This is a genomic window from Helicobacter pylori (genome assembly GCF_003637665.1).
GTDB classification, from domain to species: domain Bacteria; phylum Campylobacterota; class Campylobacteria; order Campylobacterales; family Helicobacteraceae; genus Helicobacter; species Helicobacter pylori_CK.
Map to the genome: position 1 here is coordinate 1 of NZ_MVWR01000001.1, position 230686 is coordinate 230686.

At 39.3% G+C, this 230686-nt stretch carries 216 protein-coding genes, 3 tRNA genes and 8 pseudogenes (1 of these 227 cut by a window edge); 150 read left to right on the forward strand and 77 right to left on the reverse strand.

Annotated elements, in window-relative coordinates:
* Both EAL49_RS00005 and ppsA read right to left on the reverse strand, forming a co-directional pair.
* The coding region (locus tag EAL49_RS00005) for a DUF874 family protein (protein ID WP_120828435.1) at positions 1-610 on the reverse strand (610 nt) is incomplete at its 3' end.
* Between the two features lie 103 nt (positions 611-713).
* Positions 714-3152: a pyruvate, water dikinase gene (gene ppsA, locus EAL49_RS00010; RefSeq protein WP_120828025.1), complete on the reverse strand. Its 2439-nt coding sequence runs from the start codon at positions 3150-3152 to the stop codon at positions 714-716.
* Between the two features lie 375 nt (positions 3153-3527).
* Here ppsA and thrS point away from each other — a divergent pair, with 375 nt between their 5' ends.
* The 6 genes from thrS (at position 3528) to EAL49_RS00045 (ending at position 8437) form a co-directional block, all read left to right on the forward strand.
* Positions 3528-5366, forward strand: coding sequence for a threonine--tRNA ligase (thrS, locus tag EAL49_RS00020; protein ID WP_120828027.1), 1839 nt, complete (start codon positions 3528-3530; stop codon positions 5364-5366).
* Positions 5363-5974, forward strand: a complete 612-nt coding sequence (gene infC / locus EAL49_RS00025) for a translation initiation factor IF-3 (protein ID WP_042630308.1) — start codon at positions 5363-5365, stop codon at positions 5972-5974. The genes thrS and infC overlap by 4 nt, the downstream gene beginning before the upstream one ends.
* The gene (gene rpmI / locus EAL49_RS00030; protein ID WP_001125543.1) at positions 5955-6149 is read left to right on the forward strand and encodes a 50S ribosomal protein L35; all 195 of its coding nucleotides are present in this window, start codon (positions 5955-5957) and stop codon (positions 6147-6149) included. Before infC ends, rpmI begins: the two co-directional genes overlap by 20 nt.
* Positions 6150-6244: 95 nt before the next feature.
* The gene (gene rplT, locus EAL49_RS00035) at positions 6245-6595 is read left to right on the forward strand and encodes a 50S ribosomal protein L20 (protein WP_001264175.1); all 351 of its coding nucleotides are present in this window, start codon (positions 6245-6247) and stop codon (positions 6593-6595) included.
* Positions 6596-6798: 203 nt separating this feature from the next.
* The gene (locus tag EAL49_RS00040; RefSeq protein WP_000750179.1) at positions 6799-7659 is read left to right on the forward strand and encodes an outer membrane protein; all 861 of its coding nucleotides are present in this window, start codon (positions 6799-6801) and stop codon (positions 7657-7659) included.
* Between the two features lie 346 nt (positions 7660-8005).
* The gene (locus EAL49_RS00045; protein ID WP_078215224.1) at positions 8006-8437 is read left to right on the forward strand and encodes a DUF1104 domain-containing protein; all 432 of its coding nucleotides are present in this window, start codon (positions 8006-8008) and stop codon (positions 8435-8437) included.
* A 300-nt stretch (positions 8438-8737) separates the two neighbouring features.
* Here the strand turns inward: EAL49_RS00045 and EAL49_RS08530 are convergent.
* Positions 8738-8933: pseudogene (locus EAL49_RS08530) on the reverse strand (hypothetical protein).
* On the opposite strand from EAL49_RS08530, the gene EAL49_RS00055 reads away from it, so the two are divergent.
* Positions 8857-9717, forward strand: a complete 861-nt coding sequence (locus tag EAL49_RS00055; protein WP_120828029.1) for a hypothetical protein — start codon at positions 8857-8859, stop codon at positions 9715-9717. The pseudogene EAL49_RS08530 and the gene EAL49_RS00055 overlap by 77 nt on opposite strands.
* A gap of 636 nt (positions 9718-10353) precedes the next feature.
* Here EAL49_RS00055 and EAL49_RS00060 read toward each other — a convergent pair.
* Positions 10354-11721 carry an L-serine ammonia-lyase gene (locus EAL49_RS00060; RefSeq protein ID WP_120828032.1) on the reverse strand — a complete coding sequence of 456 codons (1368 nt, stop codon included), beginning with the start codon at positions 11719-11721 and terminating at the stop codon, positions 10354-10356.
* Complete coding sequence (locus EAL49_RS00065) at positions 11721-12962, reverse strand: serine/threonine transporter (RefSeq protein WP_120828034.1); 1242 nt, start codon at positions 12960-12962, stop codon at positions 11721-11723. The genes EAL49_RS00060 and EAL49_RS00065 overlap by 1 nt, the downstream gene beginning before the upstream one ends.
* A gap of 185 nt (positions 12963-13147) precedes the next feature.
* On the opposite strand from EAL49_RS00065, the gene EAL49_RS00070 reads away from it, so the two are divergent.
* Both EAL49_RS00070 and EAL49_RS08510 read left to right on the forward strand, forming a co-directional pair.
* Positions 13148-14497 (forward strand): class II 3-deoxy-7-phosphoheptulonate synthase, encoded by a 1350-nt coding sequence (locus tag EAL49_RS00070; protein WP_120828036.1) that lies wholly within the window; start codon positions 13148-13150, stop codon positions 14495-14497.
* 289 nt (positions 14498-14786) lie between these two features.
* Positions 14787-14921, forward strand: coding sequence for an HP0135 family lipoprotein (locus EAL49_RS08510; RefSeq protein ID WP_001222899.1), 135 nt, complete (start codon positions 14787-14789; stop codon positions 14919-14921).
* 239 nt (positions 14922-15160) lie between these two features.
* On the opposite strand, the gene EAL49_RS00080 is transcribed toward EAL49_RS08510, so the two are convergent.
* Genes EAL49_RS00080 through EAL49_RS00095 form a run of 4 tightly spaced genes read right to left on the reverse strand, consistent with a single transcriptional unit; the run spans position 15161 to position 18459 of the window.
* Positions 15161-15619 carry a peroxiredoxin gene (locus tag EAL49_RS00080; RefSeq protein ID WP_120828038.1) on the reverse strand — a complete coding sequence of 153 codons (459 nt, stop codon included), beginning with the start codon at positions 15617-15619 and terminating at the stop codon, positions 15161-15163.
* A 9-nt stretch (positions 15620-15628) separates the two neighbouring features.
* Positions 15629-16264: a LutC/YkgG family protein gene (locus tag EAL49_RS00085; RefSeq protein ID WP_025275549.1), complete on the reverse strand. Its 636-nt coding sequence runs from the start codon at positions 16262-16264 to the stop codon at positions 15629-15631.
* Positions 16257-17702 carry a LutB/LldF family L-lactate oxidation iron-sulfur protein gene (locus EAL49_RS00090; protein WP_078291507.1) on the reverse strand — a complete coding sequence of 482 codons (1446 nt, stop codon included), beginning with the start codon at positions 17700-17702 and terminating at the stop codon, positions 16257-16259. The genes EAL49_RS00085 and EAL49_RS00090 overlap by 8 nt, the downstream gene beginning before the upstream one ends.
* A 28-nt stretch (positions 17703-17730) precedes the next feature.
* Positions 17731-18459, reverse strand: a complete 729-nt coding sequence (locus EAL49_RS00095; RefSeq protein ID WP_000867258.1) for a (Fe-S)-binding protein — start codon at positions 18457-18459, stop codon at positions 17731-17733.
* A gap of 231 nt (positions 18460-18690) precedes the next feature.
* On the opposite strand from EAL49_RS00095, the gene EAL49_RS00100 reads away from it, so the two are divergent.
* Both EAL49_RS00100 and EAL49_RS00105 read left to right on the forward strand, forming a co-directional pair.
* Positions 18691-20340, forward strand: coding sequence for an L-lactate permease (locus EAL49_RS00100; protein ID WP_120828040.1), 1650 nt, complete (start codon positions 18691-18693; stop codon positions 20338-20340).
* Positions 20341-20397: 57 nt separating this feature from the next.
* A complete protein-coding gene (locus EAL49_RS00105) occupies positions 20398-22053 on the forward strand; it encodes an L-lactate permease (protein WP_120828042.1) in 1656 nt (551 codons plus the stop codon).
* 7 nt (positions 22054-22060) lie between these two features.
* On the opposite strand, the gene EAL49_RS00110 is transcribed toward EAL49_RS00105, so the two are convergent.
* The 3 genes from EAL49_RS00110 to EAL49_RS00120 are packed head-to-tail and all read right to left on the reverse strand — an operon-like array spanning position 22061 to position 24734.
* Positions 22061-22294 (reverse strand): hypothetical protein, encoded by a 234-nt coding sequence (locus EAL49_RS00110; RefSeq protein WP_162973053.1) that lies wholly within the window; start codon positions 22292-22294, stop codon positions 22061-22063.
* 4 nt (positions 22295-22298) lie between these two features.
* Positions 22299-23285 (reverse strand): adenine-specific DNA glycosylase, encoded by a 987-nt coding sequence (locus tag EAL49_RS00115; protein WP_120828043.1) that lies wholly within the window; start codon positions 23283-23285, stop codon positions 22299-22301.
* Positions 23286-24734 (reverse strand): DASS family sodium-coupled anion symporter, encoded by a 1449-nt coding sequence (locus tag EAL49_RS00120; protein WP_120828045.1) that lies wholly within the window; start codon positions 24732-24734, stop codon positions 23286-23288.
* A 169-nt stretch (positions 24735-24903) separates the two neighbouring features.
* Between EAL49_RS00120 and ccoN the strand changes: the two genes are divergently transcribed.
* The 8 genes from ccoN (at position 24904) to EAL49_RS00160 (ending at position 30545) form a co-directional block, all read left to right on the forward strand.
* Positions 24904-26370 carry a cytochrome-c oxidase, cbb3-type subunit I gene (ccoN, locus tag EAL49_RS00125; protein ID WP_001157638.1) on the forward strand — a complete coding sequence of 489 codons (1467 nt, stop codon included), beginning with the start codon at positions 24904-24906 and terminating at the stop codon, positions 26368-26370.
* 12 nt (positions 26371-26382) lie between these two features.
* Positions 26383-27081, forward strand: a complete 699-nt coding sequence (gene ccoO / locus EAL49_RS00130) for a cytochrome-c oxidase, cbb3-type subunit II (protein ID WP_120828047.1) — start codon at positions 26383-26385, stop codon at positions 27079-27081.
* A gap of 10 nt (positions 27082-27091) precedes the next feature.
* Positions 27092-27310: a cytochrome c oxidase, cbb3-type, CcoQ subunit gene (locus EAL49_RS00135; RefSeq protein ID WP_001864632.1), complete on the forward strand. Its 219-nt coding sequence runs from the start codon at positions 27092-27094 to the stop codon at positions 27308-27310.
* A 1-nt stretch (position 27311) separates the two neighbouring features.
* Entirely contained in the window at positions 27312-28190 is an 879-nt protein-coding gene (gene ccoP, locus EAL49_RS00140) for a cytochrome-c oxidase, cbb3-type subunit III (RefSeq protein WP_120828049.1), read from the forward strand.
* Between the two features lie 10 nt (positions 28191-28200).
* Positions 28201-28407: a DUF4006 family protein gene (locus EAL49_RS00145; RefSeq protein ID WP_000670506.1), complete on the forward strand. Its 207-nt coding sequence runs from the start codon at positions 28201-28203 to the stop codon at positions 28405-28407.
* Positions 28408-28507: 100 nt separating this feature from the next.
* Positions 28508-29095 (forward strand): hypothetical protein, encoded by a 588-nt coding sequence (locus EAL49_RS00150; protein WP_120828050.1) that lies wholly within the window; start codon positions 28508-28510, stop codon positions 29093-29095.
* Positions 29096-29106: 11 nt separating this feature from the next.
* Complete coding sequence (locus tag EAL49_RS00155; protein ID WP_120828052.1) at positions 29107-29697, forward strand: hypothetical protein; 591 nt, start codon at positions 29107-29109, stop codon at positions 29695-29697.
* 80 nt (positions 29698-29777) lie between these two features.
* The gene (locus EAL49_RS00160; protein WP_120828054.1) at positions 29778-30545 is read left to right on the forward strand and encodes a hypothetical protein; all 768 of its coding nucleotides are present in this window, start codon (positions 29778-29780) and stop codon (positions 30543-30545) included.
* On the opposite strand, the gene EAL49_RS00165 is transcribed toward EAL49_RS00160, so the two are convergent.
* The gene (locus EAL49_RS00165; protein WP_120828056.1) at positions 30542-31405 is read right to left on the reverse strand and encodes a menaquinone biosynthesis family protein; all 864 of its coding nucleotides are present in this window, start codon (positions 31403-31405) and stop codon (positions 30542-30544) included. The genes EAL49_RS00160 and EAL49_RS00165 overlap by 4 nt on opposite strands.
* A 97-nt stretch (positions 31406-31502) precedes the next feature.
* Between EAL49_RS00165 and recA the strand changes: the two genes are divergently transcribed.
* From recA to EAL49_RS00195, 6 genes are read left to right on the forward strand one after another with little or no spacing between them, the layout of a single operon-like run.
* Positions 31503-32546, forward strand: a complete 1044-nt coding sequence (gene recA, locus EAL49_RS00170; RefSeq protein WP_000952098.1) for a recombinase RecA — start codon at positions 31503-31505, stop codon at positions 32544-32546.
* 10 nt (positions 32547-32556) lie between these two features.
* Complete coding sequence (gene eno / locus EAL49_RS00175) at positions 32557-33837, forward strand: phosphopyruvate hydratase (RefSeq protein ID WP_120828057.1); 1281 nt, start codon at positions 32557-32559, stop codon at positions 33835-33837.
* Entirely contained in the window at positions 33830-34105 is a 276-nt protein-coding gene (locus EAL49_RS00180) for a hypothetical protein (protein ID WP_001273469.1), read from the forward strand. Before eno ends, EAL49_RS00180 begins: the two co-directional genes overlap by 8 nt.
* A 15-nt stretch (positions 34106-34120) precedes the next feature.
* Complete coding sequence (locus tag EAL49_RS00185) at positions 34121-34714, forward strand: AMIN domain-containing protein (RefSeq protein WP_162973054.1); 594 nt, start codon at positions 34121-34123, stop codon at positions 34712-34714.
* A gap of 4 nt (positions 34715-34718) precedes the next feature.
* The gene (locus EAL49_RS00190) at positions 34719-35207 is read left to right on the forward strand and encodes a shikimate kinase (RefSeq protein ID WP_120828061.1); all 489 of its coding nucleotides are present in this window, start codon (positions 34719-34721) and stop codon (positions 35205-35207) included.
* A gap of 21 nt (positions 35208-35228) precedes the next feature.
* On the forward strand, positions 35229-36185 hold the full coding sequence (locus EAL49_RS00195) for a PDC sensor domain-containing protein (RefSeq protein ID WP_000952282.1): 957 nt from the start codon (positions 35229-35231) through the stop codon (positions 36183-36185).
* Here the strand turns inward: EAL49_RS00195 and rfaJ are convergent.
* Positions 36182-37300 carry an HP0159 family lipopolysaccharide 1,6-glucosyltransferase gene (gene rfaJ / locus EAL49_RS00200; RefSeq protein WP_120828063.1) on the reverse strand — a complete coding sequence of 373 codons (1119 nt, stop codon included), beginning with the start codon at positions 37298-37300 and terminating at the stop codon, positions 36182-36184. The genes EAL49_RS00195 and rfaJ overlap by 4 nt on opposite strands.
* Positions 37301-37450: 150 nt before the next feature.
* Here rfaJ and EAL49_RS00205 point away from each other — a divergent pair, with 150 nt between their 5' ends.
* Both EAL49_RS00205 and EAL49_RS08535 read left to right on the forward strand, forming a co-directional pair.
* Positions 37451-38365, forward strand: coding sequence for a tetratricopeptide repeat protein (locus EAL49_RS00205; RefSeq protein ID WP_120828065.1), 915 nt, complete (start codon positions 37451-37453; stop codon positions 38363-38365).
* A 109-nt stretch (positions 38366-38474) separates the two neighbouring features.
* Positions 38475-38677, forward strand: a pseudogene (locus tag EAL49_RS08535) (hypothetical protein).
* A 388-nt stretch (positions 38678-39065) separates the two neighbouring features.
* Here EAL49_RS08535 and EAL49_RS00215 read toward each other — a convergent pair.
* From EAL49_RS00215 to EAL49_RS08385, 13 genes and pseudogenes are all read right to left on the reverse strand, one after another.
* The gene (locus EAL49_RS00215; RefSeq protein WP_120828067.1) at positions 39066-39788 is read right to left on the reverse strand and encodes a YebC/PmpR family DNA-binding transcriptional regulator; all 723 of its coding nucleotides are present in this window, start codon (positions 39786-39788) and stop codon (positions 39066-39068) included.
* On the reverse strand, positions 39789-40760 hold the full coding sequence (gene hemB, locus EAL49_RS00220) for a porphobilinogen synthase (protein ID WP_120828068.1): 972 nt from the start codon (positions 40758-40760) through the stop codon (positions 39789-39791).
* A complete protein-coding gene (arsS, locus tag EAL49_RS00225) occupies positions 40745-42112 on the reverse strand; it encodes an acid-sensing histidine kinase ArsS (protein WP_120828070.1) in 1368 nt (455 codons plus the stop codon). Before arsS ends, hemB begins: the two co-directional genes overlap by 16 nt.
* Before the next feature lie 23 nt (positions 42113-42135).
* A complete protein-coding gene (arsR, locus tag EAL49_RS00230; RefSeq protein WP_000573727.1) occupies positions 42136-42813 on the reverse strand; it encodes an acid response regulator transcription factor ArsR in 678 nt (225 codons plus the stop codon).
* A 234-nt stretch (positions 42814-43047) separates the two neighbouring features.
* On the reverse strand, positions 43048-43527 hold the full coding sequence (locus EAL49_RS00235) for a CiaD-like domain-containing protein (protein WP_162973055.1): 480 nt from the start codon (positions 43525-43527) through the stop codon (positions 43048-43050).
* On the reverse strand, positions 43518-43781 hold the full coding sequence (locus tag EAL49_RS00240; protein ID WP_120828074.1) for a tetratricopeptide repeat protein: 264 nt from the start codon (positions 43779-43781) through the stop codon (positions 43518-43520). Before EAL49_RS00240 ends, EAL49_RS00235 begins: the two co-directional genes overlap by 10 nt.
* 46 nt (positions 43782-43827) lie before the next feature.
* Positions 43828-45096 (reverse strand): peptidase U32 family protein, encoded by a 1269-nt coding sequence (locus tag EAL49_RS00245; RefSeq protein ID WP_120828076.1) that lies wholly within the window; start codon positions 45094-45096, stop codon positions 43828-43830.
* Positions 45097-45098: 2 nt separating this feature from the next.
* Complete coding sequence (cheZ, locus tag EAL49_RS00250) at positions 45099-45818, reverse strand: protein phosphatase CheZ (protein ID WP_120828078.1); 720 nt, start codon at positions 45816-45818, stop codon at positions 45099-45101.
* 69 nt (positions 45819-45887) lie between these two features.
* Positions 45888-46979 carry a peptide chain release factor 2 gene (prfB, locus tag EAL49_RS00255; protein ID WP_078260297.1) on the reverse strand — a complete coding sequence of 364 codons (1092 nt, stop codon included), beginning with the start codon at positions 46977-46979 and terminating at the stop codon, positions 45888-45890.
* Between the two features lie 60 nt (positions 46980-47039).
* Entirely contained in the window at positions 47040-48215 is a 1176-nt protein-coding gene (locus tag EAL49_RS00260) for a molybdopterin molybdotransferase MoeA (protein ID WP_120828080.1), read from the reverse strand.
* A 9-nt stretch (positions 48216-48224) separates the two neighbouring features.
* The gene (gene fliR / locus EAL49_RS00265; RefSeq protein WP_120828082.1) at positions 48225-48992 is read right to left on the reverse strand and encodes a flagellar biosynthetic protein FliR; all 768 of its coding nucleotides are present in this window, start codon (positions 48990-48992) and stop codon (positions 48225-48227) included.
* The gene (locus EAL49_RS00270; RefSeq protein ID WP_120828084.1) at positions 48986-49714 is read right to left on the reverse strand and encodes an EI24 domain-containing protein; all 729 of its coding nucleotides are present in this window, start codon (positions 49712-49714) and stop codon (positions 48986-48988) included. Before EAL49_RS00270 ends, fliR begins: the two co-directional genes overlap by 7 nt.
* Before the next feature lie 107 nt (positions 49715-49821).
* Positions 49822-50041 (reverse strand): annotated as a pseudogene (locus tag EAL49_RS08385) (hypothetical protein).
* Between the two features lie 144 nt (positions 50042-50185).
* Between EAL49_RS08385 and cbf2 the strand changes: the two are divergent.
* The 7 genes from cbf2 (at position 50186) to EAL49_RS00310 (ending at position 57623) form a co-directional block, all read left to right on the forward strand.
* The gene (cbf2, locus tag EAL49_RS00280; RefSeq protein WP_120819353.1) at positions 50186-51085 is read left to right on the forward strand and encodes a peptidylprolyl isomerase CBF2; all 900 of its coding nucleotides are present in this window, start codon (positions 50186-50188) and stop codon (positions 51083-51085) included.
* 12 nt (positions 51086-51097) lie between these two features.
* Positions 51098-52021 carry a class II fructose-bisphosphate aldolase gene (locus EAL49_RS00285; protein ID WP_120828085.1) on the forward strand — a complete coding sequence of 308 codons (924 nt, stop codon included), beginning with the start codon at positions 51098-51100 and terminating at the stop codon, positions 52019-52021.
* Positions 52022-52042: 21 nt separating this feature from the next.
* Positions 52043-52606 (forward strand): elongation factor P, encoded by a 564-nt coding sequence (gene efp / locus EAL49_RS00290; RefSeq protein WP_000974267.1) that lies wholly within the window; start codon positions 52043-52045, stop codon positions 52604-52606.
* A 487-nt stretch (positions 52607-53093) separates the two neighbouring features.
* Positions 53094-54338, forward strand: coding sequence for a DNA cytosine methyltransferase (locus EAL49_RS00295; protein ID WP_120828087.1), 1245 nt, complete (start codon positions 53094-53096; stop codon positions 54336-54338).
* On the forward strand, positions 54325-55095 hold the full coding sequence (locus EAL49_RS00300) for a hypothetical protein (RefSeq protein WP_120828089.1): 771 nt from the start codon (positions 54325-54327) through the stop codon (positions 55093-55095). Before EAL49_RS00295 ends, EAL49_RS00300 begins: the two co-directional genes overlap by 14 nt.
* Positions 55070-56416 (forward strand): McrB family protein, encoded by a 1347-nt coding sequence (locus tag EAL49_RS00305; RefSeq protein ID WP_120828091.1) that lies wholly within the window; start codon positions 55070-55072, stop codon positions 56414-56416. The genes EAL49_RS00300 and EAL49_RS00305 overlap by 26 nt, the downstream gene beginning before the upstream one ends.
* The gene (locus tag EAL49_RS00310) at positions 56409-57623 is read left to right on the forward strand and encodes an LlaJI family restriction endonuclease (RefSeq protein WP_120828094.1); all 1215 of its coding nucleotides are present in this window, start codon (positions 56409-56411) and stop codon (positions 57621-57623) included. Before EAL49_RS00305 ends, EAL49_RS00310 begins: the two co-directional genes overlap by 8 nt.
* Positions 57624-57702: 79 nt before the next feature.
* Here EAL49_RS00310 and pseI read toward each other — a convergent pair whose 3' ends face one another.
* From pseI to EAL49_RS00325, 3 genes are read right to left on the reverse strand one after another with little or no spacing between them, the layout of a single operon-like run.
* Entirely contained in the window at positions 57703-58725 is a 1023-nt protein-coding gene (gene pseI, locus EAL49_RS00315; RefSeq protein ID WP_120828096.1) for a pseudaminic acid synthase, read from the reverse strand.
* Positions 58726-58728: 3 nt separating this feature from the next.
* Positions 58729-59370: an ABC transporter ATP-binding protein gene (locus EAL49_RS00320; RefSeq protein ID WP_120828098.1), complete on the reverse strand. Its 642-nt coding sequence runs from the start codon at positions 59368-59370 to the stop codon at positions 58729-58731.
* Positions 59367-60644: an apolipoprotein N-acyltransferase gene (locus EAL49_RS00325; RefSeq protein ID WP_120828100.1), complete on the reverse strand. Its 1278-nt coding sequence runs from the start codon at positions 60642-60644 to the stop codon at positions 59367-59369. Before EAL49_RS00325 ends, EAL49_RS00320 begins: the two co-directional genes overlap by 4 nt.
* Positions 60645-60875: 231 nt before the next feature.
* Between EAL49_RS00325 and EAL49_RS00330 the strand changes: the two genes are divergently transcribed.
* Genes EAL49_RS00330 through EAL49_RS00350 form a run of 5 tightly spaced genes read left to right on the forward strand, consistent with a single transcriptional unit; the run spans position 60876 to position 65726 of the window.
* Positions 60876-61577: a CvpA family protein gene (locus EAL49_RS00330; protein ID WP_120828102.1), complete on the forward strand. Its 702-nt coding sequence runs from the start codon at positions 60876-60878 to the stop codon at positions 61575-61577.
* A gap of 9 nt (positions 61578-61586) precedes the next feature.
* On the forward strand, positions 61587-63092 hold the full coding sequence (gene lysS / locus EAL49_RS00335; protein WP_120828103.1) for a lysine--tRNA ligase: 1506 nt from the start codon (positions 61587-61589) through the stop codon (positions 63090-63092).
* Positions 63092-64342 (forward strand): serine hydroxymethyltransferase, encoded by a 1251-nt coding sequence (locus EAL49_RS00340; RefSeq protein ID WP_120828105.1) that lies wholly within the window; start codon positions 63092-63094, stop codon positions 64340-64342. Before lysS ends, EAL49_RS00340 begins: the two co-directional genes overlap by 1 nt.
* Before the next feature lie 10 nt (positions 64343-64352).
* Positions 64353-64895, forward strand: coding sequence for a DUF1882 domain-containing protein (locus EAL49_RS00345; protein WP_000138078.1), 543 nt, complete (start codon positions 64353-64355; stop codon positions 64893-64895).
* Positions 64896-64916: 21 nt separating this feature from the next.
* Entirely contained in the window at positions 64917-65726 is an 810-nt protein-coding gene (locus tag EAL49_RS00350; protein WP_120828107.1) for an SPOR domain-containing protein, read from the forward strand.
* 395 nt (positions 65727-66121) lie between these two features.
* On the opposite strand, the gene EAL49_RS00355 is transcribed toward EAL49_RS00350, so the two are convergent.
* Entirely contained in the window at positions 66122-67819 is a 1698-nt protein-coding gene (locus EAL49_RS00355; protein WP_120828109.1) for a DUF262 domain-containing protein, read from the reverse strand.
* A 156-nt stretch (positions 67820-67975) separates the two neighbouring features.
* Here EAL49_RS00355 and EAL49_RS00360 point away from each other — a divergent pair, with 156 nt between their 5' ends.
* The gene (locus tag EAL49_RS00360; protein WP_000890459.1) at positions 67976-68509 is read left to right on the forward strand and encodes a TIGR00645 family protein; all 534 of its coding nucleotides are present in this window, start codon (positions 67976-67978) and stop codon (positions 68507-68509) included.
* 5 nt (positions 68510-68514) lie between these two features.
* Here the strand turns inward: EAL49_RS00360 and clsC are convergent, their stop codons facing one another.
* The 4 genes from clsC to EAL49_RS00380 are packed head-to-tail and all read right to left on the reverse strand — an operon-like array spanning position 68515 to position 73696.
* Positions 68515-70023 carry a cardiolipin synthase ClsC gene (clsC, locus tag EAL49_RS00365; protein WP_038417211.1) on the reverse strand — a complete coding sequence of 503 codons (1509 nt, stop codon included), beginning with the start codon at positions 70021-70023 and terminating at the stop codon, positions 68515-68517.
* A gap of 21 nt (positions 70024-70044) precedes the next feature.
* On the reverse strand, positions 70045-70782 hold the full coding sequence (locus EAL49_RS00370) for a fumarate reductase iron-sulfur subunit (RefSeq protein ID WP_045004000.1): 738 nt from the start codon (positions 70780-70782) through the stop codon (positions 70045-70047).
* Positions 70775-72919: a fumarate reductase flavoprotein subunit gene (locus EAL49_RS00375; protein WP_120828111.1), complete on the reverse strand. Its 2145-nt coding sequence runs from the start codon at positions 72917-72919 to the stop codon at positions 70775-70777. The genes EAL49_RS00370 and EAL49_RS00375 overlap by 8 nt, the downstream gene beginning before the upstream one ends.
* A gap of 9 nt (positions 72920-72928) precedes the next feature.
* Positions 72929-73696, reverse strand: a complete 768-nt coding sequence (locus tag EAL49_RS00380) for a fumarate reductase cytochrome b subunit (RefSeq protein WP_001183642.1) — start codon at positions 73694-73696, stop codon at positions 72929-72931.
* A 212-nt stretch (positions 73697-73908) separates the two neighbouring features.
* Here EAL49_RS00380 and EAL49_RS00385 point away from each other — a divergent pair, with 212 nt between their 5' ends.
* From EAL49_RS00385 to EAL49_RS00430, 10 genes are all read left to right on the forward strand, one after another.
* Complete coding sequence (locus EAL49_RS00385; RefSeq protein WP_120828113.1) at positions 73909-74613, forward strand: triose-phosphate isomerase; 705 nt, start codon at positions 73909-73911, stop codon at positions 74611-74613.
* A gap of 9 nt (positions 74614-74622) precedes the next feature.
* On the forward strand, positions 74623-75450 hold the full coding sequence (gene fabI, locus EAL49_RS00390; RefSeq protein WP_120828114.1) for an enoyl-ACP reductase FabI: 828 nt from the start codon (positions 74623-74625) through the stop codon (positions 75448-75450).
* A gap of 9 nt (positions 75451-75459) precedes the next feature.
* A complete protein-coding gene (gene lpxD, locus EAL49_RS00395; RefSeq protein WP_120828116.1) occupies positions 75460-76470 on the forward strand; it encodes a UDP-3-O-(3-hydroxymyristoyl)glucosamine N-acyltransferase in 1011 nt (336 codons plus the stop codon).
* A 65-nt stretch (positions 76471-76535) separates the two neighbouring features.
* The gene (metK, locus tag EAL49_RS00400; RefSeq protein ID WP_000655161.1) at positions 76536-77693 is read left to right on the forward strand and encodes a methionine adenosyltransferase; all 1158 of its coding nucleotides are present in this window, start codon (positions 76536-76538) and stop codon (positions 77691-77693) included.
* Positions 77694-77759: 66 nt separating this feature from the next.
* Positions 77760-78173 carry a nucleoside-diphosphate kinase gene (gene ndk, locus EAL49_RS00405; RefSeq protein ID WP_000813724.1) on the forward strand — a complete coding sequence of 138 codons (414 nt, stop codon included), beginning with the start codon at positions 77760-77762 and terminating at the stop codon, positions 78171-78173.
* Between the two features lie 25 nt (positions 78174-78198).
* Positions 78199-78555, forward strand: a complete 357-nt coding sequence (locus tag EAL49_RS00410; RefSeq protein ID WP_120828118.1) for a DUF177 domain-containing protein — start codon at positions 78199-78201, stop codon at positions 78553-78555.
* Positions 78556-78570: 15 nt separating this feature from the next.
* Positions 78571-78717: a 50S ribosomal protein L32 gene (gene rpmF / locus EAL49_RS00415; protein WP_000290431.1), complete on the forward strand. Its 147-nt coding sequence runs from the start codon at positions 78571-78573 to the stop codon at positions 78715-78717.
* 66 nt (positions 78718-78783) lie between these two features.
* Entirely contained in the window at positions 78784-79803 is a 1020-nt protein-coding gene (plsX, locus tag EAL49_RS00420) for a phosphate acyltransferase PlsX (protein ID WP_162973069.1), read from the forward strand.
* A gap of 24 nt (positions 79804-79827) precedes the next feature.
* Complete coding sequence (locus EAL49_RS00425; protein ID WP_000397738.1) at positions 79828-80820, forward strand: ketoacyl-ACP synthase III; 993 nt, start codon at positions 79828-79830, stop codon at positions 80818-80820.
* A 21-nt stretch (positions 80821-80841) separates the two neighbouring features.
* Positions 80842-81144 (forward strand): hypothetical protein, encoded by a 303-nt coding sequence (locus tag EAL49_RS00430; protein ID WP_120828122.1) that lies wholly within the window; start codon positions 80842-80844, stop codon positions 81142-81144.
* Between the two features lie 288 nt (positions 81145-81432).
* Here the strand turns inward: EAL49_RS00430 and EAL49_RS00435 are convergent, their stop codons facing one another.
* Together EAL49_RS00435 and EAL49_RS08390 are read right to left on the reverse strand one after the other, a co-directional pair.
* On the reverse strand, positions 81433-81816 hold the full coding sequence (locus tag EAL49_RS00435) for a hypothetical protein (RefSeq protein ID WP_120828124.1): 384 nt from the start codon (positions 81814-81816) through the stop codon (positions 81433-81435).
* Between the two features lie 15 nt (positions 81817-81831).
* Positions 81832-85002: pseudogene (locus EAL49_RS08390) on the reverse strand (AAA family ATPase).
* Here EAL49_RS08390 and EAL49_RS00450 point away from each other — a divergent pair.
* A complete protein-coding gene (locus EAL49_RS00450; protein ID WP_120828126.1) occupies positions 84967-86205 on the forward strand; it encodes an Mrp/NBP35 family ATP-binding protein in 1239 nt (412 codons plus the stop codon). The pseudogene EAL49_RS08390 and the gene EAL49_RS00450 overlap by 36 nt on opposite strands.
* Before the next feature lie 13 nt (positions 86206-86218).
* Here EAL49_RS00450 and EAL49_RS00455 read toward each other — a convergent pair whose 3' ends face one another.
* Positions 86219-87253: a glycosyltransferase family 8 protein gene (locus EAL49_RS00455; RefSeq protein WP_240461632.1), complete on the reverse strand. Its 1035-nt coding sequence runs from the start codon at positions 87251-87253 to the stop codon at positions 86219-86221.
* 13 nt (positions 87254-87266) lie between these two features.
* Positions 87267-87393: pseudogene (locus tag EAL49_RS08395) on the reverse strand (glycosyltransferase family 8 protein).
* A gap of 160 nt (positions 87394-87553) precedes the next feature.
* Between EAL49_RS08395 and hofA the strand changes: the two are divergent.
* Positions 87554-88906, forward strand: a complete 1353-nt coding sequence (gene hofA, locus EAL49_RS00460) for an outer membrane beta-barrel protein HofA (protein WP_120828437.1) — start codon at positions 87554-87556, stop codon at positions 88904-88906.
* A gap of 116 nt (positions 88907-89022) precedes the next feature.
* The gene (htpG, locus tag EAL49_RS00465; RefSeq protein WP_120828130.1) at positions 89023-90888 is read left to right on the forward strand and encodes a molecular chaperone HtpG; all 1866 of its coding nucleotides are present in this window, start codon (positions 89023-89025) and stop codon (positions 90886-90888) included.
* Positions 90889-91085: 197 nt separating this feature from the next.
* On the opposite strand, the gene hcpA is transcribed toward htpG, so the two are convergent.
* The 3 genes from hcpA to mnmG form a co-directional block, all read right to left on the reverse strand.
* Positions 91086-91838 carry a Sel1-like repeat protein HcpA gene (gene hcpA, locus EAL49_RS00470; RefSeq protein ID WP_120828132.1) on the reverse strand — a complete coding sequence of 251 codons (753 nt, stop codon included), beginning with the start codon at positions 91836-91838 and terminating at the stop codon, positions 91086-91088.
* Positions 91839-92309: 471 nt separating this feature from the next.
* A complete protein-coding gene (gene dapE, locus EAL49_RS00480; RefSeq protein ID WP_120828136.1) occupies positions 92310-93491 on the reverse strand; it encodes a succinyl-diaminopimelate desuccinylase in 1182 nt (393 codons plus the stop codon).
* 10 nt (positions 93492-93501) lie between these two features.
* The gene (gene mnmG, locus EAL49_RS00485) at positions 93502-95367 is read right to left on the reverse strand and encodes a tRNA uridine-5-carboxymethylaminomethyl(34) synthesis enzyme MnmG (protein WP_120828138.1); all 1866 of its coding nucleotides are present in this window, start codon (positions 95365-95367) and stop codon (positions 93502-93504) included.
* A 95-nt stretch (positions 95368-95462) separates the two neighbouring features.
* Between mnmG and EAL49_RS00490 the strand changes: the two genes are divergently transcribed.
* From EAL49_RS00490 to dxr, 3 genes are read left to right on the forward strand one after another with little or no spacing between them, the layout of a single operon-like run.
* A complete protein-coding gene (locus EAL49_RS00490) occupies positions 95463-97121 on the forward strand; it encodes an SLC13 family permease (RefSeq protein ID WP_120828140.1) in 1659 nt (552 codons plus the stop codon).
* 12 nt (positions 97122-97133) lie between these two features.
* Positions 97134-97934 carry a phosphatidate cytidylyltransferase gene (locus EAL49_RS00495; RefSeq protein WP_120828142.1) on the forward strand — a complete coding sequence of 267 codons (801 nt, stop codon included), beginning with the start codon at positions 97134-97136 and terminating at the stop codon, positions 97932-97934.
* Positions 97935-99035: a 1-deoxy-D-xylulose-5-phosphate reductoisomerase gene (dxr, locus tag EAL49_RS00500; protein ID WP_120828144.1), complete on the forward strand. Its 1101-nt coding sequence runs from the start codon at positions 97935-97937 to the stop codon at positions 99033-99035.
* A 181-nt stretch (positions 99036-99216) separates the two neighbouring features.
* On the opposite strand, the gene EAL49_RS00505 is transcribed toward dxr, so the two are convergent.
* Complete coding sequence (locus EAL49_RS00505; protein WP_078215777.1) at positions 99217-99768, reverse strand: YbhB/YbcL family Raf kinase inhibitor-like protein; 552 nt, start codon at positions 99766-99768, stop codon at positions 99217-99219.
* Positions 99769-99928: 160 nt separating this feature from the next.
* Here EAL49_RS00505 and EAL49_RS00510 point away from each other — a divergent pair, with 160 nt between their 5' ends.
* The 6 genes from EAL49_RS00510 (at position 99929) to msrB (ending at position 105775) form a co-directional block, all read left to right on the forward strand.
* Positions 99929-100390 (forward strand): helix-turn-helix domain-containing protein, encoded by a 462-nt coding sequence (locus EAL49_RS00510; RefSeq protein WP_120828146.1) that lies wholly within the window; start codon positions 99929-99931, stop codon positions 100388-100390.
* 169 nt (positions 100391-100559) lie between these two features.
* The gene (locus tag EAL49_RS00520; RefSeq protein WP_120828148.1) at positions 100560-101723 is read left to right on the forward strand and encodes a NifS family cysteine desulfurase; all 1164 of its coding nucleotides are present in this window, start codon (positions 100560-100562) and stop codon (positions 101721-101723) included.
* A gap of 21 nt (positions 101724-101744) precedes the next feature.
* Entirely contained in the window at positions 101745-102725 is a 981-nt protein-coding gene (locus tag EAL49_RS00525) for an iron-sulfur cluster assembly scaffold protein NifU (RefSeq protein ID WP_001051976.1), read from the forward strand.
* Positions 102726-102880: 155 nt separating this feature from the next.
* A complete protein-coding gene (locus EAL49_RS00530) occupies positions 102881-103114 on the forward strand; it encodes a ribbon-helix-helix domain-containing protein (RefSeq protein WP_000415824.1) in 234 nt (77 codons plus the stop codon).
* A gap of 111 nt (positions 103115-103225) precedes the next feature.
* Positions 103226-104572, forward strand: a complete 1347-nt coding sequence (gene radA / locus EAL49_RS00535; RefSeq protein ID WP_162973056.1) for a DNA repair protein RadA — start codon at positions 103226-103228, stop codon at positions 104570-104572.
* Positions 104573-104695: 123 nt separating this feature from the next.
* Positions 104696-105775, forward strand: a complete 1080-nt coding sequence (msrB, locus tag EAL49_RS00540; RefSeq protein WP_120828153.1) for a peptide-methionine (R)-S-oxide reductase MsrB — start codon at positions 104696-104698, stop codon at positions 105773-105775.
* A gap of 370 nt (positions 105776-106145) precedes the next feature.
* On the opposite strand, the gene EAL49_RS00550 is transcribed toward msrB, so the two are convergent.
* Both EAL49_RS00550 and hopM read right to left on the reverse strand, forming a co-directional pair.
* Positions 106146-106979, reverse strand: coding sequence for a sulfite exporter TauE/SafE family protein (locus EAL49_RS00550; RefSeq protein WP_120828155.1), 834 nt, complete (start codon positions 106977-106979; stop codon positions 106146-106148).
* Positions 106980-107190: 211 nt separating this feature from the next.
* Positions 107191-109272: a Hop family outer membrane protein HopM/HopN gene (hopM, locus tag EAL49_RS00555; RefSeq protein WP_276205816.1), complete on the reverse strand. Its 2082-nt coding sequence runs from the start codon at positions 109270-109272 to the stop codon at positions 107191-107193.
* Positions 109273-109527: 255 nt separating this feature from the next.
* On the opposite strand from hopM, the gene EAL49_RS00560 reads away from it, so the two are divergent.
* Entirely contained in the window at positions 109528-110685 is a 1158-nt protein-coding gene (locus EAL49_RS00560) for a SulP family inorganic anion transporter (protein WP_162973057.1), read from the forward strand.
* Positions 110686-110718: 33 nt separating this feature from the next.
* Here the strand turns inward: EAL49_RS00560 and EAL49_RS00565 are convergent.
* The 3 genes from EAL49_RS00565 to kdsB form a co-directional block, all read right to left on the reverse strand.
* Positions 110719-110793, reverse strand: a tRNA-Asn gene (locus EAL49_RS00565).
* A gap of 127 nt (positions 110794-110920) precedes the next feature.
* Positions 110921-112384, reverse strand: coding sequence for a porin HopA (gene hopA / locus EAL49_RS00570; protein WP_120828159.1), 1464 nt, complete (start codon positions 112382-112384; stop codon positions 110921-110923).
* Between the two features lie 194 nt (positions 112385-112578).
* Positions 112579-113310: a 3-deoxy-manno-octulosonate cytidylyltransferase gene (gene kdsB, locus EAL49_RS00575; RefSeq protein ID WP_120828161.1), complete on the reverse strand. Its 732-nt coding sequence runs from the start codon at positions 113308-113310 to the stop codon at positions 112579-112581.
* A gap of 112 nt (positions 113311-113422) precedes the next feature.
* Between kdsB and dsbK the strand changes: the two genes are divergently transcribed.
* The 4 genes from dsbK to EAL49_RS00595 are packed head-to-tail and all read left to right on the forward strand — an operon-like array spanning position 113423 to position 116619.
* On the forward strand, positions 113423-114220 hold the full coding sequence (dsbK, locus tag EAL49_RS00580) for a protein disulfide-isomerase DsbK (protein WP_000603211.1): 798 nt from the start codon (positions 113423-113425) through the stop codon (positions 114218-114220).
* A 16-nt stretch (positions 114221-114236) separates the two neighbouring features.
* Positions 114237-114893 (forward strand): UPF0323 family lipoprotein, encoded by a 657-nt coding sequence (locus EAL49_RS00585; RefSeq protein ID WP_000743502.1) that lies wholly within the window; start codon positions 114237-114239, stop codon positions 114891-114893.
* A gap of 23 nt (positions 114894-114916) precedes the next feature.
* The gene (locus EAL49_RS00590; protein WP_001921726.1) at positions 114917-116089 is read left to right on the forward strand and encodes a glutathionylspermidine synthase family protein; all 1173 of its coding nucleotides are present in this window, start codon (positions 114917-114919) and stop codon (positions 116087-116089) included.
* Positions 116089-116619 (forward strand): hypothetical protein, encoded by a 531-nt coding sequence (locus EAL49_RS00595; protein WP_120828163.1) that lies wholly within the window; start codon positions 116089-116091, stop codon positions 116617-116619. Before EAL49_RS00590 ends, EAL49_RS00595 begins: the two co-directional genes overlap by 1 nt.
* A 763-nt stretch (positions 116620-117382) precedes the next feature.
* Here EAL49_RS00595 and hcpE read toward each other — a convergent pair.
* From hcpE to EAL49_RS00655, 12 genes are all read right to left on the reverse strand, one after another.
* Positions 117383-118450: a Sel1-like repeat protein HcpE gene (gene hcpE, locus EAL49_RS00600; RefSeq protein ID WP_120828165.1), complete on the reverse strand. Its 1068-nt coding sequence runs from the start codon at positions 118448-118450 to the stop codon at positions 117383-117385.
* A gap of 93 nt (positions 118451-118543) precedes the next feature.
* Positions 118544-118909, reverse strand: a complete 366-nt coding sequence (locus EAL49_RS00605; protein ID WP_120828167.1) for a c-type cytochrome — start codon at positions 118907-118909, stop codon at positions 118544-118546.
* Entirely contained in the window at positions 118909-119829 is a 921-nt protein-coding gene (gene hemC / locus EAL49_RS00610; RefSeq protein WP_120828169.1) for a hydroxymethylbilane synthase, read from the reverse strand. Before hemC ends, EAL49_RS00605 begins: the two co-directional genes overlap by 1 nt.
* A gap of 10 nt (positions 119830-119839) precedes the next feature.
* The gene (proS, locus tag EAL49_RS00615; RefSeq protein WP_120828171.1) at positions 119840-121573 is read right to left on the reverse strand and encodes a proline--tRNA ligase; all 1734 of its coding nucleotides are present in this window, start codon (positions 121571-121573) and stop codon (positions 119840-119842) included.
* A gap of 3 nt (positions 121574-121576) precedes the next feature.
* The gene (gene hemA / locus EAL49_RS00620) at positions 121577-122926 is read right to left on the reverse strand and encodes a glutamyl-tRNA reductase (protein WP_120828173.1); all 1350 of its coding nucleotides are present in this window, start codon (positions 122924-122926) and stop codon (positions 121577-121579) included.
* Complete coding sequence (locus tag EAL49_RS00625) at positions 122926-123849, reverse strand: polyprenyl synthetase family protein (RefSeq protein WP_120828175.1); 924 nt, start codon at positions 123847-123849, stop codon at positions 122926-122928. Before EAL49_RS00625 ends, hemA begins: the two co-directional genes overlap by 1 nt.
* A 9-nt stretch (positions 123850-123858) precedes the next feature.
* Positions 123859-124254 (reverse strand): hypothetical protein, encoded by a 396-nt coding sequence (locus EAL49_RS00630; protein ID WP_120828177.1) that lies wholly within the window; start codon positions 124252-124254, stop codon positions 123859-123861.
* On the reverse strand, positions 124247-124531 hold the full coding sequence (locus EAL49_RS00635; RefSeq protein WP_001206047.1) for a DUF2018 family protein: 285 nt from the start codon (positions 124529-124531) through the stop codon (positions 124247-124249). Before EAL49_RS00635 ends, EAL49_RS00630 begins: the two co-directional genes overlap by 8 nt.
* A gap of 20 nt (positions 124532-124551) precedes the next feature.
* The gene (dps, locus tag EAL49_RS00640) at positions 124552-124986 is read right to left on the reverse strand and encodes a DNA starvation/stationary phase protection protein (protein WP_000846462.1); all 435 of its coding nucleotides are present in this window, start codon (positions 124984-124986) and stop codon (positions 124552-124554) included.
* Positions 124987-125192: 206 nt separating this feature from the next.
* Positions 125193-126338 (reverse strand): acid survival sensor histidine kinase, encoded by a 1146-nt coding sequence (gene flgS / locus EAL49_RS00645; protein WP_000748808.1) that lies wholly within the window; start codon positions 126336-126338, stop codon positions 125193-125195.
* Positions 126335-126652 carry a hypothetical protein gene (locus EAL49_RS00650; RefSeq protein ID WP_000609415.1) on the reverse strand — a complete coding sequence of 106 codons (318 nt, stop codon included), beginning with the start codon at positions 126650-126652 and terminating at the stop codon, positions 126335-126337. The genes flgS and EAL49_RS00650 overlap by 4 nt, the downstream gene beginning before the upstream one ends.
* Positions 126649-127677 carry a flagellar basal body P-ring protein FlgI gene (locus tag EAL49_RS00655; protein WP_120828179.1) on the reverse strand — a complete coding sequence of 343 codons (1029 nt, stop codon included), beginning with the start codon at positions 127675-127677 and terminating at the stop codon, positions 126649-126651. The genes EAL49_RS00650 and EAL49_RS00655 overlap by 4 nt, the downstream gene beginning before the upstream one ends.
* A 189-nt stretch (positions 127678-127866) precedes the next feature.
* Here EAL49_RS00655 and EAL49_RS00660 point away from each other — a divergent pair, with 189 nt between their 5' ends.
* From EAL49_RS00660 to EAL49_RS00670, 3 genes are read left to right on the forward strand one after another with little or no spacing between them, the layout of a single operon-like run.
* Positions 127867-129345 (forward strand): DEAD/DEAH box helicase, encoded by a 1479-nt coding sequence (locus EAL49_RS00660; protein WP_120828181.1) that lies wholly within the window; start codon positions 127867-127869, stop codon positions 129343-129345.
* A 20-nt stretch (positions 129346-129365) separates the two neighbouring features.
* On the forward strand, positions 129366-130454 hold the full coding sequence (locus EAL49_RS00665; protein WP_001121047.1) for a prohibitin family protein: 1089 nt from the start codon (positions 129366-129368) through the stop codon (positions 130452-130454).
* 6 nt (positions 130455-130460) lie between these two features.
* The gene (locus EAL49_RS00670; protein ID WP_120828183.1) at positions 130461-131000 is read left to right on the forward strand and encodes a DUF2393 domain-containing protein; all 540 of its coding nucleotides are present in this window, start codon (positions 130461-130463) and stop codon (positions 130998-131000) included.
* Positions 131001-131085: 85 nt separating this feature from the next.
* Here EAL49_RS00670 and nikE read toward each other — a convergent pair.
* The 3 genes and pseudogenes from nikE to EAL49_RS00685 all read right to left on the reverse strand — a co-directional run bounded on the left by nikE (position 131086) and on the right by EAL49_RS00685 (position 133845).
* Positions 131086-132636 (reverse strand): annotated as a pseudogene (gene nikE / locus EAL49_RS00675) (nickel ABC transporter ATP-binding protein NikE).
* Positions 132637-132645: 9 nt separating this feature from the next.
* Positions 132646-133668, reverse strand: coding sequence for an ABC transporter permease (locus tag EAL49_RS00680; RefSeq protein WP_000116863.1), 1023 nt, complete (start codon positions 133666-133668; stop codon positions 132646-132648).
* Positions 133669-133769: 101 nt separating this feature from the next.
* Positions 133770-133845: transfer RNA gene (locus EAL49_RS00685), tRNA-Ala, on the reverse strand.
* A gap of 163 nt (positions 133846-134008) precedes the next feature.
* Here EAL49_RS00685 and hopF point away from each other — a divergent pair.
* From hopF to EAL49_RS00815, 26 genes are all read left to right on the forward strand, one after another.
* Positions 134009-135457: a Hop family outer membrane protein HopF gene (gene hopF / locus EAL49_RS00690; RefSeq protein WP_120828185.1), complete on the forward strand. Its 1449-nt coding sequence runs from the start codon at positions 134009-134011 to the stop codon at positions 135455-135457.
* Positions 135458-135469: 12 nt separating this feature from the next.
* On the forward strand, positions 135470-136888 hold the full coding sequence (gene hopG, locus EAL49_RS00695; RefSeq protein ID WP_120828187.1) for a Hop family outer membrane protein HopG: 1419 nt from the start codon (positions 135470-135472) through the stop codon (positions 136886-136888).
* Between the two features lie 107 nt (positions 136889-136995).
* Complete coding sequence (gene purA, locus EAL49_RS00700; protein WP_120828189.1) at positions 136996-138231, forward strand: adenylosuccinate synthase; 1236 nt, start codon at positions 136996-136998, stop codon at positions 138229-138231.
* A complete protein-coding gene (locus EAL49_RS00705; protein ID WP_120828191.1) occupies positions 138228-138656 on the forward strand; it encodes a flagellar export protein FliJ in 429 nt (142 codons plus the stop codon). Before purA ends, EAL49_RS00705 begins: the two co-directional genes overlap by 4 nt.
* Positions 138649-139338 carry a magnesium transporter MgtE N-terminal domain-containing protein gene (locus EAL49_RS00710; RefSeq protein ID WP_120828193.1) on the forward strand — a complete coding sequence of 230 codons (690 nt, stop codon included), beginning with the start codon at positions 138649-138651 and terminating at the stop codon, positions 139336-139338. The genes EAL49_RS00705 and EAL49_RS00710 overlap by 8 nt, the downstream gene beginning before the upstream one ends.
* On the forward strand, positions 139335-140390 hold the full coding sequence (gene rseP, locus EAL49_RS00715) for an RIP metalloprotease RseP (RefSeq protein WP_162973070.1): 1056 nt from the start codon (positions 139335-139337) through the stop codon (positions 140388-140390). Before EAL49_RS00710 ends, rseP begins: the two co-directional genes overlap by 4 nt.
* Before the next feature lie 12 nt (positions 140391-140402).
* Positions 140403-141665: an exodeoxyribonuclease VII large subunit gene (gene xseA / locus EAL49_RS00720; RefSeq protein ID WP_120828197.1), complete on the forward strand. Its 1263-nt coding sequence runs from the start codon at positions 140403-140405 to the stop codon at positions 141663-141665.
* Between the two features lie 273 nt (positions 141666-141938).
* Positions 141939-142622: a BsaWI family type II restriction enzyme gene (locus tag EAL49_RS00725; RefSeq protein WP_162973071.1), complete on the forward strand. Its 684-nt coding sequence runs from the start codon at positions 141939-141941 to the stop codon at positions 142620-142622.
* Entirely contained in the window at positions 142619-143377 is a 759-nt protein-coding gene (locus tag EAL49_RS00730) for a DNA-methyltransferase (RefSeq protein WP_120828201.1), read from the forward strand. The genes EAL49_RS00725 and EAL49_RS00730 overlap by 4 nt, the downstream gene beginning before the upstream one ends.
* A gap of 72 nt (positions 143378-143449) precedes the next feature.
* Complete coding sequence (locus EAL49_RS00735) at positions 143450-146020, forward strand: ATP-dependent Clp protease ATP-binding subunit (protein ID WP_120828203.1); 2571 nt, start codon at positions 143450-143452, stop codon at positions 146018-146020.
* A gap of 56 nt (positions 146021-146076) precedes the next feature.
* A complete protein-coding gene (locus EAL49_RS00740; RefSeq protein ID WP_162973072.1) occupies positions 146077-146796 on the forward strand; it encodes a cytochrome c biogenesis protein CcdA in 720 nt (239 codons plus the stop codon).
* 9 nt (positions 146797-146805) lie between these two features.
* Positions 146806-147942, forward strand: a complete 1137-nt coding sequence (locus EAL49_RS00745) for an amidohydrolase family protein (RefSeq protein ID WP_120828206.1) — start codon at positions 146806-146808, stop codon at positions 147940-147942.
* Positions 147930-149156 (forward strand): adenosine deaminase, encoded by a 1227-nt coding sequence (locus EAL49_RS00750; RefSeq protein WP_120828208.1) that lies wholly within the window; start codon positions 147930-147932, stop codon positions 149154-149156. The genes EAL49_RS00745 and EAL49_RS00750 overlap by 13 nt, the downstream gene beginning before the upstream one ends.
* Before the next feature lie 256 nt (positions 149157-149412).
* Positions 149413-149655 (forward strand): nuclease, encoded by a 243-nt coding sequence (locus EAL49_RS00755; protein WP_000780064.1) that lies wholly within the window; start codon positions 149413-149415, stop codon positions 149653-149655.
* A gap of 9 nt (positions 149656-149664) precedes the next feature.
* Positions 149665-150981, forward strand: a complete 1317-nt coding sequence (gene miaB, locus EAL49_RS00760) for a tRNA (N6-isopentenyl adenosine(37)-C2)-methylthiotransferase MiaB (protein WP_120828210.1) — start codon at positions 149665-149667, stop codon at positions 150979-150981.
* Between the two features lie 34 nt (positions 150982-151015).
* Entirely contained in the window at positions 151016-151678 is a 663-nt protein-coding gene (locus EAL49_RS00765) for a lysophospholipid acyltransferase family protein (protein ID WP_120828212.1), read from the forward strand.
* Complete coding sequence (locus tag EAL49_RS00770) at positions 151671-152654, forward strand: DUF8569 domain-containing protein (RefSeq protein WP_120828214.1); 984 nt, start codon at positions 151671-151673, stop codon at positions 152652-152654. The genes EAL49_RS00765 and EAL49_RS00770 overlap by 8 nt, the downstream gene beginning before the upstream one ends.
* A complete protein-coding gene (locus tag EAL49_RS00775) occupies positions 152644-153177 on the forward strand; it encodes a hypothetical protein (protein ID WP_001212817.1) in 534 nt (177 codons plus the stop codon). The genes EAL49_RS00770 and EAL49_RS00775 overlap by 11 nt, the downstream gene beginning before the upstream one ends.
* Positions 153174-153713: a hypothetical protein gene (locus EAL49_RS00780; RefSeq protein ID WP_033601713.1), complete on the forward strand. Its 540-nt coding sequence runs from the start codon at positions 153174-153176 to the stop codon at positions 153711-153713. The genes EAL49_RS00775 and EAL49_RS00780 overlap by 4 nt, the downstream gene beginning before the upstream one ends.
* Positions 153714-153729: 16 nt before the next feature.
* On the forward strand, positions 153730-154128 hold the full coding sequence (locus EAL49_RS00785; protein ID WP_120828216.1) for a YkgJ family cysteine cluster protein: 399 nt from the start codon (positions 153730-153732) through the stop codon (positions 154126-154128).
* Between the two features lie 36 nt (positions 154129-154164).
* Positions 154165-155460 (forward strand): tetratricopeptide repeat protein, encoded by a 1296-nt coding sequence (locus EAL49_RS00790; RefSeq protein WP_120828218.1) that lies wholly within the window; start codon positions 154165-154167, stop codon positions 155458-155460.
* Entirely contained in the window at positions 155448-156005 is a 558-nt protein-coding gene (locus EAL49_RS00795) for an indole-3-glycerol phosphate synthase (RefSeq protein WP_120828221.1), read from the forward strand. The genes EAL49_RS00790 and EAL49_RS00795 overlap by 13 nt, the downstream gene beginning before the upstream one ends.
* Positions 156006-156060: 55 nt before the next feature.
* Positions 156061-156312: a YfhL family 4Fe-4S dicluster ferredoxin gene (locus EAL49_RS00800; protein ID WP_000055471.1), complete on the forward strand. Its 252-nt coding sequence runs from the start codon at positions 156061-156063 to the stop codon at positions 156310-156312.
* A 12-nt stretch (positions 156313-156324) separates the two neighbouring features.
* On the forward strand, positions 156325-157779 hold the full coding sequence (locus EAL49_RS00805) for a Ppx/GppA family phosphatase (protein WP_120828223.1): 1455 nt from the start codon (positions 156325-156327) through the stop codon (positions 157777-157779).
* Positions 157776-158798: a lipopolysaccharide heptosyltransferase I gene (gene waaC / locus EAL49_RS00810; protein ID WP_120828225.1), complete on the forward strand. Its 1023-nt coding sequence runs from the start codon at positions 157776-157778 to the stop codon at positions 158796-158798. Before EAL49_RS00805 ends, waaC begins: the two co-directional genes overlap by 4 nt.
* Positions 158795-159781 (forward strand): lipid A biosynthesis lauroyl acyltransferase, encoded by a 987-nt coding sequence (locus EAL49_RS00815; RefSeq protein ID WP_120828226.1) that lies wholly within the window; start codon positions 158795-158797, stop codon positions 159779-159781. The genes waaC and EAL49_RS00815 overlap by 4 nt, the downstream gene beginning before the upstream one ends.
* A gap of 140 nt (positions 159782-159921) precedes the next feature.
* Here EAL49_RS00815 and tgt read toward each other — a convergent pair whose 3' ends face one another.
* A complete protein-coding gene (tgt, locus tag EAL49_RS00820) occupies positions 159922-161037 on the reverse strand; it encodes a tRNA guanosine(34) transglycosylase Tgt (protein WP_120828228.1) in 1116 nt (371 codons plus the stop codon).
* 56 nt (positions 161038-161093) lie between these two features.
* Here tgt and EAL49_RS00825 point away from each other — a divergent pair, with 56 nt between their 5' ends.
* The 13 genes from EAL49_RS00825 to EAL49_RS00885 all read left to right on the forward strand — a co-directional run bounded on the left by EAL49_RS00825 (position 161094) and on the right by EAL49_RS00885 (position 183141).
* Entirely contained in the window at positions 161094-162530 is a 1437-nt protein-coding gene (locus EAL49_RS00825) for a COG3400 family protein (RefSeq protein ID WP_162973058.1), read from the forward strand.
* A gap of 4 nt (positions 162531-162534) precedes the next feature.
* Positions 162535-163566, forward strand: coding sequence for a 3-dehydroquinate synthase (gene aroB / locus EAL49_RS00830; RefSeq protein WP_120828232.1), 1032 nt, complete (start codon positions 162535-162537; stop codon positions 163564-163566).
* Positions 163557-165128, forward strand: coding sequence for a mechanosensitive ion channel family protein (locus EAL49_RS00835; RefSeq protein ID WP_120828234.1), 1572 nt, complete (start codon positions 163557-163559; stop codon positions 165126-165128). Before aroB ends, EAL49_RS00835 begins: the two co-directional genes overlap by 10 nt.
* Positions 165125-166381, forward strand: coding sequence for a tRNA (N(6)-L-threonylcarbamoyladenosine(37)-C(2))-methylthiotransferase MtaB (mtaB, locus tag EAL49_RS00840; protein WP_120828236.1), 1257 nt, complete (start codon positions 165125-165127; stop codon positions 166379-166381). The genes EAL49_RS00835 and mtaB overlap by 4 nt, the downstream gene beginning before the upstream one ends.
* Positions 166368-168020: an ATP-dependent metallopeptidase FtsH/Yme1/Tma family protein gene (locus EAL49_RS00845; RefSeq protein ID WP_120828238.1), complete on the forward strand. Its 1653-nt coding sequence runs from the start codon at positions 166368-166370 to the stop codon at positions 168018-168020. Before mtaB ends, EAL49_RS00845 begins: the two co-directional genes overlap by 14 nt.
* Before the next feature lie 2 nt (positions 168021-168022).
* Positions 168023-168541: a pimelyl-ACP methyl ester esterase BioV gene (bioV, locus tag EAL49_RS00850; RefSeq protein WP_120828240.1), complete on the forward strand. Its 519-nt coding sequence runs from the start codon at positions 168023-168025 to the stop codon at positions 168539-168541.
* Positions 168542-168553: 12 nt separating this feature from the next.
* The gene (locus EAL49_RS00855; RefSeq protein WP_120828242.1) at positions 168554-169039 is read left to right on the forward strand and encodes a DUF4149 domain-containing protein; all 486 of its coding nucleotides are present in this window, start codon (positions 168554-168556) and stop codon (positions 169037-169039) included.
* 51 nt (positions 169040-169090) lie between these two features.
* Positions 169091-177802 carry an immunomodulatory autotransporter protein ImaA gene (imaA, locus tag EAL49_RS00860; protein ID WP_120828245.1) on the forward strand — a complete coding sequence of 2904 codons (8712 nt, stop codon included), beginning with the start codon at positions 169091-169093 and terminating at the stop codon, positions 177800-177802.
* A 47-nt stretch (positions 177803-177849) separates the two neighbouring features.
* On the forward strand, positions 177850-179067 hold the full coding sequence (lysA, locus tag EAL49_RS00865; RefSeq protein WP_120828247.1) for a diaminopimelate decarboxylase: 1218 nt from the start codon (positions 177850-177852) through the stop codon (positions 179065-179067).
* 4 nt (positions 179068-179071) lie between these two features.
* Positions 179072-179362, forward strand: a complete 291-nt coding sequence (locus EAL49_RS00870; protein WP_120828249.1) for a chorismate mutase — start codon at positions 179072-179074, stop codon at positions 179360-179362.
* 12 nt (positions 179363-179374) lie between these two features.
* Entirely contained in the window at positions 179375-180247 is an 873-nt protein-coding gene (locus EAL49_RS00875) for a DUF2156 domain-containing protein (protein ID WP_120828251.1), read from the forward strand.
* A complete protein-coding gene (locus EAL49_RS00880) occupies positions 180248-181927 on the forward strand; it encodes a bifunctional chorismate-binding protein/class IV aminotransferase (RefSeq protein WP_120828253.1) in 1680 nt (559 codons plus the stop codon).
* A gap of 194 nt (positions 181928-182121) precedes the next feature.
* A complete protein-coding gene (locus EAL49_RS00885) occupies positions 182122-183141 on the forward strand; it encodes an aliphatic amidase (RefSeq protein WP_120828255.1) in 1020 nt (339 codons plus the stop codon).
* Positions 183142-183221: 80 nt separating this feature from the next.
* On the opposite strand, the gene flgL is transcribed toward EAL49_RS00885, so the two are convergent.
* Complete coding sequence (flgL, locus tag EAL49_RS00890; protein ID WP_120828258.1) at positions 183222-185708, reverse strand: flagellar hook-associated protein FlgL; 2487 nt, start codon at positions 185706-185708, stop codon at positions 183222-183224.
* A gap of 241 nt (positions 185709-185949) precedes the next feature.
* On the opposite strand from flgL, the gene rplU reads away from it, so the two are divergent.
* The 17 genes from rplU (at position 185950) to EAL49_RS00975 (ending at position 200029) form a co-directional block, all read left to right on the forward strand.
* Complete coding sequence (gene rplU, locus EAL49_RS00895; RefSeq protein WP_000119326.1) at positions 185950-186264, forward strand: 50S ribosomal protein L21; 315 nt, start codon at positions 185950-185952, stop codon at positions 186262-186264.
* A gap of 14 nt (positions 186265-186278) precedes the next feature.
* Positions 186279-186545, forward strand: a complete 267-nt coding sequence (gene rpmA, locus EAL49_RS00900; RefSeq protein ID WP_000940618.1) for a 50S ribosomal protein L27 — start codon at positions 186279-186281, stop codon at positions 186543-186545.
* Between the two features lie 122 nt (positions 186546-186667).
* Positions 186668-188317 carry an ABC transporter substrate-binding protein gene (locus EAL49_RS00905; RefSeq protein ID WP_120828260.1) on the forward strand — a complete coding sequence of 550 codons (1650 nt, stop codon included), beginning with the start codon at positions 186668-186670 and terminating at the stop codon, positions 188315-188317.
* Between the two features lie 10 nt (positions 188318-188327).
* The gene (locus tag EAL49_RS00910; RefSeq protein ID WP_079297924.1) at positions 188328-189332 is read left to right on the forward strand and encodes an ABC transporter permease; all 1005 of its coding nucleotides are present in this window, start codon (positions 188328-188330) and stop codon (positions 189330-189332) included.
* Positions 189332-190189, forward strand: a complete 858-nt coding sequence (locus EAL49_RS00915) for an ABC transporter permease (protein ID WP_120828262.1) — start codon at positions 189332-189334, stop codon at positions 190187-190189. Before EAL49_RS00910 ends, EAL49_RS00915 begins: the two co-directional genes overlap by 1 nt.
* An 11-nt stretch (positions 190190-190200) precedes the next feature.
* On the forward strand, positions 190201-191064 hold the full coding sequence (locus tag EAL49_RS00920) for an ABC transporter ATP-binding protein (RefSeq protein ID WP_000599854.1): 864 nt from the start codon (positions 190201-190203) through the stop codon (positions 191062-191064).
* Positions 191061-191867, forward strand: coding sequence for an ABC transporter ATP-binding protein (locus EAL49_RS00925; RefSeq protein WP_000770466.1), 807 nt, complete (start codon positions 191061-191063; stop codon positions 191865-191867). The genes EAL49_RS00920 and EAL49_RS00925 overlap by 4 nt, the downstream gene beginning before the upstream one ends.
* 19 nt (positions 191868-191886) lie before the next feature.
* The gene (gene obgE / locus EAL49_RS00930) at positions 191887-192969 is read left to right on the forward strand and encodes a GTPase ObgE (protein WP_120828264.1); all 1083 of its coding nucleotides are present in this window, start codon (positions 191887-191889) and stop codon (positions 192967-192969) included.
* Between the two features lie 36 nt (positions 192970-193005).
* Entirely contained in the window at positions 193006-194001 is a 996-nt protein-coding gene (locus EAL49_RS00935; protein ID WP_120828266.1) for an alginate lyase family protein, read from the forward strand.
* Between the two features lie 239 nt (positions 194002-194240).
* Complete coding sequence (locus EAL49_RS00940) at positions 194241-194795, forward strand: YceI family protein (protein WP_000738960.1); 555 nt, start codon at positions 194241-194243, stop codon at positions 194793-194795.
* 9 nt (positions 194796-194804) lie between these two features.
* Positions 194805-196097, forward strand: a complete 1293-nt coding sequence (gene hemL, locus EAL49_RS00945) for a glutamate-1-semialdehyde 2,1-aminomutase (protein ID WP_120828268.1) — start codon at positions 194805-194807, stop codon at positions 196095-196097.
* 4 nt (positions 196098-196101) lie between these two features.
* Positions 196102-196365: an AtpZ/AtpI family protein gene (locus EAL49_RS00950; protein ID WP_000743083.1), complete on the forward strand. Its 264-nt coding sequence runs from the start codon at positions 196102-196104 to the stop codon at positions 196363-196365.
* A gap of 15 nt (positions 196366-196380) precedes the next feature.
* On the forward strand, positions 196381-196785 hold the full coding sequence (locus EAL49_RS00955; protein WP_120828270.1) for a hypothetical protein: 405 nt from the start codon (positions 196381-196383) through the stop codon (positions 196783-196785).
* Positions 196786-196868: 83 nt separating this feature from the next.
* Positions 196869-197747, forward strand: coding sequence for a carbon-nitrogen hydrolase family protein (locus EAL49_RS00960; protein ID WP_120828272.1), 879 nt, complete (start codon positions 196869-196871; stop codon positions 197745-197747).
* 12 nt (positions 197748-197759) lie between these two features.
* Positions 197760-198641 (forward strand): polysaccharide deacetylase family protein, encoded by an 882-nt coding sequence (locus tag EAL49_RS00965; protein WP_108368646.1) that lies wholly within the window; start codon positions 197760-197762, stop codon positions 198639-198641.
* Between the two features lie 45 nt (positions 198642-198686).
* Positions 198687-199064, forward strand: a complete 378-nt coding sequence (locus tag EAL49_RS00970; protein WP_120828274.1) for a hypothetical protein — start codon at positions 198687-198689, stop codon at positions 199062-199064.
* Positions 199064-200029, forward strand: coding sequence for a CobW family GTP-binding protein (locus EAL49_RS00975; protein ID WP_120828276.1), 966 nt, complete (start codon positions 199064-199066; stop codon positions 200027-200029). Before EAL49_RS00970 ends, EAL49_RS00975 begins: the two co-directional genes overlap by 1 nt.
* Before the next feature lie 5 nt (positions 200030-200034).
* Here EAL49_RS00975 and EAL49_RS00980 read toward each other — a convergent pair whose 3' ends face one another.
* The 6 genes from EAL49_RS00980 to EAL49_RS01010 form a co-directional block, all read right to left on the reverse strand.
* Positions 200035-201180 (reverse strand): YbfB/YjiJ family MFS transporter, encoded by a 1146-nt coding sequence (locus EAL49_RS00980; protein ID WP_001263617.1) that lies wholly within the window; start codon positions 201178-201180, stop codon positions 200035-200037.
* A gap of 494 nt (positions 201181-201674) precedes the next feature.
* Positions 201675-202430: a HugZ family heme oxygenase gene (locus EAL49_RS00990; protein ID WP_120828278.1), complete on the reverse strand. Its 756-nt coding sequence runs from the start codon at positions 202428-202430 to the stop codon at positions 201675-201677.
* 60 nt (positions 202431-202490) lie between these two features.
* On the reverse strand, positions 202491-204116 hold the full coding sequence (argS, locus tag EAL49_RS00995) for an arginine--tRNA ligase (protein ID WP_120828280.1): 1626 nt from the start codon (positions 204114-204116) through the stop codon (positions 202491-202493).
* Between the two features lie 2 nt (positions 204117-204118).
* Positions 204119-204358 (reverse strand): twin-arginine translocase TatA/TatE family subunit, encoded by a 240-nt coding sequence (gene tatA / locus EAL49_RS01000; protein ID WP_000508576.1) that lies wholly within the window; start codon positions 204356-204358, stop codon positions 204119-204121.
* Positions 204359-204428: 70 nt separating this feature from the next.
* A complete protein-coding gene (gmk, locus tag EAL49_RS01005; protein ID WP_000551231.1) occupies positions 204429-205049 on the reverse strand; it encodes a guanylate kinase in 621 nt (206 codons plus the stop codon).
* Entirely contained in the window at positions 205042-206496 is a 1455-nt protein-coding gene (locus EAL49_RS01010) for a hypothetical protein (RefSeq protein WP_120828282.1), read from the reverse strand. Before EAL49_RS01010 ends, gmk begins: the two co-directional genes overlap by 8 nt.
* Positions 206497-206638: 142 nt before the next feature.
* Here EAL49_RS01010 and EAL49_RS01015 point away from each other — a divergent pair, with 142 nt between their 5' ends.
* The gene (locus tag EAL49_RS01015; protein ID WP_120828284.1) at positions 206639-207181 is read left to right on the forward strand and encodes a phospholipase D-like domain-containing protein; all 543 of its coding nucleotides are present in this window, start codon (positions 206639-206641) and stop codon (positions 207179-207181) included.
* A 7-nt stretch (positions 207182-207188) separates the two neighbouring features.
* On the opposite strand, the gene EAL49_RS01020 is transcribed toward EAL49_RS01015, so the two are convergent.
* Entirely contained in the window at positions 207189-207926 is a 738-nt protein-coding gene (locus EAL49_RS01020; RefSeq protein ID WP_014419594.1) for an outer membrane protein, read from the reverse strand.
* 131 nt (positions 207927-208057) lie between these two features.
* Here EAL49_RS01020 and flgH point away from each other — a divergent pair, with 131 nt between their 5' ends.
* From flgH to pseH, 4 genes are read left to right on the forward strand one after another with little or no spacing between them, the layout of a single operon-like run.
* Positions 208058-208771 carry a flagellar basal body L-ring protein FlgH gene (gene flgH / locus EAL49_RS01025; RefSeq protein WP_039704282.1) on the forward strand — a complete coding sequence of 238 codons (714 nt, stop codon included), beginning with the start codon at positions 208058-208060 and terminating at the stop codon, positions 208769-208771.
* A gap of 23 nt (positions 208772-208794) precedes the next feature.
* On the forward strand, positions 208795-209484 hold the full coding sequence (gene pseF / locus EAL49_RS08515; RefSeq protein ID WP_120828288.1) for a pseudaminic acid cytidylyltransferase: 690 nt from the start codon (positions 208795-208797) through the stop codon (positions 209482-209484).
* A complete protein-coding gene (locus tag EAL49_RS08520; protein WP_276205817.1) occupies positions 209475-210341 on the forward strand; it encodes a CMP-N-acetylneuraminic acid synthetase in 867 nt (288 codons plus the stop codon). The genes pseF and EAL49_RS08520 overlap by 10 nt, the downstream gene beginning before the upstream one ends.
* A complete protein-coding gene (pseH, locus tag EAL49_RS01040) occupies positions 210338-210880 on the forward strand; it encodes a UDP-4-amino-4,6-dideoxy-N-acetyl-beta-L-altrosamine N-acetyltransferase (RefSeq protein ID WP_120828292.1) in 543 nt (180 codons plus the stop codon). The genes EAL49_RS08520 and pseH overlap by 4 nt, the downstream gene beginning before the upstream one ends.
* On the opposite strand, the gene EAL49_RS01045 is transcribed toward pseH, so the two are convergent.
* Both EAL49_RS01045 and EAL49_RS01050 read right to left on the reverse strand, forming a co-directional pair.
* Entirely contained in the window at positions 210813-211751 is a 939-nt protein-coding gene (locus tag EAL49_RS01045) for a tetraacyldisaccharide 4'-kinase (RefSeq protein ID WP_120828294.1), read from the reverse strand. The genes pseH and EAL49_RS01045 overlap by 68 nt on opposite strands.
* Positions 211748-212530: an NAD+ synthase gene (locus EAL49_RS01050; RefSeq protein WP_120828296.1), complete on the reverse strand. Its 783-nt coding sequence runs from the start codon at positions 212528-212530 to the stop codon at positions 211748-211750. Before EAL49_RS01050 ends, EAL49_RS01045 begins: the two co-directional genes overlap by 4 nt.
* An 84-nt stretch (positions 212531-212614) precedes the next feature.
* On the opposite strand from EAL49_RS01050, the gene EAL49_RS01055 reads away from it, so the two are divergent.
* The 14 genes and pseudogenes from EAL49_RS01055 to EAL49_RS01125 all read left to right on the forward strand — a co-directional run bounded on the left by EAL49_RS01055 (position 212615) and on the right by EAL49_RS01125 (position 221578).
* Positions 212615-212691: transfer RNA gene (locus EAL49_RS01055), tRNA-Arg, on the forward strand.
* Between the two features lie 87 nt (positions 212692-212778).
* A complete protein-coding gene (gene ilvC / locus EAL49_RS01060; protein ID WP_120828441.1) occupies positions 212779-213771 on the forward strand; it encodes a ketol-acid reductoisomerase in 993 nt (330 codons plus the stop codon).
* Between the two features lie 23 nt (positions 213772-213794).
* Positions 213795-214601 carry a septum site-determining protein MinD gene (gene minD / locus EAL49_RS01065; RefSeq protein WP_001019051.1) on the forward strand — a complete coding sequence of 269 codons (807 nt, stop codon included), beginning with the start codon at positions 213795-213797 and terminating at the stop codon, positions 214599-214601.
* Positions 214598-214831: a cell division topological specificity factor MinE gene (gene minE, locus EAL49_RS01070; RefSeq protein WP_000051414.1), complete on the forward strand. Its 234-nt coding sequence runs from the start codon at positions 214598-214600 to the stop codon at positions 214829-214831. Before minD ends, minE begins: the two co-directional genes overlap by 4 nt.
* Positions 214832-214837: 6 nt before the next feature.
* Positions 214838-215638 (forward strand): DNA-processing protein DprA, encoded by an 801-nt coding sequence (dprA, locus tag EAL49_RS01075; RefSeq protein ID WP_120828298.1) that lies wholly within the window; start codon positions 214838-214840, stop codon positions 215636-215638.
* Positions 215635-216039: a Holliday junction resolvase RuvX gene (gene ruvX, locus EAL49_RS01080; protein WP_120828300.1), complete on the forward strand. Its 405-nt coding sequence runs from the start codon at positions 215635-215637 to the stop codon at positions 216037-216039. The genes dprA and ruvX overlap by 4 nt, the downstream gene beginning before the upstream one ends.
* Before the next feature lie 281 nt (positions 216040-216320).
* Positions 216321-217181: a cysteine-rich Sel1 repeat protein gene (locus tag EAL49_RS01085; protein WP_033756055.1), complete on the forward strand. Its 861-nt coding sequence runs from the start codon at positions 216321-216323 to the stop codon at positions 217179-217181.
* Between the two features lie 113 nt (positions 217182-217294).
* Entirely contained in the window at positions 217295-217633 is a 339-nt protein-coding gene (locus EAL49_RS01090) for a hypothetical protein (RefSeq protein ID WP_000699885.1), read from the forward strand.
* Positions 217617-218177 (forward strand): hypothetical protein, encoded by a 561-nt coding sequence (locus tag EAL49_RS01095; RefSeq protein ID WP_120828302.1) that lies wholly within the window; start codon positions 217617-217619, stop codon positions 218175-218177. The genes EAL49_RS01090 and EAL49_RS01095 overlap by 17 nt, the downstream gene beginning before the upstream one ends.
* 56 nt (positions 218178-218233) lie before the next feature.
* The gene (locus EAL49_RS01100; RefSeq protein ID WP_120828443.1) at positions 218234-218608 is read left to right on the forward strand and encodes a glycoside hydrolase family protein; all 375 of its coding nucleotides are present in this window, start codon (positions 218234-218236) and stop codon (positions 218606-218608) included.
* Complete coding sequence (locus tag EAL49_RS01105) at positions 218596-218862, forward strand: hypothetical protein (RefSeq protein ID WP_001883605.1); 267 nt, start codon at positions 218596-218598, stop codon at positions 218860-218862. Before EAL49_RS01100 ends, EAL49_RS01105 begins: the two co-directional genes overlap by 13 nt.
* Before the next feature lie 297 nt (positions 218863-219159).
* Entirely contained in the window at positions 219160-219546 is a 387-nt protein-coding gene (locus EAL49_RS01115) for a DUF1294 domain-containing protein (RefSeq protein WP_120914706.1), read from the forward strand.
* 223 nt (positions 219547-219769) lie between these two features.
* A pseudogene (locus EAL49_RS01120) lies at positions 219770-220401 on the forward strand (hypothetical protein).
* Positions 220391-221578: pseudogene (locus EAL49_RS01125) on the forward strand (hypothetical protein). The pseudogenes EAL49_RS01120 and EAL49_RS01125 overlap by 11 nt, the downstream one beginning before the upstream one ends.
* On the opposite strand, the gene EAL49_RS01130 reads toward EAL49_RS01125, so the two are convergent.
* The 3 genes from EAL49_RS01130 to pyrG are packed head-to-tail and all read right to left on the reverse strand — an operon-like array spanning position 221572 to position 225643.
* A complete protein-coding gene (locus EAL49_RS01130) occupies positions 221572-222468 on the reverse strand; it encodes an RluA family pseudouridine synthase (RefSeq protein WP_120828308.1) in 897 nt (298 codons plus the stop codon). The pseudogene EAL49_RS01125 and the gene EAL49_RS01130 sit on opposite strands and share 7 nt — an antisense overlap.
* The gene (gene recJ / locus EAL49_RS01135) at positions 222468-224018 is read right to left on the reverse strand and encodes a single-stranded-DNA-specific exonuclease RecJ (RefSeq protein WP_120828310.1); all 1551 of its coding nucleotides are present in this window, start codon (positions 224016-224018) and stop codon (positions 222468-222470) included. Before recJ ends, EAL49_RS01130 begins: the two co-directional genes overlap by 1 nt.
* An 8-nt stretch (positions 224019-224026) precedes the next feature.
* Positions 224027-225643, reverse strand: coding sequence for a glutamine hydrolyzing CTP synthase (gene pyrG, locus EAL49_RS01140; RefSeq protein ID WP_120828312.1), 1617 nt, complete (start codon positions 225641-225643; stop codon positions 224027-224029).
* Between the two features lie 258 nt (positions 225644-225901).
* Here pyrG and EAL49_RS01145 point away from each other — a divergent pair, with 258 nt between their 5' ends.
* The 5 genes in view from EAL49_RS01145 to dxs are tightly spaced (at most 43 nt apart) and all read left to right on the forward strand, a layout consistent with a single transcriptional unit that may run on beyond the window.
* On the forward strand, positions 225902-226564 hold the full coding sequence (locus EAL49_RS01145) for a phosphatase PAP2 family protein (RefSeq protein ID WP_120828315.1): 663 nt from the start codon (positions 225902-225904) through the stop codon (positions 226562-226564).
* A gap of 43 nt (positions 226565-226607) precedes the next feature.
* Positions 226608-228311, forward strand: a complete 1704-nt coding sequence (gene fliF, locus EAL49_RS01150) for a flagellar basal-body MS-ring/collar protein FliF (protein ID WP_120828317.1) — start codon at positions 226608-226610, stop codon at positions 228309-228311.
* Positions 228312-228323: 12 nt separating this feature from the next.
* The gene (fliG, locus tag EAL49_RS01155) at positions 228324-229355 is read left to right on the forward strand and encodes a flagellar motor switch protein FliG (protein ID WP_000201855.1); all 1032 of its coding nucleotides are present in this window, start codon (positions 228324-228326) and stop codon (positions 229353-229355) included.
* Positions 229342-230121, forward strand: a complete 780-nt coding sequence (gene fliH, locus EAL49_RS01160) for a flagellar assembly protein FliH (RefSeq protein WP_101001366.1) — start codon at positions 229342-229344, stop codon at positions 230119-230121. Before fliG ends, fliH begins: the two co-directional genes overlap by 14 nt.
* A 2-nt stretch (positions 230122-230123) precedes the next feature.
* Positions 230124-230686, forward strand: partial view of a 1-deoxy-D-xylulose-5-phosphate synthase gene (dxs, locus tag EAL49_RS01165; protein WP_162973060.1) — the start only. Its footprint extends 1288 nt past the window's final position; 563 of the gene's 1851 nt are visible here — the first part of the coding sequence; its start codon is at positions 230124-230126; the stop codon falls past the right edge of the window.

The following is a 230686-nucleotide window of genomic DNA, read 5'->3' on the forward strand; positions in this document are numbered from 1 at the left end:
TTTTAATAAAAAATTGATTATGTTTTTCTTTGCAATTTTGTTCTGCTTTGTTAACCAAATCTTTCTGTGTATTGTTTGTCTTTTGTTTTTCTTGTTCTGTCTTTTGTTTTTCTTGTTCTGTCTTTTGTTTTTCTTGTTCTGTCTTTTGCTCTTCTTGTTCTAGTTCTATCCCACTCTTGTTCGCTCTATCCCTAGCGTTTTCAGCTTCCTTTTTTTCTTGTTCTAACTCTATCTGTTTATCAATATCACCAACGCTACAAGCGGCTAATAATAAACTTGTCGCTATTGTTAATCCTGAATATTTCCACCAATTGATTTGATTCTCTTTTTCAGCTTGTTTGGATTTATCTTGGACTTTATCGTCTAATTCTTTTGCTTTCTTGCATGCAACATGGGTCAATACTACTAATGCCGCCTTGCTTTTCTTGGGGTGTTTTTTTACAAGTTCTCTAACTCTCTTCATAATCTTTGTAAAAATCCCACCAATTGATCTGATCGTATTTGTAATGGCACTCACTTGTTTAAAATGAGTCTCTTTATTTGCCTTTGTGTTAGCTGTCTCTGCGTTTTTGCCAACTTTATTTGTTTTTCCTGTTTTTACTGATTTTATTACCAACCTTTTTTCAAAAAACAATCCCACCCATCAAATCTCTAAATTATATCATGGAAACTAATACGAAAAACCCACTCAAGTTAGATCAACCCCTTTATTATCAATGTGCAGTTAAGCCATGGTCTTTCAACTCTTTTTCTAACTTGGCTACAGCGTTCCAAGTGGGGATCACGCTATCAGGGTTTAAAGAAATGGAAGTGATGCCCTCTTTGACTAAAAACTCTGTCACTTCAGGGTAATCGCTTGGGGCTTGCCCGCAAATCCCGCAATATTTGTTGTGCCTTTTACAAGCTTCAATCGCTTTTTTAAACATTCTTAGCATCGCTTCATTCCTTTCATCAAAGACATGGCTGACTAATTCGCTGTCTCTATCCACGCCTAAAGTGAGCTGGGTTAAATCATTAGAGCCAATAGAAAAGCCATCAAACAAGCTTAAGAAATCATCAGCCAAAATGACATTCACCGGTAATTCGCACATGATATAAATTTCAAGCCCGTTTTTACCGGATTCTAAATTGTTTTTTCTTAAGATTTCTAGGACTTTTTTACCCTCTTCAATGGTTCGTAAAAAGGGGATCATTACTTTCATGTTCGTTAAGCCCATTTCTTCTCTCACTAACGCTAAAGCTTCACACTCCCACGAAAACGCTTCATTATAGCTCTCTGAATAATACCGACTAGCTCCCCTATAGCCAAGCATGGGGTTTTCTTCATTGGGCTCATAGCTAGAGCCGCCAAGCATGCGCATGTATTCGTTGGATTTGAAATCGCTCGTTCTTACAATGACAGGTTTAGGGTAAAACGCTGCGCTGATCATGCCAATGCCTTCAGCGATTTTTTTCACAAAAAAATCTTTAGGGTTAGCATAGCCTGCCATAAGGTTTTCAATTTCATTTTTTTCTTTCACGCTTTTTTTGTGGTGCAAATCCACTAAGGCTAAAGGGTGGGCTTTGATTTGATTTAAAATAATCATTTCCATTCTAGCCAGCCCTACGCCGTGATTAGGGAGCTGAGAAAAGCCAAAGGCTTTTTCAGGGTTTCCAATGTTAATGTAAATTTTTGTTTGCGTTTCTTGCATGTTAGAAAGCTCCACCCTTTCAATTTCATGCTCATAAATACCCGCATACACATAGCCCTCTTCGCCCTCAGCGCAAGAAACCGTGATTTCCATGCCGGTATAAAGGCTATCAGTCGCCCCGCTCACCCCAACAATGGCTGGCACGCCAATTTCTCTAGCCACAATAGCAGCATGGCAAGTGCGCCCCCCACGATTGGTGATAACCGCACTCGCTTTTTTCATGCAAGGCTCCCAATCTGGGTCGGTGTTATCCGTAACTAAAATTTCGCCCTCTTTAAAAGAATTCATGTGCTCCAAATCGTTGATGATGCGCACTTTCCCTGAGCCGATTTTACTCCCAATCGCTCTGCCTTGTAAGATAATTTCTTTTTTTTCGTTAGGGTTTTTGAATTTGAATTTTTCAAAGACTTGACTTTCTTCTTTAGTTTTTTGGCTTTGAACGGTTTCTGGGCGCGCTTGAACGATAAAGATTTCCCCGCTCTCGCCATCTTTAGCCCATTCTATATCCATAGGGCGGTATTGTTTGGCTTCTTTAGAGTAATGTTTTTCAATTTCAATGGCGTATTTGGCTAAAATCAGCACGTCTTCATCGCTCAATGAAAAGGATTGCCATTCTTTTTTGGTGGTTTTAATGTTTCTGGTGGGGTGTTCGCTACCCCTTGGGGCATAGACCATTTTTTGCGTTTTATTGCCGAGCTGGCGTTTGATAATGGGGCGTTTGTTTTGCTCTAAAGTGGGCTTAAACACATAAAATTCATCAGGGTTTATCGTGCCACCCACCACATTTTCGCCTAACCCCCACGCTGAAGTGATAAACACCGCGTCTTTAAAACCGGTTTCGGTGTCAATAGAAAACATCACGCCCGCACTGCCTTTATCCGCTCGCACCATTTTTTGCACCCCCACACTCAAGGCGACTTTTAAATGATCAAACCCACGACTCGCTCTATAGCTAATCGCTCTATCGGTAAAAAGCGACGCCAAACAGGATTTGATATAGTGGATCAATTCTGTTTTACCCTTAATGTTTAAATAAGTGTCTTGCTGCCCGGCAAAAGAAGCGTCCGGCAAATCTTCTGCAGTAGCGGAGCTCCTTACAGCCACATCGGCTTCTTTCATGTGGTATTGCTGGCTTAAAATTTCATAAGCTTGAAAAATCTCATCTCTTAAATCGCTAGGAAAAGGCGTGCCAAAAATAAGCTCTCTGATTTGTTTGGAGCGGATTTTTAACACATCAATTTCTGTGGCATCAACATTTTCTAAAAGCTCTATGATTTTTTGTTTAGCCCCCCCTTGCTCTAAAAGATACCAATACGCTTCGCTTGTAATAGCAAAGCCATCAGGCACTTTAATACCAATAGGCACTAATTCTTGAAACATTTCACCAATGCTAGCGTTCTTGCCCCCAACCAGATTCACATTCTTATTGTTCAACTCTTTGAAAAACTTGATATATCGCACAAAACTCCCTTAAAATGATCATTAAGTCTCTTAAAACATAAAATATAATAATGATAGCATGATAGAGCTTTAGTTTTAGCCAGTTTGTATTCTAATCTTTGTTAATAAGGGGTGTATTCTTTTTGGTTTATGATTTTATTGTATAATGGGCGGTTAGTTAGGTATTTTTGAATAGAAAGGGTGGTTTTGTATAGGCGGTTATTGTTGAATTTGTTTTGTATGGTATTTTTACAAGCGTGTTTAAAGCCTATGAGCGACCCTAAAGCTGAGAAAGTGGATTCGCAAGTGCAATGCGGGTTTGGCTCAAAAGATTGCTAAAAGCATTGAAAAAATATTGAAAAAGTATTCAAAGAAAGGAAACATAAGTTTTAAAGAATGAGTGCGGAACTGATTGCTGTTTATAAAGACAAGCAAATAATAGATTTAGAGAGCGCAAAAGTCTTAGGGCTGAGCGATGGGATCAAAGCGTTTAAAGGGAGCGAGCCGATATATTTTGGTGATTCGCCTTTGGCTTTAGAGGTGATTAGGCATTCATGCGCGCATTTGCTTGCGCAAAGCTTGAAAGCCCTTTATCCGGACGCGAAATTTTTTGTAGGCCCTGTGGTAGAAGAGGGGTTTTATTACGATTTTAAGACTTCTTCAAAAATCAGCGAAGAGGATTTGCCTAAAATTGAAGCGAAAATGAAAGAATTTGCGAAGTCAAAGCTCGCTATCACTAAAGAGGTTTTAACCAGAGAGCAAGCTTTGGAGCGTTTTAAGGGCGATGAATTAAAGCATGCGGTGATGAGTAAAATCAGCGGCGATATATTTGGCGTGTACCAACAAGGCGATTTTGAAGATTTGTGTAAGGGGCCGCATCTCCCAAACACCCGTTTTTTAAACCATTTCAAGCTCACTAAATTGGCCGGGGCTTATTTGGGTGGCGATGAAAACAATGAAATGCTCATTAGAATCTATGGCATTGCTTTTGCCACCAAAGAGGGCTTAAAAGACTATCTTTTCCAAATAGAAGAAGCGAAAAAACGAGATCACAGAAAGCTAGGCGTGGAGCTAGGGCTTTTTAGTTTTGATGATGAGGTAGGGGCAGGCTTGCCTTTATGGCTGCCTAAAGGGGCAAGACTCAGAAAGCGCATTGAAGATTTATTGAGTAAAGCGTTACTTTTAAGAGGCTATGAGCCGGTTAAAGGCCCTGAGATTTTAAAGAGCGATGTGTGGAAAATCAGCGGGCATTATGACAACTATAAAGAAAACATGTATTTCACCACGATTGATGAGCAAGAATACGGCATAAAGCCTATGAACTGCGTGGGGCATATTAAAGTCTATCAAAGCGCTTTGCACAGCTACAGAGATTTGCCCTTAAGGTTTTATGAATACGGCGTGGTGCATCGGCATGAAAAAAGCGGCGTGCTGCATGGGCTTTTAAGGGTGAGGGAATTTACCCAAGATGATGCGCATATTTTTTGCTCTTTTGAACAGATCCAAAGTGAAGTGAGCGCGATTTTAGATTTTACGCATAAAATCATGCAAGCGTTTGATTTTAGTTATGAAATGGAATTATCCACAAGGCCGGCTAAATCCATAGGCGATGATAAAGTTTGGGAAAAGGCCACTAACGCTTTAAAAGAAGCCCTAAAAGAACACCGCATTGATTATAAGATTGATGAAGGGGGAGGGGCTTTCTATGGGCCTAAGATTGACATTAAAATCACTGACGCTTTAAAGCGTAAATGGCAGTGTGGCACGATTCAAGTGGATATGAATTTGCCTGAACGCTTCAAACTCGCTTTCACTAATGAGCGTAATCACGCTGAACAGCCGGTGATGATCCACAGAGCGATTTTAGGCTCGTTTGAAAGGTTTATTGCGATTTTGAGCGAACATTTTGGGGGGAATTTCCCTTTCTTTGTCGCGCCCACTCAAATCGCTCTCATTCCTATTAATGAAGAGCATCATGTTTTTGCTTTGAAATTAAAAGAGGAATTAAAAAAGCACGATATTTTTGTAGAAGTGTTGGATAAAAACGACAGCTTGAATAAAAAAGTGCGATTAGCCGAAAAGCAAAAAATCCCTATGATTTTAGTGTTAGGGAATGAAGAGGTGGAGAGCGAAATTTTATCCATTAGAGACAGAGAAAAACAAGCTCAATATAAAATGCCCTTAAAGGAGTTTTTAAACATGGTTGAATCTAAGATGCAAGAGGTTAGTTTTTGAGTAGAAACGAAGTGTTGTTAAACGGAGACATTAATTTTAAAGAAGTGCGTTGCGTGGGTGATAATGGCGAAGTGTATGGGATCATTTCTTCTAAAGAAGCGCTCAATATCGCTCAAAATTTAGGTTTGGATTTGGTTTTGATTTCAGCGAGCGCGAAACCTCCCGTGTGTAAGGTGATGGATTATAATAAATTCCGCTACCAAAATGAAAAGAAAATCAAGGAAGCCAAGAAAAAGCAAAAGCAAATTGAAATCAAAGAGATCAAGCTTTCCACTCAAATCGCGCAAAACGATATTAACTATAAAGTCAAGCATGCGAGGGAATTTATTGAAGCCAATAAACATGTCAAATTCAAAGTGGTCTTAAAGGGTAGGGAGAGTCAAAATTCAAAAGCCGGGCTTGATGTGCTTTTGAGAGTCCAAACGATGATGCAAGATTTAGCCAACCCTGAAAAAGAGCCAAAAACCGAGGGGCGTTTTGTTTCATGGATGTTTGTGCCTAAGGCTAAAGAAACCCCCAAAAACGAAAAGAAAACCAAAGAAAATAACCCGCCTTTTAATCGTATTAACCTTATGAAAGGAGAAAATCATGCCAAAAATGAAGACTAATCGCGGCGCGTCTAAGCGTTTCAAAGTTAAAAAAAACTTGATTAAGCGTGGCAGCGCTTTTAAAAGCCATATTTTGACTAAAAAAAGCCCTAAGCGTAAAGCCAATCTAAACGCGCCAAAACATGTGCATCACACTAACGCGTATTCTGTCATGTCGTTGCTTTGCAGGGCTTAGGAATGCTCATTAGAAAGTGGAGTTAATCCCCTTATTTAAGGGAAAGTCGTTTGAAAAAACGCACCTAAAAATATTTTAAAAAGAAAGGTAAAGAAATGAGAGTTAAAACAGGCGTTGTGCGCAGAAGACGCCATAAAAAAGTCTTAAAACTCGCTAGAGGGTTTTATAGTGGCAGAAGAAAGCATTTTAGAAAGGCTAAAGAACAGCTTGAAAGGAGCATGTATTACGCCTTTAGGGATCGCAAACAAAAGAAAAGAGAGTTCAGGAGTTTGTGGGTGGTAAGGATTAATGCGGCTTGCAGAATGCACAATACAAGTTATTCACGCTTCATGCATGCCTTAAAAGTGGCTAACATTGAATTAGATCGCAAGGTTTTAGCAGACATGGCGATGAATGACATGCAAGCCTTTAAGAGCGTGTTAGAGAGCGTGAAAGAGCATCTTTGATCTCTATTGGCTGTTAGGTTTTAGTTTTAGCCTAAAAAAGGTGAGAGGATTTAGGAATTTTTACTAAAAAGTTCCTAAAATTGATTTTTGTTTCAATTTATTCTCATTCAATCGCTATATTTAATCAAAAAGAAAGCAATTTTATAGTAGAATGTAGCATTTAGTTAGAACTCAAGTAGAGAAAATGTAGAAGGAAGGAATACATGAAGAAATCTGTTATAGTAGGTGCTATCTCTCTAGCAATGACAAGCTTGTTGTCAGCAGAGACCCCTAAGCAAGAAAAAGCTATTAAGACTAGCCCTACCAAAAAAGGTGAAAGAAATGCTGCTTTTATAGGGATTGATTACCAGTTGGGTATGCTCAGCACTACCGCTCAAAATTGTTCCCATGGGAATTGTAATGGTAATCAAAGTGGGGCTTATGGCTCTAATACGCCTAACATGCCCACAGCGTCAAACCCCACAGGAGGGCTTACCCATGGCGCTCTAGGGACTCGTGGGTATAAAGGCTTAAGCAACCAACAATACGCTATCAATGGTTTTGGTTTTGTTGTGGGGTATAAGCATTTTTTTAAGAAAGCCCCACAATTTGGAATGCGTTATTACGGATTCTTTGATTTTGCAAGCTCTTATTATAAGTATTACACTTATAACGATTATGGCATGAGAGACGCTCGTAAGGGTTCTCAAAGTTTCATGTTTGGCTATGGGGCTGGCACAGATGTGTTGTTTAACCCAGCTATTTTCAATCGTGAGAACTTGCATTTTGGGTTTTTTCTTGGCGTTGCGATCGGCGGTACCTCTTGGGGTCCAACAAACTATTATTTTAAGGACTTAGCTGAAGAATATAGAGGGAGTTTCCACCCATCAAATTTCCAGGTCTTAGTTAATGGCGGGATCCGCTTGGGCACTAAACACCAAGGTTTTGAAATTGGCTTGAAAATCCAAACCATTCGCAACAATTATTATACCGCTAGTGCGGATAATGTTCCTGAAGGGGTTACTTATAAATTCACCTTTCACCGCCCCTATGCCTTTTATTGGCGTTACATTGTAAGCTTTTAAGGTGTTTTAGGGTTAATCTTATGGGGGCATAGAAAAGGGCTTTTGCTCTTTGTGGCCTTTTATGACTTTCTTGTATCAAAGCCGTTGTTTAATCAATACGACCACTCAGCAAAAATGAAATCGTAATCCTTACAAGCAATTGAACTCACAACAACCGCACACAAACAAGTCTTTGAAAAATCAAAAATGAGTTCATTATTTTTAAAAATAAGGGATATAAGTTAGCTGTTTTAATGGAGTGCTGATCATAAAATCTAAAAATCAATTAGCTATTAAAACGCTATAAGTTATCTTTAATCAACCAGATGATAGAATTTATTCTTTATTTTTGAATTGGGAGCATTTGATGAAAAAATTAGCGGTTTCTTTATTATTTACAGGGACTTTTTTGGGGCTTTTTTTGAATGCGAGTGATTTTAAGAGCATGGATAATAAGCAACTATTAGAGCAAGCAGGGAAAGTCGCTCCTAGCGAAGTCCCGGAGTTTCGCGCGGAAGTCAATAAGCGATTAGCAGCGATGAAAGAAGAAGAGCGTAAAAATTATAAAGCGGATTTTAAGAAAGCGATGGATAAGAATTTAGCTTCTTTAAGCCAAGAAGATCGCAACAAGCGTAAAAAAGAAATCCTTGAAGTGATTGCTAACAAAAAGAAAACAATGACCATGAAAGAATATCGTGAAGAAGGGCTAGATTTGCATGATTGTGCATGCGAAGGTCCTTTTCATGACCATGAAAAAAAGGGAAAAAAAGGAAAAAAACCAAGCCATCATAAGCATTAGCACTTAGGGTGTGCTGACTTTTTTTGATTTTTGTAAAACCACGCCATAAGCCCCTAGCTTTTGGCTAGGGGGATGTAAGGCGTTTTTTTTTGTTATAATTCTGTCATAGGGTTTGGGCATTGACTCTTAAAATAGAGGCTATCTACTTAGTGGGTGGGCTTTGTTGCTCTCAAATCCTTTAGCTGTAAAGAGTGTCTCAAATTTTTAGGGTTAAAGTTTTTGGAGTGTTTGTATTTTTTGGATATTTATAGTATCATACCCAATAACAAAGACCCTTTGAAAGTCTGTATTTTAAGATGGCTAAAACAGCTTGAATTCTAGGTGGTTTTTTATCAATAGAAGAAGATTTCAAAAGAGATAGCTTTTATGAATAACGGTATCTATTTTTGTTGCAGTTATATATTAATTAGGAGTTTGGTGTGAAACGGATTTTATTTTTTTTAGCGGCTACGACTTTTTTGTTGAGAGCAGAAACGGATTCTGCCACTATTAACACTACAGTTGATCCCAATGTTATGTTTTCTGAAAGCTCCACAGGGAATGTGAAAAAAGACCGCAAGAGGGTTTTAAAGAGTATGGTTAATTTGGAAAAAGAGCGCGTGAAGAATTTTAACCAGTATTCTGAAACCAAGATGAGTAAGGGCGACTTATCCGCTTTTGGAGCTTTCTTTAAGGGGAGTTTGGAAAGCTGTGTGGAGCAAAAGGTCTGTTATTATGAGCATAAAGATGGTAAGGTTTCTTTTGTGGTGAATGACAGAGAAAAGTTTTATAAACATGTGCTTAAAGACTTAGGGACAGAGCTTTCACTCCCTTTGTTTAACTGGCTTTACAAAGGCTCGGATTTTGGGGCTTTGCATGAGCAGTTTGGGGATATGTATGATGGGTATATCAAATATTTGATTAGCATGGTTAGGGTGAGTCAAAAAGAAAAGGCTAGAAAACTGGATGCAGCCACTTTTAAGAGAATGGAAGAGCAAGCTGAGAAAGACACTAAGGCAGCGTTTCAAAAGAGGAGCAGTGGGGAGCTTGAAAGCCATACTGATAGCCCTGAATTTATAAGCTCTTCTAAGAGAACACAGAACGCTTCTAATTCAGATCTAGATCCTACGACTAACGCTAACGCGCTCAAAGAAACAGCTTCAAAAGAGCCAGAAATTTCTTCCAAAAAAGAGAAAAAGTCTAAGAAAAAACGCCGCCTTTCAAAGAAAGAAAGGCAACAACAAGCCTTGCAACAAGAGTTTGAAAAACAAATTAGCGACTCTAGTAAGTCTGAAAAATAGTAAAATAGCCCTAGTTTACTTTTTTGGCTAGGGGGCTTTAAATAAGTTTCTTAAGCACCCCTTTTCTAGGCTTTATGGCTCTCTATCGCTAAGCTCTCTTATATTAGGACTATCTTTTTAAAAACCACCGCTTTTTTAAAATCTTTAGAATTTAAGCTTTTTGGCTTTTTTTGTGGTAAGCTTAAGGTTTTGTTACGCAAAAATCTTTGAAATATGGCGATTGATAGAGTTAAACATAAGACATTCCAAAGCATTTTATAAAGCCTATAAAAATTTTTAATGGAGTATCGGTAATCAAATTGATGCCTTTGAGTGTTTTTTATAATCAAAATAAAAAAGCTAAGCTAGTGATAGTTTCTCATAACGCACTCTTAGGGAGTTAGGGGGATTTTTAAAAAAAGGGGGTTAGGGGAATGACTTCAAAATATCCCTATCCTCTTATGAGTTTAAATAAACTTAATGAGTTTTATTATTAAATGGAATTTAAAAACGATGAAACAAAGTTTTAAAACCCTATTTTTTAAAATTTTTTAAGAATATCAAAGCGGATAAGGCTTATTGATATTTGATAAAAACAAACCTTTTCACTTTCTTTAGAAACCTAAAGCCCCATAAAGCTTAAAATTACCTTAACCCTTAGCATTCTAGCGTTTTGGCTAATCCCCCTAACGAAGTCTCTTTGTATTTTTCATTCATGTCTTTCCCAGTCGCATACATCGTAGCGATCACTTCATCCAGGCTCACTTTAGGCTTGTATGCATCTTCTAGGGCCAATTTAGAAGCGCTGATTGCTTTAATCGCCCCTAAAACATTGCGTTCAATGCAAGGGATTTGCACCAAGCCTCCCACAGGATCGCATGTCAATCCCAAATGGTGTTCCATAGCGATTTCACTAGCCATTAAAACCTGTTTCATCGTGGCTTGATACAAATAGGCTAACCCCCCTGCAGCCATAGAGCTTGCCACGCCAATTTCAGCCTGACACCCCGCTTCTGCGCCACTCAAGGAAGCGTTTTTCTTATAAAGATAGCCAATCGCTGCACTAGTGAGCAAAAAATCATTGATAGATTTTTGCGATAAATTTTCAAACAAATGGTCTTTAGCGTATAAAAGCACGCTTGGCACCACTGCGCACGCCCCGTTAGTAGGGGCGGTTACCACCTTACCCCCACTAGCGTTTTCTTCAGCAATGGCGCGAGCGTAAAGCGAAATGTAATCAATCAAAGCTAAGGGGTCATTCCCCTTTTTAGGGTGTTTTTCTAAGCGCGTTTTAATGCTTGGGGCCAATCGTGTTACTTTCAAAAAACCAGGAAGGTATACTTCTTTAGAGTTAGCCCCATTATGATAGCACTCAAGCATCGCATGATAAATTTTAGCCATCGTTGCATCAGGGCAGTTTTTCAGGGCATTTTCTCTCAAACGCACGATTTCAGCAATGGTTTTTTGGTGTTTTTGGCATAATTCTAGCAATTCTTTAGCGCTTGAAAAATCATAAGCGACGCTTTCGTTTTCATTCTCTTTGGCCAAGTTGTCTAATTCTTTTTCAGTATAGACAAACCCTCCGCCAACAGAATAATAGGTTTCTTCTTTTAAAACCTCATTTTTAGCGTTAAAAGCTTTTAAAATGAGAGCGTTTTGGTGTCTGGCTAAAGGTTTGTTGTCAAAAATCAAATCTTTAGAATAATCAAAAGGGATATGATGCTGGTTAGCGAGCTTTAAGATCTTGTTTTCAAATACTTCATGCAACAAGGCTTTTTTGGTTGCTAGATCCAACTCGTTAGCGTAAATACCATGCAAGCCAATCAAAACCGCCTCATCGCTCAAATGCCCCTTACCGGTCAAGGCTAATGAGCCATGCAAGGTGATTTGAATGCGCTTAACTTGCTCTAAAACACCTTTTAACAACCCGCAAAACCTCGCCCCCGCTTCCATAGGCCCTATAGTGTGTGAAGAGCTAGGCCCCACGCCGATTTTAAAAATGGATAAAATAGAAAAACTAGCCATTAGAACAACCCTAAAAACACGCTCAAAGCCGTTAAGCTCCCAAAAACAAACACAAAAACATCCACTTTGAAATTTCTAAAACGCTTCAAACTAGAAACGCTATAAAAAGCTACCATAGGCATCACAAAAAGAATGAGCGCGATAATGGGGCCACCTAAATTTTCAATAAAATCTAGGATATTAGGGTTAATATAAGCTACAAGCGTGATAGTCAGCCATAAAAAGATCGTTACGCTCACGCTCAAGGTTTTAGAAGCTTTTTTCAATTTTAAGCTTTGGATAATAATGCCTTCTAAACCCTCTTTAGCCCCATAATAATGCCCAAAAAAAGATGAAAAAATCGCTAAAAAAGCCACCACAGGCCCTGCATAATTGATTAAGGGGTTGTTTAAAGTGTTAGCGAAATAGCTTAAAATGGGGATATTTTGTTCCCTTGCTTTCATGAAATCATCAGCGTTCAAGCACATGACGCAAGAAAACACAAAAAACATCACAAACCCTAAAAGCATGAGCGATGTCCCTAATTCAATTTGATTGAGTTTATACTCTTTGAAAGTGCCGTATTCTTTTTCCACATTTTGAGTGAAAGTGGAAATAATGGGGCTATGGTTGAATGAAAACACAAGCACCGGTAAGGTTAGCCAAATGGCCAACACAAATTCTTTAAAACTCGGCATGATAAAAAGGTTATTAACTTGCCAATAGGGGATAAGATACACAGAAAAAAGCAATAAAATCAAACATAAAGGATACACCAAGGCGTTGCAAATGCGCGTTACAATCATGGCGTTAAAAACCATTACCAACATCATTAAAGAAACTAAAATGACAGCCAATAATCCCCGATGAAAAGGCGCTAAATGCAATTGATTGGTAAAAAAATGATCAAACACATTCGTGATGCCCACCCCATAAGCCAAGCAAATAGGATAAATTGCAAAGAAATAAAGCAAAGTGATAAGAAAGCCCCATTGAGCGCCAAAATGCGAGCGAACGACCATGGTAATGTCTTCTTTATCTTTAGATCCTATAAAATAAGCTAAAGCTCTATGCCCTAGATAAGTCAAAGGGAAAATGATCGCGCTCATCACCACAATAGCCCATATCCCATGCCCACCGGCTCTAATAGGCAAAAATAAAATCCCAGCCCCCACCGCCGTGCCAAATAAGGACGCCATCCAGCGCAAATCAAACAAATTGAGTTTTTTAGGATCTTTTGGAACCGCTTTTTTTTGTGTCATGCTATTAAACCGCCCTTTTATATTTTTGAAGAGTTCGTTTATTGTATCATAAAGCCCTTTTATGATTAGGATTTTTGAGATCAAAGGGTAATTTGAATGCGTGTTTATCCTCTAAAGTCTATAATTCAATCCATGCCTTTCAAGCTATAATAGCAAGCAAAAAAGATTAATAAAGGATTATAAAAATGTCAAACACAACTTGGTCGCCAACTTCATGGCATTCTTTTAAGATAGAGCAACACCCCACTTATAAGGATCAAAAAGAGTTAGAGAGAGTCAAAAAAGAATTGAGCTCTTACCCTCCTTTAGTGTTTGCTGGTGAAGCGAGAAACTTGCAAGAACGCCTAGCCCAAGTGATTGATAATAAGGCGTTTTTATTGCAAGGGGGCGATTGCGCGGAGTCGTTTTCTCAATTTAGCGCTAACAGGATTAGGGACATGTTTAAAGTGATGATGCAAATGGCGATTGTTCTCACTTTTGCTGGCTCTATACCGATTGTCAAAGTGGGGCGCATTGCCGGGCAATTTGCCAAACCTCGCTCCAATGCGACTGAAATCTTAGACAATGAAGAAGTGCTAAGCTATAGAGGGGATATTATCAACGGGATTCCCAAAAAAGAAAGAGAGCCAAAGGCTGAAAGAATGCTTAAAGCTTACCATCAAAGCGTGGCGACTTTAAACCTTATCAGAGCCTTTGCCCAAGGCGGATTAGCCAATTTGGAGCAAGTGCATCGTTTCAATTTGGATTTTGTCAAAAACAACGATTTTGGGCAAAAATACCAGCAAATCGCTGACCGGATCACGCAAGCTTTAGGGTTTATGCGGGCATGCGGGGTGGAGATAGAAAAAACGCCCATTCTTAGGGAAGTGGAGTTTTACACGAGCCACGAAGCGTTACTGCTCCATTATGAAGAGCCTTTGGTGCGTAAGGATAGTTTGACTAACCAGTTTTATGACTGCTCTGCACACATGCTGTGGATTGGCGAAAGGACAAGAGATCCTAAGGGCGCGCATGTGGAGTTTTTAAGGGGGGTTTGTAACCCTATTGGCGTGAAAATCGGGCCTAATGCGAGCGTGAGTGAAGTGTTAGAATTGTGCGATGTTTTAAACCCGCACAACATTAAGGGGCGTTTGAATTTGATCGTGCGCATGGGTTCTAAGATGATTAAAGAGCGCTTGCCTAAGCTTTTACAAGGGGTGTTGAAAGAAAAACGCCATATTTTATGGAGCATTGATCCCATGCATGGCAACACGGTCAAAACCAGCTTGGGGGTTAAAACAAGGGCTTTTGATAGCGTGTTAGATGAAGTGAAAAGCTTTTTTGAAATCCATAGGGCTGAAGGGAGTTTGGCTTCAGGGGTTCATTTGGAAATGACGGGTGAAAATGTTACAGAATGTATCGGTGGCTCGCAAGCGATCACCGAAGAGGGTTTGAGCTGCCATTACTATACGCAATGCGATCCAAGATTAAACGCCACTCAAGCCTTAGAACTCGCTTTTTTAATCGCTGACATGCTCAAAAAACAACGCGCTTGATTGAAATCAAGATAATAAGAGGCTTTAGTCAAGCGATCGTTTCTTGTAATGCGTTCTATAGGGGGATTTAGTTGGGGGTTGTAGGGGGGGAGTTATTTCAAAATACCCCAGTTATCCCCTTAAGAGAATGAGTTTTGTATAAAATAAAGTTTTAAAAATTAAAGGATAATAAGGTTAAATAAGGTTTTGAGTGCCGACATTTGATGAAAACAGAGCCAAATATTAATCTATCTTTAACTCTTTTTCTTTATAATTATCGTAAGCATTTTAATATTCAAAGGAGCTTGAAATGAGAATTTCTCTTTTAGCTGTAATTTTAGCGTTATTGTTTGTGGCTTGCCACGAAACTAAAAAACAAATCTTACAAAACGAAGCCGATAGCACCCCTTCAGAAAAAACCATTTGGCAGCCTGAACAAAAATAAAAATTGTAAAAATACTCAAAAGCGTTTTTAAAATAACACAATCAAAAAGCTAGTGGGTGATAGTTTTTTGTGAAGCGATCTTAGGGTTGTGGGGGGAATGGTTTCAAAACACCCCCTATCCCTTATGAAGTTTATTGTCAAACGAAGTTTAAAAACAAGTTTTTAAAAGTGAGAGAATGGCTAAAAAGCCTAAAATTAAAAAATCTCAAATTAAAATGGGCGAAAGCTTGAGAGTTAAACTATAAACTCTCTAAAACCTTTTGAGCATGGCCTTTCGCTTTGACATTGTAGAAGCATTTTTCTAAAACGCCTTGCGTGTTGATAATGAAAGTGGAGCGGATAATCCCCAAATGCTCTTTCCCATAAAGCATGCGTTTGCCATAAGCTTTGTAAAGATTGGCGGCTTTTTTATCTTCATCGCAGAGCAAGATCACATTCAAAGAGCATTGGCTGATAAATTTTTGATGCGATTGCGCGTTATCAGGGCTTACGCCTACGACAACAGCGTTTTTCTTTTCAAATTCACTAAACAGAGTACTAAAGTCTTTGGCTTCTAGAGTGCATCCGGGGGTGTTGTCTTTAGGGTAGAAATACAACACCACTTTTTTATGGAGCAAATCTTTTAAAGAAATTTCTACCCCATCGCTGTTTTTCAACCTGAAATCAGGGGCTAATTGCCCAGCTTCTAATTTTTCCATCCTTATCCTTTAATAGAGAATGATAGCGACTTTTTGAGGCCCATGCACCCCAAAAACGGTTTTTAATTCAATATCGGCTGTCCGGCTAGGCCCGCCAATAAGGAGCATGTTTGTGGGTAAGACGCCGTTTTGGCTTTGATTTTTTAAAGCTTGCATGCCCTCGCTTAAATTGCGCACAATGGATTCTTTTTTCAATAAAATGATGCAATTAAGGGTGATGAGTGAAAGCAATCGCGGGCTTGCATGCGAAGAAACCGCCCCAATCATGCCCAAGCTTGAAATCCCACAAACCCCATGCAATAAAGCCGTATCAATCTCAAACAACTCTTCACGCATCGCTTCAATTTCTTTATCATAAGGCTGTAAAGCAAAATCCTTAAACGCTTCAAAATTCAAATCCAAATCCGTAGAGTGTAAGACTTTTTTGCTTTGAAAATTTTCTAAAGCCTTTAAAATGGCTTGCTCTAAATTCTCTTTAGCGCTTTCAATGACTTCAGCTTTATTCAACACCTGGAAATGCTTGTATTCTTCTACTAAGTCTTCAAACTCCACTTTAATGATATTTCTATAAATAGGGTTTGCTCCCTGAATGGCATGCTTGGCTCTAGCTTCTTTAATGCGCTTTAAAATAAGCTCTTTACTCATAAATCACCCCTTCTAAGTGTTGGACTTTGGCATGCAAGCTCGTGTCCATATTGGGTAAGGTCCTAACACTCGCCCACTCTTTGACTAAAGGCAGTATGGGGGCTAAAAGCTTGCCTAAAGGCGAGAAAAATTGAGCCATTTTCAATTGGAAACGCCACTTAGCCCCATCGCTTGCCATTTTGGCAAACATTTTCATAGAGAATTTTTCCATCCCGCTGTGTTGGGTGCTTTTAGCCCCCTTAACTACGCCTCTGCCCTCGCCCACTTTATCCGATCGCAAATCCCTAATGAGTTCGGCTAAAGGGATTTCTACGGGGCATACTTCAGTGCAACGCCCGCAAAGACTGCACAAATTAGGGATATGCCCGTAATTATTCAAGCCAAAGAGTTGGGGGGATACCACCACGCCTATAGGGCCAGGATAAGTAGAAAGATAGGCATGCCCACCGATTTTATCATACACAGGGCAGTGGTTCAAACAAGTCCCGCAACGAATGCATGAAAGAGCGCGATAATACTTTTCATCAGCCAAAATATTAGAGCGGTTGTTGTCTAATAAAATGATGTGGGCTTCTTTAGGGCCGTCTAAATCGCCCTCTTTTCTAGGGCCTGTGATAATGTTTTGATAGCAAGTGATAGGCACACCCACAGCGCTTGGGGCGAGCAAATTGTTTAAAATCGCCGCATCATCAAAGCTTTCTACTAATTTTTCAATCCCACAAATTGCGACATGCACATCGCATGCGGTGGTGCTCATTCTGCCATTGCCTTCATTTTCCACTAACCAAATCGCCCCCTCGTTAGCGATAGCGAAATTCACCCCACTGATCCCCATTTTAAAGCTTTCAAATTCTTTGCGCATGTGTTTTCTGGCGATCGCGTTAAGCTTTTCAGGCTCTTCTTCGTAAGCGGCGTTGAGTTTTTCTTCAAAAATCTTACCGATTTGCTTGCGGTTTTTATGGATAGCCGGCACGACAATATGCACAGGGTGTTCATTAATGAGTTGGATAATCAATTCGCCCAAATCCGTTTCTTGCGCTTGAATGCCCTTTTCTTTCAAGTAGTGGTTCAAGCCAATTTCTTCGCTCGCCATGGATTTTTGCTTTAAAATGCGCTTGATGTTCTTTTCTTTAGCGAGATTGTAAATGATTTCATTAGCTTCATCGCCGTCTTTAGCGTAATGGATTTTAAAGCCGTTTTGAGTGGCGTTTTTTTCAAACAATTCCAAATATTCATCAAGCCTAGATAAGATTTTAAGCTTGACTTCTTTGCCTAATTCCCTTAAATTTTCCCATTCGCTGTAACGATTTTTAAGGAGATTCTTACGATTAGCCCGTAAGGTATCCATTGCAGAACGCAAATTTTCCCTTAATTGCATATCGCCTAATTGGTCGGTGATGATTTCTTCGTATTCTTGGTCGCTATGATATTTTTCCATGATCATTCCTTAAAATAATTCTTTAATGTTAAAGCCCAAGCCTTGAGGCTAAAAAGTCATAAAAATGCATGGGTTTTGTTAGAGAGCCCATTTTTTGCATAGCGGTGCTGATATTCATCAAACACCCAGCATCCGCTGAAACAATCACATCCACCTGACGGCTTTCTATGTCTTTAATCTTTTCTTTAACCATAACCGCTGAAATTTCAGGCTCTTTAACCGAAAAAGTCCCCCCAAACCCGCAGCATTCTTCTTCTTTTTCCAATTCAATGAGTTCCACATTTTTAAGCTGTCTGATGAGGTTTTTCGCCGAGTCAATCACTTTAGCCACCCTTAAGGCATGGCAATTAGAATGCCATGTGATTTTAAGGGGTTCGCCCTTATCTTCATACTTGACTTGCAATTTTTTATCCAAAAACTCGCTCAATTCATACACCCTAGAGCAAAAATCTTTAACCATGTTAAATTCCGCATGCCCTTCAAACAATTCCAAATAATCATGCCGCATCATTCCTGTGCATGAACCGCTAGGCAAGATAATAGGGTAGTCGTTATTGGAATAAAGTTTGATATTGTATAAAACGACTTTTTTTGTCTCTTCATAATATCCTGAGTTATAGCTTGGCTGGCCGCAACATGTCTGGTCTTTTTTAAAAACCACTTCCAAATTTTCCTTGCGGAGTAATTTGATAGCGTTAAGCGATGCGTTGCTGTATATGGCTGCTCCTAGACAAGTGGCAAAGAAATTGACTTTCAAAGAAGGCTCCTTAAAATTCTAAATTAAGAGTTTCAAACACAATATAATACTCAAAATTGGTAAGAAATTGGTAAGATTGTAACCACAAGTTGATAAACCCACTCGCTCAAACATTGTTACTAAAATAAACCACAAACCCATTAAATTTGACTTAATATTAAATGCTACTTAAAATTAGTTTTTTCTTTTAAGTAAGATAAAAAAATACTTTTAATTATTCAAGGAAAATTTATGGAATTTTATCAAGTCTATGATCCATTAGGCCATATTTGGCTGAGCGCTTTAGTGGCGCTATCGCCTATTGTGCTCTTTTTTATTTCTCTTATTGTCTTTAAGCTTAAAGGGTATAGCGCTGGGTTTTTAAGCTTATTGCTTTCAATCCTTATTGCGTTATTCGTGTATAAAATGCCCGCTCAAATGGTGAGCGCGAGTTTTTTCTATGGCTTTCTTTATGGCTTATGGCCGATCGCATGGATTGTGATCGCTGCGATTTTTCTTTACAACCTTTCAGTGAAATCCGGGTATTTTGAAATTTTAAAAGGAAGCATTTTAAGTTTGACGCCGGATCACCGGATTTTAGTGATTTTGATTGGCTTTTGTTTTGGCTCGTTCTTAGAAGGAGCGATTGGTTTTGGAGGCCCGGTAGCGATCACAGCGGCGATTTTAGTCGGCCTTGGGCTAAACCCCTTATACGCTGCCGGATTGTGCCTGATCGCTAACACCGCTCCTGTGGCTTTTGGTGCGGTGGGCATTCCTATTACGGCAATGGCTAGCGTGGTGGGTATCCCTGAATTAGAGATTTCTCAAATGGTGGGTAGGGTGTTACCCCTTTTTTCCATTGGCATTCCTTTTTTCATCGTGTTTTTAATGGATGGTTTTAGAGGGATTAGAGAGACTTTTCCTGCAGTAGCTGTTACCGGGTTTAGTTTCGCTATCGCGCAATTTTTAAGCTCTAATTATCTAGGGCCGCAACTTCCGGATATTATTTCAGCTTTAGTGTCATTGATTTCTACCACTTTATTTTTAAAGTTTTGGCAGCCTAAAAATATTTTCACTAGCAATGGCAAAGAGCCAACAATTAGCACAGAAAAACACCATATTTGCAAGGTGATCGTGGCGTGGATGCCTTTTGTGTTGCTCACTATTACGATCATTATATGGACACAACCTTGGTTTAAAGCGCTCTTTAAAGAAGGTGGGGCTTTGGCGTTTTCTAGTTTTGCGTTTGAATTTGATTCTATCAGTCAAAAGATTTTTAAAACCGTTCCCATTGTTACTGAAGCGACCAATTTTCCTGTCGTGTTCAAACTCCCTTTAATCTTAACGACAGGTACTTCCATCTTTTTAGCCGCTCTTTTGAGCGTGTTTTTGTTGCGCGTGAAAGTTGGCGATGCAATAGGGGTGTTTGGAGCCACTTTAAAAGAAATGCGTTTGCCGATTTTAACCATTGGCGTGGTTTTGGCGTTTGCGTATGTGGCTAATTATAGCGGCATGAGCGCTACTTTAGCGTTAGCGTTAGCCGATACTGGGCATGTTTTCACTTTCTTTTCGCCTGTTGTAGGCTGGCTTGGGGTGTTTTTAACCGGAAGCGACACGAGCTCTAACCTTTTATTTGGCTCTTTACAAATGCTCATCGCTACACAGCTTGGCTTGCCTGAAGTGCTTTTCTTAGCGGCCAACACTTCAGGGGGTGTTGTGGGTAAAATGATAAGCCCTCAAAGCATCGCTATCGCTTGCGCGGCGGTGGGGTTAGTGGGGAAAGAGAGCGAATTGTTTAGATTTACGGTAAAATATTCCATCGCTTTGGCGATCATTATGGGGATTATTTTCACTCTTATTGCTTATGTCTTCCCCTTTATTATCCCCATCATTCCTAAATAAGGGGGTTTTTTAAAGAGATCTAGCGCTAAGAGAATATTTTTAAAAAGGGATTTTTTAGTGCTAGAATTTCATCAAATTTATGACCCTTTGGGTAATATTTGGCTGAGCGCTCTTGTAGCCTTATTGCCGATCTTATTGTTTTTTTTATCTTTAATGGTTTTTAAACTCAAAGGTTACACAGCAGCCTTTTTGAGCGTAGCTCTGTCAGCCATTATTGCGGTTTTAGTGTATAAAATGCCTGTTAGCATGGTGGGTTCAAGCTTTCTTTATGGCTTCCTCTATGGCTTATGGCCGATCGCTTGGATCATCATTGCAGCGATTTTTTTATACAAACTCAGCGTTAAATCCGGTTATTTTGAAATCTTAAAAGAAAGCGTCCAGTCTATCACTTTAGATCATAGGATTTTAGTGATTTTGATTGGCTTTTGTTTTGGATCGTTTTTAGAAGGGGCGATCGGCTTTGGAGGGCCTATTGCCATTACCGCAGCGATTTTAGTGGGGTTGGGGTTAAGCCCTTTGTATTCTGCCGGGTTGTGCCTAATCGCTAATACCGCTCCTGTGGCTTTTGGCGCGGTGGGTATCCCTATAAGCGCGATGGCGAGTGCGGTAGGGGTGCCAGCGATTTTAATTTCAGCCATGACGGGTAAAATCCTCTTTTTTGTGAGCTTGTTAGTGCCGTTTTTCATTGTGTTTTTGATGGATGGCTTTAAGGGGATTAAAGAGACTTTTCCGGCCGTTTTTATCGCGGCTTTTTCTTTCGCTGGCGCGCAATTTTTAAGCTCTAATTATTTGGGGCCAGAATTGCCGGGTATTATTTCAGCCCTTGTTTCACTCGTTGCAACGGCGCTCTTTTTGAAATTTTGGCAGCCTAAAGTCATTTTTAGAAGCGATGGCAAAGCGGCCTCATTCACTAAGAGTAACCATCATATTTGTAAGATCTATGTCGCCTGGTCTCCTTTTGTGATTTTGGTTTTAGTGATTGTGTTATGGATACAGCCTTTTTTTAAGGCTTTATTTGAAAAAGACGGCTTGTTAGCTTTTTCTAATTTTTATTTTGAATTCAATAATATCAGTAACCACATCTTTAAAAGCCCGCCTTTTGTAGAAGCCAATCAAAGCGTGAGTTTTCCTGTGGTGTTTAAATTTCTCTTAATCAACACGGTTGGCACTTCCATTTTTTTAGCCGCTCTTATTAGCATGCTCGTTTTAAGGGTGCGAGTGAGCGATGCGCTGAGCGTCTTTGGCGAGACTTTAAAAGAAATGCGCTATCCCATTCTTACCATTGGTTTAGTCTTAAGCTTTGCCTATGTGTCTAATTACAGCGGGATTTCTTCCACTCTAGCCTTAGCGCTCACACATACGGGTTTGGCTTTTACTTTTTTCTCGCCCTTGATCGGATGGGTAGGCGTGTTTTTAACCGGGAGCGATACGAGTTCTAATCTTTTATTTGGCTCTTTACAGCAACTCACCGCCCAACGATTGCACCTCCCTGAGGTTTTAACCCTAACGGCTAATACCGTGGGAGGCACTTTGGGCAAAATGATAAGCCCTCAAAGCATCGCTATCGCTTGCGCGGCGGTGGGATTAGCCGGGAAAGAGAGCGATTTGTTCAAATTCACGGTTAAATACTCCCTTATTTTTGTAGCGATTATGGGAGTCGTGATTAGCGCGATTGCGTATTTGATCCCTGAAGTGGTGCCTGCGATAAAGTAGAGCCATTTTAGATTTGGCAATGATTAAACCCCTTTTGAGTGGGGAATGTTGAAAAATAAAGCGGGTTGAGGTTGAGCCATTCTTTAGAGTGTTTGTTGGAGTTGCTAGGGTTTTTTAAATCCACATAAGGGATAGCTCCCATAACGCTTCTATAACATTGCAAGCTATTTTTGCTCACACTCGGATTTTTGCATGCGTTTAAAAGAATGAGCGCTGATACAAAAGCGAATATTTTTAGCATGACTTTAACCCCCAAATAAATTTTTTTGTTTTAAAAAATGCAAGATTTTAAGCGTCATAGAGCTTATGGGTAAAGTTTCTAAGTCTTTAAGGCTATAAAAACGAATGGGATTTTTTAGATCCTTTATTGCGGCTAAATAGAGGTTTAAATTGAGCTTGAATTTAGTGTGGCTGTGTTTGATAGCACCTAAAAAGGGGAGTTTGCATTCTAAATTTTCTTTTAAGTCAGGGAAATGGTGCATCCCCAAATAGAGTTTTTGCTCTATTTTTTCTAAAGCGATTTGGTTATTTTGGATCACAACGCCCAAATAACGCTCTTCTTGAACGATTTCTTGTTTTTTCTTAAGCGTGTGTTTTTCTAGGTGGTTTTTACCTAAACAATAAGGATTGAAAGGGCAAATCGCGCATTTGGGTTTAGGGGAGCAGATTAAAGCCCCTAGATCAATTAGGGCTTGGTTGTGATTAAAGCTTTCATTAAGATTGAGAAAGTCATTCGCCTTAATTTGCAGATCTTTAGCCGTGATATTAGGATCCAAACCAAAAAGCCTTAAAAGCACGCGCTTGATATTAGCGTCCACGCATGCGCTCTTTTCTCTAAAGCCAAAACATAAAATCGCATTAGCCGTGTATGTGCCAATCCCTGGGAGTTTCAATAGGCTTTGATAGTCATTGGGTAGTTGTGAGTTATGTTCTTTCACGCAAATTTCAGCGCTTTTTTTTAAATTTTTAGCCCTTGAATAATAGCCAAGCCCTCTCCAAAGCAATAAAACCTCCTCTAATTGAGCGTCCGCTAAGTCTTTTAAAGTGGGGAAAGCTTTTAAAAAAGGGGAATAAAAACGATCAACCACCGTGTTGATTTGGGTTTGTTGGCTCATCACTTCGCTGATATAGACTTCATAAGGAGCGTTAATGCCTTTTAAATTCCTAAAAGGTAAACCTTTGCGCCCAAATTCTTCATACCATTTTAAAAGGGCGTTGTGTAAAGTTTCCAACTACAACCACCTGTAAGCGATGAGTTTGACCCAAGGTGTGCACACGCTTAAAAACACGATTAAATACACCATACCAAAAATAAACCCCCATTTCCAAAAATCCTTGCTTGGAATATACCCGCTCCCGTAATAAATGGTGGATGGGCCTGTGCCATAGGGCGTTAAAATCCCCATAATCCCTAAAGAAAGCATTAAAAACAAGCTCAATTCTTGCAAATTGACCCCTTGAAGGTGTGAACCAATCCCTACAAAAAGCGCGAATAACGCGCTCACATGAGCGGTGATGCTAGCGAAAAAATAGTGCGACAGATAGAATAAAGCTACAATAAACAATACCGCTATTAACGGATCCAAGTTAGCATGCTCTAAAAAATTTTGAGCCGCATTGCCGATAAAATTTAAAAAACCCACATTTTTAAGCCCGCCAGCCATCGTGAGCAGCGATCCTAGCAATAAAAAAATATTGAACGCGCTCTTGTTTTTAATGATGTCTTCATAGCTTACAATCTTACAAAACGCCATTAAAACCATGACAATCAAAGCCGTCGCGCTCGCATGCAGGCCTAAAGGTTTGCCAAAAATCCAACCTAATAAAGCCAATAAAGTGAGGCTGAGCATTAAAATTTCTTTTAAAGAAAACCTCCCCATGCCCTCTAATTCTTTTTTGGCCCACAAACTCACTTCTTTTGAGCCTTTTAAGGTGGGTTTGCAGATTTTATACGCTAATAAAGGCGCAAGCAAGATCAAAACCACCCCACAAGGCAAGAACGCTAAAAACCACGAAAACCATGAGATTTCATTCACGCCCATTTTGGTAGCGATCTCCATTGCTAGGGGGTTAGGAGCGAGCGCGGTTAAAAACATGGACGAAGTGATGCAAGTTGAAGCCAAAGCGACCCACATCAAATACGCGCCGATTTTGTCAGGGTTATTATTGGGAGTAGAACCCATTAAAGGCGGGATAGATGAAACGATTGGATAGAGTATACCCCCACTTCTAGCGGAATTGCTAGGGATAAAGGGGGCTAGACACAATTCGCTCAAACCAATCGCATAGCCTAAACCTAAAGGGGTTTGCCCTAAAAACCTAATGAGCAAAAGAGCGATCCGTTTCCCTAACAAGCTTTTTTCATACCCTAAACCCAAAATAAAAGCGACAAACACAAGCCACACCGTTTTATTCGCATACCCGCTCAAACCCCACGAAATAGCCTTATTAGCGCTCGCTACCTCACCGCTCGCTCCAATTTTTAACGCCACGCACAACACTAACGCGCTTAACGCTATCAAACCTGATGGCACCGGTTCTAAAACTAGCCCTATAATCATGCCCATGAAAATACAAAAATAAAGCCATGCGTTAGGGTTTAGCCCGTCCGGTGCGCCTAAAAAATACAATAGCGTTGCGATAAAAAAAGGGGCAAGAATGATGAGAGTTTGTTTAGTCATGTTTAACCTTTAGCCAAAGATAGTAGCAATTTGGCTTAAAAATGCCATTCAAATGGGATTGAGTTATTACAATGTTACAGAAAAAGATTAAAAATTAAGCTTTTTGAAAAAGATAAAATTTTATAATTACATTTATCTTTGTTGAATTTACTACAAATAGGAGTATTGCATGCAAGAAAATGTGCCTTTGAGTTATGATTATTCCATTAGCAAATTGTTTCTTTATGCGATGGTTGCATTTGGGATAATAGGCATGTTAATAGGGATCGTGTTAGCTTTTGAATTGTCTTTCCCTAACTTGAATTACATTGCAGGGGAGTATGGCGTTTTTGGCCGCTTACGCCCTTTGCACACGAATGCGGTGATTTATGGTTTCACTCTTGGGGGGATTTGGGCGAGTTGGTATTATATCGGTCAAAGGGTGCTTAAAATCACTTATTACCAACACCCCTTTTTGAAAATTGTAGGGTTGTTGCATTTTTGGCTCTGGATTATTCTTTTAATTCTAGGGGTTATTAGCTTGTTTGCTGGTCTTACTCAATCTAAAGAATACGCCGAATTGATGTGGCCTTTAGATATTATTGTGGTTGTGGCATGGGTGCTATGGGGGGTTAATATGTTTGGGAGCATGAGCGTTAGGAGAGAAAATACCATTTATGTGTCTTTATGGTATTACATCGCTACTTATGTGGGTATAGCGGTGATGTATATCTTCAATAACCTTTCTGTCCCCACCTATTTTGTCGCTGATATGGGGAGTGTTTGGCATTCTATTTCTATGTATTCAGGCAGTAATGATGCGCTCATTCAATGGTGGTGGGGGCATAATGCGGTCGCTTTTGTCTTTACGAGTGGGGTGATTGGCACGATTTATTATTTCTTGCCTAAAGAGAGCGGCCAGCCTATCTTTTCTTACAAACTCACTTTGTTTTCTTTCTGGAGCTTGATGTTTGTTTATATTTGGGCAGGCGGGCACCACTTGATTTACTCCACCGTGCCTGATTGGGTGCAAACTCTCTCTAGCGTGTTTTCAGTGGTGTTGATTTTGCCTTCTTGGGGGACAGCTATTAACATGCTACTAACGATGCGCGGCCAATGGCACCAACTTAAAGAAAGCCCGCTCATTAAATTCTTGGTTTTAGCTTCAACTTTCTACATGCTTTCTACTTTAGAAGGCTCTATTCAAGCCATTAAAAGCGTGAATGCATTAGCGCACTTCACTGATTGGATTATAGGGCATGTGCATGACGGCGTGTTAGGGTGGGTAGGATTTACTTTGATTGCGAGCATGTATCACATGACGCCTAGGCTTTTCAAAAGAGAGATCTATTCAGGGCGTCTTGTGGATTTCCAATTCTGGATCATGACTTTAGGGATTGTGCTTTATTTTTCGTCCATGTGGATTGCAGGGATCACGCAAGGGATGATGTGGAGGGATGTGGATCAATACGGCAATCTCACTTACCAGTTCATTGACACGGTTAAGGTGCTAATCCCTTATTACAATATTAGAGGCGTTGGGGGTCTTATGTATTTTATTGGATTTATTATTTTTGCTTACAATATTTTTATGACAATCACTGCAGGCAAAAAGTTAGAGCGTGAGCCTAATTACGCCACGCCTATGTCTAGATAGGGGAGGTTGGAAATGTTTAGTTTTTTAGAGAAGAATCCGTTCTTTTTCACTCTTGCGTTTATTTTTGTGTTTGCGATCGCAGGCTTGGTGGAGATTTTGCCCAACTTCTTCAAATCCGCTCGCCCGATTGAAGGCTTACGGCCTTATACGGTTTTAGAGACAGCGGGGAGGCAAATTTATATCCAAGAAGGTTGTTATCATTGCCATTCCCAGCTCATTCGCCCTTTCCAAGCTGAGGTGGATCGATACGGTGCGTATAGTTTGAGTGGGGAATACGCGTATGACAGGCCATTTTTATGGGGATCTAAAAGGATTGGCCCTGATTTGCACAGGGTGGGGGATTATCGCACAACCGATTGGCATGAAAAGCATATGTTTGATCCTAAAAGCGTTGTGCCGCACAGCATCATGCCCGCCTATAAGCATTTATTCATCAAAAAGAGCGACTTTGACACCGCTTATGCAGAAGCTTTGACGCAAAAAAAGGTTTTTGGCGTGCCTTATGACACCGAAAACGGCGTGAAATTAGGGAGCGTAGAAGAAGCGAAAAAAGCCTATTTAGAAGAAGCGAAAAAAATCACAGCCGACATGAAAGACAAGAGGGTGCTAGACGCCATTCAAAGAGGTGAAGTGTTAGAAATTGTGGCTTTGATCGCTTATCTCAACAGCTTGGGCAATTCCAGGATCAACGCTAGTCAAAACGCTAAATAAGGGGTGAATGATGGATTTAGAAAGTTTGAGAGGTTTTGCGTATGCGTTTTTTACCATTCTTTTCACGCTCTTTTTGTATGCCTATATTTTTAGCATGTATAGAAAGCAAAAAAAGGGCGTCGTGGATTATGAGCGGTATGGATACTTAGCGTTAAATGACGCTTTAGAAGATGAGTTGATTGAACCACGCCATAAAAAAGTTCATGATAATGGCATAAAGGAAAGTTGAAATGGATTTTTTAAACGACCATATAAATGTTTTTGGCTTGATTGCAGCGCTTGTGATTTTAGTTTTAACCATCTATGAATCCAGCTCGCTCATTAAAGAAATGCGCGACAGCAAATCTCAAGGTGAGCTTATAGGAAACGGGCATTTGATTGATGGGATAGGGGAGTTCGCCAATAATGTGCCAATAGGCTGGATCGCAAGCTTTATGTGCACGATTGTGTGGGCTTTTTGGTATTTTTTCTTTGGGTATCCGCTGAATAGCTTTTCTCAAATCGGGCAATACAATGAAGAGGTTAAAGCGCACAACCAAAAATTTGAAGCCAAATGGAAGCATTTGGGTCAAAAGGAATTGGTGGATATGGGTCAAGGCATCTTTTTAGTCCATTGTTCGCAATGCCATGGCATCACCGCTGAGGGCTTGCATGGGAGCGCTCAAAATCTGGTGCGTTGGGGTAAAGAAGAGGGCATTATGGACACCATTAAGCATGGCTCTAAAGGCATGGATTATCTCGCTGGGGAAATGCCCGCTATGGAATTGGACGAAAAAGACGCTAAAGCGATCGCAAGCTATGTGATGGCAGAAATTTCTAGCGTTAAAAAAACCAAAAACCCTCAACTCATTGATAAGGGCAAGGAGCTGTTTGAAAGCATGGGTTGCACAGGCTGTCATGGCAATGATGGTAAGGGCTTGCAAGAAAATCAAGTGTTTGCAGCTGATTTGACCGCTTACGGCACAGAGAATTTTTTGAGAAATATCTTAACGCATGGCAAAAAGGGCAATATAGGGCATATGCCATCATTCAAGTATAAAAACTTTAGCGATTTGCAAGTTAAAGCGTTAGCCGAATTTATCCAATCGCTAAAACCCTTAGAAGATTAAAGGAAAAGAGATGAAATTTTTAAACGGATTAGCAGGGAATTTACTGATTGTGGTTATTTTATTGTGTGTGGCCGTTTTTTTTACGCTCAAAGCGATCCATATCCAAAAAGAGCAAGCCACCAATTATTACCGCTATAAGGATATTAACGCTTTAGAGACAAAAAACACCCAAAACCGGGCTAACTATGAATTGGTCAATCAAGGGAGTAAAAAATGAAATTCACGACTTTAGAAAAAATCTTAGCCTTAATGGTAGTAGCGACCATTTTAATGACGATTGTTATTTCTTTTGTGCCTAACTTGTTTTTGTTTAGCACATGAGGATCTTATGGCTTGTAATAGCCTTTGTTTGTTGTTTGGGGGCTAATGAGTCCTATGTTTTTAATAACGCTAAAGGGCGTTTGGTAGAAAAAAGCGTTGCGTTTGTGGAGGGCGTTTCTAAAGAGCTTTATCTTAAAACAGGCGTGCGTTTTGCGATTGATATGACGGATTTTGAAAAAAATCCTATCGCTTTGGCGGATAAAAAGGAACGCCAAAAGTATCAAGAGGGCTTTTTAAAGCAGCTCAAACCTCCTTTTGTGGTATTCTTTTTCTACCATGACGCTCAAAAAATAGAATTAGTGGCTAGCCCTAAAGATTTGTTGGACACTGATAAAATCTTTTTTGAAAAAATCGCTCCCTTACTCCCTACAAACGCTAAAGAATACACGCCCCAAAGGATTTCAGCCATGCTCATTAACGGCTATTCGGTCGCAGTAGATGCTTTAGCGGAAAAATATCGTGTGAATATTACGCAAAATTTTAACGCTCCTAAGGGAGTAACTTTTGTAAAGGTGGTTATTTATATTTTATTATTGACGCTTTTAGGCGCGTTTTTGGGGCTTTATTTTTTTAAAAAATCTTAAGAGAGAAACCAATGAAAGAAAAAAACTTTTGGCCTTTAGGGATCATGAGCGTGCTCATTCTTGGGCTTGGGATCGTGGTGTTTTTGGTGGTGTTTGCCCTAAAAAATTCGCCTAAAAACGATTTAGTGTATTTTAAGGGTCATAACGAAGTGGATTTAAACTTTAACGCTATGCTTAAAACCTATGAAAACTTTAAATCCAATTATCGTTTTTTAGTGGGTTTAAAGCCCCTTATTAAAAGCCCTAAAACCCCCATTTTGCCCTATTTTTCTAAAGGCACGCATGGGGATAAAAAACTCCAAGAAACCCTTTTAAACAACGCTTTGATTTTGGAAAAATCTAACACGCTTTATGCGCAATTGCAACCGCTCAAACCCGCTTTAGATGCGCCAAATATTCAAGTGTATTTAGCGTTTTACCCCAGCCAATCACAGCCCAGATTATTAGGGACGCTTGATTGTAGAAGCGCATGCGAGCCTTTAAAATTTGATTTGTTAGAGAGCGATAAAAGGGGGCGTTATAAGATCCTTTTTAAATTTGTTTTTAAAAATAAAGAAGAATTGATTTTAGAGCAACTGGCTTTTTTCAAGCAGCACGTTTAAAAAAATGCCTTTAGCGTTTTTTATTAACACTCAATCATTAAAAAGCCTGAATTTTCTATCCAAACGGGTATAATAAGGCTATGGGTTTTTTAAAAGTTTTTAAACATGACGCCTTGGGGCAATTAGGGAATGTTGTTGTGGGGAATTTTTTAATAACGCTCACTATTTTAGCGGTTTGTTTTTCCTCTCAAAGTGCTGAAGAAACGACCATGCTCACCCTAAGCTACACGCTCTTTTTTGTCTTAGGGGCGTTTTTACTGATTGCAATCAGTGTGGGAGCGATCAAAAACCTCAACGCGCTTTTTTCTAAAAGGGGGGTTTTAAGCTTTTCTTTACCCGTTAGTTTAGAATCTTTATTGCTCCCTAAAATCTTGCTCCCCATGGTGTTTTTTATCTTCAGTTTGTTCTGGTTTGTAGCGAGCGTGCGTTTGGGCTATTCTCTTTTTAACGCGCAATCCAGCGTGTTGTTTATCTTGCACACCGCTTTAAAAACCTTCGTGTTAAAACCCACTAAAACCCTAGGTATCGTGCTGTTTTTAGGGCTTGTTTTAATGAAATTTTTATTTGTTTTGAGTGTTTTAAACGCTGCTAGGATCAAAAAAGCGCGTTTTTTACTAGGGGGGCTGTTATTCATTTTGGTGGGGGTTGTTTTGGAATTAGCGTTTAATTCGTTACTGCCCTTAATGAGTTCTAGTTTAAGCATCAATGAGGGATTTTATTATTTCTTGCAACAACAAGAATTGCAAGAAAAACAATACTACCTTTTATGGGGGGTGGATTTTTTAAAAATCCTTTTATTGTATGGAATGAGTCGTTACTTGCTTATGCATAAATTAGAATTGGATTAAGAAAAGCGGTATTTTAAATATTCATCAGTGAGCAAGCAGTCTTTAGTCTTTAACAAACTGGCATAAAACCCATGCTGATAGCCCAATTCAAAAAGCTTGTCTATGGCGAGAATTTGAACCTCACTTAAGCGCGTTGAAGTTTCATTCGCATACAAGCTTAAATAAGTTTGTAAGCGCTCTTTATTGACACGAATGAGCGAGCGCTCTAACAGCATGTCAGAGAGCAAATTTTGGTGTTTTAGCGCGGCTTCAACCGCTTTAATCAAAGCCTTTTTAATCAAAATCGCGCGATACAAAGGGATGGATCGCCTAATCGCCATGCCCCCTAAAGGCAGGGGCAAATCCACTTTAATGAGTTCTTTCCAAACATCCCACAATTCTTTTTCCACTTCTAATTCATCATGGAAATCCAAGATATTTTCATGAATGAGTACGCCTGCATGCACTTTTTCTTCCAAAACCGCTTTTTCAATGTCTAAAAAATTCATGTAAGCGATGCGCGCATGTTTGTAATAGATCTTAAACAAGAGGGCGTTGGTGGTGTGCTCCCCACTGAGTGCGACTCTAAAATCTTTTTTCAATTTCACGCCCTTTTTTTTCACTAATTTAGGCCCATAGCCATTCCCAAAGCTTGTCGCTGTAGGGAGCAAGGCGTAGTCGTTCGCAATTTTAGGGTATAGCCCAAAGCTGATTGCGCTCACATCATAAGTGTTTTTTAGGGCCTCTTGGTTTAGGGTTTCAATATCAAGGGCAATGTTGTGGAATGTTTTATTTTTAATGGGGCAATCTATCCAGCCAAACTTAATCGCATAATACATGAAAATATCATCAGCATCAGGGCTATGAGCGACACTAATCAAAGTAAAATCCTTTTGTGATGGGGTAAGTCCTTTTATTATAATAGATTTTAGGCTAGGATTTGATAGAATAAACAAATCAAATTCAATAAGGTGATTTATGGCAATAGATGAAGACAAACAAAAAGCGATTTCTTTAGCGATCAAACAAATTGATAAGGTTTTTGGCAAGGGGGCGTTGGTGCGCCTTGGGGATAAGCAAGTAGAAAAGATTGACGCTATTTCTACAGGCTCGTTAGGGTTGGATCTGGCTTTAGGGATTGGGGGCGTTCCAAAGGGTAGGATCATTGAGATTTATGGGCCAGAGTCAAGCGGGAAGACCACTTTAAGCTTGCATATTATTGCAGAATGCCAAAAAAATGGCGGCGTGTGTGCGTTTATTGACGCTGAGCATGCCCTAGATGTGCATTATGCTAAGAGATTGGGCGTGGATACGGAAAATCTACTCGTTTCCCAACCTGATACAGGCGAGCAAGCTTTAGAGATTTTAGAAACGATCACTAGAAGCGGAGGGATTGATTTAGTGGTGGTGGATTCCGTAGCGGCTCTTACGCCTAAAGCGGAGATTGATGGGGATATGGGCGATCAGCATGTGGGCTTGCAAGCAAGACTTATGAGCCATGCGTTAAGGAAAATCACCGGTGTCTTGCACAAAATGAACACTACTCTCATTTTTATCAATCAAATCAGGATGAAGATTGGCATGATGGGTTATGGGAGTCCAGAGACCACGACCGGAGGTAATGCTTTAAAATTCTATGCGAGCGTTAGGATTGATATTAGAAGAATCGCCGCTTTAAAACAAAACGAACAGCATATCGGCAACAGGGCTAAAGCCAAAGTGGTTAAAAACAAAGTCGCTCCGCCTTTTAGGGAAGCGGAATTTGACATCATGTTTGGGGAAGGGATTTCTAAAGAGGGCGAGATCATTGATTATGGCGTGAAATTAGACATTGTGGATAAGAGCGGTGCATGGCTTAGCTATCAGGATAAAAAGCTAGGGCAAGGCCGAGAAAACGCTAAAGCTTTATTGAAAGAAGATAAAGCCCTAGCGAATGAAATCACTCTTAAAATTAAAGAGAGTATTGGCTCTAATGAAGAGATCATGCCTTTACCCGATGAGCCTTTAGAAGAAATGGAATAAAAGGACTTTGATGCTAACGATTAAAGACATTTATGCTTTAGAAGTGATGGATAGTAGGGGCAATCCTACCATTCAAGTCAGCGTGATTTTAAGCGATAACACCAAAGCGAGCGCGATTGTGCCTAGTGGGGCGAGCACCGGTAAAAGAGAAGCGTTAGAATTAAGAGACAATGACAAAACCCGTTTTCTGGGTAAGGGGGTTTTAAGGGCATGCGAAAATGTCAATACGGTGATCAAACACCATTTAATAGGGCTTGAAGCGATCAATCAAGCCTTTGTGGATGAGAGGTTGAAGGCTTTAGACGGGACGCCTAATTACGCTAATTTAGGGGCGAACGCTGTTTTGGGCGTTTCTATGGCGTTAGCAAGGGCTAGCGCGAAGGCTTTAAATCTGCCATTATACCGCTATTTAGGGGGGGCTAACGCTCTGACTTTGCCTGTGCCGATGCTCAATATCATCAACGGCGGAACGCATGCGAATAATTCCATAGACTTTCAAGAATACATGATCATGCCTTTAGGGTTTGAGAGTTTTAAAGAAGCCTTAAGAGCGAGTGCGGAAGTCTATCACACGCTTAAAAAACTTTTAGAAGCAAAGAATCAGCTCACAAGCGTGGGCGATGAGGGGGGTTTTGCGCCTAATTTTAACAACAATGTAGAACCCCTTGAAGCCATTTCTCAAGCCATTGAAGAAGCCGGCTATAAATTAGGCGAAGAAATAGCGCTCGCTTTAGATGTAGCGAGCAGCGAATTGGTGGATGAAAATTTCAATTACCATTTAAAGGGTGAAAATAAGATTCTAGATTCGCATGAATTAGTGGTTTATTATAAAGAATTGGTGGCAAAATACCCGATTGTATCCATTGAAGATGGTTTGAGCGAAGACGATTGGGAGGGTTGGGCGTTTTTAAGCAAGGAATTAGGGCGTCAAATCCAGTTAGTGGGCGATGATTTGTTTGTAACGAACGCAAGTCTCTTGCAAAAAGGCATTGAAAAAAACATTGCGAACGCCATTTTGATCAAACCCAATCAAATCGGCACCATTAGTGAGACTTTAGAGACCATAAGATTAGCCAAACACCATGCCTATCAGTGCGTGATGAGCCATAGAAGCGGGGAGAGTGAAGACAGCTTTATCGCTGATTTTGCAGTCGCATTGAATACGGGAGAAATCAAAACCGGATCCACCGCAAGGAGTGAAAGGATCGCTAAATACAACCGCCTTTTAGAGATTGAACATGAATTAAAAGGGGGGATTTATATCGGTAAAGAGTTGTTTAAGCATGGCTAATGGCCTTTTTGAAAACGATGGAATCAAAGACAACAAAGCACGAGATTTTTTCTATAGCCATAGCTCCCTTATTGTCTTTTTCCTTTTACTGCTTGGGTTTGGGTATTATTTAGGGAAGTTGCTTTTTGGGGGTTCTTCTTTAGAGGTCTATTTGGATTTGAGAGACAAGCATGAACGATTGCAACAAGAAATCACCGAATTGCAAAGCAAGAATGTGCGCTTGCAAAAGCGTTTGTTTGAGTTGAAGGAATTACGGCCTAGAGATTAGATTTAAGGAATGATTGTGTTAAAAAAGATGATAGGTTTGGTGGTTTTAAGCGTTTTATTAGCCAGAGACAACCCTTTTGAGCCTGAAATCAATTCCAAGAATTTGCAAGGGGGCTTTAATGGGATCTATGATAGCTATTTTAAAGAAATCCATGTGGATTTGCCCACGAGCGCTAGGATTTTAAAACAAATCACGCTCACTTATCAGGATATTGATGGCTCTATCCATTCTAAAGTCGTGGGCATTGATAAAAGCATTGATTGGCATTATCCCTTAAAGCTCTCCCAACACACCCTTGATCAAGCCGCCTTTGAAAAACGCTACCAGATCCAAGATTTTGATTTTTTAATGGCAAACAACACGATGATTTTACGATCCCCTTATAAGATTTTGCGCTCTTTTGTGCTAGTCAATCCTTATAGAATCGTGCTAGACACGCAAAAAGGCCCTTTGGATATTTATCAAAATAGGGATTTAAACCAGAAGTTTTTTTCTCAAATTAAAGTCGGCACGCACAAAGATTATTACCGCATCACGCTCATTTTAGACGGGAAATACCGCTATCTTTTGGAAGAAAAAAACGGGGCGTATGAATTAAAATTGAAATAAAAGCATGCAACATTTAGTCTTAATCGGTTTTATGGGGAGCGGTAAAAGCTCTTTAGCACAAGAATTGGGGCTTGCTTTGAAATTGGAAGTGTTGGATACGGATATGATCATTAGCGAGAGGGTGGGCTTGAGCGTGAGAGAAATTTTTGAAGAGCTTGGCGAAGACAATTTCAGGATGTTTGAAAAAAATTTGATTGATGAATTAAAAACGCTCAAAACCCCCCATGTTATTTCTACCGGTGGAGGCATTGTGGTGCATGATAACCTTAAGGGTTTAGGCGCAACTTTTTATCTCAAAATTGATTTTGAGACCTTGATTAAGCGTTTGAATCAAAAAGAAAGGGAAAAACGCCCCCTTTTGAATGATCTTATTCAAGCCAAAGAGCTTTTTGAAAAACGCCAAGCCCTCTATGAAAAAAACGCTTCCTTTATCATTGATGCAAGGGGTGGTTTAAAAAATTCTTTAAAACAAGTGCTACAATTCATCGCATAAATTTTTTTTAAAGGCCTTTTGATGTTAAGTAGAGACATTGTCCAGTATTCCAAGATCCGCACCGAGCTATACGCTTATCTTACCTATTTGTTTTCGCACAATATCCGCAACCATCTCCCTGAAATCACTTTGGATTATTTAAACAAACAGATCAGAAAAATGCACGCTGAAATCAAAATGGCAAAAAGTTTTTTTGTGTTAGACGCTAAGGGCATGCTAATTCTTAAGCCAAGCCAACTTAAAGAGCAGGGGCATAAGGAAGGGATATTAGAGCATGATTTAACAGAAGGGATTGAATTAGAATCGCATGCCAGCTTTAGCGATAAGTATTATTTTTATCAAGCCGTGAGTGAAAAGCGTTGCATTTTAACCGATCCTTACCCTTCTAAAAAAGGAAACCATTTGGTAGTGAGTGCGTCTTACCCGGTGTATGATCAAAATAACGATTTGGCGTTTGTGGTGTGCTTGCAAATCCCTTTGAGGGTGGCGATTGAAATCAGCTCGCCTTCAAAGTATTTCAGGACCTTTAGCGAAGGGAGCATGGTCATGTATTTTATGATTTCTATCATGCTCACTTTAGTGTCGTTGCTCTTATTTGTGAAATGCATTTCTAGCTTTTGGACAGCGATTGTTAATTTTAGCAGTTTTGACATTAAAGAAGTGTTCCACCCCATTGTGCTTTTAACCCTAGCCTTAGCCACCTTTGATCTGGTCAAGGCGATTTTTGAAGAGGAAGTTTTGGGTAAAAATAGCGGGGATAACCACCATGCGATCCACCGCACGATGATCAGGTTTTTAGGCTCTATCATTATCGCATTAGCCATTGAAGCGTTAATGCTCGTGTTTAAATTCAGCGTGAGCGAACCGGATAAAATCACTTATGCGGTGTATTTGGCTATCGGCGTGGCAGTGCTTTTGATCAGTTTAGCGATTTATGTTAAATTCGCTTATAGCGTGTTGCCCAAACGAGAACGCTAAGAGTTTAAAAACCTTTCTTTTAAGCGTTTGAAAATCCTATTCAATCTAAAAAAAACATATTCTAAAAGGGTTTTTTTATTGAGTAGGGGGACAAGAAATTCAAAGGTTTTTTGTTTGTCTTTAAGGCTTAAACATTCTGTCATTTGCTTAAGGAATTTCACGGAATATTCAGCGTAAAAAGGGGTTTTTAAAAGAGTCTCATGCCATTCTTTAGAATATAAAGCAGTGGGTAAAACCCAAGGTTTTCCTACAAAATAAAAATGCAGCATGACGATTTCTTTTTTGTCAGGGATGAAGCGTTTTTGATTGGCCATGAAAGGGTGGGTGTTATAAATATAGGGTAAGATTAAAACTTTTTGATAGCATGCGAGCGTTAAAAGATCCTGTTCAGGGTAAAACACGCATTGGCCTTTTTGATGGGTTAAATTGAGTAAGCGTTCTTCTAAATGATCAGCACGCCACAGCTTTAAATTCACGACTAAAAACCCGGCGTTATAATTGCTTTCATAGATGATTTGCATATCGCTTTCATTAAGGTAATGCTCATAAAGGGAAAAGGCTTGACGAGGGTCTTTTTCTCGCGCTATTTGAAAATGTTTAGGGCTTTTATCGGAAGCAAAATCTTTAGCCGCTCCAAAATAATAGCCATCTAGTGGGATGAAAAAGCTCTCGCTCGCATCGTTTAAAAACAAAGTGTCTGCATCAAACATGATGATTTTGTCGTATTGCGGGAATAAAGAAGCCAAAAACAAGCGGCACATGACCATTTTAGAAAAGCGAGTCTTAGCGTAAATATTGAGTTGCAAAAAAGCTTCATGGATTTTATCAATCACAGAGGGTTCTATTGAAGTGGTGTAAAGATTAGGGGTTGAAATGTCTAAAAAATCCACGCTCGCAAAAGCGCTAAAGGGGGCTAGAGTTTCTTCCAATTTGCGCTGGTTTTCAAGGCTTAAGTTATCCACTAGGCAGTGGATTTTATAAAAAAGTTTTTCACTATCATTTTGCGATTGGGGATTTTTTAATTTAGCGCAAGCCAGCATGGAATACAAGCTCACGCCAGCTGGAATGGCATAATGATTGTCAAAAGCGATGACAATAGGAATAATAATACTCATTTTAAGTGGTTTTCCTAAAATAGGTTTTTAATTGAATTTAATCCAAAGTTGAATTTATTTTTTTGAATATTATACTATAATAACCAATTAGATTGGGGTTTTACTGATTTTTCTTTGTGTGAGCTTTGGCTTAGTTTTGTAAGGAATGAGATGATAAAGAGTTGGACTAAAAAGTGGTTTTTTATTTTGTTTTTAATGGCAGGCTGTCTTAGTCATTTGGTGGCTCAAACCGGTGAGAAATATTTTAAGATGGCCAATCAAGCCCTTAAGAAAGGGAATTACCATAAAGCGGTGGCGTTTTATAAGAGGAGCTGTAACTTGAGAGTGGGGGTGAGTTGCACGAGTTTAGGCTCTATGTATGAAGATGGCGATGGCGTGGATCAAAATACCACAAAAGCCGTTTTTTATTACAGAAGAGGGTGTAATTTAAGGGATCACCTCAGCTGTGCGAGTTTAGGCTCTATGTATGAAGATGGCGATGGCGTGCAAAAAGACCTTTCCAAGGCTACCTACTATTATAGGAGAGGGTGCCACTTGAAAGGGGGGGTGAGTTGCGGGAGCTTAGGATTTATGTATTTTAATGGCACGGGCGTTAAGCAAAATTATGCCAAAGCCCTTTCTCTTTCTAAATACGCTTGCAGTTTGAATTACGGGATTAGTTGTAACTTTGTAGGGTATATGTATAGGAACGCCAAAGGTGTGGAACAGGATTTGAAAAAAGCCCTTGCGAATTTTAAAAGAGGGTGCCATTTGAAAGATGGGGCGAGTTGCGTAAGTTTGGGATACATGTATGAAGCCGGTATGAATGTTAGCCAAAATGAAGAGCAGGCTATGCCTTTCTATAAAAAGGGTTGTTCTTTTAAAGAGGGGAGTGGCTGTCATAATGTGGCGGTGATGTATTACACGGGTAAGGGCGCTCCAAAGGATTTAGAAAAAGCCACTTTATATTATAAGAAAGGGTGTGCTTTAGGCTTTAGCGGTAGTTGTAAAATATTAGAAGTGATTGGCAAGAAGTCTGATGGTTTGCAAGATGATGCACAAAACGACATGCAAAACGACATGTAAGGTGGTGTGCAACAAGCCTTAAAAAAGCTTAAAAACAGCCCTTAAAACTCATCTTATAGAAATCTTTCTATTTTCTTGTTATTCAAATAGGGATTAATCTTCTCTATTGATGAAAATTGAGAATGCAATAAAAATCTGCAAATCTAGGGTTTGGATTTGTTCTCATATTGATAATAAAATACTCAAAGGCCTTTTAAAATAAACATAAAAGAGCTTGCACTAGACACAAGCGATAATTTTTTAAAGCGCTTCTTTAGGGGGTTTAATGGGGTTAAAGGGGGTGTTATTTCAAAATCCCCCTATCCGCTTTAAAAAATAACTCCACCACAAAACAAAAATTAACTATAAAAAAGCTTAAAAACAAGTTTTTTAAAAAAGAATATTGAATAAAGCTATCCATATTTGAACAAAACAAAAACCTTTATTCAATCAAAATTAAGGTTAAAATCCAATAAAAAGGAGTTTTATAACTCTTTATAGGATTTTACAAGCTTATAGCAACAAAATTTTTTGTTGGTTTCATTGGTGAAGCACCCAAACGCTAAAGCGATTGGGCTTCCTAGGCTGATGTTGGGGGAAAGTTTGGTTCTCACTCTGTGTCCCTAATCATAGGGATTTTACAGAGTTTGATCTCCAACGCATTCCCTTATTGGGATGAATGCTTGGGTGGTTTAAAAAATCCTTTGATCCTTTTTGCATTTCACTCAATATTCGTATAAAGCGCGACCACATCATCATCGTCTTCAATCCTATCCAGTAATTTTTCGGTAAGCTCCATTTGTTCGTCATTCAATTCAATGGGCGTTGTGGCGATGCGTTGCAAACCCGCTTTTAAAATGGGTAATCTCAAGCTTTCAAACCCCTCATTTAAGAGCTTGAAGCTGTTATAATCCCCTCTAATAATAATTTTATCCTCCACTTCTTCTAATTCTTCCAAGCCATAATCAATGAGGGCGAACTCTAAATCTTCTAGGCTGAGTTTTAAATTTTCCACTTCATTTTTCAAGCATTCAAACACGCTTTTTCGGTTGAACATAAACTCTAAAGAGCCATTAGGCACGATGCTCGCCCCTTGCGTTTTATTGAAATAGCTTTTAAGGTTGGCAATGGTTCTTGTGGGGTTATCAGTCATGCATTCCATGATGATTAGCACGCCAAAATTCGCCTTACCCTCATAAGTGATTTCACTCAAATTCCCCTCTTTACTGCTCGCTCTTTTAATCGCCGCATCAATGTTGTCTTTGGGCATGTTTTGCGCTTTAGCGTTTAAAATCGCTGTTCGTAGCTTGGCGTTCGTGTCCGGATCGCCCCCGCCATCTTTTGCCGCCAGAGTGATCGCTTTGGCGAGTTTGGGGAAAACCTTACTCATCTTATCCCATCGTTTTTCTTTAGCCGCTCTTCTGTATTCAAACGCTCGTCCCATTCAATTCCTTTGTAATAAGTTAGCCACTTCTTTAGCATGATAGCTAATAATCATATCCGCTCCCGCTCTTTTAAAACAAGTCATCGTTTCTAACAGCACGCTTTCATAATTGATCAGGTTGTGTTTTTGTGCGAGTTTGAGCATGGCGTATTCCCCACTCACGTTATAGATCGCTAAAGGGAGCAAAGTGTGATCTCTAATCTCTTTAACAATATCCAAATACGCTAAAGCCGGCTTCACCATTAAAATATCCGCACCCTGTTTTTCATCTTCTAAACTTTCTAAAAGCGCTTCTTTTTGGTTAGCGTAATCCATTTGATAGCTTTTGCGATCGCCAAAACTCGGCGCAGAATTGGCCACATCTCTAAAAGGCCCATAATAACTGCTCGCAAATTTAGTGGAATAACTCATGATGGGCGTGTAAAAATACCCGGCCTTATCCAGCGCGTTTCTCAAGCTTAAAACATTCCCATCCATCATGTTGCTTGGGGCTAAAATATCCACACCGCTTTCGGCTAAAATAAGCCCTTGAAGGTTTAAAATCTCTAGCGTTTTATCGTTGGAAACAGAATCATTTTCTAAAATCCCGCAATGCCCATGGTCAGTGTATTCACAAAAACACAAATCCGCTATAACGATCAAATCCTTAAATCGTTTTTTAATCTCTTTGGTGGCTTTTGCGACAATGTGATTTTTATTTAATGCATGGCTTCCTGTGGCGTCCTTATGTTTAGGGATACCAAACAATAAAACGGCTTTTATACCAAGCTCCACTAATTCTTCGCACTCTTTTAAAAGAGGCTCGATACTCATTTGATACACGCCAGGCATGGAGCTGATTTCGTTTTTAATATAACTATCGCTTTCTATGACAAATAAGGGAGCGATGAAATCATTAATATTTAAACGCGTTTCTCTTAACATCGCTCTTAAATTTTCGCTGCTTCGTAATCTTCTCAATCGTTTGAACATGTTCTCTCTTTTTGTTTTTCTTTAACCCCACAATTGGCTTTTCCTGTTCCCTTCATTCCGCTCATCTCTCTCAAATTTTCGGGGGGGGGGGGTAGCTCTTCATTATCCTCTTCTAAATCGTAAAAACTATTAAAAACGCAATCATGGATAGTGAAACAGATTCTTCCATTGCTATAATGATAGCTCAAATTCAATCCCATAGCCTCTAAAGCGTTTTTAATGATATACATGCCTAACCCAAAACCATGGGCTTGGCTGGGGTTAGAAGATTTAAAATAAGGTTGCAAATACTTTTCAAAATCTTCTTTTAAAGGTTTGCTTTTATTAGACACCACTAAATTATTCCCTACGAAATCCAAAAACACCTGTTTGTCATCGCTGTATTTGATCGCATTGTCTATCATGTTTTTTAACGCTATAGAAAACAACTCAAAATCCGCTTCAATAATGTAATGCGAAGAGGACACATGGATAGGGCTTTCTTTATCCATATCAATCAAAAGCATTTTTTCAATCTTATCGATCAAATCGCTCATTAAAAATTTTTCTTTATTGCTCCCGTAGTTTTTGGAAGCGAGCTGTTCAATGCGGGCAAATTGTTCAATCAGCATGTTCAAGTGATCAAAAATAGAAATGAAGCGTTTTTGTGGCAATTCTTCTTTGAGCATAGAGCTTAGTATTTTGCCTTTAGTGATAGGGGTGCGCAATTCATGCATGATAGAGCGCAAGAATAAGATCCGAGATTCATTCATTGCATTGATTTTTTGGATGCAATTGTCAAATTCATTAGCCAAATCCCCTATTTCATCTTTTTGTTTACTCTTGCAACTCACGCTTTTATCCCCTTGAGCGAAGCGATTGACTTGAGAGCGCAACTCCCTTAAGGGCAACAAACTTTGAAAAACAAACAAAAAGAGGAATAAAATCAACAACAAACCCACTGTGATAGCCAAGAAGTAATTCCTGTAAGAAACCGAATGCAAATCTTTATAAAGCACAAAATGCTCATTCTTTTTTAAAAGGATAAAAACCATGTCGCTGAATTTAAACACTTCCGCATACCCAATATTTCTGTGGTGCAACTGGTGGCGTCTTTTGGCCAAAACCTTTTCTAAATTTTCTATCGTGGTTTCTCTAAAACCAATTTTATAGAGGTAATCTTCCACAGCTGTATAGTCAGAGTAATTGTTTAAAATTTCATTGATAGTGGTAACAAACTGGTAATGGCGCATTTCGTTTTGATAGTTTTCATGACTGATTTGAGAAGACACGAAATAGTAAGCGAACGCTCCAAAACTAAAGAGCGTTATCATAAACAAAGCGACAACTTTAAAAAAGATAGAGAAACGCAAAACCCCTTAACTCCTCATTAGAATCAGTATTCTAATTTATAGCCAATCCCTCTAACAGAGATGATATATTGTGGTTGCTTAGGGTTTTTTTCAATTTTAGATCGCAAACGGCCAATAATCACATCAATGCTTTTATTAGAGCTTTCAGGGTTGATGCTCTCGCTCTCAATTGCAATGCTTTCACGGCTAAACACATAACCTTTTTTGCTAATGAGGAGCGAAAGGATTTCGTATTCAGCCCTGGTTAAGTCTAGCTTTTTTTCATGCATATACACTTCTCGGCTATCCTTATCCACTCTAAAGATATTCACATCGCTTGGCTCACTCACTTCTTCTTTTTTATGAGAACGCCTGAGCAAGGATTGGATACGAGCTAATAATTCCTTAGGATCATAAGGTTTAGGGAGGTAATCATCAGCCCCATAATCTAGCGCTTTAATCTTATCTTCCACATCGCTTCTTGCTGAAGAAATAATAATAGGGATATGTTTTTGTTTGGAAACGCGTCTGCACACTTCAAGCCCGTCTAAATTGGGCAAAGTCAAATCCAACAACAACAAATCATAATTTTGTGTGTTAGCCGCACTAATGCCGGTGTATGGCTCATCGTAATTGGTTACATGAATGCCATGCTGGAGCAAAAACTCGCTCAAAAACTCGGCTAATTCTATATCATCTTCTATCATTAAAACTTCTATCATATTTCAACTAACTCCTTCAATAATTTTTATAACTTTAAAGAGGATTAACTCTGTTAATGTTTTAAGGGACTAATTCTAGCATTTTATTACTAAAGATACCTTAAAGATGCCTTAAAAATAAAAATTCAAAACATTATCATAGTTATTAACGGGATTTAAGGCTTTGTTTTCATGGAATACTGAAAATTAAAGTCTTATTTTTTAATGTTTTTAAAAGATTCCTTTGCTCATTTTTCACTCTGTGTTTTCTCGCTCCAAAGATTCTAATCGTTTTTCAAGCACGCTCAATTGGTATTGCAAGAAACGCACCACTAAATCCAACCGCTTCAGCGCGTCTTTTTCTTCTAAAGCCTGCATGCCTTTCAATAACACTAAGGTCCTTTCTAGTAAGTTTTTTAAAAAAACCCTCTCGTTTGAAATTAACACTTGCGTGGGGGTTTCTTGCGCGATTTCTTCTGTAATGATTTCTTGTGCTTCTTCTTTTTTTTCTTCTGTATTTTCTTCTGTGATTTTCTCTTGCGTTTCTATTTTAGCAGCGTTTTTTGGCTCCGTGTTACTCATTGGGGGTGTTTCAGCGTTTTTGGTGTTTTGCAAATAGGGGGGTGTTTTGAAAAAAGAGGGCGTTTTTTGCGCCGTATTAAAACCATCATCAATAGTTTTAGCCATTTTTTCAATTTCATTAAGAGTTTCTGAAATAATGTTTTTCAATTCCATTCTACCAGCCATTTTTCTAAATTCTCAACGCTCAAACAATCCCCTTTGATAAAATTCAAATAGTGCCGCTCTAGTATTGCGTCGTGTTTGAAAGGAGCACCATTTTTTTGGATTTTTTCCAAACGCTTCATTTGTTTTAACGCCTCTGCATGGTCAGGGGTTTTGTTTAAAATATGAGTATAAATTTGCAACGCTTCTTCAAAAAACCCTTGTTCTTCATAAATACGAGCGAGCGTGATAGTTTCTAAGGGCATGCGTTTCTCTTAATCGTTTTTAATCCCTAATCTCTAAACGCCATTTTTAGACTCTAGCTTGGGTGCGCAAAAAACTAAAAGCCGGTAAAGGTGCAGGCAATCGCACTAAATTCACATTCCCGCTATGGATAGTTTCTAACTCGGTGTTATTTTCTAAAAGGATTTTATACAGCACTAAATAAGAGCGTTTTTCAAAGGTATAAATTTTGCCAATTTCATTGACTATGGGCGTGATAGCCGCATTTTTGGGAGCGATGATTTCATAAGCTATGTTAGTGGTGGTGGTGAATTTGCATGCAAAAAAACGCCCGTCTTCTGTGATTTCGCCATTGACTTGAAAATCCCCTTCGCTAATGGCTGTTTGGTGGTTTTGAGTGTCTAGCCTTTCAAAAGGCCTTCGCATCAAATAGCCGTCCGTAAAACCCCTGTTTTTAAGCGTGTTCAATTCGCTAGCATAAAAACTCGGCTTTAAGGTGTTATGGTAAAAATCATCAACCGCTAAACGATAGATGCGCGTGGTTTGCGCGGCGTAGTAACTGGACTTGGTGCGCCCTTCAATCTTAAGCGCGCTAATGGCGTTGGAGCTTAAAATTTCAGCGATATGATTAGAGAGGTTCAAATCTTTAGCGTTAAAAATATGAGTGCCTACGCCTTCTTCTTCAACCAACCTCATCATCACGCCGTTATCAGGGTTTTTCACGTAATATTCATAATCAAACCGGCAATCATTCGCGCAACTCCCTCTATTAGGCACGCGCCCCTTTTGTAAAGCCGAAATCAAGCAACGCCCTGAAAAGGCAAAGCACATGCTCCCATGCACAAAGATTTCTAATTCTAAATCGGGCAAGGCTTTTTTAATCTCAATCGCATCATTCAGGCTCAATTCCCTAGCGCACACAATGCGTTTAACCCCTAAATCATAAAACACTTGCGCATCGAGCAAATTTAAGACATTCGCTTGCGTGGATAAATGGACAGGAACATGTGGGGCGATTTTTAAAGCGAGTTTCACCACACCAGGCGCAGCGATAATGAAAGCGTCTGGCTCTAATTCTGCCATTTTATAAATATGCTCTTCTAAAAGTTTGAGCTGTGAATTGAAAGGGAAACCATTGATCGTGGCATAGACCTTTCTATCCAGCGCATGGGCGTAGTCAATCCCTTCTTTAAAGGTCTCTAAAGTGAATTCTTTACTGGCGCGATTGCGTAAAGAAAAATGGCTCACCCCCCCATAAACCGCATCAGCCCCATAGTTGAGAGCGATTTTAAGTTTTTTTAAATTACCGGCTGGAGAGAGTAATTCAACTTGGTTCAAAACTACTTGGCTCCAAAAGAAGCGATCAAGGCTTCAATATCATCAGCACTGGCTAAATCTTTATCGTCATCGCCGGTGATAAAAATCGCTGAACTCACGCGCTTAGAATCATCAATTTTGCCTTCAAAAAGCGAATTCATGTATTGGCTGAGCGCTCGCATGACATTGACCACGCGTTCAATTTTTTGGCGATGGATATCTTGAAACTGCATAATATCCATCGCTTGCATGGAGCTATCAGAGCAATTAGTGGCCTCTTCTTCAATGCTTTTAAGGGCGTTTAAGATTTCTTGTTGCTCGTTGAGCGCGGTTTTAAAAGATTCAACATGGGGGAAATGCGCATGCAAATTGTCAAAAATTTCTTGGTGTTTTTGCAAAGGTTCTTGGATCTTTTTAACCATTTTAGCGATCTTTTCAGCACTAGATCCGATCAAATCCAATTGATCAAAAATTTGCGTGGCTTTCACTTCAGAATCTCTTGTAACATCATCTAATTGATGCACGACTTTATGCTCTTCAGTGGGGGGAGGGGGAGGCCATTCATTGGGGCTAATCTTGCCGTATTTTTCAGCGTCTTCTTTTTTGACGATCATTTTTTGGCTAGAGCTTTCTTTGGATTCTTTAACCTCTTCTTTCTCTTTAGTTGGCTCTTTAGCCTCTAGGGCTTCTAAATTTTCTAAATCGCCACCATTCATCAAAGCGTCTAATTCTTCTTGTGTCATTGTTGTTCCTTGCCAATTGGTTTTAAAAAGCGTTTTTAACCATAATTCCTAGCTGTCATTTTAGCGCACTTAAGCTTTAGCAATCAAAACGCCCTCTAAAATCGCATCAATATCGCCATCTAGTATCGCTTCCACATTGCTATAAGCAATATTGGAGCGCGCGTCTTTGACTTGCTGGTAGGGGGCTAGGACATAGCTTCTTATTTGATGCCCCCAACCAATCTCGCTTTTTTCTTCATTTTTGGTGTTGCTTTGCTGCTTTTCTAATTCCAATTCATAAAGCTTGGATTTAAGCATTTTTAACGCGCTCGCTTTGTTTTTATGCTGGCTCCTGTCGTTTTGGCATTGCACCACAATGCCGGTAGGGAAATGCGTGATCCTGACCGCGCTTTCTGTTTTATTGACATGCTGACCGCCTGCCCCACTGGCTCTGTAATAATCATAACGGACATCTTTTTCATCAATTTCTATATCAATATCATCGTCTAATTCAGGGCTAATTTGCACGCTCGCAAAACTCGTGTGCCGTTTGGCGTTCGCATCAAAGGGCGAAATCCTTACAAGCCTATGCACCCCATTTTCATTTTTCAAATAGCCATAAGCGTTTTCGCCCTTAATGATAAAAGCGACCCCTTTAATGCCCGCTTCTTCGCCATCTTGATAATCTAAAATCTCGCTTTTAAAGCCTCTTCTTTCTGCCCACCTCAAATACATGCGATACAAAATACTCGCCCAATCCTGGCTTTCAGTCCCCCCCGCTCCAGGCTGAATGGTGATAATAGCGTTTGAGGCGTCGTTTTCACCGCTTAACATGATTTCAATTTCTACTTTTTGGACGCTGTGTTCTAAAGTAGGAGCCTCTTCATAGAGCAAGGATAAAGTAGTCTCATCGTTATCGTTTTGAGCGAGTTCAAACAATTCTACGCTTTCATCTAGAGAATTTTTCGTTTTTTGATAGGTTTCTAGTAAGCGGTTTAGGCGCACTTTTTCTTTATTGGTGTCTCTAGCCTTTAAGACATCTTGCCAAAAATTAGGATCTTCTTGCTCTTTTTCAATGCGTTCTAATTCTTGTTTGATCTTTTCAGGCTTGATGATTAAAGCGATATTATCGCATTTGTTTTGCAAGCTTTTTAACAATTCGCTATAGGTGTAGTTATCCACAAACAGAACCTTTATGAGTGGGGTTTTGAACTTGTCATTATAGCATTGTTAGAGGCCATTTTAATTTTCAAATCTTAAAATTTCAATTTCGCCCTGAACCAATCCCACTCCTTCATCAATTAAAGCGATAGAATCCACTCGCGCAAGGGCTTGAATCGCTCCTGATTCATAGCGGTTGTTATTATAAGGAATGAATTGGTGGTTTGAATAGTTGCCTAAGATTAAATGCGTGCGTTTGTCTTTAAGCTTTAAGGGGGCATTGATTTGAGCCTTAAAGGGTTTTAGCTTAAAATCTTTATTTAAAGATAAGCGCTCCAATAAGGGTAGAATCAAAACCCGTAAAACGACTAAGCAACTTAAAGGATTACCCGGCAAGCCTATAATAATACTTTGATTGAGTCGGGCTAAAGTTACCGGTTTTCCAGGTTTGAGGTTGACTTTTTCATAATAAAAAAGGGCGTTTTTTTCTTTCAAAACCTCTTTAAAAAAATCTTTATCCCCCACGCTCACTCCCGCGCTTGAAAGGATAATGTCATAGTCTTGCAATTCAAGTATTTTGAGCTGTAAATCTTTATCGTCTTTTAAAACCCCTAGAAAATGCGTGTTATAGTTTTTAAGCATGTTAAAAACACCCACTGAATTCACATCATAAACTTGGCATTCTAGGGCGTTTTGCCCTAAAGGCACTAATTCATCGCCGCTGCTAAAGAGAGCGATTTTTAATTTCCTAAACGCTTTGATTTCTTTTAGCCCTTGAGAGGCAATGAGCGCGATATGCCCATAATTCAAACGGGTGTTTTTAGGGACTAGGACGCTGTTTAAAGAAGCGTTTTCGCCCTTTTGACGGATATTGGCGTGAATTTTAAAATCTTTAGGGGCTAGGGCGAAATTTTTATGGCTTTCTAGCATGCATTCTATAGGGACAATCGTTTCTACCCCTTTTGACACCATCGCTCCAGTCATGATTTTAACGCATTCATTTTCTTTAATTTCTAAAGCGCTCGCATCATCTCCGGCAAAGATGTGCTGAATGATTTGAGTTTTTTTGCCTAAATCTTGCATTTTAAACCCATAGCCATCCATAGCGCTTTGATTGAATTTAGGCAAAGCGTGAACGCAAATAATATCCTCTGCTAAAATGCGCCCTATACTTTCAAACAAAGAAATAACCTCTGTTTCTAAGGGTTTTAGGGGAATGTTAGAATGGATTTTTAGAGCTTCTTTAAAACTAATCATGTTTATCCTTTAAAAGATTTTGCTAATAACGCTAAAGGCCAGGCTGATTTCTTCTTTAAAACGCCCCATGATAGCCGAAGCGATTAAAATAATGCCCACAAACCCGATCGCAATTTTAACCGGAAACCCGATAGCGAGCAGGTTGAATTGAGGGTGGGTTTTCATGATCATGCCAAAAATAATATCGCTCAATAACACCAAGCATAAAATAGGGAACGCCATAGAAAACCCTATGACAAACAAGTGCGAAAAGGCTTTGACAATGTTTTTAGCCAACGCTGGCTCAAAGACAAATTGCCCTAAAGGGACGGCTCTTAAGCTGTGATCCACAAACAAAATGATTTGATGGTGGAACGATAAATCCAATAAAATTAAAATCGCTAACAATAAAAGGGCTTGCCCCACAATGGGTTTTTGCGATCCTGAAATGGGATCATACGCGCTCGCCATCGTAAGCCCCATAGAAAAGCTGATGCTATCGGTTGCAAACACTAAGCTTGCAAAGACAATTTGTAAAAAGATAGATGCGCACACCCCTAAAAACAGCTCGCATAAGCAAGCGATGATAAAACCCTCTGGCGTGTAAGCAGCGTTTAAAAATTCTAGATTGGGGTAAAAAATCGCGCTCACATACAAACTCAAAGCCCCACGCACCGACAAAGGCACTAAATGGTTTTCAAAAAAAGGGAAAAAAGACAGCACACCGCTAACCCTTAAAAACAACAAGAAAAAATCCCTAACATGGGGGGTGCTAAGCTCTTGGAGAAAATCTAACATTCTTTTTCTTTAAGGATAAAAAAGTAGTGTGTTAGCATTAGGGTTTGCAATAAGGTGGCAAAAAAATTAAAAAAAGGGATCAAGGAAAAAAGATAGCAAAAAAACGAAAAACGATAATGCTTCAATCGGTGCTGTTTGAGTAGGTTTTGATAGCTTTGATAATTAAAAATCATGCTGGCTATATCCAAACTCATGGTGTTTTTGAAAAAAAGAAAATGCGCGATTATAGAAAAAAAGACCCCAAAGACCCCTATAAAGGGAATGAAATAAAAGGGCGTTAAAACCGCTAAGAATAAAAGCATAAAAGCGAGCGATTTTAAAAAATATTTAATAGAAAAAAGGATAGAGCCAAATTCTTCCAAAACGACATGAGAATAATATTTTTGGTGCAAATAAGAGACCACTAAAGGGGTGTAAAAAATAGACGCAAAAATATTGATGACTAAACTCAAAAGAATCACAATCCAAAAAATAAGAAAATACACTAACGCTTTAAAAACCCAAACAAACACACCAGCAAAAAAGCCTTGAGAATGGGAATAGCCATTCAAAGATTGCGGTAATAAAGTTTGGCAATAACCCACAATACTCCCGCCATTGTAGTAAAAAACAGCTCCAAAAAACGCCAAACTTAAAAGGATAGGGCCAAGATTGATTAAAATCATTCTAGCGCTTAAAAAATCATTAAAGCTTTTTTTAAAAATGGATAGAAACAAAACCATAAGCCTTTTTTAAACTCACTTTTTAAGGGGTATTTAAGCGCAAAGTCCCTTAATCTTATATAGTAGGCTTATCAATATGAGATTGACTAAAGGAGTATAGAAGTTATTTAATATGGAATAACATGCAGTAATAAATACATTATGGGGTAAAACAACACCATCAGTATCCAAGGACACAAAACGATTACAACAGCAATGGTAAATACAATATTCATTATTGTTTTATGAAATTTTGAATCTTCTTTAATATCCTTTTTCTTTCCAAAAAAAAATATAACTAACACCAATAAGGACAATAAATATTATTACAACATCTGAGGCGAACACTTTTACCCACTTTGAACGGAATGAATAACTTTAAGCATTTCTTACCCCTTAATGTGAGTTTTCTAAATCATGATAGCTGATTTTGTTTTAAATTTGCTATAATGTAAATTTAATTATGAAAATTAGTTTAGAGTGGAGAACACAATGAAAAAAAATATCTTGAATTTAGCGTTAGTGGGTGCGTTGAGTGCATCGTTTTTGATGGCTAAGCCAGCTCATAATGCGAACGCTACCCATAACGCCAAGAAAACGACTGACGCTTCAGCAGGCGTGTTAGCGACAGTGGATGGCAGGCCCATCACCAAAAGCGATTTTGATATGATCAAGCAACGAAACCCCAATTTTGATTTTGACAAGCTTAAAGAAAAAGAAAAAGAAGCCTTGATTGAGCAAGCGATTCGCACCGCGCTTGTAGAAAATGAAGCTAAGGCAGAAAAATTGGATCAAACTCCAGAATTTAAAGCGATGATGGAAGCGGTTAAAAGACAGGCTTTAGTGGAATTTTGGGCTAAAAAACAGGCTGAAGAAGTGAAAAAAATCCAAATTCCCGAAAAAGAAATGCAAGATTTTTATAACGCTAATAAAGATCAACTTTTTGTCAAACAAGAAGCGCATGCCAGACACATTTTAGTGAAAACCGAAGATGAGGCTAAAAGGATCATTTCTGAAATTGACAAACAGCCAAAGACTAAAAAAGAAGCCAAATTCATTGAGTTAGCCAATCGTGATACCATCGATCCTAACAGCAAAAACGCGCAAAATGGCGGTGATTTAGGGAAATTCCAAAAGAACCAAATGGCTCCGGATTTTTCTAAAGCCGCTTTCGCTTTAACTCCTGGGACTTACACTAAAACCCCTGTTAAAACGGAGTTTGGTTATCATATTATCTATTTGATTTCTAAAGATAGCCCTGTAACTTACACTTATGAGCAAGCTAAACCCACCATTAAGGGGATGTTGCAAGAAAAGCTTTTCCAAGAACGCATGAATCAAAGAATTGAGGAATTGAGGAAACACGCTAAAATTGTTATCAACGATAAGTGATGAGGTGTTGTCATGTTAGTTAAAGGTAATGAAATTTTATTGAAAGCCCATAAAGAAGGTTATGGGGTAGGGGCGTTTAATTTTGTGAATTTTGAAATGCTAAACGCTATTTTTGAAGCAGGTAATGAGGAAAATTCCCCGCTTTTCATTCAAGCGAGTGAAGGGGCGATCAAATACATGGGGATTGATATGGCAGTAGGCATGGTGAAAATCATGTGCGAACGCTACCCTCACATTCCTGTAGCTTTACACCTAGATCATGGCACGACTTTTGAAAGTTGTGAAAAAGCCGTGAAAGCGGGTTTCACTTCCGTGATGATTGATGCATCTCATCATGCTTTTGAAGAAAATTTGGAATTGACTACTAAAGTGGTCAAAATGGCGCATAACGCTGGAGTGAGCGTGGAAGCGGAGTTGGGGCGTTTGATGGGGATTGAAGACAACATTTCAGTAGATGAAAAAGACGCTGTGCTAGTGAATCCTAAAGAAGCGGAGCAGTTTGTCAAGGAATCTCAGGTGGATTATTTAGCCCCAGCCATTGGGACAAGCCATGGAGCGTTTAAGTTTAAGGGCGAGCCAAAATTGGATTTTGAACGCTTGCAAGAAGTCAAAAGGCTCACGAATATCCCTTTGGTTTTGCATGGAGCAAGTGCGATACCGGATAATGTGAGAAAGTCTTATTTGGACGCTGGAGGCGATTTGAAAGGCTCTAAGGGCGTACCTTTTGAATTTTTACAAGAATCCGTAAAAGGGGGGATCAATAAGGTCAATACCGACACGGATTTAAGGATCGCTTTCATCGCAGAAGTGCGCAAGGTGGCCAATGAAGATAAGAGCCAATTTGATTTGAGGAAGTTTTTTTCTCCGGCCCAATTAGCGCTTAAAAATGTGGTCAAAGAGCGCATGAAACTTTTAGGCAGCGCTAATAAAATTTAATCAACAAGGAAAGAGTGTAACATGGCAATTGGGATGAGCGAGCTCAAAAAGGGCTTGAAAATTGAATTGGGTGGTGTGCCTTATAGGATCGTAGAATACCAGCATGTCAAGCCTGGCAAGGGTGCGGCTTTTGTGCGTGCGAAAATCAAGTCGTTTTTAGATGGTAAGGTGATTGAGAAGACTTTCCATGCGGGGGATAAGTGCGAAGAGCCTAATCTGGTTGAAAAAACGATGCAATACCTTTATCATGATGGCGATACATACCAATTCATGGACATAGAGAGCTATGAGCAAATCGCTTTGAACGACTCTCAAGTGGGTGAGGCTTCTAAATGGATGCTAGACGGCATGCAAGTGCAGGTTTTATTGCATAATGACAAGGCGATTTCAGTGGATGTGCCGCAAGTTGTGGCTCTAAAGATTGTAGAAACAGCCCCTAATTTTAAAGGCGACACTTCAAGCGCGAGCAAAAAACCAGCGACTTTAGAAACCGGTGCGGTCGTGCAAGTGCCTTTCCATGTTTTAGAAGGTGAGGTGATTAAAGTCAATACGGAAACAGAAGAGTATCTTGAAAAGGTGAAATGAGGCTATCTTTTTATTGAGTTAGCGTTTTTAGACACAGCTTTTTTATCATAAGGGTGTTATCAGCCCCTTATTTGGGCTTTGTTTAAGGTGCATGTGGAATCTGTGGTTAAAAATTATTTAGAATTTCTTTTCTCTGTTCTCGTTTGGAATTGATTATTATAAAATATAAAAAATGCTTTAGTATTTTTTGCAATCTAAGAAGAGATTGATTTCAATCAAGCGGGTGATCTCTTAAAAAAGCATTCTTTGGGGGTTATAGGGATAAAAGAGAGAGAATTTTACCCCATTTAAAAGAGTGTGGGTTTAGGCATAAGGAGAACTTGCACCAAGTTTTATTGAAGTAGATACAAAAATCCACTTAAATTATTTTGACCTAATTTATTTTGTTACAATCATACTAAAGCAGAAGATAGTTGGCGGATAAAATGAAACAAGAAATAAAATATCAAACAGATTTTACAATACCATGATGGCGTTGAGAGTTTGAATGAACAAATATAATTGTATAGATTTATTTAGTGGGGCTGGTGGTTTATCATTGGGTTTTGCGAATACAAATAGATTTAATATTTTAGCCCACATTGAGTGGGAAAAACCTATGGTTACTACACTGAGAAATGCTTTAATCAAACGCTTCAAGATTAGTGAAAAAGAAACAAAAAAAAGAGTTATCAAATTTGATATTCAAAAAACGGATGAATTGATAAATGGCTCTTGGAGTGGTGAAACTCTTAAAATTTATGGATCTGATAATGATGAAAGCGTTAGCCAATTTGGGTTAAATGGCGTAATTAGTGGTAAAAAAATAGATGTTATCTTTGGCAGTCCTCCTTGTCAAGCTTATTCTCTTGTGGGTAGAGCGCAAGATAAACACTCTATGAAATATGATTATAGGAATTATCTTTTTGAAAGTTTTGTTAAGATAGTTAATTATTACCAACCACAATGCTTTGTGTTTGAAAATGTTCCTGGCATGCTTAGTGCAAAACCGGGCAATCAATTTGTAAAAGACAGGATTTATGAAGCTTTTTCAAAAATAGGGTATGAAATTAAAAAACCAAACGAAATGAAAGAGACAATCTATTCTAGCGATGATTATGAAGTCCCACAAACTAGAAAACGAGTGATTGTATTTGGCGTTCGTAAAGACAATAAAGAGTGGTTATTCAAATTTTATCAAAATCTAGACAATCTCAAATCAAAAAACCCACCGCTTAGCGTTAAAGATGCTATTGGTCATTTACCCAAGTTTAGACCACTCAAAACGCCCTTAAAAATCAATAATAAAAACATTTCTCACGAACTTATTGGCACAAATAATTTGACACAAAATTTTCCACGATATAATAATTTACGAGATTTAAAAGCGATGGAATTTTGGATTGAAAACAACATGAATAACGCTTCTGCAAAAGAAAAGCTTGACTTTTACACTAAGATTACGGGAAAAGTCTCAAACCATAACAAATACAGAAATTTAGAATGGGATAAACCATCGCCAACCTTAGTGGCGCATTTGCAAAAAGATGGTTTTATGTTTATACACCCAGAAGCCAATCAAAGCCGCTCAATCACCATAAGAGAAGCAGCGATTTTGCAGACTTTCCCTAATGATTTTGAATTTATTGGATCGCAAGCGGCTTGTTTTAAAATGATAGGCAATGCAGTGCCAGTTAATTTTGCCAAAAATATAGCCCTAGCAGTGGCAAAGGTTTTAGATGAAAAAAACTAGTATAAATATTTTAGTAGCTTGTGAAGAAAGCCAAAGGGTGTGCAATGAATTTAGAAAGCTTGGTTTCAACGCTTATAGTTGTGATTTATTAGAGTGTAGTGGTGGGCATCCTGAGTGGCATTTTAATTACGATGTTTTTGAAGTGATTAGAAATAAAGGCGGTGTTTTGCAAAATGGCAAACATGCAAAAGTTTCGCAATGGGATATGATGATAGCACACCCGCCTTGCACTTTTTTAGCTGTTAGTGGAGCGAAGTGGTATTACCACCCTAAAGATAAAGATTTGCCCATAGAACAAAAAAGACCCCATCCCAAATTCCCAAACCGCACAAAAGACAGAGAAGAAGCTTCAAAATTCTTTATGGATTTAGTGGAAGCAAAAATCCCTTATATTGCAATAGAAAACCCCATTGGCATAATGAATACAAGATACAAAAAACCCGATCAAATAGTCCAACCTTACCACTTTGGCGATAGCGCATCAAAAAAGACTTGTTTGTGGCTTAAAAACTTACCACCCTTAAAATATACAAACATCGTTGATCCTGGCGAGTTTATAGAGTTTAAAAGCGGTAAAAAAATAGCAAAATGGTATAGCGATGGACTGACTAAAACAAAATCAGCTAAAGAGCGTCAAATTTGGAGGAGTAAAACATTTCCAGGGTTTGCAAAGGCGATGGCAGAGCAGTGGGGGGAGTTTGTAAAAAATGAGATGTTTAAAAAGGTGAAAAATGAAAGTTTATTTAAGGAAAGTTGATAATCAATGCATTAACAAACAAATCAGTATTACAAGAGATATTTTAGAGCATTTTTTTGATAACGCTAATAACCAAGACGAAGTAGATATGAGTGGTATCTTATCTAACTATAACGATAAAGTTAGCATTCTCTTAGCAACAGATCCTAGACTTGGTGGAGGGATTAAGAAAATCATTAGTGCAGAAGCTGATAAAATAAAAGAAAACCGATCGGATTATGAGTTAAAAATTGATGATATTCTGCTTTTTACTTACATATCTTATAAAAAATACACATTAGAAATCATTTTACCCACTGATACAAGATACAATGTTTTAAATGGCTTAATCAATAATAACAAGCATTTATTGGTTTTTAGCGAGAATGAAATGAGTCCTTTAGATGATAGTAAAATAGATGAAAGCGTTAGAATAGATGGGGGAAAAAATATCATCCTTTATGGTGTTCCTGGTAGCGGCAAAAGTTATACTTTACAAAGAGATTATTGCAATGATAATAGTGTGGTAGAAAAGATAGTGTTCCATCCTGACTATTCTTATAGTGATTTTGTGGGACAGATTATGCCAAGTGTGGATGATAGCGGTATCGTTAGTTATAAATTTAATCCTGGACCTTTTACAAACATCCTAAAAAAAGCGTATCATAACCCACAAACTAAGCATGTTCTAGTGATTGATGAGATAAATCGTGGTAACGCGCCTGCCATATTTGGAGAAGTTTTTCAACTTCTCGATAGGCTTAAACATGACAAAGGTGGCTTTAAAAAAGGCTCTAGTGAGTATGCTATCAATAATATGGATATTGCAAATATTGTTCATAACGATAAAAATGCAAGTATAAGAATCCCATCAAATTTATGGATAATCGCTACAATGAATACGAGCGATCAAAATGTATTCACACTAGATACTGCTTTTCAGCGTAGATTTTCTATGCAACTCATTGAAAATTCCTTTGAAAATGTTGATGATGATTTTAAAAATATGAAAATTTTAGATACTGATATTACTTGGCAAAAATTTTGCACCACCATCAATGAAAAAATAGCTCAAAACAACGAGGGGCTGAGTTCTATGGAGGATAAGCGATTTGGCGTTTATTTTGTGAATATTGATGATCTAAAGAGCAAAGAAAATTTTGCACATAAAGTCATCAAATACCTTTGGGACGATGTCTTTAAATTTGATAGAAATATCATATTTAATACTACAAAATTTAATACGCTTGAAGCTGTTGTAAAGAATTTTACCAAAGAAAAAGGCAGAACCCAATTTGATGTTTTTAGCGATGATATAAAAGAACTTTTATTCTATGCTTAATTTAAAAGAGTGCTGTTTTACAGACAATGAATTGAAAGACAATTTTGTAGGCATTAGAAGTATCAATAATGATTTACAAATTTGTTTCCCATTAGGATTTGATATAAGCGATGATAAAAACATTAGAGCAGATATAAAAAAACTTATTTCTATTCTTTTAGAATATAATAAAACAATTGCATGTGAAAATTTGTTAAATAATAAAAATGAGATTATAAGATCAAATTTTCCACTCACAGCGTATAAAAATGTCATAGAATATTTTTTATCGCATGGTTATTATACAGAAAATAAAAGCTATTATGAAAATAGCGCAAAAGGTAAAATAAATTTTTCCAAAACGATCAAGAACAATAGACCTATTATTCAAACTTTTAACAATAAAAACTCTTTTGTCTATACTCGTTTTCAAGTTAAAAGGAAAATGATCAATGAAAATGAATTGATAACAGCGATAAACAAATATTGTGTGCATGAAGCGTTTTCTAAATTTGGCTTTGTGTTTAGCTCGTTTATGCCGCTAAAATTCAAACTACCTGCTGATAAAAATTATTGCATTTATCGGCTTGAAAACAGACTAAACAGCACATTTAATGATGACAAGAAAATCCTTTTTCAATCTATGAAAAATATTCTTTTACAAGATGATAATATTTTGGATAAGACTGATTTTAAATTTGGAACATATCATTTTTATGTTGTTTGGGAAAGAATGATAGACAGAGCATTTGGTATAAAAAATAAAGAAGTTTATTTTCCTAAAACAAAATGGAATTTGCGGTGCTCCGATCAAAAACCTGATTATTTATTGCAACCAGATAGCATCATGCTGTTTGACGATAAAATTTACATATTGGATGCAAAATATTATAAATATGGCATAAGTGGGGTTGCAAGCGATTTACCCAATAGTGCATCCATCATAAAACAGATTGTTTATGGTGAATATGCGGCAAAACGAGAAACAAAAAAAGAGATTCACAATATCTTTTTAATGCCATTCAACAGATTTAACAATCCGCTAAAATTAAATAATATTCTTGAAAATATAGGTTTTGCAAATGGAGAGTGGAGAGGCAATTTAAAACAATATGAAAATATACAAGGAATTTTAATAGATACTAAATTTTTAATGCAAAATTATAATAAGAAATCCAATGATCTTTTAAAATTGCTAGCAAAAAATGTGGAAGAAACTAAAATATAATTTTTAAAAATTTTAATCTAAAATCAAATCTAAAACCACAAAACAAATTTAAAAACCCCATTTTTTAATCAAAACAAACCTACAGTGAGCGTTCTATATCATCAGCGTTTAAAGGGGTGTTGGCTTTTAAAAATTTTGACGCCTTTTGACCTAAAATTTCTTTATAAAATTTAGGGTGTAAGCCAAGGTTGGGGCGTAAGGCTTTGATATTATCGCTAGTCAATGCTTCGCCTTTTTGAATATCCTTAATGACAAATAAAGAGCGTGCAAAAAATCTTTGCTCCTCTAAAGTCTTTGGATTGATTTTAGGCTCTTCTTCGCCTAAGGTTAAAACGCTTTGCTTGATGGCTTCAACCATGCTTTTAAATTCGTTAAAATCCATGCTAAAAGCGCTGTCTGGGGTTTGTAAGGATTTGTTTAAAATGAAATGCTTTTCTATCATGCTCGCTCCTAAAGTGGTGGCTAAAATGGGGCAAAGAGAGCCAATCGTGTGATCGCTTAAGCCAAATTTAACGCCAAAGGTTTCGCCTAATTTAACCATGCTCAATAAGTTAGCGTCTTCTATTTTACTGGGATAAGCGCTCACGCATTTTAAAAGGGTGATGTCAAAATTACCCACTCCTTTGCACAACGAGATAGCGTCTTGCAATTCGGTGTGTGTAGCGATACCGCTAGAAAGGATAATGGGCTTTTGTGTGCGAGCGGCCTTTTCAATCAAATCTAAATCAACGATTTCAAAACTAGCGATTTTATACATGGGGCAATTTAGGCTCTCTAAAAGCTCTAAAGCTTGTGAACTAAAAGGCGAGCTAAAAATGCCTAAATCAAGCTTTCTAGCCAACTCAAACAATTCCGCATGCCACTCTAGGGGGGTAGAAGCCTTTTGATACAATTCATACAGATTTTCTTTATCCCATAAAGTGCCTTGAATGATGAAAGGATCTTCTTTAGAGTTTAAAGTCATGCAGCTTGGCGTGTAGGTTTGGAGCTTGACAAAATCCGCACCGCTTTCCTTAATGGCATGAAGGCTTTCTTTGGCTAGGTTTAAATCCTGGTTATGATTAGCGCTCAATTCAGCGACAATTTTAGGGCGTTGCAACATTTCTTATTTTTCCTTAATCAAAACTTCTTTTTCTAAGCGATAGACTTGAGAGCAAGTGAAAGCCAAATGCTCATCATGCGTGGCCAAAACTAACGCCCCCTCCTCTTCTATAATATAATTTTGCAGCATGCTGATGACTTGATTAGCGCTAGTGGTGTCTAAATTCCCGGTGGGTTCATCAGCGATAATGATTTGGGGTTTTTTAGAAAGCACTCTGGCGATGCTTAAGCGTTGTTGCTGGCCGCCGCTCAATTCACCCACGCCTTGTTTTAGGGTGTGGGCTATGCCTAATTGTTCTAAAAGGGAATGATTTATTTCTTGCTTGGCTAGGATGGAAGCGACTTGCAAGTTTTCTAAAGCGCTAAAACCCTTAAAAAGGTAATGCGATTGAAAGATTATGCCCACTTTTAAGCGCCGTAATTCCAAAAGCTTTTTGGGATTTAGGGCATAAATATCTTGGTGTTCTAACAAACTAATCGTCCCACTATTGGGTTTTAGCATGGTGGCTAGATGGCTTAAAAGCGTGCTTTTACCGCTCCCGCTCACGCCTAAAATCGCTAGACTTTCTTTAGGCTTGATGCGCAAATTCACGCCATTATAAAGAGGTTTTTCAAAAGCATGAGAAATACCAGTTGCTTTAATCATGATCGTTTCCTAAAAAGAATATCGCCCAATAAACTAGGGCTTAAGATGTAAGAAGTTGAAAAATTCGCGCTGTGCAAGATGATCTTATCATAACGCCTTGCGTAGTATTTTAAAAGCGTTCTTTGTAAGGTGGGTTCAATGCTTGGACTAAACCATGCGTTATTGCTCATCACGATAAAAATTTTTGAAGGGCTGTTTGAATAAGCGGGTTTGGAAGTGCCTTCATAGCAAATCAGGGGGCGAAAAGTAAAATCGTCTAATGTAAAATCGCTGAAACGAGAAGCGTTGCGGTATAAATAAGCGCTCTCGCCAAAAAAGAGCTTTTCAAGGGGTTTTTGAAGAAACTTGGGTAAAGGCATTATCTCGCCAAAGGGGGCTAAGATCACTTTATCAGCGATCTGAACGCCCTCTTTAGAAAATAAAAACGAGCTGTTATAAAGGCTATAGCCTTGGGTGCGCAATGTCCCTATTAAAATAGCAATATTATCGCTTAAATCTTCTAACTTCGCTTTAAAGGGGGAGTTTTCTAAAAGGATGGGGTAGGCGGTCTCTGGAAAAACAATCAAGGTTTTTTGCTTGCTTTGAGCGAGCTTGATTTCTTTAAGAATGTTGTTTTCAATATTATTAAGGTAATTTGAGTCAAATTTCAAATCTTGGGGCGTTTTTGTAGAGACCAATTCAATATTTCCAACCTTTTTTAAATCGCTTGTTTTGAAACCATTAAAATCCAACGCGCCAAGTAACAATAAAACCGCTATGATCCTGTATTTTTTAAGATTTTGAGCACTCAAAAAAATGCAAGCCAAAAAAACAAGCCCTAGCGATAACTTATCCACTCTAAACACGCTATAAGAAAAAAAGCTATCTAGGACTAACCAATCAAATCCAAAAGGGTGGATAAAACTAGAGCCTAAAAAACTCAAAAGCCTGAAGTAGGGGTTTTCAAAATAGAGCAACAAATAAAATAAAACCCCATAAACTAACGCTATTAAAACAATGATTAAGGGCAATAAATAGGTGAAATCCGAGTAGCGAAAGCTTAAAGCGCACCAATAAAACAATAACGCTCCCACAAAAAACCCCAAAGCAAAAGCGCTGTTTCTAGGGGTTTTTAAAAACGCCAGCATGCTTAAAGGGGCTAATAGGCTTGTGAGTGTGATAGTGATATAGGGGCTTTCAATTGCATAAGCGTCCAAAACAGCGTTCATATACACGCTTGAAACAAACATGCACGCTAATAAAAAAGCGTTTTGATTGAATAGAAGAAGACGCATGGCTAAATTTTGAAACCTTGAGATTGTTTTAGTGTATTATAGCTATATTTTAATTTAAGAATTTTAGATTGATTTTTTTAAGGGTAGTTTTTTTTAAGTTGTGTTATTATTTTCAAATTTCAAGTGAGCGTGGATTGATAGCGTTAAAAAATCATGAGCGTTTTTTGGGGTGTTTTTGAGCGCTCACTATCTTTATGCGAGATATATGAGAGAAAGGTTTGGGTTTAGGGTTTGAATTATATTGATTTAGCGTTACTTGTGGTGGTGGTAGCCTTTGGGATTAGAGGATTTTATCATGGCTTCGTGAGTGAAGTAGCGGGGACTTTAGGGATTGTGCTTGGCGTGTATTTAGCGTCTCGCTATTCTGTGGCTGTTGGGAATTTATTTTCAGAGCATTTGTATGATTTAAGAAATGAAACCATGACGAATCTCATCGGTTTTTTATTGGTGTTAGCGTCTATTTGGGTGTTTTTTTTAGCTTTTGGAGTGTTGCTAGGCAAGGTGTTAGTCTTTAGTGGGTTAGGCATTATAGACAAAGCGTTAGGGTTTATTTTTTCATGCTTGAAGACTTTTTTAGTGCTTTCTTTCATCCTTTATGCACTCTCTAAAATGGAAGTCATGAAAGACGCTAACGCCTATTTGCAAGAAAAAAGCGCTTTTTTTTCTACCATGAAAAGCGTCGCTAGTAAGATCATGCGCCTTGATGGCGTCAAACATGTGGAGCAAAACCTTAAAGACAACCTTGAAGAAATGAGCGATGAAGTCAAAAATAAAGAATCTTTTAATAAAAATAAACAATCTTTTGATAAAGCGATGGATAAGGGCGTGGAATCTTTAAAAGAAAAGGCTAAAGACTTGCCTAAAAACATGCTAGATCCAAAAGCTAATCAAACCCCACCAAACCCTACCCCATCTAATAAAGAATCCCTATAAAGGCATCACATGTTTTCTAACCAATACATCCAACAACGCATCCATAAAGCCAATAGCTTGAGAGAAGAAGGCAAAAACCCTTATAAAAATGGCTTGAAACGAAGCCTCACCAACGCCGCTTTTTTAGAAAAATACGCTTATGTTAAGGATTTAGAAGAGCCTAAAGACAAAGAAAAACGCGAGAGTATTGTAGGGAGGGTCAAGCTTTTGCGTTTAATGGGCAAGGCATGTTTTATTAAAATTGAAGATGAAAGCGCGATTTTGCAAGCTTATGTTTCGCAAAATGAATTGAACGATGAATTTAAAAGCTTGAAAAAGCATTTAGAAGTGGGCGATATTGTGTTGGTGAAAGGCTTCCCTTTTGCTACCAAAACCGGTGAATTAAGCGTTCATGCCCTAGAATTTCATATTTTAAGCAAAACCATTGTGCCTTTACCTGAAAAGTTTCATGGACTAAGCGATATAGAATTGCGTTACCGTCAGCGCTACTTGGATTTGATCGTCAATCCTGGCGTTAAAGATGTGTTTAAAAAGCGCAGTTTGATTGTTTCTAGCGTGCGGAAATTTTTTGAAATGGAAGGGTTTTTAGAAGTGGAAACCCCCATGATGCACCCCATTCCTGGCGGGGCGAACGCAAGGCCTTTTATCACTTATCACAACGCTTTAGAAGTTGAAAGGTATTTAAGAATCGCTCCAGAATTATACCTCAAACGCTTGATTGTGGGGGGGTTTGAAGCGGTGTTTGAAATCAATCGTAATTTCAGGAATGAGGGCATGGATCACAGCCATAACCCCGAATTCACGATGATTGAGTTTTATTGGGCGTATCACACTTATGAAGATTTGATTGAACTCAGTAAGAGGCTATTTGACTACTTGCTAAAGACTTTAAATTTAGATTCAAAAATCATTTATAACGATATGGAAGTGGATTTCAACCAAACGAGCGTGATTTCCTATTTGGACGCTTTAGAAACGATAGGGGGCATCAGTAAGGATATTTTAGAAAAAGAAGACAGGCTTTTGGCTTATTTGTTAGAGCAAGGCATCAAAGTAGAGCCAAATCTCACTTATGGTAAATTGCTCGCTGAAGCGTTTGATCATTTTGTGGAGCATAAACTCATTAACCCCACTTTTGTAACCCAATACCCCATTGAGATTAGCCCCTTAGCCAGACGCAACGATAGTAACCCTAATATTGCTGACAGGTTTGAATTGTTCATTGCAGGAAAAGAAATCGCTAATGGCTTTAGCGAGTTGAACGATCCTTTAGATCAATTAGAACGCTTTAAGAATCAAGTGGCTGAGAAAGAAAAAGGCGATGAAGAAGCCCAATACATGGATGAAGATTATGTGTGGGCTCTAGCCCATGGAATGCCCCCCACTGCAGGGCAAGGCATAGGCATTGACCGATTAGTGATGCTACTCACTGGAGCTAAAAGCATTAAAGATGTGATTTTATTCCCAGCGATGCGTCCTGTTAAAAACGATTTTAATATTGAGAGTGGAGAATAATGGCGTATTTTTTAGAACAAAGCGATAGTGAAATTTTTGAATTGATCTTTGAAGAATATAAGCGGCAAAATGAGCATTTAGAAATGATAGCGAGCGAGAATTACACTTTTCCTAGTGTTATGGAAGCTATGGGGAGCATTTTAACGAATAAATACGCTGAGGGCTATCCTAACAAGCGCTATTATGGAGGCTGTGAAGTGGTGGATAAAATAGAAAGCCTAGCCATAGAAAGGGCTAAAAAGCTTTTCAATTGCCAGTTCGCTAACGTGCAAGCGCATTCAGGCTCACAAGCCAATAACGCTGTCTATCACGCTCTTTTAAAGCCTTATGACAAGATTTTAGGCATGGATTTAAGCTGTGGAGGGCATTTAACGCATGGCGCTAAAGTGAGTTTAACCGGCAAGCATTATCAGAGCTTTTCTTATGGCGTGAATTGGGATGGCTATATTGATTATGAAGAAGCGCTAAAAATCGCTCAAAGCGTTAAGCCAGAAATCATTGTGTGCGGGTTTTCAGCCTATCCAAGGGAGATTGATTTTAAGAAATTTAGAGAAATCGCTGATGAAGTGGGGGCGTTACTATTAGGCGATATAGCCCATGTGGCAGGGCTTGTGGTCGCTAATGAGCATGCCCATCCTTTCCCGCATTGCCATGTGGTTTCAAGCACCACTCATAAGACCTTAAGAGGGCCTAGAGGAGGGCTTATTTTAACTAATGATGAAGAGATAGCGGCTAAGATTGATAAAGCGATTTTTCCAGGGACTCAAGGCGGGCCTTTGATGCATGTGATTGCTGCTAAAGCGGTGGGGTTTAAAGAGAATCTAAAACCAGAATTTAAAGCTTACGCACAATTAGTGAAATCTAACATGCAAGTTTTGGCTAAAGCGTTAAAAGAAAAAAACCATAAGTTAGTGAGCGATGGCACTTCTAACCATTTGCTTTTAATGGATTTCTTGGATAAGCCTTATAGTGGGAAAGACGCTGATATTGCATTAGGGAATGCCGGAATTACCGTGAATAAAAACACCATTCCTGGCGAAACGCGCAGCCCTTTTGTAACGAGCGGGATAAGGATTGGCTCAGCGGCATTGAGCGCAAGGGGCATGGGAGCTAAAGAATTTGAAATCATAGGGAATAAAATATCAGATATTTTGAATGATATTAACAATGTTAGTTTGCAATTGCATGTGAAAGAAGAATTGAAGGCTATGGCTAGTCAATTCCCTGTGTACCAACAACCTATTTTTTAAGGGAGTCAAGATGACAGAAATGGAATTAAAGCTCATTAAGATAGACACAAGCCATTATTTTGAAAAAAAACCAGGCTTGGGGGAGAGGGTGGATTATGCGGGGCGTTGCTTCTATAATAAATTCCAAAGAGTGAATGCCATGCTCACAAGCTCGCTCATTCAAAAGCATTTGAAAAAAGAAATAGAAATCGCGCACAACCTCATCTTGCGTAACGATAAGGTGGAAAACATTGTGTTTGATTATAACGGGAGGAACCCGGAGCGTTTTTATCATAAGGCGCAGTTATTGCTTCGTGAAGAGGGTTTTATGAATTTTACCGCTTATAACACGAAGACGCCAGGGCATTTGCATTTGTATGTGCATAAGGGGCATACGGAATTAGGCGAGGGTGAAAGGCTGGTTAAAACTTTGTCTATGAAATTAGCGCAAGGGTTGCCTAAAGAATGGAAGGTCTTCCCTAGCAATGAATGGCCTAAGGAATTTAATATTTTAGCTTTACCTTATGAAGTGTTTGCAAAAGAGCGAGGGAGCTCTTGGGCGAAGCATTTATAACCATTTTTGAAAGGATTTTTGATGTCAGAAAAAGAAAGACTGAATGAAGTGATCTTAGAAGAAGAAAATAATGGGGGCGGCACTAAAAAGGTGTTTTTGATCGTGGCTATAGCCATTATCATTTTAGCGGTGCTTTTAATGGTGTTTTGGAAAAGCACGAGAGTCGCTCCTAAAGAGACTTTTTTACAAACCGATAGCGGGATGCAAAAAATAGGCAACACTAAAGATGAGAAAAAAGACGATGAGTTTGAAAGCTTGAATATGGATTCTCCCAAACAAGAAGACAAGCTAGACAAAGTGGCGGATAATGTTAAAAAACAAGAAAATGATGCGTTTAACATGCCCACTCAAACCGATCGAACTCAAACGGAGATGAAAACAACAGAAGAAACCCAACAAGCTCAAAAAGAATTAAAAGTTGTTGAACACACTCCTATAATCGCTCAAAAAGAATCTCAAGCTGTGGCTAAAAAAGAAACCCCCCATAAAAAGCCCAAAGTAACCCCTAAAGATAAGGAAGCTCATAAAGATAAAGATAAGCATGCGGTTAAAGAGCTAAAAGTCAAAAAAGAAGCTCATAAAGAAGTTCCTAAAAAAGCCAATTCTAAAACCACTCTTACTAAAGGGCATTATTTGCAAGTGGGGGTTTTTGCGCACACGCCCAATAAAGCCTTTTTACAAGCGTTTAACCAATTCCCCCATAAGATTGAAGATAGGGGAGCGACGAAGCGCTATCTCATAGGCCCTTATAAGAGCAAGCAAGAAGCCTTGATGCATGCTGATGAAGTCAGCAAAAAGATGACTAAACCGGTTGTCATAGAAGCGCGGTAGGGGTTTTGAGCTAAAAATTCTTATTTTTTCTTGGGCGTTTTTAACGGATCATCCAAGCGCTAAAACGATGGGGTAGCTTACTCCATCGGCTCGGATAATTTTAACAGAGAATGAAGATAAACAGATTTTTTTGATCAATATACCTATTTGGTCTTTGAGAAATTCAGATAATTCTTGCGTTTGAATTCAGCCTTAAAGAGCATTTATTCGTTAAAAGTATTTGTTTGTTGTTTGAAAACTACGGAGCGTTTAAATCTTATGAAATTATTGTTTGTTGTTTGATAACCCCTAACCCTCCAAAGAAGAGATCGGTTTGGAACTAGCTTTATGGGTGCGATGGTGGGGCTAGAAGCAAGAGAGCAAGCGCGATCACGCTCTTTTAAGCTTCACTCTCTTTAGTGGGTGGCGAAATCCTTAAAAAAGGTGTCAATCAGCCATTCTCGCATTTCATCATTCCTTTTTATTAAGACCTTTTTGTTGAAATCTTTTGCATTAAAGCGCCTGTTGAAAGGGACCTCACTACTTTTGTAGATTTCATCTTTTTCATACAGATCCTTATCGCTTGCATTACGATTGAGCGGACTTTCTAAGGAGATGAGGTTGCCGTATGTGTCAATGTAGTTTTCAAGATCTTTCTTGTCTTCAAAACCAAGTTTTTGGATCTCAATTTCATTATCCAATTCTAATAAATTGATGGGGATGATGTGCTCTTTTTCTTGGGAGAATTGCTTCCCAGGGATCAATTTTTTGAGATCGGCAAGACCCATCTCCTGGCAGTTCTTTTCAAAGAAGACATAGTGGAAGCATGATAAGTTGGATGCGTTGTTTACAAGCTTCAAAGAAGCCAGCCCTATATCATTTCTGCATTGAGCAATCATCTCGCTCTTCAATCCCTCTTTGCCCTTTTTAAGATACGCATTAATCAGGTTGTAGGCCGTTGCTTTCATATCTTTAGTAGCTTTGGAAAACATAGTATCGGTTTTGGCAAAGAGTTTCAGCGTTTCATCGTCTAGTTCGTTGTTGATTTTCAGGCGGATGAGCGAATTGAAAAAAAGCGGGTTGATCGTGTTGATGAGCATGACCTTAAGGGTGGTTGGGTTAGTGTCAATCTCGCTCAATAGATCAAGGAAAGCCTGATAGAAATTTTTCAAATCGCTGACATAGGATTGGATGAAACTTTTCAATTTGCTTTTTTTGATTTCTTTTAGTTCATCTTTGAGTTTCTCGTAGGTGTCTTCTGTGCTTGTTGCGTAGTGCCCTAAAAACTCGATTCCATCAAATCTTTGGCTCCCTGCGTGGTAGCGGAAGATATCGCCTTCATCAAAGCCTCCAACGCTGGAGATATGGTCGCTCTTTTTGATCTTGGCAAAGATCTTAAAGATCTCCCCAAAATAATCATTGATAAATTGGTCTAGCCCCCTTTTCCCATCGCAAAAAGTGTTGGAGTAATAGATGAGAAGGGATTTTAGTTTGTCCAGCAAGAGGAGAGGCACGCCTCTGTCATTCACGCTTTGAAAGGTTCTGATGGCTCTCCCAGGATCGGGCTCTTCAAACCGCATCAAAACCATTTCCAACAGCGCCTCCAAACGCTCATTCGCTTCTTCTTTATTTAACTCGCTGACCTTATCCAAGATAGTCTTCAAAACTTCAAAAAGATTTTGCTTACCCTCGGTGTCTGCATCTTTTTTGCAATGGCTGATATTCCCCTTTTCTGCCGCTTCCAAGAGCGTTTTGAAGAAGCTTTGGTTTTGAGGGGTGACTTCTAATTTTAATTCCCCCTTTTGGTATAGATATTTTCTTGTCTCTTGCTTGTCTTTCTCGTTTTGTTTGTTCGCCAAGACATGCAAGAGCATGAAGATGGTAGTCGTTCGCTGCTGGCCGTCAATGATGTCATACAATTTTTTGTTGTCTTCATTCTTAGCGACAACCATGGTGCCTATAAAATGCCCCTGACCCTTTTTGTTGTATTCTATCGCTTCTTCTCGATCTTCCCATAAATCTTTAAAATTCTTTTCTTTCCAAGCGTAATCCCTTTGATAATTAGGAATGCTGTATCCACTCTCTAAAAAGACATCTTTTAGGGTGGTTTTCATTCACTTCTCCTTTGTTGCATGCAGTAGTCAAATTTATACCATAAATACCATAAGAATGATCTGAGGTTTCACTCCATCAAGGCGTTCTGTTAGCCACTTGGGGCGTTTTATTAGCTATAATCAAGGCTTCAAAAAGCCATAATTAAAAGAGTTGAGATGCTAGAAAAATTGATTGAAAGAGTGTTGTTTGCCACTCGTTGGTTGCTAGCCCCTTTATGCATTGCCATGTCGTTAGTGTTGGTGGTTTTAGGCTATGTGTTCATGAAAGAGTTGTGGCACATGCTAAGCCACCTAAACACGATCAGCGAAACGGATTTGGTTTTATCAGCCTTAGGTTTAGTGGATTTGTTATTTATGGCCGGGCTTGTTTTGATGGTGCTGCTCGCCAGTTATGAAAGCTTTGTTTCTAAATTAGACAAGGTAGATGCCAGCGAAATCACTTGGCTAAAGCACACGGATTTTAACGCTTTAAAATTAAAGGTTTCACTCTCCATTGTAGCCATTTCGGCGATTTTCTTGCTCAAACGCTACATGAGTTTAGAAGATGTTTTATCCAGTATCCCTAAGGACACGCCCCTATCGCATAACCCCATTTTTTGGCAAGTGGTGATCCATTTGGTGTTTGTGTGTTCAGCGCTTTTAGCCGCTGTTACCAATAATATCGCTTTTTCGCAAAATAAAGGGCATTAAAAGTTTTAAAGCTCTCTTTCAGGAAGGACTTTAGACCATTCTTTAATCAAGCGCAAAAAGAAGGAAGTGTCAGGCGAAGTTTTTTCATGGATTAAAATGCCTTCTTCCACCGCTTCCCAAATCACTCTATGCCGATACACCACCAAATGCCATGCTTGTTGGGCATGATCTTTAAGCGACAAACGCACCCTTTTAGCAAAAGACGGGTTGTCAAACAAAACCGCGCTTTCAGTGTTGATGTATGCAGAGCGCGGATCAATATTAAAACTCCCTAGAAGCGTTAAATTGTCATCAAAAACAATCGTCTTGCCGTGTAAGGAATGTTTGGTGCTAAAGCGCCCTTTAATCTGGCGGTTGAAAAAATCGTTTCGTATTTCATAGACATTCGCGCCCATTCGCACTAATTGGTTGCGATACCTTTCCCATGCCCCATAGACCACTATCGCATCAGTAGATGAAAGGGAATTGGTAAGGATGTTCAATTCAATCCCCTTAGAAATTTGATTTTTAAAGATTTTCATCATCTTTTTGCCTGGAATAAAATACGATGAAGCGATAAAAACGGAGTCTTTAGCGTTTTTAAGGGCTTTCTCAAAAGCGATTTTGATGGGCGAATACAAGGGCGTGTCAATTTTTTTGGGTGAATCGGCTAAAAAAATGGCATTCCCATAATAAATGGGGTATTGGTATTTTTGGAAACGATCTATAAAATCATTGACTTTTTTTTCAAACTGGTTTTTGTCTTCAGCGCTGATAGGGATTTTTTCATGGAGTTTGGCGATTTCTTTAGCGTTGTTTTTGAGTCTTTTATGGGTTCTTAGTAATGAAACAGGAATGGAGCGGTGGAACCTCCAATAGCGTTCAAAGCTTTCTTTGGCCTTTGAAGCAACCCCCCCAAAAAACAAAGCGTCTAAATCTAAAAAATTCGTGTCTAAATCGTTATCAAAATAATTGTCCCCAATATTGCGCCCTCCTATAATGACAGCGAAATTATCCACGATGAAAAGCTTGTTGTGCATGCGTTTTTTAATGCGCTCATAATCCGCAAGCATTTCAAAATAGCGCAAGCCTTTATTGCGGATATAGTAGGGGTTAAAGATTTTCACTTCAATGTTTTTATGGAAATTTAAGAGCATAATATCTGAAAAATCTGAATCCAATCCGTTATCATCTAAAAGGATGCGCACTTTCACCCCACGATTGGCCGCATTTAAAAGTTCTTTAGCGATCACTTGAGAAGAAAGATCGTTTTTATAAATATAAGTTTGCATGTCAATGCTTTTTTGGCTCATCCTGATAAGACCCACTCTATGCAATAAGGCGTCAAAGCCGTCTTCTAAAAGAATGGCTGCACTATGGTTAGGGTTTTCTTTTAAATTTTTGGCGTACAAACTCCCAATGGTGGTAGTGTAGGGATTATAAGAGATAGGGGGGCTTGAAATGGGAGTCTTATAGACTAACCCAAAACACCCATTAAAAAAAAAGACGCTTAAAAAAACTAAAAAGATTTTCAAAAACGACCCACTAAAAAGAAATTAGCGGCTTTTACCCACTTTCAACATTCGGTTGCGCAAAGTAGCGATACTGCTTTGCAAGGGTAATTCTTTAGGGCAAGTGTCATGGCAAGCAATCAAGCTCATGCACCCAAAAACGCCATCATCATCGCCGACTAATTCATAAAAATCGTCATCGCTTCTTTCATCGTGGCTGTCAATCATGAAACGCATGGCTCTGTTCATGCCAGCAGCTCCAATGAAATTAGGGCGCATGAGTTTAGTCCCACAAGAAGCGATACAGCACCCGCATTCAATGCATCTGTCTAGTTCAAAGACTTCTTGGGCTTCATCAGGCTCAATCCTTTTTTCCGGTCTAGTAATATCCACTTCTTCTTTAGAATGCGCCCAACTCTCCACCCTTTTAGTCATATCCAAAAACCAATCGCCCGTATTCACGCTCAAATCTTTAATGAGCGTAAAACTGGGCATGGGCATCAGCGTGATCACCCCGCTTTCAAAGCTAGAAGTTAGAGTTTTACAAGCCAGTCTCGGTCTCCCATTAACCATCATCGCACAAGAGCCGCAAATCCCAGCACGGCACACAAAATCAAAACTCAAATCCGGATCTTGATGCTCTCTAATGAGGTTTAAAGCGATAAAGAGCGTCATGGATGGCGTTTCTTTCAATTGATACTCTTTAAAATGCGGCTTACTCACCGCACTTTGAGGGTCAAATTTTAACACTCTAATTACAATCGTTCGTTCATTATCACTCATGGTGTTCTCCTTTTAAATTAGCGTTGTGTTGGTCTAATAAATCATGGACATTGAAAGAATACAAATGTTCCCCCCTAGCCCTGACTTCTTCATCTTCTAAACGCATGTTCCTGGCTTTGTATTTTTCTTGCAATTCAAAAGGCATGAGCGCGTGTTGGACTTCTATTCTGTCTTTTCCAAGCTTTTCTAGTTCTAAAATCGTTTTCAAAATCTCAGCGTCGCGCTCTTCTTTTTTGGGGTGAGGAATGAAATTGCCCTTTTTGCCATAGCCCCTAAAATCAGGGCTGATTTCCATTTTCATCACATCTAATTCTTCGTATTCAATCGTGGGCATGTCTTGCTCAGTGCTAGGCCAGCTCGCTAAAGTCCGATTGAGCCATTTTTCATCGTCTCTTTTAGGGTAGTCAATCCTTGTGTGAGCCCCTCTGCTTTCAGTGCGCAGTAACGCTCCTTGAGTGATACAAAGCGCGAGTTTGAGCATTTTTTTGGTGCGGTAAGCGTCTTCTAATTCAGGGTTATTGTGCAAAACCTTGTTTTTCACGCAAATGTTTTTGGAGCGTGCATAAAGCTCTTGCAATTCTTTAAGGGCTTCTTCTAGCCTTTTGCCTTCTCTAAAAACGCCCACTTTTTCATCCATGACTTCTTTCATGCGTTCTCTGATTTCATATACATCTTCTTTGCCTTCATTATGCAATAAAAAGTGCATATAATCTTGGCTTTCTTTAATGAAGGCTTCAACCTTTTGCGTGTTGATTTCAATTTGCGCTTCCAAACAATGCGACGCGAAATAATCCCCAATGATCATGCCAGCGACCACCGCTTCACTCACAGAATTTCCCCCCAAGCGGTTAAACCCATGCAAATCCCAACATGCCGCTTCACCTGCGCAAAACAAGCCTTTTAAATGGGTTTCGCCTTTAGGGTTTGTCCTAACCCCACCCATAGAATAGTGTTGCATGGGCTTTATGGGGATCCAGCCTTTTTGCTTAGCCATCGCTTGCCCGTATTCAGGCTCATTTGTGGGCATTCCTTGCATGTTGTCTTTGGTTTGCTCTTCGCTATCGGCCGGATCAATTCCTGCAAAAGTCATGGCAATATCGCGCACATCCCTTAAATTTTTTTCCACATGGTTACGCCCTAAAATAGCAATATCCAACCACACATGATCCCCATAGGGCGATTTGGCTCCATAGCCTTTTTGGATATGCTCTAAAATCCGCCTTGAGACCACATCCCTACTCGCAAGCTCTTTTTTCTCTGGCTCATAAGCGGGCATGAAGCGTCTGCCAAACTTGTCTCTTAAAACGCCACCATCGCCCCTGCAACCTTCAGTCATTAAAATCCCGCTTGGCACTAAAGCGGTAGGGTGGAATTGCACCGCTTCCATGTTGCCTAATTTAGCCACACCGGTTTCTAACGCGCTTGCAGCCCCGGCTCCATCGCAAATCACGGCGTTAGTGGTGTGTTTATACACGCGCCCATAACCTCCGGTAGCTAAAAGCGTGCCTTTAGAAACATACGCTGAAATTTCGCCTGTGATCAAATCCCTTACCACCGCCCCATAACATTTATTATCATGATGAATGAAAGCGAGCATGTCCTTTCTGTCTTGAATATCCACCTTGTGGTGTAAGGCTTCATTAGCGACCGCATAAAGCATGGTATGCCCTGTGGCATCAGCCGTAAAGCATGTGCGCCATTTTTTAGTGCCGCCAAAATCACGGCTTAAGATATAGCCATGCCTATCGTCTCTTTCGGTAATCGTAACATGCTCACCATTGACGACCGCAGGCCTTTCGCCCTTTTTAATCCTAGTCCAAGGCACCCCCCAACTGGCCAATTCCCTAATGGCTTTAGGGGCAGTGGTTACAAACATTCTGGCCACTTGCTGATCACACCCCCAATCGCTCCCCTTAACCGTGTCTAAAAAGTGCAAATCTTCATTATCGCCCTCGCTTTTTTTAGCGTTCGCAAGGCTCGCTTGCATGCCCCCTTGAGCGGCCGCAGAGTGCGAACGCCTGACAGGCACTAGGCTTAAAACGATGGTGTTTAAACCCTTTTGTTTGCATGCGATACTAGCCCTTAACCCGGCCAATCCGCCTCCAATAATTAGCGCATCACAATATGTTATTTTCATTTTCTACCCTTATTCTTTGTGGAATTTCCCATCAGCTTCTATGGCTTCTTGCATGGTTTTAATGCCATTATCCTTATTTTCTAAACCTTTTTTAATGTAAGCCCCATAGGTGCAAAGCCCTAAAACAATAAAAAACACGCTCATCGCCCATTTGACTTTTCTCAAGCCTTGAATGCTCACGTTCTTAAACCACCCCCATTTAATCGCTAAGCGATACAACCCAATAGAGCCATGCAATTCTACGGCAAACAATAAGAAAATATACAAAAGCCAAAAGTTTTGCGTGACAAAACGATAGCTTGAGCCATGAGGCCCGATACTTTCAGGCTCTGTGAGCATGACAAATAGGTGGATACTCGCTAAGAAAAACATCGCAAACCCGGTTAAGGCTTGAATAAACCACAAACTCGTATCGCCATGTTTCATCAAATGCTTATGGGTTTTAAAAACCTTGTATTGCCTGTAATTGATAGGGAATTTCCTTAACGCCAAGAAAGCATGCGCGACTAAAATAAGAATAACTCCTGCTGCAACCACGCTCACAATAGCCGGCTCGCCCGCTTTTAAAAACAAGCTCCCTTCAAAAAATTTCGCCACTTTATACATGGCTTCATCGCTAATCAAGATGCTTGAGACCAAAAACATGTGTGCTATCATAAAGAGCGCTAAAATCAAGCCCGTAGCGCTCTGTAAAAAATCCAGCTTGGCATAAATACCGCTCTTTTTAAGCCCTTTGCTAGCGCCATAATAACCCTCTATAATCTCTTCTTGTTGCATAAAAACTGCTCCTAAAAACTCAAAATTAACCTAAAATCGCTTGACGCAAAAACACTGCCTTAATTTTACTACATTTGAAATAATTTTTCTTATAAACAAAACCTAAATTGAGAAAAAATTCAATTCAAGGGGGCTATTGTTTAAAATTTACATTTTTTAAACGCTATTAGATATAATAAGGGATAGACCACCTATAAAATAAGGATCGTTCAATGACAAAAATTGCCATGGCTAATTTTAAATCCGCTATGCCTATTTTTAAAAGCCATGCGTATTTAAGAGAATTAGAAAAAACTTTAAAACCGCAGCATTTTGACAGGGTGTTTGTATTCCCTGATTTTTTGGGGTTATTGCCTAATTCGTTTTTGCATTTCACTTTAGGAGCGCAAAACGCTTACCCTAAGGATTTGGGGGCTTTTACCGGTGAAATCACTTCAAAGCATTTAGAAGAACTCAAAATCCACACGCTTTTAATAGGGCATAGCGAGAGGCGAACGCTTTTAAAGGAAAGCCCTAGCTTTTTGAAAGAAAAGTTTGATTTTTTTAAAGGTAAAAATTTTAAAATTATTTATTGTATTGGCGAAGATTTAACGACCAGAGAAAAGGGTTTTAAGGCTGTAAAGGAATTTTTAAGCGAGCAATTAGAAAATATTGATCTTGATTATTCCAATTTGATTGTGGCGTATGAGCCTATTTGGGCGATTGGCACCAAAAAGAGTGCTTCTTTAGAAGATATTTACCTCACGCATGGTTTTTTAAAGCAAATCTTAAATCAAAAAACGCCCCTATTGTATGGGGGGAGCGTGAACACACAAAACGCTAAAGAAATTTTAGGGATTGATAGCGTGGATGGCTTATTGATCGGGAGCGCGTCTTGGGAATTAGAAAATTTTAAAACAATCATTTCATTTTTATAAAGGAAAATCATGGGATTTTTAAAAGGTAAAAAAGGGCTTATTGTAGGGGTGGCAAACAATAAATCCATCGCTTATGGGATCGCTCAATCTTGCTTCAATCAAGGAGCTACTTTGGCTTTCACTTATTTGAATGAGAGCTTAGAAAAGCGCGTGAGACCTATCGCGCAGGAATTGAATAGCCCCTATGTGTATGAATTGGATGTGAGCAAAGAAGAGCATTTCAAGCCGCTATACAATAGCGTTAAAAAGGATTTAGGCTCATTGGATTTTATCGTTCATAGCGTGGCCTTTGCCCCTAAAGAGGCTTTAGAAGGGAGCTTGTTAGAAACTTCTAAAAGCGCGTTTAATACCGCTATGGAAATTTCTGTTTATTCTTTAATAGAGCTGACAAACACTCTAAAACCTTTATTAAATAATGGGGCGTCTGTTTTGACTTTAAGCTATTTAGGCAGCACCAAATACATGGCGCATTACAATGTGATGGGGTTGGCTAAAGCGGCCCTAGAGAGCGCGGTGCGTTATTTAGCGGTGGATTTAGGCAAACATCATATAAGGGTGAATGCCCTATCGGCTGGGCCTATCAGGACGCTCGCTTCTAGCGGGATCGCTGATTTTAGGATGATTTTAAAATGGAATGAAATCAACGCCCCTTTAAGAAAAAATGTGAGTTTAGAAGAAGTGGGCAATGCCGGGATGTATTTGCTTTCTAGCTTGTCTAGTGGCGTGAGTGGGGAAGTGCATTTTGTGGACGCTGGCTATCATGTTATGGGCATGGGGGCTGTGGAAGAAAAAGATAATAAAGCTACGCTATTGTGGGATTTGCATAAAGAACAATAAGGGGTATTGATGAAATTAAGCGAATTGTTAAGTGCCTATTCTATTGAAACGGAATTTTCAAACGATTTTGAAGTGCATGCCTTAGCGGAATTGGATAAGGCCACGCCTAATGATATTAGCTATATTGACCAAGCGCGTTACCTTAAACTTTTAAAAGATTCAAATGCCGGGGCGGTGTTTATCCGTAAAAAAGAATCTTCTAAAGTGCCAAAACGCATGCAAGCTTTAGTCGTGGATAACCCGCATTTAGCCTTTGCCAAAGCTTCGCATGCCTTTAAAATCCCTTTTTTTAAAAACCCAGAAAGCGTGAATGAACCTAAACATTTTGAAAAAGTAACGATCATGCCTAATGTGATGATTGGAGAGGGCGTAGAAATTGGCGAAAACTCTTTGATTTATCCGGGCGTGGTGATCGCTGATGGGGTCAAAATCGGTAAAAATTGCGTTTTGTATCCTCGTGTTACTTTGTATCAAAACACGATTTTAGAAGACAATGTTACTATCCATGCAGGCAGTGTGATCGGAGGCGATGGCTTTGGTTATGCGCACACCGCTTTAGGAGAGCATGTCAAAATTGAGCATGTGGGGATTGTTAGGATTCAAAAAAATGTAGAAATTGGAGCTAACACAGCGATTGATAGGGCGGTGTTTGGTGAGACTTTGATTAAAGAGGGCGTTAAGATTGATAACCTGGTTCAAATCGGGCATAATTGCGTTTTAGGCGAGCACAGCATCGTCGTTTCTCAAGTGGGCTTGAGCGGCTCTACAACCACAGGCCGTAATGTGGTTTTTGGTGGTCAAGTGGGCATTGGGGGGCATTTGCATGTGGGTGAGTTCACTCAAATTGGGGGTAAAAGCGCAGTGGGTAAAGACTTGCCCCCTAACACTAATTTTGCCGGAGCGATCCCTGCTATGGAAATCCATGAATGGCACCATTTCCTGGCTCATTTAAGAACGAATTTCAGGAAACAGCAAAAAACGAGTTTGTTGCAAAAAGCTAAAGGGTTTTTTAAGTCTTAAAGAATGAAATAAAGCTATAATAAGCCCATTTTGAATACGAATGATTATTTTAATAAGGACAATCAATGAAAGATAGTTTTCTTTTCACTTCTGAATCAGTAACCGAGGGGCATCCTGATAAAATGGCTGATCAAATCAGCGATGCGGTTTTAGATTACATTATTGAGCGCGATCAAAAAGCCAAAGTCGCATGCGAGACTTTAGTTTCTAACGGGTTTTGCATGATCACTGGCGAGTTAAAAACTTCTGTTTATGCCCCTATGCAAGAGATTGCAAGAGAAGTGGTTAAAAAGATTGGCTATACAGACGCTCTTTATGGCTTTGACTATAGAAGCGCGGCGGTTTTGAATGGCGTTGGCGAGCAAAGCCCTGATATTAATCAAGGCGTGGATAGAGAAGATGGCGAGATTGGGGCAGGGGATCAAGGGCTTATGTTTGGTTATGCGTGCAAGGAGACTGAAACGCTCATGCCCTTACCCATTCATTTAGCGCACCAGCTCACTTTCGCTCTGGCTCAAAAAAGAAAAGACAACACTCTGCCTTTTTTAAGGCCTGATGGCAAGTCTCAAGTGAGCGTGCGTTATGAAAACAACAAGCCTGTAAGCATTGATACGATTGTCATTTCCACCCAACATTCCCCAGAAGTTTCGCAAAAACATTTAAAAGAGGCCGTGATTGAAGAGATCGTGTATAAGGTTTTACCCAAAGAATATTTGCATGACAATATCAAGTTTTTTGTCAATCCTACAGGAAAATTCGTTATCGGTGGGCCGCAAGGCGATGCGGGTTTGACGGGCAGAAAAATCATCGTGGATACTTATGGGGGGAGTTGTCCGCATGGCGGGGGAGCGTTTAGCGGGAAAGACCCCAGTAAAGTGGATAGGAGTGCGGCTTATGCGGCCCGCTATGTGGCTAAAAATTTGGTAGCGAGTGGGGTTTGCGATAAAGCGACCGTGCAGCTTGCTTATGCGATTGGGGTGATAGAGCCAGTGTCTATCTATGTGAACACGCATAACACGAGCAAGTATTCAAGCACGGAGTTGGAAAAATGCGTGAAAGCGGTTTTCAAACTCACGCCAAAAGGCATTATTGAAAGCTTGGATTTATTAAGACCCATTTATTCGCTCACTTCAGCTTATGGGCATTTTGGGCGCGAATTAGAGGAATTCACTTGGGAAAAAACCAACAAAGCTGAGGAGATTAAAGCGTTCTTTAAGCGTTAAAAAAATACTTTAAGGGTAATATTTTAAAAAATTTTTGTATAATCAACAATTCACAAGGAGTTTAAATTGAAACAAAGAACGCTGTCTATTATTAAGCCTGATGCACTTAAGAAAAAAGTGGTAGGTAAAATCATTGATCGCTTTGAGAGTAACGGCTTGGAAGTGATTGCTATGAAACGCTTGCATTTGAGCGTTAAAGACGCTGAAAAATTTTATGCGATCCACAGAGAGAGACCCTTTTTTAAAGATTTGATAGAATTTATGGTCAGTGGTCCGGTGGTGGTTATGGTTTTAGAGGGCGAAGATGCGGTGGCTAAAAACAGAGATCTTATGGGAGCGACTGATCCCAAACTCGCTCAAAAAGGCACTATCAGAGCGGATTTTGCTGAAAGCATTGACGCTAATGCGGTGCATGGGAGCGATAGCTTGGAAAACGCGCACAATGAAATCGCTTTCTTTTTTGCCGCTAGAGATCTTTAAGATTTAAGGGCGTTTTAAGTTAAGCATGCAATTTGAAATGCGTAAAATCGCTTTTAATGCGCCTAAAGCGTTTTCTTTAGAGCATGAGGGAGTGGTTTTAGAGGGCGAAGTTGTGCGGGTGGGGGCGAAAATGTTCCGCTTGGAAGCACACCTTAAGGGTGAATTGATGCTTATTTGCGATACAAGCGGTAAAGAGTTTAAAAAAAACCTTGATGAGTCGTTGGTTTTGCATATTTCAGACGGGTTGTGGGATACGCAAAGCCAAAGTTTGGATTTTGATAATTTAGATGTTATTGAATCTTTCAATGGTTTTATTGATTTGAGCGAAATTTTACGCTCCGAAGTGGAGTCTATTAAATTAGACTACCATTATGCAGATTGAAATGAAGGAGAATTTATGGCAGTACCTGATAGAAGAGTGAGTAAGACAAGAGCGGCAAAAAGGCGCACGCATTATAGCGTTAAATTGGCTAAACCTGTGAAAGCCAAAGATGGCACTTGGAAGCTTCCACACCATATTAACAAATTTACTAAAGAATACTAATATAAAAGCTATCTTTAGTGATAGAAAGTATTTAAAGGATTGCAACAAGCCTTTTAAGGACGCATGATGAAAATTGTAATAGACTTAATGGGGGCTGACCATGGGGTTTTACCCATTATTGAGGGAGTCTCAAGGGCTTTAGAAAATAAGAGTTTTAGTGCGGTTTTAGTGGGGGATAAAGACAAAGCGACCCCTTTTATTTCTAAAGAGTTAGCCAGCAAAGTGGAAATGATCCACACGCAAGATTATATTAAAATGGAAGAAGCCGCCACTGAGGCGATCAAGCGTAAGGAATCTTCCATTTACTTGGGTATGGATATTTTGAAAAATGGGGCTGACACTTTGATTTCAGCGGGGCATAGCGGAGCGACTATGGGTTTAGCGACCTTGCGTTTAGGGCGCATCAAGGGGGTTGAAAGGCCTGCTATTTGCACTTTAATGCCCAGCGTTGGCAAACGCCCTAGCGTGCTGTTAGACGCAGGAGCGAACACGGATTGCAAGCCTGAATATTTGATTGATTTTGCTCTTATGGGGTATGAATACGCTAAAAGCGTGTTGCATTATGATAGCCCTAAGGTGGGTCTTTTGAGTAATGGCGAAGAAGATATTAAAGGGAACATGCTCGTTAAAGAAACGCATAAAATGCTGAAAGCTTACGACTTCTTTTATGGCAATGTGGAGGGGAGCGATATTTTCAAAGGGGTTGTGGATGTGGTGGTTTGCGATGGCTTTATGGGGAATGTGGTCTTAAAGACAACAGAAGGGGTCGCTAGCGCGATAGGCTCTATTTTTAAAGATGAAATTAAAAGCTCTTTTAAATCTAAAATGGGGGCTTTGATGCTTAAGAATGCGTTTGGTATTTTAAAACAAAAAACCGATTACGCTGAATATGGGGGAGCACCGCTTTTGGGCGTGAATAAAAGCGTGATCATTAGCCATGGCAAGAGTAACGCTAGAGCGGTTGAATGCGCGATTTATCAGGCTATTAGTGCTGTTGAAAGTCAGGTTTGTTTGAGGATTACTCAAGCGTTTGAGAGCTTGAAGCCTAGCGTTTCTGCACATCAAAGTGATCAGCAAGACGCTTAAAGATGACTATGTTAAGGGGATTGAATGGAATTTTACGCTTCTCTTAAATCCATTGCTATGCATGCTCCAAGCGAATGCATAAAGAATGCAGCGTTTCAAGAATTTTTGGATACCAGCGATGAATGGATAGAAAAAAGGACCGGTATCAAAGAACGCCGTTTCGCTAGCGCTGGAGAAAAAAGCAGTGATTTAGGGGTAATAGCGGCTAAACAAGCCATAGAAAGGGCGCATTTAACCCCGCAAGACATTGATTTAGTGGTTGTAGCGACTTTAAGCCCTGATTTTTTAGCCATGCCTTCAACCGCTTGCGTGTTGAGTGCAAAACTGGGCATTGAAAACAAACCGGCGTTTGATATTTCAGCCGCTTGCACGGGTTTTATTTACCTTTTGTCAGTGGCTAAAGCTTATGTGGAAAGCGGGATATATGAAAATGTGCTGGTTGTGGGGGCGGAAAAAACGAGCAGCGTGTTGGATTTTAAGGATAGGGGGACTTGCATTTTATTTGGCGATGGGGCCGGGGCGTGCGTGATAGGCAGAACCAAGCATTTAAAAGAAAGCATTTTAGATGTGCAAATTTCAGCGAACGGGAATTTTTCTAATTACCTCTACACGCCAAGGACTCTCAAACCCACGCCCTTTAACGCTAAAGAAGAGGATTCAAATCCTTTTTTGTGCATGAAAGGCAATGAAGTGTTTAAGCTAGCGGTAAAAACGCTTTTAAAAGATGTGGAAATGATTTTAGAAAAAAACGCCCTCAAACCTGAAGACGTGCGTTTGTTTATCCCGCATCAAGCTAATTTGAGGATCATTCAAGCGGTGCGAGAGCATTTGGATTTTAAAGATGAGCAAGTGGTTTTGACCGTGCATAAATACGGCAACACTTCAGCAGCGAGTATCCCTATGGCCATGTGCGAAGCTTATGAAGAAGGGCGTTTGAAAAAAGGCGATTTGATGCTTTTAGACGCTTTTGGTGGGGGATTGACTTGGGGTTCAGCGTTAGTGTATTTTGGGGGATAAAAAGGATTAAAAGGAGTATTGATGAAAAAGATGATTTTTTTATTTTTAATGGTGTTGGGGGGCTTAAAGTCGCAAAGCACTTATTGCAGCGATTTTTGCGAAGGCACTCCAGAGAGTCGTATCCCTCCTATGGGGTTTCATTTCAGTTTTGTGCATTCAGTAAAATATTACTTGCAAGACCCACAAGAGCGCGATCATAAGCTTAAAAAATGCCATGAAGCCTTTGACTCTACGCTTAAGGTTAATTTTATTACGAAGTCTTTTAAAAAGGATTGCAAGCATGCGCAAATGGCTTTAGAGCAAGCTCAACAAAAGGCTCCATGAGAGGTTTTGGTCGCTTTGTGGCAAAACTCTTTTTAAATTTTATCCCACTAGCACGAAAAACTCTGTCCTTTAGGGTGCAAGATGTAAGCACATAGCCGTTAGGCTAAAAGAGATTAAAATACCACTAGTCTTTTTAAGGTAGGAAATATCCATTCAGACTTTAAAGAACAAAGCCTTTCGTGTTAGCATTTAATGGAATGTTTTAGTTAGGAAGCTCCTTTCTTTAGAAAGGGGTGCTCTCACGAAGTGATCTAGCTAGAAAGCCCCTTGTTTGAGGAAAGGGCGGTTTTATTGGGAAAACTTGTGGTAATACTCGCCCTTGTCCGTGATGATTTTAACTTCTAACAATTGGTTAGGCTTGCAATCCAAGCGGTAAAATATCTGTTGCGAATACTTTAATTCATGATCAAAGAGTTTTTCTTTTTTAAACTTATCACCCAATTTGGGTTCTACTTTTTTAGTCGCTTCGCATGAATTTCCCCTATTGACAATAAGATTTTTAATCACCACCGGTTCGTCGTTCATGGAAGTGATGCTTAAAAGACTAGAATCCGTCATCTTCCCCATGAGTTTCCCCCCAGTCGCGCGGTAATCCAGCTTGAAATCCAAATCCTTTGCCCCCGCATAAACACCGCTTATAACAATCAAGCTCAAACACATCTTTTTAAACATCAAAATCCTTTCACTTTATAATATTTGTGGGGTATTATAATCAAATTTGATATATTCTTTTTTAATCGTTAGGTTATTGCACTCTTTTTTTATCCACTCAAACAATTTTAGAAAATTCTTTTTTGTTTCTTCGCTCATTACATCGTCTTTTTCGCCATACAAAAGCCTTGTTTTGAACGCCATGGCCAATTCCATTTGCTTATTTTTAGCGTATTTTTTTCTATCGTTTGCGCTGAAACAATCTTCAATTTGTTTGAAATGCCTATCGCAGTCTGAGAGTTGTAAAATTCTGATAGGATCATGCATTTCTTCATTAGCTTTTTTGAATTGTTCGCTTTTTGCTCTTTATGGGGTCAGAGTTGTCTTTTCTGTCATCATCTGTCAAAACAATGGGGTTGTTGTCTAACTCGCAGAGTTTTTGAATGGTTTCTTTCATCTCGTTTGGATTGTTTTTAAGCCCTGAAATGGGAAAGAAAGTGAAATGAATAGGGTCGTCTTTGTATTGTGGATTATGCTTATTGAAATACAATTTGAAAGCGCTCAAATAACAATAATCCGTGATGCCTTCTACAAAGATGATTCGGTGTTTTTGGGGGTTGTGGAAAACATGCTGACCCACCCCTAAAGAGCGTTTGATTTTATCAAGAGCGTCGGAGTCTTTGCCCGCATTATTTAGGGGATAGTTAAAGTGATTCTTAATTACAGAGTCTTCTGTTTCTTTTTCTACAATCCTTATTTCATCTAAATGATCCGTATCCACTAAAAAGGGGTCATGGGTGGCTAAAACAAAAGTAACATGATTTTTATGAGCGTATTTTTTTAAAAATCTCCTGAATTCCTTTCTGGCTGGCACGCTCAAAGGAGTGGCTGGCTCGTCCATGACATAGATAATATTCTTGTTAAGGCTAAAATGTGATCCCCAATTATAGAGAAAACCAAACATGAAATTAAACGCCCATTGGAAGCCGGTGCTTTGCTGGCTTAAGATAATTGGCTCATTTTGATCGTGGGATTTTCTGCAATCATGAATTTCAAGTTTTATTTCATATGCCGTGTATTCCTTCTCTTCAGAAAGCTTATTATTGTGTCGGACACGAATTTTCAATTGGTAACTATCTTGAGGGCTATCTTGAGCGATCGCTAAAAGCCTGTTAAATTCTTTTGTAATTAAAGAATCTATTTTTAATTGCATGTTGTATTCTAAAATTTCTGCAAGATTTTCTAATATTTCTGTAAAATTTACCTTAAATAAAAGATGGCTTGTGTCTTTTTTAAAAAATTCAAATTGACATACATTATTATTGTATTTGCGTTTTACTTCAATTGGAAAAAGATGTTTTGATTGTCTGATCTCTTTTAGTGATTCTTGGTCTATTTCTTGCAAGTATTTTTCAGGGATATTGAACGATTTTTCAGAATCATAGATTACTAAATCATTATTTTTATCAAACATTATTATTTGTAACGCTTGACCATCTTTTAAAATGCTCCCAAAAAAATTCCAAATTGCATTAGGGTGAAAGTCAATTTTCCTAAACAATGAATTTCTAAAGAACCAATCCCATTGGTCAAATTCAGAAGGGGAAGAATAATCAAAGAGAGTAAATAATGCAGTCTTAAGGTCGTTATCTGTGATTTTTGGCTCTTTGTATTTTTTCATGATTGGCACGAGTTTGTAAGACTTATAAGATAAACCACCGCTTAAAGGGAATTGAACTTTATTTCTTAAGTTTTGAAACGCTGTATAAGGGTTACACTCTCGGCAATATTCTGCGAATTCAGAAACATTTTTGCTTTGTTTGAGTTTTTTCTTATTTATTTCAAATTTGTCCTTGATTTCATCAATATTTTTAGGGAATAAAGGAGTGCCACTCTCATTGTCTAAAATTTTTATACTCTCCCACAGAGATATTCTTGCTGATTCAAGAAAATCATTGTATCTGTATTGTTCGATTTCTGAATTGACTAATAAATCTATCTTTTTCAAATAAAGCTGACACATCATGGATTTAATATCTTTAGACTCATCGCTAACAGCATGACTTGCTATATAATTTTTGCATAGATATTATCCAACAAAACATCATAATTAAACTTTAGCACTTTTTGATTTTTGCAGTCATTTTCAATTTCTCGGATCAATCGCTCTTTTTTTCGCTCAAAATCCTCTCTTGTTTTTTCAAGGTATTTTAAAGAATTTTTAATTTCTTTTTTAAGGCTGATTATATTTGATCGGAATGTTCTAAATTGCTGTTTAAAGTTTTCATTGATAGGGTATTTTTCATCTATTTCTTTAGTAATATCCTTAATTTCAGTTTTTGGTGTGAATCTTGTAAAGTCGGTAGTCTTAAAAATTTCATCTAAACTTTTTAGCTTTTTTAAGATGTCTTCATTTTGTGGTTTGATTTCACCTTCACTAAGTTTTTTAAAATAAGAATAAATTTTTGCTAATTGGTTTTGTTTGTGTTGCCCCATGACAAAAAATTCATCTGTGTTGTATTTTTTATCAGGCGTATTGCGCTTTATGATTTCTTTGATGCACTGACAAAAATTTTTAATCCATTCGCTATTACCGCTTACATGTTTGATTAATTCTTTGAAAAACAGATTGTTGGTTGCGTTGGCATATTCAGTTACAAGCTCGCTCAATTTTAATTTTTCTTTGTAAAAATCTAAAAATGATTCTAATAAATTGTAAGAAGCTATAAGATTTATAAAATTATTAACAAAAGTGCAAATATTTGAATAGTCGTTATTGTTAGTGGGAATATAAACGCTGTTGCTGCATTGTTCGCTTAAAGCTTCTACATGTTTTTCAAAAGGATAGCTGATTAGCGTTTTTGATAATTCCTTTAAATTACAACTGATCTCTTTAGATTGGATTCTCAAATCCACGCAAGAAAAACCTGTGATTTTGTGATCAAGGATTGCTTCTTCTTCTAAACTTAAAAGGGTGTCTTTTTTATGGTTTTTAAAATAATCTTCTTCACTACAAAGTTTAACATCCGCATCATTAAAGATTGTCAAAGCTTCTAAAACATTGCTTTTGCCGACATTATTTTCCCCCACTAAGATCACCAACCCCCCATGTTTTTCAAAACTTGAATTTAAAAGCAATTCTGTGGGCGATTTTCTACCCAAATTCCTAAAATGGTGCAACTTCAAAACACGCTTATAAAATTCCATGCCCTACCCTTTAAAAACGCAAATTTAATTTATAATGCAAAATTAAACAAAACATGCTATAAAGAAAATTCAAATACTATCATTTTAAGGATTAAAATGCTCACCCAAGAAGATGTCTTAAACGCGTTAAAAACGATCATCTACCCTAATTTTGAAAAGGATATTGTCAGCTTTGGTTTTGTCAAAAATATTACTTTGCATGACAATCAATTAGGGCTTTTAATAGAAATCCCCTCAAGTTCTGAAGAAACGAGCACGATTTTAAGGGAAAATATCTCCAAAGCGATGCAAGAAAAAGGCGTGAAAGCTTTAAATTTGGATATTAAAACCCCGCCAAAGCCCCAAGCCCCAAAACCCACCACTAAAAATCTGGCTAAAAATATCAAGCATGTGGTCATGATAAGCTCAGGCAAGGGCGGTGTGGGTAAAAGCACCACCAGCGTGAATTTAAGCATCGCTTTAGCGAATTTAAACCAAAAAGTGGGGTTGTTGGACGCTGATGTGTATGGCCCTAATATCCCTAGAATGATGGGCTTGCAAAACGCTGATGTGATCATGGATCCTAGCGGTAAAAAACTCATTCCTTTAAAAGCTTTTGGCGTTTCTGTGATGAGCATGGGGCTTTTGTATGATGAGGGGCAGAGTCTCATTTGGAGAGGGCCCATGCTTATGCGAGCGATTGAGCAGATGCTAAGCGATATTATTTGGGGGGATTTAGATGTTTTGGTGGTGGATATGCCCCCAGGAACAGGCGATGCGCAGCTCACGCTAGCCCAAGCCGTGCCACTCAGCGCAGGAATCACCGTTACTACGCCTCAAATCGTGAGTTTAGATGACGCTAAACGGAGTTTGGACATGTTTAAGAAACTACACATTCCTATTGCAGGGATTGTGGAAAATATGGGGAGTTTTGTGTGTGAACGTTGCAAGAAAGAGAGTGAGATTTTTGGCTCAAATTCCATGAAAGAATTATTAGAGGCTTATAACACGCAGATTTTAGCCAAGCTCCCTTTAGAGCCTAAAGTGCGTTTAGGGGGGGATAGGGGCGAACCGATTGTGATCTCTCACCCTGATAGCGTGAGCGCTAAGATTTTTGAAAAAATGGCACAAGATTTGAGCGTTTTTTTAGACAAAGTGGAAAAAGAGAAATTAGCCGATAATAAGGACATCCAGCCCACGCAAACGCATGCTTGCTCGCATTAGTTTTAAAAGGGCTTTAAAAAACCCTTTTAATTAACCGCTTCACTTTTTGTTTGATTTTAAAAAGCAAAAATTCTATAAGGAATTTAGAAGAAAGCCTAGGCAGAAGAAATTCAAAAGAATGCCGTTTGTCTGAAAAAGACAGGGCTTTTTTAAGAGCGTGGATTTCTTGGGTTTCTTTATCCTTGTCCTTGTTTTGAAGGGATTCAAAGAGGTGATCTAAAAAGGGAGCGTTAAAATAAGCGTCCTTAAAAGGCGTTTCAATCAAAACTTCATGCCATTTTTTCGCGCCAATGACGCTTAAGAGTTTCCAGGGTTTATCGCCCCAAAAATGCAGCATGCGTGCTTCTTTAAGGCTAGGGAATGAGAGCGTATCAAGGAAACTAGGGTGGGCATTGTAGGAGTAAGGCAATTCTAAAATCCTACCACGGCACACAAAACACAAAGCGTCTTGTTCGGGAAATAAAAGTTTTTCATTTTTCAAAAGGAAAAATCCAATCAATTGGTTTTCCAGATTTTCTTTACGCCATGATTTTAAATTTAAGGCTAAAAACCCGGCGTTAAAGTAGTTGTCAAAAAGGATTTGAGCTTCTTCTAAGTTAGGGAAAGCGTCAGCGACGCCGATAGTTTTTGCGTGCATTTGGCGTAATTCGTATAAATCCTTAGCCGAATTCCTGTTTATAGCGATCAAATCTTTTTCTCTCACAGCCCCAAAATAATGCGTTTCAAGGGGGATAAAAAAGCTCTCGCTCATATCATTCACAAACAAAGTGTCCACATCAAACATGATCATCTTATCGTATTGGGGGAAAAGGGAGGCAAAAAAGAAACGGCACATGATCATTTTAGAAAAGCGTTTTTGCGAAAAAGAGTTGAGTTTTAAATACAATTTTTTAATTTCACTCGCTATTAAAGCATCAAGCTTATAGTAATTATGGCGTGGTTCTAATTCTTTATCGGTAATATCCAAAAACTCTATACTGGAAAAAGCGCTAAAAGGAGCGATCGTTTCTTCTAATTTGGCTATATTTTCTAGGCTTAAACCCTCCACCAAACAATGGATTTTATAAAAGAGTTTTACTCTCTCTCTCTCTCTCGTTTGGCGTGTGCTAGCATGGAATACAAACTCACACCAGCAGGGATACAATAATGGTTATCAAAAGCCACCACAATAGGGATAATCTCTTGCATGCGCAGTCCTTAAATCTTTAAATTGAATCCGTTTTTGTAAAAAAAGGGGGATTTTTGTCATTTTATCGTTTTTTTTTCAAAACTACAATGAGCGAGCGGCTTTGAGAGTTTGTTTTATGGCATAATATCAAACTTCAATAAAAAGGTGTTTGATAAAAGGGTGCTTAATCAAAAAGTTTGGCTAGGGTTTTTAGCTTTGAATGGGGTTTTTCTCAACGCTTTTGAGTATCAAATCAGCGCGAGAGTGGGATCGTTTTCGCGCATCGCTTTGAATCAATCAATCATCAATTCAAAAAAAGGGATTTATCCTACAGGGAGTTATGTAACCACTACCGGGGCTTTGCAAATTGATTCCAGTTTGCTCCCTAAAGGGATTGAAAACCACAAACTGGGTTTTGGGGTGGGGGGTGAAATAGGATCGTTAGCTTATGATTCCACGAAGTTTTTGATTGATGAAGCCAACCCTAAGGCAGGGTTTCAGCCAGCGAACTGGTATTATATGGGGCGATGGGAGGGCTATTTGATGCAACACAGCCAAAATTGGACCAGGGAGCAAAAGGCTCAAAATGCTAGGCCTTATGTGCTATATAATTTGTATTTAGATTATCAATATAAGGATATTTTTGGGATTAAATTAGGGCGTTACCCCTCTAAAGCTTTGTTTTTGAGCGGGTTTAATCAAGGGTTTGAGCTTTTTTACCGGTGGAAAAAGTTTAAGATAGTGTGGTTTAGCACCTTTGGAAGGGCTTTAGCCAATGAGCAATACATTAGGGATTTTTACGCTCCTGTCAATTACAAGCAAAAAATCAACTACGGCATGCACAATTTCAACCTCATTTACGAAAATAAATACATTAGGATCGCGCCTTTTATTTGGTTTTACCCTAAAAATTTTAACGCTCCTGGATTTGAAATCACCCATGACACAAAATCTTATTGGAAATCTCTTTGGCGCATCCAAACGACTTTTTACGCATGGTTTCCCCTTTATAGCGATTATTTGTCTAAAGATTATTACAGAGCCGCTTTAGTGGGTAAAAAAAGCGCGGCTTTGTTTGTGTTTCAAAGAGTGAATTTCCGCTCTTATCGTTTTGGCTGGAGCGTGTATAAGAATTTTGGGAATGCGAGCGTTCAATTAGGCTGGAATGGCTCACCAGCGGATCCTTTTTACGACACGAAAGACGACACCCCTTATGAAGACGCTTATTCCAATTTTTACAACGCTAATTCCATAACGATTAACGCTTTTATAGGGAAGAGCGTTAAGAATCTTTTGGTGCAATTGTATGGGAAATTGACCTATTCCCCAAGGGCTGATGCGCAAAGCTTAGGGGTTACTTTTAAATATAACCTTAAAAAACATATCTATTTCATGCTAATGGTTAATGGCTATCAAATCACGATGCATAAGGGTTATAAGGTAGGGTTTTTTACAAGCGGTTACAACCCTGATTTCGCTCAAACCATTCAAAATAGAAGCTATTTGATGAGTTCTATGAGTTATCGTTTTTAAGGAATTAAACGTTCTTTCATGTTCTTTTTTTAAAATAAAGCTTCACGCCATAGCATACCCTTTTAAGTGCGCTTTTATTGTATAATCTTAAAAATTTTATTAAAGGAAAAAGTTCAATGTCTAATCAAGAATACACCTTTCAAACTGAAATCAACCAGCTTTTGGATTTGATGATCCACTCTTTGTATTCTAATAAAGAGATTTTTTTAAGGGAGTTGATTTCTAACGCAAGCGACGCTTTGGACAAGCTGAATTATTTGATGCTAACCGATGAGAAATTAAAAGGGCTCAATACCACGCCTAGCATTCATTTGAGTTTTGATAGCCAGAAAAAAACCTTAACGATTAAAGATAATGGTATAGGCATGGATAAAAGCGATCTCATTGAGCATCTAGGCACGATCGCTAAATCAGGCACGAAGAGTTTTTTGAGCGATTTGAGTGGGGATAAGAAAAAAGATAGCGCGCTGATTGGCCAATTTGGCGTGGGCTTTTATTCGGCGTTCATGGTAGCGAGTAAGATTGTCGTTCAAACCAAGAAAGTTACTAGCGAGCAAGCTTATGCATGGGTGAGCGATGGTAAGGGCAAGTTTGAAATCAGCGAATGCGTCAAAGAGGAGCAAGGCACAGAAATCACCCTCTTTTTAAAAGAAGAAGATTCTCATTTTGCGAGCCGTTGGGAGATTGATAGCGTTGTTAAAAAGTATTCTGAGCATATCCCTTTCCCTATTTTTTTAACTTACACCGATACGAAATTTGAGGGCGAAGGGGATAATCAAAAAGAAGTTAAAGAAGAAAAATGCGAGCAAATCAATCAAGCGAGCGCTTTATGGAAAATGAATAAGAGCGAATTAAAAGAAAAGGATTACAAAGACTTTTACCAATCGTTTGCACATGATAACAGCGAGCCTTTGAGCTATATCCATAATAAAGTGGAAGGCTCTTTAGAATACACAACGCTTTTTTATATTCCTAGCAAAGCGCCCTTTGATTTGTTTAGGGTGGATTATAAAAGCGGGGTCAAACTTTATGTTAAAAGGGTGTTTATCACTGATGATGACAAAGAATTGTTGCCCTCTTATTTGAGGTTTGTTAAAGGCGTGATTGACAGCGAAGATTTGCCCTTGAACGTGAGCCGTGAAATCTTACAGCAAAACAAGATTTTAGCCAATATCCGTTCGGCTTCAGTGAAAAAGATTTTAAGCGAGATTGAGCGCTTGAGCAAGGATGAAAAAAATTACCATAAATTCTATGAGCCTTTTGGGAAAGTGTTAAAAGAAGGCTTGTATGGGGATTTTGAAAACAAAGAAAAACTTTTAGAATTGTTGAGATTCTATTCTAAAGACAAAGGAGAATTGATTTCTTTAAAAGAATACAAAGAAAATTTAAAAGAAAATCAAAAGAGCATTTACTACCTTTTAGGCGAAAATTTAGACTTACTAAAAGCGTCCCCCATTTTGGAAAAATACGCTCAAAAAGGCTATGACGTTTTGTTATTGAGCGATGAAATTGATGCGTTTGTGATGCCAGGCGTGAACGAATACGATAAAACGCCCTTTAGAGACGCTAGCCATAGCGAGAGTTTGAAAGAGCTTGGTTTGGAAGAAATTAATGATGAGGTAAAAGATCAGTTTAAAGATTTGATGAAAGCGTTTGAAGAAAATCTTAAAGATGAGATTAAAGGCGTAGAGCTTTCTAATCATCTCACTTCAGCGGTGGCTTTAATAGGCGATGAACAAAATGCGATGATGGCTAATTTTATGCGTCAAATGGGCCAAAGCGTGCCTGAAAGCAAGAAAACGCTAGAATTAAACCCTAACCATGCGATTTTGCAAAAACTCTTAAAATGCGAAGATAAAGAGCAGTTGAGTGCTTTTATCTGGTTGCTTTATGATGGGGCGAAGCTTTTAGAAAAAGGGGCTTTAAAAGACGCTAAAAGCTTTAATGAGCGTTTAAATAGCGTGCTATTGAAAGCGTTGTAGGGGGTTAAAAACCCTTTTTAAGGGTTTGAATAAACTCGCTTTAACCTTTCAAACACCAATCTAAAAACGGCAATGAATGGGTGCGATAAAAGCCTTATTATGATTAAAAGATTAGTTCGTAGGGTTTATGCTTCCATTAAGATATTAAAAAACATAAAAGCCAGCTAAACACGGTGTTTAGCTTAACTTCATTAAAACTAAAGTTCTATTTTTAATTCCTTGAGAGCGTCGCATGCTTCTTTGATGCCTGACTTACAGCCTTTTTTAAAGTTTTCTATCGCTTGCTTTTCGTCCTTTGCTGTGCCTTGGGTGTTGTATTGCATAACCCCTAAATTATAACACCCCCTACCATCATTCAATTCGCATGCTTTAGAATAACGAACGATAGCCTCCTTAAAATTTTTTGCTACACCATACATGTATCCTGCATTAATGCACCCGGGGCTGTCTTTTAAATCGCAAGCTTTTTCATACAAATCAAGAGCCTTTCTTAAATCCTTAGGCGTGCCTACGCCATAATGGTGTAGGCTTCCTAAGACCGTACACCCTTCAGCATGGTTTAAGTCGCAAGCTTTAGAGTAGTATTGTGAGGCTTTTTTAGCGTCTTTAGACACGCCTTGTCCGTTATAATATAAATTGCCTAGCAGGCGGCACCCATAACCATCATTTAATTCACAACCTTTAGTGTAAAATTGGATGGCTTTTTTCAAGTCTTTTCCCACTCCTTTCCCTTCTTCATAGAACGCCCCTAAAAAAACACACCCAAAACCTTCTTTTAACTCACACGCTTTTTCAAAATGCGCTTTAGCTTGAGCGAAATCTTGCTTCTTTGCGCTCTCTATGCCTAAATTCACAAGCTCTTTAGCGTCTGGCTCTGCCATTAACCCTCTCAAACACAACGCGCCCAAACACAAGACCCCAAAAAGGGTTTTTTGAACACTTCCTAGCATGATATATTTCCTATTAAAAAATGTAATCCTTTATAATTATAATCAAATATTGACGATTGAAGCCTTATTGAATGCCATTTTATTGGTGCAATAAAGAAAATGATTGAGAATTGCTTCTCTTTTAAGTGCGTTCCAACGCTTGAGCTGGACTGCCATGCGATAGGGGATACTAGTGAGAAGCTGTATTAAAAGAGTTTGTTTTAAAAAGCTGATTGAGCCACCCCTTTAAGAGTGGCTTGGTAAAAGCCCTTAAGAATTTTAATTTTTAACAACAGGAGCATGTAAAAACTGCAAAAACAAAAAGGGCTAAAAAGTTATAGCAAGCTTTGGTTACTTTGTCAAGCATGACCCCACTCTTATAGGCTATGATAAATGGATATTGGCATGTAAAGCTTGAGTTGGTTTGGTGGTTTTTGCCAGCGAAAAAGGCGTTGGTATTAAAAATAAAACCCTTACGCCAAAACTCCCCATTCATTTCTCGCTCAAATCCTCTAAAACCCCCAAAAACACTTTTTCTAAAAGCTCTAATTCTTTCAAGCTCACCCTTTCATCAATGGCATGGATCTTGTCATTAATCACGCCAAACTCCACCACTTCTATGCCATGAGCGCTAAAAAATCGCGCATCGCTCGTGCCGCCTTTGGTGTTTAAAAAGGGGGTGGTGTGGCATGCCTTTAAAATATTTTCTTTTAAAACGCTGGCAAGCTTTGAATGAGAAGCCGTGATGAAGGGCGAACTGCTTGATTCTAATTCTAAAGCGTGAGGCAAATCTTTTAAAACTTTTTCTAAATATTCTTTCAAGCTCTCTTTGGTGGTTTTTAAAGAATGGCGCACATTAAAAATAATTTCTACGCTTGCTGGGGTAACATTATTCGCCCCTAATCCTGCATGCAAGTTGGTGATAACCAATTTTGAAGGGTCAAAATACTCATCGCCATCGTCTAAATGGACTCCTGAAATCAAGGGCAAAACAGAAGCGAGCGCATCAATGGGGTTTTGGCATTTTTGCGGGTAAGCCGCATGCCCTTGAACGCCTTTTAAAATGAGTTTGCCATTAATAGAGCCTCTTCGGCCAATTTTGATGCTATCGCCTAGGACTTTTTCGCAAGTGGGTTCAGCCACAATCACCATGTGAGGGAGTAAATCTTTTTCTTTGAGTTTTTCTAACATGAGTCTAGTGCCAAAAATCCCTGGTCCTTCTTCATCGCTTGTGAGTAACATAGAAAGCAAAAAAGGGGTTTTAGGGTTAAAATTTAAACTCGTGCTCAAAAACGCCCCCACGCCTCCTTTCATGTCTTGCACCCCACGGCCGTATAAAAACCCCTCTTTAATAACGGGTTTAAAGGGATCGCTTTGCCAATTATCTCCAGGAGGCACGACATCAATATGCCCTGCAAAGCAAAAATGCAAGGGCTTAACATTTTCTTTTGCATGCTTTTCTTTTACATGCCTTTCTTCTGCATGCTTTTCTTTTGCATGATCTTTTTGGGGGTTAAAAATGCGGTATAAAAAAAGGTTTTTCACGCCATTTTCCCCACATTCTAGGGTTTTAAAAGTGGGAAAAAGCGATTTAATGTATTCAAAAATACCGCATTCTTTGGGCGTAATGGTAGGGTAGCTGATGAGCTTTTGGGTGATTTCTAAAGCGTTCATTAAAAATCCTTTAAGAGTTTTTTCGCAAATGGATGTATAAATGCAAAACGTCTAAATTCGCCGGGGTGATCCCACTGATTTCTGAGGCTTCAAAAAGGCTTTTGGGGCGGAATTTTTCTAACTTTTCTACCGCTTCTAGGCTTAGGCCTGGAATGCCTTTAAACACAAAACCTTTAGGGATAGAAACTTTGAGCATGCTGTCCATTTTAGCGATATTTTCGTGTTGCTTTTCAATATAAATATTATACTTGCATTCAATTTTAATCTGCTCTAAAACCCGCTCATTCAAGGGGGCTAAAAAGCTAAAAAAGGAGCGCATTTTTTCTAAATTAAAACTATCGCGCGCTAAAAGACTGACGCCATCAACCTTGTCATTGATAGGGTTTTCGTCTAATTCGTTTAGGCGTTTTAACACTTCTTTGCTAGGGGTAAGGACGCATTCTTTAAGGCGTTTGAGATTGTCTTGTATTGCTTGTTGGTCTTTTTTCAATTCCTTATAAAAATCCTCTTCCATAAGCCCTAAACGATAGGCATGCTCGCCTAACCTAAAAAGCGTGTTGTCTTCTCTTAAAAGCAAGCGGTATTCGGCGCGGCTGGTAAACATTCTGTAAGGTTCATTCGTGCCTTTAGTAACCAAATCATCAATCAAAACGCCGATATAAGCTTCATTGCGCTTTAAAATAAAGGGGGTTTGATTCTTTAGAGCCAATGCCGCATTAATCCCAGCCATAAGCCCTTGAGCCGCCGCTTCTTCATAGCCGGTAGTCCCATTAATTTGCCCGGCCAAATAAAGCCCTTTGATTTTTTTGGTTTCTAAAGTGTGGGTCAATTCTGTAGGCTGGATAAAATCATACTCTATCGCATAGCCATAGCGCGTGATGAGGGCGTTTTCTAAGCCTTTGATAGAATGGATGACCTTTTCTTGCACGTCTAGGGGTAAAGAGGTGCTTAAGCCGTTGATATAATATTCGCTTTTGTGGATGGTTTGAGGCTCTAAAAACAGCTGATGGCGTTCTTTTTCGCTGAAGCGGTTGATTTTATCTTCAATGCTAGGGCAATACCTTGGGCCTATGCCTTCAATTTGACCGCTAAATAGGGGGGCTCGGTGGAAATTATCTCTAATGATTTGGTGGGTAATAAGGTTAGTGTAAGTGATAAAACATGAGAGCTGGGTGGGGTTAAAATCTTTGGTTTTATAGCTGAAATAGGGAGGGTTTGTGTCCCCAAAATGCTCTTCTAATCCTTCAAAATCAATGCTATTGCCGGCCACTCTTGGGCAAGTGCCGGTTTTTAAGCGATCCACCTTAAAGCCAAGTTCCCTTAAATTCAAGGCTAAAGAATTAGAGGCGTTTTCCCCAAAGCGCCCGTTTTGGTTTTGGTGCTCGCCAATATGCACCACCCCTTTTAAAAAAGTGCCTGTGGTGATGATCACTTTTTTAGCTTTATAAGTGTTGTTAATGTTCGTGGTTACGCCCACTACCTCATCGTTTTCAAGGATTAAACTTTCGGTCATTTCTTGAGAGACGCTCAAATTATGGGTGTTTAAAACAAGATTTCTTGCAAAAATGCGGTAAGTATCCATATCAATTTGCGCTCTAGTCCCTCTAACTGCCGGCCCTTTAGAAGCGTTTAACACACGATATTGCAAACCGCTATGATCCGTAATAATCCCCATAGCCCCCCCTAAAACATCCACTTCTTTAGTCAAATGCCCTTTACCCAAGCCCCCAATGGCCGGATTACAGCTCGCTAAACCGATCGTATCTATAAGCATGGTGATTAAATGCACCCTAGCCCCCATTTTAGCCGCAATCAAGCTCGCTTCAATGCCTGCATGCCCCCCACCAACCACTAAAATATCACTTTCTTTTACCACTCTTTTTCCTATTTTGATATGATTTTTCTAAAATCTTAGTTTTGAAAAAGTTTTATTGTAGCATGTAGGTTAGTAATTTTAAAGGGTAAAATAAAATGGAAAATCATTCGCATGCCAATAGGCATACCGATACGCACACCGATGATAAAAGCACTAAGATCGTGCGCTTGTTGGGGTTAATAGGGGGAGCGTTAATCGCGCTTATTATCTACTATGCGCTTAATGTTCAAATGCCTCATATTGTAGAAGAAATCCCCAAGCTCAGTTCTTTAAATTATAAGGCGATGCCTGTTGTGGCGGGGGTGGCTGTTTTAATGGGGATATGGTGGATGACTGAAGCCATTGACCTGCCCGCAACCGCGCTTTTACCTTTGGTGCTCTTTAGCGTCTTTAGCGTGGATCAATTCGCTAATGTCAGCTCTTCTTACGCATCGCCCATTATCTTTCTTTTTATGGGAGGGTTTATTTTAGCTTTAAGCATGCAAAAATGGAACTTGCACACGCGCATCGCTTTAAGCATTATTTTATTAGTAGGCACAAGCCCTAGGAGGTTGATTTTGGGTTTCATGATAGCTACAGGTTTTCTGTCTATGTGGGTGAGCAATACCGCAACGGCGGTGATGATGTTTCCTGTTGGCATGAGCGTTTTGCAATTAGTCGCTAAACTGGTGGGCAAAGAAAACGCCTCTAATGCATTCTATCAAAAAGAAGAAATCACCAAAGCGCATGGGGGTATTATGAGTAATATCGTGCATAAGGGCAAAGACATTACTCAAGTCATTCAAGAAAAGACTACTATCTATCGCACGAATTTCAGCATTTGCTTGATGCTTGGCATCGCTTATGCGGCTTCTATTGGCTCTTTAGGCACTTTGATTGGCACGCCGCCTAACGCTTTATTAGCCGGCTATATGAAAACCGCTTTCAATATTGAAATTGATTTCGCTCAGTGGATGGTGTTTGGAACACCATTATCCTTTATCATGCTCATTTTAGCGTGGCTCTTGCTCACTTATGTCATTTTCCCTTTAAAGATTAAAGAAATCCCAGGGGGTAAGGAAGTCATTAGGGTGGAGTTAAAAAAACTAGGCCGTTTGAGTCAAGCGGAAATCTCTGTGGGCGTTATTTTTATTTTAGCGTCTTTAGGGTGGATTTTCTTAGACACGATTTTAAAATCTTGGGGCATTAAAATAGATAAAATTGATTCCGTGATCGCTATGGGGGTTTCTGTGCTTTTATTCATTTTGCCCGCTAACAATCAGGGCGATAGGCTCATTGATTCGGGTGTTGCTAAAAAACTCCCTTGGGATGTGTTGCTTTTATTTGGCGGCGGACTAGCCTTGAGCGCGCAATTTTCTAAAACCGGGTTGAGTTTGTGGATCGGGCATTTAGTCTCTGGCTTTTCGCATTTACCAATTTTATTCATCATTGTCATGGTTACTTTAATGGTCATTTTCTTAACCGAAATCACTTCTAACACCGCTACTGCTGCCGCGTTTTTACCGGTGATTGGAGGGGTTGCGATGGGCATGGGTTATGAAAACCATCAGAGCTTGTTATTGACCATTCCTGTAGCCTTGAGCGCGACTTGTGCGTTCATGCTCCCTGTGGCCACCCCACCGAATGCGATAGCTTATGGCTCTGGGTATGTTAAAATAACGGATATGATTAAAGCCGGTTTGTGGCTTAATTTGGTGGGCGTTGTTTTGATTAGCACGTTTAGCTATTTTTTGGTTTCGTTAATATTTAATTGATTAAGGAAAAAAGTGAAAGAAGAGTTATTTAAAGAAAAATCTCGTTACATTACAGGGTTTGTTTTAATCATTGTGGCAGACTTGATTTTGTATGCGGACAATTTGTTGTTGTTTTGGGCGGTTTTAGGGGGGATTTATGCGGTAGGGTTTTCTGAAGCGTTAAGACTATTCCAGGTTAAAGCGAGCTTCAGTCTGTATTTCATTTTAGTGTTGTCATGGGTAGCGGCGTATTTTAACGGGCGCCCTATAGAATGCGCTCTTATTAGTGCGATGGTCATGGCTAGCGTCATCGCTTATCAAAAAGCGCATCATAGCGAAGCCATTTTACCCTTTTTATACCCGGGCGTTGGGTTTTTTGCGCTTTTTGGGGTTTATAAGGATTTTGGTGCAGTAGCGATCATTTGGCTTTTAGTCGTGGTGGTGGCAAGCGATGTGGGGGCGTTTTTTGGAGGCAAGCTTTTAGGCAAAACCCCTTTCACGCCCACTTCGCCGAATAAGACTTTAGAGGGCGCGTTGATTGGCGTTGTTTTGGCGAGCGTTTTAGGATCGTTTGTGGGCATGGGGAAATTGAGTGGAGGCTTTCTTATGGCGCTTCTATTTAGTTTTTTAATCGCTTTTGCGGCGGTGTTTGGGGATTTGTATGAAAGCTATTTGAAAAGAAGGGTCGGGATCAAAGATAGCGGTAAGATTTTACCCGGGCATGGGGGCGTTTTAGACCGGTTGGATTCCATGCTTTTTGGGGCTTTAGGCTTGCATGCGTTGTTGTATTTTTTAGAAGTTTGGAAAGAAACGGCGGTGTTTTTAGGGGATTGAATGGTTGTTTTAGGAAGCACTGGCTCTATTGGGAAAAACGCCCTAAAAATCGCAAAAAAATTCAAGGTAGAAATAGAAGCCTTAAGCTGTGGGAAAAATATCGCTTTAATCAATGAGCAAATCCAAGTTTTCAAACCCAAGAAAGTGGCAATCTTAGATCCTAACGATTTGAATGATTTAGAGCCTTTGGGCGCGGAAGTGTTTGTAGGGCTAGAGGGCATTGATGCGATGATAGAAGAGTGCGTTTCAAATTTAGTCCTTAACGCCATTGTGGGCGTGGCGGGATTAAAGGCGAGCTTTAAAAGCTTACAAACTAACAAAAAACTAGCCCTAGCGAATAAAGAAAGCTTAGTGAGCGCGGGGCATTTATTAGACATTTCACAAATCACGCCTATTGATAGCGAGCATTTTGGTTTGTGGGCGTTGTTGCAAAACAAGACTTTAAAGCCTAAATCCTTAATCATTAGCGCGAGTGGGGGGGCTTTTAGGGACACGCCTTTAGAATTTATTCCTATTCAAAACGTGCAAAACGCGCTCAAGCACCCTAATTGGAGCATGGGGGATAAAATCACCATTGATTCAGCGAGCATGGTCAATAAGCTTTTTGAAATTTTAGAAACCTACTGGCTTTTTGGCGCGTCTTTAAAGATTGATGCGCTGATTGAAAGGAGTTCTATCGTGCATGCTTTGGTGGAGTTTGAAGACAACTCTGTCATCGCGCATTTAGCGAGCGCGGACATGCAATTACCCATAAGCTATGCGATCGATCCGAAGTTAGCCTCTTTGAGCGCGTCTATCAAGCCCTTAGATCTATACGCTTTAAGCGCGATTAAATTTGAACCCATTAGCATGGAGCGCTACACCTTGTGGCGTTATAAAGACTTGTTATTAGAAAACCCCAAGCTTGGCGTGGTGCTGAACGCGAGCAATGAAGTGGCGATGGAGAAGTTTTTAAATCAAGAGATCGCTTTTGGTGGTCTTATCCAAACCATTTCTCAAGCCTTAGAATCATATGTTAAAATGCCTTTCAAGCTCTCTAGTTTAGATGAAGTGCTGGCGTTAGATAGGGAAGTTAGGGATCGTTTTAAAAATTATAGGTAGTGTTGAATGAATGGTTTGATAAGGAGTTGATGCGTGTTTAAATCAGCTTTTGGTGCTTTTAGCTCTAATTTCTAGCGTTATAATCCATCCCGTTAGGGTTGCATAAAACCCCACTTTTTAAAAAAATGAAAGAATATTAAGGTTAAACAAGCTCATTGAACTAAACCTACAAGCTTATAGCCTATTTCCTCACAAACTGCTTGTATAAAAATTCCTTTCTCCCTATGGCGATGATATGGTTGCGCATTTTGTCATGCAAATCGCCTAAGAAAAAAGGGGCTTTCAATTCAAGTTTAGGGATGTCTAGGGCATACACTTGAATAAGATAATGGTGATCGCCATTAGGGGGCATGGGGCCGATATAGACGCTATTGTTGAGATTGGAGCGTTGTTTTTCGCTTTCATTGAGCGGTGAACGGATAAAGCCTTGAGTGAGCGAATTGACCCCTTGAGTAATCCTTTTATCCATCATGGAAGCGTTTTCTTCTAAAACATTGTAAGAAATATTGCCCACGACCCAATGAACAAACGGCATGCCACACACTTTTTGCGCATCATGATCGATGAGTTCTAACGCATAGCTTTGAGCACCTTCCACTTTTTGCCATGAGATTTTAGGCGAATAAGTGGGTAAGCCGTTTGGATTGAGAAACCCTCTAGGAGCGTTACCGCCAAATTTAGCGTCCAAATACCCTTGCGAATCGGTTTGAATCATCACTTCAAAAGTTTTCATTTTAAGCCCTTTTTCTTTGAAATCGTTTTGTGTTTTCCTATTGTAGCATGATCATATTGTAGCATGATCATCAAAATACATCTTAATTTGGAGCATGGTATTAGAATAATCATTTTTAATGATTAAATAGTTATTTATTTTTACTAGTTACCATTGACGCATGGAAAGTAAAATAAATCGTTTGAGCGCCAAGATAGACGCACTATTGGAACAGCAAAAAAGAGTGATTTCTTTACTAGAAACTTATTTGAGCGTTTATCCCGCCCAAGAGGCTTCAAATAAGTTTTTTAAAAGCGTTAGTCAAGGGGTGGAGTTAGCCCCAGAAATCGCGCAAGAAGATGAAGAAAAACGCCTTTATGTGTTGCAATATTTAAGCCATGTGGATATTACTAAAAACAAGCAAGACTCCCAACTCAAAAAAGATTGTTTGGAATTTATCCAAAGGTTTGATGTCCCAAAGCCCATTATCATTACCGCTCTTTATAACCTTAGGGGCATTAAGCCCACTAAAAAAGAAGTAGCGAAACAATTGCAAAAACTCTATGTGTGGGAGAAGCGTTACCAACAAGGGGGGATAGACGCTTTAAAAGACAGGCGCGGGAGACCCCTTAAAAAGCCTTAAGCGGGTTAATAATGGCTATGTTGGTTTTTAATGGGGGTATTCGCATTTCTCAAAATGTTTTCAAAAATTCATCTTATTTTAAGTTAAAATTAAGAAAATATCTTGTATTTAATCATAATTTAGACTTAGATAAGAAAATCTATGTAAAATTTTTGAGGAGAACACTCACTTGTTACAACGAATTTATTTAGACAATAACGCTACAACTAGGATTGACCCTAAAGTCAAAGAAATCATGGATCCTTTTTTAAGGGATCATTACGGGAATCCTAGCTCGTTGCACCAGTTTGGCACAGAAACCCACCCAGCCATTGCAGAAGCGCTAGATAAGCTTTATAAGGGCATTAACGCTAGGGATATAGATGATGTGATCATCACTTCTTGCGCGACAGAAAGCAATAATTGGGTTTTAAAGGGCGTGTATTTTGATGAATGCTTGAAAAAAGGCAAAAACCATATTATAACCACGGTTGCAGAGCATCCAGCGGTGCGATCCACTTGTAATTTTTTAGAAAGCTTGGGGGTAGAGGTTACTTACTTGCCCATTAATGAGCATGGGAGTATCACCGCAGATCAAGTCAAAGAAGCGATCACAGAAAAAACCGCTTTAGTGAGCGTGATGTGGGCGAATAATGAAACCGGTCTCATTTTCCCTATTGAAGAAATTGGGGCTATTTGTAAAGAAAAGGGCGTGTTGTTCCATACCGATGCGGTGCAAGCGATTGGTAAAATCCCTGTAGATGTGTTAAAAGCGAATGCGGATTTCCTTTCTTTTAGCGCGCACAAATTCCATGGACCTAAAGGCATTGGGGGGTTGTATATTAGAAGTGGGGTGGGATTGACCCCTCTTTTTCATGGCGGGGAGCATATGAATGGCAGGCGCAGCGGGACTTTGAATGTGCCTTATATTGTGGGCATGGGTGAAGCGATGAAATTAGCCGTAGAGCATTTAGACTATGAGAAAGAAGTGGTAGGGAAATTGCGCGACAAATTAGAAGAAGCGCTTTTGGAAATCCCTGATGTGATAGTGGTGGGCGATCGAGTCCATCGTGTGCCTAACACGACTTTAATCAGCGTGAGAGGGATTGAAGGAGAGGCCATGCTGTGGGATTTAAACCGCTCTAATATCGCCGCTTCCACAGGGAGCGCGTGCGCGAGTGAGGATTTAGAGGCTAATCCTGTAATGGTGGCGATTGGAGCGAGTAAGGAATTAGCTCATACCGCTATCAGGCTTTCATTGAGCCGTTTTAACACGGAAGCTGAAATTGATAAAACGATTGAAGTTTTCTCTCAAGCGGCTATAAGATTGAGAAACATTTCAAGCTCTTATTAAAAAGAATATAAAGGAATCAAAATGGCAAAACATGATTTAGTGGGTTCGGTTCTCTGGGATGCGTATTCTAAAGAAGTTCAAAGGCGCATGGACAACCCCACGCATTTAGGGGTCATCACCGAAGAGCAGGCTAAAGCCAAAGACGCTAAGCTCATTGTGGCGGATTATGGCGCAGAAGCATGCGGTGATGCGGTGAGGTTGTATTGGCTTGTAGATGAAAGCACGGATAGAATTGTTGACGCGAAGTTTAAAAGCTTTGGTTGCGGAACAGCGATCGCAAGCTCAGACATGATGGTAGAGTTGTGTTTGAATAAAAGAGTCCAAGATGCGGTAAAAATCACGAATTTAGATGTGGAAAGAGGCTTGAGAGACGATCCGGACACGCCGGCTGTCCCTGGGCAAAAAATGCACTGCTCGGTGATGGCGTATGATGTGATCAAAAAAGCTGCCGGCATGTATTTGGGGAAAAACGCTGAAGATTTTGAAGAAGAAATTATTGTGTGCGAGTGCGCTAGGGTGAGTTTAGGCACGATTAAAGAAGTGATTAGGCTCAATGATTTAAAAAGCGTTGAAGAAATCACTAACTACACCAAAGCCGGCGCGTTTTGTAAAAGCTGTGTGAGACCGGGAGGGCATGAAAAAAGGGATTATTACTTGGTGGATATTCTTAAAGAAGTGCGCGAAGAAATGGAAGCTGAAAAACTTAAAGCCGCTGCGAATAAATCCCAAAGCGGGGAATTGGCTTTTAGGGAAATGACTATGGTTCAAAAGATTAAAGCGGTGGATAAAGTCATAGATGAAAATATCCGCGCTATGCTTATGATGGATGGGGGGGATTTAGAGATTTTAGACATTAAAGAAAGCGATGATTACATTGATGTGTATATCCGCTACATGGGGGCATGCGATGGGTGCATGAGCGCGACTACCGGGACTTTATTTGCCATTGAAAACGCCTTGCAGGAATTATTGGATCGCAGTATCAGGGTGTTACCGATTTGATTTGTTCTTTTTAGGGGGTGAAGGCCTTTTTTGAGCGAAGCGCTAATAAACTCAAAATGAGGAATGATTAGTGCTTGCGACATTATTCATTATACGCTACTTTTATGCTAATATGCTATTTTGAAGCGATTTGCGATGATGATTGAAGGAACTTGATGGAAAAGACAGAAAACACAGATGAAACTCACTTAAGGGGAACTAAAAATAAACTAGGACGCAAACCAAAAGCAGACGCTAATAAAAAAACTCGTGCTGTAAGCTTGTATTTTTCTGATGAGCAATACCAAAAACTAGAGAAAATGGCTAACGAAGAAGAAGAAAGCGTCGGATCTTATATCAAACGCTATATTTTGAAGGCTTTAAGAAAAATAGAGCAAAATGGTGCTTGATAATTTTTTAACTTGGTTTTAGTTTAGCTTTATGAGTTTTGCTATAAAACAAAACCAAAACTCCGTTTTTATCTGGTCTTTAGTTGTGTGATTTTAAAAAAGAGTGGTATTTTGGCTAAAAAAACTTCTTTATTTGAGTGTCAGCATTGTGGTTTTACAAGCCCTAAGTGGCTGGGCAAGTGCATTCAATGCAACACATGGGAGAGTTTTATAGAATTGAACCAAGCCCAAAAGGAAGTTTTACACGCGCTTAAAAAACCGCTCCCACAAGTGCAAAAAAGCGTTTCTATCGCTGCAATTGAGCATGAAGAAGTCATCAAGTTTTCTTCTACTCAAAGCGAATTGGATATTGTTTTAGGTGGGGGGATCGCTAAAGGAGGGTTGTATTTAGTGGGGGGGAGTCCTGGGGTGGGGAAATCCACTCTGCTTTTAAAAGTGGCTTCTGGCTTGGCCAAAAACCAGCAAAAGGTTTTGTATGTGAGCGGGGAAGAGAGCTTGAGCCAGATTAGAATGCGCGCCACTAGATTGGATTGCATAGAAAAAGAATTGTATCTGCTCAATGAAATCAATTGGCCTGTGATTAAGGCTAATATAGAAAGCGAAAATTATTTTGCTTGCGTGATTGATTCCATTCAAACGCTTTATTCGCCAGAGATTTCTTCAGCGCCCGGCTCTATTTCGCAAGTGCGAGAGATCACTTTTGAGCTCATGCGTTTGGCAAAAACAAGAGATATTGCTATTTTTATCATCGGTCATATCACTAAAGAAGGGAGCATTGCAGGCCCTAGAGTGCTAGAGCATATGGTGGATAGCGTGCTGTATTTTGAAGGCGATCCGAGTAGGGAATTAAGGATTTTAAGGAGTTTTAAAAACCGCTTTGGCCCTACGAGTGAGATTGGGTTGTTTGAAATGAAAGAGCAGGGTTTGGTGAGCGCTAAAGAAGCTTCAAGCTTGTTTTTTTCCAAAGAAGAGCCTATGGAAGGGAGTGCCATTACCATTACTTTAGAAGGCTCAAGGGCGTTGATTTTAGAAATTCAGGCGTTGGTGAGCGAATGCAGTTTTGGAGCGCCCAAACGATTGGCGAACGGGTTTGACACCAACCGCCTTAACATGCTCATTGCTTTGTTGGAAAAAAAGCTAGAAATCCCCTTAAACCGCCATGATGTGTTTATTAATGTGAGTGGGGGTATTAAGATTAGCGAGCCGGCTTGCGATTTGGCGGTCATTGCCAGCATCCTTTCAAGTTTTAAAAACAGAAAAATTGACAATAAGACCGCTTTTTTGGGTGAAGTGAGTTTGAATGGCAGGATTTTAGAAGCCCCTAATTTGAACGTCAGATTGAAAGAAATGGAAAATTACGGCTTTTTAAAAGCCATTTTGCCTAAAAAACCCAGTCAAAAAACCTCTATCAAATGCTATGAAGCCAATGCGGTAGGCAAGATTGTTGAATGGATGTGATTTTAAATTTTGTTACCTAATAGAACAGAGCCTTATTAAAATTTAAACTCAATTTAAAGAACAACTACCATTTTTTTTAGTTATAATGGCAGACACCATTAAAATTAAAACAAAGGTTATTCAATGAAAGTATTATCTTACTTGAAAAGTTTTTATCTTTTTTTAGCGATAGGAGCAATTATGCAAGCGAATGAAAACATGGGATCTCAACACCAAAAAACCGATGAAAGAGTGATTTATCTGGCTGGGGGGTGCTTTTGGGGGCTAGAGGCGTATATGGAGAGGATTTATGGCGTTATAGACGCAAGCTCTGGTTACGCTAATGGCAAGACTTCAAACACGAATTATGAAAAGTTGCATGAGAGCGATCATGCTGAAAGCGTGAAAGTGGTCTATGATCCTAAAAAAATCAGTTTGGACAAATTGCTACGCTATTATTTTAAGGTGATTGATCCGGTGAGCGTGAACAAGCAGGGTAATGATGTGGGCAGGCAGTATCGCACAGGGATTTATTATGTCAATAGCGCGGATAAAGAAGTGATAGACAACGCCTTAAAAGCGTTACAAAAAGAAGTGAAAGGCAAAATCGCCATTGAGGTAGAACCCTTAAAAAATTATGTGAGAGCTGAAGAATACCACCAAGATTATTTAAAAAAACACCCTGGTGGTTATTGCCATATTGATTTGAAAAAGGCGGATGAAGTGATTGTAGATAGCGATAAATACACCAAACCCAGCGATGAAGTTTTAAAGAAAAAACTCACCAAACTCCAGTATGAGGTGACTCAAAACAAACACACTGAGAAACCCTTTGAAAACGAGTATTACAACAAAGAAGAAGAGGGCATTTATGTGGATATTACCACAGGCGAGCCGTTATTTTCTTCAGCGGATAAATACGACTCTGGTTGCGGGTGGCCAAGCTTTTCTAAGCCCATCAATAAAGATGTGGTGAAATACGAAGACGATGAGAGCCTTAACAGGAAACGCATTGAAGTATTGAGCCGTATTGGTAAGGCGCATTTAGGGCATGTGTTTAACGATGGGCCCAAAGAATTAGGGGGCTTAAGGTATTGCATCAACAGTGCGGCTTTAAGGTTTATCCCCTTAAAAGACATGGAAAAAGAGGGCTATGGCGAGTTTATCCCTTATATCAAAAAGGGTGAATTGAAAAAATACATCCAGGATAAAAAAACGCATTAAGGGGTAATGACTAAGCCCCATAATGGGGGTTAAAATGGGGGGTTAAAGCGTTTGGGTTGTCTTAAACGCTAAAAACCGCCTTAAATAATTCATTTTTTGATTACTCTTACTTTGAAAACATTCTTTTTTAAGTTTTATGGTTTTGTTCTCATCAAATAAGGATAACTAAAACTTTTTACTTTTTTAAAAATAGGGTTTTTAATTTTATTTTTTGTTTCAAACTCATTTTTTAAGGGGGTAGGGGGTATCCCATTACAACCCCCAACTAATTTCCCCTAACCCTAAAGAAGCACTTTTTAAGAGATTATCGCTTGCTCATGAAAGCTTTTTGGTATTAATTTTAAAAATGCCCTTGAGCGTTTTTAGATTTTTACCCCATAATGAGCTTGTGTAAAGTCGCTAAAATGCTTAAAGCATAAATGAGGAGCAACAGGATTTTATGCACCTTTTCATTAGCCAAAGCAATGAGCTTAATGCCAATGCCCACGCCTAAAAACGCTCCAATGCCGGTAATCACCCCTGCTTGAACGCTTATATCATCAAGAACCTTCCCGTTATAAAGAGAAATGACCCCAGATAAAGAAGCGAACACCACAAAAAATAGCCCCAAAGGCACGATTTTTTTAGAATCGTATTTCAAAAAATAGCCCAAAAACGGCACCATTAAAATCCCTCCACCCATGCCTAGCGGGATAGAAAAGATGCCGGTAACAAAACCGGCGAGCATCAAAACCCCATGCGTCCTATCCATAGACACAAAAGGGATTGCGCGCTTTTTTTCTGGCATTTTGTTATTCGCATGCAAATCAAAATGCATTTCTTCAAAATGCTTGGGCTGTTTGTTGCTAGAAAAAGCGTATTTGATAAAGGTATAACACACCACCACCACAAACACAGCCATTAAAATCTTATCGTTAATGATTTTTAAGATAAAGCTCCCTAAAATCGCCCCCATCAGCCCTCCAAGCGCAGCAAATGAGCCTTCTTTCAAGTCCAATAAGCCCTTTTTGTAATTGATAATAGAGCCTACCACTGAAGAAAAAAGCATTTGCATGAGCGAAATCCCCACCGCATGGCTATAACTAAAATGGGCAAAAATCGCGCTAGGGACGACAATCTCCCCCCCACCAATACCAAAAAACCCAGCGGTAATGCCGGTAAATAGCCCCACAAGAGCCAAAATAAACGCTGTTGATTCTTCCATGAAAAACTCCCTAAATTTTAAATTATTACTTTATCAAAAAAGAGTAGTAATCTTTAAAAAATTTTTCTTTAATTTTAAAAAATAGGGTTTTGATTGCTTTGCACTATCGCTTAAGATCGCTTTTAAGAAGTTATCGCTTGACTTATGGTTAAGTTCTTTAATCTTTAAAATGCCTTTAAATATTTTAATCAAGCCCCCTTTTTAAAGAGCTTTAGTAAGCGAACACATAGTTTAAGAAAAGGCTATACATCCTTCTGTATTCTAGTTTCGCGCCCATGAAAGAATAGTAAGTTGTGTTAATGGTAGGGATTTTAAAACCTAATTCAATGCCATGCTGAGCGGCATGATCGCTGTCTTTTTTCTTAGGTCTAGCAAGATTCATTCTTATACCCAAATCAAACAAAAATTGGAAATTAGAAGTGCTGACTTTAGCGTTATAAATGCCATTCATCATGGTCAAATTCACTTGTTGGGAATTAAGCCACGAAGTCCCGGCTAACGCAAAGCCACCAAAAAGCCCCACAGAAAGCTTGTTGTTCTTGCCTAAGAAATTGGTGTTTTTGTCGTTGATGAAGTTATAAAGAGCGTCCATGCCCACGCCATAAGTCCACACATCAGAAGCGGAATTGAAAAAGTTAGATTTGATAAAAGCGTGGTTGTAGTCAAAAAAGCCGTAATATCTTAACCCGCACCTTCTTTTTTTACCAAAGAATTGTTTGTATCCCACTTGCACGCCAATGCCGTTCATCGCACCGTTGTTGTTTTGATAGTCAATCACGCCGATGCGTCTAAAGGGGTTTTTGCCCAATTCTTGCCTAATGGTTTGGAGCTGGTCGTATTTGTTAGTATCCAAAGAATAAGTGAGCAAGCCTTCTGGGGAATTAGGGTTTTGAGTTGCATGCGTCATGTTTTGGAGGGACTTAGCGTTAGGCAAATGAGAAATACCGCTATTGATCGCTTTTGAGTCTTTGTTTAGAGTGCTAAGGGCTTCTTTAAAATTCAAAATGGTTTGAGCCAAAGCTTTTTCTTGATTGACCTGGTTGCCATAGTAAGCGGTGTGTTGCTCTAAAGAATTGAGAGTCTCTTTCACAAACGCGCAACCTGAACCCCAAGTGCTACTATTAATCACGCCAGCCGATCCTGCTTTACATTCTTCTAGATCGCTTTGGATAGGCCCTTGAATGCTGTGGAAATTGTTCGCTACTTGTTGGGCTAGGCTTAAAATCTCTGCTTGAGCGTTAGCTCTGTTGAGCATTTCTTGAGCGAATTGCTTATTTTGAGAAGTGTAGGGGTTGAAATTGTTGGGTTGCGTGATTTGGGTGTTTTCATTAGCGTTGAGTTGTTGGGTTTTTTCTAGGGCGGTTTGAGCGTTTTTAATCATTTCTTGGATAGCGCTAAAAGAAGGGCCAAAAATATCCACCACATTCCCAGGTGTAGAGCTCAACCCCCACGCTTTACCGCCATTGCTTGTTTGCACATGCGGTTTTTGGGTGGTAAGGACTTGCATGATGATACTAGCTTGTTGTAAAAGGTATCCAGCGTCATTCTTGTATTTCAATTGTATTGTAGGCGAGAATGCTGATCCGCCTGAATAAGAGGTTGGAATCTCTTTTCCGTTCTCCGTATAATAATGCTCTATGATATTGTTTTGTGTGGTGGTTTTATAATTGGTTTGTTGTATGTTGACCACCCCTGTTTTAGTGGTGTCATTCAAGGCAGGCATACCACCCCCTTGATGTTGGTTTAAAGCGGTTTGGATGATTTGATAGGCTTGGTTGAGTTTTTGGTATTCTTCAATGGATAGAATGCCATTGGGGCCTGTCCCGTATGCTTGATTGCAAGTGGTGGTTGTCCCATTAAGGGCTGGTGTGTTGCCAAACGATTGATAGCTTTGATTATTAGTAGGGCCTGGGCCACAGCCAATAAAAAGGGCTATAGTTTGCCACATGCCCACAGCGGCATTGAGCGCTAAAGCCACGGCTTGATAGGCTGGGGAAGTGGTGGTGCCGCTAGTGAGATTAATCGCGCTTGAGCTTAAATTGTCAATCGCACCCGTGATTGCACTCGGTGTGCTGGCTAGATTGACTAAGGAGTTTAGGTAGTTGTATTGGTTTAAAAGGTTGCTTAAGTTATCGTATCTGTCTGCAAGATTTTGCAATGCTCCAGTGTTTTTCACTTTTTGAACCGCTTCACCGATTTGATAGCCCACACTCATATAAAATCCGTCATCTTCAGCCCTTGATAATGAAGCCATGAGAGAAAGAGAGAGTAAGAGGGATTTTTTGATTTTCATGTTTTCTCCTTTTATTAGATTTTTGTTGGTTTCGCATTCCCATGATAGCCATGTTTATGAAATTTCGCCATTTTACCATAAAATGCTTATTCTTAACTTAAAATTTATATTTTGAAAAAAAAAAAAAAACAATTTTAAGTATTTTTTATAATAAAATATCATATAGCTTGATTTAAGAAAAGGGATTTTATCCGGTTTGAAATTGGTTTTTAAATCTTTGGTTACAATCAAGCCATTCTAATGGGAAAGAAAGGCATGTTGGAAAAGATACAAAAAGAATGGTTGAGCAACGTTCAAAAAGATTTGTTGTCTGGTTTTGTGGTGGGGCTTTCTGTGATCCCAGAGACCGCCGGCTTTGCGATCATGGTGGGTTTAGATGTGGGCGTGGCGTTTTATACGACTTTTTATATGGCTTTTGTTTTGTCTTTTTTTGGGGCTAGAAAGGCGATGATTAGTGCAGCGGCCGGCTCAGTGGCGCTCATTTTAGTGGGTGTGGTCAAAAACTACGGGCTTGAATATGCAGGCGTGGCGACTTTAATGACAGGAATGTTGCAAATCCTTTTAGGCTATTTGAAAATAGGGAATCTTTTGAGATTTATCCCGCAATCAGTGATGTATGGCTTTGTGAATGCATTAGGTCTTTTGCTTTTAAAAGAGCAATTCAAATTCCTTCAAAACCAAAATTTAGGGGTGTTTGTGTTGCTTTTTATAGGGATATTGATCATTTATTTATTCCCTTTAATCACTAAAAAAATCCCCTCTAATTTAATTTGTATTCTTGCAATCAGCGCGATCGCTTTGATTTTTGATGTGCATGCACCGAATTTGGGGAGCATTGAGCAAGGGGTTTCAGGCTTTCATTTTCTCATCATCCCCAAAAATTTGGATTTTAAAATCGTTATAGAATTGTTGCCTTACGCTCTTTCTTTAGCGCTAGTTGGCACGATAGAAAGTTTATTGACGGCTAAAACTTTAGACATTATTTTAAAAGATGGCGTGAGCGATAAAAACAAAGAAACTAAAGCGCAAGGCTTGGGGAATGTGATCTCAGGGCTTTTAGGGGGAATGACAGGGTGCGCTCTAGTGGGGCAGTCTATCATTAACGCAAAATCCGGCGCTAGCACAAGGCTTTCTACTTTTTTTGCCGGCTTTTCTTTAATGGTGTTAGTGTTAGCGTTTAATGAATATGTGGTTAAGATCCCCATTGTGGCGGTTGTGGCGGTGATGGTGATGATTTCTTTCACCACTTTTAATTTCCAATCCGTTATGAACATTAAAAAAATCAAGCTCTATGACACGCTGAACATGCTCTTAGTCGTGGCGGTGGTTTTATACACGCATAATTTAGCGATAGGGGTTGTGGTGGGGGTTTTAGTCAATGCGTTATGGATCAAATCCAAAGGGATTGCGTGAATTTTTGCTATAAAAAAAGATGAGTTAAAAGTATGGCTCCAGATGTAGGATTCGAACCTACGACCAAGCGGTTAACAGCCGCCTACTCTACCGCTGAGCTAATCTGGAATTTCGCTCAAAAATAAAAAGAAATTTTAGTGTGTTTTTTGTAAAAAGTCAAGTAAAATGATGCCATTATTCATTGAGAGCCAAAAAATTGGCTTTGTCCTCATTAATAATGAGAACTGATTCAATATCAATAAGCCAAAACATAATTGAAATACACGCTATAAAGTCTTCTATAGGCTAATTTAGCGCCCATGAAAGAATAGTAATTGGTGTTGATCGTGGGGATTTTCACGCCTAATTCAATGCCATGATGGATCCCTTGAAGCCTTAAACCGGTGTTGAACAAGAATTGGAAATTGGTGTTGTTGATTTTGGCGTTGTAGGCGCTATTGGTGATTTTTAAATTCGCAGATTGGTTATTAAGCCATGTCGTTCCCGCTAATGCGATGCCCCCAAAAATGCCAAAAGAGACTTTGCGGTTTCGATCGGATCCGCCATTGATGAAGTTCAATAAAAGATCACTGCCCGCGCCATAAGTGAAAACATTGGAAGCGGAGTTAAAAAAGTTGGATTTGATATACGCATAGTTGTAATCAAAAAAGCCATAATACCGGATCCCAAAAAATTTATTTTTCCCAAAGAATTGCTTATAGCCTAATTGCACGCCCACGCCATTCATCGCCCCGTTATTGCTTTGAGAGTTGATTAAACCCACGCTTCTAAAGGGGTTATGGCCAAACTCTTTGGTGGTGGTTTGGAATTGAGAATATTGGGTTTCGTTGAGAGAATAACTATAGCTAGACCGGCTCACCAAACTTTGAAACCCTTTAGAATTAGGCGTTTTTTGAATGGTGTTATAGATGGTTTCTAAATTATCCCCTTTGAGATAAGAGATAGTGTCATTAATAACGCTTGAGACTTGATTAAGGTTTTTATTGAAATCAGCGTTGTTAAACGCGTTTTGTTGGTTTTGGGGCTGGCTTGGGTCGGTTCTTCTGAATTGCTCGGCGGCTTTTTTAGCGCTATCAATCATGCTATTGATGGCGTTAAAGGTGTTGTCAAAAATAGCGCATGCGTTCCCGCTTGCATTAATGCCCCATGGTGTGCCATTGCCTCCATCTATTCCTGGACATTGGCTTTGAAGGGTGCTAATAATGGTTTTAGCGTCATCTAAAAGTTTTGAGGCATCATTATCAATGGTGGTATTATTGTTGGCTGTATTTTTATTTTCTAGGGTGTTTTGGAGCAATTGAGAAGTCGCTTTGAGTTTTTCGTATTCGCTAGAAGATAGCGAGTTATTGGCTAAATTAGAGGCGATCACTTGCCACATGCCCACCGCAGAGCTGAGCGCTGAGGACACGGCTTGATTAGCGGTATTAGGGGTCGTTTTCAATCGGCTAGCGGTCTCTTTTAGATTGTCAATCGCTTGAGCGGTGCTTGAATCAGTGTTAGAGGCCGTTTGTTTGAGTTCGTTATAGCGGGTTAAAAGGTTGTCCAAGTTTTCGTAAGCGTTGGAGACTTTTTGGATTTCGCCGGTGTTTTTCACCATTTGCGCGGCTTCGCCGATCTGATAGCCCACGCTCATATAAGCGCCGTCATCTTCAGCGAAGAGCGATGACACCATGAGAGAAAGTAAAATCGTTTTTTTCATAAAATGTTCCTTAAAGTAATGTTTTATTTGTAAAATCGTATCAAATTGAGACTTTATTTACAATGCGTTTGAAAGTATGCCATAAAATTATTGAATTTTTAATAAAATTGGGCAAAAATTAAGAAATTTTGCTTTGTTTTTGGATTTAAAAAAAGGTTTTTGATAGTGAAAAATGTTTTAAGTATTTTTAAATTTCACCGCTTAAGGAGATTAGGGCTAAAAATTTTCAAAGCGTTTTGCAAATCTTCTTTGGTGTCAATGCCTATGCTTTCACTTTGAACGATTTTTACTAGAATCTTTTTTTGATAATACAAAGCCCTTAATTGCTCTAATTTTTCTGTATCCTCTAAAACGCAAGGTTTTAAAGTGCATAGTTCTTCTAATATTTCTTTATTGTGGAAGCCATAAATACCGATATGCCCTAAAAGGGGGGTTTGGCGTTTCGCATCAAAATCTCGTAAAAAGGGGATAAGGGAGCGCGAAAAATACAAGGCGTTATTTTGGCTATCTAAAACCACCTTGACTAAATTGGGGCTTTTGGCTTGTTCTTCATCAATGACTTTGGCGCAAGTCGCCATGAAAGGGGCGTTTTGGGTGGCTTCTAGTAAGGCTAAAATGACTTCTTTTTCTAAAAAAGGCTCATCGCCTTGCAAGTTTAAAACCCTTTCATCGTTTTTTAACCCTAAAATTTGAGCCGCTTCCAAACAGCGTTCCGTGCCGCTATTATGGTGTTTGGAGGTTAGCACCGCTTTAATGCGGAATTTTTGGCACGCTTTCATGATGCTTTCATCATCGCAAGCGACTACGCATTCATCTACTAGATTCGCATTTTTAGCGCAACGCACTACCATAGGCAAGCCAAAAATATCTTCTAGCACTTTATTTTCAAAACGACTGGATTTTAATCTGGCAGGAATGATAATCATCTTTAAACCTTTTAAGCCTTTATGAAAATAGGGGATTTTATGGTATTATACCCATTAAAAGCTTATTCCTTTTATTACTAGGGATTTAGGCTATTGAACTTTAGGAGTTTTAATGATATTAAGAGCGAGTGTGTTGAGCGCGTTACTTCTTGTAGGCTTAGGGGCAGCCCCTAAACATTCAGTTTCAGCTAATGACAAACGGATGCAGGATAATTTAGTGAGCGTGATTGAAAAACAGACCAATAAAAAGGTGCGTATTTTAGAAATCAAACCTTTAAAATCCAGTCAGGATTTAAAAATGGTCGTTATTGAAGATCCGGACACTAAATACAATATCCCGCTCGTAGTGAGTAAGGATGGCAATTTAATCATAGGGCTTAGCAATATCTTTTTTAGCAATAAAAGCGAAGATGTGCAATTAGTCGCAGAAACCAATCAAAAAATCCAAGCCCTTAACGCTACCCAGCAAAACAGCGCGAAATTGAACGCTATTTTTAATGAAATACCGGCTGATTATGCGATAGAGTTGCCCTCTACTAACGCTAAAAATAAGGATAAAATCCTTTATATTGTTTCTGATCCCATGTGTCCGCATTGCCAAAAAGAGCTCACTAAACTCAGGGATCACTTAAAAGAAAACACCGTGAGAATGGTTGTAGTGGGGTGGCTTGGAGTCAATTCAGCTAAAAAAGCGGCTTTGATCCAAGAAGAAATGGCGAAAGCTAGGGCTAGGGGAGCGAGCGTGGAAGATAAAATCTCTATTCTTGAAAAGATTTATTCCACCCAATACGATATTAACGCTCAAAAAGAGCCTGAAGATTTGCGCACTAAAGTGGAAAATACCACTAAAAAGATTTTTGAATCTGGCGTGATTAAGGGTGTGCCTTTCTTATACCATTATAAGGCATGATATAAAGGCTACTCTCATGAAAAAACCCTACAGAAAGATTTCTGATTATGCGATCGTGGGTGGTTTGAGCGCGTTAGTGATGGTAAGCATTGTGGGGTGTAAGAGCAATGCCGATGACAAACCAAAAGAGCAAAGCTCTTTAAGTCAAAGCGTTCAAAAAGGCGCGTTTGTGATTTTAGAAGAGCAAAAGGATAAATCTTACAAGGTTGTTGAGGAATACCCCAGTTCAAGAACCCACATTATAGTGCGCGATTTGCAAGGCAATGAACGCGTGTTGAGCAATGAAGAGATTCAAAAGCTCATCAAAGAAGAAGAAGCCAAAATTGATAACGGCACGAGCAAGCTTATCCAGCCTAATAATGGAGGGAGTGGAGGGAGTAATGAAGGCTCAGGCTTTGGCTTGGGGAGCGCGATTTTAGGGAGCGCGGCGGGGGCGATTTTAGGGAGTTATATTGGCAATAAGCTTTTCAATAACCCTAATTATCAGCAAAACGCCCAACGGACCTACAAATCCCCACAAGCTTACCAACGCTCTCAAAATTCCTTTTCTAAAAGTGCGCCCAGTGCTTCAAGCATGGGCACAGCGAGTAAGGGACAGAGCGGGTTTTTTGGCTCTAGTAGGCCTACTAGTTCGCCTGCGGTAAGCTCTGGGACAAGGGGCTTTAACTCATAATTTAATCTATTTAAGGCTAAAAAATGCAAGTGATTCCTTTAAAACCTTTAGACAATAAGACCTTAGAAGAAATCGGCTTAGATTGGCACACGAATGACGACATGTCGTCTTATATCGCTGATGAAATGGTGGTTGTTTCTCAAAAAGAAGCGGACGCTTATTATGACGCTTGTAATGAGCTTTATGACATGTTTGTAGAGACGGCTGAAGAGGCTATTAAAAACGATCGCTTTTTTGAATTGGATATTCCTAACGCGCTCATTCCTATGATCAAACAGAGTTTTGAAGAAGAAGTGCATTGGCATATTTACGGGCGTTTTGATTTAGCCGGGGGGCTTGATGGCAAGCCTATTAAATTACTGGAATTTAACGCTGATACCCCCACCATGCTCTATGAAACGGCGCTGATTCAATGGGCGTTACTCAAAGCCAATGGCTATGATGAAAACAAGCAATTCAACAACCTTTATGAAGCGCTTGGCGAGAATTTTAAACGCATGGTCACTTTAGGCGAAGACACGAGTCGTTTTGAGGAAATGTATGAGGGGTGGAAAATCCTTTTTTCAAGCGTTAGGGGGAATATTGAAGAAGAGCGCACCATGCGTTTTTTGCAAGACGCTGCTCAGAGCGTGGGGTTTGAAACGGATTTTTCTTACATTGATGAGGTGGAATTCAATATAGAAGAGGGCGTGTTTAAAAACGGCTTGAATTATGAGTTTTTATTCAAACTAATCCCATGGGAAAACATCGCTATTGATGAGCCAGAATTGGCCCTTTTGATGCAAGGCATGATGGAAAATAAAAACACGATTTTCTTAAACCCCGCTTACACGATCCTTTTCCAATCCAAGCGTTTTTTAAAACTTTTATGGGACAGATACCCCAACCACCCCTTATTGTTAGAAACGAGCTATGAACCTTTAGCCAATAAAAAGCAAATCAAAAAAGTGGCTTTTGGTAGGGAAGGGGCGAATAGTGAAATCTTTGAAGCTTCCATGCAATCGCTTTTGAAAACGGACGGCGTTTATTCTAACCACAAACCCGTTTATCAAGAGTTTTACGAGCTCAATTCGCATAACGGGTTGTATTATCAGCCTAATGTGTTTTTTGCTTATGAATCTTGCGCGCTAGGGTTTAGAAAAGGGGGGTTGATCTTGGATAATTTTTCAAAATTCGTGAGCCACAGGTTGCAATAATGGTTGCAACGATGCGTTATTTTCACGTCTATGCGACCACTTTTTTCTTCCCTTTGGCGCTTCTTTTTGCGGTTAGCGGGCTTTCATTGCTCTTTGGGGTGCGCCAAGACACTGGCGCTACGATCAAAGAGTGGGTTTTAGAAAAATCCTTAAAAAAAGAAGAACGATTGGATTTTTTGAAAGACTTTATAAAAGAAAACCATATCGCTATGCCTAAAAAGATAGAGCCTAGAGAGCATAGGGGAGCGTTAGTCATTGGCACGCCTTTGTATGAAATCAACCTTGAAACTAAAGGCGACCAAACAAAAATCAAAACCATTGAAAGGGGCTTTTTAGGCGCACTCATCATGTTGCATAAGGCTAAGGTGGGCGTTGTGTTTAAGGCGCTTTTGGGGATTTTTTGCGTGTTTTTATTATTGTTTTATTTGAGCGCGTTTTTAATGGTGGCTTTTAAGGACACTAAACGCATGTTTATAAGCGTTTTGATAGGGAGTGTGGTGTTCTTTGGAGCGATCTATTGGTCTTTGTAGGGTTTAAATATTAGCTCTGTTTTGGATATTGGTTATGAAATCTAAAAAATACCTTTGGGTGTTTTGACAACCAAAATAAAAAAGCTTGCGTAAGCGATAATTTCTCATAACGCGCTCTTAGGGGGTTAGGGGGATTTTAAAAAAGGGGGTTGTAGGGGAATGATTTCAAAATACCCCTTATCCTTTTATGAGTTTTAAAAACCCCATTTTTTAAAAAATTAAAGAATAACTAAACCAACAAACCCCTAAAACTCTATCTTTAAACTAAAAGCGTTTTTATCTGTCTCATCTGACAACAATTTTTAAAAGAACGCTTGAAATTTAACTATTTTTCGTTATTTTTATCAAGTCTTTTTATAGTCGTGCATACCGCTCTGTTATCGTGTGATTCGTGTTTATAGCGTGCTTATAATAATAACCACGCAAAGCCATAAATTAAAGCTATTGAAAAACACAACCAAACGCATATCTATCCATAGCGCAAAAAACACGTTAAAACATTTTTATAGGACTTTTAAACCTAAAACCCACTTCAAGCTAACCTAACAAAAGTTTATACTATAAAAACACACTAACAAACACAACCAAACAACCACAAAAAACATTCAAAAAGTTTTCTTTTTGAAAATAGACAAATCCCTAAAAACACTAAAGATTAAAAAATTAATGGGGTGGGTTTCTGCTTTAGCTCTTAAAACAGAGCCAAATCTTTGAAAAGTTTTGAGTCAAACACGATGATAATTTAGGGGATTGATTGAATTTTTCAATACCCCCTGAGTTTGGTGAGGTTTTCGCATGCTTGTTTCATGCCTAGCTTACAGCCCTTGTCATAAATCATTATGGCGTTTTCTTTATCTTTCATGTTGTAATACATGCCCGCTAGAGCGAAGCAGCCCACCTCATCGCCCATATCGCAACCCCTTTCATAATTATCAAGGGCTTTCCTCAAGTCTTTTGGAACAGCGTCCCCTTGGGAATACATAAAGCCCATCCTGGAGCAACTCACCGCGCTCCCCATATCGCATGCTTGTTTGAAATAATTAAAAGCCTTTTGGGGATCTTTTTTGACATACCTGCCTAACATATACATAGAGCCCAAACTCGCGCAACCACCAGAATTGTTTAAAGCACAAGCTTTTTGCAAATAATCAAACGCCACTTCAAAATCTTCATCAAGCCCTGCATCGCCATTTTCAAACAAACTCCCTAACGCGCGGCAAGCCTGCCCATCGTCTAATCGGCATGCCTTCAAATAATAGATGACGGCTTTATGGTTGCTTTGTTTGACTTCTAAAAAGCCTTTTTCATAAGCCACGCCCAAAACATAACACCCCTTAGCCATATCAAAATTACAGCTTTTTTGGTAGTAGGTAACCGCTTGATCGGCATTGCCTTTGATTTTTCGGTCATAAATAATGCCTAAATTGTAGCAACTCTCAGGGTGTTTTAAAACGCACGCCTTAGCGTAAGCGTCAATGGCCTCTTGATAATTTTGAGCCGTGCCTAACCCCTCATCATAAAGCCCCCCTAAACCAAAACACCCTTCCCTATCATCAGCCTGGCATGCGGTTTTATAATATTCTAGGGCTTTTTTATAATCTATTCTAGTGCCTTGCCCGTTTTCATAAATGATTCCTAATTGCGTGCAACCTTCACTCACCCCATTATTGCATGCTTTTTTAAAATAAGATGCAGCTTTAGAATAATTCCCGCTTTTATAGGCTCTTTCAGCAACCCCCAAAAAACTATTGTCTTGTTTCCCCCATAAATGGGCGTTCAAGCTCCAAAAAAATAACCCACAAACTAATATTTTTAAAAATTTGACACTCATTCTTACCTTCTTTTAAATTCTGATTTTTAGAACCCTTCTTTAATCAAAACAAAAAATGCAACGCTCCATTTTAGCATAAATCAAGCGCTTTGATTAAGGCTTAAGAGGATCCTTACGCTCTTCTTTATGCTCTAAAGAGGTGATGTAAAGGTAAATCGCTTGGATTTCTTCTAAATTGAGGTTGTATTTAGGCATCATGCCTTTGCCTAAACTCAGGGCGTCTTTAAAGGTTTTAAAATCTAAATGGTTGATTTTAGGGGCGTAGAGGATTTTTTTTTCGCCTTTTTCATAATAAAAGGTGATTTCTTGTTGTTCGCCTTTAATGCCATGGCATTTCGCGCACGCAATACCCCTAGGGTTTTTATAAAGAGCCATCCCGTATTCTAAATCAGAGATGAAATCCGCTTCTTTAGCACCTAAATTCAATAAGCTTATAGCTAGCGCGATAAACAAACGCATTAAAACAACTGCGCCTTTTCTAAAATCTCTTTGGCCCCGCTTTGCAAAAATTCTTTTAAAAGCTCTTGAACTAAATCAAACGCCTTAGTCTTATCCCCTTGCTTTTCTTTAGTAATGACTTCTTTCCCGTTAGGCAAGCCTAAAACCGCCTGGATTTTAACCCTATCGCCCACTAAACTCGCATGCACGCCTACAGGGATCTGACACCCCCCATTAAGCCCCTTGATAAACTCCCTTTCTAAATGGCAACAAAACGCGCTTTCTTCATCGTTGAGTTTTTGAAGCGTGGCAAAATGCTTGTGGTTTTTGAGCATTTCCACCCCTAAAGCCCCCTGACCCATGCTAGGAATCATTTCTTCCACGCTAAAAGCCTTGCGGTATTTCGCTCCTTGAATTTCTAGGCGGCATAACCCAGCTTCAGCCAAAATGATAGCGTCAAATTCTCCGCATTCAAGCTTTTTCAAACGGGTTTGGACATTCCCCCTTAAGCTTTCTGTGTCTAGATCCTGGCGTTTCATTTTGAGTTGCATGGAACGCCTTAAAGAAGTCGTGCCAACCTTTGCCCCTTTAGGCAAGCTCATCAAATCAGGGAATTTCACGCTCAAAAAAGTGTCCCTCGCATCAGCCCTTTTAGTGATGCATGCCAAGTCTAACCCCTTTTCAAACACGACCGGCACATCTTTTAAAGAATGCACCGCCAAATCAATTTCACCTTTTAAAAGCAATTCTTCTAATTCCTTAGTGAATAGCCCCTTACCGCCAATTTTATTTAAAGGGGTGTCTAAGATTTTATCGCCCTTAGTCTTAACGATTTGAATCTCGCTTTCTATAGAGCATTCTTTTTTCAGGCGTTCTTTAATGTGATTCGCTTGCCATAAGGCTAATTCGCTCCCCCTAGAGCCAATCACTAATTTTTCCATTCCCTCCCCCTTATTCGCTCGCTAATAGTTCTAAAATTTTTTCTTCTAATTCGGTGTCTTTAAGCGTTTGTTTTTCTAAATTAGCGCGTTTGATGCATTCAAATTCTTTATTCTCTAAAGTTTGCTTCCCAATAATGAGCGCCAATCGTTCCCCAATCAATTCAAAATCCCTCATCTTCGCCCCAAAACGCGCGTCTCTGTCATCTAACAGCGCATCAACGCCCTTTTGGAGCAGCCTTTCATACACTTCAAAAGCGAGTTTTTTTTGCGCTTCATCTTTCCAATTAGAAACCACGATCACCACATCAAAGGGAGCGGTATTTTTCGTCCACACACAGCCTAAATCATCGCTTTTTTGCTCTAAAATCGCGCTGAGCAACCGGCTAATGCCTATCCCATAGCACCCCATTTCAAAAAATTGCTCCTTACCATTCTTATCCAAGAAACTCGCCTTCAAGCTTTTAGCATAGCCTTGCCCGAGTTTGAAAATATGCCCCACTTCCAAACTCTTATGGTATTTCAACGCTCCTTGACAATTAGGGCAATGATCGCTCTCTTTAACCTGGACAATATCCGCATAAACAAGATTTTCAAACCCTTTTAAATCCACGCCCACCGCATGAAAATCCTTTTCATTAGCCCCAGCGATCAAACAATCGCCCTCTTTTAAATCTCCATCAAAAACAATGTAAGAAACATGCTTTTTCAAGCCATAAGGCCCTATAAAACCCGCTATTAACCCCGCATTATCCAAATCTTTTTGACTGGCCTCTCTCAATTCTAAAGCGTTCGCTCCTATAATGTTCAAGGCGTTTAGGGCTTTAGTCTCTTCTAAATTGTCATCGCCCCTAGTAAAAAAGCACGCTAGGGTTTCTTTATCTTTATGGATCACCTTTCTCACAAGCGCTTTTAAAACAAAATAAGGCTCTGTTTTGAAAAACTCCGCCACGCTTTGTGCACTAGTGGTATTAGGGGTAGGGAATTTCGCTAATTGCGCTTTTGGGACATTCAAAGGCTCAGGCCTTTTAGAGCGTTTAGCGATTTCAATATTGGCGGCATAATCGCAATTTTTACACACCACGATCGTGTCTTCCCCGCATTCGGTTAAAACGACAAATTCCCTGCTTTTACTCCCCCCAATCGCCCCGCTATCCGCTTCCACAATGCGAAAATCCAAACCCAAATCGCTTAAAATCTCTTTATAAGCGTTTTGCGTGTTTAAAAATTCCTTATCCAAGCTCTCAGCGTCTTCATGAAAGCTATAACCATCTTTCATGATAAATTCTCTCGCTCTCACCAGCCCGAATCGCGGCCGGATTTCATCACGGAATTTCGTGTGGATTTGATAGAGATGGACGGGTAATTGCTTGTAGCTTTTAATGAAATTAGCAGCAATTTCGGTGATATTTTCTTCTAAAGTGGGGCTTAAAACAAAATCATTGTCTTTTCGGTCTTTAAAAACCAGTAATTCCTTGCCGTATTTATCCAAACGGCCTGATTTTTCCCACAAACTCGCCAAAACCACAAAACTCATTAAAATATTTTGCGCCCCATGCTCTTGCATGCGTTTGTGCGTGATGTTTTCTATTTTGTCTAGCACTTTTTTAGCTAAAGGCAAAAAATTATAAATCCCACTGCCTACTTGATAAATGTATCCTGCTTGAGCTAGGTGTTTATGGCTTTTTAACACGGCATCTTTAGGGGGTTCTTTGAGAGTGGGGGCAAAGAGTTTTGAAAATAGCATGCATTATTCCTCGTAATATTCGCATTTATAGAGATTCAAATTCTGGGCATGGTTAGCGTTAGATTTGTCCAAATTAAACAAGTTTTTAATCGCGCCCACAAGCACATCGGATTCTTCTTTTTGAGCGTTCTTTTTTAAGGCGATGGTAGGGTGGTGTAAAAAGGTATTGAAAGCGTTGTGCAAGATCTTTTCAATGTTGTTTTCGTATTCTTTAGGCACATAGCGTTTTTTAAGCGCTTTTTGCAATTCCTTCTGGGCTGAAATCCTAGCTAATTCCCTTAAATCCTTAATCACAGGCTCCACTTCCAAACTTTGGATCCATTGGTAAAACTCCATTGTGGCAAGCCCTACAATCTCATAAGCTTTAATTCTGCTTTCTTGCCTGTTTTCCACATTTTCTCTCACCATAGGCTCTAAATCATCCACGCTGTATAAGAAAATATTATCCAATACCGGCTTTTCAATATTCCGTGGCACGGCTAAATCAAACCAAAAACGCCTGAAACTCGTTTCTTTTAACATGCCATTTTGCACGATAAAATGCGGCGAAGAAGTGGCGCAAAAAAGCAGTTCGTATTCATTGATATAAGCGTTTAAATTTTCTATATTTTGGAAGCTTACTTTTTTAGGCTCTTCTAATTCTTTGATAAAATCTTCAAATTTAGCCGCATTACGCCCTAAGATGAGCGCTTCAAATTGCTTGTTTAAAAGGTGCTTGATGACCAATTGAGCCATCTCGCCAAGCCCTATCACAAGGGCTTTTTTATCCTTAATCCTTTCTTTTTCAAAAATATTAAGTGCTTCTTTGACCGCCACTGAAGAGATGGAAACCCCTTGTTTGGAAATGCCGGTTAAATTGCGCACTTTAGCGGCGCATTTGAAAGCAAAATGGAGCAACCGGGTTAAATCTTTGGAGCAAAATTTCTCTTCAAAAGCGAATCTATAGGCGTTTTTCATCTGCCCTGTGATTTGAGTTTCCCCCACCACTAAACTATCCAAACTGCTGCACACGCTAAAGACATGATGGACTGCGCTTTCATCAACGCTCATTAAAACGCATTTTTCTAAATCAGACACGCTCATTTTTTTATTTTGAGCCAGGATTTTTAATAACGCATTTTTTTGTTCATTAGTATTAGCGCCGTGCTTTAGGCTCGCATAGATTTCAAAGCGGTTGCATGTGGATAACACCATGCACTCTTTGATATTAGGGCAGTGGGTTTTAATGGTTTGTAAAAATTCTTTAAGCGTTGCGGGCGAATTGATAGCGAGTTTTTCTCGCATTTCTAAGCTCATGCTTTTGTGTGTAAAGGCTAGGGTGAAATATTTTGACAAATGAGTTTCTAACTCCATTAAAAAGTCCTATAAATGACATCTTGCGCTAGTTTTTCTAAAATCAAATTGTTTTCCCCTTTAATGGCTTCAAGGGCCTTTTTAGAATAAACTTGAGCGATCTTAAGGGTTTCTTCTATGATACCATATTGCTTGAATTTTTCCTTAGTCCATTCTATGATTTCATGGTTATCTCGTTTAAAATAAGAAATTAAAAGCCCTTGATCGTGCTGATTTAATTTTTCATATAAAAGCAAGTAGGGTAGAGTGGTTTTGCCTTCTTTAAAATCGCTAAAATTGGGCTTACCTAGAGTTTTGGCGTCTTGAGTGATGTCTAACAAATCATCAATGATTTGAAACGCCATGCCAAAATGCAGTCCAAAATCCGCATACATTTTGGCGTCTTTATTTAAAAGAATCGCCATGCTCTTTAGGCTCGCTTCTATGAAATGAGCGGTCTTGTCTTCTAAAATGCGCCAGTATTTTTGTTTGTCGCTATTGAAACATTCCCCCACAAACACATCTTCAATCTCGCCCCTAGAGAGCCTTAAAACCGCATTAGAGAGGGCTTTGGCGATGGATTCACCCATTTTAGAGAGTTCAAAAAAGGCTTTGGAATAAAACACATCCCCAAGCATCACGGCGTTAAAATTACCAAAAAGAGCGTTAATGCTGGGGAGTTTTCGGCGCATGGTCGCCTTGTCAATCACATCATCATGCAATAAAGAAGCGGTCTGTATCATTTCTACAATCGCACACAAATTGAATGCTTTATCCAATGAAATAGCGTCTGTTTTTTCGTCCAATAAAGCGAGCATGAGTTTGGAGCGTAGCATTTTTGAAGGGCCAATCTTAGAAAACAATTCATCTATAAAGGCGCTTTCTATTTCTTTGATCCAAGAAGCGATCTTATTTTGAATGGCTTTAAGTTGTTTTTCTTGCATGCAAATTCCTTAAGGCTCTTTAGGAGAAAAAACAAGGGGCATAGGGGCTAAAAGCCTTAAAGCGGCTTTATCTTCTTTGAAATCTTTAAACACAAGCGACAGAACGCTGTTAGAAGAAAATTTTTCTTCAAAAACTTTGAGGTTATAGGTGTTTCTCGCATGATCGGTGTATAGAATAAACTGGTAAGGGAAATGGTTAAAACGCATGTTGATGACTAAACCTTTATTTGTGTATAGCGTCCAATAGAGCGTGATTTCTTTGGTTTGTTCGTTTGAAGTGTCTTTGATGATCGCTTTAAACACTTCATCTTTTTTTAATTCTAGCGTTTTATCTATCCCATAATCAAGCCCAAACGCCTTTAAAAAAAAGAGAAATATCAAGCCATAGCGGATAAGCTCATTCATTCCCACTAAGAATATTCGCCATGGATTGGATCACAATGTCTGTTTTCCTGCTCTCTATTTTTTGTTGCAACTCTCCATCAATCCTTAAAGCTTTAGCGAAAGATTCAAACTTTTCTTCTAAGTCTTCTTTTTCTATAAAAGTTTCCAAGAGAGCCAGAAGCTCTAAAAGCCTTTCTAGCTCCTTTTTAGAAAGCTTTTTACTCGCATGAAAAATAATGTCATTCCACTTGTCTAAGGGGTTTCCCTCAAAAATTTCAAGCTCGCTGTAATCTCTCATGCTAGCTTCTTTTTGATAGCTTAAGCCAAATGGGCTTCTAGCATCCAAATGGATTTTTGCAACTTGGCCAATTGATCGTCCGCATAAGTTACGGTGACTTTATCGCCTTCTTTTTCAGCGGTGTTAGAAAGCTCTTTAAATTCTTTTTCTAGGTGTTTGTAATCGCCTAGAATTTCTTTAAAGATGTCTTTAGAGTGGAAGCTCGTTTTAGTTTCTTCTTTAACACGAGTGAGTTTGATCGCTTCGGATAAAGTGACTAAGGGGTGGTGTCCTAATTGAACGATCCTTTCAGCGAGATCATCAAACATGTCCGCAAACTCTTCATAAATTTCTTCAGTGGCTTTATGCACATTGAAAAAATCGGTGCCTTTCACATTCCAATGGAAGTTATGCACTTTCATAAATAACACGATCGCATCCGCTTGCAAATGTTTTAAAATTTCAAATGTTTTCATCAAAAGTCCTTTTTTTAAAATTGTTTTAGGCTTTTATTTTCATAAAAACCTTGATCGCTATCCTACACCAAAAGAGTTAATGAAAATTTTTTTTTATCTTATTTTTGTCAAATATTGATAAACACTACTCAATTTAATATTATTTAATCTTTTTAAAATTTTGTTTTATAGTAAAACTCATTTTTTAAGGGGGATAGTTATCCAAATCAAGAAGCGTTAAGAATCTTAATTTCAAAGGTTTTTTCTTGATTTTCTAATAGCGCAATGCTCCCTTCATGGGCTTTAACGACTTGTAAAGACAAAGCTAACCCTAGGCCATTACCCTTTAATTTGGTGGTTTCAAAAGGCTCAAATAAAGCACTTTTGTTTTCCACTTCCTTGCCATTATCAATAATGGTGAAGACAATAAATTCATTTTGAATGAACGCTTCAATTTTGACTTGACCCTGTTCGCTTTCTTCTAAGGCTTCAATCGCATCAATGGCGTTATACAAGAAGTTTTGCAACACAATCCCCATTAAATCAAAGTCAAAAAACCCTTCTTCATCGCTAAAATTAAAAAGAAAATCAATGTCTTTGGAGTAAGTGTAGCAATTTAGGGCTTCTTTGAGATCGCTCTCTAGCGTTTTTAAACTTTGCTTGGTGCGGTTGGCTTGAATGCCTTTAGAAAAAAGCAAGGTGGCTTTAATGATCCTTTCTACGCGCCATAAAGCTTTTTGCAATTCTACAACAATGGGCTTAGTCTTCTCGTTCGCATGCTTTAATAACACCGAAGCTAAAAGAGAGATAGAGCCTACAGGGTTTCTGATCTCATGGGCTAAATGCGCTGAAATTTTCCCCATAGAAGCGAGCCGCTCTTGGCGTTTTTGAGCGCTAATATCGGTTGCGGTGATGATTTGCTTGCCTTGAATGCTGTTTTGCTGGACTAAATAGCTTTTATTTTCATGTTCAATTTCAGTGTTAAAATTTTCTAGTTTAGCCTTATTGAACACTTCATGGCTTTGATTGGCTAAAGAATTTTTATAAAAAAAGCTCCCGTTTTCATTCATCACCCAAATGGCTTGCGGTAAAATCTCTATGACCCATTCATAAAGGGCTTTATAATCCTTAAATTCCTTTTCCACCTTGTAGCTTTGCAAAATAAATTGGTTTAAAAGCCCTAGCAATTCTTGCATGTCTTTTTTGTTGGAAAAATTTTCTAATAAATCTTCGCTCTCTTTGGGTTTAAAATTTTCTAATGAAATCACATTGTCTTCTTTTTTTAACAACCCCTTGAAAGAAGAAGCCTTATAAGAGCGTTTCAAAGGGGAGTTTTTTAAATAAGGGCGTTTTAAGCGCTTGGATTTTTTCATGGTTTTTGTTTTTCTTGCTCTTTTAAGAAATTAAACAGCATTTCGCTATAACCAAAATTCCCGCTCAATTCTTTAGAAAGGGTGTCCTTATACATGGACGCATAAATTTCATCGCCTGGGGCTTTAGGATACAAGGGGTTATCCATTTTCATAGCGCTATCCAACATGAATTTTAAAAGCAGCGCTTCAAAAGAATCGGTTTGTTCTTTGAGGAGCTTGTCGTTTTTAGTTTGAGCCAACGCTTTTAATTTCTCTTCGCTCGCTAATTTAGAAACGTTGTATTGCTCTAACATGGCTTTATTGTTGTTTATCATAGTATCTCCATTTCAGCGCTAATCGCGCCGCTTTTTTTTAGGGCTTGCAAGATTGAAACCATCCCCTTAGCGCTCACGCCAATTTTTTGTAAGGCTTTTACCACCCCGGCAATGGTGATGCTTTTCCCGTTAGAACTCAGCGTGTTGTGAGCGGTGTCTAAGGACATGTTATTGTCTAAATCCTGCGTGTTTTTAGAGTCATTTAAAGGCTCTTTAGTGATTTTAAGCGTGATGTCTTGGCTTGTAACCACTATAGGATGCACTATTATATCCACTCCTGAAACGATCGTGCCTGATTTTTCATCTACAATGATCTTATTTTTCGCACTGTAATTAATAGGGATTTCTTGCACTAAGGCTAAAAACTCCACCATAGAAAAACGCTCTGGGCGAGTGATTTGAATGGTTTTTGGATCTAGTGCTATGGCTACTTTATTGCCAAATACCTTATTTAAAGTGTTTTGCACTTGGATAGCGTTTTTAAAATTAGGGCTTTTTAGGCTTAAAACCATGGCGTTTTTATGGAACAAATCATACGAAACTTCCCTTTCAATAGTCGCTCCGTTGATGATATTGGCTGAGAGCAAGTTACTAGAATTGCCCGAAACGATAGCCCCTTGAGCGAGAGCGTAAATATTCCCATCTACCGCATTTAAAGGGGTCATCACCAAAGTCCCTCCTTGAATGGATTTCGCATCGCCAATAGAAGAAATGTGAATATCAATTTTATCGCCCTGTCTTGCAAAGGGGGGCAAGGAGGCTGTAATCATCACGGCAGCGACATTTTTAGATTTAATATCGTCTGCAGAGATCTTGACATTCACGCTCTCTAGCATGTTAGAAATGGATTGCATGGTGAATTTTGAGCCGGATTTATCCCCTGTGCCATTTAGGCCAATCACAAGCCCATAGCCAATCAGCTGGTTATCCCTTACGCCCACCACGCTCGCTATATCGCCTATTTTTTCGGCCAAAAGCTTGTGGAAAGCTAATACAAAAATAAGCCATAAAAACACCCGTTTCAATCAAACCCTTTCTTTATATCCTTAAATTCTAATTATTTTAGCATAAGCCTTTTATAAAAACTTTAAACTTAATTGAGTGCATTTTTATGCTATACTCAAAAATCTTATAAACTTTAAATCAAAGATTTTAATTTTAGCCTTTTATTAACTTTTTATAAGTTTCAAATTAAATTGAGGTATGAATCTCCCATGGAATTGAATCAACCACCACTCCCTACAGAAATTGATGATGACGCTTATCATAAGCCGAGTTTTAATGATTTGGGCTTAAAAGAATCGGTTTTAAAATCCGTTTATGAAGCTGGCTTCACTTCCCCAAGCCCCATTCAAGAAAAGGCCATTCCGGCTGTTTTACAAGGTCGAGATGTCATTGCGCAAGCCCAAACAGGCACAGGAAAAACCGCCGCTTTCGCTCTGCCCATTATCAACAACCTTAAAAACAACCACACCATAGAGGCCTTAGTGATCACGCCCACCAGAGAATTAGCCATGCAAATTAGCGATGAGATTTTTAAGTTGGGCAAACACACCAGGACTAAAACCGTGTGCGTGTATGGAGGTCAGAGCGTTAAAAAACAATGCGAATTTATTAAGAAAAACCCCCAAGTGATGATCGCTACACCAGGAAGGCTGTTGGATCATTTAAAGAACGAGCGCATCCATAAATTTGTGCCTAAAGTGGTCGTTTTAGATGAAAGCGATGAAATGCTGGATATGGGGTTTTTAGACGATATTGAAGAGATTTTTGACTACCTCCCTAGCGAAGCGCAGATTTTGCTTTTTTCAGCCACGATGCCAGAGCCGATTAAAAGACTAGCGGATAAGATTTTAGAAAACCCTATTAAAATCCATATCGCTCCTTCTAATATCACTAACACTGACATCACCCAACGCTTTTATGTGATCAATGAGCATGAGAGGGCTGAAGCGATCATGCGCCTTTTAGACACCCAAGCGCCCAAAAAGAGCATTGTTTTCACGCGCACTAAAAAAGAGGCTGATGAATTGCACCAGTTCCTTGTTTCTAAAAATTACAAAAGCACCGCCTTGCATGGGGATATGGATCAAAGGGATCGACGCGCTTCTATCATGGCGTTTAAAAAAAATGACGCTGATGTGTTGGTGGCTACAGATGTGGCGAGCCGTGGGCTTGATATTAGCGGTGTAAGCCATGTGTTTAATTACCACTTGCCCCTAAACACTGAAAGCTACATCCATCGCATTGGCAGAACCGGGCGAGCGGGCAAAAAAGGCATGGCAATCACTTTAGTTACGCCTTTAGAATACAAAGAGCTTTTACGCATGCAAAAAGAAATTGATTCAGAAATTGAGCTTTTTGAAATCCCCACCATTAACGAAAATCAAATCATCAAAACCTTGCATGACGCTAAAGTGTCTGAAGGGATCATTAGCCTTTATGAACAGCTCACCGAAATTTTTGAACCCTCTCAATTGGTTTTAAAACTTTTGAGTTTGCAGTTTGAAACCAGCAAAATCGGCTTGAACCAGCAAGAAATTGATGCGATTCAAAACCCTAAAGAAAAAACGCCAAAACCCTCTAACAAAAAAACGCACCAACATGAGCAAGCGCGTTCTTTCAAAAAGGGTCAGCATAAAGACAGACACTCTAAAACGAACCACCATTCTAAAAAACCCAAACGCCGTTAAAATATTTAAAAAGGAAATTCATGCCCATTGATTTGAACGAACATTTAAAAAAGAAAAATCCTCAAAGAGAAAACCCAACGCCCAACACGCCTAATAATGGGGGGCGTTTCATTCCGCCGTCTAATTCTTTTAATTCTAAAAAACTATCGGTTTTAATCGTCATTGTCCTTTTAGGCGTTATCGCTTTTTTGGCCAAGCCTTTTGAAGTGATCAGCTCAGGAGAAATTGGCATTAAAATCACCGCCGGGAAATACGAACCCACCCCCTTACAGCCAGGAATCCACTTTTTTGTGCCTATCATTCAAGACATTCTCATTGTAGATACAAGGATCAGGAATATCAATTTTTCACGCACCGAAGACATGGGCGTGGCGGGTAAAAACCAAGGGATTTTTAGAAACGACGCTATTAATGTGATGGATAGCAGGGGTTTGACCGTTTCTATTGAACTCACCGTGCAATACCGCCTAAACCCCCAAACCACCCCCCAAACGATCGCTACTTATGGCTTGTCTTGGGAGCAAAAAATCATCAACCCTGTGGTGCGCGATGTGGTGCGCTCTGTCGTGGGGCGCTACCCGGCTGAAGATTTACCCATTAAGCGCAATGAAATCGCCGCTCTTATCAATAGCGGTATCAATAAAGAAGTTTCTAAGCTCCCCAACACCCCTGTGGAATTAAGCTCTATCCAATTACGAGAAATCGTCTTACCCGCTAAGATTAAAGAGCAAATTGAAAAAGTCCAAATCGCGCGCCAAGAATCAGAAAGGGTGAAATACGAGGTGGAGCGCTCCAAGCAAGAAGCTCAAAAACAAGCCGCTTTAGCTAAAGGGGAAGCGGACGCTAACAGGATTAAGGCTCAGGGCGTGGCTGATGCGATAGTGATTGAGGCTAAGGCAAAATCTCAAGCTAATTTAAGCATTTCGCAAAGCTTGAGCGACAAGCTTTTAAGACTGCGCCAAATTGAAGTTCAAGGCCAGTTTAATGAAGCGTTAAAAACGAACAATAACGCTCAAATCATGCTCACTCCAGGTGGGGCTGTGCCTAATATTTGGATTGACACTAAAAGCAAGGTTAAATCTAGTATTGCCGAGACTAAAGAGCCTTAAAAACGCATGGCGTCTCTTGCCTTTATCCAAGCTTTTTTGGAGTCTTTTAAGGGATTTTTAAGCCAAGCGACTTTAATTAGCGTTTTAATAGCGGGCGTTTTAATCCTTTTTTGCGCGATTTTGCTCCTTTTGGCTCTGCTTTTAAGAAACTGCTTAGCTAGCTATATAGCAACAACAGCTTTTTTTGGCGCGTTTTTAAGCATGCCTTTTGTTTTGAAGGTTTTACTCACTCAAGCGATTTACCCCATAGAAACACGCATCTTACACGCTAACCCTTTAAGTTATAGCAACGCCTTTTCTTTGCAAGTGGGAGTCAAAAACCATTCCAAATTCAGTCTAAACAAATGCGTTTTACGCCTAGAAGTCCTTAAAAACCCTCACAATTTTGTAGAAGAGCATGCGTTTAAATGGTTTGTCAAAAAAAGCTATGAAAAAACCTTTAAAGAAAAGATTTTGCCCAAAGAATCCAAGGTTTTTTCATTCTTCATTGACAACTACCCTTATTTAAAAACGGCCCCCTATCAAGTTTCTTTGTTTTGTTTATAAAACACCAAAAGATAACACCCAAGATAACATTCATTAAAAAGCGGTTAAAAACGCTTAAAGGCATGAATTTTTAAATAAAGCTTTTTTAAAGCCTAGATTCTAACAAGCGCTTCGTATAAGCGTGCTTAGGGTTGTCAAACACCTCTTCAATAGCGCCCATTTCTACGACTTTCCCCTCACTTACCACCAACACCTTATCGCAAAACGCTTTGATCACATCTAAATCATGGCTGATAAACAAATAGCTCAGATCCTGCTTTTCTTGTAAATCCAACAACAATTCCAACACGCTTTTTTGAATGCTTTTATCTAAAGCAGAAGTGGGCTCATCTAAAAGAATGATTTTAGGTTTTAAAGCAATCGCTCTAGCGATCGCCACTCTTTGGCGCTCCCCACCGCTGAGCTCATAAGCGTAAAAGTTAAGCAATTCAGGGCTTAAACACACTTATTCTAAACAAAGTTTTGCGAGATAATGCCATTCTTCTTTGGAAGCTTTAGGGTAAGCAAAGCGCAAAGCCTCTGTCAAAATGCTTTGAATGCTTAGGCGAGGGTTTAATGATGCATAAGGATCTTGAAACACCATTTGCAAAATCTTGCGGTAGGGTTTGAACGCCTTAGAATTTAAAAGCCCCACGCTTTGGCCTAAAATCTTTTCTTCCCCACTATTTAAAGCGAGTTTTAAAAGCCCCAACGCTAAAGAGCTTTTCCCGCTCCCGCTTTCGCCAATGATGCCGATGTTTTCTTTAGCTTTGAGAGAAAAATTCACTGATGCGATAAGGGGCTTTTTTAGAGAAGGCCTAAAAAAGCGTTTTTGCAAGTAATAAACGCTAAAATCCTTCACTTCTAAAAGCGTCTCGTCTAGCGCTTTTAAATTTTTAGCGGGCAAGTTTGAAGCTTGAATCAAGAGTTTTGAATATTCGTGCTTAGGGTCATTAAAAAGCTCTTTAGTCAAATTGGTTTCTACGATCTCGCCTTTTTTTAGCACATAAACCCTATCAGCCAAGCGTTTAACCGCCTTTAAATCATGGCTAATGAATAAAAGGGCGATGTTTTTTTCCACGCTCAATTGCTTGAGCAAGTCTAAAATCTGGTTTTGGATTTGCGCATCTAATGCGGTGGTAGGCTCATCGCAAATGAGCAGTTTGGGCGCATTAATAATGCCCATAGCGATACACACCCTTTGGCACTGCCCTCCGCTCAATTCATAAGGGTAACGATCCAAAAATTTTTCGTCTAATTGGACTTGTTTCATGGCGTTTAAAACTTTTTCTTTAAGGAGCGTTTTAGAAGCGTTTTTATGGTGTAAAAAATAGGCTTCACTCATTTGCTTGCCGATTTTATGCAAGGGATTTAGGCTGGATAGGGGGTCTTGAGCGATGTAAGCGATAATATTTCCCCTTAAATGTTGCATAAATTCTTCGCTTTCTTTTAAAAGGTCGGTTGTTTCAAACAACACTCCGCCATTATGAGGCTTGAATCTGGGGTTTAAACGCATGATGATATTAGCGATAGAGCTTTTCCCGCTCCCGCTCTCGCCCACGATCGCCACCCTTTCGCTAGGATTTAACGAAATATTGATGTTTTGGAGCGAAAAATGCGCGTTTAAAACGCAGTTCAAGTTTTTGATTTCTAGCATGCAACCCCCTTATTTGAGCATGTTGGCGTTGAAAGCATCGCGCACCCCTTCGCCAATGAACACCAAAACAGAAAGCAACAGGCTAATGGCTACAAACGCAACGATGGCTAAATGAGGCGTGGTGAGGTTATCTTTCCCTTGATTGACCAATTCGCCCAAACTCGCGCTCCCTATAGGCATGCCAAAACCCAAGAAATCCAAAGACACTAAAGTAGAAATGCTAGCCGCCATTAAAAACGGCACATAAGTGATTGTCGCTACTAAAGCGTTGGGTAAAACATGGTAGAAAATGATTTTTAAATCATTCACCCCAAGCGCTCTAGCGGCTTTGGTGTAGTCCATATTCCTTGCTTTTAAAAACTCCGTGCGCACAACTTGAGAAAGCCCCATCCAGCTAAAGAGCAAGACTAAAAATAAAATGATCCAGAAATTAGAATTAAACGCGCTAGAAATCACAATGAGTAAAAAAAGCATAGGGATCGCGCTCCAGATCTCGCTCAACCTTTGCCCCACTAAATCCATTAACCCTCCATAATACCCCTGAAACGCTCCCAAACTCACGCCAATAAGAACGCTAAAAAGGGTGAGTAAAATCCCAAACACTAACGAAACACGATAGCCATAAACCAGTCTGGCTAACACATCTCTGGCTTGATCGTCTGTGCCTAAAAGGTGTTTGAAGCTTGGGGGGGTGGGGGCAGGCGAGTCTAAATCCATAATGATCGTATCGTAGCTATAAGGGATGAGCGCATGGATAATGAAAGCGTCTTTTAAAAGCGTGTTTTTCACATAAGGATCGTTATAATCCGTAGGGGTGAAAAAATCGCCTCCAAACTCCACTTCCGCATAGTTTTTGAACATGGGGAAATACGCTTTATTATCTTTATAGATGAATAAAGGGCGATCATTCACCCACAAAGGGGCTAAAAGAGAAAGCGCTAATAAAGCGATAAAAAGATAGAGTGAAAACACCGCCCGCTTATTCTTTTTAAAACTCAGAATGCGCATTTTAAACAAACTGCTCACGCTCAAACTCCCTTGATGAAAAACAATTTCTAAGATTATAATTAATTATGGGTAATGCTAGCAAGAAAACGGGTTTGATCAATCAAGAAAGAGAATAAGCGTAATAATGGTGGAGTGTAGGGGGTTCGAACCCCTGACCTCAACGCTGCCAGCGTTGCGCTCTCCCAACTGAGCTAACACCCCAAATAAAATTAAGCGAGCATTATAACATTTTGCTCAAAAGATGTCAATTTGATGCTTTTTTTGAAACACTTAATAGCAAATTAAGAATGATTATCTTAAAATTAGAGAGTTTCTTTTATAGATTAAGTAAAATCACTTACCTACCAAAGCAAAAAGGATATTTTTGAAAAACCACTCCTTTAAAAAAACGATCGCTCTTTCCTTGCTGGCGAGCATGTCTTTGTGTAACGCTGAAGAAGATGGGGCGTTTTTTGTCATTGATTACCAGACGAGTTTGGCCAGACAGGAATTGAAAAATCCAGGCTTTACCCAAGCGCAAGAATTAAAGCAACTCATTAGAGATGGGGCTGTGAGGTTGCAAACTTCTGCCATTCCCTTATCCTACTACTTGGATATTTTAGGGAATAAAACAAAAACTCTTTTGAGTGAAAGCCTGAAAAACAGCTCACAAGCGCAACCATCGCAACCAAACGGACAACCAAACCAAGCTTTAGTCAATTTAGAGCAATCTCTAGGGATTTTAGGAAAACTATTAGATCTATCCCAACAATACGCTTCAGAAGGTGTCATTAAGCCTTTGGTGGTGGATGTAGGGAAAGAACAAATCGGCATTACGGATAGCATGCTCTTAGTGGCTCAAAACATCGTTTTAGCTTTAGGGCAAGTGGATTTGAGTAAAATCCAACAAAACAATAACGAACAGCTATACCAAAACATCATGAAAGTCATGCTTTTAGGCGCGGGCGGGACTAATGGATCGTATAACGGCGTGAGTGTGGGCGATATTGCCACAGGCATGCAAAATTTTTCTTCGCAAACGGGCTTGATAGGGGCTAACTCTACGGTTAGCGAGCTTAACGCTTTGATTAAGAGCGGGATTTCTTTGGATCGTGAGACTTTGAGGTTGGGGAGTTTTATTGAAAAAAATATCTGCAGCGGTGCATCGTCTTGTTTTAGTGGGAATCAGCTTATCTATAAGAAAGGGCTAGATAGAGTCATAAACATCATTAACGCGAGCTTGGGTCAGTTTGAATCTTCGGCTAGTTCTCTTTATAAGATTTCTTATATCCCTAACCTCTTTTCGCTCAAAGATTATCAGTCAGCGAGCATGAACGGCTTTGGGGCTAAGATGGGCTATAAACAATTTTTCACCCATAAGAAAAATGTTGGCTTAAGGTATTACGGGTTTTTGGATTATGGCTATGCGAATTTTGGCGATACGAATTTAAAAGTGGGAGCGAATCTTGTTACTTATGGGGTAGGAACGGATTTTTTATACAACGTGTATGAACGCTCCAGAAGGAGGGAAAGGACTACAATCGGCCTTTTCTTTGGCGCTCAAATTGCAGGGCAAACTTGGAGTACTAATGTAACGAACTTGTTGAGCGGGCAAAGGCCTGATGTCAAGTCCAGTTCGTTCCAGTTCTTGTTTGATTTGGGCGTGCGCACCAACTTTGCAAAAACCAATTTCAATAAGCACAGGCTAGACCAAGGGATAGAATTTGGGGTGAAAATCCCTGTTGTCGCTCATAAATATTTTGCAACCCAAGGCTCAAGCGCGAGCTATATGAGGAATTTTAGCTTCTATGTGGGCTATTCAGTCGGTTTTTAAGGAAGGCTCTTGATGAAAAATACCAATACAAAAGAGATAAAGAATATAAAAATGAAAAAAGGTTATAGTCAATACCACGCGCTCAAAAAAGGGCTTTTGAAAACCGCTCTGCTTTTTAGCCTTCCCTTAAGCGTGGCGTTAGCTGAAGACGATGGCTTTTACATGGGAGTGGGCTATCAAATCGGCGGTGCGCAACAAAACATCAATAACAAAGGCAGCACCCTAAGGAATAATGTCATTGATGATTTCCGCCAAGTGGGCGTGGGTATGGCAGGGGGTAATGGGCTTTTAGCCTTAGCGACAAACACGACCATGGACGCTCTTTTAGGGATAGGCAATCAAATTGTCAATACTAATACAACTGTTGGCAACAACAACGCAGAGTTAACCCAGTTTAAAAAAATACTCCCCCAAATTGAGCAACGCTTTGAAGCGAATAAAAACGCTTATAGCGTTCAAGCCTTGCAAGTGTATTTGAGTAATGTGTTGTATAACTTGGTTAATAATAGTGAGAATGGCAGTAATAATGGAGTCGTTCCTGAATATGTAGGAATTATAAAAGTTCTCTATGGTTCTCAAAATGAATTCAGTCTCTTAGCTACGGAGAGTGTGGCGCTTTTAAACGCGCTTACAAGAGTGAATCTGGATAGTAATTCGGTGTTTTTAAAAGGGCTCTTAGCCCAAATGCAGCTTTTTAATAACACTTCTTCAGCAAAGCTAGGCCAGATCGCAGAAAGCTTGAATAAGAGCGGTGGTGCAGGGGCCATGCTTCAAAAGGATGTGAAAACCATCTCGGATCGAATCGCTACTTACCAAGAGAATCTCAAACAGCTAGGAGGAATGCTAAACAATTACGATGAGCCTTACTTGCCCCAGTTTGGGCCGGGCAAAAGCTCTCAGCATGGGGTTATTAATGGCTTTGGCATTCAAATGGGCTATAAGCAATTTTTTGGGAACAAGAGGAATATAGGCTTACGGTATTATGCTTTCTTTGATTATGGCTTTACGCAATTGGGCAGTCTTAATAGCGCTGTTAAAGCGAACATCTTTACTTATGGCGCTGGCACGGACTTTTTATGGAATATCTTTAGAAGGGTTTTTAGCGATCAGTCCTTGAATGTGGGGGTGTTTGGGGGCATTCAAATAGCGGGTAACACTTGGGATAGCTCTTTAAGAGGTCAAATTGAAAACTCGTTTAAAGAATACCCCACTCCCACGAATTTCCAATTTTTGTTTAATTTGGGCTTAAGGGCTCATTTTGCCAGCACCATGCACCGCCGGTTTTTGAGTGCGTCTCAAAGCATTCAGCATGGAATGGAGTTTGGCGTGAAGATCCCAGCGATCAATCAAAGGTATTTGAGGGCGAATGGGGCTGATGTGGATTATAGGCGTTTGTATGCGTTCTATATCAATTACACGATAGGTTTTTAAACTCTTTAAAAAGGTATTTTTAGAGTTTAAAGGGGCTTTTTTACTTTTTTTTGGTATTCTAACAAGCTTTTAAACAATCTAATCTACTTTATTTTAAGGGTAATTTTATGGCAGATGTCGTTGTGGGGATCCAGTGGGGAGATGAGGGGAAGGGAAAAATTGTGGATAGAATCGCTAAAGATTATGACTTTGTGGTGCGCTATCAAGGCGGGCATAACGCAGGGCATACCATCGTGCATAAGGGGGTTAAGCATTCTTTGCATTTAATGCCCTCAGGGGTGCTATACCCACAATGCAAGAATATCATTTCTAGCGCGGTGGTCGTGAGCGTTAAGGATTTGTGCGAAGAAATCAATGCGTTTGAAAATTTAGAAAATCGTTTGTTTGTCAGCGACAGAGCCCATGTGATCTTGCCCTATCATGTGCAAAAAGACGCTTTTAAAGAAAAATCTCAAAACATCGGCACGACTAAAAGAGGCATAGGCCCTTGCTATGAGGATAAAATGGCAAGGAGCGGGATCAGAATGGGGGATTTGTTGGATGATAAAATTTTAGAAGAAAAATTAAAAGTGCATTTCAAAGCCATTGAGCCTTTTAAAGAAGCGTATGATTTGAATGAAGCTTATGAAAAAGATTTGAGGGAGTATTTTAAACAATACACCCCAAAAATCCGCCCCTTTATCAAAGACACGACCAGCATGCTAATAAAAGCCAATCAAAAGGGCGAAAAAATCTTACTAGAAGGGGCGCAAGGCACGCTTTTAGACATTGATTTAGGGACTTACCCTTTTGTAACAAGCTCTAACACCACGAGCGCGAGTGCATGCGTGAGCACCGGCTTAAACCCTAAAGCGATCAGTGAGATTATAGGCATCACAAAAGCTTATTGCACTCGTGTAGGGAACGGGCCTTTCCCTAGCGAAGATCTTACGCCTATGGGGGATCATTTAAGGATTAAGGGTGCGGAGTTTGGCACGACAACCAAACGCCCAAGGCGTTGCGGTTGGCTGGATTTGGTGGCTTTAAAATACGCTTGCGCTTTGAATGGTTGCACGCAATTAGCTTTAATGAAATTAGATGTTTTAGACGGGATTGATGCGATTAAGGTGTGCGTGGCTTATGAAAGAAAAGGCGAAAAATTAGAGGCTTTCCCTAGCGATTTGAAAGATTGCGTGCCGATTTATCAAACTTTTAAGGGCTGGGAAAAAAGCGTTGGCGTGAGAAAATTAGAGGATTTAGAGCCAAACGCTAGAGAGTATATCCGTTTTATTGAAGAAGAAGTGGGGGTGAAAATTGGCCTTATTTCTACAAGCCCTGAAAGAGAAGACACGATTTTTCTATGAAAAAATTCGCTTCTGTGTTGGTGCAATTAAAGACTCTTGCGTTAGAAAAAATAGAGCAAAAGCTTCAAAACAAACGCCTGGAGTTGCAACAAAATGAACAACAAATTTTAAACAAACAAATGGATTTGAGCGCGTTTAAAAACCCTAATTTGGGGGGAATGATCCTTTTTTTGCAAACCCAACAATTAAAAAGCGCTTTAAGGATGGAGATAGAGCGTTACCAACAAGAATGCGAAATTTTGCACGAAAGTTTAAAAATCTTAGAAAAAGACTATCTTTTGGCCAACCAAGAATTAGAAAAAGCTAAAATCATTTTAGAAAAAGAAAAACAAAAAGAAAAAGAAATCATGGAGAAAAAAGAGCAGGCTCTTTTAGATGAAAACGCCATGATCTTACACTGGCAAAAAGAGGGTTTGCATGCGTAAAATCTTACTCACAGGCTTTGTTTTGCAAGCGCTTTTTAGCGAAGAAGCCGCGCAAGAATTGTTGCAATGCTCTGCGATTTTTGAATCTAAAAAAGCGGAACTGAAAGACGATTTGCGCCAATTGAGCGAGAAAGAGCAGTCTTTAAGGATCTTGCAAACCGAAAACGCTCGCCTTTTGGAAGAAAAAAGCGAATTGTTAAACCAAAAAGAAAAAGAAGTGGAAGAAAAACTAAAAAATCTAACCGCTAAAGAAGAAGCCTTTAAAAGCTTGCAAGCTGCAGAAAAAAAACGCCTTGAAAATTTGATAGAAGAAAATGAGGATATTTTAAGAGAAATCAAGCAAGCTAAAGAAAGTAAGATTGGCGAGACTTATTCTAAAATGAAAGATTCCAAATCGGCTTTGATTTTAGAAAATTTGCCCACCAAAAATGCCTTAGAAATTTTAATGGCGTTAAAGCCCCAAGAATTAGGCAAAATTCTAGCCAAAATGGATCCTAAAAAAGCGGCGGCTTTGACGGAATTATGGCAAAAACCCCCAAAAGAAAATCAAGAAAACCAAAAAACCACAGAGCCTCCCCTAACGCCCACGCCCCCTAATGCGCCAACCATAAAAGAACCAGCCATAAAAGAACCTAATATGAAAGAACCAAACGCGCAAGAGTCTGCATCTAAAGGGGTATAATGTTAATTGTAGCGATTTTAACGCTGGCGTTTTTAATCTTTGTCCATGAGTTAGGGCATTTCACTATCGCTAGGCTTTGTGGGGTCAAAGTAGAAGTTTTTAGCATTGGTTTTGGTAAAAAACTCTGTTTTTTTAAGCTTTTTGGCACGCAATTCGCTTTGTCTTTGATCCCGCTTGGGGGCTATGTGAAATTAAAGGGCATGGACAAAGAAGAAAATGAAGAAAATAAAACTCATCAAGCAAATGATAGCTACGCGCAAAAAAGCCCTTTTCAAAAGCTATGGATACTATTTGGGGGGGCGTTTTTTAATTTTCTTTTTGCGATTTTAGTGTATTTTTTTCTGGCATTGAGCGGGGAAAAAGTCTTACTGCCAATCATTGGCGGTTTAGACAAAAACGCACTAGAAGCCGGGCTGTTAAAGGGGGATAAAATCCTTTCTATCAACCATCAAAAAATAGCGAGTTTTGGAGAGATTAGAAGCGTAGTGGCGTGCGCTAGAGGCGAGTTAATTTTAGAAATAGAGCGGAACAATCAGATTTTAGAAAAACGACTGACCCCCAAAATCGTAGCGGTAATAAGCGATTCTAACGATCCTAATGAAATGATCCGGTATAAAGCGATAGGCATCAAGCCGGACATGCAAAAAACAGGCGTTGTCTCTTATTCCTTGTTTCAGGCGTTTGAGCAAGCCTTGAGTCGGTTTAAAGAGGGCGTTGTTTTGATTGGGGATTCTTTAAGGCGTTTGATTACAGGGAGCACTTCAGTTAAGGAATTGAGCGGGGTAATAGGCATTGTGGGAGCGTTAAGCCATGCCAATAGCTTGAGCATGCTTTTGTTGTTTGGGGCGTTTTTGTCTATCAATTTAGGGATTTTAAACTTACTGCCCATCCCCGCCTTAGATGGGGCGCAAATGCTAGGGGTTGTTTTTAAAAATATTTTTAAGATCGCTTTGCCAACGCCCATACAAAATGCGTTGTGGCTAGCGGGGGTGGGGTTTTTGGTTTTTGTCATGTTTTTAGGGCTTTTCAATGACATCACTCGTTTGCTATAAAAGGGGGAGCTAATGGATATATTGAGCGTGAGCGAAATCAACGCGCAAATCAAAGCCCTTTTAGAAGCGACTTTTTTGCAAGTTAGGGTTCAAGGGGAAGTGAGTAATTTGACTATCCATAAGGTGAGCGGCCATGCGTATTTTTCGCTCAAAGACAGCCAGTCGGTTATTAAATGCGTGCTGTTTAAAGGGAACGCTAACAGGCTCAAATTCGCTTTAAAAGAAGGGCAGGAAGTGGTTGTTTTTGGGGGTATTAGCGTGTATGTTCCAAGGGGGGATTATCAAATCAATTGCTTTGAAATAGAGCCTAAAGAGATAGGTTCATTAACTTTAGCTTTAGAGCAATTGAAAGAAAAATTACGCCTTAAAGGCTATTTTGATAAAGAAAATAAATTACCCAAACCGCATTTTCCTAAACGAGTGGCAGTCATCACTTCTCAAAATTCAGCCGCTTGGGCGGACATGAAAAAGATCGCTTCCAAACGATGGCCGATGTGTGAATTAGCCTGCATCAACACTTTAATGCAAGGGGAGGGCTGCGTTCAAAGCGTGGTGGAGAGCATCGCTTATGCGGATAGTTTTCATGACACAAAAAACGCTTTTGATGCGATTGTAGTGGCTAGGGGTGGGGGGAGCATGGAGGATTTGTATTCTTTCAATGATGAAAAAATCGCTGATGCTCTGTATTTGGCTAAAACTTTCAGCATGTCAGCTATTGGGCATGAGAGCGATTTTTTATTGAGCGATTTGGTGGCGGATTTAAGGGCTTCTACGCCTTCAAACGCGATGGAGATCTTACTCCCCAGCAGCGATGAATGGTTGCAAAGACTTGATGGGTTTAATGTGAAATTGCACCGCTCGTTTAAAACTTTGCTCTACCAAAAAAAGGCGCATTTAGAGCATTTAGCAGACTCTTTAAAACGATTGAGTTTTGAAAACAAACACCATTTAAACGCTTTAAAACTAGAGAAATTAACAATCGCTTTAGAAAATAAAACCCTAGAATTTTTACGCTTTAAAAAAACGCTTTTAGAAAAAATCTCTATTCAAGCATTGACAAGCCCTTTTTTACAAACTAAAACAGAGCGTTTAAACAGGCTAGAAAACGCCCTTAAACTCGCTCATGCGCATTTGAAATTACCCCAATTCGGGGCGTTGGTGAGCAAAAATAATCAAGCGGTAGAACTAGAGGCATTAAAAAGGGGCGATAAAATTGAATTGAATAATGAAAAAGCCAGAGCGAGCGCTGAAATTTTGAGCGTGGATAGGGTGTAGGGGTTTGAAAATCACTATCAAGACTTATGACTTTAAGCGATTAGTGCGGTTAGTGAATATTGGTGTTTGTTTTTAAAAAATTTGCTTCTTAAAACTTTGTTTTATCGTTTTAGACTTATTCTATGGCAAAACTCTTAAGAGGATAGAGGGTATTTTGAAATAACTCTTCTCTTTAATCCCTTATATAGAGCCAAAGGGATTTTAAAACACCAGCCATTATCAAAAAGTTTTGTATTATAATTTGATGGATTTCTGTTGATTAAGGTGTTTGAATTGGGTTTAGCCGATATTATTTTAGAGCGTTTTAAAGATTTTATGAGAGAGCAACCTGAGCCTTACAAGTTTTTGCAGGTTTTTTACGCACAAGAAAAAGAACGCTTTTTGAATAGTAAGATTAGCGATTATATGAAGCGAAATAAAAGCAAGGAAGAAGCCAGCATTTTAGCCAGACAAGGCTTTGTCAGTGCGGTTGGAAGAGCGTTAGAAAAAATCATAGAACTTTTATTAAAAGATTTTTGTATTAAAAACAATGTCAAAATGACGAACGATAAAATCTTAAGGGCTAAGCGCATTAATGGCGAGCTGGATAAAGTCAAACGGGCTTTATTGGTGCATTTTGGAGAGTATAGCGTTTTGCCAGATATTATTCTTTATCAAACCGATAGTATCAAAATCCTAGCGATTTTATCGGTAAAAAATTCGTTTAGAGAGCGTTTCACAGAAACGCCTTACTGGAAATTAAAGCTTTTGCAATCGCCTGTAACTTCTCACATTAAAGTTTTCATGATAACGCCGGATAACGATGATGAAATCAGCTTTAAAGACAAGCCTAAAAAGGCTAGGATCGTCATGGAGCATGAATTAGATGGCCTTTATTTAGCCAAAAGCCATTTTGATCAAAGTTCTAAAATTAAGGGCATAGAAAATTTATTAGAAGATTTAAAAAGGCTTTTATGAAACCTTATTTCAGTTTGGAAAAATTGGATTTATACCATGGCGATGCGAGCGTTTTAGAGACTTTTGAAAAAGGTTTTTATGATTTGTGCATCACTTCACCGCCCTATAATTTGAGTATTGAATACCAAGGGAGTGATGATTTTAGGGCTTATGATGATTATTTGAATTGGTGTAAAAATTGGCTTAAAAATTGTTATTTTTGGGGTAAGGAACAGGCGAGATTGTGCTTGAATGTCCCTTTAGATACGAATAAACATGGCAAGCAAAGTTTGGGGGCTGATATGATTGCCATAGCTAGAGAATGCGGTTGGAAATACCAAAATACGATCATTTGGAATGAAAGCAATATTTCAAGACGCACCGCTTGGGGGAGTTGGCTGCAAGCTAGCGCGCCTTATGCGATCGCTCCTGTGGAGTTGATCGTTGTTTTTTATAAAAACGAATACAAACGAAAAAAACAAACTTCTACGATAAGCAAAGAGGAATTTTTACTCTACACGAACGGGCTATGGAATTTTAGCGGCGAATCCAAAAAGCGCTTAAAACACCCAGCCCCATTCCCAAGGGAATTACCCAGGCGTTGCATCCAATTGTTTTCTTTTTTGGAAGACACGATTTTTGATCCTTTTAGCGGATCTGGCACGACTATTTTAGAGGCCAACGCCTTAGGGCGTTTTAGCGTGGGTTTAGAGATTGAAAAAGAATATTGCGAGCTGTCTAAAAAGCGTATTTTAGAGAGTTTGTCATTAGTGTGAGCGTTTTAAAAACCTTTGAGGGTTAAAATAGTGTAAAATAGTAAAGATTTTAAAACTCAAAAAGGATTGATAATGAATTTATTTGAAAAGATGACTGACCAGTTGCATGAGGCTTTAGACAGCGCGCTCGCTTTAGCCTTACACCATAAAAACGCTGAAGTAACGCCCATGCACATGCTTTTTGCCATGCTTAATAATTCCCAAGGCATTCTCATTCAGGCCTTACAAAAAATGCCTGTGGATATTGAAGCTTTAAAACTTAGCGTTCAAAGCGAGTTGAATAAGTTTGCTAAAGTTTCACAAATCAGCAAGCAAAATATCCAATTAAACCAAGCTCTAATAGAAAGTTTAGAAAACGCTCAAGGCTTGATGGCTAAAAGGGGCGATTCTTTCATCGCTACCGATGTGTATCTTTTGGCGAATATGAGCCTTTTTGAAAGCGTTCTAAAACCTTATTTAGACACTAAGGAATTGCAAAAAACTTTAGAATCTTTAAGAAAAGGCAAGACTATCCAGGATAAAAACGACGATTCCAATTTGGAAAGTTTAGAAAAATTTGGCATTGATTTGACGCAAAAAGCCCTAGAAAATAAGCTGGATCCGGTGATCGGAAGAGATGAAGAAATCATTCGCATGATGCAAATTTTGATAAGAAAAACAAAAAATAACCCTATTTTACTGGGTGAGCCTGGAGTGGGGAAAACGGCGGTTGTGGAAGGGTTAGCCCAACGCATTGTGAATAAGGAAGTGCCTAAAACGCTTTTAAACAAACGAGTTATCGCTTTAGATTTAAGTTTATTGGTGGCTGGGGCGAAATACAGAGGCGAGTTTGAAGAGCGCCTGAAAAAGGTGATTGAAGAAGTTAAAAAAAGCGCGAATGTGATTTTATTCATTGATGAAATCCACACGATTGTGGGGGCTGGGGCTAGTGAGGGGGGCATGGATGCGGCTAATATTTTAAAGCCTGCGCTCGCTAGGGGGGAATTGCACACGATTGGAGCGACCACTTTAAAAGAATACCGCAAGTATTTTGAAAAAGACATGGCGCTACAAAGGCGTTTCCAACCCATTTTACTCAATGAGCCTAGCATCAATGAAGCTTTACAGATTTTAAGGGGGTTGAAAGAAACTTTAGAAACGCACCATAATATCACCATCAATGACTCCGCGCTCATAGCGAGCACTAAACTCTCTAGCCGTTATATCACCGATAGGTTTTTACCCGATAAAGCGATTGATTTGATTGATGAGGGGGCGGCTCAATTAAAAATGCAAATGGAATCAGAGCCGGCCAAACTCTCTAGCGTTAAGCGCTCCATTCAAAGACTAGAAATGGAAAAACAAGCCCTTGAGATGGAAAAAAAAGAGAGCAATGCCAAACGCATGCAAGAAATCCTTAAAGAATTGAGCGATTTGAAAGAAGAAAAAATCCAATTAGAAGCGCAATTTGAAAACGAGAAAGAAGTGTTTAAAGAAATTTCACGCTTGAAAATGGAAATGGAAAGCTTGAAAAAAGAGGCTGAGAGGTTTAAACGCAATGGGGATTTCCAGCAAGCGGCTGAAATTGAATACTCTAAAATCCCTGAAAATAAAAAGAAAGAAGAAGAATTGCAGCACAAATGGGAAGCGATGCAACAAAATGGGGCGTTATTGCAAAACGCTTTAACCGAAAACAACATCGCTGAGATCGTGAGCCAATGGACGCATATCCCGGTCCAAAAAATGCTTCAGAGCGAAAAAAACAGGGTTTTAAACATTGAAAGCGAATTGCAAAAAAGAGTGGTGGGGCAAGAAAAAGCACTTAAAGCGATCGCTAAAGCGATTAAAAGGAATAAGGCCGGCCTAAGCGATAGCAACAAGCCCATAGGGAGTTTCCTCTTTTTAGGGCCAACAGGCGTGGGTAAAACCGAGAGCGCTAAAGCTTTGGCGCAATTCTTGTTTGATAGCGATAAAAATCTGATAAGAATTGACATGAGCGAATACCTAGAAAAGCATGCCATAAGCCGTCTTATTGGAGCCGCTCCTGGGTATGTGGGCTATGAAGAAGGCGGGCAATTGACCGAAGCGGTGCGCAGAAAACCCTATAGCGTGGTGCTGTTAGATGAAGTGGAAAAAGCCCATCCAGATGTGTTTAACCTCTTGTTGCAGGTTTTAGATGAAGGGCATTTAACCGATAGTAAGGGCGTGAGGGTGGATTTCAAAAACACGATTTTGATTTTAACCAGCAATGTGGCTAGTGGCGCGCTTTTAGAAGAAAGTTTGAGCGAAGCCGAGAAACAAAAAGCGATTAAAGAAAGCTTGAGGCAATTCTTCAAGCCGGAATTTTTAAACCGCTTAGATGAAATCATCTCCTTTAACGCCCTAGATAGTCATGCTGTCATTAACATCGTGGGGATTCTCTTTGAAAACATTCAAAAAAAAGCGCTTGAAAGGGGCATTAATATAACCCTAGACGAAAAGGCAAAAGAATTGATCGCTGAAGTGGGATTTGACAGATTTTATGGCGCTAGACCTTTGAAGCGCGCGCTCTATGAAATGGTAGAAGACAAGCTCGCTGAACTCATTTTAGAGGATAAAGTTAAAGAGAATGACAGCGTGGCGTTTGTGGTAGAAAATAACGAGATTGTGCCTAAGATTAAGTGAAGTTTGGTTATCCTAAAAAAGACAAGAAATGATTATTTTTGAAAAAGGATTGAATGATGTTTGATAACACGCTTGTTAATCTCTTTGACACAGCGCCTCTTTTAACTTCGCTTTTAGCCGGGATTTTAACTTTTTTAAGCCCTTGCGTGTTGCCTTTGATCCCGGCGTATATGTCTTATATTTCTCAAATTTCTTTAGAGGATATTAAAGATGGTAAGGCTAAAAGGGTTTCGGTTTTTTTAAAATCCTTGATGTTTGTGGTGGGGTTTTCGCTCGTGTTTTTGGGCGTGGGCATGTCTATGGCCAAGCTTATCCATAGCTTTTCGTTTGCTTGGGTGAATTATATCGCTGGGGGGATTGTGATCCTTTTTGGTTTGCATTTTTTAGGCGTGTTTCGTTTTTCATTTTTGTATAAAACTCAAAGCGTTGGTTTAGCGAGCAAATCTAATAGCATGCAGCGCTTTTACCCCTTTCTTTTGGGCATGAGTTTCGCTTTGGGCTGGACGCCATGCATCGGGCCGATATTCACTTCTATTGTGATCATGAGCGCGAGTAAGGACGCTTATGGCTTAATCCTTATGGTGGTGTTTGTAATGGGCTTGGCGATCCCTTTTTTATTGGTGGCTTTAATGCTAGAAAGAGCGCTTTTGTTTTTAAAATCCTTAAAGAAATACAACCGCACGATTGAAATTGTTTCAGGGTTGGTGCTTGTTTTAATGGGAATATTGATTGTGACAAATTCTTTAGAAAGCCTGACGGATTTCTTGCAAAAATAGGAGGGTTTGATGCTGTTAAAAAACGCTTCGTTTTATGATGATGAAATTTTAAAAAGAGCGGACATCCGCTTAAAAGATTCTTTCATTACAGAGATTGAAGAAAACTTAAGCCCTATTAATAATAATGAAGAAGTGATTGAGTGCGACAATTTATTCGTGCTGCCAAGCTTCATTGATTTGAGCGTTACTGGTTTGGAGGGTTATGAAAATTTAAAACAGAAGGCTTTTAAAGGGGGGGTAGGGTTACTCAATGTTTTTAATGGCGATCAAAGCGGCGTTAAAAATATTATGGCAATTAAAAACAACCAACTAGCCGACATCGCCACGCTTAAAAATAAAGGAGGGGAAATTTTAATCGCGCCATCTGACGCTTTTTTAGAACTCATCAGCCACTATGCCAAATCTTACAACTTGCCCCTTTTAATCTCTTTAGAAAATTCTTTTGAAACCCTAAATAGTGGGGCATTAGCCTATGAATTGGGTCAGAATTTTGTAGAAAATGCGTTTGAAAACACGCGCTTGGTGCGTTTTATGGAAGTTTCTAGAGCGTTACAAATCCCCATGCTTTTAGATAAAGTCAATAGCATCACCACGCTCAAACTCATCAAAGCCTTTAACAATTTAGGAGCGCGTTTACAAGCCCAAACGCCCTTAAGCCATTTGATCTTAGATGAGAGCGTGTATGAAGATTATGAGCCTAGATTTAAAATCGCCCCTCCTTTAAGGGATAAAAAAGATCAAAACGCCCTAAAAGACGCCCTAAAAAATAACGAAATTTCCATGCTCACAAGTCTTCATGTTTCTAAAAATTCTAACGCAGAGCTTTTTGAAGAAAGCGCTTTTGGGTGTGAGAGCATAGAGGACGCTTTTAGCGTGGCTTACACTTTTTTGGTTCAAAAAAAGGTTATTGATTTGCAACAGCTCATTAAGGTTATGGCGTCTAATCAAGCGAAGTTTTTAAAACTCAATGCAGGCGAGGTGAAAGAAAATCAATTAGCCAACCTCATGATCGTGGATTTAAACGCTAAAATAAGGGTGAGTAATCAAAATTCGCCCTTTTATGGTTTGGAATTATATGGCGAAGTTCAAAGAATGATCTTAAAAGGGCAAACCACATTTATTAAGGAGAGTGCATGCAAATTTTAGGAGCGTCTTTAGTTTTTTTGTGTAATGAAAAATGTGAAGTGTTAGAAGACTATGGCGTAGTTTTTGATGAAAAGATTGTTGAAGCGGGCGATTATCAAAGCTTAACGCTCAAATACCCCCACTTAAAAGCGCAGTTTTTTGAAAACTCCGTTCTGTTGCCCGCTTTTATCAACGCGCACACCCATTTTGAATTTTCCAACAACAAGGCGAGTTTTGATTACGGGAGTTTTTCTGGCTGGTTAGGGAGCGTGTTGAACAATGGGGGGGCGATTTTAGAAAATTGCCAAGGGGCTATCCAAAACGCTATCACTGCACAATTAAAAAGCGGGGTAGGGAGCGTGGGGGCGATTTCTAACCACTTGATAGAAGTGGGTTTATTGAAAGAAAGCCCTTTGAACGCTGTCGTGTTTTTGGAGTTTTTAGGGAGCAGTTATTCTTTAGAAAAATTGAAAGCGTTTGAGAAAAAATTTAAGGATTTAAAAGATTTAGAAGATGCAAAACTTAAAGCCGCTCTCGCTGTGCATGCCCCTTATTCGGTTCAAAAAGACATGGCTTTAAGCGTTATCCAATTGGCTAAAGATTCACAAAGCCTGCTTTCTACGCATTTTTTGGAATCGCTTGAAGAACTAGAATGGGTGGAAAATTCTAAAGGGTGGTTTGAAAATTTTTACCAGCATTTTTTGAAAGAGTCTAATTTCAAGTCGCTCTATAAAGGCGCGAACGATTACATTGACATGTTTGAAGACACGCACACTTTGTTTGTGCATAACCAGTTCGCTTCTTTAGAAGTATTAAAAAGGATCAAGTCTCAAGTCAAAAACGCTTTTTTAATCACATGCCCTTTTTCTAACCGCTTATTAAGCGGGAAAGCTTTGGATTTAGAAAGGGTTAGAGAGGCAAATTTGAGCGTGAGCGTGGCTACTGATGGCTTGAGTTCCAATATTTCGCTGAGCCTTTTAGATGAATTGAGGTCGTTTTTGCTCACCCACAACATGCCGTTATTGGAATTAGCCAAAATGGCCCTTTTAGGTGCAACGCTTCATGGGGCTAAAGCTTTAGCTTTGAATAATGGCGAGATACAAGCTGATAAAAGGGCGGATTTGAGCGTGTTTGGTTTTAATGAAAAATTTAATAAAGAGCAAGCAGTTTTGCAATTTTTATTGCATGCTAAAGAGGTGGAATGCTTGTTTTTAGGGGGGGAAAGGGTGATTTAAAAAAGTAATTGATGGTTTTGTTAAACAAGCGCTCTTTGGGGGTTAGGGGGTTTCTTATAAAGGGGTTGTAGGGGGAATTATTTCAAAATGTCCCTATCCCTTAAGGGAATGGGTTTAAAAACAAAATTCTAAAAAAATAAAGAATGTTAAAATTAAATAAGGCTTTAGTTATTAATCTTTGATTAAAATAGAGTCTAATTTATTCTAAAGACAGAATGCGTTAAAATGAGAGGATTAAATCAATCAAGGAGAGTTTATGAAATTAGTTTTAGCCAAAAACACAAGAAAATCAGACACTAAAAGCGTGGAATTAGAAGATTTGTATAAAAAATTCAATGAAGACAAGCGTTCTATTTTTTATTTTGCCCCCACAAACGCCCACAAAGACATGCTCAAAGCGGTGGATTTTTTCAAAGAAAAAGGTCATACGGCTTATTTAGATGAGGTGAGGGTCAGCACTGATGAAAAAGATTTCCTCTATGAATTGCATATCATTTAAAGGCTTGTGTTGAAAGTTTATATTGAAACCATGGGTTGTGCGATGAATTCTAGGGATAGCGAGCATTTGTTAAGCGAGCTTTCCAAACTAGACTATAAAGAGACTAATGACCCTAAAATAGCGGATTTGATTTTGATCAACACTTGCAGCGTGCGTGAAAAGCCTGAACGAAAATTATTCTCAGAAATTGGTCAATTCGCTAAAATCAAAAAGCCTAACGCTAAAATTGGGGTTTGCGGGTGCACTGCAAGCCACATGGGAGCGGATATTTTGAAAAAAGCCCCAAGCGTGAGCTTTGTGTTAGGGGCTAGGAATGTGTCTAAAATCTCTCAAGTGATCCATAAAGAAAAAGCCGTTGAAGTAGCGATTGATTATGATGAAAGCGCGTATGCGTTTGAGTTTTTTGAAAAAAAGCCTGAAGTCAGATCGTTATTAAACATCTCCATAGGTTGCGATAAAAAATGCGCTTATTGCATTGTCCCGCACACTAGGGGAAAAGAAATTTCTATCCCTATGGATTTGATCTTAAAAGAAGCCGAGAAATTGGCTCATAACGGCACTAAAGAGCTCATGCTTTTAGGGCAGAATGTGAATAATTATGGCGTTCGTTTCAGCAGCGGGCATGCGAAAGTGAATTTTAGCGATTTGTTGGATAAATTGAGCGAAATTCCAGGCATTGAAAGGATACGATTCACTTCACCCCACCCTTTGCACATGAATGATGAATTTTTAGAAAGGTTTGCAAAAAACCCTAAAGTGTGCAAGAGTATCCACATGCCTTTGCAGAGCGGATCTAGCGCGGTGTTAAAGATGATGCGAAGGGGTTATAGTAAAGAGTGGTTTTTAAATCGGGTGGAAAAATTAAAGGCTTTAGTGCCTGAAGTGGGCATTAGCACGGATATTATCGTGGGCTTTCCTAATGAGAGCGATAAGGATTTTGAAGACACGATGGAGGTGCTAGAAACAGTGCGCTTTGACACGCTTTATAGTTTCATTTACTCCCCACGCCCTTTCACAGAAGCGGGAGCTTGGAAAGAAAGAGTGCCGCTAGAAGTTTCATCTTCAAGGTTAGAAAGGTTGCAAAACAGGCACAAAGAAATTTTAGAAGAAAAAGCCAGGCTTGAAGTGGGTAAAACGCATGTGGTGTTGGTGGAAAACAGGTGCGAAGTTGATGGGCAGATCGTGGGGTTTGAAGGGCGCAGCGATACGGGGAAATTCATTGAAGTAACTTGTAAAGAAAAAAGAAAGTTAGGCGAGCTTGTGGAAGTAGAAATCATCTCTCATGCTAAAGGGCGCTTGATGGCGAGCGCTAAAAACAACCAATAAGAGCAACCATTAAAAGTAGGGTTAAGGGCAAGAGTTGAGCTTAAAAATTTTCAGAAAAAATATCGTTTTAAGGATTGTCCCACGATTGGCGTTTGGGGTCCTTTGGTTGTTGCATAAAACTTGCAAAAACCGCTATTTTTTAGCTCAAAATTTAAAAGAAAAACCCTTCATTGTAAGCTGTTGGCATGGCGAGCTTGGCATGATTGGGTTTGCGTATTTAAGGCTTAAAAAACCTTGTATTTATGTGATTGCAAGCCAGCATTTTGACGGCTCTATTGCGGCGGGTTTGTTTGAAAGCTTTGGGTTTAAAAACATTAGAGGTTCTAGCAAAAAAGGGGGGGTTAAGGTTTTGATAGAAGGGCTTAAACGCTTAAAAGAGGGTTGTGATGTTGCTATCACGCCTGATGGTCCCAAAGGCCCACGACACAGCATAGCGGATGGGGTGATCGCTTTGGCTCAAAAATCAGGCGTAGGGATTAGCGCTTGTCGGGTGGTTTGCAAAAACGCATGGCAGTTGAACACTTGGGATCAATTTGAAATCCCTAAGCCTTTTAGCGAAGTGCATTACTACATGCTAGAATCTGTAATCATCCCTAAAGAATGGGATCTTTCAAAGGCTAAAGAATTTTTAAAAACGCGCATGGATTCTTGTAATACGGAATTACAAGAGTCTCACACAAAGGATTTGGGTGTTTAAAGGGTTAAAAAAAACGCTCAAAGAGAAGTTTTGCTCTCAAGTGTATATCTCTTTTAATGTGGATCACAACCTTTTATCCACTCAAATTTTAAGGATTAAAAACCACCGCATTAAAGAGAAATTTTTTAAAACTTTTGAGACGAAAGTGGAAACAAAAAACGGCGAAGTCCCCATTCAAGCTTTAAAAATCGCCAGAAGTTATAGCCAAAAATACCCCTATACTTATTTTAGCGCGATGGTTAAAGCCAAAGAGATTTTATGCGAAAAACAGGCGTTTGAACAAATCAAGCGAGAAAATCAAGATTATCAAACTTGTGAAGTCAATCAAAAATATTGCGTTTATGTGGAATCTAAGGATTTTTTAAAGGATTTTAAGCGTTTTAAGGTCCAGGATGTGGATTTTTTGTTTTCGCCTTTTAGCCTTATTTATGAATTTGTGCACAACCAGTTAGAAGAAAAGCCGTTGTTGTATTTGCTTTTGGAGCGTTCAAGGTTTTATTTTTTGATTGCGGATAAAAAAGAGATTTTTTTAGCCCAATCTATGTTTTTAGAAGAACAACCCGAAGAGTTTATAGAGAGCAAAGAAGAAGATTCTATGGAAATGAGTAATGAAGCTGTGAATTTGTTTTTGAGTGAAATCCAAGAAGATATTGACAGCCTTGAAGAAGCGATAGGCCTAGATAGCAGTAAGGATAATAGCGAAAAAATGACAGAGGACGCTTATAGTTTGATTGAAGGCATGACGAATATCCCCTTGATTGCAGATGTTTTGCAAGAGGGTTTGCACAGCGTTTATCATTCTAGGGATATAGATTTTGTGGAAAAAGTGGTTGTTTTGGATAGCTGTCAGATCCATCAAAAAGCGTTAATGCATTTGCAAGAAACTTTGATGATAGAAGTGAGTAGGTTGGATTTTTCTTTAGTGGAACAATTGAATGTTTTAGCGCGCATGGAGAATGAAAAATATGCGTTTTAGTTACATTAAACCAAGAGCGAAATACCTTATCAGCAAGCTTTCTAAAATTTGGGTTTTTTACATTTTTTTATCTTTTGTGGTAATAGGGGGGTTAGTGTGGTTTATGCATAACGCCATTAAAAGCACTCAAGATAATGCGTCTGATTTAACGATCCAAGAAAAGCTTTACCGCCATGAAATCAGCCGCTTGCAGGTAAAGACTGATGAAACCTTAAAACTCATTAAAGAAGCCAAAAAGCGTTTGAATTACAATGATGATATACGAGATGTTTTGCAAGGGCTTTTGAATATTGTTCCCGATCTCATCACCATTAATAGCATTGAAATAGACCAACAAAGCGTGGTGGTGAGCGGTAAAACCCCTTCTAAAGAAGCCTTTTATTTTTTATTCCAAAACAAGTTAAGCCCCATGTTTGATTATTCTAGGGCGGAATTTTTCCCTTTAAGCGATGGGTGGTTTAATTTTGTCTCCACCAATTTTTCTAATTCCTTGTTGATAAAAAACCCGGAGTCCATTAAATGAAACCATTGCATTTTTCACACTTAGACAGAGAGCAATCAGGCGATGTGGGTTTTATCATTAAAAACCTTGTTTTTTTGGGGATTTTTTCCTTATTTGGTTGGCTCAATACCGAGTATTTTCTATGGCCTAGCATGCTGGAATTAAAAAAAATCCTTTTAGAAGAAAATCGTAAAAAAAGCGTTTTAGAATACGCGCAAAGGCATTTTGAAACCGCTCTAGCAAACTATCGCAGTCAAAAAGAAACGGGTGAATCCTTATTAAAGATTTTTAATGATGAAGAGTCCAGGCGGATTTTAGAAAAGATTTTAAAAAAATGTTTTGATGTTTATAAAATCAAACCCTTACTCTCTCAAAATCCCTCTCAAAAAACCCAATTTTTCATCATGGCTAGAGCGAGCGAATTAGAAAAAACCTATCTTTTTTTCACTTTGCTCAACAAATATTTACCCAGCGCTCAAAGCCAATTACCCTTAAAGATTTCTAAAGATAATGAAGGGCTGTTGGTGCAATTTAGCGTGAGTATTGATTTCCAGTAAAATGATAGGGAGTTTGATGCAAGGTTTTGATTTTAGTTTTAATCCTAAGGCATGCGAGGGTTGTGGGGCGAAGTGTTGCGTGGGGGAAAGCGGGTATATTTTTTTGAGTATCCAAGAAATGCAAACAATTAGCGCTTTTTTAAAATTAGAATTAGAAGAATTCAGTCAAAAATACGTTAAAAAGGTGGGGTATAAGTTCTCTTTATTAGAAAAAGACGCTAAAGATTTGGGTTTGGCGTGCGTGTTTTTGGATTTAGAGACGAAAAAATGCCAGATTTATAGCGTGCGCCCCAAACAATGCCAAACTTTCCCGTTTTGGGAGAGCGTGAAAACTTTTTCTAAAGAGCGAAAGGAAGCTTTTTGCAAAAGCTGTCCGGGCATCACACAAAAAACCAAAGAGACTAAAGTGCGCTAAAATTCACCTTAGTTATACAAAAAAGGAAATAAAATAATGGATATTCCAATAAAGAAAAGATTTTTAACAAGTTTATTGTTTTTTAGCCTGTTTTCTTATCTCAAGGCTGAAACCCTTTCAGAAGATCATCAAATTTTATTGAGTTCAGACGCTTTCCATAGGGGGGATTTTGCGACCGCTCAAAAAGGCTATATGAATCTCTATAAACAAACCAATAAAGTGGTGTATGCTAAAGAAGCGGCCATTTCAGCGGCGAGTTTGGGGGATATTAAAACCGCAATGCATTTAGCCATGCTCTATCAAAAAATCACCAATAATCGTAATGATATTTCTATCAATAAGATTTTAGTGGATGGCTATGTGCAAATGGGGCAAATTGATAAGGCTATTGAATTATTGCATAAAATCCGTAAAGAAGAAAAGACTATAGCCACAGACAATGTGTTAGGGACTTTGTATTTGACTCAAAAGCGTTTGGATAAGGCTTTCCCGCTATTGAATAAGTTTTATAATGCCGTACATGATGAAGACAGCCTTGAAAAACTCATTACGATTTATTTTTTACAAAATCGTAAAAAAGAGGGCTTGGATTTGTTGCAATCCCACATAGACAGGTATGGTTGCTCAGAGCAATTGTGTCAAAAAGCGCTCAACACTTTCACGCAATTTAACGAGCTTGATTTGGCTAAAACCACCTTCGCTCGCTTGTATGAAAAAAACCCTATCGTTCAAAACGCCCAGTTTTACATAGGGGTATTAATCTTGTTGAAAGAGTTTGATAAGGCCCAACAGATCGCAGAATTGTTTCCTTTTGACAGGCGTTTATTGTTAGATTTATACACCGCGCAAAAGAAATTCGCTCAAGCTTCCAAACAGGCTTCTTTAATCTATGAAGAAAAAAAAGATCCTAAATTCTTAGGCTTAGAGGCGATTTATCATTATGAGAGTTTGAGCGCGAATAATAAAAGGCTCACCAAAGAAGAGATGCTGCCCATCATTCAAAAATTAGAGCAAGCCACCAAAGAGCGCCAAGCATGGCTTGCTAAAACCAAAGACAAAGAAGACGCCCAAGACGCTTTCTTTTATAATTTTTTAGGGTATTCTTTAATAGATTATGACATGGATGTTAAAAGGGGCATGGATTTTGTGAGAAAGGCCTTAGCCTTAGATTCTGGCTCAGTGCTTTATTTGGACTCTTTAGCATGGGGTTATTATAAATTAGGGAATTGCTTGGAAGCTAAAAAAATCTTTTCTGGCATCGCTAAAGATGTTATCCAAGCCGAACCTGAATTAAAAGAGCACAATAAGATCATTCAAGAATGCAAGAAATAAGGATTTTAGAAAATTTGCAAAAAAGCCTGGCCTTAAAAGAGGGCATGCTCTCTTATGAAATGTTGGGTAAAAGTTTGTCGTATAACCCTTACTTGCCAAGAGTCATTCCTCAAACTAAAGACTATGTTTTTGTAACCCCTAGCGAGGTTTTAGAAAGGCTTTTGCAAGAAAACGCTCGCACCGATTGCGTCATTGTCAATTTCAAAGGCTTGTATGAATTGGGCACGCCAAGCGTGTTTGATCTAGAAGTTTTAGGGTTGTTGCGCCGCCATGCAAGCTCTGTGATAGTCCAAGAGGATTTTTTCATCAGCCACTACCAGCTTTTAGAATCGCTTGTTCAAGGATCTGATGGGGTCATTTTAGACGAAGAGCTTTTAGAAGAGGATTTAAAGGGCATGATAGATTTCGCTTGCCGTTTGGGCTTGAGCGTGTTTGTGGAAACTGACAAGCAAGACTATACTTTTTTGAAAGATTTAGGGGTTTTGGGGGTGTTGGAAAAAATCCCTCATTCTTATAATGAGAAAAAAATAGTTTTTTTAGATTGAATTTTAAGCTAATTTTGAGTAAAAATCGTATTCAAACTTTTTAAAAGGAGTTGTCATGTCATTATTGGTGAATGATGAATGCATTGCATGCGATGCTTGCAGAGAAGAATGCCCTAGTGAGGCGATTGAAGAGGGCGATCCTATTTATAATATTGATCCGGATCGATGCACGGAATGTTATGGGTATTCTGATGAGCCAAGTTGCGTGAGCGTATGCCCTGTAGATGCGATTTTGCCGGATCCTAACAATGCAGAAAGCACAGAGGAATTGAAATACAAATACGAAAGCTTGCAAGAGCGAGATTAAAGGCTATTCATAATGGCTAAAATCACAACCGTGATTGATATAGGCTCTAATTCAGTGCGTTTGGCTGTCTTTAAAAAGACGAGCCAGTTTGGGTTTTACTTGCTTTTTGAGACTAAATCTAGGGTTAGAATTTCTGAGGGCTGTTATGCGTTTAAAGGGGTTTTGCAAGAAATCCCCATGCAAAGAGCCATCAAAGCCTTGAATGAGTTTAAAGAAATCGCTCTCAAATACAAAAGCAAAAAAATCTTATGCGTGGCGACTTCAGCGGTGCGCGATGCCCCTAACAGATTGGAGTTTGTAGCAAGGGTGAAAAAGGCTTGCGGTTTGCAAATCAAAATCATTGACGGGCAAAAAGAAGCGCTCTATGGCGGGATTGCGTGCGCGAATTTGTTGCATAAAAATTCAGGGATCACAATAGATATTGGAGGGGGTAGCACCGAGTGCGCGTTGATTGAAAAAGGCAAGATTAAGGATCTCATTTCGCTTGATGTTGGCACGATTCGCATCAAAGAAATGTTTTTAGACAAGGCTCTAGATGCCAAATTGGCTAAAGCCTTTATCCAAAAAGAGGTTTCTAAATTACCCTTTAAGCATAAAAACGCCTTTGGGGTGGGGGGGACGATCAGAGCGTTGAGTAAGGTGTTGATGAAGCGTTTTGAATACCCTATTGATTCTTTGCATGGTTATGAAATAGATGTGCATAAAAATTTAGCGTTCATTGAAAAAATCGTCATGCTTGAAGAAGACAAATTACGGCTTTTAGGGGTGAATGAAGAGCGTTTGGATAGCATCAGGAGTGGGGCGTTGATTTTATTAGTTGTGTTGGAGCATTTAAAAACTTCCTTGATGATCACCAGTGGTGTAGGGGTGAGAGAAGGCGTGTTTTTAAGCGATTTATTACGAAACCATTACCATAAATTCCCCCCCAATATCAACCCTTCTTTAATCTCTTTAAAAGATCGCTTTTTGCCCCATGAAAAGCACAGCCAAAAGGTCAAAAAAGAATGCGTGAAATTGTTTGAAGCCCTATCGCCTTTGCATAAAATAGATGAAAAATACCTTTTCCATTTAAAGATTGCCGGGGAATTAGCGAGCATGGGTAAGATTTTAAGCGTTTATTTAGCCCACAAGCATAGCGCGTATTTTATTTTAAACGCTTTGAGTTATGGCTTTAGCCACCAAGACAGGGCGATCATTTGCTTATTAGCGCAATTCAGCCATAAGAAAATCCCTAAAGACAACGCTATCGCTCACATGAGCGCGATGATGCCAAGCCTTTTGACCCTACAATGGCTGAGTTTCATCCTTTCTTTAGCTGAAAATTTGTGCGTTACAGACAGCCACCATTTAAAATACACGCTAGAAAAAAACAAGCTTATTATCCATTCTAGTGATGTGCTTTACTTGGCTAGAGAAATGCTGCCTAAACTCATCAAGCCCATTTCTTTGATGATAGAGTTTGCTTGAAAATAGCGATTGTCAGGCTTTCAGCGCTTGGGGATATTATCGTTAGCGCGGTGTTTTTAGCGATGATTAAAGAGCGTTTTATTCACGCTCAAATAGAATGGTTTGTAGATGAAAGATTCAGTGCGATTTTAGAGCATTCCCCTTATATTGATAAATTACACCCTATCGCTTTAAAAAGCGCACTCAAAAGCTTTAACCCTTTGAAGATTTTCAAACTTTTTAAATCTTTAAGGGCTTATGAATACGATATAATCATTGACATGCAAGGCCTAATCAAATCTGCTCTCATCACGCAATGTTTAAAAGCCCCCAAAAAAGTCGGCTTTGATTATGCTTCGGCTAGAGAGGGTTTGAGCGCGTTGTTTTATTCGCAAAAAGTTTCTATCGCTTATGATGAGCCTATTTTAAAGCGCAATTTCACGCTCCTTTCTCAAGCCCTAAATTTGCCCAAAAAAGAAATTTTAAAAGAAATTTCAGAGGGCTTAAGCTCTAGATTTAAAGTGTTTTCCTACCAAGATTCTCCAAAAATCAATGCGTTGAATTTGAGTCAAAATAAACCAAAAATCCTTTTTGTCTTAGAAACTTCTAAAGCCAATAAAACTTACCCCACAGAGCGCTTTAAAGAGCTAGCGTTAGCGTTAGAAAATTTTCAAATTTGCTTGTTATGGCATGCTGATGAAAAGAAAGCCATTACGCTTTATCACGCTTTAAAACACCAGTGCGATGTGTTATTGCTCCCTAAACTCACTTTAAACGAGGTTAAGGCGTTGCTCTTTAAAATGGATTTGATTATTGGGGGCGATACGGGTATTACGCATTTAGCATGGGCGTTGCAAAAAGCTAGCATCACCCTTTATGGCAACACGCCCATGGAGCGTTTTAAATTAGAAAGCCCGATCAATGTTTCGCTCACCGGTAATTCAAACGCCAGCTACCATAAAAAGGATTTTTCTATCCAAAATATAGAGCCTAAAAAAATTAAAGAATGCGTTTTAAACATTTTAAAGGAAAAAGAATGACTTATAAAGAACGACTCATACACGAAAAAATATTGAACAAAGACGATAGGGGTTTGAAAACGGAATTACGCATTTTGAGTATTTTTATCGTGGAATCTTTAGTGAATATTCTAGGGTTTATTTTGGCTAAAATGCCTCATTCGTGGTTTTTAAGGTGCATTAAAGCGGTGGCGTGGCTGATGAGAACCTTTGATAAGCGCCGTTATTTTGACGCTAAAGCCAATTTGGATTTTGTGTTTGGGGATTCTAAAAGCGAAGAAGAGAAAAAAAGGATCATTAAAAAGGGTTATGAAAATTTTGCTTTCATTATTTTAGAAACCATTAGAGTGATTTTTATCCCTAAAGATGAATACGACGCTCGTTTCACGCTCATCAATGAAGAAAAGGTGTGGAAGTCTTTAAACAAGGAGGGTCAAGCGATCACTTTATGCATGCATTTTGGCTATTGGGAAGCGGTAGGCACGACTTTAGCGCAATATTATGAGGATTATGGGAGGGGGTGCTTAGGGCGTTTGACTAAATTCGCCCCCATCAATCACATGATCATGAGCAGGCGAGAGGCGTTTGGGGTGCGTTTTGTCAATAAAGTGGGAGCGATGAAAGAACTCATTAAAATGTATAATCAAGGCAATGGCCTTGTGGGGATTTTAGTGGATCAAAATGTTGCGCCTAAAGATGGGGTGGTGGTGAAATTTTTCAATAAAGACGCTACGCACACCACGATCGCTTCTATTTTATCGCGCCGTTACAATATAGACATTCAGCCGGTATTCATTGATTTTAATGACGATTATTCGCATTACACAGCGACCTATTATGAAAGTATCCGCTCTCAAATCACCGATAACGCTGAAAGCGATATTTTAGAATGCACGCAAGCCCAAGCGAGTTTGTGCGAAGAAGTGATTAGAAAGCATCCGGAAAGTTATTTTTGGTTTCACAGGCGCTTTAAAAGCACCCACCCTGAAATTTATCAAAGATAGGGTTTTGTTTTAATTAAAAACTAAAGCCTTATTTTAAGAAAAACTAAGACCGCTTTTTTTAAAAAGTTATCGCTTGCTTTTTGCAAGTTCTTTGTCATTGATGGTAAAAAACGCTTTTTAGTATTTTTACATTTTATCATTCAATGAGAGCGAGAGTGATATTTCTCCAAAAATTCTTTTTTAAAACTCAAAAACCGCTTTTCTAAAATGGCGTTTCTGGCGTTTTTAACCAACTCTAAATAAAAATGCAAATTGTGCAAGCTGGCCAAACGAGCGTAAGTGAGTTCTTTAGCCCTAAACAAATGGTGCAAATAGGCTTTAGAGTAGCGTTTGCAAGCATAACATGCACAATTTTCTTCAATAGGGGTATCATCCCATTTATGGGGCGCGTTTTTGATAGAAATTTTGCCAGAATGCGTGAAAAGGGTGGCGTTTCTGGCGTTTCTGGTGGGCATCACGCAATCAAACATATCCACCCCTAAACCGATAGCGTCTAAAATGTTTTCAGGCGTGCCTACGCCCATTAAGTAGCGAGGCTTGTCTTTAGGGAGCAAGGGGGCGGTGTGCGCGATGGTTTCTAGCATTTCATTCACGCTTTCCCCCACCGCTAAACCGCCTATAGCATAGCCATCAAAACCCTCATGCGTTAAACCCACGCTAAGGCTGCGCATTTTCAAATGCGTCCCGCCCTGGATAATGGCAAAAAGGTTGTTGTTGGGGCGGTTATTTTCTTTGTGGTATTCCAGGCTAAGATTCGCCCATTTAGCGCTTCTTTTAATGGATTCTTCAAGGCGTTTTAAGGGAGCGGGCAAGCCCACTAAATCGTCTAAAACCATCATAATATCGCTATTCAAAGAATATTGAATATCCAAAACTTTAGCGGGCGTGAAGAAATGCTTGCTCCCATCAATATGGGATTTAAAAACAATCCCGTCTTCTTGCAATTTGACATTATCGCTCAAGCTAAAGGCTTGAAACCCTCCGCTATCGGTTAAAAAACTCCCATGAAATTGAGCGAAACGATGCAAGCCCCCTAATTGTTCAACCACTTTCTCACCCGGCCTTAAATACATGTGATAGGTGTTGGCTAAAATGAGTTTAGCGCCTAAAATTTCTTGCGCGTCTGTAGCGTCTAAAGATTTGATACAGCCTTGCGTGCCTACTGGCATAAAAACAGGCGTTGCCACTTGAGAATGGGCTAAATTCAAAACGCCAGCTCGCGCGTGTTTGTCAGTCGCTTGGAGTTGAAAATCCATCGTTTAAGCCTTAATCTTGGATATAATGGCGTAATCATTTTTTAGGAAGTTTGGAATTGAAAAAAATCGCCCTTATTTTAGATGGCATTGTAGCAAAAAATTTTTTAGACTTGGTGCTAAGGCATTATTCTAATCATAATTTTTATATAGTGGTTGTCAAAGATGAGAGCCTTATCCCTAAAAATTATCCGAGCACTTTCGCTTTTTATTGTTTTGATGCGACTTCTAGTTTCAGGCTTTTGCAAGTGTTAAACGATGAGGTGAGCGACGCGTTTTTAATCATACAAGATTTTAAAGAACAGCGCATCATTCATAAAATCATTCAAACCCATTTCAAACGCATGCGCGTGGTTTTGAGCGTGAAAAAAGATAGCGAAAAAACCTTAGAAAACAATGGAGAAAATAAAGATGAAAAGCTCATTTTGATTGATGAATTTGAAGTTTTAGCCAATAAATTCATTTCTCGTTTGCCTAATATCCCTAGCACCCCTAGAGAGTTTGGGTTAGGCAAGGGCGAGATCATGGAGATTGATGTGCCTTTTGGGAGTATTTTTGCTTACAGGCATATTGGCTCTATCAGGCAAAAAGAATACAGGATTGTAGGGCTTTATCGCAACGATGTTTTGTTGCTCGCTACTAAATCTTTAGTTATCCAGCCGCGAGACATTCTTTTAGTGGCGGGCAATCCGGAAATTTTAAACGCGGTGTATCATCAAGTCAAAAGCAATGTGGGGCAGTTTCCAGCCCCCTTTGGTAAGAGCATTTATTTATACATTGATATGCGCTTACAAAGCCGAAAAGCGATGATGCGCGATGTGTATCAAGCCTTGTTCTTGCACAAACATTTAAAGAGCTACAAGCTCTACATTCAGGTTTTACACCCCACTAGCCCTAAGTTTTACCATAAATTTTTATCGCTAGAAACCGAAAGCATTGAAGTGAATTTTGATTTTTACGGGAAAAGTTTTATCCAAAAACTTCATGAAGACCACCAAAAAAAAATGGGCCTGATCGTGGTAGGCAAAGAGCTTTTTTTATCTAAAAAACACCGAAAAGCCTTGTATAAAACAGCCACCCCGGTTTATAAAACCAACACTTCCGGCCTGTCTAAAACCTCTCAAAGCGTGGTGGTATTGAATGAAAGCTTGGATATTAATGAGGACATGTCTTCAGTGATCTTTGATGTGTCTATGCAAATGGATTTGGGCTTGTTGCTCTATGATTTTGACCCTAACAAGCGCTATAAAAACGAGATTGTCAATCATTATGAAAATTTAGCCAACGCGTTCAACCGCAAGATTGAGATTTTCCAAACCGATATTAGAAATCCTATCATGTATCTCAATTCTTTAAGAAATCCCATTTTGCATTTCATGCCTTTTGAAGAGTGCATCACGCACACGCGCTTTTGGTGGTTTTTATCCACTAAAGTGGAAAAATTAGCGTTTTTAAACGATGATAACCCTCAAATTTTTATCCCCATAGCGGAGTGAAAGAATGCAAGAAATTTTAATCCCTTTAAAAGAAAAAAGCTATAAAGTGTTTTTGGGGGAACTGCCTGAAATTGAATTGAAACAAAAAGCCCTCATCATTAGCGATAGCATCGTGGCTGGGTTGCATTTATCGTATTTATTAAAGCGCTTGAAAGCCTTAGAAGTGAGAGTGTGCGTGATAGAGTCCGGAGAAAAATACAAGAATTTTAATTCACTAGAGCGCATTTTAAACAACGCCTTTGAAATGCAATTAAACCGCCATTCTTTAATGATAGCCCTTGGTGGGGGAGTGATAAGCGATATGGTGGGGTTTGCGAGCAGTATTTATTTTAGGGGGATTGATTTTATTAATATCCCTACGACTTTACTCGCTCAAGTGGATGCGAGCGTGGGGGGGAAAACAGGGATCAATACGCCTTATGGCAAGAACTTGATCGGCTCGTTCCACCAGCCTAGAGCGGTTTATATTGATTTGTCTTTTTTAAAAACCCTTGAAAAAAGGGAATTTCAAGCAGGGGTTGCTGAAATCATTAAAATGGCGGTGTGTTTTGATAAAAACTTGGTAGGAATACTGGAAACAAAGGATTTAAAAGATTGTTTAGAAGAAGTAATCTTTCAAAGCGTCAGTATCAAAGCTCAAGTTATTATGCAAGATGAAAAAGAGCAAAATATCAGGGCCGGGTTGAATTACGGGCACACCTTTGGGCATGCGATAGAACAAGAAACTGATTATAAGCAATTTTTGCATGGCGAAGCGATCGCTATTGGCATATGCATGGCTAATGATTTAGCCCTTTCTTTAGGCATGCTCACTTTAAAAGAATACGAACGCATAGAAAATTTGTTGAAAAAATTTGATTTGATATTCCATTACAAAATCACGGATATTCAAAAATTTTACGAACGCTTGTTTTTAGACAAAAAAAGCGAGGATAAGACAATCAAATTCATTCTGCCTAAAGGCATTGGAGCGTTTGAAATTGCCTCTCATATCCCTAAAGAAACGATCATAAAGGTGTTAGAAAAATGGCATTAAGGGTATTATTATTCTTTTGTTTTTTGTTTTTGCAAGCAGAAGATAAAAGCCAAGAATTATTATCCATACAAAAACAAATGGCTTTGGTGGATAAAAAACTCGCCAAAGACGATAACGTGTGGTTGAAAAAATTTGAAAACTATAAGATCTACAATCAAATTTATACCGAAAAAGAGAGCGTGAGACAGGAATTAAGGCGTTTAAAAAACAAAAAAAGCAAGGATTTATTAAAGATTAGCACCTTAGAGCATACCTTAAAGGCTTTAGAGTCCCAGCAAAAAATGTTTGAAAGCTATGGGGTCAATCCTTTTAAGGACTTGATAGAGCGCCCTAATATCCCCAATATCCCTAATATCGCTAACCCTATTGCGATCATTGATGGCATTTCTTTCATTAAAAGCATGCGTTTAAAGCATGAAAATCTTAAAAATAACCAGACCGCTTTAGAAGAAGTTTTAAGGCTTTTAGATCAAAAACACCAGCTTTTAAATCAGTGGCATGCTTTGGATAAAAACGCGAAACTAAGCGATGAGATTTATCAAACTCAAGCCAAACGCTTAGAATTGCAAGGGGCTCAAAACATTCTAAAAACCACGATCGGGATTTTTCAAAAAGACAGCGATGAAGCTATAAGCATTGTCAAATCTCAAGTTAAAAACCAGCTTTTTAAACTGGTTTATGTGTTTTTAGCGGCCCTTTTGAGCGTGGTGTTTGCGTGGATTTTAAAAATCATTTCCAGCAAATACATTGAAAATAATGAGCGTGTCTATACCGTGAATAAAGCCATTAACTTCGTGAATGTGAGCGTGATCGTTTTAATCTTTCTTTTTTCTTATTTGGAAAACGTTACTTACTTGGTAACGGTTTTAGGCTTTGCGAGCGCGGGCTTAGCGATTGCGATGAAGGATTTGTTCATGAGCTTGCTCGGGTGGTTTATCATTTTGATTGGGGGGAGCGTGCATGTGGGCGATAGGGTGCGTATCGCTAAGGGGACGGATATTTTTATTGGCGATGTGTTGGATATTTCTATGTTGCACATTACGATTTTAGAAGACGTAACCTTTACCACTTACACGAATAACAGGAGAGCGGGCCGAATTATCTTTGTGCCTAATAATTATATTTTCACCACCATGTTCGCTAATTACAGCCATTTTGGGATGAAAACGGTTTGGGATGGCGTGGATTTTTGCGTTACATTTGATTCTGATTTTAAAAAAGCGTCTAAAATTGCGCTCAACATCGCTACGGAATTGTCTAAAGAATACACGGATATTACCTATAAACAGCTCAATAAAATGCGCGACCGGTATTCTTTAAGGAGCTTGAGCGTGAAACCACGATGTTTTTTGATGCCTGAAAGTAACGGGATAAAAATCTCGGTGTGGTATCAAACCAATTCGTATGCGACCATGTCTTTAAGGAGCAAGATTGTTGCTGAAATTGTTGAAGCCTTTTTGAAAGAAGAAAATATCCATATCGCTTATACGACCAGCAAGCTGCTTAAAGTGGATGCTGATGCTCTAGGCGATGGTTTTGGGAATAAAAGGGAACAAAAATGAAAAAAGTCTATTTTAAAACTTTTGGGTGTAGGACGAATCTTTTTGACACGCAAGTGATGGGTGAGAATTTAAAGGATTTTAGCGCGACCTTAGAAGAACAAGAAGCCGATATTATTGTAATCAATTCTTGCACCGTGACTAATGGGGCCGATAGCGCGGTAAGGAGTTACGCTAAAAAAATGGTGCGATTAAATAAAGAAGTGCTATTTACTGGCTGCGGGGTGAAGACTCAAGGCAAAGAGCTTTTTGAAAAAGGGTTTTTAAAGGGCGTTTTTGGGCATGACAATAAAGAAAAGATTAACGCGCTTCTACAAGAAAAAAAGCGTTTTTTTATAGATGATAATTTAGAAAACAAGCATTTAGACACCACGATGGTGAGCGAGTTTGTGGGAAAAACCAGGGCGTTTATCAAGATCCAAGAAGGCTGTGATTTTGATTGCAATTATTGCATTATCCCAAGCGTGAGAGGGAGGGCTAGGAGTTTTGAAGAGAGGAAGATTTTAGAGCAAGTGGGCCTTTTATGCTCTAAAGGGGTTCAAGAAGTGGTTTTAACCGGCACCAATGTGGGGAGCTATGGGAAGGATAGAGGAAGCAATATCGCAAGGTTGATTAAAAAATTAAGCCAGATTACTGGATTAAAACGCATAAGGATTGGGAGCTTAGAGCCTAATCAAATCAACGATGAATTTTTAGAGCTTTTAGAAGAGGATTTTTTAGAAAAACATTTGCATATCGCTTTACAGCACAGCCATGATTTCATGCTAGAGAGGATGAATCGAAGAAACCGCACCAAAAGCGATAGGGAATTATTAGAAACAATCGCTTCTAAAAATTTTGCTATCGGCACGGATTTTATTGTGGGGCATCCGGGCGAGAGCGAAAGCGTTTTTGAAAAGGCGTTTAAAAATTTAGAGGGCTTGCCTTTAACGCACATCCACCCTTTTATTTACAGCAAGCGAAAAGACACCCCCTCTAGTTTGATGCATGATGGCGTGAGTTTGGAAGTTTCTAAAAAGCGTTTGAATGCGATTAAAGATTTGATTTTTCATAAAAATAAGGCGTTCAGGCAGTTGCAACTCAAGCTCAACACGCCCCTAAAAGCCCTAGTGGAAGCGCAAAAAGACGGCGAATTTAAAGCCTTAGATCAATTTTTCAACCCCATTAAAATCAAAAGCGATAAGCCTTTAAGGGCTAGTTTTTTAGAAATCAAAAAGTATGAAATTAAAGAGAGGGAAAATTATGCCGTTTTCTAAATTTTTAGAAAACCTCACCGCTCCCTTTAAACGCATCAAAAACCGCTCGCTTGTTTTGGCGTTAGGGTTTTTGATGCTTACTTTTTGCTTGTTGCTTTTTTTAATCTTAAGCGATGTTTCTAGGCTCATATCCAGTAAGGACTTTTTTTATGTGATCCAGTCTCACCCTAAGCAAACTCTAATTGAAGATGAAAATTATTTTTATGCCAATAAAGGGCTTTATAAAACCAACAAAGAAGCCTTTTTAAGGGTTTATAAAATCCCAGAAAACATGCCCATAGAAAGACGAGAAAATTTAAGCAAGAGTTCTAAAATGAATTTAGCGTTGCTTTTTTTTATTTCTAGCATGCTTTTTGGGATCTTTTGGCGCTTGCCCAAACGATTGGACACTAAAATGAGTTTAGAAAGCGCGCACAAAAACGAATTAGAAAATGCATTCCAGCGATACGATGCGCTAGGGGTGCGTTTTGAAGACATTGCAGGGGTGGATGAAGTCAAAGAAGAATTACTAGAAGTGATAGATTATTTAAAAAACCCTAGAAAATACCAGGATTTAGGGATTTTCCTCCCTAAAGGCGTGCTTTTAATCGGGCCTCCTGGAGTGGGGAAAACGATGATCGCTAAAGCGTTAGCGAGTGAGGCTAAAGTGCCGTTTTTTTATGAAAGCGGGAGTGCGTTTTCTCAAATTTATGTGGGCGCTGGGGCTAAAAAAGTGCATGAACTTTTCATGCATGCCAAAAAACATGCCCCCTCTATTATTTTTATTGATGAAATTGATGCCTTGGGTAAGGCTAGGGGAGGGCATCGAAGCGATGAAAGAGAGGCCACGCTCAACCAGCTTTTAACTGAAATGGATGGGTTTTTGCAAAATGATGAGGTGGTGGTGATAGGAGCGACTAACCAAATGGAAGTGATGGATGAAGCGCTATTAAGGAGCAAGCGCTTTGATCGGCGCATTTTCATTTCTTTACCGGATTTATTGGAAAGACAAAGCATTTTAGAAAAGCTTTTAGAAAACAAAAAACACACGCTAGACTATCTTAAGATCGCTAAAATTTGCGTGGGTTTTAGCGGGGCGATGTTAGCGACTTTAATCAATGAAAGCGCTTTAAACGCCCTCAAACACCAGCGAACAGAAATCACTCATAGCGATATTTTAGAAGTGAAAGACAAGATCGCTTATGGCAAGAAAAAGCCCCAAACTTTAGATGAAAACCAAAAAGAATTGGTCGCTTTGTATCAAAGCGCGAAAGCCTTAAGCGCGTATTGGCTAGAAATTGAATTTGATAAAGCGCCTTTATTGGGGGAATTTATTGCGTTTAATGAAAATAAAATCCATAGCGAAAGCGAGGTTAAAAATTATATTAAAGTGTATTTGAGCGGGACGATTATTTTAGAGTTGCTTTATAAAGAGCGTTATAGTTTGTCCAAACAAGACTTGCAAAAAGCGAAATTTTTAAATGAATTTATGGCTAGCGAGCTTCTTTTAGCCCCCACAAAAGAGTCTTTGAGCGTTCTTTATGAAGAGCAATTGGAGTTTTTAAAACCGCAAATTGCAGCTTGCAAGCGGTTGAGCGCTTTGTTGTTAGAGCAAGAATGTTTAGAGCATTCTAATTTGCATGATTTATTGAACGGGTGAAAATGCGTTTTTTTAGCGGTTTTGGGTTTGTTAATGAAAGCGTGTTGTTTGAAGAGTGGCTTTTAAAAGGGGCTTATGATGTCTCAGGCTTTTCTATGGGGGCGATTAAGGCAATAGAATACGCTTATAATGAAGTCTTGCAACAACGCCGCATCCATTCCTTGTTATTGTTTTCGCCTTGCATGCTAGCGCATAAGAGTTTGGCGTTCAAACGCTTGCAACTTTCTTCGTTTCAAAAAGATCCGCAAAGCTACATGGATAACTTTTATAAGGAAGTGGGCTTGAGCACTCAATTGGAGCGTTTTAAAAAAAGGGGTTCTTTAGAAGAATTGGAATTTTTATTGAATTACAAGTATAGTGATCATACAATTAGGCTTTTATTAGAAAAAGGCGTGAAAATTGAAGTGTTTATCGGCTTGGAAGACAAAATTACTGATATTCAAGCTTTGTTGGAATTTTTTATGCCTTTAGTTCAAGTGTGGCAGTTTAAAGGCCATAACCATTTGTTGCAAAAATCTTAAAAAAGGTGGAAAATGAAAAAGATTAGTTTAAAAATTAGTTTAGGGGTGTATTTGCTTATTTTAGGCATTTTGGGCGGTTCTTTGATCATTTTAGGAGCGATAGTTGCGCCCATTGTTTTCAAAGCGTCAAGCATTTTGCCTGAATTGAATCTCACTCCCTTTGAAAGCGGGAAACTCATGGCGCAAATCTTTGTGCGTTTCAATTATCTTTTGGGCGCGATGGGGTTTATAGTGTTACTTTATGAAATCATTTCGTTTATCTACTCTAAAAGATCGTTAGTGTATTTGATCCTTGGCGTGGCGATAGGGGCGTTGTGCTTGCTCTTTGTTTTTTATTACACGCCTTATATTTTGAACGCTCAAAAAATAGGCGAAGTTGCAATCCAAAGCAATGAATTTGCCCGCTTGCACACTCAAAGCGAATGGCTGTTTAAGGAATTGTTCGTGCTGGTGTGCGCTTTGTTTTTTTGGCGCTTGTTTAGCAAAAACTCGGCTTGATTAAAGGGGAGAGTTTTTGTTACTATCTAAGCAAAAAGAAAGCAGCATTTAATGAAAAAGTTTAAAAAGAAATCAAAAAGTATAAAACGATCGCATCAAACAATCATCTTAAAGCGTTCTTTATGGCTTGCACCTTTACTCATCAGCGGGTTTGCTAGTGGGGTGTATGCGGATGGAACGGATATTTTGGGGCTTAGTTGGGGGGAAAAAAGCCAAAAGGTATGCGTGCATCATCCATGGTATGCTATATGGGGTTGCGATAAGTGGGAGGAAAAAACACAACAATACACAGGAAACCAACTCATTACAAAAACTTGGGCAGGGGGTAATGCAGCTAATTATTACCACACTCAAAACAACCAAAATATTACAGCTAATTTAAAAAATGATAACGGCACTTATTTTTTAAGCGGTTTGTATAACTACACTGGAGGGGAATATAATGGGGGGAATTTAAATATTGAATTAGGCAGTAACGCTACCTTTAATCTAGGTGCGAGTAGTGGGAATAGCTTCACTTCTTGGTATCCTAATGGGCATACTAATGTTACTTTTAGCGCTGGGACTATCAATGTGAATAACAGCGTAGAAGTGGGCAATCGTGTGGGATCGGGAGCTGGCACGCACACGGGAATAGCCACTTTAAACTTGAACGCTAATAAGGTTGCTATCAATTCCAATATCAGCGCGTATAAAACTTCGCAAGTGAATATAGGCAATGCTAACAGCGTTATTACCATTAATTCGGTTTCTTTAAATGGGGATACTTGCAGTTCTTTAGCTAGTGTGGGTGTAGGGGCTAATTGCTCCACTTCAGGGCCTAGCTATTCTTTTAAAGGGACGACTAGTGCTACTAATACGACCTTTAGCAATGCAAGCGGCAGTTTCACTTTTGAAGAGAACGCCACTTTTAGCGGGGCGAAATGGAATGGGGGGAGTTATACTTTCAATAAAGAGTTTAAAGCCACCAATAACACCGCCTTTAATAGCGGTAGTTTCACTTTTAAAGGCACAAGCTCTTTTAATGGTGCTTCGTTTAGTAATGCTACATACACTTTTAATAATCAAGCCACTTTCCAAAACAGCTCCTTTAATGGGGGGACTTTTACTTTTAATGACCAGATCAATCAAAGCACTCAGTACCCCCAAATTCAAAACAGCTCTTTTAGTGGTAACGCTACCACTCTTAAGGGTTCTGTGAATTTTGAGCAAGCCTTTAACAATTCAAACCACCAACTAACAATCCAAAACACTTCCTTTAATAACGCCACTTTCAACAATACCGGTAAAATCACTATAGAAAAAGATGCGAGTTTTAACAACACGACATTTAACACTTCTGTTGATGCAAACAACATGAGTGTTACCGGTGGCGTTACTTTAAGCGGTAAGAATGATTTGAAAAATGGCTCAACCCTTGATTTTGGGAGTTCTAAAATCACTCTCACTCAAGGGACGACTTTTAACCTCACAAGTTTAGGCAGTGAGAATAGCGTAACGATTTTAAATTCTAGCGGTGGGATCACTTATAATCGTCTTTTAAACCATGCAATCAATGGCTTGACAAATGCCCTAAAAACGAACGAAAGCTCTTCAGATCCGCAAAGTTTCGCTCAAGGTTTGTGGAAGATGATCACTTACAGTGGGGTTACTGGACAGCTTTTGAGCGAAAGCACTGCAACCTCTAAAAATACTGACTCTTTGCCCTCTGCACCCACTAAAGACTCCCCACAAGTCTATCAAGTGGGCTACAAAATAGGGGATACTATCTACAAACTGCAAGAAACTTTTGGCCCTAATTCCATTATTATCCAAGCTTTAGAGAGCGGGACTTACACGCCACCCCCTGTCATTAGCGGCTCCAAATTTGACTTATCCGCTTCAAATTATATTAATGCTGACATGCCTTGGTATGACCATAAATATTACATCCCCAAATCCCAAAATTTTACAGAGAGCGGGACTTATTACTTGCCGAGCGTTCAAATATGGGGGAGCTACACCAACTCGTTTAAACAAACCTTTAGCGCAAGTAATAGTAATCTGGTGATTGGGTATAACGCAACATGGACTGGAAATAGCGTTTCTTCTAGCGACACGGTGTCTTTTGGGGACACTTCAGGGAGCGTTTTTAGTGGGCATTGCGGGCCTTGGCCCTATTACCAATGCACAGGCACGACTAACGGCACTTATAGCGCTTATCATGTGTATATCACAGCGAATCTGCGTTCTGGCAATCGTATAGGCACGGGTGGGGCAGCTAATCTAATCTTTAATGGGGTAGATAGTATCAATATCGCTAACGCTACCATCACGCAACATAACGCCGGGATTTATTCAAGCTCTATGACTTTTTCCACGCAAAGCATGGACAATTCGCAGAATTTGAATGGTTTAAATTCTAACGGCACGCTTTCGGTGTATGGCACCACTTTCACTAACGAAGCTAAAGACGGGAAATTCATTTTCAATGCAGGGCAAGCGACTTTTGAAAACACCAACTTTAATGGAGGGAGTTATCAATTCAATGGCGATAGCTTGAATTTTTTAAATAACAACCAATTTAATAGCGGTTCGTTTGAGATTAGCGCAAAAAACGCTTCGTTCAATGACGCTAACTTTAACAACAGCGCTTCTTTTAATTTCAATAATTCTAACGCAACCACTTCGTTTGTGGGGGATTTCACTAACGCTCATTCAAATTTGCAAATCGCCGGGAACGCTGTTTTTGGGAACTCTGCTAATGGCTCTCAAAATAACGCTAATTTCAATAATACCGGCTCTGTTAATATTGCAGGGAATGCAACCTTTGATAACGTGGTGTTTAATGGCCCTACGAATACGAGCGTGAAAGGGCAGGTTACTTTAAATAACATCACTTTAAAAAACTTGAACGCTCCTTTGTCTTTTGGCGATGGGACGATTGCTTTTAGCGCTCATTCGGTGATTAATATTGGTGAAGCTATCACTAATGGCAACCCTATCACCCTTGTAAGCTCTTCTAAAGAGATTGATTACAACAACGCTTTCAGTAAAAATCTATGGCAGCTCATCAACTACCAAGGGCATGGGGCAAGCAGTGAAAAACTCGTCTCTAGCGTGGGTAATGGCGTTTATGATGTGGTGTATTCTTTCAATAACCAAACCTACAATTTCCAAGAGGTTTTTTCACCAAACAGCATTTCTATCCGGCGTTTGGGCGTTAGCATGGTGTTTGATTATGTGGATATGGAAAAATCGGATCATTTATATCATCAAAACGCTCTCGGTTTTATGACCTACATGCCTAATAGCTATAACAATAATTTAGGGAATGCAAACAACACCATTTACTATTACGACAACAGCATTGATTTTTATGCGAGCGGGAAAACTTTATTCACTAAGGCGGAATTTTCTCAAACATTCACCGGGCAAAACAGCGCGATCGTTTTTGGGGCTAAAAATATATGGACGGATGCGAGCGATGCGCCACAATCTAATGTGATCATCCGCTTTGGGGACAATAAGGGGGCAGGGAGTAATGATGCGAGCGGGCATTGCTGGAATTTGCAATGCATAGGCTTTATCACAGGGCATTATGAAGCGCAAAAGATTTACATTACCGCAAGCATTGAAAGCGGGAACCGCATTTCTAGCGGTGGGGGCGCAAGCCTTAATTTTAACGGGCTTCAAGGCATTCTTTTAACGAACGCGACTTTGTATAACCGCGCCGCTGGCACGCAAAGCTCGTCTATGAATTTTGTCTCCAACAGCGCGAACATTCAGGCTCAAAACTCCTATTTTATAGACGATACCGCGCAAAATGGCGGCAACCCTAATTTCAGTTTCAACGCTTTGAATCTGGATTTTTCTAACAGCTCTTTTAGGGGCTATGTGGGGGCAACGCAATCTGTTTTTAAATTCAACGCCGTTAATGCGATCAGTTTCACCAACAGCACGAATTTAAGCTCTGGTTTGTATCAAATGCAAGCTAATAGCGTGTCGTTTGACAATTCCAATTTAAGCGTTTCAGTGGGGACAAGCAGTATTAAAGCCAATGCGATCAATCTTTCTCAAAACGCCTCTATCAATGCGAGCAACCATTCAACTTTAGAACTTCAAGGCGATTTGAATTTGAACGACACCAGCTCGCTCAACCTCAACCAAAGCACGATTAATGTTTCCAATAACGCCACGATCAACGATTATGCGAGCTTGATTGCGAGTAATGGCTCTCACCTTAATTTTAACGGGACAACCAATTTCAATTCAGCGAATATTACTACGAGTTTGAATGATTCTTCTATCGTGTTTAAGGGAGCGAGCTCTTTAGGAGGGCAGTTTAATTTAAGCAATAACTCTTCTTTAGATTTTCAAGGCTCTAGCGCTATTACTTCTAACACGGCGTTTAATTTCTATGATAACGCTTTTTCTCAAAGCCCCATTACTTTCCATCAAGCCCTTGATATTAAAGCGCCCTTGAGTTTGGGAGGCAACCTCTTAAACCCTAACAGCAGTAGCGTGTTGGATTTGAAAAACAGCCAGCTTGTTTTTGGCGATCAAGGGAGTTTGAATATCGCTAACATTGATTTACTAAGCGATCTAAACGATAATAAAAATCGTGTGTATAACATCATTCAAGCGGGTATGAATAGTAATTGGTATGAGCGTATCAGCTTCTTTGGCATGCGCATCAATGACGGGATTTATGATGCTAAAAACCAAACTTATAGTTTCACTAACCCCCTTAATAACGCCCTAAAAATCACCGAGAGCTTTAAAGACAACCAACTAAGCGTTACGCTCTCTCAAATCCCGGGTATTAAAAACACGCTCTATAACATTGGCTCTGAAGTCTTTAACTACCAAAAGGTTTATAACAACGCTAATGGCGTGTATTCTTATAGCGATGATGCAGAAGGCGTGTTTTACCTCACGAGCAGCGTGAAAGGTTATTACAACCCCAACCAATCCTATCAAGCTAACGGCAGCAATAACACCACGAAAAATAACAATCTAACCTCTGAATCTTCTGTCATCTCGCAAACCTATAACGCGCAAGGTAACCCTATTAGCGCGTTACACATCTATAACAAGGGCTATAATTTCAATAATATCAAAGCGTTAGGGCAAATGGCGCTCAAACTCTACCCTGAAATCAAGAAGATATTAGGGAATGATTTTTCGCTTTCAAATTTGAGCGATTTAAAAGGCGATGCGCTAAACCAGCTTACCAAACTCATCACCCCTAGCGATTGGAAAAACATTAACGAGTTGATTGATAACGCGAATAACTCGGTCGTGCAAAATTTCAATAACGGCGCTTTGATTATAGGAGCGACTAAAATAGGGCAAACAGACACTAATAGCGCGGTGGTTTTTGGGGGCTTGGGCTATCAAACACCTTGTGATTATACTGATATTGTGTGCCAAAAATTTAGAGGCACTTATTTAGGGCAGCTTTTAGAGTCCAGCTCGGCTGATTTGGGCTATATTGACACGACTTTTAACGCTAAAGAAATTTATCTTACCGGCACTTTAGGGAGTGGGAACGCATGGGGGACTGGGGGGAGCGCTAGCGTAACTTTTAACAGCCAAACTTCGCTCATTCTCAACCAGGCTAATATCGTAAGCTCGCAAACCGATGGGATTTTTAGCATGCTAGGCCAAGAGGGCATCAATAAGGTTTTCAATCAAGCCGGGCTCGCTAATATTTTGGGCGAAGTGGCGGTGCAATCCATTAATAAAGCCGGGGGATTAGGGAATTTGATAGCGGATATGCTAGGGAGTAATAGCGTGATTGGAGGGCATTTAACGCCTGAACAAAAAAATCAAACCCTAAGCCAGCTTTTAGGGCAGAATAACTTTGATAACCTCATGAACGATAGCGGTTTGAACACGGCGATTAAGGATTTGATCAGGCAAAAATTAGGCTTTTGGACTGGGCTAGTGGGGGGATTAGCCGGACTAGGGGGCATTGATTTGCAAAACCCTGAAAAGCTCATAGGGAGCATGTCTATCAATGATTTATTGAGTAAAAAAGGGTTGTTCAATCAGATCACCGGCTTTATTTCCGCTAACGATATAGGGCAAGTGATCAGCGTGATGTTGCAAGATATTGTCAAACCGAGTAAGGCTTTACAAAACGATGTAGTGGCTTTAGGCAAACAAATGATTGGCGAATTTTTAGGCCAAGACACGCTCAATTCTTTAGAAAGCTTGTTGCAAAACCAGCAGATTAAAAGCGTTTTAGACAAAGTCCTAGCGGCTAAAGGCTTAGGGTCTATTTATGAACAAGGTTTGGGGGATTTGATCCCTAATCTTGGTAAAAAGGGGCTTTTCGCCCCATATGGCTTGAGTCAAGTGTGGCAAAAAGGGGATTTTAGTTTCAACGCGCAAGGTAATGTTTTTGTGCAAAATTCCACTTTCTCTAACGCTAATGGAGGCACGCTCAGTTTTAACGCAGGGAATTCGCTCATTTTTGCCGGAAACAATCATATCGTTTTCACTAACCATTTTGGAACGCTCAATTTATTGTCTAATCAAGTTTCTAACATTAGCATCACCACGCTTGATGCTAGCAACGGCCTTAAGATTAATGCTGCTAATAACAATATTTCTGTGTCTCAAGGCGATCTGTTTATCAACGCTAGTTGCGCGCAACAAAGCACTCCAACTGCAGCTAACGCTACAAACCCTTGCGCGCTTAGCGCCCAAAGCGCGAATGGCGCTTCTTCTAGTAACGCGTCAAATAACGCGCCAATCGCCTTAAATAATAACGATGAAAGCTTGATAATTACGGCGAATGATTTCAATTTTTCAGGCAATATTTACGCTAATGGGGTGGTTGATTTTTCAAAGATTAAAGGCTCTGCAAACATTAAAAACCTGTATCTTTACAATAACGCTCAATTCCAAGCCAACAACCTCACAATTTCCAACCAAGCGGTGTTAGAGAAAAACGCCAGCTTTGTAACGAATAACTTAAACATTCAAGGAGCGTTTAACAACAACGCCACACAAAAAATAGAGGTGCTTCAAAATTTAGTGATCGCTTCAAACGCTTCTTTAAGCACTGGGATTTATGGGTTAGAAGTAGGGGGGGCTTTGAATCATTTGGGAACGATCCATTTTAATTTAGAAAACATTCAAACGCCTGTAAATCCGCTCATTCAAGCAGAGGGGATCATTAACCTCAACACCACCCAAACGCCTTTTATCAATGTCAATAACAGCATGGCCAATAACACGACTTACACTTTATTAAAAAGCAGCCGTTACATTGATTACAATATCAACCCAAACAGCTTGCAATCGTATTTGAAGCTCTATACCTTAATCAATATCAACGGAAACCACATAGAGGAAAAAAACGGTGCATTGACTTATTTGGGCCAACGGGTTTTGTTGCAAGATAAGGGGTTATTATTAAGCGTAGCGCTGCCTAACTCAAATAATGCCTCTCAAAACCATATTTTAAGCCTTTCTGTTCTTCATGATCAGATTAAAATGTCTTACGGCGATAAGATCATGGACTTTACCCCCCCTACCTTACAAGATTATATTGCGGGCATTCAAGGGCAAAGCGCGCTCAATCAAATTGAAGCGATAGGGGGGAATAACGCTATCAAGTGGCTTTCAACATTGATGATAGACACTAAAGAAAACCCGCTTTTTGCGCCGATTTATTTAGAAAACCACTCTTTGAATGAAATCTTAGGCGTAACAAAAGATCTTCAAAACACCGCGAGCTTGATTTCTAACCCTAATTTCAGGGATAACGCTACCAACCTTTTAGAATTGGCGAGTTACACCCAACAAACCAGCCGTTTAACCAAACTCTCTGATTTTAGGGCTAGAGAGGGAGAGTCTGATTTTTCTTTGTTAGAGCTTAAAAACAAGCGTTTCAGCGATCCTAACCCTGGAGAGGTTTTTGTCAAACACTCTCAACCTAGCAAACACCCCAATAACCTTTGGGTTCAAGGGGTGGGGGGAGCGAGCTTTATTGCTGGGGGCAATGGCACGCTTTATGGCTTGAATGTGGGCTATGATCGGTTGGTTAAAAATGTGATCCTTGGGGGTTATGTGGCTTATGGGTATAGCGGTTTTAATGGGAACATCATGCGTTCTTTGGGTAATAATGTGGATGTGGGGATGTATGCGAGGGCTTTTTTAAAAAGAAACGAATTCACTTTGAGCGCGAATGAAACTTATGGAGGCAATGCAACTAGTATCAATTCTTCTAATTCTTTGCTCTCTGTGTTGAACCAACGCTACAACTACAGCACCTGGACAACGAGCGTGAATGGGAATTACGGCTATGATTTCATGTTCAAACAAAAAAGCGTGGTGTTAAAACCTCAAGTGGGCTTGAGCTATCATTTCATAGGCTTGAGCGGGATGAAAGGCAAAATGAATGATGCCGCTTACAAACAATTTCTTATGCATTCAAACCCCTCTAACGAATCGGTTTTAACGCTCAACATGGGGTTGGAGAGCCGTAAATATTTTGGTCAAAATTCCTATTATTTTGTAACGGCGAGACTAGGTAGGGATCTTTTGATCAAATCTAAAGGCGGCAATGTGGTGCGTTTTGTGGGCGAAAACACTTTATTGTATCGCAAGGGGGAAGTTTTCAACACTTTTGCGAGCGTGATTACAGGGGGCGAAATGCATTTGTGGCGTTTGATGTATGTGAATGCGGGGGTGGGGCTTAAGATGGGCTTGCAATACCAGGACATTAATATAACCGGGAATGTGGGCATGCGAGTGGCGTTTTAGCTTTTTTGCTATAATGCTTCGTTCAAATTTTATGGCTAGGTTTTTCTATGTTTAATTATGAAGAGCTGTTTCAAACTTATAAAACCCCTTTTTACCTCTATGATTTTGACAAAATCAAACAGGCTTTTTTGAATTATAAAGAAGCGTTTAAGGGGCGTAAATCTTTGATTTGCTACGCTTTAAAGGCGAATTCCAATTTGAGTATCCTCTCTTTATTGGCACATTTAGAGAGCGGAGCGGATTGCGTTTCCATAGGCGAGATATATAGGGCTTTAAAAGCTGGGATCAAGCCTTATAGGATCGTGTTTAGCGGGGTGGGTAAGAGCGCATTTGAAATAGAACAAGCCCTAAAACTCAACATTTTATTTTTGAATGTAGAAAGTTTTATGGAATTAACAACGATTGAAACAATCGCTCAATCTTTAGGGATAAAGGCCAGGATTTCCATTCGAATCAACCCTAACATTGACGCTAAAACGCACCCCTATATTTCTACCGGTTTGAAAGAAAATAAGTTTGGCGTGGGAGAAAAAGAAGCTTTAGAAATGTTTCTTTGGGCTAAAAAAAGCGCGTTTTTAGAGCCTGTTAGCGTGCATTTTCATATCGGCTCACAGCTCTTAGATTTAGAGCCGATTATAGAAGCGAGCCAAAAGGTGGCTAAAATCGCTAAATCTTTGATCGCGCTAGGGATAGATTTGCGTTTTTTTGATGTGGGTGGAGGCATTGGCGTGAGCTATGAAAATGAAGAAACGATTAAGCTTTATGATTACGCGCAAGGGATTTTAAACGCGCTTCAAGGCTTGGATTTGACGATTATTTGTGAGCCGGGCCGCTCGATCGTGGCTGAGAGTGGGGAATTGATCACGCAGGTTTTGTATGAAAAAAAGGCTCAAAACAAGCGCTTTGTGATTGTGGATGCGGGTATGAATGATTTTTTACGCCCCAGTTTGTATCATGCTAAGCATGCCATAAGGGTTATAACGCCCTCTAAGGGGCGTGAGATTTCGCCTTGCGATGTGGTAGGGCCTGTGTGCGAGAGCAGCGACACTTTTTTAAAAGACGCCCATTTGCCAGAATTAGAGCCAGGCGATAAAATAGTCATAGAAAAGGTTGGGGCTTATGGTTCTAGCATGGCCAGTCAATACAATTCGCGCCCCAAACTTTTAGAATTAGCCCTAGAAGATCATAAAATCAGAGTGATAAGAAAAAGAGAGGCTTTAGAAGATTTATGGCGGTTAGAAGAAGAAGGCTTAAAAGGGGTTTGATTAGATGCAAAAGAATTTGGATAGTCTTTTAGAAAATTTAAGGGCTGAAATTGATGCGTTGGATAATGAATTGAGCGATCTTTTAGACAAACGCTTAGAAATCGCTTTAAAAATCGCTCTCATCAAACAAGAAAGCCCCATTTATTGCCCTAAAAGAGAGCGAGAAATTTTAAAACGACTCAACCAAAGGGATTTCAAATATTTGAATGGAGAAATTCTTACGGGTTTTTATACAGAGGTTTTTAAGATTTCTAGAAAATTTCAAGAAAACGCCCTCAAAGAGTTAAAAAAATAAAAGAGAGTTGCCATGTTTGAAAAAATTACCCTAGCACATAAGGACTTGTTTTCAAGATTTTTAAGCGCTCAAAAAATCGTTTTATCAGATGTGAGTTTTACGAATTGCTTTTTATGGCAGCACGCAAGGCTCATTCAGGTGGCTGTGATTAGGGATTGTTTGGTGATTCAAACCACTTATGAAAATCAAAAACCCTTTTATTTCTATCCTATCGGTAAGAGGCCGCATGAATGCGTGAAAGAGCTTTTGAAATTAGAAAAAAACTTAAGATTCCACTCTTTGACTTTAGAGCAAAAAGACGATTTGAAAGATAATTTTGTAGGGGTGTTTGATTTCACTTACAACCGAGACAGGAGCGATTATGTTTATTCTGTTGAAGAATTGATCGCTTTAAAAGGGAAAAAATACCATAAGAAAAAAAACCACCTAAACCAGTTTTTAACCAACTACGCGAATTTTGTTTATGAAAAAATTTCTTCTCAAAACAGAAAGGAAGTTTTAGAAGCCTCTAAAGCGTGGTTTTTAGAAATCCAGACTGATGATATAGGGCTAATCAATGAAAATAAGGGCATTCAAAGCGTGTTAGAAAATTATGAAAGCTTGGATGTGAAAGGGGGGCTTATTAGGGTTAATGGAGAAATAGTCTCGTTTAGTTTTGGAGAAGTTTTAAACGAAGAGAGCGCGCTCATCCACATTGAAAAAGCCCGCACAGATATTGCAGGCGCGTATCAAATCATCAACCAGCAATTGCTTTTGAATGAATTTAGCCATTTAACTTACGCTAACAGAGAAGAAGATCTAGGATTAGAGGGTTTGAGAAGGTCTAAAATGAGCTATAACCCGGTGTTTTTGATAGACAAATACGAAGCGGTTGCTAGAAATTAAATGATTTTTGGGGATTTTAAATATCAAAAAAGCGTTAAAAAACTCACCGCCACTAATCTTAATGAGCTTAAAAACGCCCTGGATTTCATCTCTCAAAATAGGGGGAAGGGGTATTTTGTGGGGTATCTTTTATATGAAGCGCATTTAGCGTTTTTAGATGAAACTTTTCAAAGCCAAACCCCTTTTTTGTATTTTGAACAATTTTTAGAAAGAAAAAAATATTCTTTAGAGCCTTTAAAAGAGCATGCGTTTTACCCTAAAATCCATAGTTCTTTAGATCAAAAAACTTATTTCAAGCAGTTTAAAGCCGTTAAAGAGCGTCTCAAAAACGGCGATACCTATCAAGTGAATCTCACGATGGATTTATTTTTAGACACTAAAGCCAAACCAAAGCGCGTTTTTAAGGAAGTGATACACAACCAAAACACGCCTTTTAAGGCTTTGATAGAAAATGAGTTTGGGAGTATTTTAAGCTTTTCGCCGGAATTGTTTTTTGAATTAGAGTTTTTAGACACAGCGATTAAGATTATTACAAAACCCATGAAAGGCACGATCGCTCGCTCAAATAACCCCTTGATAGATGAAAAAAACCGATTGTTTTTGCAAAATGATGACAAAAACAGAAGTGAAAATGTGATGATTGTGGATTTACTGCGTAACGATTTGAGCCGTTTAGCTTTAAAAAATAGCGTGAAAGTCAATCAATTGTTTGAAATCATCAGCTTGCCGAGCGTGCATCAAATGATAAGCGAGATTGAAGCGAAATTGCCCCTAAAAACCAGTTTGTTTGAGATTTTTAAGGCGTTGTTCCCTTGCGGTTCTGTGACCGGATGCCCTAAAATAAAAACCATGCAAATCATTGAATATTTAGAAAAACGCCCTAGGGGGGTGTATTGCGGGGCGATAGGCATGGTTGGAGAAAAGAAAGCCCTTTTTAGCGTGCCTATCCGCACTTTAGAAAAAAGAGTACGCGAAGATTTTTTGCATTTAGGGGTAGGGAGTGGGGTAACTTATCAAAGCAAAGCCTCAAAGGAATATGAAGAGAGCTTTTTAAAATCCTTTTTTGTGATGCCCAAAATAGAATTTGAGATTGTAGAGACGATGAAAATTATCAAAAGGGATCAAAAATTAGAGATCAATAATAAAAACGCCCATAAAGAACGCTTAATGAGTAGCGCCCAATATTTTAACTTTAAATACGATGACAATCTTTTAGACTTTGAATTAGAAAAAGAAGGGGTTTTAAGGGTTTTACTCAATAAAAAGGGCAAGCTCATTAAAGAATACAAAACCTTAGAGCCTTTAAAAAGCCTAGAAATCCGTTTGAGTGAAGCCCCCATTGACAAACACAATGATTTTTTATACCATAAGACCACTTACGCCCCTTTTTATCAAAAGGCTCGAGCGCTCATTAAAAAAGGCGTTATGTTTGATGAAATCTTTTATAACCAGGATCTAGAACTCACTGAGGGCGCTAGGAGCAATCTTATTTTAGAAATCCACAACAGGCTTTTAACCCCTTATTTCAGCACGGGTGCGTTAAACGGGACGGGTGTTGTGGGGTTGTTAAAAAAAGGTCTTGTTGAGCATGCTAGCTTAAAATTACAAGACTTGCAAAGAGCGGCTAAAATCTATTGCATCAATGCGCTATATGGCTTAGTGGAAGTGAAAATAAAATAACTATAAAAATAGAGTAACTAAAACCTCATTTTTCTAGAAATAGGTTACCAAATAGAGCAAAAAAGTTAAAACTCGCCCATAATAATCATAATGATTAAAGTTTTTATATTCATTATAGATCTATTTACACAATTATTTTATAAATTCAAGTAGAGGGTTTGTAGGAACTCTCATCAAAAAATAAGGAACATAATATGAGACATGGAGATATTAGTAGCAGCCCAGATACTGTGGGTGTAGCAGTAGTTAATTATAAGATGCCTAGACTCCACACTAAAGAACAAGTGTTGGAAAATTGTCGCAATATCGCTAAGGTGATTGGTGGGGTCAAACAGGGTCTGCCCGGGTTGGATTTGATTATTTTTCCTGAATACAGCACGCATGGGATTATGTATGACAGACAAGAAATGTTTGACACAGCCGCAAGCGTTCCTGGAGAAGAAACTGCGATCTTTGCTGAGGCTTGTAAGAAAAACAAGGTTTGGGGCGTGTTCTCTTTAACTGGGGAAAAACACGAGCAAGCCAAAAAGAATCCCTATAATACTTTGATTCTTGTCAATGATAAGGGTGAGATCGTGCAAAAATACCGCAAAATCTTGCCTTGGTGCCCTATTGAATGCTGGTATCCTGGGGATAAAACTTATGTGGTTGATGGGCCTAAGGGCTTGAAAGTTTCTTTGATTATTTGCGATGATGGGAACTACCCTGAAATTTGGCGCGATTGCGCGATGCGTGGGGCAGAACTCATTGTGCGCTGTCAAGGTTACATGTATCCTGCTAAGGAGCAACAAATTGCAATCGTAAAAGCTATGGCGTGGGCTAATCAATGTTATGTAGCGGTAGCGAATGCGACCGGCTTTGATGGGGTGTATTCCTATTTTGGGCATTCTAGCATTATTGGTTTTGACGGGCATACTTTGGGCGAATGCGGGGAAGAAGAAAATGGTCTTCAATACGCCCAACTTTCCGTGCAACAAATCCGTGATGCGAGAAAATACGACCAAAGCCAAAACCAACTCTTCAAACTCTTACACAGAGGTTATAGTGGGGTTTTTGCTAGCGGCGATGGGGATAAGGGTGTGGCGGAATGCCCTTTTGAGTTCTATAAAACTTGGGTGAATGACCCCAAAAAAGCTCAAGAAAATGTAGAAAAAATTACTCGCCCAAGCGTGGGTGTGGCCACTTGTCCTGTAGGCGATTTGCCCACGAAATAAAGGGCAAAAGGAGGGGGGCTTCATAGAAGCTTAAAAGCGTTTAATATCTCTTTTTAGAACGCTTAAAAACCACCAAAAGACTACAAATATTTCGTTAAAGACAGATTATTGATTTTGTTCGTGGAAGCCAGAACGGCGTTATAGTTGTTAGTGAGATTGGAAAATTTATTGTAAGTTTCTGCCATATCTGTGCCGGTCGTTTCCCCACGAATGCTTTGAACTTGCGTTTTTAAAACTTCATTACGCCTGATAATGTTTTCAAACGCTTTACCATGAGCGCCGTTTTTAGCGATCATTTTTTCTATGTGATCGCTCAAGTGATCTATAAGGGTGATGCCGTTTTGAATGCCTAAATTACGCATGTCGCTAGAATAAGTATCCCCTAAAGCGTCCGGGCGATAAATCCCTTTTCTTACCGAAGTGATGATATTTTCTAATTGATCAAAAAAATTCACGCTTGGCTTGTCAATAATGAGAGCGTTATTAGCGTTTAATTTAAGGCTTGGTTTGTCGCTGTGCAAGGCGTTTTGAGAAAAATCATTCGCGTCCTTATCAAAAAGCATGAACTGCATTTTGGTGTTTGAATGCATGTTGTCTTGGATAATGACTTTTCCCTCTTCATTCAAATTAACAGAAAGGTTGTCTTTAGCTTGTTTTAACAATTCAATAAAGCGCTCCTTGCTTTCTTTTGAAGTGGGGTTATCGCTGATTTGTTGGTAGATGGCGGGGTCAGTATTGCTGTAATTGAGCGCGATACTCATCGCATCCATAAGCTGCCTGTAAGTGACTTCATTGGGTTTAGAAGCTTGAATATCAGCGCTTGTGGGGTCATAAAGCGGGATTTTAACGCCATTAGGCAAACTCAAAAAAGCCCCATTATTATCCAAGATCATTTGCGCTTTTAAAAACGAGCCATTCACATCGTTTAATTTCATGTTAAAAACGCTATTTTCTAAACTCCCCTTAGCGACCTCACTCAGTTTAGTAGAGCCATTAGCTGCGCCATTTTGAGCGATTTGAGCGACATTGCTTTCTAATTTTGCCCCTTCTTTATTGAAATAGGTTTTTTGGTATTCGCTCGCGTTATTAGTAGGGATACCGGCCACTTCTAGCCCTTTTTGATCTAGGGTGTTTAAAGCCAAAGAAATAGGCGATTCTTTAGAAGAATTGTCAATGATCCTCAAACGCCCGTTGGTTGCAATTTCCACATCCACTTCATTATTGAAGCGTTCTTTAATCGCGTCTTTCAAATCTTTAATCGTAGAATTTTTCACGTCTAAAAGAATGGGAATATCCAAATAAACAGGGAGGTTTGGGATTTTAATAAGGCTTTCATCGTCCAAACGGCTGGCATTGATTTTTAAAGTTTCCACGCTATCGCCAAAAATTTCGCTCAATTTAGTGTTTTTGTTGGCCAAAACATTGTCTTTAGTTACAAACACGCTAGGGATTTCAAGCACCTTGGGATTATACATGTTAGGCACCGCTTTAACTTGGCTCAAACTCCTATCCGTTACAAACGCGCTTTTGACGTATTCAGTAACCCTTTTACCGCTCGAACGCAAGGCGTCTAAATCATCAAAATCCCCATCGCTAGAAATCAAATGGAAATCCAAATTTTCACTGCCAGGCGTTAGGTTTTTGATCTCAATTTGCCCCCAATTATTCAAGCTCACATCCACGACTTTATTTTGCGAAGTGTTCCCGTAAGCATGACCGATTTTATCCAACAAATCGCTCACTTTAGTCGCGCTCCCTTGATTTTGATAAGCTTTATCCAGCGCGAATTTTTCTTTAAAACTGGAGCCATCAGGCCTAACGCCTTGCAAATAAAAAAACTCTTTAGGGTCATTGGTGGGGTCTTTATCGTTATCGCCAATGAGTTCTCTTAAGGTATCGCTGGGTTTAATGAAAACTTCTTCAGGCAATGAAGAATGCTCTAAAGCGTCCATCACATCAGGGTGGAGCTTGTTTTGATTGAGTAATTTAATGTTGGTGGTAATGAGTTTGTGTTTGTCTTTATCTGCGCCTAAAAACAAATCTTGCCCGCTGATATTATAAGGCACAAGGTTATCAGAGCTAATAAGCGCGTTTAAATCTTCGCCATTGCCATGGTATTTCCCCTCGCTATCAATGGGAGGTCTATCCACCTTACTGCCCCCAAATAAAAATTCCCCCCCTATAGAGGTGTTAGCAACATTTATCATATGCTCCCTCAAGCGTTCTAAATCGTTAGCGATAGCGGCGCGAGAAGTCTCTGAATGCACATCGTTAGCGGATTGGATGAGCTTGGTTTTAAACGCCTCCATCGTTTTAGAAAATTCTTGCAAGGCTTTGTCGGTATTGAGCGTTGAAGTGTAAGCGTTTTGCGCCACATCAATGCCTTGATCCAAGGTGTTTTCTTCGTATTGGAATTTTAAATTCTGGTTGTTAATGTCGCTGTTTTGATAACCATAACGGATTTTTAGCCCTGAAGCGATCTGCGTGTTAGCGTCGTTGATTTTATTTTGTAAAGCGTTTTGATAGTTATTCATTTGGTTGTATTTTGAGCCAAAGGTAACGCGCATGATCAAATCCTTATTGGTTTTTTAACAAACAAGCTAAAAGTATTCCAAAACAAGTTAATAGCAATTGTGAGTGGTTTGAGTGGGGCAATGAGGGGTAATAATGGCGGGTTAAATGGGGGGTTTTTGTGTAAAAAAAAACTTTTTATGTGGGTTTAATCTCAATTTTAAGTTAAATTTTAGCAAATACTCACTATAATAAGCGTTTATTTTAAAAAGAGCGTTCAATTTTTAAGGAATAGAAATGTCATACGCAATATTCAAGCATGGCGGTAAGCAATATAAAGTCGTTGAAGGCGATATTGTTTTATTGGATAAAATGAATAAAGAGCCTAAGGCTTTAGTGGAATTAGTGGAAGTGTTAGCCGTATCCAAAGAGGGCAAGCTCTCTTGTGGGAAACCCTTTGTGAATGGGGCTAAAATTGAAGCGGAAGTGATCAATGAAGGGCGCGGCAAAAAAGTCATCACTTTCAAAAAACGCCGCCGAAAAGACAGCAAAACCAAGCGTGGTTTTAGAAGAGATTTCACTCGTGTGAGAATCACTAAAATTGTAGCATAAAGGAGTATTAAACAATGGCACACAAGAAAGGTCAAGGGAGCACGCAGAATAACAGAGATTCTGCAGGAAGACGCTTAGGCGTGAAAAAATTTGGCTCAGAGTTTGTGAGAGCAGGGAATATTATCGTGCGCCAAAGAGGCACTAAAATGCATCCTGGTAATAATGTGGGCATGGGGAAAGACCATACCTTATACGCGCTCATAGATGGCGTTGTGAAGTTTGAACATAAAGACAGAAACCGCAAAAAAGTTTCTGTGGTTAGTCAAAATTTTGGGGAATAGGGTAACCTTTAAAGGTCAATTAAACCTTTGGGTGTTTGTTAAACGCCTATAAACGCAATAAAATATTTATAATTTAGATCTCTATCCTTTATAGATATAGAATTTGTTGTGGAGACTGGCTTATGAATAATATTTTTGTTAAGGGTTTGTTTTTTTTTCTTTTATTGTTTGGGTTTTTTTTGAAAGCTTCAGAAAACCCAAACGCTGCTCTTAATCCCTCTAAAGAAAATGTTTCTGTTGAAGAGCAAAAGCGTTTTGGAGGCGTTTTGGTTTTTGCAAGAGGCGCTGATGGCTCGAGCATGGATCCGGCCTTAGTAACTGATGGCGAAAGCTATGTGGCAACGGGCAATATTTATGACACGCTCGTGCAATTCAAATACGGCACCACAGAAATTGAACCCGCCTTAGCGACAAGTTGGGACATATCCCCAGATGGTCTTGTATATACCTTTCATTTACGCAAAGGGGTTTATTTCCACCAAACGAAGTATTGGAATAAAAAAGTAGAGTTTAGCGCTAAAGACGTGCTGTTTTCGTTTGAGCGCCAAATGGATAAGGCTAAACGATACTATAGTCCGGGGGCTAAAAGCTATAAGTATTGGGAAGGCATGGGCATGTCTCATATTATTAAGAGCATTGAAGCTTTAGATGACTATACCATTAGATTCACGCTTAATGGGCCAGAAGCCCCGTTTTTAGCCAATTTGGGCATGGATTTTTTGAGCATTTTGAGTAAGGATTACGCTGATTACTTGGCTCAAAATAATAAAAAAGACGAGTTGGCTAAAAAACCTGTTGGGACAGGGCCTTTCAAATTCTTTTTATGGAATAAAGATGAGAAAATCATTCTTTTAAAAAATCAGGATTATTGGGGGCCTAAAACTTATTTGGATAAGGTGGTAGTGCGCACCATTCCTAATTCTTCCACTCGTGCCTTGGCGTTAAGAACTGGCGAAATCATGCTCATGACCGGGCCTAATCTCAATGAAGTGGAGCAATTAGAAAAACTTCCTAATATCGTGGTGGATAAAAGCCCCGGGCTGATCGCTAATTGGCTTTCATTGAACACGCAAAAAAAGTATTTTAACAACCCTTTGGTGCGTTTGGCTATCAACCATGCGATTAATGTGGATGATTACATCAAGGTGATTTATGAAGGCTTTGCTCAGAAAATGGTCAATCCTTTCCCGCCCACCATATGGGGTTATAACTACAACATCAAACCCTATGAATACGATTTGAAAAAGGCTAAAGAGTTATTGAAACAAGCGGGGTATCCTAACGGCTTTAAAACCACCATTTTTACCACTTCCACTCGTAACCCAAAAGGAGCGGTGTTCATACAAGCGAGCTTGGCTAAAATTGGCATTGATGTGAAAATTGAAGTGTATGAGTGGGGGGCTTATTTGAAAAGAACGGGATTGGGCGAACATGAAATGGCGTTTGCAGGCTGGATGGCAGACATTGCGGATCCGGATAATTTCTTATACACCTTATGGAGCAAGCAAGCCGCTTCAGCCATACCCACTCAAAATGGTTCCTTTTATAAGAGCGACGCCTTTTCAGATCTTCTTGTAAAGGCTAAACGGGTTTCGGATCAAAAGGAGAGGGAAGCCCTTTATTTAAAGGCTCAAGAAATTATCCATAAAGATGCGCCCTATGTGCCTTTAGCTTATCCTTATTCAGTGGTGCCGCATTTGTCTAAAGTCAAAGGCTATAAAACGACAGGGGTGAGCGTGAATCGCTTCTTTAAGGTGTATTTAGAAAAATGAAAGGGGTTGTATGCTGAGTTTTATCATCAAGCGTATTTTGTGGGCGATCCCCACGCTGTTTGGAGTGAGTGTCATTGTGTTTATGATGGTGCATTTAGTGCCAGGAGATCCGGCGTTAGTGATTTTAGGCGAAAAGGCCAATCAAGCCGCTATTGACGCTTTAAGGGAGCAATTTGGATTGAATAAGCCCTTGATAGAGCAGTATTTTTTCTTTATCAATAATGTGTTGCATGGCAATTTTGGCACTTCTATCATGACCGGTGAGCCTGTGATGCATGAGTTTTGGCAACGCTTCCCGGCCACGGTGGAATTGGCTTTGATCGCTTTGTTTATGGCTCTTGTTTTGGGTATTAGCGTTGGCGTGTTAGCCGCAATCAAACGCTATAGCGTGTTTGATTATTCTAGCATGACTTTCGCTTTAGCCGGGATTTCTATGCCCGTGTTTTGGCTAGGGCTTATGCTGATTTATATCTTTAGCGTGCAATTGGGGTGGTTGCCTGTTTTTGGGCGTTTGAGCGATGTGTATTATTTAGATGGCCCCACAGGTCTTTATTTGATAGACAGCCTGATCGCAAGGGATTATGGGGCGTTTGTGGATACGATTAGGCACTTGATTTTGCCTAGCATTGTGTTAGCCACGGTTTCTACCGCTGTCATTGCGAGGATGACTCGCGCGAGCATGGCAGAAGTGTCTAAAGAAGATTATGTGCGCACCGCTAAAGCTAAGGGGTGCAGCTCCTTTAGGGTGATTTTTGTGCACACTTTGCGTAACGCTTTAATCCCTGTAACGACTATCGCAGGCTTGATGCTGGCCGGGCTTTTAGGGGGGAGCATGATAACTGAAACGGTTTTCTCATGGCCTGGGATTGGTAAGTGGATCGTTAATGCGCTCAACCAACGCGATTTCCCGATTATCCAGTCCATGTCTTTGATTATTGCCATGATGTATATTGGGGCTAATCTCTTGGTGGATATTTTATACGCTTTTATTGATCCTAGAATAAGGTTGTCATAATGGAGTCTTTTAGAGAGTTTATCCAACAATTCAAAAAAAATAAGGCGGCGGTCGTTGGGGCTTGGATTGTGCTTTTATTGGTAATTTGCGCGATTTTTGCACCCCTTTTAGCCCCGCATGACCCTTATGTGCAAAACGCGCAAGATCGCCTTTTAAAACCTATATGGGAGCATGGGGGGAATGCTAAATACCTTTTAGGCACCGATGATTTGGGGCGCGATATTTTGAGCCGCTTGATCTATGGGGCCAGGATTTCTTTAACCATAGGGATTGTTTCTATGGGGATTGCGGTCTTTTTTGGCACGATACTAGGGCTAATAGCGGGGTATTTTGGGGGGAAAACAGATGCAATTATCATGCGTATCATGGACATTATGTTCGCTTTGCCCTCTATTTTATTGATCGTGATTGTGGTCGCTGTGTTAGGGCCTTCGCTCACTAACGCCATGCTCGCTATTGGGTTTGTGGGGATTCCTGGATTTGCACGATTGGTGCGCAGTTCCGTGCTAGGCGAAAAAGAAAAAGAATATGTGATCGCTTCTAAAATCAATGGCTCTTCGCATCTTCGTTTGATGTGTAAGGTGATCTTCCCTAATTGCATTATCCCTTTGATCGTGCAAACGACAATGGGTTTTGCTTCCACGGTTTTAGAAGCGGCCGCGCTGAGCTTCTTAGGTCTTGGGGCCCAACCTCCCAAACCCGAATGGGGAGCGATGTTGATGAACTCCATGCAATACATCGCTACCGCTCCGTGGATGCTTGTTTTCCTTGGGGTGATGATTTTTTTAACGGTCATGAGTTTTAATCTGGTAGGCGATGGCATCATGGACGCCTTAGATCCTAAACGCACCTCTTAAAAGGAGCTTGCATGATTTTAGAAGTTAAAGACTTAAAAACTTATTTTTTCACCGATAAGGGCGTGAATAAAGCAGTGGATGGCGTGAGTTTTGGCTTGAAAAAGTCTCAAACGCTCTGCATTGTAGGGGAGAGCGGGAGCGGGAAAAGCATCACTTCGCTTTCTATTCTAGGGTTGATTGAAAAACCCGGGAAAATTGTGGGGGGGAGCATTCAATTTTTAGGGCAGGATTTGTTGCAACTCAAAGAAAAGCAAATGCAAAAAGAAATCAGGGGCAAGAAAATTGGCATGATCTTTCAAGAGCCTATGACGAGCCTAAACCCTTCCTACACGGTGGGGTTTCAAATCAATGAAGTACTAAAAATCCACCACCCTAACCTTAATAAAAAAGAACGCTTAGAAAGGGTGGTTTATGAATTAGAGCGCGTGGGCATTCCCCATGCAGGGGATAAATACCACGAATACCCTTTCAATCTCAGCGGAGGGCAGCGCCAAAGGGTGATGATCGCTATGGCTATGGTGTGTGAGCCTGAAATCTTGATCGCTGATGAGCCTACGACAGCCTTAGATGTAACCATTCAAGCGCAGATTTTAGAATTGATGAAAGAGTTGCAACAAAAAAAAGGCACTTCTATTTTGTTTATCACCCATGATTTAGGCGTGGTGGCGCAAATCGCTGATGAAGTGGTGGTGATGTATAAAGGGCATGTGGTGGAGCAAGCGAGTGCGAAAGAGCTTTTTGCTGATCCAAGACACCCTTATACCAAAGCTCTTTTAAGCGCGATCCCTAAACCGGGCAAAGAATACCGCAAAAAACGCTTAGAAACCGTGGATGAAAATATAGATTATTTGAGTTTTCCAAAGGAGTTGCGATGAAGCTCTTAGAAATTAAAGAATTGAAAAAATCCTATGCGATAGACAGGGGGTTATTCAAGCCTAAAAGAGTGATTCATGCACTCAACGGGATCAGTTTTGAAGTGGAACAAAATGAAGTTTTAAGCATTGTGGGGGAGAGCGGTTGCGGGAAAAGCACGACAGCCAAAATTTTAGCCGGGATTGAAAGGCAAGATAGCGGGGCGATTTATTTCAATGGTAAGCGCCATTTGCATTTTAGCAAACAGGATTGGTTTGATTACCGCAAAAAGGTGCAAATGATTTTTCAAGATCCTTATTCTAGCCTGAACCCAAGGTGGAAAGTGGGCGAGATCATCGCTGAACCCTTGCTGTTAAATTCTCACTTTTCAAAAAAAGAAATCAAAGCCAAAGTGCTAGAGATCATGCAAAAAGTGGGCTTGAAATTAGAATGGATCGATCGTTACCCTCACCAATTTTCAGGCGGTCAAAGGCAGCGAATCGGCATTGCTAGGGCACTCATTTTGCACCCTAGCGTGGTGATTTGCGATGAGCCTGTGTCTGCGTTAGATGTGTCCATTCAAGCGCAAGTGTTGAATTTGCTCTTGGATTTGCAAAAAGAAATGGGGCTGACTTATATTTTTATCAGCCATGATTTAGGGGTGGTGGAGCATATAAGCGATAAAATCATCGTAATGAATCAAGGGCAAATCGTAGAAACGGGAGATGTGGATAGCGTGATAAGCGCTCCAAAGCACCCTTATACGCAGAAATTACTCAATGCGGTGCCGCATTTGGAAAAATCCATGCAAAGATTTGCTGAATAAAAGAAAGGATTTTTAAGCTGTGTTTGTAGATAGCGTGGAAATTATCATCGCTTCGGGTAAGGGGGGGCCTGGAATGGTGAGTTTTAGGCGAGAAAAGTTTGTCATCAAAGGAGGTCCTGATGGAGGCGATGGAGGCGATGGAGGCGATGTGTATTTTGAAGTGGATAACAATACCGACACTTTAGCGGATTTTAGAGGCACTAAATACCATAAGGCTAAAAACGGGGCTCCAGGAGGCACACGAAATTGCGCGGGCAAAAAGGGCGAAGACAAAATTATTGTTGTGCCGCCAGGAACGCAAGTTTTTGTAGATGATAAGTTGTGGCTTGATTTGGTAGAACCTAAAGAAAGGGTGTTAGCCTTAAAAGGAGGCAAGGGAGGGTTAGGGAATGCGCATTTTAAAAGCGCGACTAAACAGCAACCCACTTACGCGCAAAAAGGCTTAGAGGGGGTTGAAAAAAGCGTGCGTTTGGAATTAAAGCTTATCGCTGATATAGGGTTAGTGGGCTTCCCTAATGCGGGTAAATCCACGCTCATTTCCACCATCTCTAACGCTAAGCCTAAAATCGCTAATTATGAATTTACGACTCTAGTGCCTAATTTAGGGGTTGTGAGCGTAGATGAGAAAAGCGAATTTCTAATGGCGGATATTCCTGGCATTATTGAAGGGGCTAGTCAGGGAAAAGGCTTAGGGATTAGCTTTTTAAAGCATATTGAGCGCACCAAAGTTCTAGCCTTTGTTTTAGACGCTTCTAGGTTGGATTTGGGCATTAAAGAGCAATACCAACGCTTGAGGTTGGAGTTGGAAAAATTTTCATCCGCTTTGGCCAATAAGCCTTTTGGGGTGTTGCTCAATAAATGCGATGTTGTAGAAAACATTGATAAGATGACTAAGGATTTTTGCGCCTTTTTAAATTTAGAAGCGCAAAAATTAAACGCGTTTGATTTAGAGCCGTATTTGGGGTTTTTGCACCCCCATTTAACCAGCGATTTTGAAAATGACCCTAATGAAAAATCAGCACTCTTTGTCTTGCCCCTTTCAGCAATTGGCGCTCTTAATACGCATGCGCTTAAATTTGTGTTGTTAAAAGCGTTACCCTAAAACGCTATTTTTAAACCATTCAAATAAAGGCGTGGAATGAAAAGATTTGTTTTGTTTTTATCATTCATGTTTGTTTGCGTTTGCGTTCAAGCTTACGCTGAGCAAGATTACTTTTTTAGGGATTTTAAATCTAGAGATTTGCCCCAAAAACTCCATCTTGATAAAAAGCTCTCCCAAACAATACAGCCATGTGCGCAACTTAACGCATCAAAACACTACACTTCTACCGGGGTTAGAGAGCCTGATAAATGCACAAAGAGTTTTAAAAAATCCGCTCTCATGTCCTATGACTTAGCGCTAGGTTATTTGGTGAGTAAGAATAAGCAATACGGCTTAAAAGCTATAGAAATTTTAAACGCTTGGGCTAAAGAGCTTCAAAGCGTAGACACTTATCAGAGCGAGGATAATATCAATTTTTACATGCCTTATATGAACATGGCTTATTGGTTTGTCAAAAAGGCGTTTCCTAGCCCAGAATATGAAGATTTCATTAAGCGGATGCGCCAGTATTCTCAATCAGCTCTTAACACTAACCATGGGGCGTGGGGCATTCTCTTTGATGTGAGTTCTGCACTAGCATTAGACGATCATGCCCTTTTGCAAAACAGCACTAATCGGTGGCAGGAGTGGGTGTTTAAAGCCATAGATGAGAATGGGGTTATTGCTAGCGCGATCACTAGGAGCGATACGAGCGATTATCATGGCGGCCCTACAAAGGGCATTAAGGGGATAGCTTATACCAATTTTGCGCTTCTTGCGCTAACTGTATCAGGCGAATTACTTTTTGAGAACGGGTATGATTTGTGGGGTAGTGGAGCCGGCAAAAGGCTCTCTGTGGCGTATAACAAAGTTGCAACATGGATTTTAAACCCTGAAACTTTCCCTTATTTCCAGCCTAACCTTATCGGGGTGCATAACAACGCCTATTTCATTATTTTAGCCAAGCATTATTCTAGCCCTAGCGCAAATGAGCTTTTAAAGCAAGGCGATTTACATGAAGATGGTTTCAGGCTGAAACTCCGATCGCCATGAATTGTTTTGTATTCAAGATGATAGCGATAGCCATGCACTTTAACCTTTTTATGAATGGTTCAGAAAGTTTGTTTCAGTCAGCATTATTTACAAAAAGAGTTTAAAATAAATGCAATTGTATCTCTTGAGTCGTCTTTAGAGTGCAAATGATTATCAAAATGAATCGTTTTAGTTGTAAGCGTGCTTGTTTACACTAAAATAATAAGCGTTATTGATAAGACCACATTAAAGGATAATGAATGAAAAAAATGGTTTTGGTATCGGTTTTACTAGCAGGGTTTTTGCAAGCGGTGAATTTGGATTTATCTTCGGCTAAGCTAACATGGACAGCCTTTAAAACTAAGGCTAAAACACCAGTAAATGGGAGTTTTGAAAGCATCACTTATAAACTGGGTAAATCTCAAGATAGTTTAAAAACCCTTTTAGAGGGAGCGAGTGCAAGCATGGATAGCCTGAAAGTCAATTTAGGCGATGACACTAAAAACAAAAACGTTAAAGAAGCTTTTTTCGCTCTTTTTAAAAACACTAATATTAAAGTAACTTTTAGAAATGTGATAGAAGGCGATCATGAAGGTTCTCTTACGGCTTATGTGAGGATGAATGAAAAGCTGGTGAAAGTGCCTATGCAATACACGATTGCTGGTGATAAGCTCGTGGTTAAAGGGGTCTTGGATTTGTTGAATTTTGGCTTGAAAAACGAATTAGCGAGCTTGGCCAAACGATGCGAGAGTTTTCATGAGGGCTTGACTTGGTCGCAGGTGGAAATCCAATTTGAAAGCATGATTAAGGGATAATGTAAAATCATGGAGTTGTTGCACAGCATTAATGATTTTAATGAAGCTAAGCAGGTGATCGCTGGGGGGGTCAATTCGCCTGTGAGAGCGTTTAAGAGCGTTAAAGGCACTCCCCCCTTTATTTTAAAAGGTAAGGGGGCGTATCTTTATGATGTGGATAACAACCATTATATAGATTTTGTGCAAAGCTGGGGGCCTTTGATTTTTGGGCATGCTGATGAAGAAATTGAAGAAAATATTATTAATGCATTAAAAAAAGGCACTTCTTTTGGCGCTCCCACAGAGTTAGAAACCACTTTAGCTAAGGAAATCATTTCTTGTTATGAAGGCTTAGATAAGGTGCGTTTAGTGAGTAGCGGCACGGAAGCGACCATGAGCGCGATACGACTCGCTAGAGCTTATAGCCAAAAAGACGATTTGATCAAGTTTGAAGGGTGCTACCATGGGCATAGCGACTCCTTATTGGTGAAAGCGGGTAGCGGGTGCGCCACTTTTGGATCGCCTTCTTCTTTAGGCGTGCCGAACGATTTTAGCAAACACACTCTAGTGGCTCGTTATAACGACTTGAACTCCACAGAAGAATGCTTTAAAAAAGGCGATGTGGGTTGTGTCATCATTGAACCCATTGCTGGGAATATGGGGTTAGTGCCGGCTCAAAAAGAGTTTTTACTAGGCTTAAAGGCCTTGTGTGAAAAATACCAAGCGGTGCTGATTTTAGATGAAGTGATGAGCGGGTTTAGAGCGAGTTTGAGCGGTTCGCAAGAATTTTATGGCGTGGTGCCGGATTTGGTAACCTTTGGTAAGGTGATAGGCGCGGGGCTTCCTTTGGCGTGTTTTGGGGGGCGTGCGGAAATTATGGACTTGCTTTCGCCCATTGGAGGGGTGTATCAAGCAGGCACTTTAAGCGGTAACCCCCTAGCGGTGTGCGCGGGGTTGAGTGCGCTTTATAAAATCAAAAGAGACAAAACCCTTTATACCCGCTTAGACGCTTTAGCCGTTCGTTTGACTCAAGGTTTAAAAAAGAGCGCTCAAAGCTATAACATCGCTTTAGAGACGCTCAACAGAGGGAGCATGTTTGGCTTTTTCTTTAACGAAAATGCGGTGTGCGATTTTGATGACGCTTTAAAAAGCGATACAGAAATGTTTGCGAAATTCCACCAAAAAATGCTCTTTAAAGGCGTGTATTTGGCATGTTCAAGCTTTGAAACCGGCTTTATTTGTGAGCCTATGACTGAAGAGATGATTGATTTAGCGGTTGCAAAGGCTGATGAAAGTTTTGATGAAATCATAAAGGGCGTGTGAATTTTTGAAAAAGCCAAAGTATTATAAATTCATAGAGGGGGCGAATTATTTGAGCTTGGGGCTTTCTATGGTGGTAGCGATCCTTATGGGCGTGGCTATAGGCTATGGGCTTAAAAAACTCACTCACATTCCGTGGCTTTTTTGGCTTGGGGTTATTTGGGGCGTGTTAGCGAGCTTTCTCAATGTCTATAAAGCTTATAAAAACATGCAAAAAGATTATGAAGAACTAGCCAAAGACCCTAAATACACACAAAACAAAACAAAATAAATACCATAAAAGCCCATGTGTCAAGTCCAATGCTTGCTTATTTTACTTTTTATCAATATAGTTAGCGCGATTATCGTTTATTTTTTCCAAGCATTTCAAGGGGTTTTGAATTTTGAAGGGGGGTTTTTGGGGTTTTTTATCGTGGCGTTGTCTTCGTATTACGGCGTTAAAAAGCGTTTGGATTTAAGGAAACAAAATTCAGGAGAAAAAGAAGAAAAGCAAAAATTCCAAAAATTCGCCCTGGGCTTGGAAATGTCTTTCAATGTGTGGCGTTTAGGGGGGTATGGGGTTTTACTAGGCATTTTAGGAGCGCTTTTATTCTTGCATCTTTTTAACGGATTGTCGTTTCTTATCGGCGTGTTTGTGAGCTCGCTCTCTAGCGCGTTATTACGATTTTTAAATAATAATGGTAAGTTTTGACACAAACTCCTGTGGATTTTAACCCCTTTAATTTTCTTTTAATTTCTGATCCTATACAATAAAAATAAAAATGGGAGTGGATCTTGAAAACAACAAATCCTGCTAAAAGAATCCTAAAAACCGCCGTGATTCAAATGCAATCCAAACCCTACGCCTTAAATGAAAACCTGCAATTAGCGATCAGTCTAGCTAAAGAAGCCCACGACAAAGGTGCGAATCTCATTGTTTTACCGGAATTGTTTGACAGCGGTTATTGCGTGAATGATAAAGACGCGGAGTTTGGGATAGATTTTAAAGCGATAGAGCATGGCAAGCTGAAAAACGAGTCGTTGAGCGCGTTAAGCGATTTTGCAAAGTCTAATAAAGTGCATTTAGTGGCGTGTAGCATTGAAAAAACGAATAAAAAACTCTACGACAGCGCTTATATCATTCCGCCAAAAGGCGGAATCATTGGAAAACACCGCAAGGTTTATTTGTGGGGCGATGAAAAATCGCGCTTCAAAAGGGGTAAAAAATACGAGGTTTTTACACTGGATTTTGGGGATTTTAGCGCGAAAGTGGGTTTGCAAATTTGCTATGAAATCGGCTTTTGCGTGGGCGCGAATCTTTTAGCGTTACAAGGGGCTGAGATTTTAATCTATCCTAGCGCGTTTGGCAAAGCTAGGGCTTATAATTGGGATTTATTGAGCAAAGCCAGAGCGTTAGAAAATGGCTGTTTTGTGTGCGCGTGCAATCATAGTGGGGAAGAAACTAACGCTAAATTAAAACAAACGCTAGAGTTTGCCGGCGATTCAAGAATCATCGCGCCCAATGGGAAAATCATTGCACAAGCCACCAAGCTTAATGAAGTCATTATCGCTGAAATGGATTTAAACGAAGTGGCACTGCAACGCCAAAAAATCCCTTATTTACAAGATTTTGACACCAAACTCACCAAAAAGGGGTTTGGAAAACTCACTTAAAAAGGAGCGATTATGGCAAAAGAAATTTTAGTGGCTTATGGCGTGGATATTGATGCGGTGGCTGGTTGGCTAGGGAGCTATGGTGGGGAGGATTCGCCTGATGATATTTCGCGCGGGCTTTTTGCGGGTGAAGTGGGGATCCCACGGCTTTTGAAATTGTTTAAAAAATACCATCTCCCTGCGACTTGGTTTGCGCCTGGGCATTCTATTGAAACTTTCCCTGAACAAATGAAAATGATCGTGGATGCAGGGCATGAAGTGGGCGCGCATGGGTATTCGCATGAAAACCCTATCGCTATGACGGCCAAGCAAGAAGAAGATGTTTTGTTAAAAAGCGTTGAGTTGATTAAAGATCTCACCGGCAAAGCCCCCACAGGCTATGTGGCGCCGTGGTGGGAGTTTTCTAATATCACTAATGAATTGCTTTTAAAACACGGCTTCAAATACGACCACTCGCTCATGCACAATGATTTCACGCCCTATTATGTGCGCGTGGGGGATAGTTGGAGCAAGATTGATTATAGTTTGGAAGCTAAGGATTGGATGAAGCCTTTAATCCGTGGGGTGGAAACAAATTTGGTGGAAATCCCTGCGAACTGGTATTTGGACGATTTACCGCCGATGATGTTTATCAAAAAATCCCCCAATAGCTTTGGTTTTGTAAGCCCGCACGATATAGGACAAATGTGGATCGATCAATTTGATTGGGTTTATCGTGAGATGGATTATGCGGTGTTTAGCATGACAATCCACCCTGATGTGAGTGCCCGTCCGCAAGTGTTGCTCATGCATGAAAAAATCATTGAGCATATCAACAAGCACGAAGGCGTGCGTTGGGTAACATTCAATGAAATCGCTGATGATTTCTTAAAACGAAACCCTAGAAAAAAATAGCGATAACGCCAAAAGATTTTTGGCGTTTGATTAAAAGGTTGGAAGATGTGCGTTTTATGCGGGGAACTTATCAGTTCTTTTCATTGGAGTGATGAAAATTATGGGAGCGATAGTTATGGGATTGATGAAAATTTGAGAGAGCCAAATGCGTTTATTAGCGCGAATGAAAACGCTAGAGAACGCAAAAGAGCGCGGCTCAAACGAGTGGGATTGCTCAACCAAATTCTGGCGTTTTATGGGCTAAAAATTAATGATTGGCAAGGTGCGAAATTTGTGCTGTGCGATAAAAAAGGGCAGAGCGTGATCGTGAATGATTTAGGCGATTTGTGGGGTAAGGCGCAAAAATTAGCCAAAAAAGAGATGGACGCACTAGATTCTAATTTATTAGCGTTTTTAAACCAACAGACACACGCCACTCACTGATGCCCAAAATCCCTATCACGCTCATCACCGGTTTTTTAGGCAGCGGTAAAACGAGTTTTTTAAGCGAATATTTAAACCAAATAGATCACCAAGGCGTCGCTCTTATCATCAATGAAATCGGTCAAGCCGCCTTGGATCAACGCATCTTAAGCGTTCAATATTGCGGTGAAAAAATGCTCTATCTTAACGCAGGGTGCGTGTGTTGCAACAAACGCTTAGATTTAGTGGAGTCTCTAAAAGCCACGCTCAACAACTATGAATGGCGTGGCGAAATTCTAAAGCGCATCGTCATTGAAACCACCGGTTTAGCCAACCCGGCACCGATTTTATGGACGATTTTGAGCGATGTTTTTTTAGGGGCGCATTTTGAGATTCAAAGCGTGGTGGCTTGCGTGGATGTTTTGAATGCTAAAACGCATTTAACCAACAATGAAGCTAAAGAGCAAATCGTTTTTGCTGATAGCGTTTTATTGACCAAAACGGATTTACAAAACGACAGCAGGGCTTTAATCAAATTAAAAGAGCGGATACAAGCCCTTAACCCTAGTGCAGAAATTTTTGACAAGAGGGTGATAGACTATGAGAGTCTCTTTTCACGCAAAAATAGAGCGCGAAATTTTATGCCAAGAATGCCAAAAGATTCACACTCGCAAGGCTTTGAGACTTTAAGCATCAGGTTTGAAGGCACGATGGAGTGGAGCGCGTTTGGGATTTGGCTGAGTTTGTTATTGCATCAATACGGCACACAGATTTTACGCATCAAGGGGATTATTGACATTGGAAGCGATCTTTTGGTGAGTATTAACGGCGTGATGCATGTCATTTACCCGCCTAAGCATATTTTAAAGGATCAAAACGGCTCTAATCTCGTTTTTATCATGCGTCATTTAGAGCGTGAAAAAATCTTAAATTCCTTAAAGGGTTTTAAGGATTTTCTCGGCATCAAGGGTTTTGAAACCCCATAATTTTTCTATTTATTGGTAGCTGTTTGCATTTTAATGGGGAAAAGAACGATGAAGCTTAAAACCAAACACACCCCACAAATAACAAAAATCAAAACATAGCCCAAATCCCCTAAAAAGATCGTAAAAAGATACGAGAAAAGCGCTTGGAAAATGCCAAAAGAAAACACCACCCACGAAGACGCTTGAGCGAAATGCTTGGCGCCTGCAATTTTTAAAGCCATCATGCTGAATAAATTGATATTGGCGGTTGTGGCCGCTCCCATTATAAAGATGCTCAAATTGAGTAAAGAGATTTGGTGGAAAAAAATGGGTAAAAAGCATGCGATAGATTTTAAAATAAGGATAAAGATATTGGCATTTTTAGCCCCTAGCTTTTGAGCCATGGGACCGCTGATTAAAGAGCCAAGCGTGGCTCCAAAGCCAAAAAACGCCCATGAAGTTCCAGCGATAGTGGGGGAGATATTTAAATGACGGATCAAATAATCCACCCAAAAAAGCGTGTGTGGTAAAAAACCAATCGCATTGAGCGCACAAGAAATGAGCAATAACCACAAATGAAAGGGGATTTTAAACGCGCTTTCTTCTTTTTTAACGGATTTTTTCCTTAAAGAACGGGTTTTTAACCCCACCAAGGAAAGGATAAAGGCTATCAAACAACTGCCCCCTAAAAAAATCCATGCCCATTTGATATTATAAGAGCTGATCCAAGGCAGAACAAACCCGCTAAAGACAGATCCAATGCCTACAGCGCTAAAAATAAGCCCTCCCACTAAGGCTTTTTTATGTTCTTTGACATAAGGCAAAGAGAGAGGAGCGACTAAAATCATTAACGCGCTGCTAGCCACACCGGCGATAAAACGCCAGATCCAAAGCCAAAAGAAAGGGATACTATCAAAATAACAGACTAAAAAACTCAAAGCGATCAAGCCAAAACTGATTTTAGCGATGCTTTCTAATGACATTAACGGGCTTAAAAATTGGATTAAAAAACTCCCAAAAACATAGCCCATTAGCACCGCAATACCCAGTTGGAAGCTTTGGTGTGGGGTTAAACTCCCTGATAAAATGAGTAGGGGGATTAAAACCACATAGCCAAAACGAGCTAAGCCGTTAGACACAAAAACCCCTAAAAAGCAAACAAACACGCGCATTTTGATCCTTAACACATGACAAGTTATAAAAAGATCTTATATTATATTGAAACTTGTTAATTGATAGTGCATAATAAAAGCGAGATGAGAATAAATTTTTAAGGAGCGTCCTTTTTATCAATACCCGTATCATTAAAGAGGCCCCACGATTGAGAAAAAAGAGTTGGTTATTAGCGTTATAGAGCTTGTTTCAAAAGCGCTTCATAAAAACAAGGCTTCTACTAGAATAAGGCTTCTTTGCGGTATCTTGCTGAAACAGAGATTAATAACTATGGGCTAGGCTTAAAAAGAGCACCACTGGATAGCATGAAAGCGTTTTTTTGTCATTTTGGAAAAATTTTGTCATTTTTTTGTTTTTGATGCTTTTTGTGTGGTGTTAGCCCATAAAAAGGCTTTTAGCATTTTTTAAGATTAAATAGTAAAGAACTTGATTTTGCCATAACCTCTTTAAAAAGCGGTCTTTTGGGGCGTTTGCCCCTTATGGGTGAGAAAATTTATTTCTTGTGAGCGAAATTGTGTGGGTTGCCTTTATCCCCAACATAAGAGATTTTATCGCCTAAAATATCATAAGCTTGACCAAAGCCTTTCACAAAACGCCCTTCTTTGAAATCCAATGCGATCAAATGGAAATCTTGCATGGCACGAATGGTTTTAATGCCCCCAGCACCACCGGTTTTTTCAATGAAAGAATCAAACGCTTTGTCAAACTCCGCCCCTCTTTCAATAAAACGAGCGTTGGTTTTATAACGCAAGCGTTTCCTCAAAATAGCTGATTTAGCCTTGCTCTCGTCTTCTAAAAACATCACTTCCACATTGTGGGGGTTGTTTTTAAGGCCGGCAAAATGCTCAGCCACTTCGCTCACATAAATGTAGTATTGTTTGCCATCTGTCATTAAAGGTGCATAAGAGCATACCACATGCCCACTAGGGTGTAAGGTCGCCAAACAAACAGAATCAAAGCTTTCTTTAAAAGCCTTAACTTCTTCTTCCACGCCTTTTAAATCATGGGTTTTTTCCACGCTTTGACACAATTCAATGATAGCGTTTTTGTAGTCTTTGGGGTCTTTAACTTCGTGGTTAAATTCAATCCTTAAGGTTTGATTGTGGTTATAACCAATCACAATGCCTTGAGAATCCACGCTTTTAAAGGCGACATTTTCAGCATGATGGACTTGCCCAAATTTTTTCAACAAGCCTTTCATGTCTTCAACATGGTGAGCGTTCATGTGTTCTATAATACGATTAAGCATAATATTCTCCTTAGTTTCAAAAAATAAGGGGAATGTTATAACAAAAAATTAAATATTAGCTTAATCTTTAGCGGAAATTTTGGTTTTGATTTCTATGCCTAAAAGTTTGAAAGCGTTAGTCAAACTCAAACTCACCATTAAACAAATTTTTAAAAGCTCCTTAGCTTTAGGGGTGTCTAAGATTTTGCCAGCGTTATAGAAGCGGTGGAATTCTGAGGCGAGAGTTTTTGCGTATTCGCACATTTTTTGCAAGCCGTATTCTTCAAAAGAGGATTCAATTGCTTTAGGCAAGCTTAAAGCGCTAAAAAGCAGGTATTTTTCTTCAGCGTTTAAATTTTTTAAAGGGGTTTGCAAAACCTCTTCTTTAGAAAAAGGGGATTTTTCTAGCATGGTGTGGATGCGCGAATTAGCGTAATGGATATAGTAAATGGGGTTTGAGCTGTCTTGCTTTTTTAAAGTATTGACATCAAATTCTAAATGGGTGTCAAGCCGTTTGCTTAAAAAAATAAACCTCAAAGCGTCTTTACCCACATCATCAATCACATCTTTAATCAAAATAAAATTACCCGCTCTTTTGCTCATTTTGTAAGGCTCGTTATCTTTGAGCAAGCGCACCATTTGAGCGAGTAAGACTTCAAGTTTGTTGGAATCATGGCCCAAAAACTCAAGGCTAGCTTTCACTCTAGCGATATAGCCGTGGTGGTCTGCCCCCCAAATGTTGATATATTTGGTGTAATTTTGCTTAAATTTTTCATCATGATAGACAATATCGCCGGTTAGATAAGTGTAGCTTTTATCTTCTTTAATGAGTACCCGATCGCTTTCATCCTGGTAGAGTGAAGATTTGAGCCAAATTTTAGAATCCTTTTCATAAAGGGCGTTCGCTTTTTCTAATCGTTCAAACACCGCATCTTTATGTTTAAAAATTTCTTTTTCGCTCGCATAGGAATCAAAATGAATGCCTAAAGCGTCTAAATTATCCTTAATTTCTAAAAGCATTAAATCTTTAGCATAGCCGCTTAAAACTTCAATAATAGTTTCTTTATTTTCTTTAAAAAGGCTTGGCTCTAAATCGTTACTCGCCTTTTTAGCGATCTCAATGATGTATTCGCCTTTGTAAAAGACTTCTGGGTAAGTTACGCTTTCTTTTAAAACATGTTCTTTGTAAGCGAGCCATACAGAAAGCCCTAACAAGCGGATTTGAGAACCCATGTCATTGACATAATATTCGCACAAAACTTCATGCCCTAAAAAGCGAGCGATTTTAGCCAAACTATCGCCAAACACCGCTCCTCTAGCATGCCCTATGTGTAAAGGCCCTGTGGGGTTAGCGCTCACAAATTCTAAAAAGATTTTTTGAGAACGCTCGCTTTTAACTTGAGAGCCAAATTGTTCTTTTAATTTTAAAGCCTTCTGGGTGAAACGCTCCAAAAAATCTAAAGAAAGCGTGAAATTGATATAGCCCTTGCAAGCCACTACGCTGTCAAAAAACCCTTGAGTTTTTTCGTGTGTGCTGATTTTAAGGGCTAACTCTTCAGCGATAACTAGGGGCGATTTTTTAAAAACTTTGGCGAGATTGAAAGCAATGGGCGTAGCGTAATGCCCATGTTCTCTGTCTTTAGGGTATTCAATAATGACTTCTTCTTTTAAAATCTCTTCTAAAACGCCCTTGATGAGAGTGTGCATGTTTAACTTTCTTGTTTGCTTTTAATCTCGCTACTCTCATGCACTTTGGTTTGTGCTGCTTGAGCGTCTAGGGTTTTTGGCTCGTTTTTAGCCTCTTCTTCATCGTCTTTCACGGCTTTTTTGAAATTCTTAATCCCACTGCCTAAACCTTTAGCCAACTCTGGGATCTTTTTAGCCCCAAACAACAACACAATCACTAATAAAACAATGACCCAATGCCATATGCTTGTGAATCCGCCCATATTTTACTCCTTAAACTATTGGTTGGTTTTTTCTTGAATTATAGCTTTTTTAAAAAATAATTGATAGGTTTTATAAGGATTCGTTTTTCCAAGCCTTGCATATTTTTTCAAAATTAAACGCTTTTAAGCGATAGACTAAAGTTTTTGCGATGCTTAAGATGATTTCTTTGGATTTTTCTAAATCTTCATTGATGATGAGGTAATCAAAGCTCTCCAAGCACTGCATTTCTTTATAAGCGTTGATCAAGCGCTTTTCTATCGTCTCTTTAGAATCCGTCCCCCTTAAAAGCAAGCGCTCTTTTAAAATCTCTTGGTTTTTGGTGCTAATAAACACAGAGCATGCGTTAGGGTAATGCTTTTTAAGGATCTCATGCCCTTGCACATCAATATCAAAAATGACGATTTTGCCCTCTTTTAAGGCTTTTTCTACAGGGATTTTAGAAGTGCCATAGTAGTGGTTATGCACGATCGCCCATTCTAAAAACTGCCCTTTTTCTATGCCTTGTTTGAATTCTTCTTCGCTGACAAAATTATAATGCAAGCCATCAACTTCGCCCTCTCTAGGCTTCCTCGTGGTGGTGGAAAGGGAAAAATGGGTTTTGGGGATTTTTTCTTGCAAATACTTTGTAAGGGTGCTTTTACCCGCTCCGCTAGGGCCTGAAAGGATGAGTAAATTAAAATCATTATGCATTAGGTTTTTTATCCTCTAAAGTGATTTTAATGCTTAAGGTCTTGTTTTCTAAAAGGCTTTTTAAGGACTCTTGATTCAGGCTCTTTAATAAATCCTGCAAATTCAAGTGCAATTCTAGGGGGCTGGAAGTTTTATCGCTTTCTTCTTTTTCTTGTGGGGTTTTTATATCGCTCTCTTTAGGGGTTTCTGTGGCGTTCTCACTATTAGGGGTTTTTGCAACGGCTTCATTTAAAAAGGGCAATTCTTCCCCCATCGCTTTAGCCATCACCGGCTCAGGAATGTCTTCAATGCTTTCGTAATGGTCTTCTTGGGGTTTTTCATCTTGGGTTTGTGGCGTTTCTTTTTCTTGCGGTGTTTCTGCGATTTCTTGTTTTTCTAACTCGTGCGCTTGGGTTTCTTGGAGAGCTTCTGCGCTTTCTTGCGTTTTTTCTTTAGGAATTTCTAATTCTTGCGCTTGGGTTTTTTCGGTAACAACTTCTTGGATTTCTTTATCTTGTGGAATTTCTGCGCTTTCTTGCGTTTTTTCTTTATTCTCTTGGCCGTTAGAGTTTTCTTGGATTTCTTTGACTAATTCTTGCATGGCCTCTAATTCTTGCGCGCTTGGGGAATCTTGTGTTTCTTCTTGTTTTTCCTCTTTAATTTCTTGCGTTTCTTCTTTGATTGGCTCTTGTTCTTTGACTTGCTCTTCTTGCGTTTCTTCTTTAACTTCTTCTTGCGCTTCTTCTTTGATCTCTTCCTTAACTTCTTCTTGCGTTTCTTCTTTAGGAATTTCTAATTTTTCTTGCGTTTCCAACTCTTTAGAAACTTCTTCATCTTTAGGGGTTTCACTCTCTTGCGTTTCATCATCTTTAGGCTTTTCTTCTTGCGGCGTTTCTTTAATCTCTTCTTTTTCTTCTTTTTTAACCTCTTCTTTTTCTTCTTCTTTAATCTCTTCTTTTTCTTCTTGCGCATCTAAAGTGGGGAGTAGTTGCTCTTCATTATTAGGCTCTTCTTTGGCTAGGGCTTCTAAATCGCCTAAATTTTCTAATTCGTCCCAATTGGTTTCTAAAACTTCTTGAGTTGGGTCTAAATTCTGGCTAGGTTCTAGCTCGCTTATGTTAGAACCAAGCTTTTTTTGAAGGATTTTTAAAACCTCAGTGGGTAAAAAAGGTTTTTTGATTTTCATCTCAAAGCCCTCTAAAAAGGGCTGCGCTTCATTGCCCTTTTTATACATACACACGCTGTTTTTATTTTGAGAGATGATTTCTTTTAATTCTAGCCAATCCACTTGATCTAGTTTTTCCAAACATTCATCATCGGCTATCAAAAGCCATTCTGGATCTTTTTTAAGGCGTGCGGACAGCTCTTGATAGTGGTTAAAATTTTCTATAGATAATTCCAATTTCTTAGAGACACTCTCAAGCAGTTTTGCGATCATGGGGTTTTGGTTGAATAGAATCATTTTCATTTTAGGGACTCCTTATTTGATAAGAAACGCTTCTTTAAGCCTATCCATTTTTATCGCTTTTTTTAAATCTTTTATTATAATCAAAAATCCACTTGGTTGGTTGTTTTTATCATAGAGTGTAATTTAAAATAAGGATCATTTGATGTTAAACAAGTTTAAAAAAATCGTTGGCGTGGGTGTGTTAGTGGGCTGTTTAGGGGTTTTGCAAGCTAAAAACAGCTTATTTGTCTTACCTTATGAGCAAAAAGAGGCTCTCAATTCTTTAGTTTCTGGCATTAGTAACGCCAGAGAGAGTGTGAAAATCGCTATCTATAGTTTCACGCACAGAGATATTGCAAGAGCCATTAAAAGCGTAGCGAGTAGGGGGATTAAGGTGCAAATCATTTATGATTATGAAAGCAATCACAATAACAAGCAATCCACTATTGGCTATTTAGACAAATACCCTAACACGAAAGTGTGCTTATTGAAAGGGCTTAAGGCTAAAAACGGGAATTATTACGGCATCATGCACCAAAAAGTGGCGATCATTGATGATAAGATCGTGTTTTTAGGCTCAGCGAATTGGAGCAAAAACGCTTTTGAAAACAATTACGAAGTGCTTTTAAAAACCGATGACACAGAGACAATTCTTAAAGCCAAGAGCTATTACCAAAAGATGTTAGGGAGTTGCGTTGGGTTTTAAAAGCCCTTTAGAAGTGGTAATTATACCCCACATAAAAGGCAAAGACCCTACGCATTTGAACCTTGAGTGCATCAGTAGTGTAGTATTTGTTATTAATGGTGGGGAATTTAAAGCCGATTTCAAATTCATGTTCATCTACAAATAAAGCCTTGAGGCCAAAGTTAAAGAGGAATTGAAAAGAGGTGTTATCAACCGCACTACTGTTAGTGATGCCTAACAATTCCTGCCCTTTACTGCCAATATACCAGCTATTCCCCGCAATCGCAATCCCCCCAAAAACGCCAATATCCACGCCAATATCATCTTGATAGAAACTCCCTTGGAAGAAATTCCACACCGCATCCACGCCCACGCCATAAGTGATCATGTTATTGCCGCCATAATAACCTTTAGGGTATCTCATGCCATAGCCTTGCCAATCTAAAAAAGCAAAATAGCGCAAGCCCAAGATTTTATCCGGATGGAAAAAGTGGTTATAACCCATGACTAATCCAATCCCATTAGATCCCATGTTGGTGAGCTTTTTAACGCTATTAACGCTAGTTATGATATTGGTGTAACCGGTTTGATAGTTAGTAACTTCTCTAACTTCATGGATATTAGTCATTAAATTGATAGAACCTGTTTGGTAATTGAATCCCATATACAAATTTTTTGTCCAAGAAGGCGCTGCGCTTTCTTCTTTAGCTACTAAGGCGTGTGTCAGTAAGCTTGCGCCAACTAACATTTTTAACAAGGTTCTCAATTTTATCTCCTGCATAGTAAGTTTCATTATAAAGATCTAAATTTTACAACAACTTGCTCAAAATTAAGCATTTATTCTTTATAAGAGAGTATAATCTAGGGCTTAAAATAACTCAAAAGTAAGGCTAGTGGATGAAAAAAGCGCTTTATTTAGGGGCTGTTGCGTTTAGCGTTGCATTCAGCATGGCATCAGCCAATGAGCCAAAAATTGATTTTAACCCTCCCAATTATGTAGAAGAAACCCCCTCTAAAGAATTTATCCCTGAATTGAACAAGTTGGGGAGTTTGTTTGGGCAGGGTGAGCGCCCTTTATTTGCGGACAGGAGGGCGATGAAGCCTAACGATTTGATCACAATCATTGTTTCTGAAAAAGCGAGCGCGAATTATTCTAGCTCTAAAGATTATAAAAGCGCTTCAGGGGGTAATTCCACGCCCCCAAGACTCACTTATAACGGGCTAGATGAAAAAAAGAAACAAGAAGCACAGTATTTAGACGATAAGAATAATTACAATTTCACCAAATCCAGCAATAACACGAATTTTAAAGGCGGTGGCTCGCAAAAAAAGAGCGAAGATTTAGAGATCGTGTTGAGCGCTCGCATCATTAAGGTGCTAGAAAACGGGAATTATTTCATCTATGGGAATAAGGAAGTGCTAGTGGATGGGGAAAAGCAAATCCTTAAGGTGAGTGGGGTGATCCGCCCTTATGATATTGAAAGGAATAACACCATCCAATCCAAGTTTTTAGCCGACGCTAAGATTGAATACACGAATTTAGGGCATTTGAGCGATTCCAATAAGAAGAAATTCGCTGCTGATGCGATGGAAACCCAAATGCCTTATTAATAAAGAGCGTTTGAAAGCCTAGCATGAGAGCGATCGCTATTGTTTTAGCCAGAAGTTCCAGTAAAAGGATCAAGAATAAGAATATTATTGATTTTTTCAATAAACCCATGCTCGCTTACCCTATTGAAACAGCACTAAATTCCAAGCTCTTTGAAAAGGTGTTTATCTCTAGCGATAGCATGGAGTATGTGAATTTAGCTAAAAATTATGGGGCGAGTTTTTTGAATTTGCGCCCTAAAATTTTAGCGGACGATAGAGCTACGACTTTAGAGGTGATGGCCTATCACATGAAAGAATTAGAATTAAAAGATGAAGATATTGCGTGTTGTTTGTATGGCGCTTCAGTATTTTTACAAGAAAAGCATTTAAAAAACGCTTTTGAAACTTTAAAACAAAATCAAAATACGGATTATGTTTTCACATGCACTCCCTTTAGCGCTTCGCCCTATCGTTCTTTTAGCCTTGAAAACGGCGTTCAAATGGCTTTTAAAGAGCATTCAAACACGCGCACGCAAGATTTAAAAACGCTCTATCATGACGCAGGGTTGCTTTATATGGGGAAGGCTCAAGCCTTTAAAGAAATGCGGCCTATTTTTAGCCCAAATTCTATCGCTTTAGAATTATCGCCCTTAGAAGTCCAAGATATTGACACTTTAGAAGATTTAGAATTAGCCAAGCTCAAATACAGCCGTTTGAAAAACGCATGCCAGTAAAAATTTTGTGCGATGCGTTTGTAACAAGCGGTTTAGGGCATGTGAGGCGTTGTGAAAAAATCCTTTCTTTTATAGAAAAATTAGGGATTAAAGCGGATCTTTATTTGCACAAGCAAAATAATATAAGCGCTTTTTTAGAGGGCGTTGGCAATGATGATTTTTTGATTACAGACAGCTATTGTTTAAATTCAAAAGATTTTTACCTTTTAAAAGAAAAAGCCAAAAGCCTTATGGTGATAGAAGATGAAGAGCATGCTAAGGGGTTTTACCCTAAAAACACTAAGATCATGAATTTCACGCTGAACGCTTTAAAACACTATAACCATGCGTCTAAAGATCATTATTTGGGGGTGGGGTTTTACCCTGTTGATATTCGTTTTGTCTATGAGCGCCCTATCAATACAGAAAATAAAGAAGTGCTGATCACTCTAGGGGGGAGCGAGCAAAAAACTCTCAAAGAGATAGTCAAAATTTTAGAAAATAAGGATGTGAATTTGCATATCATTTCACCTTATACGCCTAAAAATCCTCCAAAAAACACGCATTATTACAGCCCTTTAAACCCCTTAGAGTTCAGTTCTTTGATGAAATTTTGCGCTTGCGCCATTAGCGCTGCAGGCCAAACCCTCTATGAATTGGCCCTTTCTCAAACGCCCTCTCTTATCCTTCCTATTGCTTCTAATCAGATCATTCAAAGCCAAGAATTTGAAAATTCAGGCATTTTCAAACAAACGAGTTTAAAAACTCTAGATAAAGATTTTGAAAAATTACAAATTCAAAAAAACCAAGCCTGGGCAAAAAACCTGGCCTTTGGGAGTGAGCTAGAAGGTGCATTAAGGGAGTTTTTAGAAATTTGAAAAAAAATTATTCTTATGGAAATATTCAAGCGATTGATTTTGTGCATTTAAACGATGGAGAAAAATTGTTGGTTTTAGAGTTTCGTAACCACCCAAACACTGCCTTATGGATGTATAGCGCTTTTATTTCTTTAAAAACGCATTTGCAATTCATAGAAGATTTAAAAAACTCGCCCAACCACCGCTATTTTTTGTTTAAAGAAGAGGGCGTTTATTTAGGGGTTGGCTCTATCACTAAAATCAATTTTTTTCATAAGCATGGGTATTTGGGGATTTATAAAAACCCTTTTTTGAAAAATGGGGGAGAAACTATTTTAAAAGCTTTAGAATGCATCGCTTTTGAAGAGTTCCAATTGCATTCTTTGCATTTAGAAGTGATGGAAAACAATTTCAAAGCGATCGCTTTTTATGAAAAAAACCATTATGAGTTAGAGGGGCGTTTGAAAGGCTTTATCTCTAAAGAAAAGGAATTTATAGACGTTCTTTTGTATCATAAGGATAAGAAAAAATATAACGATCAATCTCTTCTAAAACTTTAGGGCAAATTTCTAGTTTTAAATCCAACACGCTTAAAGGCAATTTGCAATCTTGTAATTTGACGAGATCTTTTGGAGTAACCAATAAGGAAGTGGCGCTATTTTGATAAAACTCTTTTTCTAAAAGCTCCAAATCAAAAAGGGCATGGTCTCTAAAATACAATTTTTTAACCACTTCTTTGGGTAAAAACGCATCAAGCCTGCTAGGGTTAGCGATAGCCGTTACTAAAAGCATGCGTTTGGTGGGGTTAGAAATAGAGGTGATTCTTTGATAATCCTTATCTTCGGTGATGACTAAATGGGCTTCTTTATAGCTTTTAATGCTTTCTCTATACAACCCGCTGGGCAAACAAAAAGGGTAGTAGGGGGGGACTTTAGGCTTTAAAAGCACATTGAATTGGTTGAAATTAAACCTAAAACCATCGTCTAAAAACACGATCTTTGCCCCTAATTCAAGGGCTTTTAAAACGCCTAACTCTCTTTTTTCGCTCACAATCACGCTCGCTTGTTTTAAATTCAAGGCTAAAAGATAGGCTTCATCGCCCGCTGTTTTTTGAGGAACTAAAATGTTTCCTTTAACGCTCACCACCACTAAGCCTTTAGAATCCCGTTGATACCCCCTAGAGACAACCGCCACTTCTTGGTATCTTGGAGCGATCTCTAAAATAAAGGGCGTTTTACCGCTTCCCCCAGCGATCAAATTACCGATGCTGATAAGGGGGATTTTAAAATCATGCTTTTTAGCGGTTTTTCGTTTAAGGGTGGCGATGCCTTGATAGATTAAAGAAAAAGGATAGAGCGCGAAAATCAACCCCTTTTGCAAAAGAGTGGGATCATAAAAATAGCGCTCTAAAAAGGGTTTATCGCTTTTCATTCAGGGTTAAATCGTTTGGCGATAGTGGGTAATTCTAATTTAAAAGCGTTTTTTTGGATACGGCTTGTGATGTTTTTCACTAAAATTTCATCATAGCCTAATTGAGTGAGTGCTTCTGCATCAATGGGCTTGTTTTTGAACAACGCTTCAATATCCTTCAATAAAGGATCGATCACGCTATAAGGATAGCCCAAATCTTTTTCATCGCTTTGCCCCACAAATAAATCCGCGCTAGGGGGCTTATTTAAAATCTTTTTAGGGATATTTAAATAATAAGCGAGTTCATAAACTTCGGTTTTAAATAATTCCCCAATCGGGTTAATCGCGCACGCCAAATCCCCAAATAAAGTGCCATAGCCTAGCATCCTTTCGCTTTTATTGCTCGTGCCAATGACTAAAGAATCGCTTTTTAAAGAATAATCGTATAAAAAAGCCATGCGCAATCTTGCGCAAAAATTCCCCTTTCTAGTAAGGCTTGCGTCTTTAAAGTGAGAGCCAAAGATGGCATCATAGGGAGCGATAGAATATTCTGTATAAGGGATAGAAAATGTTTCGCACAAATTTAAAGCGTCTGTTTTACTTTCTGGCATAGAGGCTGAAGAGGGCATTAAAAGGGCATGAGCGTTTTCTTTAAAAACCTTTTGGCACAGCACTCCAACGACCGCACTATCTAGCCCCCCACTCAGCCCGTAAACGACTTTTTTAAAGCCTTTTTTTTGAGCTTCTTTTTCTAAAAAATCGCATAAATAAACGATGAGTTTTTGGTAATTTTTTTGCATGCCTTAAATTATAATAGAAAAAACGCATCGTTTAAGTGAAAAATTAGTTTTTCTTGCTATAATTACCGTTTCACTCCTTTAAAAGTGCTCGTAGCTCAGCTGAATAGAGCAACAGGTTGCGGTCCTGTAGGTCGGGGGTTTGAATCCCTCCGAGCACACCATTTCTTAACATTATGAATGTTTTTAAACATTATCGCTCCCATTATGGTAAAATAAATACTTGCTTAAACACGCTAGGAGATTTGATTTTGGCATTACCCGTTTATTATGATAAAGACATTGATTTAGGCGTTATCCAATCCTTACAAGTGGGCATTATCGGCTATGGCGCGCAAGGAGAAGCCCAAGCACTCAATTTGAGGGACTCTAAAGTAAAAGTGCGGATTGGTTTGTATCAAGGGAGTTTGAGCGTTTCAAAAGCAAAAAAAGAGGGCTTTGAAGTGCTAGAAGTCAAAGAACTAGTCCAAAATTCTGATGTGATCATGGCACTACTCCCAGATGAATTGCATAAGGAAGTGTTAGAAAAAGAAGTGATCCCTTTTTTAAAAGAGGGGCAAATTGTGGGCTTTGCTCATGGTTTTAGCGTGCATTTCAATCAGGTTGTTCTTCCAAAAGGCGTGGGTGCGATTTTAGTTGCACCAAAGGGGCCTGGGAGCGCTTTAAGAGAAGAATACCTTAAAAATAGGGGCTTATACCATTTGATTGCCATAGAGCAAGAAAGCTCAAAATACAACGCTAAAGCGGTGGCTTTAAGCTATGCTAAAGCGATGGGTGGGGGGAGAATGGGGGTTTTAGAAACGAGCTTTAAAGAAGAATGCGAGAGCGATTTATTCGGCGAGCAAGCGGTTTTGTGCGGAGGGTTAGAAGCGATTGTAAGAATGGGGTTTGAAACTTTAATTAAGGCAGGATACCCTGAAGAATTAGCCTATTTTGAATGCGTGCATGAAGTGAAATTAGTGGCGGATTTATTGCATTATAAGGGGGTAGAGGGTTTAAGGAAGCACATTTCTAACACCGCTGAATTCGGGGCGATTAAAGCTAGAGAGCCTATGGGAAATCTGCTAAAAAAACGCATGCAAAAAATCTTAAAAAAGATTCAAAACGGCTCATTCGCTAAGGATTTTTTACTAGAAAAGAGCTTGAATTATCCTAGGTTAAACACAGAGAGGAAAGCCCTTAAAGAGACTAAAATAGAACAAATTGGGGAAATTTTACGCGCCCCATTCAATCATAAAAAATAAATCATCAAATTAAAAGGAATCATATGGCAATAGTAGTTACTATCACTTCAGGTAAGGGGGGTGTGGGTAAAAGCACCACCACGGCTAATTTAGCGATCGGCTTGGCTGAGAGCGGTAAAAAAGTCGTAGCGGTTGATTTTGACATAGGCCTTAGGAACTTGGATATGATTTTAGGCTTAGAAAATCGCATTGTTTATGATGTGGTGGATGTGATGGAAAAAAATTGCAACCTTTCGCAGGCTTTGATCACGGATAAAAAGACTAAAAACCTTTCTTTTTTAGCGGCTTCACAAAGCAAGGATAAAAATATTTTAGATAAGGAAAAAGTAGCGATTTTAATCAACGCTTTAAGGGCGGATTTTGACTATATTTTGATTGACTCACCGGCTGGGATTGAAAGCGGCTTTGAGCATGCGATTTTGCATGCGGACATGGCGTTAGTGGTGGTAACGCCTGAGGTAAGCTCTTTAAGAGATAGCGACAGAGTGATTGGCATTATTGACGCAAAGTCTAATCGGGCTAAAAGAGGCGAAGAAGTGCATAAGCATTTAATCATCAATCGCTTAAAACCTGAATTAGTGGCAAATGGCGAGATGATTTCCATAGAAGAAGTGCTTAAGATTTTATGCTTGCCTTTAATTGGGATCATTCCTGAAGATCACCATATTATTTCAGCGACCAATAAGGGCGAGCCAGTGATTCGCACGGACTGCGAGAGCGCGAAGGCTTACCAACGCATCACCAGAAGGATTTTAGGCGAAGAAGTGGAATACGTGGAATTTAAGGCTAAAAGAGGCTTTTTTAGCGCGTTAAAAGGGATATTTTCATGAGTTTGTTTGATTTTTTTAAAAACAAAGGGAGCGCGGCCACCGCAACCGACCGATTGAAATTGATTCTAGCCAAAGAGCGCACCTTAAATTTACCCTACATGGAAGAGATGCGTAAAGAAATCATTGCCGTTATTCAAAAATACACTAAATCTTCAGACATCCATTTCAAAACTCTCGATAGCAACCAGAGCGTGGAAACGATTGAAGTGGAAATTATACTGCCTAAATAGTTTGAAATGAAAAGTAATTTCCAATACAGCGCACTAGAGAATATCCCTAAAGCCTTTGACATTCTCAAAGACCCCCCTAAAAAACTCTATTGTGTAGGCGATATAAAGCTTTTAGAAGCGCCTTTAAAAGTGGCTATCATCGGCACAAGAAGGCCCACCCCTTATAGCAAGCAACACACCATCACTCTAGCCAGAGAGCTTGCTAAAAATGGCGCGGTTATTGTGAGCGGAGGAGCGTTAGGCGTGGATATTATCGCTCAAGAAAACGCCTTACCAAAAACCATCATGCTTTCGCCTTGCAGTTTGGATTTTATCTATCCTACGAACAACCATAAAGTGATCCAAGAAATCGCGCAAAACGGCTTGATTTTAAGCGAATATGAAAAGGATTTTATGCCTATTAAAGGCTCTTTTTTAGCCAGAAACCGCCTGGTGATCGCTTTAAGCGATGCGGTGATTATCCCCCAAGCGGATTTACAAAGCGGCTCTATGAGCAGCGCGAGATTAGCCCAAAAATACCAAAAACCCTTATTTGTTTTACCCCAGCGCTTGAATGAGAGCGATGGCACTAATGAGCTTTTAGAAAAAGGGCAGGCTCAAGGGATATTTAATATTCAAAATTTTATAAACACCCTTTTAAAAGACCACCATTTAAAAGAAATGCCTGAAATGGAAGATGAATTTTTAGAATATTGTGCCAAAAACCCGAGCTATGAAGAGGCGTATCTCAAATTTGGGGATAAGCTTTTAGAATACGAGCTGTTGGGTAAGATCAAGCGCATCAATCATATCGTGGTGTTAGCGTGATTTTGGCATGCGATGTGGGGTTAAAACGCATTGGCATCGCTGCGCTTTTAAACGGCGTTATTTTGCCTTTAGAAGCGATCTTACGCCACAACAGGAATCAGGCCTCTAGGGATTTGAGCGATTTATTGAGGGAAAAAAACATTCAGGTGCTAGTGGTGGGCAAGCCCCATGAAAGCTATACGGACACGAACGCGCGCATTGAATCTTTCATCAAGCTTTTGGATTTTAAGGGCGAAATCGTTTTTATTAATGAAGATAATTCTAGCATAGAAGCTTATGACAATTTGGAGCATTTGGGTAGGAAAAACAAGCGGCTCGCTATTAAAGACGGCCGACTAGACTCTTTGAGCGCTTGCAGGATCTTAGAGCGCTATTGCCAAAAGGTTTTAAAAAATCATTAGGGATAAAGTTCTAATATAAAAAATACTCAAAGGTATTTTTTACAAGTGCTCTTTTTGGGTTAGGGGGATTAAACGCAAAATATTCCTATCTCCTTATATTTTTATTGTAAAACAAAGCAACTAAAACCCCATTTGTGAAATTAAAAGGTTCTAGTCATCAATATTTGATTATAATAAAGTCTAAATTTTTTAATAAAAGGGAGAAGTGTCATGCTAAGTTTCAAAAAAGCGATTTTTAGGGCTTTGTGCTTGTGTTGTGTGTTGATTGGGGGGGGGGGTTAATGGCAGAGCCAAACCCTGAAGAGCTTGTTGATCAAGGCAAAGAGATTTTTGATTTTGCCGTGAGTGGTGGGGGTGGTGCATTTAGAGGAGATAGTCTTGAGGCTAAGAAATATTATATTCAAGCTAAGGAATATTTTGAAAAAGCTTGTAATTTAAACTATGCTAAGGGGTGTGTTAGTCTAGGGGGTCTATATGAGGGTGAAAATTTGGTAATAGGAGAGAATCCTAGGTTAAAAGAGCGTTTGAAAAAAGCCATTCAATACTACTCTAAAGCGTGTGATTTAAAAGATGGTGAAGGGTGTTTTAATTTAGGGTATATATATGAACTAAATGGGTATGGAGTAGTAAAAAAGGATTTGAAAAAAGCCGCTCAATACTACTCTAAAGCGTGTGAATTAGATTATGATGGAGGGTGTGTAATATTTTTAGCAAGAAAAGATGGAGAACTAGCGAACAAACAAGAAGTTTTTCAATATCTCTCTAAAGCGTGTGAATTAAATAGTGGTGTTGGGTGTTTTGTGTTAGGGGGATTATATCATGATAGGGAAGACTTAAAAAAAGCCATTCAATACTACTCTAAAGCGTGTGATTTAAACGATAAGTTTGGGTGTTCCAGACTAGGAGCTATGCAATATATTGGCAAGGGCGTAGTCAAAAATGAAAAACAAGCGGCGGAAAAATTTGAAAAAGCTTGCAAACTAGGAAAGCAAGAAGCATGCGAGATGGTTACTTATAAAGGGCTTTGCGAATTAGGACATAAAGAAGCATGCGAGATATTTAGCCTTGAAGTGCTTTGCGAATCATCAGATCAAAAGGCATGCGGTATGTCCTATGACAAGCAAAAAGCCTTAGGTTTTTAGGGGTGTTAGGGCATTTTTAAAACGCTCCCTATTTTTTAAGAAAATGTTTTAATCTTTTTTTGGTATCCTTTTAGGGGTCATTAGTCTTAAAAACTCTTTAAAAACGGATAACCATGAAAATTATGCATCAAGTCAAGGATTTTTTAGATTTTTGCAAGCAAACGATCCATAAAAATTCTAATGAAGCGTTTCAAAAAACCAAACGAGCGCTTTTTAAAGAAAAATCTCAAAAAATCAGGGAGCAAGCGGTTAAAATCGTAGAAAAACGCTTGATAAAAGAGAACATGCAATTGAGCGATTTTAACGAAGAAGAATTGAAAATCATGTTTGAAGCCGAAGAAAAAAGGTTGTTAGAGCAAATCCACGCTAAAGAATTGAAAGAAAAGCAAGAAAAAACCACCAAGCATTTTAAAGAAGTTTGGGAAAAGGGCGAGAATGAGCAAGAAAAATAGCGTGATTTCTGGTTTAATGAATTTTTTTAGCGAAAAGAATGAACGCTGGCTGTTAGCCCACAGGCACACGAGAGGGTTTGTGATAGTGGCATGGCTTTTTAGGTTTAAAAGCATTGCGTTTTCTATTTTCATCACTCTATTGGTTATTTTAGTGGATATTTGGGTTTATAGCGATGTGCGCCAGTTTTTATTGGACACTTCTAGCTCTTTTATTTGGCTTTTAATCGCTTTACTAATCAAGTGGGGCGTGATTGTCATAAGCGCGCGCAAATGCTACCAATTCAGCCAAAAAATGTTTGCAATCATTCAAAGAAAAAGGCAGATTAGAGAGAATTTAAAAAACCGTTCTAACCAATTAGACACCAAAAATGCGGAAAAACTCTCTAGCATCGCTGAAGAAATCATTTCAAAAAAACAAGAAGAATTACAGAGCAAAGAAACCCCAGAGGGTAAGCATGATGGAGAGAGACTCTCTAGCGTTACTGAAGAAATCATTTCAAAAAAACTAGAAGAATTGAAAGCTAAGAATAATAAAGGCAGCTAAAAGGGTGTTGGACGCTTTATCTTAGCAAATTGATCTTAGCGGCGTCGTTTTTGATAGTGGATTCAGAGAGGTTTTCGCCTTCCGTTTATACCGACAAGACGGGGCATCCCACGATTGGCTATGGCTATAATTTGAGCGTTTATTCTTATGAGGGTAAGCGTATCACCAAAGCGTATGGGCTTTTAACTGACATATTAAAAGAGAATTATAAGGCTATTCTCTCTTATGGGTGGTATAAAAATTTGGACGCAATGAGGAGAATGGTCATCTTGGATTTGAGCTACAATTTAGGCTTGAACGGACTGCTCAAATTCAAGCAATTCATCAAGGCCATAGAGGATAAGAATTATGCTTTGGCTGTGGAGAGACTGCAAAAAAGCCCGTATTTCAATCAAGTGAAAAAAGAGCGTCAAGGAATATGGAAATTTTGAAATTGGGGGGTTGCGAAAAACATTGTAAGAAAAAATACACGATAGAAAAGGTGATCAAAGAGGTGGGGCTTGAGCTCAAATCAAAATCGGTCATGCCGTATTTTTTCAACGAATACGATCTGACCAAAAACGCCAACAGAGAAGAGCCTGAGAGGTTGAGAAGCCAAATAATATCTATTTTGATGAAAACCCCTAAGGGGCGAGAGATTTTGAAAGAATATTTGAACGAGGGCTGTATTTTGCTTGGGGAATAAGAAAGAGTGTCATGCTAAAGAATTTCAAAAAGGCCTTTTTTAGGGCTTTGTGCTTGGGTGCGTTGTGTTTATTGGGGGAGTGGTGTAGTAATTTAAGGAGGCTTTAAAAAAGCAAGGGAGCGGAAATGTTAAAAATAAGGGCTTGATGCGAGTAGGCCAAAAATCATGTTAAAACACCCAGTCTTAACTTTTGTAAAGGAATGGATTTAAGAATCAATCTTAAAATTTTGCTTTTTCTCTCTCTAAAAAGCCAAGTGGTAGCGTTTGGGTTGTTAAAACGCTCTTGAAAGGGTGAGCGTGGAATTTGCTTCTATCGTTTGGTTGCTCATAGTCAATATTCTGATTTTTATTCTCATGCTGGTGGATAAAAATTCGGCTGAGCAAAAAATGTGGCGTATTCCTGAAAAAGCTTTGTGGGTTTTATCGCTCCTTGGCGGGTCTGTCGGGTTTTTGGTCGCTATGGTTGTGTCCCACCATAAGATCTTAAAGCTTAAGTTTAAATACGGCGTTTCGCTCATTTGCTTGATAGAGAGCGCAATCCTTTACTTTGTCAGCAAGGATCTTTTTTGGATAGTAGCGCTAACGATATTCTCACTATCTTTGATATTGGTAGCGTTTAAGATCTTCCTCCTTAAAGACAACCCTAACAAACGCTTCAAAAACAACAAGAGGGATAAAAGATAATGTTTCGTTGTTTTAAAACCATTCTGGGGGCAAGTGTGATCGGTGGGGTGTTGTTGGGCTTAATGATAAAAATCCCCCATTTTTTAAAATCATTCTGGGCACAAGCGTGATCGTTGGGGTGTTGTTGGTCTTATGGCGTTGGACTTACGATAAGTCCTGTTTCTCGTTGGTCTTTGTGCTGCTGATACTAGGGATTGTCGCTTACAGCTATATTTCTTTAAAAATGCATCAGAGGAAGTGCTTCGCCAAGTGTTTCGTGAATAGCGAATCCTTCTTATCCAAGATGCTACACTCCCCAATAATGGTGTCTTGCTTTTATTTTATTTTTTCAATTTTTACATCCATATCCATCGCTTATAGCGTGCTGGACTATAATTGGATGATATGGGGGCTTGTTTTTTGCACTATCGTTGTTTGCGCTGCGGTGTTTGGCGTGCTTGAAGAGATGCTTAAGAGTATCATCAAAGAAGATTATTTGATGCTGATGTCTAGAGAAGTGAGCGCTTTTGTGGGGACTCTTTTCTTCATTGGCTTGAGTTGCTATGTGATCTATCATGGCAACATGCCCGACTATTTGAAACCAGCTTTGATAGACACTATTAAGGCAGCGAGTGATTCCATCTATTCCAGCTGCGACTACATGGATTATTTTTTGAAGGCTAGAAAGTGTTAGAGGGGTTTGCTTGGTGGGGCATGCGCAAAGCAGAGAGCATGGGCTTAAATAAGGGGTTTATGGTTGTGGGCTGGGTAGCGTTTATCATCTATAACGCTCTTAGTGGGATAGCCATCAGCAGGTTGAGCGCTCAAATCATTTATTGTTTATCAAAATGTATTAGGGGTGAGTGTGGAAAATGATGTTAAAGAAGATCTAGATCAAGCAAGACCAAAGCTAGAACTAAAAAAGCAAAAGCAAGAGCTAGAAAAGCTAACACAAGAAAAAGAACAAGAAATTAAAAAAAAAGGAAGAAAGAAAGTATATTTACATTCTTTTAGGAATTATTTAGGAATTATTATTGTTTTATCCATACTTTATACTATTTTAAGTAGCATCCCATATAATGAACCCAGTCAAGCGATCAAAACAGCTCGCACAAAAACAATCATCGAAACTTTTCCAGATCTAATATCAGATCTAATAAAAAATAATCTTGATAGCCACCAACAAGAAATAAGCGATTTGCTGAGTAGCAGTAAGGATAAAATGCATAGCAAGGTGGACGCTCAAATAGACAATCTTTTTGAGCCAATAGAAAACAATGTGGATAAGTTCTTAGACTGGCACTACTCTCTCAAGGGAAATTATAGCGAGTTTGCCCTTTTTGTAGCTAAAAAGATCGGCTTGAGCGCCGAAGACGCATTATTCAATAAATTACAGGAAAAACTTTTAGGGGCTGATTACAAACAACGATTAAAAACGATGACAGACAACATTTCTGATACTTTTATAAGCTTGTTGCACCAGCGCAAAAAGGATACAGAAAAGATTGCCACACAAGGAGCGGCTGGTATTCCTCAAGTTGCGGAATCTTTAAAAAATATTGATGACAGAATAGAAAGAAATTTGAACTTAAAAATGGGTTTCGCAGCGACAATAGGGGCAACGGCTAGTGTGCATGCTAGTGCACTTATGAAAAGGCTAGCCCCAAAGCTTGTGAAAAGGCTTGGCACTAAATTAGGGGGTAAATTCCTCGCAAAGATTGGCACAGCTTTGAGCGGTTCTTGGACTTGCGGGCCTTTCGCTCCTGCTTGTGTTATTGGGATTTGGTTTGGAAGCGATGCAGCATTCAATTTTATTGATGAATGGCTCCACAGAGACGGATTCAAAAAAGAAATTTTGAACAACATCAACGAAGTGAAAGAAAATCTCAAAAACAGCTACAAACAGCAATTTAACGATAGCTTTGTTAAAATCAGCCAAGAACTTCAAGAGAGTTACAAAAACGCTCCTGTGGTGGAGAAAAAAACCATCAAAGAACATATAGACGATCTCAAACAAACCCCAGAAGAGAACAACCAAAAGATCAATCAATAAAAGAGCGGTAGATCTTTTAAAAAAGGCATGAAGCGTTTTGGCATGGGGGAGGTGATCTCATAGATCGCCCCTTTAAATTCAAATTCTAAACTAGAGGCATGGAGCATGAGTAGTGGGGCGTTATTTTCACGCTTTAATTGAAGGTATCCTCTCGCTTCTTCATCAGCCACCCCATAAAGCCCCTCGCCCACGATCCTATGCCCCACGCTGCTTAAATGCAAGCGGATCTGGTGCGTGCGCCCGGTGAGTGGGGTGATTTTGAGTAAGCTTGTATCCAAAAAAGGATTATAGCTTAAAGGCTCAACAAGCGTGGTTGAAGGCTTGCCTAAAGGAGAAATTTGAGATCGAATGCGCAAATCTTTTTGAATGTTTTGTGGCGTTAGAATGGGCTTATTTATTATGATACTTTTATCCACCAACCCATGCGCTAGCGCTAAATAAGTTTTTTTCACTTTTTTTTGCATGAAAAGCGCTTTTAAATCCTTAACGCTTTGTAAAGTCTTGCCCGCTAAAACCAACCCGCTCGTTTCATAGTCTAATCTGTGGGCTGGGTGGGCGTTTTTGCTAAAATGCGATTGGATACAATCTAGTAAGCTTTCATGGTAAAAATAGCCTTTAGGGTGGGTATAGACTTGAGCGGGTTTGTCAAACACGCCAAAATCCTTAGTCTCAAAAACAAGCTTTTCTTGTTTTTCATTAGGCTTGAAATAAATCAAGCTAACGACCCCTTGAATCATTTGAGATTTACGCACGGCTTGTTGGTTTTGTTTCAGGCGTTGTTTGTCAAGGTGTCGTTGGGCTTCTTTTAAAGAGCATTTTAAAACATCGCGCACCAAAAACAAGGCTTTGGTGGGTTTTAAAATTTCAAATTCTTCTTCAACAAAAGGCACTACAACAAGCTTTTAACAAACATTTTAGGCTCATTAGAATACTCATCTAATTCCACGCTAAAAAGCACGCTCACCTTTTCGCCCGCTTTCAAAAACCGCTCAGTGTTAAAATAAATAGCCTCTTTGACGCATTCTTTATCCTTAAAACGCAGAATTTGATGGCTTTCTTTAATGATTTTTTCTTCTATGACTTCTAAATTTTGCGCTTGGAATAAAGGCTCAGGGTTTTCTTGCCCATAAGGTTCGCCCGCTTCTATAATCTCTAAAAGCTCTCTGTCAATGTCTTTTAATGTTAGTGTTAAAGGGGGTTCTGTTTCACAAAAAGGCAAGACTTTAAAATCAAAATTTTCTAAAGTTTCAAAGAGCGAGACGATATTGTTTTTTCCAACGCTCAGCCCGCACGCTTGCCTATGCCCTCCATAGCCGAGCAATAAAGAAGAAACCCCATTCAAAGCGTCAATCAAGTCAATATTTGGAGAGCTACGAGCGCTCCCCTTATACACCCCTTCTTTAAAGGTAAAAACCAGGCTTGGCTTTTGGGTGGCTTCCACTAATTTTGAAGCCACGATCCCCAGCACGCCCTCATGCCAATTATCCTTAAAAGCGATGATGATTTTTTCTCCAACCATCGCATGCTTAAAGGCTTCTTCAAAAACCTGCTGTTGGATCATTTTACGCTTCATATTGCATGCTTTCAAGCGTTCATACAAAGAATAGCCATCTTGAAAATTATTCGCGCTTAAAAAATCTAAAGCCATTTTAGCGTCTTGCATGCGCCCTGCGGAGTTGATTAAAGGGGCGATATTAAAAGAAATATCGCTCGCTTTTAAAGAGCGTTTTCTAAAAACTTCTCTTTGGCGTAAAAACCCCATCGCCCCTAAGGATTCTTTTTGCAAAAAATACAAGGCTTTAGAAACTAAAAAGCGGTTAAAAAAAGTCAAAGGCATCATATCAGCAATAGTCGCCACGCCCGCTAAACACAACAATTCACTAGAATGGCTTTTTTCTTTTCCTAAAAGCTGGTGGATGCCATAGCACAAATAAAACGCCACCAACGCCCCGCACACTTCCTTTTGGATAAAATCGCAATCCGGTTGCTTGGGGTTAATCACCGCATAAGCGTCTGGGACTTCACCATGGTGTAAGCAATGGTGATCCGTAATGATAAGGGTGTAGTTTTTTTCTTTGCAAAATCGCGCGGCTTCAAAGGCGTTAATCCCGTTATCCACCGTGATGATTAAAGGGGCGTGGTGTTTTTCTAAAAATTTTTTAGAAATCCCATAGCCATCCATGAAGCGATTAGGGATTGCAATGCGGACATGTTTATAGTTCAGGCTTTCAAAGAATTTTGCCATGATAGCAGAGCTAATCACGCCGTCAGCGTCATAATCGCCCACCACTAAAATTTCTGTGTTTGCGTGCATGGCTTCTATGATTTTGAGCGCGGCTTTTTTCAAGTCTTTAAATAAAAAGGGGCTAGGAAACCCTTTTTCATTATAAGCGATAGAAGTCATGCGCTCTTTGATTTGAGCTTTAAGCTTTTGTTTCATTCTTTAGGTTAGGATTTAAAAAGAGCGTTCTTAATGAAATCCAAAATAATAGGGTTAGGGCTTTGCAACCTGGAGGTGAATTCTGGGTGGAATTGCACCCCCACAAAGAACGGATGATCTTCTAACTCAATCGCTTCAATCAAATGATTCGCTCCAAAACCCACCACTTTCAAGCCCTTATTTTCCCACTCTTGGCGGTATTTGGGGTTGATTTCATAACGATGGCGGTGTCTTTCTTTAATGCTAGGCTTTTTATAGGCTTTTTCCAACAAGCTGTTTGGCATAATTTCGCATTCGTATTCGCCTAATCGCATGGTGCCTCCTAAAGGCGAATTATAGGTGCGCACCTGTTTTTGGTGGTTTTGATCCATAAAATCTCCAATCAAATACACCACAGGGTATTCGCAGCGTTGGTTAAATTCCGTAGAGTTAGCCCCTTTTAAACCCAAAACATTGCGACAAAATTCCACGATCGCTAATTGCATGCCCAAACAAATCCCTAAAAAGGGGAGTTTTTCTAGCCTAGCCCTTTGAATGGCGCAAATTTTGCCCTCAATCCCCCTTTCTCCAAAGCCCCCCGGCACTAAAATTGCATCAACGCCCTCTAAATCAGTCTTTTCGTTAAAATTCTCGCTATCCAGCCATTCAATATTGACTTGCGCATCCAAATGCGCGCCCGCATGGATTAAGGCTTCAATCAAGGATTTATAAGATTCTTTTAAGCTTAAATACTTGCCCACAAAACCAATTTTGACTTTGTGTTTAGGAGCGATAATCTTTTCTACTAGAGTGTTCCAAGCCGCCATTTTGGGGTGTAGTTTATTCAAATTAAAGCGTCTGGCAATGGGGGTCAAAATGCCTTCTTGCAAGAAAAGAATGGGGCATGCGTAAATGCTTTTAGTGTCTGTGGCGACAATCACGCTGTCTTGCTCCACATCGCAACTCAAAGCGATTTTATTTTTCAACTCTTTATCCAAAGGCTTAGGCGATCGCGCCAAAATGATTTGAGGGGTTACGCCAAGGCGTCTTAATTCTTGGACGGAGTGTTGCGTGGGTTTGGTTTTTAATTCGTTAGTGGTTTGGATATAGGGGATCAGGGTTACATGCACATTGATGACTTTTTCATTCCCCAATTCCAATTTAAGCTGGCGGATCGCTTCCAAATAAAACATGCCCTCCATATCGCCCACGGTTCCGCCCACTTCCACGATTAAAAAATCCAACCCCTTAGCCGCACTTCTAATGCGCCTTTTGATTTCATCGGTTACATGGGGGACGATTTGAATGGTTTTGCCTAAATATTCCCCTTTCCTTTCCTTTTCTATCACGCTTGAAAAAATCTGCCCGGTAGTGAAATTATTCAACCTTGTTAAATTCCTGTTCAAAAAGCGTTCATAATGCCCTATGTCTAAATCCGTTTCAGCGCCATCGCTAGTTACAAACACTTCCCCATGCTCTAAAGGGCTCATGGTGCCTGGATCAATATTAATATAAGGGTCAATCTTCAAAATGGAAACCTGATAATTGCAATGCTGCAAAAGCGTAGCGATTGAAGAAGATGAAATCCCTTTCCCTAGAGAGCTTAACACGCCCCCTGTAACGAATATAAATTTGGCTCTATCCATAAGTTATTGCGTTCCTTTGATTTTTGCTTCTTAAAATTGTAGTCTAAAAAGGGTTAAAAAGCTTTAAAAGAGGGCAAAAATTAAAGCGATTTCAAAAAAAAAAAAAAAACAATTTCAGTTTCTTATTAGCTAGGTTTGATTAGAATAAAAAGCTTTTATGTGTTTAAACTTCATTGTCTTAAAACTTTTAAGAGCAATTTTAAAATTCGTTGGCGTACAATATAAGTTTTGAATTAACTACTAGAAGGGTTTTAAATAATGGCTGAAAATTCTTTCAAAAATGTTTCTACACAACCCAAAGTATTTTTCTTATTACCAGCTAAAACCCTTTTTCTTTTAGGAGGCGTTTTTAGTGCGTTTTTTATCCTTATTGCTGGCTTGGTTTTTTTTGATTACACTAATTCAATGGACCATGCGATTTTTAACTTGATGCGTTCAAATTCTTCTAACCCTATTTTAGATCAAACGCTCCAACGCGTTGTTTTTTTAGGCTCTTCTCAATTCGTGTTGCCTTTGAGCTTGTTAGTGGGGGTGTTTTTAAGCCTTTATCGCAGAAATTTAGCGCTTGGGGTGTGGTTTGTGCTAAGCGTGATCTTATTTGAAGCCCTTTTAGAATCTTTAAAACACCTTTTGGCACACTCCATTCAATGGCTTTCGCACAGCGCTAATTTCCCTAGCGCTATCGCACTTTCTTTAACGCTATTTTATGGGTTGCTTGTTTTATTGATACCCCATTTGATCACGCATCAAATATTTCAAAACATTCTTTCTTATAGTTTGCTTGGTTTGATTTTTTTAATAGGCTTAGCGCTGATTGTTTTAGGGGTGTCTTTTAGCAGTGTTTTAGGAGGGTTTTGTTTAGGGGCGTTAGGGGCTTGTTTTTCCATAGGGATTTATTTGAGCGTGTTCCAAAAGATCTAAGCGAACGGCTTAAAAGAATGAAAATTTTATCAAGGTTTTAATATTGGATTTAAAGGTATTATTGCAACGGATTGTTGATTTTTTCATCAAGCTCAATAAAAAGCAAAAAATCGCCCTGATTGCAGCGGGGGTTTTGATCACCGCCTTGCTTGTGTTTTTGTTGCTCTATCCTTTTAAAGAAAAAGACTACGCGCAAGGGGGCTATGGGGTTTTATTTGAAGGTTTAGACTCTAGCGATAACGCTTTAATCTTGCAGCACCTCCAGCAAAACCAAATCCCTTATAAAGTCTCCAAAGACGACACCATTCTTATCCCTAAAGATAAAGTGTATGAAGAAAGGATCACTCTGGCTTCTCAAGGGATCCCAAAAACGAGTAAAGTGGGCTTTGAAATCTTTGACACTAAAGACTTTGGGGCAACTGATTTTGATCAAAACATCAAACTCATTCGCGCTATTGAGGGCGAATTGTCGCGCACGATTGAAAGTTTAAACCCCATTTTGAAAGCCAATGTGCATATTGCAATCCCTAAAGACAGCGTGTTTGTGGCTAAAGAAGTGCCTCCTAGCGCTTCGGTGATGCTTAAACTCAAGCCTGACATGAAGCTTTCACCCACTCAAATTTTAGGGATTAAAAATTTAATCGCTGCAGCTGTGCCTAAACTCACGATAGACAATGTGAAAATCGTGAATGAAAACGGCGAATCAATAGGCGAGGGCGATATACTAGAAAACTCCAAAGAATTGGCCCTAGAGCAATTGCATTACAAACAAAATTTTGAAAACATTTTAGAAAACAAGATTGTCAATATCTTAGCCCCTATTGTGGGGGGTAAAAACAAGGTGGTCGCAAGGGTCAATGCGGAGTTTGATTTCAGCCAAAAGAAAAGCACTAAAGAGACTTTTGATCCCAATAATGTCGTAAGGAGCGAGCAAAATTTAGAAGAGAAAAAAGAAGGCACTTCTAAAAAACAAGTTGGTGGTGTGCCTGGGGTTGTGAGCAATATCGGGCCTGTGCAAGGATTGAAAGACAATAAAGAGCCAGAAAAATACGAAAAATCTCAAAACACGACCAATTATGAAGTGGGTAAAACCATTAGCGAGATTAAGGGCGAGTTTGGCACTTTAGTGCGTTTGAATGCGGCGGTTGTGGTGGATGGCAGGTATAAAATCGCGCTTAAAGATGGGGCAAACGCTTTAGAATACGAGCCTTTGAGCGATGAATCGCTTAAAAAAATCAACGCTCTAGTCAAACAGGCCATTGGCTATAATCAAAATAGAGGCGATGATGTGGCGGTGAGCAATTTTGAGTTTAACCCTATGGCACCCCTGCTTGATAACGCTACTTTGAGCGAAAAAATCATGCACAAAACTCAAAAAATCTTAGGCTCATTCACGCCTTTAATCAAGTATATTTTAGTGTTTATAGTGCTATTTATTTTCTATAAAAAAGTGATTGTGCCTTTCAGTGAACGCATGCTTGAAGTGGTGCCTGATGAAGATAAGGAAGTGAAATCCATGTTTGAAGAAATGGATGAAGAAGAAGATGAATTGAATAAACTGGGCGATTTGAGAAAAAAAGTAGAAGATCAATTAGGGCTTAATGCAACCTTTAGCGAAGAAGAAGTAAGATATGAAATTATCTTAGAAAAGATTAGAGGAACCCTTAAAGAACGCCCTGATGAAATCGCCACGCTCTTTAAACTCCTAATCAAAGATGAAATCTCTTCAGACAGCGCGAAAGGTTAAAAAAGGTTAAAAATGGCAACCAAGCTTACCCCCAAACAAAAGGCTCAATTAGACGAACTTTCCATGAGTGAAAAAATCGCTATTTTACTCATTCAAGTGGGCGAAGACACCACAGGCGAGATTTTAAGGCATTTAGACATTGACTCCATTACAGAGATTTCTAAGCAAATCGTGCAATTAAACGGCACAGACAAGCAAATCGGCGCGGCGGTTTTAGAGGAATTTTTTGCGATTTTTCAGTCTAACCAATACATCAATACCGGCGGTTTAGAATACGCCAGAGAGCTTTTAACTAGGACTTTAGGGAGCGAAGAAGCCAGAAAAGTGATGGATAAACTCACTAAAAGCTTGCAAACGCAAAAAAACTTCGCTTATTTAGGCAAAATCAAGCCCCAACAACTCGCTGATTTCATCATTAACGAACACCCTCAAACCATTGCATTGATTTTAGCCCACATGGAAGCCCCTAATGCGGCTGAGACTTTGAGCTATTTCCCTGATGAAATGAAAGCCGAGATCTCCATTAGAATGGCGAATTTAGGCGAAATATCGCCCCAAGTGGTTAAAAGGGTTTCCACGGTGTTAGAAAACAAACTAGAATCGCTCACTAGCTATAAAATTGAAGTGGGCGGTTTGAGAGCGGTGGCTGAAATCTTTAACCGCTTAGGCCAAAAGAGCGCTAAAACCACGCTCGCTCGCATTGAAAGCGTGGATAACAAGCTCGCCGGCGCGATTAAAGAAATGATGTTCACTTTTGAAGACATAGCCAAACTAGACAATTTCGCTATCAGAGAGATTTTGAAAGTAGCGGATAAAAAAGACTTGTCTTTGGCGTTAAAAACTTCCACGAAAGATTTAACCGATAAATTCTTAAACAACATGAGCAGTAGGGCTGCAGAGCAGTTTGTGGAAGAAATGCAATATTTAGGGGCGGTTAAAATCAAAGATGTGGATGTGGCCCAAAGGAAAATCATTGAAATCGTGCAGAGCTTGCAAGAAAAAGGCGTGATCCAAACCGGTGAAGAGGAAGATGTCATTGAATAGCCGTAAAAACTTGATCCAAAAAGACCATTTGAATAAGCATGACATTCAAAAATACGAATTTAAAAGCATGGCAAACTTACCCCCTAAAACTAATCCTAATAGCGCGTCTTTAGAAACGTCTAACCACCCCCAAGAGCCTTTGGAAAAAAAAGCGATAGAAAACGATTTGATTGATTGCTTATTGAAAAAAACCGATGAGCTTTCAAGCCATTTAGTGAAATTGCAAATGCAATTTGAAAAGGCCCAAGAAGAGAGCAAAGCTTTGATTGAAAACGCTAAAAACGACGGCTATAAAATCGGCTTTAAAGAGGGCGAAGAAAAAATGCGTAACGAGCTCACCCACAGCGTGAATGAAGAAAAAAACCAGCTTTTGCATGCGATCACGGCTTTAGATGAAAAAATGAAAAAATCAGAAGATCATTTAATGGCTTTAGAAAAGGAATTGAGCGCGATTGCGATAGATATCGCTAAAGAAGTGATCCTTAAAGAAGTGGAAGACAACAGCCAAAAAGTAGCCCTTGCTTTAGCTGAAGAGCTTTTAAAAAATGTTTTAGACGCAACGGATATTCATTTAAAAGTCAATCCCTTGGATTACCCTTATTTAAACGAGCGTTTGCAAAACGCTTCCAAAATCAAATTAGAGAGCAATGAGGCTATTTCTAAAGGAGGCGTTATGATCACTAGCTCTAATGGGAGCCTTGATGGGAATTTGATGGAGCGCTTTAAAACGCTCAAAGAAAGCGTGTTGGAAAATTTTAAGGTGTGATTTTGCAAAATAAAACTTTTGATTTAAACCCTAATGATATTGCAGGCTTGGAGTTGGTGTGTCAAACGCTACGGAGTCGTATTTTAGAGGTGGTGAGCGCTAATGGGGGGCATTTAAGCTCTTCTTTAGGGGCTGTGGAGCTGATTGTGGGCATGCATGCCTTATTTGATTGCCAAAAAAACCCTTTCATTTTTGACACTTCGCACCAGGCTTACGCTCACAAGCTCTTAACCGGGCGCTTTGAAAGCTTTAGCACTTTAAGGCAATTTAAAGGTTTGAGCGGCTTTACTAAACCCAGCGAGAGTGCATACGATTATTTTATTGCCGGGCATAGCTCCACTTCAGTATCTATAGGCGTGGGGGTGGCTAAAGCTTTTTGTTTGAAACAAGCGCTAGGCATGCCTATCGCTTTACTAGGCGATGGGAGCATTAGCGCAGGGATTTTTTATGAAGCCTTAAACGAATTGGGCGATAGGAAATACCCCATGATCATGATTTTGAACGATAATGAAATGAGTATCAGCACGCCTATTGGAGCCTTATCCAAAGCCCTTAGCCAGCTGAT

Coding starts and splice junctions, on each gene's coding strand:
- fliH (WP_101001366.1), top strand. CDS start 229,342: ATGTCATTGAATAGCCGTAAAAACTTGATCCAAAAAGACCATTTGAAT.
- hopA (WP_120828159.1), bottom strand. CDS start 112,384: ATGAAAAAAACGATTTTACTTTCTCTCATGGTGTCATCGCTCTTCGCT.
- pseF (WP_120828288.1), top strand. CDS start 208,795: ATGAGAGCGATCGCTATTGTTTTAGCCAGAAGTTCCAGTAAAAGGATC.
- EAL49_RS00635 (WP_001206047.1), bottom strand. CDS start 124,531: ATGAGAGATTACAGCGAGCTTGAAATTTTTGAGGGAAACCCCTTAGAC.
- EAL49_RS08520 (WP_276205817.1), top strand. CDS start 209,475: ATGCCAGTAAAAATTTTGTGCGATGCGTTTGTAACAAGCGGTTTAGGG.
- EAL49_RS00710 (WP_120828193.1), top strand. CDS start 138,649: ATGCGTAAAATCTTACTCACAGGCTTTGTTTTGCAAGCGCTTTTTAGC.
- hemA (WP_120828173.1), bottom strand. CDS start 122,926: ATGGAGTTAGAAACTCATTTGTCAAAATATTTCACCCTAGCCTTTACA.
- proS (WP_120828171.1), bottom strand. CDS start 121,573: ATGCTATTTTCAAAACTCTTTGCCCCCACTCTCAAAGAACCCCCTAAA.
- EAL49_RS00955 (WP_120828270.1), top strand. CDS start 196,381: ATGTGTCAAGTCCAATGCTTGCTTATTTTACTTTTTATCAATATAGTT.
- ccoP (WP_120828049.1), top strand. CDS start 27,312: ATGGATTTTTTAAACGACCATATAAATGTTTTTGGCTTGATTGCAGCG.
- flgS (WP_000748808.1), bottom strand. CDS start 126,338: ATGAAAAAATCCAAGCGCTTAAAACGCCCTTATTTAAAAAACTCCCCT.
- EAL49_RS08510 (WP_001222899.1), top strand. CDS start 14,787: ATGAGAATTTCTCTTTTAGCTGTAATTTTAGCGTTATTGTTTGTGGCT.
- EAL49_RS00975 (WP_120828276.1), top strand. CDS start 199,064: ATGCCCAAAATCCCTATCACGCTCATCACCGGTTTTTTAGGCAGCGGT.
- hcpE (WP_120828165.1), bottom strand. CDS start 118,450: ATGAGTGTCAAATTTTTAAAAATATTAGTTTGTGGGTTATTTTTTTGG.
- EAL49_RS00855 (WP_120828242.1), top strand. CDS start 168,554: ATGAAAAAGATTAGTTTAAAAATTAGTTTAGGGGTGTATTTGCTTATT.
- pseI (WP_120828096.1), bottom strand. CDS start 58,725: ATGTTGCAACGCCCTAAAATTGTCGCTGAATTGAGCGCTAATCATAAC.
- EAL49_RS01090 (WP_000699885.1), top strand. CDS start 217,295: ATGAAAATTATGCATCAAGTCAAGGATTTTTTAGATTTTTGCAAGCAA.
- EAL49_RS00150 (WP_120828050.1), top strand. CDS start 28,508: ATGAGGATCTTATGGCTTGTAATAGCCTTTGTTTGTTGTTTGGGGGCT.
- EAL49_RS00355 (WP_120828109.1), bottom strand. CDS start 67,819: ATGAAAACCACCCTAAAAGATGTCTTTTTAGAGAGTGGATACAGCATT.
- EAL49_RS00120 (WP_120828045.1), bottom strand. CDS start 24,734: ATGACTAAACAAACTCTCATCATTCTTGCCCCTTTTTTTATCGCAACG.
- EAL49_RS00300 (WP_120828089.1), top strand. CDS start 54,325: ATGAAAAAAACTAGTATAAATATTTTAGTAGCTTGTGAAGAAAGCCAA.
- EAL49_RS00350 (WP_120828107.1), top strand. CDS start 64,917: ATGTCAGAAAAAGAAAGACTGAATGAAGTGATCTTAGAAGAAGAAAAT.
- imaA (WP_120828245.1), top strand. CDS start 169,091: ATGAAAAAGTTTAAAAAGAAATCAAAAAGTATAAAACGATCGCATCAA.
- EAL49_RS00505 (WP_078215777.1), bottom strand. CDS start 99,768: ATGAAAACTTTTGAAGTGATGATTCAAACCGATTCGCAAGGGTATTTG.
- EAL49_RS00665 (WP_001121047.1), top strand. CDS start 129,366: ATGCCCATTGATTTGAACGAACATTTAAAAAAGAAAAATCCTCAAAGA.
- EAL49_RS00145 (WP_000670506.1), top strand. CDS start 28,201: ATGAAATTTTTAAACGGATTAGCAGGGAATTTACTGATTGTGGTTATT.
- thrS (WP_120828027.1), top strand. CDS start 3,528: ATGAGTGCGGAACTGATTGCTGTTTATAAAGACAAGCAAATAATAGAT.
- EAL49_RS00045 (WP_078215224.1), top strand. CDS start 8,006: ATGAAAAAATTAGCGGTTTCTTTATTATTTACAGGGACTTTTTTGGGG.
- EAL49_RS00215 (WP_120828067.1), bottom strand. CDS start 39,788: ATGGGACGAGCGTTTGAATACAGAAGAGCGGCTAAAGAAAAACGATGG.
- EAL49_RS00750 (WP_120828208.1), top strand. CDS start 147,930: ATGCAAATTTTAGGAGCGTCTTTAGTTTTTTTGTGTAATGAAAAATGT.
- dprA (WP_120828298.1), top strand. CDS start 214,838: ATGAAAAGTAATTTCCAATACAGCGCACTAGAGAATATCCCTAAAGCC.
- ccoN (WP_001157638.1), top strand. CDS start 24,904: ATGCAAGAAAATGTGCCTTTGAGTTATGATTATTCCATTAGCAAATTG.
- eno (WP_120828057.1), top strand. CDS start 32,557: ATGCTAACGATTAAAGACATTTATGCTTTAGAAGTGATGGATAGTAGG.
- EAL49_RS00870 (WP_120828249.1), top strand. CDS start 179,072: ATGCAAAAGAATTTGGATAGTCTTTTAGAAAATTTAAGGGCTGAAATT.
- EAL49_RS01015 (WP_120828284.1), top strand. CDS start 206,639: ATGTTAAACAAGTTTAAAAAAATCGTTGGCGTGGGTGTGTTAGTGGGC.
- bioV (WP_120828240.1), top strand. CDS start 168,023: ATGCGTTTTTTTAGCGGTTTTGGGTTTGTTAATGAAAGCGTGTTGTTT.
- EAL49_RS00285 (WP_120828085.1), top strand. CDS start 51,098: ATGTTAGTTAAAGGTAATGAAATTTTATTGAAAGCCCATAAAGAAGGT.
- EAL49_RS00385 (WP_120828113.1), top strand. CDS start 73,909: ATGACAAAAATTGCCATGGCTAATTTTAAATCCGCTATGCCTATTTTT.
- EAL49_RS00370 (WP_045004000.1), bottom strand. CDS start 70,782: ATGAGTGATAATGAACGAACGATTGTAATTAGAGTGTTAAAATTTGAC.
- EAL49_RS00325 (WP_120828100.1), bottom strand. CDS start 60,644: ATGCGTCTTCTTCTATTCAATCAAAACGCTTTTTTATTAGCGTGCATG.
- gmk (WP_000551231.1), bottom strand. CDS start 205,049: ATGCATAATGATTTTAATTTACTCATCCTTTCAGGCCCTAGCGGAGCG.
- EAL49_RS00450 (WP_120828126.1), top strand. CDS start 84,967: ATGGTGCAACTTCAAAACACGCTTATAAAATTCCATGCCCTACCCTTT.
- EAL49_RS00240 (WP_120828074.1), bottom strand. CDS start 43,781: ATGCCCTTAGAAACTATCACGCTCGCTCGTATTTATGAAGAACAAGGG.
- EAL49_RS00180 (WP_001273469.1), top strand. CDS start 33,830: ATGGCTAATGGCCTTTTTGAAAACGATGGAATCAAAGACAACAAAGCA.
- EAL49_RS00740 (WP_162973072.1), top strand. CDS start 146,077: ATGTTTGATAACACGCTTGTTAATCTCTTTGACACAGCGCCTCTTTTA.
- EAL49_RS00305 (WP_120828091.1), top strand. CDS start 55,070: ATGAAAGTTTATTTAAGGAAAGTTGATAATCAATGCATTAACAAACAA.
- hopG (WP_120828187.1), top strand. CDS start 135,470: ATGAAAAATACCAATACAAAAGAGATAAAGAATATAAAAATGAAAAAA.
- EAL49_RS00925 (WP_000770466.1), top strand. CDS start 191,061: ATGAAGCTCTTAGAAATTAAAGAATTGAAAAAATCCTATGCGATAGAC.
- kdsB (WP_120828161.1), bottom strand. CDS start 113,310: ATGATTATCATTCCTGCCAGATTAAAATCCAGTCGTTTTGAAAATAAA.
- EAL49_RS00795 (WP_120828221.1), top strand. CDS start 155,448: ATGCAAGAAATAAGGATTTTAGAAAATTTGCAAAAAAGCCTGGCCTTA.
- EAL49_RS00970 (WP_120828274.1), top strand. CDS start 198,687: ATGTGCGTTTTATGCGGGGAACTTATCAGTTCTTTTCATTGGAGTGAT.
- EAL49_RS01085 (WP_033756055.1), top strand. CDS start 216,321: ATGGCAGAGCCAAACCCTGAAGAGCTTGTTGATCAAGGCAAAGAGATT.
- mtaB (WP_120828236.1), top strand. CDS start 165,125: ATGAAAAAAGTCTATTTTAAAACTTTTGGGTGTAGGACGAATCTTTTT.
- minE (WP_000051414.1), top strand. CDS start 214,598: ATGAGTTTGTTTGATTTTTTTAAAAACAAAGGGAGCGCGGCCACCGCA.
- EAL49_RS00510 (WP_120828146.1), top strand. CDS start 99,929: ATGGAAAGTAAAATAAATCGTTTGAGCGCCAAGATAGACGCACTATTG.
- EAL49_RS00625 (WP_120828175.1), bottom strand. CDS start 123,849: ATGCAAGAAAAACAACTTAAAGCCATTCAAAATAAGATCGCTTCTTGG.
- EAL49_RS00190 (WP_120828061.1), top strand. CDS start 34,719: ATGCAACATTTAGTCTTAATCGGTTTTATGGGGAGCGGTAAAAGCTCT.
- dsbK (WP_000603211.1), top strand. CDS start 113,423: ATGATATTAAGAGCGAGTGTGTTGAGCGCGTTACTTCTTGTAGGCTTA.
- EAL49_RS00195 (WP_000952282.1), top strand. CDS start 35,229: ATGTTAAGTAGAGACATTGTCCAGTATTCCAAGATCCGCACCGAGCTA.
- rpmI (WP_001125543.1), top strand. CDS start 5,955: ATGCCAAAAATGAAGACTAATCGCGGCGCGTCTAAGCGTTTCAAAGTT.
- EAL49_RS00065 (WP_120828034.1), bottom strand. CDS start 12,962: ATGACACAAAAAAAAGCGGTTCCAAAAGATCCTAAAAAACTCAATTTG.
- EAL49_RS00135 (WP_001864632.1), top strand. CDS start 27,092: ATGGATTTAGAAAGTTTGAGAGGTTTTGCGTATGCGTTTTTTACCATT.
- EAL49_RS00525 (WP_001051976.1), top strand. CDS start 101,745: ATGGCAAAACATGATTTAGTGGGTTCGGTTCTCTGGGATGCGTATTCT.
- efp (WP_000974267.1), top strand. CDS start 52,043: ATGGCAATTGGGATGAGCGAGCTCAAAAAGGGCTTGAAAATTGAATTG.
- EAL49_RS00110 (WP_162973053.1), bottom strand. CDS start 22,294: ATGCTAAAAATATTCGCTTTTGTATCAGCGCTCATTCTTTTAAACGCA.
- EAL49_RS00585 (WP_000743502.1), top strand. CDS start 114,237: ATGAAAAAACCCTACAGAAAGATTTCTGATTATGCGATCGTGGGTGGT.
- EAL49_RS00595 (WP_120828163.1), top strand. CDS start 116,089: ATGGTTGCAACGATGCGTTATTTTCACGTCTATGCGACCACTTTTTTC.
- EAL49_RS00735 (WP_120828203.1), top strand. CDS start 143,450: ATGAATTTATTTGAAAAGATGACTGACCAGTTGCATGAGGCTTTAGAC.
- EAL49_RS00775 (WP_001212817.1), top strand. CDS start 152,644: ATGCGTTTTAGTTACATTAAACCAAGAGCGAAATACCTTATCAGCAAG.
- dxr (WP_120828144.1), top strand. CDS start 97,935: ATGGTTGTTTTAGGAAGCACTGGCTCTATTGGGAAAAACGCCCTAAAA.
- EAL49_RS00060 (WP_120828032.1), bottom strand. CDS start 11,721: ATGGCTAGTTTTTCTATTTTATCCATTTTTAAAATCGGCGTGGGGCCT.
- EAL49_RS00940 (WP_000738960.1), top strand. CDS start 194,241: ATGAAAAAAATGGTTTTGGTATCGGTTTTACTAGCAGGGTTTTTGCAA.
- fliR (WP_120828082.1), bottom strand. CDS start 48,992: ATGTTAGATTTTCTCCAAGAGCTTAGCACCCCCCATGTTAGGGATTTT.
- hemL (WP_120828268.1), top strand. CDS start 194,805: ATGGAGTTGTTGCACAGCATTAATGATTTTAATGAAGCTAAGCAGGTG.
- EAL49_RS00205 (WP_120828065.1), top strand. CDS start 37,451: ATGATAAAGAGTTGGACTAAAAAGTGGTTTTTTATTTTGTTTTTAATG.
- EAL49_RS00155 (WP_120828052.1), top strand. CDS start 29,107: ATGAAAGAAAAAAACTTTTGGCCTTTAGGGATCATGAGCGTGCTCATT.
- plsX (WP_162973069.1), top strand. CDS start 78,784: ATGAAAATTGTAATAGACTTAATGGGGGCTGACCATGGGGTTTTACCC.
- EAL49_RS00835 (WP_120828234.1), top strand. CDS start 163,557: ATGGCATTAAGGGTATTATTATTCTTTTGTTTTTTGTTTTTGCAAGCA.
- EAL49_RS00160 (WP_120828054.1), top strand. CDS start 29,778: ATGGGTTTTTTAAAAGTTTTTAAACATGACGCCTTGGGGCAATTAGGG.
- rpmF (WP_000290431.1), top strand. CDS start 78,571: ATGGCAGTACCTGATAGAAGAGTGAGTAAGACAAGAGCGGCAAAAAGG.
- EAL49_RS00670 (WP_120828183.1), top strand. CDS start 130,461: ATGGCGTCTCTTGCCTTTATCCAAGCTTTTTTGGAGTCTTTTAAGGGA.
- EAL49_RS01095 (WP_120828302.1), top strand. CDS start 217,617: ATGAGCAAGAAAAATAGCGTGATTTCTGGTTTAATGAATTTTTTTAGC.
- EAL49_RS00660 (WP_120828181.1), top strand. CDS start 127,867: ATGGAATTGAATCAACCACCACTCCCTACAGAAATTGATGATGACGCT.
- ccoO (WP_120828047.1), top strand. CDS start 26,383: ATGTTTAGTTTTTTAGAGAAGAATCCGTTCTTTTTCACTCTTGCGTTT.
- cheZ (WP_120828078.1), bottom strand. CDS start 45,818: ATGACACAAGAAGAATTAGACGCTTTGATGAATGGTGGCGATTTAGAA.
- dapE (WP_120828136.1), bottom strand. CDS start 93,491: ATGAACGCTTTAGAAATCACCCAAAAGCTCATCAGCTACCCTACCATT.
- recJ (WP_120828310.1), bottom strand. CDS start 224,018: ATGAAACAAAAGCTTAAAGCTCAAATCAAAGAGCGCATGACTTCTATC.
- EAL49_RS00880 (WP_120828253.1), top strand. CDS start 180,248: ATGATTTTTGGGGATTTTAAATATCAAAAAAGCGTTAAAAAACTCACC.
- pyrG (WP_120828312.1), bottom strand. CDS start 225,643: ATGGATAGAGCCAAATTTATATTCGTTACAGGGGGCGTGTTAAGCTCT.
- metK (WP_000655161.1), top strand. CDS start 76,536: ATGAAAGATAGTTTTCTTTTCACTTCTGAATCAGTAACCGAGGGGCAT.
- EAL49_RS00090 (WP_078291507.1), bottom strand. CDS start 17,702: ATGGAAAAATATCATAGCGACCAAGAATACGAAGAAATCATCACCGAC.
- EAL49_RS00630 (WP_120828177.1), bottom strand. CDS start 124,254: ATGAATGAGCTTATCCGCTATGGCTTGATATTTCTCTTTTTTTTAAAG.
- hopM (WP_276205816.1), bottom strand. CDS start 109,272: ATGAAAATCAAAAAATCCCTCTTACTCTCTCTTTCTCTCATGGCTTCA.
- EAL49_RS00260 (WP_120828080.1), bottom strand. CDS start 48,215: ATGATTAGTTTTAAAGAAGCTCTAAAAATCCATTCTAACATTCCCCTA.
- EAL49_RS00070 (WP_120828036.1), top strand. CDS start 13,148: ATGTCAAACACAACTTGGTCGCCAACTTCATGGCATTCTTTTAAGATA.
- EAL49_RS00845 (WP_120828238.1), top strand. CDS start 166,368: ATGCCGTTTTCTAAATTTTTAGAAAACCTCACCGCTCCCTTTAAACGC.
- htpG (WP_120828130.1), top strand. CDS start 89,023: ATGTCTAATCAAGAATACACCTTTCAAACTGAAATCAACCAGCTTTTG.
- rplU (WP_000119326.1), top strand. CDS start 185,950: ATGTCATACGCAATATTCAAGCATGGCGGTAAGCAATATAAAGTCGTT.
- rpmA (WP_000940618.1), top strand. CDS start 186,279: ATGGCACACAAGAAAGGTCAAGGGAGCACGCAGAATAACAGAGATTCT.
- hemC (WP_120828169.1), bottom strand. CDS start 119,829: ATGGAAAAATTAGTGATTGGCTCTAGGGGGAGCGAATTAGCCTTATGG.
- EAL49_RS00410 (WP_120828118.1), top strand. CDS start 78,199: ATGCAATTTGAAATGCGTAAAATCGCTTTTAATGCGCCTAAAGCGTTT.
- lysS (WP_120828103.1), top strand. CDS start 61,587: ATGTTTTCTAACCAATACATCCAACAACGCATCCATAAAGCCAATAGC.
- EAL49_RS00935 (WP_120828266.1), top strand. CDS start 193,006: ATGAAAAGATTTGTTTTGTTTTTATCATTCATGTTTGTTTGCGTTTGC.
- EAL49_RS00755 (WP_000780064.1), top strand. CDS start 149,413: ATGAAATTAGTTTTAGCCAAAAACACAAGAAAATCAGACACTAAAAGC.
- EAL49_RS00560 (WP_162973057.1), top strand. CDS start 109,528: ATGTTGGAAAAGATACAAAAAGAATGGTTGAGCAACGTTCAAAAAGAT.
- EAL49_RS00910 (WP_079297924.1), top strand. CDS start 188,328: ATGCTGAGTTTTATCATCAAGCGTATTTTGTGGGCGATCCCCACGCTG.
- EAL49_RS00310 (WP_120828094.1), top strand. CDS start 56,409: ATGCTTAATTTAAAAGAGTGCTGTTTTACAGACAATGAATTGAAAGAC.
- arsR (WP_000573727.1), bottom strand. CDS start 42,813: ATGATAGAAGTTTTAATGATAGAAGATGATATAGAATTAGCCGAGTTT.
- msrB (WP_120828153.1), top strand. CDS start 104,696: ATGAAAGTATTATCTTACTTGAAAAGTTTTTATCTTTTTTTAGCGATA.
- EAL49_RS00490 (WP_120828140.1), top strand. CDS start 95,463: ATGGAAAATCATTCGCATGCCAATAGGCATACCGATACGCACACCGAT.
- EAL49_RS00980 (WP_001263617.1), bottom strand. CDS start 201,180: ATGCGCGTGTTTGTTTGCTTTTTAGGGGTTTTTGTGTCTAACGGCTTA.
- EAL49_RS01105 (WP_001883605.1), top strand. CDS start 218,596: ATGGAAATTTTGAAATTGGGGGGTTGCGAAAAACATTGTAAGAAAAAA.
- EAL49_RS01045 (WP_120828294.1), bottom strand. CDS start 211,751: ATGAAAAGCGATAAACCCTTTTTAGAGCGCTATTTTTATGATCCCACT.
- tgt (WP_120828228.1), bottom strand. CDS start 161,037: ATGGATTTTCAACTCCAAGCGACTGACAAACACGCGCGAGCTGGCGTT.
- argS (WP_120828280.1), bottom strand. CDS start 204,116: ATGCACACTCTCATCAAGGGCGTTTTAGAAGAGATTTTAAAAGAAGAA.
- EAL49_RS00705 (WP_120828191.1), top strand. CDS start 138,228: ATGAAAAAATTCGCTTCTGTGTTGGTGCAATTAAAGACTCTTGCGTTA.
- EAL49_RS00780 (WP_033601713.1), top strand. CDS start 153,174: ATGAAACCATTGCATTTTTCACACTTAGACAGAGAGCAATCAGGCGAT.
- minD (WP_001019051.1), top strand. CDS start 213,795: ATGGCAATAGTAGTTACTATCACTTCAGGTAAGGGGGGTGTGGGTAAA.
- EAL49_RS00920 (WP_000599854.1), top strand. CDS start 190,201: ATGATTTTAGAAGTTAAAGACTTAAAAACTTATTTTTTCACCGATAAG.
- aroB (WP_120828232.1), top strand. CDS start 162,535: ATGCAAGAAATTTTAATCCCTTTAAAAGAAAAAAGCTATAAAGTGTTT.
- EAL49_RS00745 (WP_120828206.1), top strand. CDS start 146,806: ATGCTGTTAAAAAACGCTTCGTTTTATGATGATGAAATTTTAAAAAGA.
- dps (WP_000846462.1), bottom strand. CDS start 124,986: ATGAAAACATTTGAAATTTTAAAACATTTGCAAGCGGATGCGATCGTG.
- fabI (WP_120828114.1), top strand. CDS start 74,623: ATGGGATTTTTAAAAGGTAAAAAAGGGCTTATTGTAGGGGTGGCAAAC.
- rplT (WP_001264175.1), top strand. CDS start 6,245: ATGAGAGTTAAAACAGGCGTTGTGCGCAGAAGACGCCATAAAAAAGTC.
- EAL49_RS00375 (WP_120828111.1), bottom strand. CDS start 72,919: ATGAAAATAACATATTGTGATGCGCTAATTATTGGAGGCGGATTGGCC.
- fliG (WP_000201855.1), top strand. CDS start 228,324: ATGGCAACCAAGCTTACCCCCAAACAAAAGGCTCAATTAGACGAACTT.
- EAL49_RS00790 (WP_120828218.1), top strand. CDS start 154,165: ATGGATATTCCAATAAAGAAAAGATTTTTAACAAGTTTATTGTTTTTT.
- tatA (WP_000508576.1), bottom strand. CDS start 204,358: ATGGGCGGATTCACAAGCATATGGCATTGGGTCATTGTTTTATTAGTG.
- EAL49_RS00085 (WP_025275549.1), bottom strand. CDS start 16,264: ATGAGTAAAGAGCTTATTTTAAAGCGCATTAAAGAAGCTAGAGCCAAG.
- EAL49_RS00915 (WP_120828262.1), top strand. CDS start 189,332: ATGGAGTCTTTTAGAGAGTTTATCCAACAATTCAAAAAAAATAAGGCG.
- EAL49_RS00800 (WP_000055471.1), top strand. CDS start 156,061: ATGTCATTATTGGTGAATGATGAATGCATTGCATGCGATGCTTGCAGA.
- cbf2 (WP_120819353.1), top strand. CDS start 50,186: ATGAAAAAAAATATCTTGAATTTAGCGTTAGTGGGTGCGTTGAGTGCA.
- EAL49_RS00430 (WP_120828122.1), top strand. CDS start 80,842: ATGAAAAAGATGATTTTTTTATTTTTAATGGTGTTGGGGGGCTTAAAG.
- EAL49_RS00080 (WP_120828038.1), bottom strand. CDS start 15,619: ATGGAAAAATTAGAAGCTGGGCAATTAGCCCCTGATTTCAGGTTGAAA.
- EAL49_RS00805 (WP_120828223.1), top strand. CDS start 156,325: ATGGCTAAAATCACAACCGTGATTGATATAGGCTCTAATTCAGTGCGT.
- EAL49_RS00040 (WP_000750179.1), top strand. CDS start 6,799: ATGAAGAAATCTGTTATAGTAGGTGCTATCTCTCTAGCAATGACAAGC.
- EAL49_RS00100 (WP_120828040.1), top strand. CDS start 18,691: ATGGAATTTTATCAAGTCTATGATCCATTAGGCCATATTTGGCTGAGC.
- EAL49_RS00270 (WP_120828084.1), bottom strand. CDS start 49,714: ATGGTTTTGTTTCTATCCATTTTTAAAAAAAGCTTTAATGATTTTTTA.
- EAL49_RS00730 (WP_120828201.1), top strand. CDS start 142,619: ATGAAACCTTATTTCAGTTTGGAAAAATTGGATTTATACCATGGCGAT.
- hcpA (WP_120828132.1), bottom strand. CDS start 91,838: ATGCTAGGAAGTGTTCAAAAAACCCTTTTTGGGGTCTTGTGTTTGGGC.
- EAL49_RS01010 (WP_120828282.1), bottom strand. CDS start 206,496: ATGAAAATGATTCTATTCAACCAAAACCCCATGATCGCAAAACTGCTT.
- EAL49_RS00605 (WP_120828167.1), bottom strand. CDS start 118,909: ATGCGTTTGTTTATCGCGCTAGCTATAAGCTTATTGAATTTAGGTGCT.
- flgL (WP_120828258.1), bottom strand. CDS start 185,708: ATGCGCGTTACCTTTGGCTCAAAATACAACCAAATGAATAACTATCAA.
- EAL49_RS00875 (WP_120828251.1), top strand. CDS start 179,375: ATGTTTGAAAAAATTACCCTAGCACATAAGGACTTGTTTTCAAGATTT.
- EAL49_RS00435 (WP_120828124.1), bottom strand. CDS start 81,816: ATGTTTAAAAAGATGTGTTTGAGCTTGATTGTTATAAGCGGTGTTTAT.
- EAL49_RS00905 (WP_120828260.1), top strand. CDS start 186,668: ATGAATAATATTTTTGTTAAGGGTTTGTTTTTTTTTCTTTTATTGTTT.
- EAL49_RS00990 (WP_120828278.1), bottom strand. CDS start 202,430: ATGCTTAATCGTATTATAGAACACATGAACGCTCACCATGTTGAAGAC.
- EAL49_RS00530 (WP_000415824.1), top strand. CDS start 102,881: ATGGAAAAGACAGAAAACACAGATGAAACTCACTTAAGGGGAACTAAA.
- EAL49_RS00295 (WP_120828087.1), top strand. CDS start 53,094: ATGAACAAATATAATTGTATAGATTTATTTAGTGGGGCTGGTGGTTTA.
- EAL49_RS00380 (WP_001183642.1), bottom strand. CDS start 73,696: ATGCAACAAGAAGAGATTATAGAGGGTTATTATGGCGCTAGCAAAGGG.
- EAL49_RS00965 (WP_108368646.1), top strand. CDS start 197,760: ATGGCAAAAGAAATTTTAGTGGCTTATGGCGTGGATATTGATGCGGTG.
- EAL49_RS00550 (WP_120828155.1), bottom strand. CDS start 106,979: ATGGAAGAATCAACAGCGTTTATTTTGGCTCTTGTGGGGCTATTTACC.
- EAL49_RS01145 (WP_120828315.1), top strand. CDS start 225,902: ATGGCTGAAAATTCTTTCAAAAATGTTTCTACACAACCCAAAGTATTT.
- flgH (WP_039704282.1), top strand. CDS start 208,058: ATGAAAAAAGCGCTTTATTTAGGGGCTGTTGCGTTTAGCGTTGCATTC.
- rfaJ (WP_120828063.1), bottom strand. CDS start 37,300: ATGAGTATTATTATTCCTATTGTCATCGCTTTTGACAATCATTATGCC.
- EAL49_RS00650 (WP_000609415.1), bottom strand. CDS start 126,652: ATGATAAACAACAATAAAGCCATGTTAGAGCAATACAACGTTTCTAAA.
- lpxD (WP_120828116.1), top strand. CDS start 75,460: ATGAAATTAAGCGAATTGTTAAGTGCCTATTCTATTGAAACGGAATTT.
- EAL49_RS00815 (WP_120828226.1), top strand. CDS start 158,795: ATGACTTATAAAGAACGACTCATACACGAAAAAATATTGAACAAAGAC.
- lysA (WP_120828247.1), top strand. CDS start 177,850: ATGTTTAATTATGAAGAGCTGTTTCAAACTTATAAAACCCCTTTTTAC.
- EAL49_RS00425 (WP_000397738.1), top strand. CDS start 79,828: ATGGAATTTTACGCTTCTCTTAAATCCATTGCTATGCATGCTCCAAGC.
- hemB (WP_120828068.1), bottom strand. CDS start 40,760: ATGTTCAAACGATTGAGAAGATTACGAAGCAGCGAAAATTTAAGAGCG.
- recA (WP_000952098.1), top strand. CDS start 31,503: ATGGCAATAGATGAAGACAAACAAAAAGCGATTTCTTTAGCGATCAAA.
- EAL49_RS01050 (WP_120828296.1), bottom strand. CDS start 212,530: ATGCAAAAAAATTACCAAAAACTCATCGTTTATTTATGCGATTTTTTA.
- EAL49_RS00360 (WP_000890459.1), top strand. CDS start 67,976: ATGCTAGAAAAATTGATTGAAAGAGTGTTGTTTGCCACTCGTTGGTTG.
- EAL49_RS00320 (WP_120828098.1), bottom strand. CDS start 59,370: ATGATTAAAGCAACTGGTATTTCTCATGCTTTTGAAAAACCTCTTTAT.
- EAL49_RS00235 (WP_162973055.1), bottom strand. CDS start 43,527: ATGGAATTGAAAAACATTATTTCAGAAACTCTTAATGAAATTGAAAAA.
- EAL49_RS00785 (WP_120828216.1), top strand. CDS start 153,730: ATGCAAGGTTTTGATTTTAGTTTTAATCCTAAGGCATGCGAGGGTTGT.
- purA (WP_120828189.1), top strand. CDS start 136,996: ATGGCAGATGTCGTTGTGGGGATCCAGTGGGGAGATGAGGGGAAGGGA.
- EAL49_RS00345 (WP_000138078.1), top strand. CDS start 64,353: ATGACAGAAATGGAATTAAAGCTCATTAAGATAGACACAAGCCATTAT.
- EAL49_RS00590 (WP_001921726.1), top strand. CDS start 114,917: ATGCAAGTGATTCCTTTAAAACCTTTAGACAATAAGACCTTAGAAGAA.
- EAL49_RS00885 (WP_120828255.1), top strand. CDS start 182,122: ATGAGACATGGAGATATTAGTAGCAGCCCAGATACTGTGGGTGTAGCA.
- xseA (WP_120828197.1), top strand. CDS start 140,403: ATGGATATATTGAGCGTGAGCGAAATCAACGCGCAAATCAAAGCCCTT.
- EAL49_RS00340 (WP_120828105.1), top strand. CDS start 63,092: ATGGCGTATTTTTTAGAACAAAGCGATAGTGAAATTTTTGAATTGATC.